At 41.0% G+C, this 229182-nt stretch carries 258 protein-coding genes, 1 tRNA gene, 1 other RNA gene, 3 pseudogenes, 1 riboswitch and 3 other annotated features (2 of these 267 running past the window's edge); of the genes and pseudogenes, 209 read left to right on the top strand and 54 right to left on the bottom strand.

The window, feature by feature from the left end; genetic code table 11:
- A protein-coding gene (gene thiC, locus NST15_RS12570; RefSeq protein ID WP_057079805.1) for a phosphomethylpyrimidine synthase ThiC crosses the window boundary here: on the top strand, positions 1–1596 show its 3' portion. 165 nt of this gene lie to the left of the window's left edge; 1596 of the gene's 1761 nt are visible here — the last part of the coding sequence; its start codon lies beyond the left edge, outside the window; it ends in the stop codon at positions 1594–1596.
- Positions 1597–1628: 32 nt separating this feature from the next.
- On the opposite strand, the gene NST15_RS12565 is transcribed toward thiC, so the two are convergent.
- Positions 1629–1778, bottom strand: a complete 150-nt coding sequence (locus tag NST15_RS12565) for a hypothetical protein (RefSeq protein ID WP_008342763.1) — start codon at positions 1776–1778, stop codon at positions 1629–1631.
- 192 nt (positions 1779–1970) lie between these two features.
- Here NST15_RS12565 and NST15_RS12560 point away from each other — a divergent pair, with 192 nt between their 5' ends.
- Positions 1971–2153: a hypothetical protein gene (locus NST15_RS12560; protein WP_008342761.1), complete on the top strand. Its 183-nt coding sequence runs from the start codon at positions 1971–1973 to the stop codon at positions 2151–2153.
- 232 nt (positions 2154–2385) lie between these two features.
- Here NST15_RS12560 and NST15_RS12555 read toward each other — a convergent pair whose 3' ends face one another.
- Positions 2386–3030, bottom strand: coding sequence for a serine/threonine protein kinase (locus tag NST15_RS12555; protein WP_017367714.1), 645 nt, complete (start codon positions 3028–3030; stop codon positions 2386–2388).
- Between the two features lie 226 nt (positions 3031–3256).
- Here NST15_RS12555 and NST15_RS12550 point away from each other — a divergent pair, with 226 nt between their 5' ends.
- The 7 genes from NST15_RS12550 to yajC all read left to right on the top strand — a co-directional run bounded on the left by NST15_RS12550 (position 3257) and on the right by yajC (position 8285).
- Positions 3257–3769 carry an intercompartmental signaling factor BofC gene (locus tag NST15_RS12550; protein ID WP_008342756.1) on the top strand — a complete coding sequence of 171 codons (513 nt, stop codon included), beginning with the start codon at positions 3257–3259 and terminating at the stop codon, positions 3767–3769.
- A gap of 147 nt (positions 3770–3916) precedes the next feature.
- Positions 3917–4522 (top strand): Holliday junction branch migration protein RuvA, encoded by a 606-nt coding sequence (ruvA, locus tag NST15_RS12545; RefSeq protein WP_017358123.1) that lies wholly within the window; start codon positions 3917–3919, stop codon positions 4520–4522.
- 11 nt (positions 4523–4533) lie between these two features.
- A complete protein-coding gene (gene ruvB / locus NST15_RS12540) occupies positions 4534–5538 on the top strand; it encodes a Holliday junction branch migration DNA helicase RuvB (protein ID WP_007501501.1) in 1005 nt (334 codons plus the stop codon).
- Positions 5531–5731 carry a DUF2905 domain-containing protein gene (locus tag NST15_RS12535; protein WP_008342752.1) on the top strand — a complete coding sequence of 67 codons (201 nt, stop codon included), beginning with the start codon at positions 5531–5533 and terminating at the stop codon, positions 5729–5731. The genes ruvB and NST15_RS12535 overlap by 8 nt, the downstream gene beginning before the upstream one ends.
- A 34-nt stretch (positions 5732–5765) precedes the next feature.
- Positions 5766–6794: a tRNA preQ1(34) S-adenosylmethionine ribosyltransferase-isomerase QueA gene (gene queA, locus NST15_RS12530; RefSeq protein ID WP_007501498.1), complete on the top strand. Its 1029-nt coding sequence runs from the start codon at positions 5766–5768 to the stop codon at positions 6792–6794.
- Positions 6795–6825: 31 nt separating this feature from the next.
- Entirely contained in the window at positions 6826–7971 is a 1146-nt protein-coding gene (tgt, locus tag NST15_RS12525) for a tRNA guanosine(34) transglycosylase Tgt (RefSeq protein ID WP_007501495.1), read from the top strand.
- Positions 7972–8018: 47 nt separating this feature from the next.
- Positions 8019–8285, top strand: a complete 267-nt coding sequence (gene yajC, locus NST15_RS12520; protein ID WP_003216659.1) for a preprotein translocase subunit YajC — start codon at positions 8019–8021, stop codon at positions 8283–8285.
- A 49-nt stretch (positions 8286–8334) separates the two neighbouring features.
- Here yajC and NST15_RS12515 read toward each other — a convergent pair whose 3' ends face one another.
- Positions 8335–8712: a TIGR04086 family membrane protein gene (locus NST15_RS12515; protein ID WP_007501492.1), complete on the bottom strand. Its 378-nt coding sequence runs from the start codon at positions 8710–8712 to the stop codon at positions 8335–8337.
- Positions 8713–8877: 165 nt separating this feature from the next.
- On the opposite strand from NST15_RS12515, the gene NST15_RS12510 reads away from it, so the two are divergent.
- Positions 8878–9540: a DUF421 domain-containing protein gene (locus NST15_RS12510; RefSeq protein WP_017358120.1), complete on the top strand. Its 663-nt coding sequence runs from the start codon at positions 8878–8880 to the stop codon at positions 9538–9540.
- A gap of 1 nt (position 9541) precedes the next feature.
- Here the strand turns inward: NST15_RS12510 and spoVB are convergent, their stop codons facing one another.
- Complete coding sequence (gene spoVB / locus NST15_RS12505; RefSeq protein WP_008342741.1) at positions 9542–11092, bottom strand: stage V sporulation protein B; 1551 nt, start codon at positions 11090–11092, stop codon at positions 9542–9544.
- 116 nt (positions 11093–11208) lie between these two features.
- Here spoVB and NST15_RS12500 point away from each other — a divergent pair, with 116 nt between their 5' ends.
- From NST15_RS12500 to dtd, 8 genes are all read left to right on the top strand, one after another.
- The gene (locus NST15_RS12500; RefSeq protein ID WP_003216788.1) at positions 11209–11505 is read left to right on the top strand and encodes a post-transcriptional regulator; all 297 of its coding nucleotides are present in this window, start codon (positions 11209–11211) and stop codon (positions 11503–11505) included.
- A 41-nt stretch (positions 11506–11546) separates the two neighbouring features.
- Positions 11547–13775, top strand: a complete 2229-nt coding sequence (secDF, locus tag NST15_RS12495; protein ID WP_045034111.1) for a protein translocase subunit SecDF — start codon at positions 11547–11549, stop codon at positions 13773–13775.
- A 200-nt stretch (positions 13776–13975) separates the two neighbouring features.
- Positions 13976–14464: a cation:proton antiporter regulatory subunit gene (locus NST15_RS12490; RefSeq protein ID WP_342498566.1), complete on the top strand. Its 489-nt coding sequence runs from the start codon at positions 13976–13978 to the stop codon at positions 14462–14464.
- Positions 14465–14563: 99 nt separating this feature from the next.
- On the top strand, positions 14564–14920 hold the full coding sequence (locus NST15_RS12485; protein ID WP_342498565.1) for a lipopolysaccharide assembly LapA domain-containing protein: 357 nt from the start codon (positions 14564–14566) through the stop codon (positions 14918–14920).
- Between the two features lie 81 nt (positions 14921–15001).
- A complete protein-coding gene (gene recJ / locus NST15_RS12480; RefSeq protein WP_342498564.1) occupies positions 15002–17335 on the top strand; it encodes a single-stranded-DNA-specific exonuclease RecJ in 2334 nt (777 codons plus the stop codon).
- A 23-nt stretch (positions 17336–17358) separates the two neighbouring features.
- Complete coding sequence (locus tag NST15_RS12475; RefSeq protein WP_008342729.1) at positions 17359–17871, top strand: adenine phosphoribosyltransferase; 513 nt, start codon at positions 17359–17361, stop codon at positions 17869–17871.
- A gap of 142 nt (positions 17872–18013) precedes the next feature.
- The gene (locus NST15_RS12470; RefSeq protein ID WP_008342726.1) at positions 18014–20224 is read left to right on the top strand and encodes a bifunctional (p)ppGpp synthetase/guanosine-3',5'-bis(diphosphate) 3'-pyrophosphohydrolase; all 2211 of its coding nucleotides are present in this window, start codon (positions 18014–18016) and stop codon (positions 20222–20224) included.
- 18 nt (positions 20225–20242) lie between these two features.
- On the top strand, positions 20243–20686 hold the full coding sequence (gene dtd, locus NST15_RS12465; RefSeq protein WP_017358114.1) for a D-aminoacyl-tRNA deacylase: 444 nt from the start codon (positions 20243–20245) through the stop codon (positions 20684–20686).
- 96 nt (positions 20687–20782) lie between these two features.
- On the opposite strand, the gene NST15_RS12460 is transcribed toward dtd, so the two are convergent.
- The gene (locus NST15_RS12460) at positions 20783–22363 is read right to left on the bottom strand and encodes an SH3 domain-containing protein (RefSeq protein WP_342498563.1); all 1581 of its coding nucleotides are present in this window, start codon (positions 22361–22363) and stop codon (positions 20783–20785) included.
- 137 nt (positions 22364–22500) lie between these two features.
- On the opposite strand from NST15_RS12460, the gene NST15_RS12455 reads away from it, so the two are divergent.
- From NST15_RS12455 to NST15_RS12435, 5 genes are all read left to right on the top strand, one after another.
- Complete coding sequence (locus tag NST15_RS12455; RefSeq protein ID WP_003216250.1) at positions 22501–22671, top strand: YrzK family protein; 171 nt, start codon at positions 22501–22503, stop codon at positions 22669–22671.
- 58 nt (positions 22672–22729) lie between these two features.
- Positions 22730–22969, top strand: a binding site (T-box leader).
- Between the two features lie 73 nt (positions 22970–23042).
- Positions 23043–24317, top strand: coding sequence for a histidine--tRNA ligase (gene hisS, locus NST15_RS12450; protein ID WP_017358112.1), 1275 nt, complete (start codon positions 23043–23045; stop codon positions 24315–24317).
- 18 nt (positions 24318–24335) lie between these two features.
- Positions 24336–26114 carry an aspartate--tRNA ligase gene (aspS, locus tag NST15_RS12445; RefSeq protein WP_035391010.1) on the top strand — a complete coding sequence of 593 codons (1779 nt, stop codon included), beginning with the start codon at positions 24336–24338 and terminating at the stop codon, positions 26112–26114.
- A gap of 77 nt (positions 26115–26191) precedes the next feature.
- A non-coding RNA gene (gene ssrS, locus NST15_RS12440) (6S RNA) lies at positions 26192–26372 on the top strand.
- Between the two features lie 92 nt (positions 26373–26464).
- On the top strand, positions 26465–27229 hold the full coding sequence (locus tag NST15_RS12435; RefSeq protein WP_008342718.1) for a tRNA threonylcarbamoyladenosine dehydratase: 765 nt from the start codon (positions 26465–26467) through the stop codon (positions 27227–27229).
- A 235-nt stretch (positions 27230–27464) separates the two neighbouring features.
- Here the strand turns inward: NST15_RS12435 and NST15_RS12430 are convergent, their stop codons facing one another.
- Entirely contained in the window at positions 27465–28730 is a 1266-nt protein-coding gene (locus NST15_RS12430; RefSeq protein ID WP_008342715.1) for a replication-associated recombination protein A, read from the bottom strand.
- 207 nt (positions 28731–28937) lie between these two features.
- Here NST15_RS12430 and NST15_RS12425 point away from each other — a divergent pair, with 207 nt between their 5' ends.
- The 8 genes from NST15_RS12425 to NST15_RS12390 all read left to right on the top strand — a co-directional run bounded on the left by NST15_RS12425 (position 28938) and on the right by NST15_RS12390 (position 35950).
- A complete protein-coding gene (locus tag NST15_RS12425; RefSeq protein ID WP_008342713.1) occupies positions 28938–29357 on the top strand; it encodes an Rrf2 family transcriptional regulator in 420 nt (139 codons plus the stop codon).
- An 18-nt stretch (positions 29358–29375) separates the two neighbouring features.
- On the top strand, positions 29376–30518 hold the full coding sequence (locus NST15_RS12420; protein ID WP_017367703.1) for a cysteine desulfurase family protein: 1143 nt from the start codon (positions 29376–29378) through the stop codon (positions 30516–30518).
- 94 nt (positions 30519–30612) lie between these two features.
- Positions 30613–31731 carry a tRNA 2-thiouridine(34) synthase MnmA gene (gene mnmA / locus NST15_RS12415; RefSeq protein ID WP_008342709.1) on the top strand — a complete coding sequence of 373 codons (1119 nt, stop codon included), beginning with the start codon at positions 30613–30615 and terminating at the stop codon, positions 31729–31731.
- Between the two features lie 61 nt (positions 31732–31792).
- The gene (locus NST15_RS12410) at positions 31793–32446 is read left to right on the top strand and encodes a tetratricopeptide repeat protein (RefSeq protein ID WP_017358108.1); all 654 of its coding nucleotides are present in this window, start codon (positions 31793–31795) and stop codon (positions 32444–32446) included.
- Between the two features lie 19 nt (positions 32447–32465).
- On the top strand, positions 32466–34850 hold the full coding sequence (locus tag NST15_RS12405; RefSeq protein ID WP_035390959.1) for an ATP-dependent RecD-like DNA helicase: 2385 nt from the start codon (positions 32466–32468) through the stop codon (positions 34848–34850).
- 284 nt (positions 34851–35134) lie between these two features.
- Positions 35135–35593, top strand: coding sequence for a PRC-barrel domain-containing protein (locus NST15_RS12400; protein ID WP_048001805.1), 459 nt, complete (start codon positions 35135–35137; stop codon positions 35591–35593).
- Positions 35594–35606: 13 nt separating this feature from the next.
- Positions 35607–35798: a hypothetical protein gene (locus NST15_RS12395; RefSeq protein WP_003216308.1), complete on the top strand. Its 192-nt coding sequence runs from the start codon at positions 35607–35609 to the stop codon at positions 35796–35798.
- Between the two features lie 20 nt (positions 35799–35818).
- Positions 35819–35950, top strand: a complete 132-nt coding sequence (locus NST15_RS12390; protein ID WP_342498562.1) for a YrzQ family protein — start codon at positions 35819–35821, stop codon at positions 35948–35950.
- A gap of 38 nt (positions 35951–35988) precedes the next feature.
- Here the strand turns inward: NST15_RS12390 and NST15_RS12385 are convergent, their stop codons facing one another.
- The 4 genes from NST15_RS12385 to NST15_RS12370 form a co-directional block, all read right to left on the bottom strand.
- On the bottom strand, positions 35989–36639 hold the full coding sequence (locus tag NST15_RS12385) for an amino acid ABC transporter permease (RefSeq protein WP_017367699.1): 651 nt from the start codon (positions 36637–36639) through the stop codon (positions 35989–35991).
- Between the two features lie 15 nt (positions 36640–36654).
- Complete coding sequence (locus tag NST15_RS12380) at positions 36655–37308, bottom strand: amino acid ABC transporter permease (RefSeq protein WP_007501460.1); 654 nt, start codon at positions 37306–37308, stop codon at positions 36655–36657.
- An 80-nt stretch (positions 37309–37388) separates the two neighbouring features.
- A complete protein-coding gene (locus NST15_RS12375) occupies positions 37389–38198 on the bottom strand; it encodes a transporter substrate-binding domain-containing protein (RefSeq protein ID WP_008342689.1) in 810 nt (269 codons plus the stop codon).
- Between the two features lie 14 nt (positions 38199–38212).
- Entirely contained in the window at positions 38213–38941 is a 729-nt protein-coding gene (locus NST15_RS12370; protein ID WP_008342687.1) for an amino acid ABC transporter ATP-binding protein, read from the bottom strand.
- A 223-nt stretch (positions 38942–39164) separates the two neighbouring features.
- On the opposite strand from NST15_RS12370, the gene NST15_RS12365 reads away from it, so the two are divergent.
- From NST15_RS12365 to NST15_RS12290, 16 genes are all read left to right on the top strand, one after another.
- Positions 39165–40229, top strand: coding sequence for an AI-2E family transporter (locus NST15_RS12365; RefSeq protein WP_017358104.1), 1065 nt, complete (start codon positions 39165–39167; stop codon positions 40227–40229).
- 43 nt (positions 40230–40272) lie between these two features.
- Positions 40273–40480: a binding site (T-box leader), on the top strand.
- 80 nt (positions 40481–40560) lie between these two features.
- Positions 40561–43197, top strand: coding sequence for an alanine--tRNA ligase (gene alaS, locus NST15_RS12360; protein WP_342498561.1), 2637 nt, complete (start codon positions 40561–40563; stop codon positions 43195–43197).
- Positions 43198–43286: 89 nt separating this feature from the next.
- Positions 43287–43553, top strand: a complete 267-nt coding sequence (locus NST15_RS12355; RefSeq protein WP_024718370.1) for an IreB family regulatory phosphoprotein — start codon at positions 43287–43289, stop codon at positions 43551–43553.
- 3 nt (positions 43554–43556) lie between these two features.
- Positions 43557–43973 (top strand): Holliday junction resolvase RuvX, encoded by a 417-nt coding sequence (gene ruvX, locus NST15_RS12350; protein ID WP_003216519.1) that lies wholly within the window; start codon positions 43557–43559, stop codon positions 43971–43973.
- 15 nt (positions 43974–43988) lie between these two features.
- Positions 43989–44273 carry a DUF1292 domain-containing protein gene (locus tag NST15_RS12345; RefSeq protein ID WP_017358102.1) on the top strand — a complete coding sequence of 95 codons (285 nt, stop codon included), beginning with the start codon at positions 43989–43991 and terminating at the stop codon, positions 44271–44273.
- Positions 44274–44429: 156 nt separating this feature from the next.
- Entirely contained in the window at positions 44430–44996 is a 567-nt protein-coding gene (locus tag NST15_RS12340) for a biotin transporter BioY (protein ID WP_024718368.1), read from the top strand.
- Entirely contained in the window at positions 44996–46438 is a 1443-nt protein-coding gene (locus NST15_RS12335; protein ID WP_268449456.1) for an acyl-CoA synthetase, read from the top strand. The genes NST15_RS12340 and NST15_RS12335 overlap by 1 nt, the downstream gene beginning before the upstream one ends.
- Before the next feature lie 2 nt (positions 46439–46440).
- Positions 46441–47529, top strand: coding sequence for an acetyl-CoA C-acyltransferase (locus NST15_RS12330; protein WP_268449470.1), 1089 nt, complete (start codon positions 46441–46443; stop codon positions 47527–47529).
- Positions 47530–47602: 73 nt separating this feature from the next.
- Positions 47603–48685 carry an endolytic transglycosylase MltG gene (gene mltG / locus NST15_RS12325; protein WP_268449455.1) on the top strand — a complete coding sequence of 361 codons (1083 nt, stop codon included), beginning with the start codon at positions 47603–47605 and terminating at the stop codon, positions 48683–48685.
- 212 nt (positions 48686–48897) lie between these two features.
- Positions 48898–49563: an O-methyltransferase gene (locus NST15_RS12320; RefSeq protein ID WP_024718364.1), complete on the top strand. Its 666-nt coding sequence runs from the start codon at positions 48898–48900 to the stop codon at positions 49561–49563.
- Positions 49560–50489: a peptidase U32 family protein gene (locus NST15_RS12315; protein WP_008342670.1), complete on the top strand. Its 930-nt coding sequence runs from the start codon at positions 49560–49562 to the stop codon at positions 50487–50489. The genes NST15_RS12320 and NST15_RS12315 overlap by 4 nt, the downstream gene beginning before the upstream one ends.
- Positions 50490–50509: 20 nt before the next feature.
- Positions 50510–51778, top strand: a complete 1269-nt coding sequence (locus NST15_RS12310) for a U32 family peptidase (RefSeq protein ID WP_017358097.1) — start codon at positions 50510–50512, stop codon at positions 51776–51778.
- A 7-nt stretch (positions 51779–51785) separates the two neighbouring features.
- Complete coding sequence (udk, locus tag NST15_RS12305; RefSeq protein ID WP_007501435.1) at positions 51786–52418, top strand: uridine kinase; 633 nt, start codon at positions 51786–51788, stop codon at positions 52416–52418.
- A gap of 648 nt (positions 52419–53066) precedes the next feature.
- Positions 53067–53540, top strand: coding sequence for a transcription elongation factor GreA (gene greA, locus NST15_RS12300; RefSeq protein WP_007501433.1), 474 nt, complete (start codon positions 53067–53069; stop codon positions 53538–53540).
- Positions 53541–53590: 50 nt separating this feature from the next.
- Complete coding sequence (locus NST15_RS12295; protein ID WP_272753961.1) at positions 53591–55333, top strand: penicillin-binding protein 2; 1743 nt, start codon at positions 53591–53593, stop codon at positions 55331–55333.
- A 67-nt stretch (positions 55334–55400) separates the two neighbouring features.
- Positions 55401–56066, top strand: coding sequence for a YrrS family protein (locus tag NST15_RS12290; protein ID WP_017367687.1), 666 nt, complete (start codon positions 55401–55403; stop codon positions 56064–56066).
- Positions 56067–56207: 141 nt separating this feature from the next.
- On the opposite strand, the gene NST15_RS12285 is transcribed toward NST15_RS12290, so the two are convergent.
- Positions 56208–56414, bottom strand: a complete 207-nt coding sequence (locus NST15_RS12285) for a YrzA family protein (protein WP_024718362.1) — start codon at positions 56412–56414, stop codon at positions 56208–56210.
- A 187-nt stretch (positions 56415–56601) separates the two neighbouring features.
- On the opposite strand from NST15_RS12285, the gene NST15_RS12280 reads away from it, so the two are divergent.
- The 7 genes from NST15_RS12280 (at position 56602) to NST15_RS12250 (ending at position 61278) form a co-directional block, all read left to right on the top strand.
- Positions 56602–57243 (top strand): class I SAM-dependent methyltransferase, encoded by a 642-nt coding sequence (locus NST15_RS12280; protein ID WP_081114969.1) that lies wholly within the window; start codon positions 56602–56604, stop codon positions 57241–57243.
- A gap of 15 nt (positions 57244–57258) precedes the next feature.
- A complete protein-coding gene (gene mtnN / locus NST15_RS12275; protein ID WP_212338226.1) occupies positions 57259–57954 on the top strand; it encodes a 5'-methylthioadenosine/S-adenosylhomocysteine nucleosidase in 696 nt (231 codons plus the stop codon).
- Between the two features lie 46 nt (positions 57955–58000).
- Positions 58001–58924: a cysteine synthase family protein gene (locus tag NST15_RS12270; RefSeq protein ID WP_212338224.1), complete on the top strand. Its 924-nt coding sequence runs from the start codon at positions 58001–58003 to the stop codon at positions 58922–58924.
- A 1-nt stretch (position 58925) separates the two neighbouring features.
- Complete coding sequence (locus NST15_RS12265; RefSeq protein WP_008342652.1) at positions 58926–60074, top strand: bifunctional cystathionine gamma-lyase/homocysteine desulfhydrase; 1149 nt, start codon at positions 58926–58928, stop codon at positions 60072–60074.
- A gap of 72 nt (positions 60075–60146) precedes the next feature.
- A complete protein-coding gene (locus NST15_RS12260; protein ID WP_061420905.1) occupies positions 60147–60377 on the top strand; it encodes a YrhC family protein in 231 nt (76 codons plus the stop codon).
- 445 nt (positions 60378–60822) lie between these two features.
- Entirely contained in the window at positions 60823–60957 is a 135-nt protein-coding gene (locus NST15_RS12255) for a YrzI family small protein (RefSeq protein WP_008342648.1), read from the top strand.
- Positions 60958–61122: 165 nt separating this feature from the next.
- Positions 61123–61278, top strand: coding sequence for a hypothetical protein (locus tag NST15_RS12250; RefSeq protein WP_223255651.1), 156 nt, complete (start codon positions 61123–61125; stop codon positions 61276–61278).
- A 43-nt stretch (positions 61279–61321) separates the two neighbouring features.
- On the opposite strand, the pseudogene NST15_RS12245 reads toward NST15_RS12250, so the two are convergent.
- A pseudogene (locus tag NST15_RS12245) lies at positions 61322–61396 on the bottom strand (YjcZ family sporulation protein); the annotation flags it as partial.
- 318 nt (positions 61397–61714) lie between these two features.
- Here NST15_RS12245 and NST15_RS12240 point away from each other — a divergent pair.
- Together NST15_RS12240 and fdhA are read left to right on the top strand one after the other, a co-directional pair.
- Positions 61715–62317 carry a methyltransferase domain-containing protein gene (locus NST15_RS12240; protein ID WP_017367683.1) on the top strand — a complete coding sequence of 201 codons (603 nt, stop codon included), beginning with the start codon at positions 61715–61717 and terminating at the stop codon, positions 62315–62317.
- 427 nt (positions 62318–62744) lie between these two features.
- Positions 62745–63959 (top strand): formaldehyde dehydrogenase, glutathione-independent, encoded by a 1215-nt coding sequence (gene fdhA, locus NST15_RS12235; RefSeq protein ID WP_212338221.1) that lies wholly within the window; start codon positions 62745–62747, stop codon positions 63957–63959.
- 96 nt (positions 63960–64055) lie between these two features.
- Here fdhA and NST15_RS12230 read toward each other — a convergent pair whose 3' ends face one another.
- Entirely contained in the window at positions 64056–64949 is an 894-nt protein-coding gene (locus tag NST15_RS12230; RefSeq protein ID WP_057079274.1) for a LysR family transcriptional regulator, read from the bottom strand.
- A gap of 130 nt (positions 64950–65079) precedes the next feature.
- Here NST15_RS12230 and NST15_RS12225 point away from each other — a divergent pair, with 130 nt between their 5' ends.
- The 5 genes from NST15_RS12225 (at position 65080) to NST15_RS12205 (ending at position 71368) form a co-directional block, all read left to right on the top strand.
- Positions 65080–66522, top strand: a complete 1443-nt coding sequence (locus tag NST15_RS12225) for an alanine/glycine:cation symporter family protein (protein WP_212338218.1) — start codon at positions 65080–65082, stop codon at positions 66520–66522.
- A complete protein-coding gene (locus NST15_RS12220) occupies positions 66519–67676 on the top strand; it encodes an iron-containing alcohol dehydrogenase (RefSeq protein ID WP_171465611.1) in 1158 nt (385 codons plus the stop codon). The genes NST15_RS12225 and NST15_RS12220 overlap by 4 nt, the downstream gene beginning before the upstream one ends.
- Positions 67677–67912: 236 nt before the next feature.
- Positions 67913–68662: a glucose 1-dehydrogenase gene (locus NST15_RS12215; RefSeq protein ID WP_342498560.1), complete on the top strand. Its 750-nt coding sequence runs from the start codon at positions 67913–67915 to the stop codon at positions 68660–68662.
- A 78-nt stretch (positions 68663–68740) separates the two neighbouring features.
- Positions 68741–68981: a binding site (T-box leader), on the top strand.
- 55 nt (positions 68982–69036) lie between these two features.
- Positions 69037–70257, top strand: coding sequence for an MFS transporter (locus NST15_RS12210; protein ID WP_017358083.1), 1221 nt, complete (start codon positions 69037–69039; stop codon positions 70255–70257).
- 70 nt (positions 70258–70327) lie between these two features.
- On the top strand, positions 70328–71368 hold the full coding sequence (locus tag NST15_RS12205; protein ID WP_017358082.1) for a 2,3-butanediol dehydrogenase: 1041 nt from the start codon (positions 70328–70330) through the stop codon (positions 71366–71368).
- A 41-nt stretch (positions 71369–71409) separates the two neighbouring features.
- Here NST15_RS12205 and NST15_RS12200 read toward each other — a convergent pair whose 3' ends face one another.
- The 4 genes from NST15_RS12200 to NST15_RS12185 are packed head-to-tail and all read right to left on the bottom strand — an operon-like array spanning position 71410 to position 74476.
- Positions 71410–72123 carry an amino acid ABC transporter permease gene (locus NST15_RS12200; RefSeq protein ID WP_212338212.1) on the bottom strand — a complete coding sequence of 238 codons (714 nt, stop codon included), beginning with the start codon at positions 72121–72123 and terminating at the stop codon, positions 71410–71412.
- 12 nt (positions 72124–72135) lie between these two features.
- Positions 72136–72834: an amino acid ABC transporter permease gene (locus tag NST15_RS12195; RefSeq protein ID WP_008342617.1), complete on the bottom strand. Its 699-nt coding sequence runs from the start codon at positions 72832–72834 to the stop codon at positions 72136–72138.
- Positions 72831–73691: an amino acid ABC transporter substrate-binding protein gene (locus NST15_RS12190; RefSeq protein WP_212338210.1), complete on the bottom strand. Its 861-nt coding sequence runs from the start codon at positions 73689–73691 to the stop codon at positions 72831–72833. The genes NST15_RS12195 and NST15_RS12190 overlap by 4 nt, the downstream gene beginning before the upstream one ends.
- Positions 73688–74476 (bottom strand): amino acid ABC transporter ATP-binding protein, encoded by a 789-nt coding sequence (locus tag NST15_RS12185; protein WP_007501396.1) that lies wholly within the window; start codon positions 74474–74476, stop codon positions 73688–73690. Before NST15_RS12185 ends, NST15_RS12190 begins: the two co-directional genes overlap by 4 nt.
- A 120-nt stretch (positions 74477–74596) precedes the next feature.
- Here NST15_RS12185 and NST15_RS12180 point away from each other — a divergent pair, with 120 nt between their 5' ends.
- The 21 genes and pseudogenes from NST15_RS12180 to NST15_RS12080 all read left to right on the top strand — a co-directional run bounded on the left by NST15_RS12180 (position 74597) and on the right by NST15_RS12080 (position 88737).
- Complete coding sequence (locus tag NST15_RS12180) at positions 74597–75766, top strand: acyl-CoA dehydrogenase family protein (protein WP_212338208.1); 1170 nt, start codon at positions 74597–74599, stop codon at positions 75764–75766.
- A 115-nt stretch (positions 75767–75881) separates the two neighbouring features.
- The gene (gene blaBPU / locus NST15_RS12175; RefSeq protein WP_342498559.1) at positions 75882–76670 is read left to right on the top strand and encodes a BPU family class D beta-lactamase; all 789 of its coding nucleotides are present in this window, start codon (positions 75882–75884) and stop codon (positions 76668–76670) included.
- 149 nt (positions 76671–76819) lie between these two features.
- Positions 76820–77278 carry a hypothetical protein gene (locus tag NST15_RS12170; RefSeq protein WP_017367670.1) on the top strand — a complete coding sequence of 153 codons (459 nt, stop codon included), beginning with the start codon at positions 76820–76822 and terminating at the stop codon, positions 77276–77278.
- 137 nt (positions 77279–77415) lie between these two features.
- The gene (locus NST15_RS12165; protein WP_282833830.1) at positions 77416–78114 is read left to right on the top strand and encodes a hypothetical protein; all 699 of its coding nucleotides are present in this window, start codon (positions 77416–77418) and stop codon (positions 78112–78114) included.
- Positions 78115–78873, top strand: a complete 759-nt coding sequence (locus tag NST15_RS12160; protein WP_342498558.1) for a hypothetical protein — start codon at positions 78115–78117, stop codon at positions 78871–78873.
- Positions 78874–78920: 47 nt separating this feature from the next.
- A complete protein-coding gene (locus tag NST15_RS12155) occupies positions 78921–79163 on the top strand; it encodes a DNA-binding protein (RefSeq protein ID WP_342498557.1) in 243 nt (80 codons plus the stop codon).
- A gap of 65 nt (positions 79164–79228) precedes the next feature.
- Positions 79229–79612 carry a DUF2750 domain-containing protein gene (locus NST15_RS12150; RefSeq protein WP_080987804.1) on the top strand — a complete coding sequence of 128 codons (384 nt, stop codon included), beginning with the start codon at positions 79229–79231 and terminating at the stop codon, positions 79610–79612.
- A gap of 24 nt (positions 79613–79636) precedes the next feature.
- Entirely contained in the window at positions 79637–80266 is a 630-nt protein-coding gene (locus NST15_RS12145) for a hypothetical protein (RefSeq protein WP_342498556.1), read from the top strand.
- A gap of 56 nt (positions 80267–80322) precedes the next feature.
- Positions 80323–80939: pseudogene (locus NST15_RS12140) on the top strand (hypothetical protein).
- A 23-nt stretch (positions 80940–80962) separates the two neighbouring features.
- On the top strand, positions 80963–81646 hold the full coding sequence (locus NST15_RS12135) for a hypothetical protein (protein ID WP_017358070.1): 684 nt from the start codon (positions 80963–80965) through the stop codon (positions 81644–81646).
- 39 nt (positions 81647–81685) lie between these two features.
- The gene (locus NST15_RS12130; protein WP_017358069.1) at positions 81686–82162 is read left to right on the top strand and encodes a hypothetical protein; all 477 of its coding nucleotides are present in this window, start codon (positions 81686–81688) and stop codon (positions 82160–82162) included.
- A gap of 47 nt (positions 82163–82209) precedes the next feature.
- The gene (locus tag NST15_RS12125) at positions 82210–82608 is read left to right on the top strand and encodes a hypothetical protein (protein WP_017358068.1); all 399 of its coding nucleotides are present in this window, start codon (positions 82210–82212) and stop codon (positions 82606–82608) included.
- Positions 82609–82666: 58 nt separating this feature from the next.
- Positions 82667–83014 (top strand): YxiJ family protein, encoded by a 348-nt coding sequence (locus tag NST15_RS12120; RefSeq protein WP_026050114.1) that lies wholly within the window; start codon positions 82667–82669, stop codon positions 83012–83014.
- Between the two features lie 18 nt (positions 83015–83032).
- A complete protein-coding gene (locus tag NST15_RS12115; RefSeq protein ID WP_008342582.1) occupies positions 83033–83410 on the top strand; it encodes a hypothetical protein in 378 nt (125 codons plus the stop codon).
- A gap of 53 nt (positions 83411–83463) precedes the next feature.
- On the top strand, positions 83464–84333 hold the full coding sequence (locus tag NST15_RS12110; RefSeq protein ID WP_182489306.1) for an alpha/beta hydrolase: 870 nt from the start codon (positions 83464–83466) through the stop codon (positions 84331–84333).
- An 89-nt stretch (positions 84334–84422) separates the two neighbouring features.
- Complete coding sequence (locus NST15_RS12105) at positions 84423–84761, top strand: winged helix-turn-helix transcriptional regulator (protein WP_034646559.1); 339 nt, start codon at positions 84423–84425, stop codon at positions 84759–84761.
- Positions 84762–85099: 338 nt separating this feature from the next.
- On the top strand, positions 85100–85732 hold the full coding sequence (gene hxlA, locus NST15_RS12100; protein ID WP_008342579.1) for a 3-hexulose-6-phosphate synthase: 633 nt from the start codon (positions 85100–85102) through the stop codon (positions 85730–85732).
- Positions 85729–86286, top strand: coding sequence for a 6-phospho-3-hexuloisomerase (hxlB, locus tag NST15_RS12095; RefSeq protein ID WP_342498555.1), 558 nt, complete (start codon positions 85729–85731; stop codon positions 86284–86286). Before hxlA ends, hxlB begins: the two co-directional genes overlap by 4 nt.
- A 148-nt stretch (positions 86287–86434) precedes the next feature.
- Positions 86435–87160, top strand: a complete 726-nt coding sequence (locus NST15_RS12090) for a DsbA family oxidoreductase (protein WP_144610320.1) — start codon at positions 86435–86437, stop codon at positions 87158–87160.
- A gap of 94 nt (positions 87161–87254) precedes the next feature.
- Complete coding sequence (locus NST15_RS12085; protein ID WP_234935723.1) at positions 87255–87710, top strand: MarR family transcriptional regulator; 456 nt, start codon at positions 87255–87257, stop codon at positions 87708–87710.
- Positions 87711–87720: 10 nt separating this feature from the next.
- A complete protein-coding gene (locus tag NST15_RS12080) occupies positions 87721–88737 on the top strand; it encodes a serine hydrolase (RefSeq protein ID WP_342499057.1) in 1017 nt (338 codons plus the stop codon).
- 5 nt (positions 88738–88742) lie between these two features.
- Here the strand turns inward: NST15_RS12080 and NST15_RS12075 are convergent, their stop codons facing one another.
- Positions 88743–89855: a GntR family transcriptional regulator gene (locus NST15_RS12075; RefSeq protein ID WP_342498554.1), complete on the bottom strand. Its 1113-nt coding sequence runs from the start codon at positions 89853–89855 to the stop codon at positions 88743–88745.
- 272 nt (positions 89856–90127) lie between these two features.
- Here NST15_RS12075 and NST15_RS12070 point away from each other — a divergent pair, with 272 nt between their 5' ends.
- The 4 genes from NST15_RS12070 (at position 90128) to NST15_RS12055 (ending at position 95315) form a co-directional block, all read left to right on the top strand.
- A complete protein-coding gene (locus NST15_RS12070; RefSeq protein ID WP_342498553.1) occupies positions 90128–91753 on the top strand; it encodes an FGGY-family carbohydrate kinase in 1626 nt (541 codons plus the stop codon).
- The gene (locus NST15_RS12065) at positions 91747–92451 is read left to right on the top strand and encodes an L-ribulose-5-phosphate 4-epimerase (RefSeq protein ID WP_007501382.1); all 705 of its coding nucleotides are present in this window, start codon (positions 91747–91749) and stop codon (positions 92449–92451) included. The genes NST15_RS12070 and NST15_RS12065 overlap by 7 nt, the downstream gene beginning before the upstream one ends.
- 17 nt (positions 92452–92468) lie before the next feature.
- A complete protein-coding gene (gene araA, locus NST15_RS12060) occupies positions 92469–93890 on the top strand; it encodes an L-arabinose isomerase (RefSeq protein WP_342498552.1) in 1422 nt (473 codons plus the stop codon).
- A gap of 84 nt (positions 93891–93974) precedes the next feature.
- Positions 93975–95315 (top strand): sugar porter family MFS transporter, encoded by a 1341-nt coding sequence (locus NST15_RS12055; protein ID WP_007501378.1) that lies wholly within the window; start codon positions 93975–93977, stop codon positions 95313–95315.
- Positions 95316–95556: 241 nt separating this feature from the next.
- On the opposite strand, the gene NST15_RS12050 is transcribed toward NST15_RS12055, so the two are convergent.
- Both NST15_RS12050 and NST15_RS12045 read right to left on the bottom strand, forming a co-directional pair.
- On the bottom strand, positions 95557–95778 hold the full coding sequence (locus tag NST15_RS12050; RefSeq protein WP_224558471.1) for a hypothetical protein: 222 nt from the start codon (positions 95776–95778) through the stop codon (positions 95557–95559).
- A gap of 27 nt (positions 95779–95805) precedes the next feature.
- On the bottom strand, positions 95806–96123 hold the full coding sequence (locus tag NST15_RS12045; protein WP_342498551.1) for a hypothetical protein: 318 nt from the start codon (positions 96121–96123) through the stop codon (positions 95806–95808).
- A gap of 184 nt (positions 96124–96307) precedes the next feature.
- Between NST15_RS12045 and NST15_RS12040 the strand changes: the two genes are divergently transcribed.
- The gene (locus NST15_RS12040; protein ID WP_008342559.1) at positions 96308–96601 is read left to right on the top strand and encodes a CotD family spore coat protein; all 294 of its coding nucleotides are present in this window, start codon (positions 96308–96310) and stop codon (positions 96599–96601) included.
- 52 nt (positions 96602–96653) lie between these two features.
- Here NST15_RS12040 and NST15_RS12035 read toward each other — a convergent pair whose 3' ends face one another.
- The 5 genes from NST15_RS12035 to NST15_RS12015 form a co-directional block, all read right to left on the bottom strand.
- On the bottom strand, positions 96654–97322 hold the full coding sequence (locus NST15_RS12035) for an ABC transporter ATP-binding protein (RefSeq protein WP_024718783.1): 669 nt from the start codon (positions 97320–97322) through the stop codon (positions 96654–96656).
- Positions 97315–97860, bottom strand: a complete 546-nt coding sequence (locus tag NST15_RS12030; protein ID WP_041506856.1) for a hypothetical protein — start codon at positions 97858–97860, stop codon at positions 97315–97317. The genes NST15_RS12035 and NST15_RS12030 overlap by 8 nt, the downstream gene beginning before the upstream one ends.
- 21 nt (positions 97861–97881) lie before the next feature.
- Positions 97882–98382, bottom strand: a complete 501-nt coding sequence (locus tag NST15_RS12025; RefSeq protein ID WP_342498550.1) for a stage II sporulation protein M — start codon at positions 98380–98382, stop codon at positions 97882–97884.
- Position 98383: 1 nt separating this feature from the next.
- Positions 98384–99922 carry a hypothetical protein gene (locus NST15_RS12020; protein WP_231131600.1) on the bottom strand — a complete coding sequence of 513 codons (1539 nt, stop codon included), beginning with the start codon at positions 99920–99922 and terminating at the stop codon, positions 98384–98386.
- 299 nt (positions 99923–100221) lie between these two features.
- On the bottom strand, positions 100222–100548 hold the full coding sequence (locus NST15_RS12015; RefSeq protein ID WP_017358050.1) for an uberolysin/carnocyclin family circular bacteriocin: 327 nt from the start codon (positions 100546–100548) through the stop codon (positions 100222–100224).
- Positions 100549–100884: 336 nt separating this feature from the next.
- Between NST15_RS12015 and NST15_RS12010 the strand changes: the two genes are divergently transcribed.
- The 11 genes from NST15_RS12010 to NST15_RS11960 all read left to right on the top strand — a co-directional run bounded on the left by NST15_RS12010 (position 100885) and on the right by NST15_RS11960 (position 109748).
- Positions 100885–101439, top strand: a complete 555-nt coding sequence (locus NST15_RS12010) for a GNAT family N-acetyltransferase (RefSeq protein ID WP_035702705.1) — start codon at positions 100885–100887, stop codon at positions 101437–101439.
- Positions 101393–101947 carry a hypothetical protein gene (locus NST15_RS12005; protein ID WP_035702707.1) on the top strand — a complete coding sequence of 185 codons (555 nt, stop codon included), beginning with the start codon at positions 101393–101395 and terminating at the stop codon, positions 101945–101947. Before NST15_RS12010 ends, NST15_RS12005 begins: the two co-directional genes overlap by 47 nt.
- Before the next feature lie 153 nt (positions 101948–102100).
- Positions 102101–103513, top strand: coding sequence for a polysaccharide deacetylase family protein (locus tag NST15_RS12000; protein ID WP_342498549.1), 1413 nt, complete (start codon positions 102101–102103; stop codon positions 103511–103513).
- 459 nt (positions 103514–103972) lie between these two features.
- A complete protein-coding gene (locus tag NST15_RS11995; protein WP_165378936.1) occupies positions 103973–104401 on the top strand; it encodes an NUDIX hydrolase in 429 nt (142 codons plus the stop codon).
- A gap of 20 nt (positions 104402–104421) precedes the next feature.
- The gene (locus NST15_RS11990) at positions 104422–104832 is read left to right on the top strand and encodes an Imm1 family immunity protein (RefSeq protein WP_144684019.1); all 411 of its coding nucleotides are present in this window, start codon (positions 104422–104424) and stop codon (positions 104830–104832) included.
- Positions 104833–104862: 30 nt separating this feature from the next.
- Positions 104863–105135, top strand: a complete 273-nt coding sequence (locus NST15_RS11985; protein WP_035390879.1) for a DUF3986 family protein — start codon at positions 104863–104865, stop codon at positions 105133–105135.
- 258 nt (positions 105136–105393) lie between these two features.
- Positions 105394–106230: a transketolase gene (locus NST15_RS11980; RefSeq protein ID WP_017358041.1), complete on the top strand. Its 837-nt coding sequence runs from the start codon at positions 105394–105396 to the stop codon at positions 106228–106230.
- Complete coding sequence (locus NST15_RS11975; RefSeq protein WP_017358040.1) at positions 106227–107186, top strand: transketolase C-terminal domain-containing protein; 960 nt, start codon at positions 106227–106229, stop codon at positions 107184–107186. Before NST15_RS11980 ends, NST15_RS11975 begins: the two co-directional genes overlap by 4 nt.
- A gap of 16 nt (positions 107187–107202) precedes the next feature.
- Entirely contained in the window at positions 107203–107961 is a 759-nt protein-coding gene (fabG, locus tag NST15_RS11970) for a 3-oxoacyl-ACP reductase FabG (RefSeq protein ID WP_035390877.1), read from the top strand.
- A gap of 177 nt (positions 107962–108138) precedes the next feature.
- Positions 108139–109479 carry an MFS transporter gene (locus NST15_RS11965; protein ID WP_024718794.1) on the top strand — a complete coding sequence of 447 codons (1341 nt, stop codon included), beginning with the start codon at positions 108139–108141 and terminating at the stop codon, positions 109477–109479.
- Between the two features lie 128 nt (positions 109480–109607).
- Positions 109608–109748 carry a GapA-binding peptide SR1P gene (locus tag NST15_RS11960; RefSeq protein WP_017358037.1) on the top strand — a complete coding sequence of 47 codons (141 nt, stop codon included), beginning with the start codon at positions 109608–109610 and terminating at the stop codon, positions 109746–109748.
- Between the two features lie 110 nt (positions 109749–109858).
- Here NST15_RS11960 and NST15_RS11955 read toward each other — a convergent pair whose 3' ends face one another.
- From NST15_RS11955 to sigK, 4 genes and pseudogenes are all read right to left on the bottom strand, one after another.
- Complete coding sequence (locus NST15_RS11955; RefSeq protein ID WP_008342522.1) at positions 109859–110560, bottom strand: FadR/GntR family transcriptional regulator; 702 nt, start codon at positions 110558–110560, stop codon at positions 109859–109861.
- A 131-nt stretch (positions 110561–110691) separates the two neighbouring features.
- Positions 110692–110943 (bottom strand): annotated as a pseudogene (locus tag NST15_RS11950) (hypothetical protein); the annotation flags it as partial.
- Between the two features lie 27 nt (positions 110944–110970).
- Positions 110971–111630, bottom strand: coding sequence for a hypothetical protein (locus NST15_RS11945; RefSeq protein ID WP_017358036.1), 660 nt, complete (start codon positions 111628–111630; stop codon positions 110971–110973).
- A gap of 490 nt (positions 111631–112120) precedes the next feature.
- The gene (gene sigK, locus NST15_RS11940; protein WP_058014952.1) at positions 112121–112849 is read right to left on the bottom strand and encodes an RNA polymerase sporulation sigma factor SigK; all 729 of its coding nucleotides are present in this window, start codon (positions 112847–112849) and stop codon (positions 112121–112123) included.
- A 231-nt stretch (positions 112850–113080) separates the two neighbouring features.
- On the opposite strand from sigK, the gene NST15_RS11935 reads away from it, so the two are divergent.
- The 4 genes from NST15_RS11935 to NST15_RS11920 all read left to right on the top strand — a co-directional run bounded on the left by NST15_RS11935 (position 113081) and on the right by NST15_RS11920 (position 116137).
- A complete protein-coding gene (locus NST15_RS11935; RefSeq protein WP_060781208.1) occupies positions 113081–114202 on the top strand; it encodes a tetratricopeptide repeat protein in 1122 nt (373 codons plus the stop codon).
- A 166-nt stretch (positions 114203–114368) separates the two neighbouring features.
- Positions 114369–115109 (top strand): polysaccharide deacetylase family protein, encoded by a 741-nt coding sequence (locus tag NST15_RS11930; RefSeq protein WP_327878407.1) that lies wholly within the window; start codon positions 114369–114371, stop codon positions 115107–115109.
- A gap of 71 nt (positions 115110–115180) precedes the next feature.
- Positions 115181–115909: a GDSL-type esterase/lipase family protein gene (locus tag NST15_RS11925; protein WP_188092722.1), complete on the top strand. Its 729-nt coding sequence runs from the start codon at positions 115181–115183 to the stop codon at positions 115907–115909.
- Positions 115910–115987: 78 nt separating this feature from the next.
- The gene (locus tag NST15_RS11920; protein ID WP_003217499.1) at positions 115988–116137 is read left to right on the top strand and encodes a hypothetical protein; all 150 of its coding nucleotides are present in this window, start codon (positions 115988–115990) and stop codon (positions 116135–116137) included.
- A gap of 135 nt (positions 116138–116272) precedes the next feature.
- Here the strand turns inward: NST15_RS11920 and NST15_RS11915 are convergent, their stop codons facing one another.
- A complete protein-coding gene (locus NST15_RS11915) occupies positions 116273–116413 on the bottom strand; it encodes a sporulation histidine kinase inhibitor Sda (RefSeq protein WP_003217327.1) in 141 nt (46 codons plus the stop codon).
- A gap of 362 nt (positions 116414–116775) precedes the next feature.
- On the opposite strand from NST15_RS11915, the gene NST15_RS11910 reads away from it, so the two are divergent.
- From NST15_RS11910 to NST15_RS11875, 8 genes are read left to right on the top strand one after another with little or no spacing between them, the layout of a single operon-like run.
- On the top strand, positions 116776–117297 hold the full coding sequence (locus tag NST15_RS11910) for a YqeG family HAD IIIA-type phosphatase (protein ID WP_008356191.1): 522 nt from the start codon (positions 116776–116778) through the stop codon (positions 117295–117297).
- A gap of 2 nt (positions 117298–117299) precedes the next feature.
- Positions 117300–118400 (top strand): ribosome biogenesis GTPase YqeH, encoded by a 1101-nt coding sequence (yqeH, locus tag NST15_RS11905; protein WP_007501357.1) that lies wholly within the window; start codon positions 117300–117302, stop codon positions 118398–118400.
- A gap of 21 nt (positions 118401–118421) precedes the next feature.
- A complete protein-coding gene (gene aroE / locus NST15_RS11900; RefSeq protein ID WP_035702719.1) occupies positions 118422–119264 on the top strand; it encodes a shikimate dehydrogenase in 843 nt (280 codons plus the stop codon).
- Positions 119258–119548, top strand: coding sequence for a ribosome assembly RNA-binding protein YhbY (yhbY, locus tag NST15_RS11895; RefSeq protein WP_008342507.1), 291 nt, complete (start codon positions 119258–119260; stop codon positions 119546–119548). Before aroE ends, yhbY begins: the two co-directional genes overlap by 7 nt.
- 13 nt (positions 119549–119561) lie before the next feature.
- Positions 119562–120131, top strand: coding sequence for a nicotinate-nucleotide adenylyltransferase (locus NST15_RS11890; RefSeq protein ID WP_045034392.1), 570 nt, complete (start codon positions 119562–119564; stop codon positions 120129–120131).
- Positions 120121–120684, top strand: coding sequence for a bis(5'-nucleosyl)-tetraphosphatase (symmetrical) YqeK (yqeK, locus tag NST15_RS11885; RefSeq protein WP_035702721.1), 564 nt, complete (start codon positions 120121–120123; stop codon positions 120682–120684). Before NST15_RS11890 ends, yqeK begins: the two co-directional genes overlap by 11 nt.
- 12 nt (positions 120685–120696) lie before the next feature.
- Positions 120697–121053 (top strand): ribosome silencing factor, encoded by a 357-nt coding sequence (gene rsfS / locus NST15_RS11880; RefSeq protein ID WP_008342502.1) that lies wholly within the window; start codon positions 120697–120699, stop codon positions 121051–121053.
- Positions 121050–121793, top strand: a complete 744-nt coding sequence (locus NST15_RS11875) for a class I SAM-dependent methyltransferase (RefSeq protein WP_035702726.1) — start codon at positions 121050–121052, stop codon at positions 121791–121793. Before rsfS ends, NST15_RS11875 begins: the two co-directional genes overlap by 4 nt.
- Positions 121794–121841: 48 nt before the next feature.
- Here the strand turns inward: NST15_RS11875 and comER are convergent, their stop codons facing one another.
- Positions 121842–122690 (bottom strand): late competence protein ComER, encoded by an 849-nt coding sequence (gene comER, locus NST15_RS11870; protein WP_039964044.1) that lies wholly within the window; start codon positions 122688–122690, stop codon positions 121842–121844.
- A gap of 90 nt (positions 122691–122780) precedes the next feature.
- On the opposite strand from comER, the gene NST15_RS11865 reads away from it, so the two are divergent.
- The 3 genes from NST15_RS11865 to NST15_RS11855 all read left to right on the top strand — a co-directional run bounded on the left by NST15_RS11865 (position 122781) and on the right by NST15_RS11855 (position 126365).
- Positions 122781–123410: a helix-hairpin-helix domain-containing protein gene (locus tag NST15_RS11865; RefSeq protein WP_342498548.1), complete on the top strand. Its 630-nt coding sequence runs from the start codon at positions 122781–122783 to the stop codon at positions 123408–123410.
- Positions 123411–123475: 65 nt separating this feature from the next.
- Positions 123476–124045 (top strand): ComE operon protein 2, encoded by a 570-nt coding sequence (locus tag NST15_RS11860; protein WP_008342495.1) that lies wholly within the window; start codon positions 123476–123478, stop codon positions 124043–124045.
- Positions 124038–126365: a DNA internalization-related competence protein ComEC/Rec2 gene (locus tag NST15_RS11855; RefSeq protein WP_342499056.1), complete on the top strand. Its 2328-nt coding sequence runs from the start codon at positions 124038–124040 to the stop codon at positions 126363–126365. Before NST15_RS11860 ends, NST15_RS11855 begins: the two co-directional genes overlap by 8 nt.
- Before the next feature lie 39 nt (positions 126366–126404).
- Here the strand turns inward: NST15_RS11855 and NST15_RS11850 are convergent, their stop codons facing one another.
- Positions 126405–126539, bottom strand: coding sequence for a YqzM family protein (locus tag NST15_RS11850; protein ID WP_008342491.1), 135 nt, complete (start codon positions 126537–126539; stop codon positions 126405–126407).
- Positions 126540–126777: 238 nt separating this feature from the next.
- On the opposite strand from NST15_RS11850, the gene holA reads away from it, so the two are divergent.
- On the top strand, positions 126778–127797 hold the full coding sequence (holA, locus tag NST15_RS11845; RefSeq protein ID WP_017358025.1) for a DNA polymerase III subunit delta: 1020 nt from the start codon (positions 126778–126780) through the stop codon (positions 127795–127797).
- 134 nt (positions 127798–127931) lie between these two features.
- Here the strand turns inward: holA and rpsT are convergent, their stop codons facing one another.
- Complete coding sequence (gene rpsT / locus NST15_RS11840; RefSeq protein ID WP_008342485.1) at positions 127932–128198, bottom strand: 30S ribosomal protein S20; 267 nt, start codon at positions 128196–128198, stop codon at positions 127932–127934.
- A 198-nt stretch (positions 128199–128396) separates the two neighbouring features.
- Between rpsT and gpr the strand changes: the two genes are divergently transcribed.
- From gpr to mtaB, 12 genes are all read left to right on the top strand, one after another.
- Positions 128397–129512 carry a GPR endopeptidase gene (gpr, locus tag NST15_RS11835; protein WP_008342483.1) on the top strand — a complete coding sequence of 372 codons (1116 nt, stop codon included), beginning with the start codon at positions 128397–128399 and terminating at the stop codon, positions 129510–129512.
- A gap of 66 nt (positions 129513–129578) precedes the next feature.
- Positions 129579–130787, top strand: coding sequence for a stage II sporulation protein P (locus tag NST15_RS11830; RefSeq protein WP_342498547.1), 1209 nt, complete (start codon positions 129579–129581; stop codon positions 130785–130787).
- Positions 130788–130800: 13 nt separating this feature from the next.
- Entirely contained in the window at positions 130801–131133 is a 333-nt protein-coding gene (locus NST15_RS11825) for a YqxA family protein (RefSeq protein WP_008342478.1), read from the top strand.
- Positions 131134–131298: 165 nt separating this feature from the next.
- Positions 131299–133137, top strand: coding sequence for a translation elongation factor 4 (gene lepA / locus NST15_RS11820; RefSeq protein WP_008342476.1), 1839 nt, complete (start codon positions 131299–131301; stop codon positions 133135–133137).
- Between the two features lie 114 nt (positions 133138–133251).
- Positions 133252–134391, top strand: coding sequence for a radical SAM family heme chaperone HemW (gene hemW / locus NST15_RS11815; RefSeq protein WP_342498546.1), 1140 nt, complete (start codon positions 133252–133254; stop codon positions 134389–134391).
- Between the two features lie 81 nt (positions 134392–134472).
- A complete protein-coding gene (gene hrcA / locus NST15_RS11810; protein ID WP_008342473.1) occupies positions 134473–135504 on the top strand; it encodes a heat-inducible transcriptional repressor HrcA in 1032 nt (343 codons plus the stop codon).
- Between the two features lie 63 nt (positions 135505–135567).
- Positions 135568–136125 carry a nucleotide exchange factor GrpE gene (gene grpE, locus NST15_RS11805; RefSeq protein WP_008342471.1) on the top strand — a complete coding sequence of 186 codons (558 nt, stop codon included), beginning with the start codon at positions 135568–135570 and terminating at the stop codon, positions 136123–136125.
- Positions 136126–136149: 24 nt separating this feature from the next.
- Positions 136150–137988: a molecular chaperone DnaK gene (gene dnaK, locus NST15_RS11800; protein WP_008342469.1), complete on the top strand. Its 1839-nt coding sequence runs from the start codon at positions 136150–136152 to the stop codon at positions 137986–137988.
- A gap of 165 nt (positions 137989–138153) precedes the next feature.
- Positions 138154–139287 (top strand): molecular chaperone DnaJ, encoded by a 1134-nt coding sequence (gene dnaJ, locus NST15_RS11795; protein WP_008342467.1) that lies wholly within the window; start codon positions 138154–138156, stop codon positions 139285–139287.
- A 22-nt stretch (positions 139288–139309) separates the two neighbouring features.
- Positions 139310–140245, top strand: a complete 936-nt coding sequence (gene prmA / locus NST15_RS11790) for a 50S ribosomal protein L11 methyltransferase (protein ID WP_019743216.1) — start codon at positions 139310–139312, stop codon at positions 140243–140245.
- A gap of 23 nt (positions 140246–140268) precedes the next feature.
- A complete protein-coding gene (locus NST15_RS11785; RefSeq protein ID WP_035390848.1) occupies positions 140269–141039 on the top strand; it encodes a 16S rRNA (uracil(1498)-N(3))-methyltransferase in 771 nt (256 codons plus the stop codon).
- Positions 141039–142397: a tRNA (N(6)-L-threonylcarbamoyladenosine(37)-C(2))-methylthiotransferase MtaB gene (gene mtaB / locus NST15_RS11780; protein WP_017367626.1), complete on the top strand. Its 1359-nt coding sequence runs from the start codon at positions 141039–141041 to the stop codon at positions 142395–142397. The genes NST15_RS11785 and mtaB overlap by 1 nt, the downstream gene beginning before the upstream one ends.
- 40 nt (positions 142398–142437) lie before the next feature.
- Here the strand turns inward: mtaB and NST15_RS11775 are convergent, their stop codons facing one another.
- Entirely contained in the window at positions 142438–143367 is a 930-nt protein-coding gene (locus tag NST15_RS11775; protein ID WP_342498545.1) for a Na/Pi symporter, read from the bottom strand.
- A 182-nt stretch (positions 143368–143549) separates the two neighbouring features.
- On the opposite strand from NST15_RS11775, the gene rpsU reads away from it, so the two are divergent.
- The 25 genes from rpsU to NST15_RS11650 all read left to right on the top strand — a co-directional run bounded on the left by rpsU (position 143550) and on the right by NST15_RS11650 (position 166881).
- Complete coding sequence (gene rpsU / locus NST15_RS11770; RefSeq protein ID WP_003152957.1) at positions 143550–143723, top strand: 30S ribosomal protein S21; 174 nt, start codon at positions 143550–143552, stop codon at positions 143721–143723.
- A gap of 14 nt (positions 143724–143737) precedes the next feature.
- The gene (locus NST15_RS11765; protein ID WP_007501319.1) at positions 143738–144187 is read left to right on the top strand and encodes a GatB/YqeY domain-containing protein; all 450 of its coding nucleotides are present in this window, start codon (positions 143738–143740) and stop codon (positions 144185–144187) included.
- 141 nt (positions 144188–144328) lie between these two features.
- On the top strand, positions 144329–145642 hold the full coding sequence (locus tag NST15_RS11760) for a nodulation protein NfeD (protein WP_342498544.1): 1314 nt from the start codon (positions 144329–144331) through the stop codon (positions 145640–145642).
- Positions 145643–145669: 27 nt separating this feature from the next.
- Positions 145670–146662 (top strand): flotillin-like protein FloA, encoded by a 993-nt coding sequence (gene floA / locus NST15_RS11755; RefSeq protein ID WP_007501317.1) that lies wholly within the window; start codon positions 145670–145672, stop codon positions 146660–146662.
- Between the two features lie 31 nt (positions 146663–146693).
- Entirely contained in the window at positions 146694–147173 is a 480-nt protein-coding gene (locus NST15_RS11750) for a hypothetical protein (protein ID WP_017358016.1), read from the top strand.
- A 206-nt stretch (positions 147174–147379) separates the two neighbouring features.
- Positions 147380–147661 (top strand): sporulation protein YqfC, encoded by a 282-nt coding sequence (gene yqfC, locus NST15_RS11745; RefSeq protein ID WP_012010618.1) that lies wholly within the window; start codon positions 147380–147382, stop codon positions 147659–147661.
- Between the two features lie 18 nt (positions 147662–147679).
- Positions 147680–148870, top strand: a complete 1191-nt coding sequence (yqfD, locus tag NST15_RS11740) for a sporulation protein YqfD (protein WP_041090989.1) — start codon at positions 147680–147682, stop codon at positions 148868–148870.
- Positions 148871–148873: 3 nt separating this feature from the next.
- Positions 148874–149833: a PhoH family protein gene (locus tag NST15_RS11735; RefSeq protein WP_008342419.1), complete on the top strand. Its 960-nt coding sequence runs from the start codon at positions 148874–148876 to the stop codon at positions 149831–149833.
- 138 nt (positions 149834–149971) lie between these two features.
- Complete coding sequence (locus NST15_RS11730; RefSeq protein ID WP_173408463.1) at positions 149972–152062, top strand: HD family phosphohydrolase; 2091 nt, start codon at positions 149972–149974, stop codon at positions 152060–152062.
- Positions 152063–152542 (top strand): rRNA maturation RNase YbeY, encoded by a 480-nt coding sequence (gene ybeY, locus NST15_RS11725; RefSeq protein WP_007501310.1) that lies wholly within the window; start codon positions 152063–152065, stop codon positions 152540–152542.
- Positions 152520–152906, top strand: coding sequence for a diacylglycerol kinase family protein (locus NST15_RS11720; RefSeq protein WP_008342413.1), 387 nt, complete (start codon positions 152520–152522; stop codon positions 152904–152906). Before ybeY ends, NST15_RS11720 begins: the two co-directional genes overlap by 23 nt.
- Positions 152907–153018: 112 nt before the next feature.
- The gene (locus tag NST15_RS11715; RefSeq protein ID WP_008342410.1) at positions 153019–153417 is read left to right on the top strand and encodes a cytidine deaminase; all 399 of its coding nucleotides are present in this window, start codon (positions 153019–153021) and stop codon (positions 153415–153417) included.
- The gene (era, locus tag NST15_RS11710; RefSeq protein WP_007501305.1) at positions 153410–154315 is read left to right on the top strand and encodes a GTPase Era; all 906 of its coding nucleotides are present in this window, start codon (positions 153410–153412) and stop codon (positions 154313–154315) included. The genes NST15_RS11715 and era overlap by 8 nt, the downstream gene beginning before the upstream one ends.
- A gap of 147 nt (positions 154316–154462) precedes the next feature.
- On the top strand, positions 154463–154606 hold the full coding sequence (locus tag NST15_RS11705) for a YqzL family protein (RefSeq protein ID WP_008342408.1): 144 nt from the start codon (positions 154463–154465) through the stop codon (positions 154604–154606).
- 35 nt (positions 154607–154641) lie between these two features.
- Positions 154642–155412, top strand: a complete 771-nt coding sequence (recO, locus tag NST15_RS11700) for a DNA repair protein RecO (RefSeq protein ID WP_255233981.1) — start codon at positions 154642–154644, stop codon at positions 155410–155412.
- 329 nt (positions 155413–155741) lie between these two features.
- Positions 155742–156629 (top strand): glycine--tRNA ligase subunit alpha, encoded by an 888-nt coding sequence (glyQ, locus tag NST15_RS11695; protein WP_003217487.1) that lies wholly within the window; start codon positions 155742–155744, stop codon positions 156627–156629.
- The gene (glyS, locus tag NST15_RS11690) at positions 156622–158667 is read left to right on the top strand and encodes a glycine--tRNA ligase subunit beta (RefSeq protein WP_017367621.1); all 2046 of its coding nucleotides are present in this window, start codon (positions 156622–156624) and stop codon (positions 158665–158667) included. Before glyQ ends, glyS begins: the two co-directional genes overlap by 8 nt.
- Before the next feature lie 166 nt (positions 158668–158833).
- Entirely contained in the window at positions 158834–159472 is a 639-nt protein-coding gene (locus NST15_RS11685) for a helix-turn-helix transcriptional regulator (RefSeq protein ID WP_024423017.1), read from the top strand.
- A gap of 25 nt (positions 159473–159497) precedes the next feature.
- A complete protein-coding gene (locus NST15_RS11680; RefSeq protein WP_008342399.1) occupies positions 159498–160319 on the top strand; it encodes a pyruvate, water dikinase regulatory protein in 822 nt (273 codons plus the stop codon).
- 261 nt (positions 160320–160580) lie between these two features.
- Positions 160581–161081 carry a YaiI/YqxD family protein gene (locus NST15_RS11675; RefSeq protein ID WP_035702740.1) on the top strand — a complete coding sequence of 167 codons (501 nt, stop codon included), beginning with the start codon at positions 160581–160583 and terminating at the stop codon, positions 161079–161081.
- Between the two features lie 33 nt (positions 161082–161114).
- Entirely contained in the window at positions 161115–162944 is a 1830-nt protein-coding gene (dnaG, locus tag NST15_RS11670; protein ID WP_050827417.1) for a DNA primase, read from the top strand.
- Between the two features lie 203 nt (positions 162945–163147).
- Positions 163148–164269 (top strand): RNA polymerase sigma factor RpoD, encoded by a 1122-nt coding sequence (rpoD, locus tag NST15_RS11665; protein ID WP_008342392.1) that lies wholly within the window; start codon positions 163148–163150, stop codon positions 164267–164269.
- Between the two features lie 301 nt (positions 164270–164570).
- Positions 164571–164930 carry a cytochrome c550 gene (gene cccA / locus NST15_RS11660; protein ID WP_008342390.1) on the top strand — a complete coding sequence of 120 codons (360 nt, stop codon included), beginning with the start codon at positions 164571–164573 and terminating at the stop codon, positions 164928–164930.
- Between the two features lie 120 nt (positions 164931–165050).
- Positions 165051–165767: a tRNA (adenine(22)-N(1))-methyltransferase TrmK gene (locus NST15_RS11655; protein WP_048001529.1), complete on the top strand. Its 717-nt coding sequence runs from the start codon at positions 165051–165053 to the stop codon at positions 165765–165767.
- Entirely contained in the window at positions 165760–166881 is a 1122-nt protein-coding gene (locus NST15_RS11650; protein ID WP_135226693.1) for a Nif3-like dinuclear metal center hexameric protein, read from the top strand. The genes NST15_RS11655 and NST15_RS11650 overlap by 8 nt, the downstream gene beginning before the upstream one ends.
- Positions 166882–166918: 37 nt before the next feature.
- Here NST15_RS11650 and NST15_RS11645 read toward each other — a convergent pair whose 3' ends face one another.
- Positions 166919–167863, bottom strand: coding sequence for a 4-hydroxy-3-methylbut-2-enyl diphosphate reductase (locus tag NST15_RS11645; protein WP_007501283.1), 945 nt, complete (start codon positions 167861–167863; stop codon positions 166919–166921).
- Between the two features lie 156 nt (positions 167864–168019).
- The gene (vrrA, locus tag NST15_RS11640) at positions 168020–168739 is read right to left on the bottom strand and encodes a VrrA/YqfQ family protein (protein WP_144625386.1); all 720 of its coding nucleotides are present in this window, start codon (positions 168737–168739) and stop codon (positions 168020–168022) included.
- Positions 168740–168894: 155 nt separating this feature from the next.
- On the opposite strand from vrrA, the gene NST15_RS11635 reads away from it, so the two are divergent.
- The gene (locus NST15_RS11635) at positions 168895–170214 is read left to right on the top strand and encodes a DEAD/DEAH box helicase (protein ID WP_024718822.1); all 1320 of its coding nucleotides are present in this window, start codon (positions 168895–168897) and stop codon (positions 170212–170214) included.
- A 9-nt stretch (positions 170215–170223) separates the two neighbouring features.
- Positions 170224–171117, top strand: a complete 894-nt coding sequence (locus tag NST15_RS11630) for a deoxyribonuclease IV (RefSeq protein WP_017358005.1) — start codon at positions 170224–170226, stop codon at positions 171115–171117.
- A gap of 49 nt (positions 171118–171166) precedes the next feature.
- Here the strand turns inward: NST15_RS11630 and NST15_RS11625 are convergent, their stop codons facing one another.
- On the bottom strand, positions 171167–171421 hold the full coding sequence (locus NST15_RS11625) for a DUF2624 domain-containing protein (protein WP_008342377.1): 255 nt from the start codon (positions 171419–171421) through the stop codon (positions 171167–171169).
- 140 nt (positions 171422–171561) lie between these two features.
- Between NST15_RS11625 and NST15_RS11620 the strand changes: the two genes are divergently transcribed.
- The 5 genes from NST15_RS11620 (at position 171562) to NST15_RS11600 (ending at position 175681) form a co-directional block, all read left to right on the top strand.
- Entirely contained in the window at positions 171562–172443 is an 882-nt protein-coding gene (locus NST15_RS11620) for a YitT family protein (protein WP_007501276.1), read from the top strand.
- A 136-nt stretch (positions 172444–172579) separates the two neighbouring features.
- Entirely contained in the window at positions 172580–173356 is a 777-nt protein-coding gene (locus NST15_RS11615; protein ID WP_017367616.1) for an ABC transporter ATP-binding protein, read from the top strand.
- A complete protein-coding gene (locus tag NST15_RS11610; RefSeq protein ID WP_007501274.1) occupies positions 173356–174216 on the top strand; it encodes a metal ABC transporter permease in 861 nt (286 codons plus the stop codon). The genes NST15_RS11615 and NST15_RS11610 overlap by 1 nt, the downstream gene beginning before the upstream one ends.
- Positions 174194–174622 (top strand): Fur family transcriptional regulator, encoded by a 429-nt coding sequence (locus tag NST15_RS11605; protein WP_003217433.1) that lies wholly within the window; start codon positions 174194–174196, stop codon positions 174620–174622. Before NST15_RS11610 ends, NST15_RS11605 begins: the two co-directional genes overlap by 23 nt.
- A 141-nt stretch (positions 174623–174763) precedes the next feature.
- Positions 174764–175681, top strand: coding sequence for an ROK family protein (locus tag NST15_RS11600; protein WP_254000659.1), 918 nt, complete (start codon positions 174764–174766; stop codon positions 175679–175681).
- A 227-nt stretch (positions 175682–175908) separates the two neighbouring features.
- On the opposite strand, the gene NST15_RS11595 is transcribed toward NST15_RS11600, so the two are convergent.
- Positions 175909–176487: a hypothetical protein gene (locus tag NST15_RS11595; protein WP_342498543.1), complete on the bottom strand. Its 579-nt coding sequence runs from the start codon at positions 176485–176487 to the stop codon at positions 175909–175911.
- A 139-nt stretch (positions 176488–176626) separates the two neighbouring features.
- Here NST15_RS11595 and NST15_RS11590 point away from each other — a divergent pair, with 139 nt between their 5' ends.
- Positions 176627–176989 (top strand): DUF308 domain-containing protein, encoded by a 363-nt coding sequence (locus NST15_RS11590; RefSeq protein WP_008342359.1) that lies wholly within the window; start codon positions 176627–176629, stop codon positions 176987–176989.
- Between the two features lie 48 nt (positions 176990–177037).
- Here the strand turns inward: NST15_RS11590 and ispG are convergent, their stop codons facing one another.
- Both ispG and NST15_RS11580 read right to left on the bottom strand, forming a co-directional pair.
- Positions 177038–178153 carry a flavodoxin-dependent (E)-4-hydroxy-3-methylbut-2-enyl-diphosphate synthase gene (ispG, locus tag NST15_RS11585; RefSeq protein WP_008342357.1) on the bottom strand — a complete coding sequence of 372 codons (1116 nt, stop codon included), beginning with the start codon at positions 178151–178153 and terminating at the stop codon, positions 177038–177040.
- 106 nt (positions 178154–178259) lie between these two features.
- Positions 178260–178562, bottom strand: coding sequence for a hypothetical protein (locus NST15_RS11580; RefSeq protein WP_046343997.1), 303 nt, complete (start codon positions 178560–178562; stop codon positions 178260–178262).
- Between the two features lie 186 nt (positions 178563–178748).
- On the opposite strand from NST15_RS11580, the gene NST15_RS11575 reads away from it, so the two are divergent.
- The gene (locus NST15_RS11575) at positions 178749–179294 is read left to right on the top strand and encodes a GNAT family protein (protein WP_007501267.1); all 546 of its coding nucleotides are present in this window, start codon (positions 178749–178751) and stop codon (positions 179292–179294) included.
- 241 nt (positions 179295–179535) lie between these two features.
- On the opposite strand, the gene NST15_RS11570 is transcribed toward NST15_RS11575, so the two are convergent.
- Complete coding sequence (locus tag NST15_RS11570) at positions 179536–180288, bottom strand: DUF1189 domain-containing protein (RefSeq protein WP_007501266.1); 753 nt, start codon at positions 180286–180288, stop codon at positions 179536–179538.
- Positions 180289–180431: 143 nt separating this feature from the next.
- On the opposite strand from NST15_RS11570, the gene NST15_RS11565 reads away from it, so the two are divergent.
- The 9 genes from NST15_RS11565 (at position 180432) to pstB (NST15_RS11525) (ending at position 190033) form a co-directional block, all read left to right on the top strand.
- Positions 180432–180917 carry a DUF456 domain-containing protein gene (locus tag NST15_RS11565; protein ID WP_048001748.1) on the top strand — a complete coding sequence of 162 codons (486 nt, stop codon included), beginning with the start codon at positions 180432–180434 and terminating at the stop codon, positions 180915–180917.
- Between the two features lie 183 nt (positions 180918–181100).
- Positions 181101–181709, top strand: coding sequence for a superoxide dismutase SodA (sodA, locus tag NST15_RS11560; protein ID WP_007501264.1), 609 nt, complete (start codon positions 181101–181103; stop codon positions 181707–181709).
- Between the two features lie 123 nt (positions 181710–181832).
- Positions 181833–183119 carry an MFS transporter gene (locus NST15_RS11555; RefSeq protein ID WP_008342348.1) on the top strand — a complete coding sequence of 429 codons (1287 nt, stop codon included), beginning with the start codon at positions 181833–181835 and terminating at the stop codon, positions 183117–183119.
- A gap of 122 nt (positions 183120–183241) precedes the next feature.
- Entirely contained in the window at positions 183242–185377 is a 2136-nt protein-coding gene (locus NST15_RS11550; protein ID WP_129548381.1) for a penicillin-binding protein 2, read from the top strand.
- 214 nt (positions 185378–185591) lie between these two features.
- Complete coding sequence (locus NST15_RS11545; protein WP_007501261.1) at positions 185592–186509, top strand: phosphate ABC transporter substrate-binding protein; 918 nt, start codon at positions 185592–185594, stop codon at positions 186507–186509.
- 79 nt (positions 186510–186588) lie between these two features.
- Positions 186589–187515, top strand: coding sequence for a phosphate ABC transporter permease subunit PstC (gene pstC, locus NST15_RS11540; protein ID WP_017357999.1), 927 nt, complete (start codon positions 186589–186591; stop codon positions 187513–187515).
- Complete coding sequence (gene pstA, locus NST15_RS11535; RefSeq protein WP_007501259.1) at positions 187515–188399, top strand: phosphate ABC transporter permease PstA; 885 nt, start codon at positions 187515–187517, stop codon at positions 188397–188399. The genes pstC and pstA overlap by 1 nt, the downstream gene beginning before the upstream one ends.
- Positions 188400–188431: 32 nt before the next feature.
- The gene (gene pstB, locus NST15_RS11530) at positions 188432–189235 is read left to right on the top strand and encodes a phosphate ABC transporter ATP-binding protein PstB (protein WP_008342339.1); all 804 of its coding nucleotides are present in this window, start codon (positions 188432–188434) and stop codon (positions 189233–189235) included.
- A gap of 15 nt (positions 189236–189250) precedes the next feature.
- A complete protein-coding gene (gene pstB, locus NST15_RS11525; RefSeq protein WP_025207631.1) occupies positions 189251–190033 on the top strand; it encodes a phosphate ABC transporter ATP-binding protein PstB in 783 nt (260 codons plus the stop codon).
- Between the two features lie 44 nt (positions 190034–190077).
- Here pstB (NST15_RS11525) and NST15_RS11520 read toward each other — a convergent pair whose 3' ends face one another.
- On the bottom strand, positions 190078–190578 hold the full coding sequence (locus tag NST15_RS11520; protein WP_007501254.1) for an endolytic transglycosylase MltG: 501 nt from the start codon (positions 190576–190578) through the stop codon (positions 190078–190080).
- Positions 190575–190922, bottom strand: coding sequence for a hypothetical protein (locus NST15_RS11515; RefSeq protein WP_003217285.1), 348 nt, complete (start codon positions 190920–190922; stop codon positions 190575–190577). Before NST15_RS11515 ends, NST15_RS11520 begins: the two co-directional genes overlap by 4 nt.
- A gap of 451 nt (positions 190923–191373) precedes the next feature.
- Here NST15_RS11515 and rpmG point away from each other — a divergent pair, with 451 nt between their 5' ends.
- The 11 genes from rpmG to NST15_RS11460 all read left to right on the top strand — a co-directional run bounded on the left by rpmG (position 191374) and on the right by NST15_RS11460 (position 201072).
- On the top strand, positions 191374–191523 hold the full coding sequence (gene rpmG / locus NST15_RS11510; protein ID WP_008360061.1) for a 50S ribosomal protein L33: 150 nt from the start codon (positions 191374–191376) through the stop codon (positions 191521–191523).
- Between the two features lie 48 nt (positions 191524–191571).
- Complete coding sequence (locus NST15_RS11505; RefSeq protein WP_136944809.1) at positions 191572–192132, top strand: 5-formyltetrahydrofolate cyclo-ligase; 561 nt, start codon at positions 191572–191574, stop codon at positions 192130–192132.
- Between the two features lie 160 nt (positions 192133–192292).
- Positions 192293–192616, top strand: coding sequence for a hypothetical protein (locus tag NST15_RS11500; protein WP_234909092.1), 324 nt, complete (start codon positions 192293–192295; stop codon positions 192614–192616).
- Between the two features lie 100 nt (positions 192617–192716).
- On the top strand, positions 192717–192890 hold the full coding sequence (locus NST15_RS11495) for a hypothetical protein (RefSeq protein WP_017367602.1): 174 nt from the start codon (positions 192717–192719) through the stop codon (positions 192888–192890).
- Between the two features lie 86 nt (positions 192891–192976).
- Entirely contained in the window at positions 192977–194515 is a 1539-nt protein-coding gene (locus tag NST15_RS11490) for a rhomboid family intramembrane serine protease (protein ID WP_017367601.1), read from the top strand.
- Positions 194516–194585: 70 nt separating this feature from the next.
- Positions 194586–194789, top strand: a complete 204-nt coding sequence (locus NST15_RS11485) for a YqgQ family protein (RefSeq protein WP_008342322.1) — start codon at positions 194586–194588, stop codon at positions 194787–194789.
- Between the two features lie 13 nt (positions 194790–194802).
- Positions 194803–195756, top strand: a complete 954-nt coding sequence (locus NST15_RS11480; RefSeq protein WP_007501244.1) for an ROK family glucokinase — start codon at positions 194803–194805, stop codon at positions 195754–195756.
- A 212-nt stretch (positions 195757–195968) separates the two neighbouring features.
- Positions 195969–197888 carry an LTA synthase family protein gene (locus NST15_RS11475; protein WP_017367600.1) on the top strand — a complete coding sequence of 640 codons (1920 nt, stop codon included), beginning with the start codon at positions 195969–195971 and terminating at the stop codon, positions 197886–197888.
- 86 nt (positions 197889–197974) lie between these two features.
- Entirely contained in the window at positions 197975–199096 is a 1122-nt protein-coding gene (locus tag NST15_RS11470) for a M14 family metallocarboxypeptidase (RefSeq protein ID WP_017367599.1), read from the top strand.
- Between the two features lie 330 nt (positions 199097–199426).
- On the top strand, positions 199427–200680 hold the full coding sequence (locus NST15_RS11465; protein ID WP_342498542.1) for an MFS transporter: 1254 nt from the start codon (positions 199427–199429) through the stop codon (positions 200678–200680).
- 77 nt (positions 200681–200757) lie between these two features.
- Positions 200758–201072: an MTH1187 family thiamine-binding protein gene (locus tag NST15_RS11460; RefSeq protein ID WP_017367597.1), complete on the top strand. Its 315-nt coding sequence runs from the start codon at positions 200758–200760 to the stop codon at positions 201070–201072.
- Positions 201073–201096: 24 nt separating this feature from the next.
- On the opposite strand, the gene NST15_RS11455 is transcribed toward NST15_RS11460, so the two are convergent.
- The gene (locus NST15_RS11455) at positions 201097–201270 is read right to left on the bottom strand and encodes a DUF2759 domain-containing protein (protein WP_003217333.1); all 174 of its coding nucleotides are present in this window, start codon (positions 201268–201270) and stop codon (positions 201097–201099) included.
- 160 nt (positions 201271–201430) lie between these two features.
- Here NST15_RS11455 and NST15_RS11450 point away from each other — a divergent pair, with 160 nt between their 5' ends.
- On the top strand, positions 201431–202069 hold the full coding sequence (locus tag NST15_RS11450) for an MBL fold metallo-hydrolase (RefSeq protein WP_017357989.1): 639 nt from the start codon (positions 201431–201433) through the stop codon (positions 202067–202069).
- Positions 202070–202117: 48 nt separating this feature from the next.
- On the opposite strand, the gene NST15_RS11445 is transcribed toward NST15_RS11450, so the two are convergent.
- Positions 202118–202360, bottom strand: a complete 243-nt coding sequence (locus tag NST15_RS11445; RefSeq protein WP_003217440.1) for a DUF2626 domain-containing protein — start codon at positions 202358–202360, stop codon at positions 202118–202120.
- 212 nt (positions 202361–202572) lie between these two features.
- On the opposite strand from NST15_RS11445, the gene NST15_RS11440 reads away from it, so the two are divergent.
- The gene (locus NST15_RS11440; RefSeq protein ID WP_007501232.1) at positions 202573–202953 is read left to right on the top strand and encodes a Spx/MgsR family RNA polymerase-binding regulatory protein; all 381 of its coding nucleotides are present in this window, start codon (positions 202573–202575) and stop codon (positions 202951–202953) included.
- A gap of 55 nt (positions 202954–203008) precedes the next feature.
- Here NST15_RS11440 and NST15_RS11435 read toward each other — a convergent pair.
- Positions 203009–203079, bottom strand: a tRNA-Gln gene (locus NST15_RS11435).
- Between the two features lie 99 nt (positions 203080–203178).
- Between NST15_RS11435 and NST15_RS11430 the strand changes: the two genes are divergently transcribed.
- The 9 genes from NST15_RS11430 (at position 203179) to NST15_RS11390 (ending at position 208714) form a co-directional block, all read left to right on the top strand.
- Complete coding sequence (locus tag NST15_RS11430) at positions 203179–204051, top strand: STAS domain-containing protein (protein ID WP_046527023.1); 873 nt, start codon at positions 203179–203181, stop codon at positions 204049–204051.
- A 456-nt stretch (positions 204052–204507) separates the two neighbouring features.
- Entirely contained in the window at positions 204508–205578 is a 1071-nt protein-coding gene (comGA, locus tag NST15_RS11425; protein ID WP_224558453.1) for a competence type IV pilus ATPase ComGA, read from the top strand.
- Positions 205559–206599 carry a competence type IV pilus assembly protein ComGB gene (gene comGB / locus NST15_RS11420; RefSeq protein ID WP_342498541.1) on the top strand — a complete coding sequence of 347 codons (1041 nt, stop codon included), beginning with the start codon at positions 205559–205561 and terminating at the stop codon, positions 206597–206599. Before comGA ends, comGB begins: the two co-directional genes overlap by 20 nt.
- A 16-nt stretch (positions 206600–206615) precedes the next feature.
- Positions 206616–206909: a competence type IV pilus major pilin ComGC gene (gene comGC / locus NST15_RS11415; protein ID WP_057079311.1), complete on the top strand. Its 294-nt coding sequence runs from the start codon at positions 206616–206618 to the stop codon at positions 206907–206909.
- Entirely contained in the window at positions 206902–207348 is a 447-nt protein-coding gene (comGD, locus tag NST15_RS11410; RefSeq protein WP_057079312.1) for a competence type IV pilus minor pilin ComGD, read from the top strand. Before comGC ends, comGD begins: the two co-directional genes overlap by 8 nt.
- Positions 207332–207646: a competence type IV pilus minor pilin ComGE gene (gene comGE, locus NST15_RS11405; RefSeq protein ID WP_058214150.1), complete on the top strand. Its 315-nt coding sequence runs from the start codon at positions 207332–207334 to the stop codon at positions 207644–207646. The genes comGD and comGE overlap by 17 nt, the downstream gene beginning before the upstream one ends.
- Positions 207588–208085, top strand: a complete 498-nt coding sequence (gene comGF / locus NST15_RS11400) for a competence type IV pilus minor pilin ComGF (protein ID WP_342498540.1) — start codon at positions 207588–207590, stop codon at positions 208083–208085. Before comGE ends, comGF begins: the two co-directional genes overlap by 59 nt.
- The gene (gene comGG, locus NST15_RS11395) at positions 208082–208465 is read left to right on the top strand and encodes a competence type IV pilus minor pilin ComGG (protein WP_058214152.1); all 384 of its coding nucleotides are present in this window, start codon (positions 208082–208084) and stop codon (positions 208463–208465) included. Before comGF ends, comGG begins: the two co-directional genes overlap by 4 nt.
- 60 nt (positions 208466–208525) lie before the next feature.
- Positions 208526–208714, top strand: coding sequence for a YqzE family protein (locus NST15_RS11390; RefSeq protein WP_017367591.1), 189 nt, complete (start codon positions 208526–208528; stop codon positions 208712–208714).
- A 33-nt stretch (positions 208715–208747) separates the two neighbouring features.
- Here NST15_RS11390 and NST15_RS11385 read toward each other — a convergent pair whose 3' ends face one another.
- Positions 208748–209074: a DUF3889 domain-containing protein gene (locus NST15_RS11385; protein ID WP_048001387.1), complete on the bottom strand. Its 327-nt coding sequence runs from the start codon at positions 209072–209074 to the stop codon at positions 208748–208750.
- Positions 209075–209326: 252 nt separating this feature from the next.
- Here NST15_RS11385 and tapA point away from each other — a divergent pair, with 252 nt between their 5' ends.
- Genes tapA through NST15_RS11370 form a run of 3 tightly spaced genes read left to right on the top strand, consistent with a single transcriptional unit; the run spans position 209327 to position 211335 of the window.
- Positions 209327–209854 (top strand): amyloid fiber anchoring/assembly protein TapA, encoded by a 528-nt coding sequence (gene tapA, locus NST15_RS11380; RefSeq protein WP_050827403.1) that lies wholly within the window; start codon positions 209327–209329, stop codon positions 209852–209854.
- A gap of 49 nt (positions 209855–209903) precedes the next feature.
- Entirely contained in the window at positions 209904–210476 is a 573-nt protein-coding gene (locus tag NST15_RS11375; protein WP_017357979.1) for a signal peptidase I, read from the top strand.
- 58 nt (positions 210477–210534) lie between these two features.
- Positions 210535–211335 carry a TasA family protein gene (locus NST15_RS11370; protein ID WP_035390805.1) on the top strand — a complete coding sequence of 267 codons (801 nt, stop codon included), beginning with the start codon at positions 210535–210537 and terminating at the stop codon, positions 211333–211335.
- A gap of 67 nt (positions 211336–211402) precedes the next feature.
- On the opposite strand, the gene NST15_RS11365 is transcribed toward NST15_RS11370, so the two are convergent.
- The 4 genes from NST15_RS11365 to NST15_RS11350 form a co-directional block, all read right to left on the bottom strand.
- A complete protein-coding gene (locus NST15_RS11365) occupies positions 211403–211738 on the bottom strand; it encodes a helix-turn-helix domain-containing protein (RefSeq protein WP_017357978.1) in 336 nt (111 codons plus the stop codon).
- 33 nt (positions 211739–211771) lie between these two features.
- The gene (locus tag NST15_RS11360) at positions 211772–211936 is read right to left on the bottom strand and encodes an anti-repressor SinI family protein (protein ID WP_008342197.1); all 165 of its coding nucleotides are present in this window, start codon (positions 211934–211936) and stop codon (positions 211772–211774) included.
- A gap of 184 nt (positions 211937–212120) precedes the next feature.
- The gene (locus NST15_RS11355; protein WP_035702783.1) at positions 212121–212918 is read right to left on the bottom strand and encodes a YqhG family protein; all 798 of its coding nucleotides are present in this window, start codon (positions 212916–212918) and stop codon (positions 212121–212123) included.
- A gap of 14 nt (positions 212919–212932) precedes the next feature.
- On the bottom strand, positions 212933–214603 hold the full coding sequence (locus tag NST15_RS11350; protein ID WP_165378916.1) for an SNF2-related protein: 1671 nt from the start codon (positions 214601–214603) through the stop codon (positions 212933–212935).
- Positions 214604–214853: 250 nt separating this feature from the next.
- A riboswitch (glycine riboswitch) is annotated at positions 214854–214961 on the top strand.
- Between the two features lie 203 nt (positions 214962–215164).
- On the opposite strand from NST15_RS11350, the gene gcvT reads away from it, so the two are divergent.
- Genes gcvT through gcvPB form a run of 3 tightly spaced genes read left to right on the top strand, consistent with a single transcriptional unit; the run spans position 215165 to position 219078 of the window.
- Positions 215165–216262, top strand: coding sequence for a glycine cleavage system aminomethyltransferase GcvT (gene gcvT, locus NST15_RS11345; RefSeq protein WP_019743009.1), 1098 nt, complete (start codon positions 215165–215167; stop codon positions 216260–216262).
- A gap of 16 nt (positions 216263–216278) precedes the next feature.
- Positions 216279–217625 (top strand): aminomethyl-transferring glycine dehydrogenase subunit GcvPA, encoded by a 1347-nt coding sequence (gcvPA, locus tag NST15_RS11340; protein ID WP_017357974.1) that lies wholly within the window; start codon positions 216279–216281, stop codon positions 217623–217625.
- The gene (gcvPB, locus tag NST15_RS11335) at positions 217618–219078 is read left to right on the top strand and encodes an aminomethyl-transferring glycine dehydrogenase subunit GcvPB (RefSeq protein ID WP_017357973.1); all 1461 of its coding nucleotides are present in this window, start codon (positions 217618–217620) and stop codon (positions 219076–219078) included. The genes gcvPA and gcvPB overlap by 8 nt, the downstream gene beginning before the upstream one ends.
- A gap of 39 nt (positions 219079–219117) precedes the next feature.
- Here gcvPB and NST15_RS11330 read toward each other — a convergent pair whose 3' ends face one another.
- Positions 219118–219498 carry a rhodanese-like domain-containing protein gene (locus NST15_RS11330; protein WP_024718853.1) on the bottom strand — a complete coding sequence of 127 codons (381 nt, stop codon included), beginning with the start codon at positions 219496–219498 and terminating at the stop codon, positions 219118–219120.
- Positions 219499–219717: 219 nt separating this feature from the next.
- Between NST15_RS11330 and NST15_RS11325 the strand changes: the two genes are divergently transcribed.
- From NST15_RS11325 to NST15_RS11315, 3 genes are all read left to right on the top strand, one after another.
- The gene (locus NST15_RS11325) at positions 219718–220554 is read left to right on the top strand and encodes a biotin/lipoate A/B protein ligase family protein (RefSeq protein WP_017357972.1); all 837 of its coding nucleotides are present in this window, start codon (positions 219718–219720) and stop codon (positions 220552–220554) included.
- Positions 220555–220639: 85 nt separating this feature from the next.
- Positions 220640–221074, top strand: a complete 435-nt coding sequence (gene mntR / locus NST15_RS11320; protein ID WP_003215946.1) for a transcriptional regulator MntR — start codon at positions 220640–220642, stop codon at positions 221072–221074.
- A gap of 254 nt (positions 221075–221328) precedes the next feature.
- The gene (locus NST15_RS11315; RefSeq protein WP_017357971.1) at positions 221329–222204 is read left to right on the top strand and encodes a patatin-like phospholipase family protein; all 876 of its coding nucleotides are present in this window, start codon (positions 221329–221331) and stop codon (positions 222202–222204) included.
- Here the strand turns inward: NST15_RS11315 and NST15_RS11310 are convergent.
- Positions 222201–222596, bottom strand: coding sequence for an SA1362 family protein (locus tag NST15_RS11310; protein WP_008342206.1), 396 nt, complete (start codon positions 222594–222596; stop codon positions 222201–222203). The two genes, NST15_RS11315 and NST15_RS11310, sit on opposite strands and share 4 nt — an antisense overlap.
- 38 nt (positions 222597–222634) lie before the next feature.
- Entirely contained in the window at positions 222635–223591 is a 957-nt protein-coding gene (locus tag NST15_RS11305) for a DUF1385 domain-containing protein (protein WP_007501199.1), read from the bottom strand.
- Between the two features lie 221 nt (positions 223592–223812).
- Here NST15_RS11305 and NST15_RS11300 point away from each other — a divergent pair, with 221 nt between their 5' ends.
- The 9 genes from NST15_RS11300 to spoIIIAD form a co-directional block, all read left to right on the top strand.
- On the top strand, positions 223813–224340 hold the full coding sequence (locus NST15_RS11300; RefSeq protein WP_017367582.1) for a YqhR family membrane protein: 528 nt from the start codon (positions 223813–223815) through the stop codon (positions 224338–224340).
- A gap of 109 nt (positions 224341–224449) precedes the next feature.
- The gene (aroQ, locus tag NST15_RS11295) at positions 224450–224893 is read left to right on the top strand and encodes a type II 3-dehydroquinate dehydratase (RefSeq protein ID WP_007501195.1); all 444 of its coding nucleotides are present in this window, start codon (positions 224450–224452) and stop codon (positions 224891–224893) included.
- Positions 224890–225951 carry a Xaa-Pro peptidase family protein gene (locus NST15_RS11290; RefSeq protein ID WP_007501193.1) on the top strand — a complete coding sequence of 354 codons (1062 nt, stop codon included), beginning with the start codon at positions 224890–224892 and terminating at the stop codon, positions 225949–225951. The genes aroQ and NST15_RS11290 overlap by 4 nt, the downstream gene beginning before the upstream one ends.
- A 25-nt stretch (positions 225952–225976) precedes the next feature.
- Positions 225977–226534: an elongation factor P gene (gene efp / locus NST15_RS11285; RefSeq protein ID WP_007501192.1), complete on the top strand. Its 558-nt coding sequence runs from the start codon at positions 225977–225979 to the stop codon at positions 226532–226534.
- 370 nt (positions 226535–226904) lie between these two features.
- Positions 226905–227186: a YqhV family protein gene (locus NST15_RS11280; protein WP_017367580.1), complete on the top strand. Its 282-nt coding sequence runs from the start codon at positions 226905–226907 to the stop codon at positions 227184–227186.
- A 66-nt stretch (positions 227187–227252) separates the two neighbouring features.
- On the top strand, positions 227253–228176 hold the full coding sequence (gene spoIIIAA, locus NST15_RS11275) for a stage III sporulation protein AA (RefSeq protein ID WP_081298158.1): 924 nt from the start codon (positions 227253–227255) through the stop codon (positions 228174–228176).
- The gene (gene spoIIIAB / locus NST15_RS11270) at positions 228170–228685 is read left to right on the top strand and encodes a stage III sporulation protein SpoIIIAB (RefSeq protein WP_007501189.1); all 516 of its coding nucleotides are present in this window, start codon (positions 228170–228172) and stop codon (positions 228683–228685) included. The genes spoIIIAA and spoIIIAB overlap by 7 nt, the downstream gene beginning before the upstream one ends.
- Before the next feature lie 19 nt (positions 228686–228704).
- Complete coding sequence (gene spoIIIAC / locus NST15_RS11265) at positions 228705–228911, top strand: stage III sporulation protein AC (RefSeq protein ID WP_003153142.1); 207 nt, start codon at positions 228705–228707, stop codon at positions 228909–228911.
- On the top strand, positions 228908–229182 hold the 5' portion of the coding sequence (spoIIIAD, locus tag NST15_RS11260; RefSeq protein WP_087978339.1) for a stage III sporulation protein AD. It continues 139 nt past the right edge of the window; 275 of the gene's 414 nt are visible here — the first part of the coding sequence; the start codon lies at positions 228908–228910; its stop codon lies off the right edge, out of view. Before spoIIIAC ends, spoIIIAD begins: the two co-directional genes overlap by 4 nt.

Raw genomic sequence — 229182 nt, 5'->3', positions numbered from 1 at the left:
ATTCGTGTGTATGATACAAGTGGACCGTATACAGATGAGGAGGCTCATATTGATGTCACAAAGGGATTAAAGCGCCTGAGATCAGAATGGATTAAAGAAAGAGAAGATACTGAAAGCTATGAAGGGCGTCAAGTAAAGCCAGAAGATAATGGATATCGCTTGAACGGGAAAGAATCCTTTCAAGCTGCCCATACAGAATTTCATCATGTGCCGCTCCGCGGGAAACAAGGTGCTTGTGTGACGCAAATGCATTATGCAAAAAAGGGCATCATTACGCCTGAAATGGAGTTTATCGCTTTGAGAGAACAGCTAAGTCCTGAGTTTGTTAGAGAGGAAGTGGCTAGTGGGAGAGCGGTCATTCCAGCGAATATCAACCATCCTGAAAGTGAGCCGATGATCATCGGAAAGAATTTTCACGTGAAAATTAATGCGAATATTGGCAATTCAGCTGTGACATCGTCCATTGAAGAAGAGGTGGAGAAGATGACATGGGCAATTAGATGGGGGGCAGATACGATGATGGACCTGTCTACAGGAAAGGACATTCATACAACGAGAGAATGGATTATCCGCAATTGCCCAGTCCCAGTAGGAACTGTCCCAATTTATCAGGCACTTGAAAAAGTGAATGGAATCGCAGAAAATTTGACGTGGGAAGTATACCGAGACACATTAATTGAACAGGCAGAGCAAGGGGTTGACTACTTCACCATTCATGCGGGCGTCCTGTTAAGGTATATTCCGCTCACAGTCGACCGGGTCACTGGAATTGTTTCAAGAGGCGGAGCCATTATGGCAAGATGGTGTCTCGCTCATCATCAAGAGAACTTTCTGTATACCCATTTTGAAGAAATTTGTGAAATCATGAAAACATATGACATTGCCTTTTCGCTTGGGGACGGGCTCAGACCTGGATCCATTGCGGACGCAAATGACGAAGCGCAGTTTGCAGAGCTGGAAACGTTAGGGGAATTGACAGAGATCGCTTGGAAACATGATGTACAGGTCATGATTGAAGGACCTGGTCATGTTCCAATGGATAAAATCAAAGAGAATGTCGATAAGCAGATGGAGATATGCAAAGAGGCACCTTTTTATACGTTAGGCCCTCTAACAACAGATATTGCACCGGGATATGATCATATTACATCCGCGATCGGTGCGGCGATGATCGGCTGGTACGGAACAGCCATGCTGTGCTATGTGACACCAAAAGAGCATTTAGGTCTGCCGAACAAAGAAGATGTAAGAGAAGGCGTCATCGCTTATAAAATTGCCGCACATGCAGCTGATGTAGCAAAAGGACATCCTGCTGCTCAAAAGCGTGATGATGCCTTATCGAAAGCGAGATTTGAATTCAGATGGCGGGATCAATTTCATCTGTCTCTTGACCCAGAACGTGCGCTGGCATTCCATGATGAAACATTGCCTGCTGAAGGTGCTAAAACTGCTCACTTCTGTTCCATGTGTGGACCAAAGTTTTGCAGTATGAAAATATCTCATGACATCCGCAACCAATCAGAAGAAGTGAAAAGAGAGATGGAGAAGAAGGCAAAAGAGTTTATCAGTCAAGGAAGTCAAATCTACCAATCCTAAAAAAAACCTCGCACTCCTCTAGTGCGGGGTTTTTATAAAACGGCTGAAATGGCTTTTCTCACGAGGTGCAAAAATGCTCTAACTGCAATCGCCATCGTTTCAATACTTGGGATGAGGGCATCTGTTAAATGAAACAGGACTGTTTGTCTCTCTGGAGATGTTCGTTTTTTCTTTTGTTTCATAAAGGCAGCCTCCTTTTCATTCAATATACTTCTTTTGAAGAGTATATAGATAGATATGTTGTGCGAATTTAAACAAAATTTAAACTTCTTGTGTTTAGAAGGAAAGAAGCAGGGGAAACGGATTGAATAGAGAATGAATGAAAAGAGCTGACCGATCAGGTTAGTGAACAAGACAGAGTGGAAGGTGATCTTATGATGAAAGTATTTAAGGTAACATTTCATATGAACAATGGGGAAGTGCTCGATTTCGAGCTGAAACGTCCAGCTACCTATGATGTGTATAAAAAAATTGAGGAAGCCAATCATTGGTTTAAGCTGAATAATGAAATCATTAACCTATTAAATGTGAATAGTATCCATGTAGAAACAGAATAAAACGAAAAGCCGCTCGAAAAGAGCGGCTTTCAGCGTGTAGACAAACCCTCGCATTCGGTGTCAGTCCTGCGTGCCGGTGCTCACGAATGTCAAATTCGCTCCGCGCCGGTACTCGTCCTTCCTAGAATTCAAAGGTTTTCTATCACGCTGAAAAGAAGACAAAGGGCTAAAATAAAGTTCATTTTAGCCCTTTGTCAACAATCTGAAAGCCGCTCTTTTCGAGCGGCTTTCATTATGCAGTAAAATCATTTCGATTGTTCAGCTGACCTCGAGACAGCCAGTTTTTCTTATACAAATAGGCAATCACTTCAAGCCATAGACGCGGCGCTTTTTTCGGGAAAAAAGGTTTTTGATAATAGGCGTATGCAGCTTTTAAATCATCCCATTGATGACATGTTTTCGTTTGCGTGAAGCGGGCGACGTCAATGACCCTGACGCGGCCATCCTTTGTTAAAATTAAATTTCGCAGATGAATATCAGAAGGATTTAAACCTTTCGCGCGTGCTTCTTCTAGCGCATCATCTACTTGTTCAATCATTTGTTTTTTGATCGGAATTCCTTTTGTCAGGCATTCATAGAAAGTATAACCTTTAATATATTCCATTAAAATATATTGATCCCCAGACTCGTAAATCTCAGGATAATAGGAGGAGCCGGAAAGTTTTTCATAAATTGCAGCCTCTTTGCGGGCGATGTTTCGATAAGAAGGAAAAAAGACTTTTAACGCCATTTTCTTGCCGTCTTTTTTGTATGAAAATACATAGGCACTTCTTCCTTTGCCGCACAGCTCAAGCTCAGCCGGTTTAAAGACGAGCTTATTAAAACGCTTTTCTTCTTGATACTGAATCGATTCGGCTAATCTTTTGACATCTGACATTGACTTCACCTTCTTTGGTTTCAGTTTATGCGGCTGAAAAACGAATGATGAAAAAACCATGTGATTCGGTAGAGCAATGGATTGTATAAAACATAACATTTACGCACGAAGGATACAACGAAAGACGCTCAATATGTGTCAAGACATCGATTTGGTTAATGTGGAGCAAAATGGGTCAAACTACATATGTCATGCATCGATCTTATGTTCTAAAGAGGTGTAAATAGTGAAAGTGAAAATAAAGTATTTCGTTACAGGACTTATCATGACAAGTGTACTCTTTTTCGCTGTTGATATGGAAGCAGCAGAACACTTGCAAAAAGAGTCAAAAACCATCAACGTTCAGCTTGAAAAGGTCTATCTAGACGGCGATGTAAGTATTGAAAGACAGCGGGCATCATTAGAAGACAAAGACACATTTTGGGCCCAGTATAAGGGCTGGACATTGGTAGAACAGCGAGAGGATTTTGCCCTTTTTAGAAAGCAAATTGACGATATATCGCCTTTGAGTAAAGCAAATGGATATATCGGATTATCAGAAGACGGCGTGATTTCTACGTTTCATGGAAGGCCTGACGGGTGGGCGGAGCCTATTCATCTCTTTTTTCAAATTGATACGTCCCGCTTGGAAAGTCATGTAGAGCAGCAGCTTGCACAAGGCATTCCGTTTCGAACAAAAGATGAATTTGAGCATGTGCTTGAAGTCATGAAACCTTACCGAAATGAACAATCGTTTTAATCGTATGACAGCTTGCTGGTGTGAAGACCGCAAGCTCTTTTTCATGGGTTGACGATGAAAAAAGGCTGAGCGAACGTATGTTAACTTTTATTACGGTTTTCTCTTCGATTTATGTTACAATGGAGAACAGTCAAAGAGGTGAAAACGGTGATTGAGTTTGTAAAAGGGACCATTGATTATGTGTGCCCGCAATATGTTGTCATTGAAAACGGCGGAGTGGGATATCAAGTCTATACCCCAAATCCGTTTATCTATCGAGTAACAAAACAAGAAACGATTTATACGTATCATTACATAAAGGAAGACGCTTTTTCGTTATATGGATTCCAAACACGAGAAGAAAAAGCGTTGTTCACAAAACTGTTAAATGTCACAGGCATTGGACCGAAGGGTGCGCTTGCGATTCTTGCTTCCGGTGACCCTGGCGCTGTCATTTCAGCGATCGAACGAGAGGATGAAGCTTTCCTCATTAAATTCCCGGGTGTTGGCAAAAAAACAGCACGTCAGATCATTCTAGATCTGAAAGGGAAGCTCGCAGATGTGGTGCCTGAAATGATAGGAAACTTATTTAACCACGAGGATCATATCCAGATTGAAACGCAGCAAAGCGCTTTAGATGAAGCGGTTGAAGCCTTAAGTGTCCTTGGGTATGGTGATCGTGAAATCAAAAAGGTTCTTCCTTTATTAAAAGAAGAGAAGAATCTTACAACCGATCAATATGTGAAAAAAGCTTTACAAAAAATGTTGAAATAGGGTGATGTCTCATGGATGAACGGCTCGTCTCAACTGAAGCAGACAACCATGAATCAGCCATTGAGCAAAGTCTGCGTCCACAGACGCTTAGTCAATATATTGGCCAGCAGAAAGTAAAGGATAATCTCAGCGTATTTATTGAAGCTGCCCGAATGAGGCAGGAAACGCTGGATCACGTTCTTTTATATGGACCGCCGGGACTTGGAAAAACAACGCTTGCGTCGATCATTGCCAATGAAATGAATGTTCAGCTGCGTACAACGTCTGGACCAGCGATTGAACGCCCTGGCGACTTGGCGGCGATCTTAACATCTCTTGAACCTGGCGATGTTCTGTTTATTGATGAAATTCATCGCTTGCAGCGTTCAATAGAGGAAGTGCTATATCCAGCGATGGAGGACTTTTGTCTAGATATCGTGATTGGAAAAGGAGATACAGCACGCTCTGTGCGGCTTGATTTACCGCCATTTACGCTTGTAGGTGCTACAACCCGTGTTGGGCTTTTAACAGCGCCGCTTCGTGATAGGTTTGGGGTTCATGCAAGATTGGAATACTATGAGCAAAGAGATTTGGCTCACATTGTAGCAAGAACAGCCGAGCTGTTTGAGATTGGGATCGACATTCGTTCAGCTGAAGAGATTGCAAGAAGATCTAGAGGCACACCGAGGGTCGCCAATCGTCTGCTCAGAAGAGTAAGAGATTTTGCGCAGGTGCTTGGAAATCATGCGATCACACAAGACATTGCAGAAGATGCTCTTGAGCGTCTGCAAGTTGACAGACTCGGACTTGATCATATCGATCATAAGCTGCTTTTAAGTATGATTGAAAAATTTAGAGGCGGTCCTGTTGGACTTGATACGATCTCAGCGACAATTGGAGAAGAATCACATACGATTGAAGATGTGTACGAACCGTATTTACTGCAAATTGGTTTTCTGCAAAGAACACCAAGAGGGCGGGTCGTCACAAGAGAAGCGTATGAACATTTTCATATGGAGGTTCCGATTCGTGACTGAATTCCCTAAAATGTTGATGATTTTAGGTGGTGTCCTTTTTGCCGCAGGTTTAGTGTTTCAATTGGTTGGGAAACTTCCAGGCGATATTTTCGTGAAAAAAGGGAACGTAACGTTCTTTTTTCCTGTGATTACATGCATTGTCATTAGCATCGTCCTAACCATTTTACTCAATGTCTTCGGACGGATGAAATAACGTTAACTAGTTAACTACAGAATAGGTGAAGGAAATGAAGTTAGAACTATTTGATTTTGATTTACCAGAAAGATTGATTGCACAAGTGCCGCTTGAAAAACGAGATGCATCAAGACTGATGGTCTTAAATAAACAAACAGGTGACATCACACATGATACATTCTCGCAAATCACAGATTACTTTCAAAAGGGTGATTGTCTCGTTTTAAACAATACACGTGTATTGCCTGCACGTCTGTTTGGAACGAAAGAGGATACGGGTGCTAAAGTGGAGCTGCTTCTTTTGAAACAAGAAGAAGGAGACAAATGGGAAACGCTCGTGAAACCAGCAAAACGTGTGAAAAACGGAACAGTCATTACATTTGGTGATGGACGATTAAAAGCGGTATGTACAGAAGAACTGGAACATGGCGGAAGAAAAGTTGAGTTTCAGTATACAGGCATTTTTTATGAAGTACTTGAATCCTTAGGTGAAATGCCGCTGCCTCCGTACATTAAAGAGCAGCTTGACGATCGTGAGCGTTATCAAACCGTCTATTCCAAAGAGGTTGGTTCCGCTGCTGCGCCTACTGCCGGTCTTCACTTTACAAATGAACTGCTAGATGCTCTTAAAGCAAAAGGAGTGCATATTGCATTTATTACGCTCCATGTTGGGCTTGGCACATTTCGACCGGTCAGTGCTGAACGCATTGAAGAACATGAAATGCACGCAGAGTTTTACGAAATGAATGAAGAAACGGCAGAAGAGCTTAATCGAGTGCGCAAAGAAGGCGGGCGAATTATTTCAGTCGGAACAACTTCGACAAGAACGCTTGAAACCATTGCAAGTGCTTATGATGGTGAATTCAAAGCGTCAAGCGGATGGACGTCGATTTTTATTTATCCAGGCTATACATTTAAGGCAATTGATGGCATGATCACGAATTTCCACCTGCCAAAATCGTCTTTAATTATGCTTGTCAGTGCATTAGCTGGACGAGAACACGTCCTAAAAGCGTACAATGAGGCTGTAAAAGAGGAATATCGATTCTTCAGTTTTGGCGATGCCATGCTGATTCAATAACATTATACAACAAAGACAGGAGGGCTCATTTTTGTCGCAATTACCGATACGTTATGAGTTCATTAAATCATGCAAACAAACAGGTGCACGTCTTGGACGCGTTCATACACCGCACGGCTCCTTTGAAACACCTGTATTTATGCCAGTTGGTACACTGGCTACAGTCAAAACAATGGCGCCTGAAGAGTTAAAAGCAATGGAAGCAGGCATCATTTTAAGCAATACGTATCATTTATGGCTGCGCCCGGGGCATGACATTGTCAAAGAAGCAGGCGGCCTGCACAAATTTATGAACTGGGATCGAGCGATTCTAACAGATTCAGGCGGTTTCCAAGTGTTTTCTTTGAGTGAATTTAGAAAAATTGAAGAAGAAGGCGTTCACTTCCGTAATCACTTAAATGGAGATAAGTTGTTCCTTTCTCCTGAAAAAGCGATGGAAATTCAAAATGCGCTCGGCTCAGATATTATGATGGCATTTGACGAATGCCCTCCGTATCCAGCAGAGTACGATTATATGAAACGTTCTGTAGAGCGGACAAGCAGATGGGCAGAGCGCTGCTTAACAGCGCACCAGCGTCCAGAGGATCAAGGGCTGTTTGGCATTGTGCAGGGCGGAGAATACGAAGAGCTTCGTAAACAAAGTGCAAAAGATCTTGTTTCACTTGATTTCCCAGGCTACGCCATTGGAGGTTTATCTGTTGGTGAACCAAAAGATGTGATGAACCGTGTGCTGGAGTTTACAACGCCATATTTACCGGCAGACAAGCCAAGGTACTTAATGGGTGTAGGCTCGCCAGATTCATTAATTGACGGTGCGATCCGCGGTGTCGATATGTTTGACTGTGTACTGCCAACGCGAATTGCAAGAAACGGTACGCTGATGACAAGTGAAGGACGCCTTGTTGTGAAAAATGCTAAATATGAGCGAGATTTCAGACCAATCGATGAAAACTGTGACTGCTACACATGCAAAAACTACACACGCGCTTATATTAGACATTTAATCCGTACAAATGAGACGTTCGGAATTCGATTAACAACTTATCATAATCTTCATTTTCTGTTAAAATTAATGGAGCAAGTGAGAGAAGCTATCCGTGAGGATCGTTTAGGTGATTTTAGAGAAGAGTTTTTTGAGCGTTATGGCTTTAACAAACCGAATGCGAAAAACTTTTAACGCATAAACGAAAGGCTTTACAATGCTTTAGAAAGGGGTGAGATAGAATGGATGGTGGTATGGGTTCAATCATTATGATTGTTGTCATGTTTGCTGTGCTTTACTTCTTGTTAATCCGTCCACAGCAAAAGCAACAAAAAGCTGTGCGTCAGATGCAGCAATCTTTATCAAAAGGCGATAAAATCGTCACAATCGGTGGTTTACACGGTGAAATCGACTACATTGATGAATCAAAAGTGGTCATCAAAACAAGCGAAAACAACCGTTTAACTTTCGACCGACGTGCTATTAGAGAATTAGCTGACAAAGGTTAATCCTCCAATACATAGCGATAAAAAAAGAGCGATATCATTCGCTCTTTTTTTATTTGCCCCGAAGATTAACGCCAATCATTCCCCCTAGCATACAAATTCCCAAAAAGGCTGCATGATAGATGAATTGTTCTGGTGAAAAGGTTTCTCCAAACCCTAAATATTGAAATAAAAAAACAGTGAGTGAAAAGATAAAAGAGGTCATGGCGCCAATGAGCCAGCCCCGTTCCTTTGCTTTCCCTCCAGAAATCATTCCTCCTAGAAAAAGTGCCGCAAAGGACAAGATCATGATCATCCATTTAAACGATGATTCCTGCATACTTGTGAAGGTAAGCATCAGTGATACAAGTAAGCTTGTGACAATCATCACGACAAAAATAGCAATTAAGCCAGATAAAATGCCTTTTCCTATTTGTTTCGTTTCCTGCATGTGATTCGTCTCCTCTCCAATTGACCGAAGCTTGTCTTTTACTAAAATGTATTCACGGAGAAGAAAAAATAGACATGTTTCTCGTGATAAAAACCGAGGCTTTCTTTTCTACATAAATAAAGTGTTTTGACACAAGCTATGGTGGAGAAGGAGGGTTTACATCATATGCAGGACATCTTAATTATCTCCATGAGAACAATCATTTTATATTTTCTCATTTGGTTTATCTTTCGTTTAATGGGCAAAAGGGAGATTGGGGAACTGAGTATTTTAGATCTTGTTATTTTTATGATGATCGCTGAAATTGCGGTGCTCGCCATAGAAGAAGTAGAGGATCACATGTTACATACAGTATGGCCGATCCTGCTGTTAACCTTCATTCAAATCACCCTTGCCTATTTGTCACTAAAATTCCAAGGTGTCCGTCGTTTTCTCGACGGTAAGCCGGCCCTGCTCATCATCAACGGAAAAATAGACGAGGGTGCGATGAGAAAACAGCGATACAATTTTGATGATTTGCTGATTCAATTAAGAGAAAATAACATCGATAGTATCCAGGACGTCTCATATGCCATCTTAGAGCCTTCAGGAAAGCTCGCCGTTGTTGAAAAAGAAAACAAGCGCAAACATGCAGCGCTTGAGCTCCCGCTTATTGCAGACGGTGTGGTTCAGCATGATCATCTCAAGCAGATCAACCATGATGAACAGTGGCTGATAAAGGAGCTTGCCAAAAGAGGCTATCATGATATCGAGCAAATCTCTTACTGTAGCTTTAATCAGAAGGATTTTTATATTGATTTGAAAGATGAAGTGATCAAGAAAGAATGAGCTAAAGCAGCTTCCCAATAAACGGGATGCGGCGTAGCTCTTCTCGTTTCACTAGCCCAAGGCAGATTAATAGAATGACATACAGCACGCACGTCAAAACGATCATCATGACAAGCTCTAAAGGTGCGGAAAAGAGTCCGCTCGCTTGATGTTTCATCCATAAGCTGACCGCCCCAGTGCCGATGATCACAAGGACGCAAAGTCCATATTCTTTTAATGGTAAATGAATAGGCAGCACTTTACCGACAGTTGCCGCATGGAGCAACGTGACAAGAACGATGCCGATGAGTATCGCAAGCGCTGCGCCCATAATGCCAAAGCTAGGCTGTGAAGCAAGAACAAAGATCATGCCTGTTTTCACAACAGCTCCTATCAAACTGTTGGTCATCGCTGCCCCCGCTAAATTTAATGCTTGAAGGACAGCCTGCAGCGGCCCTTGAAAGTAATAGAGCAAAAAGAAGGGCGCCATGAATTTTACATAGACAGCGGCATGAGATGAACCATACATGAAGAGGGTTAAATTTTCTGCATACACGAAAAGGATAATACATGAAATGCCCCCGCTTAATAAACAAAGGCGCATCGCCTGCTTGAGCCGGTATTCGACCGTTTTGCGTTTGTTCTGTTCCATCCCTTCACTAATCGCTGGAACTAGTGCGGTGGAGAGAGAATACGTGATAAAACTAGGGAGTGTCAAAAGGGTGAGCGCAAGTCCCGTCAATTCTCCGTACTGCCTTGTTGCTTCCACAGCTGCATAACCGGCAATCGCGAGGCTTTGCGCGACGACAATCGGTTCTAAAAACCAAGAGATATTGCCGATGAAACGGCTGCCTGTTGTTGGCAGGGCAATACTCATGAGCTGCTTAAACGTGTCCTTTCCATCATGAATTGCCTTGAAAAAACGTTTTCGGATACGGATGGTCTTTTTATAACGAAAGGCAATCAGTAAGTAAGCAAGTGAAATCATTTCGCCGATGACAGATGAAATCATGGCGCCTGCTGCTGCGTATTCAATTCCATAAGGCAGGAACGCTGTTGTACATACTGCCACGAGTGAAATTCTTGCGACCTGTTCTAGTACTTGCGACATCGCAAGCGGGCTCATTTGCTGTCTTCCTTGGAAATAGCCCCTTAACACACTAGAGATCGCAATAACGGGTACGACGGGTGTAATGGCAAGCAGAGGATAGACCGTTCTAGGATCTGTCAGCATATTTTCCGCCATAATAGGGGCAAACCATAAAAAGAGCGGAGTGAAAATGAGGCTGAGTGTTCCTGTTATCGCAAGGGACATCACTAGAATGCGTTTTGTTTTCTGTTTGTCACCACGGGCTTCTGCTTCTGCAACTAGCTTACTAATCGCAACAGGAAGTCCGAATTGTGTCAGCGTCACGGCGAGAAAAAAGGTAGGCGCTGCCATCATATAAAGCCCTACGCCTTCTTCACCAATGAACCTTGCAATCACAATTCGATTGACAAAACCCAATATTCTTGTAATAAAACCTGCTAAAATTAAAATAATTGTCCCTTTTAAAAACGTTTGCTTCGTCAAATCACAGATCACCTACCTTCTCAAACGACATAGAATCATATACAATAAGATATGCGTGTATATCGTCCAAGCATGACAAGTCTCTCGATAAAAAACTGAAAAGGGGGAGCCTCACAATGACACAACATCCGGCTGCTATATACAAAGACCATTTAAAGCCTTTTCTGTTCAGTAAGCTTGAAGAATTCATCGTTTTGGGCTATAAAGATGTAGATTTAGAGGAATTATGGTCATACTTAGAGAATAAGAAGTGGAAGAAAAAACAAGAGTATCCGATTCATGAAATGGTTGCAGATATTTTATCTGTGAAAATTGGCGAATTTATGAACTATGCAACCGTTCAGTCGTTTAAAACGTCTGCTTTTTTGGACAGTGAAGATGGCAAGAATATGCTGGACGAACTGTTGAAATAAGCCATCTAAATGGATTCAGGTGTTTAAGGAGGAAATACATAATGAAAAAAGGGCGCATACTTGCGTTTTTCTTAGTGGTTCTGTTAATCGGAACTGGTGTGGGCTTATTAACGAAGCCCGTTGCGAAAGATATGACGCTAGGGCTGGACTTACAGGGTGGATTTGAGGTTCTGTATGATGTACACCCAGTGAAAAAAGAAGACAAGATCACAAATGGTGTTCTCGTCAGTACAGTAGAGGCTTTAAACCGAAGAGCCAACGTGCTTGGCGTCAGTGAGCCGAACATTTCGATTGAAGGAAACAACCGTATTCGCGTACAGCTTGCGGGTGTAAAAGATCAAAACAGAGCACGGGAGATTCTATCGACTGAAGCACAGCTTTCTTTCAGAGATACGAATGACAAAGAGCTCCTAAACGGATCTGATCTTGTTGAAAATGGTGCAAAACAAACATTCAATCAAACGAATGAGCCGATCGTGACGGTCAAACTAAAGGATGCGAAAAAGTTTGGTGACGTGACAAAAAAAGTAGCGGCGATGGCACCAAACAATCAGCTTGTCATTTGGCTTGATTATCATAAGGGAGATTCCTTCAAAAAAGAAGTCTCTAAATCAAATCATAAGTATGTATCTGCGCCGAATGTAAACCAAGAAATTAACAGCAGTGACGTACAAATCGAAGGAAACTTTACGGTTCAAGAGGCAAAAGACCTTGCGAGCATTTTAAATGCCGGCGCATTGCCAGTAAAATTAACCGAAAAATATTCAACATCTGTGAGTGCACAGTTTGGTGAGCAAGCACTAAACGAAACAGTCTTTGCAGGAATTGTAGGAATCGCATTTATCTTCTTATTCATGCTGTTTTATTACCGATTACCAGGTCTTGTTGCTGTCATTACACTGTCAGCTTATATCTATATCACATTGCAAGTCTTTGACTGGATGGGGGCGGTCATGACACTGCCTGGAATCGCTGCATTGATTCTTGGGGTAGGGATGGCTGTCGATGCCAACATTATTACGTATGAGCGGATTAAAGAAGAGCTCAAGCTCGGTAAATCTGTCCGTTCTGCTTTCAGATCGGGTAACCGCAGATCGTTTGCCACGATCTTTGATGCAAACTTAACAAGTATTATTGCCGGCGGGGTTCTATTCTTCTTTGGAACAAGCTCTGTCAAAGGGTTTGCAACCATGCTTATCCTATCGATTTTGACAAGCTTTATCACGGCTGTCTTCCTATCAAGATTCCTTCTTGGATTACTTGTAGAAAGTCGTTATTTCGACCGCAGAAAAGGCTGGTTTGGTGTTCGTCAGAAAGACATCATTGATATTCATGAAACAACTGAAAATACTGAACCGAAAACACCATTTGATAAATGGGATTTCGTCAGCAAACGTAAAGGCTTTATGATTTTCTCGGTAGCCATTACCATTGCTGGAATCATTGTGCTGTCGATCTTCAAGCTCAATGCAGGTATTGACTTTGCAAGTGGTACTAGAGTTGATATTCAAAGTGACCATAAACTGTCAACAGAACAGGTGGAGCAAGATTTTAAAAAGCTAGACCTTGAGACAGACAGTGTTGTGTTATCGGGGCAAAAAGAAAATCAAGCAGCAGCTCGATTTGTCGGTGTTCCGAATAAAGAAAAAATTGCTGAAGTGAAAGATTATTTCAAAGATAAATATGGAACGGAGCCTAACGTAAGTACAGTGTCTCCGACGGTCGGAAAAGAGCTGGCACGTAACGCATTATACGCTATCATCATAGCTTCAATCGGGATTATCTTATATGTATCTATCCGATTTGAGTATAAAATGGCGATTGCAGCGATTGTCTCTCTTCTATACGACGCATTCTTTATCGTTGCCTTCTTTAGCATTACGCGCTTAGAGGTGGATGTCACCTTCATTGCAGCGATACTCACGGTCATTGGGTACTCAATCAATGACACGATTGTCACCTTCGACAGGGTGCGTGAGCAAATGAAGAAACGCAAACCGAAAACGATCGAAGATTTATCGTACATTGTGAATTTAAGTTTACAGCAAACCTTTACGCGTTCTGTGAACACCGTGCTTACCGTACTTGTAGTGGTGATTGCACTTCTCATTTTCGGTTCAGCATCTATTACAAACTTCTCCATCGCCTTACTTGTCGGCCTATTAACAGGGGTGTATTCATCCCTTTACATTGCGGCGCAAATTTGGCTGATATGGAAAGGTCGTGAGCTGAAAAAGCCGGCTAAAATCGACACAGAACAAGATATTTAAACACGAAAGACTGCCAGCTTGGCAGTCTTTTTTTCATGCATCATACTTGTCATCGTCACAACAATAAGATGATATGTAAAAACATTTCGGGTTTCATTGATCTTGAAATGGTCTTTTGCTATAATGACATACGTTTAGATCAGTATAGAAAGCAAGTGTCCGTTTGGGGCATTTGGCTTTTATTCATTGGAGGGGCTGTTATGAAGGTTCGGGAAACTGAACTGCCAGGTATCGGTCACAAAGCCGAAATGATCACAAGAAATAATGAGAAGCTTGCCATTATCACACATGATGACGGCAGAAGAGAGATGTATCATTTTCAAGAAGATGATCACGAAGAATGTATTTCTGGTATCTTGCTTAGCGATGAAGAAGCAAGACAAATCTCGGCTATTTTAGGCGGCATGGTCTATAAACCAAAAGCGCTTGAGACAGTGGAGGTGGCCATTGATGAACTCATCATTGAATGGTTTAAGATTGAAAAGAATGCACCGGCTGTTAACCAGACGATCGGAGACCTGAGTGTTCGCCAAAACTATCAAGTAACAATCATCGCCATTGTAAGAAAATCACATGAGAAAATTTTAAATCCAGGACCAGATACGGTGATTGAAGAAGGAGACACCCTTGTCATCTCTGGAGAAAGAAAAGAATTAAAGAGCCTCATTAAAGAAAAACTCAGCAGCTAAGCGCCCATGCTGATAGAAAACCTTCCACCATGTTCTTTCGGTGTTTAAAAAGGACAAGAAAGAGGGAAGAATAAAAGAAAAAGCTTGGGGGATTTGTAGATGAATAAACAACAATGGACCATCATACTCGCATTTATTTTCGTATTAATTGTCTCAGTATTTGCTGTTATTAACGTGCGGCCTGTACAGGTAGACTACTTATTTGGAACGGCTGAATGGCCGCTGATCCTTGTCATTATCGGTTCTGTTCTGATGGGCGGACTCATTGTGGCTTTTGCGGGGATTTTCCAAATTGTGAAACTAAAACGTGAATTAAAAGCATTAAAAGCTGAACATGCAGCCGCTAAAGCAAGCCCTGCTTCTTCTCATAAAAAGGCGGACAAAGACGTTCAAAAGAAAACGAATGTCACACCTTTAAAAGAACAGCCAGCGTCTTTTGACCGGAAGGAAAAATAATCTTCCAGTACAATTTCATAAAATAAAAATTGAAACCCCTCAGTCCACTCTAGTATAATGGTGTGGTTGAGGGGTGAATTTATGTTATTATCCAAAATGCGTTGGGAATATGAACATCCTAGCGAAGAAAAAGTGAAATCACTCTCTGAAAATCTGAATATTTCAGCGCTGACTGCATCACTTCTTGTACAAAGAGGGCTCGAAGAAGTAGAAGAAGCGAGGTCTTTTTTATTTGATCAAAAAGCCGAATTTCATGATCCATTCTTATTAAAAGGAATGAAAGAAGCAGTAGAGCGCATCAACAAAGCGATCGAAGAGCAGGAATCGATTGTGATCTTCGGAGATTATGATGCAGATGGTGTGACAAGTACATCTGTACTTTTACATACACTTAAAGAACGATCTGCGAAGGTAGACTTTTATATTCCAGATCGATTTAAAGAAGGATATGGGCCAAACGAACAGGCTTTCCGATATATCAAAGAGCAAGGAGCATCGCTTGTCATCACTGTGGATACAGGGATCGCTGCTGTAAATGAAGCACGTATTGCAAAAGAAATAGGATTAGACCTGATCATCACAGATCACCATGAACCAAGCGAGGAACTGCCTGAGGCACTTGCGATTGTACATCCTAAGCAGCCTGGGTGTGAGTATCCGTTTAAAGAGCTGGCGGGTGTCGGTGTTGCGTTTAAAGTGGCACATGCACTCCTCGGTAAACTCCCAGTAGAATTATTAGATCTTGCTGCAATCGGTACAATTGCGGATCTTGTCCCGCTGCATGATGAAAATAGATGGCTTGCCAAAAAAGGTCTGATGCAGCTTCGTCAATCTAGACGGCCTGGGTTAAAAGCGTTATTAAAAGAAGCAGGCGCCACTCTTGAAGAAGCAAATGAGGAAACGGTCGGCTTTCAAATTGCGCCAAGGCTGAATGCTGTTGGACGAATTGAGCAGGCAGATCCGGCTGTTCATCTTCTCATGACTGAGGATATGGATGAAGCAGAAGAACTCGCTCGTTTTGTACAAGAATTGAACAAAGAACGGCAGAAAATTGTGAGTACGATCACGGAAGAAGCCATTCAAATGGTCGAAGAGACAGGTGCTGACCAGTCTGCTATCGTCGTAGCAAAAGCTGGCTGGAATCCAGGCGTTGTCGGCATTGTTGCCTCAAAATTGACGGATACATTTTCTCGTCCGGCGATTGTGCTGGGAATAGATGAAGAAACGCAGATGGCGAAAGGGTCAGCACGAAGTATTCCTGGCTTTGATTTGTTTTTCCATTTGAGCAAGTGCCGTGACATCCTGCCGCATTTCGGTGGACACCCGATGGCAGCAGGAATGACACTTCAAGCGGATGATGTTCCTTTACTTAGGGAAAGATTGAATCAATATGCAAATGAAACGTTGACAGAAGAAGATTTCATTCCAATTCAACGGGTCGATGCAGTATGTAAAGTGGACGAAATGACGGTGCAAGCCATTGAAGAAGTGGGACTGCTGTCCCCGTTTGGCATGCAGAATCCTAAGCCGTTCATTATGATTGAAGACGCCCAGCTTGAAGACATCCGAACGATCGGGGCCAATCAAAATCACATTAAAATGTCACTAAAAGACGAAGACAAGCTGCTCGACTGTGTCGGTTTTCACCAAGGCAAGCTAAAAGAAGAACTTGTCCCAGGGAGTCAAATCTCTGTCGTTGGCGAGGTCTCGATTAATGAATGGAATAACCGAAAGAAACCCCAGCTCATGCTAAAAGACGCTAGAGTCGATGAATGGCAGCTGTTTGATCTACGCGGGAAAAAAGATTGGGAAAAGAAAGTATCAACACTTGATCCAGCAAAAACGATGGTCTTCTGTTTTGACGAAGAAACAAAAAGGCAATCGGAGCTGGTGGATATTCCGATTCATCTTATTGATGCAGAAAATGTATCCACGTTTGATGTGCAGGAAAAGTATGTGATCTTTGCCGATGTTCCTGCCGATGAACACTTGCTCAAGCTGCTTTTAGAAAATCAACAACCAGCAAGAATTTATACGGTGTTTCAGCGGAAAGAAGATCACTTTATGTCTTCATTCCCGAGCCGTGATCAATTCAAATGGTTTTATGGGTTCTTGTTCAAACGGGGAAGTTTTCCTATTAAAGAACAAGGCATGGAGCTTGCCAAACATAGAGGTTGGACAAAAGATACAATCATTTTTATGACAAAGGTGTTTTTTGAACTCGGTTTTGTTAAAATAGAGAATGGTGTGCTGTCAATAGTGCGTGATGCCCCTAAAAAAGATTTAACCGCATCATCGTCTTATACAGCAAAACAACGATTGATGGAACTCGATCAAACACTAACATATTCCTCAGCCAAAGAGCTGAAGGAATGGCTGAATAGCATGATGAGCGAAGGCTCACCTGTGCTTTGACGTACGAGGAGGAAAAGGAAAAGATGGATTTAAAACAATATGTGACAGTTGTACCTGACTACCCAAAGGAAGGTGTACAATTTAAAGATATTACAACGTTAATGGATAAAGGCGAAGTGTACCGTTATGCAACGGATCAAATCGTTGAATACGCGAAGGAAAGAGACATTGATCTCATTGTTGGTCCTGAAGCGCGTGGATTCATTATTGGCTGCCCTGTAGCATACGCACTTGGTGTAGGTTTTGCCCCAGTTCGTAAAGAAGGAAAGCTTCCTCGTGAAGTCATCAAAGTCGATTACGGTTTGGAATACGGTAAAGATGTATTAACGATTCATAAAGATGCAATTCGTCCTGGTCAGCGTGTACTGATCACAGATGATTTGCTTGCGACAGGTGGAACGATTGAAGCATCCATCAAGCTGGTTGAGGAATTAGGCGGCGTTGTGGCAGGGATTGCATTTTTAATTGAGCTGACGTATCTTGATGGCAGAAAGAAGCTTGACGGTTACGACATCTTGACGTTAATGCAATACTAATGGAGTTTTACGCAAAAAGCACTCAGTAAGAAGGGTGCTTTTTTCCTATCAAAAATCTTTTAGCGGACTTCTTCTCTTTACATCTATCGAATTTTTCTTGATAATAAACTACAATACAGTTTTCATTTAAAAAGGTGATTCCATGGCGAACGAACAAGTTTTAACGGCGCAGCAGGTCATTGATAAGGCAAGAGAATACCTGTCCGCTGAACATATTCAATTTATAGAGCGTGCATACGAATATGCTGAAAATGCTCACAAGGAGCAATACCGGAAATCCGGTGAGCCCTATATTATCCATCCGATTCAAGTGGCGGGAATTCTTGTTGATCTTGAAATGGACCCTTCGACCATTGCTGGCGGCTTCTTGCATGATGTTGTCGAAGACACGGATGTGACATTAGAAGATTTAAAAGAGCATTTTAACGAAGAAGTAGCCATGCTTGTTGATGGTGTGACAAAGCTCGGAAAGATTAAATATAAATCACAAGAAGAACAACAGGCTGAAAACCATCGTAAAATGTTTGTTGCAATGGCGCAGGATATACGCGTCATCTTAATTAAGCTGGCAGACCGTCTTCACAATATGAGAACACTCAAACACCTTCCGCAGGAAAAGCAGCGAAGAATTTCAAATGAAACCCTTGAGATCTTTGCACCGCTTGCGCACAGATTAGGGATTTCAAAGATTAAGTGGGAGCTTGAAGATACAGCCCTCCGCTATTTAAATCCGCAGCAATATTACCGAATTGTGAATCTCATGAAGCGTAAACGAGCGGAACGTGAGGAATACTTGGACGAGGTTGTCAATGAAGTAAAAGACCGCGTGTCTGAAGTGAACATTAAGGCTGAATTCTCCGGCAGACCGAAACATATTTATAGTATTTATCGAAAAATGGTCATGCAAAATAAGCAATTTAATGAAATATATGATTTGCTGGCTGTACGTATTTTGGTTGACAGCATTAAAGACTGCTATGCGGTACTTGGTATTATTCATACATGCTGGAAGCCGATGCCAGGCAGATTTAAGGATTATATTGCGATGCCAAAGCCAAACATGTATCAGTCTCTTCATACAACGGTGATTGGTCCAAAAGGGGACCCGCTTGAAGTTCAGATTCGTACAGTGGAAATGCACGAAATTGCGGAATACGGAATTGCGGCACACTGGGCGTATAAAGAAGGCAAAGAGTCAGCAGAATCGACGGAAGAAGCCGTTTTCCAGAAGAAGCTGTCTTGGTTTAGAGAAATCCTTGAATTCCAAAATGAATCCACAGATGCGGAAGAATTTATGGAATCGTTAAAAATCGATCTCTTCTCTGATATGGTGTTTGTATTTACACCAAAAGGTGACGTCATCGAGCTGCCGTCTGGTTCAGTTCCAATTGATTTCTCATACCGGATTCATTCGGAAATTGGGAATAAAACAATCGGAGCCAAGGTCAACGGTAAAATGGTCACACTTGATCATAAGCTAAAAACAGGTGACATTATTGAAATTCTGACATCTAAGCATAGCTATGGACCAAGCCAGGATTGGGTCAAACTTGCCCAAACCTCCCAAGCGAAGCACAAGATCAGACAGTTTTTCAAGAAACAGCGCCGTGAAGAAAATGTCGAAAAAGGCCGAGAACTTGTGGAGAAAGAAATCAAAAACCTTGAGTTCGATGTCAAAGACATTTTGACCGCTGAAAATCTGCAAAAAGTGGCCGATAAATTTAATTTCTCAAATGAAGAGGACATGTATGCAGCTGTCGGTTATAACGGAATTACGGCACTCCAAGTGGCGAATCGTTTAACGGAAAAAGAAAGAAAACAAAGAGATCAGGAAGAACAAGAGAAAACCGTTCAAGAAGTGTCTGTAGAGTCAAAACCATATCACGGGAAAAAACGGGAAGCTGGCGTGCGAGTGAAAGGCATTGATAACTTGCTTGTCCGTTTATCTAAGTGTTGTAATCCTGTTCCTGGTGATAGCATTGTTGGCTTTATTACAAAAGGCCGTGGCGTATCTGTTCACCGTGATGACTGTCCGAACGTGAAGACAGGAGAAGCGCAGGAACGGTTAATCCCGGTTGAGTGGGAGCATGAACAGCCTGCTCGAAACCGTAAAGAATACAATGTGGAAATTGAAATATTAGGATATGACAGACGCGGCTTACTTAATGAGGTGCTTCAAGCAGTCAACGAAACCAAAACGAACATCTCGTCGGTTTCTGGTAAGTCTGATCGTAACAAAGTGGCGACGATCCATATGGCGATCTTTATCCAAAATATTAACCATTTGCACAAAGTGGTCGAACGCATCAAACAAATCAAAGACATTTACTCAGTTCGCCGATTTATGAATTAGAAAGGAAGTATATCGTCTATGAGGCTTGTTGTTCAGCGTGTGACGAGTGCATCTGTGAAAGTAGAAGAAGAGATCACAGGTGCCATCAATGAAGGCTATATGGTGCTCGTTGGGGTTACACATGAAGACACAGAAGAAGATGTGCATTACTTAGCTGAAAAGCTCGCACACTTGCGTATTTTTGAAGATGAAAACGGGAAAATGAATCATTCTTTGTTAGATGTAAAAGGAAGCGTGCTGTCTGTATCTCAATTTACCCTTTATGGTGATACGAGAAAAGGCAGACGGCCGAACTTTATGAAAGCTGCCAAACCGGATATGGCGAATTCACTTTACGAATGCTTCAATGAAACGCTTAGAGAAAAAGGCATCCATGTTGAAACTGGACGTTTCGGGGCGATGATGGACGTCTCATTGACCAATTCAGGGCCTGTCACCATGTTGATGGACAGCAAAGAATAGAAAGACATTAGACTGTGGATAAACTCTTGCTGAGAGTTTGTTTAGAGTCTTTTTCTTTTGCGATCAAACAAAAAAGAGGCGCGCGGCCTCTTTTTTCTATCGGAAATATTGTTTTAATCCTTCTGTCATTCCTTCTGTCACTCGTTCTTGGTAAGAGGCGCTATAAATGATCGCTTCTTCTTGAGGATTGCTTAAATAGCCGAGTTCATATAAAAGGGAAGGGCGCTTGTTTTCTCTTAAAACAAAATAATCTCCAAATTTGACTCCTTTATCAGGGATCTGTGATCGTTTTGCGACTTCCGTATGAACGCTTGTCGCCAGACGTTGATCTTTGGATGCCTGATAATAATATGCGGTGCTCCCTCTGATACTTTGGTCCATAAAACTATCATAATGAAGACTAATAAATGCATCTGCATTTCGGTAATGTGAAGTGGCAACCCTCGATTGAAGGCTGATGAATGTATCATCACTTCTTGTTAAATAGACATTTGCTCCAGAAGCTCTTAACTTACCCGCCAGCAAATGAGCGGTTTTGATCGTGATATTCTTTTCAAATGCACCGTCTGCGCCGATCGTGCCGCTGTCTTTTCCGCCATGCCCAGGATCAAGAACAATTGTTTTGCCTTTTAAAGATCCAGTGCCAGACGATGAATCCTGCTGAGGTCTTGGTGCTTCGCTGCTATTTTTCTTTGTTTGAACGACCCAGCTCGCCACGTAGCCTGTTCCGCCGTTTGATAATGTCACCTCGTACCAGTCACCTTGCGTACGAACAATTTGATAAGCAGCTCCTTTTGTTGCTCTTTCTGCAATTCCAGCAGAGGTAGAAGCGCTTTTTCTAATATTCGTTCCATCATAAACGATGTACGCTTTCTGATGAGATGACGAAGAGGATGAATTCTTTTCAGGTGCTGCACTTGTTCCTTGGTTTGAGACAATATAATAACTTGCAACCCAGCCTTTAACGCCTTTTGCTTCGATTTCATACCAGCCATTTTGCTCCCGTAAAATGGTGACTTGAGTGTTGCGGGAAAGTGAAGCGGCCACTGTTGCGTTTGGTGCCGCCGATTTTCGAACATTCAAGCTTGATACGCCAACTGTGCCGGACTGTTTAGAACGAGCGGGCTCAGCTGAACTGGATGAAGAAGCGTTTTGTCCGCCAGAAATATAATCAGAGTGGACCCAGCCTTCCGCTTGTTTGTACGATATTTTTGTCCATTCGCCGCTTGTGTCCAGCTTTTTAGCGGAAGCGCCCTGCGGGAAAGTGCCAATGACTTGATAGGAAGTCCCTGGGCCTGTCCGAATGCGAAGGTCAGAGGCTGTTGACGTAATCGAACTGCTTCCTTGCGTACTTTGACCTTGCGTCTTTTGCTTAGCAGGCTTTTGTGCATCAGATGACTTGGTAATCAGCCATGAGACGACCCAGCCTTTTTGTCCGTTCGATAGCCCGATCTGTACCCATTCTCCTTGTTCAGTGAGAATCGGGTAGCTTTCTCCTCGTTTCACAACTGCTGCGATCCCGTAGCTTAAACCAGGTCCGGTTCGCACATTGATTTCATCTGTTGCAACGACAGCTTGATCTGTTTGAGCCGTCGCATGTGTCATTGGCCAAGTGCTGGCAATGAGGACAAAACAGGTGAGCAGCAACATCATGTGATGGTGTGTTTTCAGATTCAAAACGGTGTTTTCCCCTCCCTTGTAAAACCGATGAATGTTAATTCGTTATGTAATGGATGAATTCCTTGCAGTTTCCCTAATAAAAATGAATCAATCTGTTTATACTAGATAAAAATGTGATAAAAGGATGTACAAACATGAGATTAAGCAGAAAATTAGGACGAGTGCAATATAATGGACATCGTGATATCGATCGCTGGCAGCACGACGAAATGGATCAACCAGGCTTCCTTGAAGAAACGGCATCTGAATACGGATGCACGTCAAAAGAAGAGCTGGAAAAGAAAAAGAGACACGGCAAGGGTTGACAGAGTGGCAGCACCGACCTTATTATAATATAAATCAACACACTTGAAAATTTAAAATGTGGAACTGATGATAGAGAATAGTAGGGTAAATTGCGTGAGCAGAGAGGAATCGCCTTAGGCTGAAAGCGAATCCGCATGGCATTTATCACGAAAGAACACTCTGTAGGTTTCCTGCTGAACACTCAAAAAATGAGTCATTAGGCGGAGAACGTGAATCTGCGTTAAGGATTTGAGCGGGAACATGGCTAGATCATGTTCCAACTAGGGTGGCACCACGGGTATAACTCTCGTCCCTACTATACACATAGTAGAGGCGGGGGTTTTTTATATGTCCACATAAAAAATGAATGATGGTCGTAGGAGGACGAAAAATGAGTTTTAATATTCCAAGAGGCACACAGGATATTTTACCGGGAGAATCAGAACGCTGGCAGTATGTTGAACAAATTGCGAGAGATACATGTGCAGCCTTTCAATACAAAGAGATCCGCACACCGATTTTTGAGCATACGGAACTGTTTGCACGAGGAGTAGGCGAGTCAACAGATATCGTTCAAAAAGAGATGTACACATTTGAAGACAAAAAAGGACGTAGCATCACACTTCGCCCAGAAGGAACAGCTTCAACTGTCCGTTCTTATGTTGAAAATAAACTGTTTGCACAGCCTGCACAGCCTACAAAGCTGTACTACATTGGACCAATGTTCCGCTATGAGCGTCCGCAAACGGGAAGATATCGTCAATTTTATCAATTCGGAATTGAAGCGATCGGTTCAAAAGATCCTGCCATTGATGCAGAGGTCATTTCATTAGCGATGAGTGTGTATGAGAAAGCGGGTCTTTCCAACTTAAAACTCGTCATTAACAGCCTTGGTGACAAAGAAAGCCGTGCAGATTACCGTCAAGCACTTGTCGAGCACTTTGAACCAAGAATTGATGAATTCTGTCATGACTGCCAAATTCGTTTGCATCAAAATCCATTGCGTATTCTTGATTGTAAAAAGGACCGCGACCACGAACTGATGGCAACGGCACCATCCATTCAAGATTACTTAAATGAAGAATCACGGACTTATTTTGAAAAAGTAAAACAATACTTAACCGATCTAGGCATTGAATATGTCGTCGATCCGAACTTAGTGCGCGGTCTTGATTATTACAATCACACTGCCTTTGAGATTATGAGTAATGCAGAAGGCTTTGGTGCGATCACAACATTAGCCGGCGGCGGCCGTTATGATGGACTTGTTGAAGGAATTGGCGGTCCTGAATCACCAGGTATCGGCTTTGCGATGAGTATTGAACGTTTCCTATCAGCGATTGATGCAGAGAAGATTGAGCTTCCTGTTCAAGACGGCATTGATTTATATATTGCGGCATTAGGAGATCAAGCAAAAGATTATGCTGTTGGCTTATTGAATCGCTTAAGAAAAGAAGGCATTTCAAGTGAAATGGACTATACAGGGAAAAAGCTAAAAGCACAATTTAAAGCCGCAGACCGCTCGAAAGCCAAGTTTATTGCAGTTCTTGGTGAAGATGAGCTGGCGCAGCAAATTGTAAATGTAAAAGATACGACAACGGGTGAACAAATTGAAGTGAAGCTTGATGAGCTGATTCAAATGATGAAAGCCCACCAGAAAGCGTAAAGAAGGAGTGGAATGTTTGTGTTTGGTAGAACTTTTTATTGTGGAGAAGTAACAGAAGACCAAATCGGTCAAACCGTTGTATTAAAAGGATGGGTACAAAAACGTCGTGACCTTGGTGGATTAATCTTTATTGACCTGCGTGATCGTACAGGCATTGTGCAAGTTGTCTTTCATCCAGACCAATCAAAAGAGGCTCTTGAGACAGCAGAATCGATTCGGAATGAATATGTCCTTGATATTAAAGGGACAGTGGTCGCAAGAGAAGAAGCCACGATCAACCCAAATTTAAAAACAGGCAAAATTGAAATTCAAGTCGACACGGTCACTGTTTTAAATGAAGCCAAGACGCCTCCATTTGTGATTTCTGATCAAGCAGATGAGGTATCAGAAGATGTGCGCTTAAAATACCGCTACCTAGATCTTCGCCGTCCTGCGATGTTTGAAACGATGAAAATGCGACATGAAGTCACAAAAGCATTCCGCCATTTCTTAGATGATCACGGCTTTCTAGACATTGAAACGCCAATTTTAACAAAAAGTACGCCAGAAGGTGCACGTGACTATCTTGTGCCAAGCCGTGTACACGAAGGAGAATTCTATGCGCTGCCGCAGTCTCCGCAATTATTTAAGCAATTGCTCATGGTGTCTGGGATGGACCGCTACTATCAAATCGCTCGCTGCTTTAGAGATGAAGACTTACGTGCTGACCGTCAGCCGGAATTTACACAAGTCGATATTGAAATGTCCTTTATGAGCCAAGAAGACATCATGACGCTTGCTGAAGAGATGATGGCAAAGGTGATGAAAGATGTCAAAGGTGTTGACCTGACATTGCCATTACCTCGTATGACGTACGATGAAGCGATGAATTCCTATGGTTCTGACAAGCCAGATACCCGATTTGACATGAAGCTTGTCAACATTTCAGACACGGTAAAAGACTCAGATTTCAAAGTCTTCAGCGGTGCTGTAAACAATGGTGGAGCTGTCAAAGCCATTAATGTCAAAGGGGCTGCAGCAAACTATTCAAGAAAAGACATCGATGCACTTGGTGCATTTGCAGCGAACTATGGTGCAAAAGGTCTTGCTTGGCTAAAAGCTGAAGGGACAGAGTTAAAAGGACCAATCGCTAAATTCTTTGATGAGTCAAAACAAGCAGAATTAAAAGAACAGCTTCAAGTTGAAGAAGGCGACCTTTTACTCTTTGTTGCAGATAAGACGTCTGTTGTCCATGATGCGCTTGGCGCACTTCGTTTAAAACTTGGCAAAGAGCTTAAACTCATCGATGAGTCTGTCTTCAATTTCTTATGGGTTGTCGATTGGCCGCTGCTTGAAAAAGATGAAGAAGAAGGCCGCTTCTATGCTGCCCACCATCCTTTCACAATGCCAGTTCGGGATGATCTTGAATTAATTGAAACAAGTCCAGAAGATATGAAAGCTCAAGCGTATGATCTTGTGCTGAACGGCTATGAGCTTGGCGGAGGTTCTATTCGTATTTTTGAAAAGGACATTCAAGAGAAAATGTTTGGTTTACTTGGCTTTTCTAAAGAAGAAGCGTACGATCAGTTCGGCTTCCTTCTTGATGCATTTGAGCATGGTGTGCCTCCGCACGGCGGAATTGCGCTTGGACTTGACCGCTTAGTGATGCTGCTTGCCGGCCGATCTAACCTAAGAGATACCATTGCGTTCCCGAAAACGGCAAGTGCAAGCTGTGTTCTCACAGATGCTCCTGGCACTGTAAGCACAGCGCAGCTAGATGAACTGAGTTTGGCGATTAAAACAAAAGTAAAACAGTAAAATAGGCGCATGTTTATAGGCATGTAAACGCTTGAAAAAGGGACATGCCTATGATATGCTTTCATCAACCAATAAATAAAGTCCTGATACGTACGGTGGTTACCTAGTTTTGACCGAACATTTTTTTCTACGGGAGCTTGCCTTTCCTTTCTGCATAAATGCCTCTTCTGAGGACTTATAAAGGGAGGAAGAAAGCACCCACCTGCATGGTGCGGGGTTCAAAACGAAGGAAAGGCTGGCGGCGTGATCGGGACTTTTTTGTGTTTTTTTCTATTTGAGAAGGATGACGGAGAACGCTGAATATGATATGATTCTTTCGATTCATTTTAAATAAAGGTGGAGTGAGGCACTTGTTACATCAGTTTTCAAGAAACGAGCTTGCCATTGGCAAGGAAGGCTTAAATATATTAAAAAACAGTACAGTTGCAGTGCTTGGAGTAGGCGGCGTAGGTTCTTTTGCAGTAGAAGCCCTTGCTCGTTCAGGTGTTGGCCGTATTGTTCTTGTTGATAAAGATGATATTGATATTACAAATGTAAATAGGCAGCTGCCAGCTTTGCTATCAACGGTTGGTCAGCCTAAAGTTGACTTAATGCAGGCAAGAATTGCTGATATTAACCCAGAATGTGAAGTTGTTGCGCTCAAAATGTTCTATACAGAAGAAACATATGAACAATTCTTTGAGTATCCACTTGATTATGTCATTGATGCATCAGATACAATTCATTATAAAATTCATTTAATGAAAGAGTGCCTGAAACGCGATGTGAACATTATTTCGAGTATGGGTGCTGCAAATAAAACAGATCCGACACGTTTTAAAATTGATGACATCTCGAAAACACATACAGACCCAATTGCGAAAGTCGTTAGAACACGCCTGCGGAAGGAAGGCATTCGTAAGGGAATTGAAGTTATTTTCTCTGATGAAAGTCCGATTGTCATTCGTGAAGATGTGAGAAAAGAAGTGGGAAATGATGAAGCGAAAATTCGTAAGGCACAAATGCCGCCATCATCCAATGCTTTTGTTCCATCTGTGGCTGGACTGATCATGGGTGGTCATGTCATTATGAAACTGTTAAAAGATATTCCGATTACACGTGTGAAAGATAAATAAACAGCCCGCCTGCTTAGAGCAGGGGGCTTCAGCGTGTAGACAAACCCTCGCATTCGGTGTCAGTCCTGCGCTTCGGTGCTCACGAATGTCAAATTCGCTCCGCGCCAGTGCTCGTCCTTCCTAGACTGCAAAGGTTTTCTATCACGCTGAAAAGAAGACAAAGGGCTAAAATAAAGTTCATTTTAGCCCTTTGTCAACAATCTACAGCCCGCCTGCTTAGAGCAGGGGGCTTTTTTTATTTTTGCCGTCTTAAATTTTCGTACACTTGCTTTAGTGCACCTTCAAATTTTCCAGTTTGCTTTGGTTCATAATATTGCTTGTTTTTCAGCGGGTCAGGTAAATATTGCTGCTTCACCCAGCCATTTTCATAATCGTGCGGATATAAGTAATCGGCGCCTCTTCCAAGTGCAGCTGCCCCTTTATAGTGGGCATCTTTTAAATGAACGGGAACTTCACCAATTTTCCCCGTGCGGATATCATGCAGTGCCGCATCAATCGCTTGGTAAGCGGAGTTTGACTTTGGAGAAAGACACAGTTCAATCACGGCATTAGCGAGTGGAATTCGTGCTTCTGGGAAACCAACTCTCTCAGCTGTTTGAACAGCGCTTAACACACGTGGCCCTGCCTGCGGACTGGCTAAGCCAATATCTTCATAAGCCATCACAAGTAATCGTCTCGAAATGCTTTCAAGGTCTCCCGCTTCAATGAGTCTTGCAAGGTAATGAAGCGCAGCATCTGCGTCAGACCCTCTAATGGATTTTTGAAAAGCCGAGAGGACATCATAATGGGCATCACCGTTTTTATCATGCGAGAAGCTCTTTTTTTGTAAACATTCTTCTGCTGCAGCTAGAGTGATCGTGATCTGTCCAGATTCATCCGCTTTTGTCGATAAGACGGCTAGTTCAAGCGCATTTAAAGCAGAACGCACATCTCCTCCGCATCCATTTGCAAAATGATTCATTGCCTCCTCATCAACTTTGACCGAATAACCGCCAAGCCCGCGATGTTCATCCTGTAAAGCTCGAGATAATGCAGCTTTGATTTGCTCTGTTTCCAGCGGCTTCAGCTCAAATATTTGTGTCCGGCTACGGATGGCTGGGTTGATCGCATGATACGGATTAGCTGTTGTCGCGCCAATTAAAATAATCATGCCATTTTCTAAATACGGAAGAAGGAAATCCTGCTTCCCTTTATCGAGTCTGTGGACTTCGTCTAAAATCAAGATGACTTGACCACTCATTTTCGCTTCAGCGGCGACAGCTTCCATATCTTTTTTGTTATGAATCACCGCATTCAATGTACGGAAGGCAATGCTTGTACTGCCAGCGATTGCAGTTGCAATGGATGTTTTGCCGATTCCCGGCGGCCCGTATAAAATCATCGAGGACAAATGTTTCGCCTCGACCATTCGTCTAATAATTTGACCTTCTCCAACGAGATGCTCCTGCCCAATAATGTCTCCAATATGACTTGGGCGCATCCGATACGCTAAAGGTTTCATGATTATCTCTCCTAAAGCAATGTCTTGTTTGTATAGAGTACCGAAATTTCTTCAAATAGAAAAGGGATGCGTCCTCGTTTTGAGCTCAGAACCCGCAAATGAAAGTTGGCTAAAAGTATGATATAATTGCTTTTGGTCTATATAAGCGTATATGAAATCAGAAAAAAAATTGATGACATAGAAATAGAAAACGCAGAGGTGTTTAACTTGAAAATTTCTACTAAAGGCAGATATGGTCTGACGATCATGATCGAATTAGCCAAAAAACATGGCGAAGGCCCTACATCATTAAAATCAATCGCTCAAAACAATGATTTGTCTGAGCATTATTTAGAGCAGCTTGTATCACCACTTCGCAATGCTCGTCTTGTGAAAAGTATCCGCGGAGCGTATGGTGGCTATGTGCTTGCCCATGAGCCAAACGAGATTACAGCCGGTGATATTATTCGAGTATTAGAAGGACCTATTAGTCCTGTTGAAGTGATCGAAAACGAAGAGCCAGCAAAGCGTGCACTTTGGATTCGTATTCGTGATGCAGTAAAAGACGTACTAGACAATACAACTCTTGAAGACTTGGCAAGCTATAAAGATGACGAGGATCAAGAGGCGTATATGTTCTATATTTAGATCAGAGGTGTACCGGAGATGGAACGTATCTATTTAGATCATGCAGCCACAACGCCGATGGATCAGCGAATTGTGGACAAGATGATGCCTTACTTTACAGAGATATTTGGCAATCCCTCTAGTATTCATTCATATGGACGCGAGGCAAGAAAGTGGCTCGATGAAGCAAGGGAAGTCATTGCAGGAGAATTACACTGTAAGCAGCAGGAGATCATCCTCACAAGCGGGGGAACAGAGGCAGACAACTTGGCCATTACAGGTGTGGCAATGGCAAGGCAGCATGAAGGAAAACATATCATCACAACAAAAACTGAGCATCATGCAGTGCTGCATACATGCGAACGCTTAGAGAAGCTCGGTTTTGATGTGACGTATTTAGATGTGGATCACACTGGATTGATTTATCTTGACCAATTAAAACAAGCATTAAGAGACGATACAATTCTGGTGACCATCATGTACGGCAACAATGAAACAGGTGTGATCCAGCCAATCAAAGAAATTGGTCAACTTTTGCATGATCACGCTGCTCATTTTCATACAGACGCTGTACAGGCATTTGGAACAGTGTCAATTGATGTACAAGATCTTCATATTGATCTCTTGTCTGCTTCTGGCCATAAACTAAATGGTCCGATGGGAACAGGCTTTTTATACGTCAACGAACGTGTGAAGCTCTCTCCGCAGCTATTCGGAGGAGAACAAGAAAGAAAACGCCGTGCTGGTACTGAAAATGTGGCGGGCATCATTGGACTTGCAGAAGCAGTTCAATTAACAAAGCAAAATAGAAGAGAAAAAGCAGTGCATTATGGTAAGCTCAAAGAAGCGATGCTGCAAGTATTCGAAGAGGAATCACTCAATTTCTCTATCAATGGACATCCGAAAGAGACATTGCCGCACATTTTAAATGTTCACTTCCCGGGCGTTTCCATTGAATCGTTACTTGTGAACTTAGATATGGAAGGGATTGCTGTTTCAAGCGGGTCAGCATGTACGGCTGGATCTGTCCTTCCTTCGCACGTATTAAGCGCCATGTATGGTGAAGAAGCAAAAGAGCTGACATCCTCAGTCAGAATAAGCTTCGGTCTTGGAAATGAAGAGGAACATGTGAAGCAGGCGGCGCGTAAGATAGCGGCTGTCGTGAAACGCCTAGCCAAATAAATGCTCCCTTTTGTTCGTGTGTGAAAAATGAAACAGCTAGGCACCTGAAGAACGAAACGCGCACGTTGTTTCATTGAAATTGGAGTTGATGAAGATGACAAAAAGACCTGAAGACACAAGAGTTGTGGTCGGTATGTCCGGAGGCGTCGATTCATCAGTTGCTGCGCTCATGTTAAAGGAGCAAGGCTATGATGTAATCGGCATATTTATGAAAAACTGGGATGACACAGATGAAAATGGTGTATGTACAGCAACGGAGGACTATGAGGATGTCATTCGTGTTTGTAACCAGATTGGAATCCCATATTATGCAGTGAATTTCGAGAAACAGTATTGGGACAAAGTGTTTCAATATTTTCTTGATGAATATAAAGCAGGCAGAACGCCGAACCCAGATGTCATGTGTAACAAAGAAATTAAGTTCAAAGCATTTCTTGAGCATGCATTGTCGCTTGGAGCGGATTATTTGGCAACGGGCCACTATGCCCGTGTCGACAGAACCGGCGATGAAGTCAAAATGCTAAGAGGTCTTGATACAAACAAAGACCAAACTTATTTCTTGAATCAGCTGACTCAAGAACAGCTTGATAAAGTGTTGTTCCCAATCGGCGATTTAGAGAAAAAAAGAGTGCGTGAATTAGCGAAAGAAGCAGAGCTCGCAACAGCAACGAAAAAAGATTCTACGGGCATCTGCTTTATTGGGGAAAGAAACTTTAAAACATTCCTCAGCCAATATTTGCCTGCACAGCCCGGTGTGATGCAGACAATGGACGGAGAAGTAAAAGGTGAACATGATGGACTCATGTATTACACGATCGGTCAACGCCAAGGACTTGGCATTGGCGGAAGCGGTGATCCGTGGTTCGTTGTTGGGAAGGACTTAGAGAAAAATATCTTATTTGTTGAACAAGGCTTCCACAACCCGCTTTTATACTCTGAAAGTATTTCAGCTGTGAACATCAGCTGGACTCGTCCTCATATTGTCGGCGAAAACGGTGAACTCACATGCACAGCAAAATTCCGATACCGTCAAGAAGACCATCATGTAAAAGTCAAAATGACAGGTGAGCAGGAAGCAATGGTGATCTTTGATGAACCCGTTCGTGCTGTCACTCCAGGACAAGCTGTTGTTTTTTATGATGGCGAAGAATGTCTTGGCGGCGGGACCATTGACGATGTCTTTAAAGATGGCCAAAAGCTGTCGTATGTGTAACATGTGTTAAAAACCTCAACGTCGCTGTTGAGGTTTTTTAATGAAAGGATGAAGAGAGCGAATGAATCATAACGAAATCGGTATTGAAGCTTTAAATCAAGGGAACATCGAACAGGCAGCTGAAGCTTTTACGAAAGCCATTGAAGAAAGCCCAAAGGACCCGGTTCCATATATTAACTTTGCGAATTTACTTTCAAGTGTTCATGAATTTGAACGTTCATTGAACTTCTTTCAAAAAGCCATTGAACTTGATCATACAGCAGCTGCAGCTTATTATGGGGCAGGAAATGTCTACACGATGAAAGAAGACTTTATGAAAGCGAAAGACTATTTTGAGCAAGCGCTACAAGCTGGAATGGAAAACAGTGATTTGTTTTATATGTTAGGGCAGACACTGATGAAATTAGAGCAGCCGAAGCTTGCGATGCCTTATCTTCAGCGTGCAGTTGAGCTAAACGAAGAAGATAACGAAGCAAGATTTCAATTTGGCATGTGCTTAGCGAATGAACATCTGCTGGAGGAAGCGGTCGCAGTCTTTACTGAAGTGATTACGCGAGATCCGCAGCATGCTGACGCCTTTTATAATGCAGGCGTTGCGTATGCGTATTTAGAGAAAAAGGACGAAGCGCTTGAAATGCTAGGAAAAGCCATTGACGTGCAGCCTGATCATATGCTTGCATTGCATGCGCAAAAGCTAATTCAAGAGGCAGAATAACCGGAAGGAGGGAAGACCTGTGCAGGAACATCCAGATCAAATGAAGCTTGAAGACGAACCGTTTTTAAAAGGGACGGTTCAAGCCGTTATTTTCCATAATGAAAGTAATTTATACTCGGTGTTAAAAGTAAAAGTGATTGAAACATCAGAGAATTTAGAGGAAAAAACAGCATCTGTCACAGGCTACTTCCCAGCGCTTCATGAGGAGGAAACCTACACCTTCTATGGCAAGGTCACAAGTCATCCGAAGTTTGGCGAGCAGTTTCAAGCCACTCATTTTCAAAAGGAAGTCCCTACAACAAAACAAGGCATTATTCATTATCTCTCTAGTGACTTGTTTGAAGGGATTGGGAAAAAGACGGCGGAAGAAATCGTCGGCAAGTTAGGCAATCAGACGCTTCATCAAATTATGCGTGATCCGTCTGTGTTGTATGACGTCCCTCGCCTGTCAAAAAAGAAGGCAGATAAGCTGGCTGCCGCACTTCAGGAGCATCAAGGGCTTGAGCAAATCATGATCAGCCTGAATCAATATGGCTTTGGTCCTCAGCTTAGTATGAAGATTTACCAAGCGTACGAGAGTGAAACGTTGCAGAAAATTGAAGAAAATCCTTATCAGCTCGTCAAAGACGTCGAGGGGATTGGATTTATTAAAGCAGATGAACTCGGCGCTAGAACAGGGATATCTGGAAATGATCCAGAACGCATTCGTGCAGCCCTTTTGTATACCGTTGAGACAGCAAGCCTGCAAGACGGTCATACGTACATACAAACGAAAGATCTGATCATCGAAACCCGTAAATTGCTGAATCAAACAGGCAATGACTACAAAGTGACTGAAATGGACGTTGCCAATCAGATCATTGCACTTGGTGAAGGGAAAGACATGATCATTGAAGATGATCGCTGTTATCATCCGTCGCTCTTTTATGCGGAGCAAAGTGTGGCAAAACGTATTCAAAAAATTGTCTCTCAAACAGAATATGCAGATCAATTTCCTGAATCAGAATTTCTGCTTGCACTCGGTGAACTGGAGGAACGGCTTGGTGTCCAGTATGCACCAACCCAAAAAGAAGCCATTCAAAAGGCACTCATGTCTCCAATGCTGCTTTTAACAGGCGGACCGGGTACAGGGAAAACGACGGTCATTAAAGGGATTGTCGAGCTTTACAGCGATCTTCACGGCGTATCTCTTGACCCGGGTGATTATAAAAAAGATGAAGCATTTCCGTTCGTGCTTGCCGCACCAACTGGACGTGCTGCGAAACGAATGACAGAATCCACTGGACTTCCTGCTGTGACCATTCACCGGCTGCTAGGCTGGAATGGATCAGAAGGCTTCTCACATGATGAAGACCAGCCGATTGAAGGAAAGCTTGTCATCATTGATGAATCGAGTATGCTGGATATTTGGCTGGCGAACCATTTGTTTAAGGCGATCCCAGATCATATTCAAGTCATTATGGTTGGAGACGAACATCAACTTCCATCTGTCGGGCCTGGTCAAGTGTTAAGAGACCTGCTTGCGTCACAAGCTATACCGGCAGTTACACTAACTGATATTTACCGGCAGGCAGATGGTTCAACAATTGTTGAGCTTGCGCATGATATGAAAAATGGTGTTTTGCCAAAGGATATTACTGCACGCTCGAAGGATCGATCCTTTATTCAATGCTCTAGTGACCAAATGAAAGAAGTCATCGAGAAAGTGGTCAGCAATGCTGCTCAAAAGGGGTATTCAGCAAAGGACATTCAAGTACTTGCCCCGATGTATAAAGGAAAAGCAGGCATTAATGAACTGAATAAAATGCTTCAGCAAATTTTGAATCCTAAAAAGCCAAAAGGAAGAGAAATTCCTTTTGGTGATGTCGTCTACCGGACAGGTGATAAGGTACTTCAGCTTGTCAATCAGCCCGAGAATAACATTTTTAATGGAGATATTGGCGAAATTGTTTCGATCTTTTATGCGAAAGAAAACACAGAAAAAGAAGATATGGCGGTCATCTCCTTTGATGGAAATGAAATCACGTTTACGAAAAAAGATTTTCATCAATTTACACACGCTTATTGTTGCTCGATTCATAAATCCCAGGGCAGTGAATTCCCAATCGTGGTGCTGCCAGTCGTGAGAAGTTATTATCGAATGCTTCGAAGAAATTTGCTTTACACGGCCATTACACGAAGTAAAAAGTTTTTAATTTTGTGCGGCGAGGAATCAGCATTAGAGTGGGGCGTGAAAAATAATGAAGACTCCCTCAGACAAACGTCTTTAACTATGCGTCTTACTGAAACGGAAGAAGTCATGGATGCTGAGCTAGCAGCCCTCCAAAAAGAACTTCCTTTCAGCGTACACGATGCCAATATTGGCATGGAGGGAATCACTCCGTTTGATTTTATGCAAGAGTAAATGGCTTCCATGGAAGCCATCATATTGTTAAACAAAGGGCTAAAATGAACTTGATTTTAGCCCTTTGTTTTTTTCAGCGTGAAAGAAAACCTTTGCAGTCTAGGAAGGACGAGTACTGGCGCGGAACGAATTTGACATTCGTGAGCACCAGCACGCAGGACTGACAAAGAATGCGAGGGTTTGTCTACACGCTGATGGCTTCCTTCATGGAAGCCATTTCTTCGTATGAGTCATAGAGGAAACGCACACGATAAGACTGTTCCGAAAAGGTGGTTGATCACATTTTGAGAACATGTCGAGAGCTTGAAGGACTGACGATCTATACAGACGAGCTGTCTCATTCACTTGGATCGATCAAAGATATTTGCTTTTTAGCCGGCGGCAGCTGCGGAGGATATGTATTAGATGGGAAAAAGAAAGACTGTGCTTTCATTCCATTTTCAGCTGGCGACAAACTGACAGACAAAGGTCTATATGTGAGCTGCCAGAAGGGAGTCGAAATAGATGCCTCCGCCCCATCCTTCTTCTTTTCGAAATTAAAAAAGAAAATGATCCATACGCCAGATGGTGAAACATTAGGTGTTTTGGAAGATGTATACTTTTGCATGAATTCGGGCACAATCGTAGCATATGAACTCTCGGACGGCTTCTTTACAGAGCTATCAGGGATTCGAAAGCAGCTGCATGCTGCCGGAACCTTGATGGACGTTCAAAAGGAAGCACTTGTTCTAAACCGAACGTAAAGAGGTGCTGAATATGCTCATTTGCCCAAATTGCAAATGTAAAGACATCGGAAAAATTGGGGTCAATCAATATTATTGTTGGGGCTGTTTTATTGAATTGACGCTGTCAAAAGGCAAAATATCTACTCACCAAGTGGAGGAAGACGGTACACTAAGCAGTTTAGACGACCTGTTTAGTGATGATGAACGTTCAATTCAACTATAAGTGTTAAGGGGGAATTTCGAATGGGCAAAATGACTTCTTCACTATTAACGCTTAGTGCAGGTGCACTCGCATATCACTTTGCAAGTCGATATGATATGCCATCTAAGCGGGATATGAAAAAGATGAGAAAACGAGTTATGCGAATGTTTTAAACAAAAAGGGACATCCACCATGAGCGGATGTCCTTTTTTTATGCCTGCCTGTATTCTAATCTCCGTGCAAGTAAGGACAAGCTGAAGTTAACAACAAAATACATCATGGCAGCCAAGAGGAAAATAGGAAGTAAATAAGATTGGCTTTGACCATTTAAAATCTGTGCGTGATGCAATAATTCTGGAAGGGCAATCACAACGGCAAGTGATGTATCTTTTAAAAGAGAAATAAATTGGCTGACAATCGGCGGTACCATTCGGCGTAACGCCTGTGGCATGATAATCATTTTTAACGTTTGAATATACGTTAAGCCAGAGGACCTGGCAGCTTCGATTTGTCCTTTATCAATTGATTTTAACCCACTGCGAATGATTTCTGACAGCATGGCGGATTCAAACACGGTTAAAGCCGCAATGGCAGAGGCGGTGATGCTCAGCTTAATACCGATTTCAGGCAGGGCGAAATACGTAAAAAAGATGATCAGCAAAAGCGGCAGGTTCCGGACGGTTTCAACAATGACCGCAAGCACCTTTGATAAAATAGGGATTTGTGCGAACCTCAATGTGCCAACGACTAATCCGATTATAAAGCTTAAAATGATGGAGATAAAAGCCACTTTTAAGGTGACAGCAAATCCTTCAAGTAAAAAGGCGAGATGATCGGGCTGGTAGGCACCTATAAAATCCATTGTGTTTCCTCCTTTCTAGTGGCTTCGGGCTAATCTTTTTTCTAAATAACCAACGCCTAGACTAAGCGGAATGGTCAATAGAAGATAGAACATGGCAACAAAGATGTATACATCAAATGTCACAAACGTTCTCGAAGCGATAAGGTCTCCTTGGTACATCAGATCAAACCCTGCAATGACACCTAAAATAGACGAGTTTTTCACAAGATTTATAAATTGATTCCCAAGTGGGGGAATGACAATTTTGATGGCCTGCGGCAGAATAATATATCGCATCGTTCCGCCATATGACAGGCCAGAAGCTCTAGCTGCTTCCATTTGTCCAAGCGGTACAGCTTGTATACCTGCACGAATGGCTTCAGCGATAAAAGCAGACGTATAAATGGAGAGGGCAATGGTTCCTGCTGTAAAGCCATCTGCCACAATGCCAAGTACCGGTAAACCAAAGAAGAACACAAAGGTGATCAATAATAACGGAATATTCCGAATAAATTCCACATAAGCCGTCCCTAACCAGTTGAGCGGCCTTAGTGGCGCAATTCTCATAATGGCAATGAGTGTACCGATGAAAAAGCTTCCAATCAACGCAATGACACTTGCACCAATCGTATATTTAAACCCTTCTAAATAAAGATGGAAGTTCTCAGTTAAAATGGAAAACCGCAGCAATCAGTTCACTTCCTTCCTAATCAACAGAGGAGCCGGCAAGCGGCTCTCCTGAGGGTATTGAGGTTGATCGAGTCAATTGATTATTCTTTGATCCATTTTTTATGAATCTTGTCATACTCTCCATTATCTTTTAATGCCTTTAACGCTTTATTAATGGCTTCTGTCAATTCTTCATCGCCTTTTTTCACAGCAATGCCATATGGTTCATCGGTAAATGTTCCGCCAACAACTTCATAATTTGAATCTTCGTCTGCCATGCCAAATAAAATCGCATTATCAGTTGTCAGAACTTGCCCTTGATTTGATTTTAAGGCTGTAAAGGCTTCTTGATAATTTTCAAACTCCAAAACGGATGCTTCTGGTGCTTTTTCGCGAATGTTTTGAGAAGAAGTCGACCCTTTCACTGCAAGCACCTTCGTACCTTTTTTAAGATCATCAATCGATTGAATGTCGCTGCCTTTTTTCACAAGCAGTGATTGTCCTGCTTCAAAGTATACGTCTGAGAAATTGACCTCTTTTTTACGCTCTTCTGTGATCGTCATTGTGGCAACAATGGCATGAATATCTCCTTTTTGCAGTAAAGGAATCCTTGTTTTAGATGTCACTTCTTTAAATTCTGCTTTTCCTTCATCACCGAGCATTTCTTTAGTGATCGCTTTTGCGATATCAATATCAAACCCTTCAATATCCCCGCTACTAGGATTTTTTAGACCGAATAAACGAGTATCGTTTTTCACACCGAAAACGATTTTTTTGTCTTTCTTAATGGCTTCCAATGAGCTGCCTTGTTTTGCATCGGTTGAGCCTTTCTCGGCAGAGCCGCAGGCAGCGAGAGCGATCATACAGCAAGTCATCAACAGTAATAGGCCAAAGCGTTTCATTTTTTTCATCAAATTCATTCCCCCTAGTGATTTAAAATACGGCTTAAAAAGAGCTGAGCGCGTTTCTCGCGCGGTTTTTCATAAAAGGCAGCTGGTGTAGATTCTTCAAGAATTCTTCCTTCATCAATAAACACAATACGGTCTGCGACTTCACGGGCAAACCCCATCTCGTGCGTGACAACGACCATTGTCATTCCTTCCCTTGCCAGCTGTTTCATCACATCTAGCACCTCACCGATCATCTCTGGATCAAGAGCTGATGTTGGTTCATCGAAAAGCATGACCTCAGGTTTCATTGCAAGTCCCCTTGCGATTGCCACACGCTGCTGCTGTCCTCCTGAGAGTCTAGAAGGGTAGGTGTCTGCTTTTTCAGGAATGCCAACTTTATTTAAATAAAATTCAGCTGTTTCCTTTGCTTCTTCTTTGCTCACTTTTTTAACCCTCATCGGCGCAAGCATAATGTTTTCAAGCACCGTCTTATGCGGATAAAGATGGAAGTGCTGAAACACCATCCCGATATTTTGCCTGATGAGATTGATGTTTGTTTTCGGATGCTGAACAGACACTTGATTGACAAGGACTTTTCCTTCATCAATGCTTTCAAGACGATTGATACATCTGAGCATCGTGCTTTTTCCAGACCCTGAAGGACCGATGATCACAACAACCTCACCTTTTTGAATATGTAGGTTAATGTCCTTAAGTACATGGAACTGGCCGTAATGCTTGTTGACTTCTTCGAATGTGATCATGAAGAACCTCCTCTTCTAATGATTGAGCTAAAGCGGATTCTAGCATAAATGAGGCGAAAATAAGAAAATAATGGAATATTTTCTGACGAGATTTTTACAGCAAACAGTGACTTTGGATGGAGCCATGTTTCATGTGTATTCATTTTTAACAAAGTTAGGACAAATTTTATTTACATGGATAATTGCAGAAGTTGGTTAAACAATAAGAAGAGAGGTGAAAAAGGTGAAGAAACGTCCGATCGAGTTTCTAATATATGCTGCAGGTGTACTGCTTGTCCTTGCGTCTTTACTCATTTTGGTTCAGCTCGACGAGTTATGGATGCCTATTTTTTTATTGCTCAAAGCGGTTTTGATCCCGCTTCTTATCGCTATTTTTATTTCTTATCTTCTTTATCCGATTGTTGAAAGACTACATAAACGAGGTTTGCCGAGGACGGTCAGTCTCTTATTGATATATGTGCTGTTTTTTGGCGGCATTGGTTTGGCTGTGTATAAAGGGGCACCGGTTTTAATCGCTCAGTTAAATGAATTGTCGGAGCAAATTCCCATGCTTGCCGAAACGTATAATGGTGCTTTATCACATGTTCATCGTCATACAAGCCACTGGCCTGATGGACTACATGAACGGCTGGATCGTTTTATTGTCCAATCTGAGACGTATGCCGCAAATGGGGCAGAGCGGATGATTCTTAGCTGTAAAGTACTGCTTGATTACGCCTTAGTTGCTGCACTTATTCCTTTTCTTGTCTTTTATATGGTGAAAGATATGAACACGATGAAGCGGGCAGCATGGTATTTAACCCCGCCAAGCTTCCGAAAAAGGGGACATGCCTTTGTGAAAGCAGTGGATGACTCACTTGGGGATTATATTAGAGGACAATTGCTTGTCTGTTCTTTAATTGGGGGAGCTGCTGCCATTGTTCTTTGGCTGTTTCATATTCCATATCCGCTTGTACTAGGTATGTTAATCGGTGCAACGAATGTCATTCCGTATTTTGGCCCGATTATTGGAGCGATTCCAGCTGTTTTTATCGCTTTTACCATCTCAGTGAAGTCAGTGATCATTGTGCTAATTACAGTAGCCGTGCTTCAATTTTTAGAAAGCAATGTACTCAGTCCGATCATTGTCGGGAGAAGCCTGCATATGCATCCTGTCGTAATCATGCTGGTGTTACTCGCTGGAGGTGAGCTGTTTGGCTTGATTGGAATGATTTTAGCCGTGCCGTCCGCAGCCATTATGAGGGTCATCATTGTGCAATATATTCACATGAGACGAAGCGTTCATTGACAAGACGAGCCGAGTTGTCTATAATAATTTCGATTCATACATATTGAATTCAATGACGGACCCGAGTACGTTAAAAAGCTGTTGCAGAGAGAGGCTTTGTTTGCTGAGAAAAGCCTTATCAGACCTTTAACGGAAGCTAGTCCCGAGTGCAGATAAACACTGCCGCTCTCTTCCGGCGTTATCGGATGTGAAGGTGATAGACGCATATGTCTATAATCAGGGTGGTACCGCGAGAGCATCTCGTCCCTGTGTAAGTAGTTTTTTGCTTGCATAGGGCGGGATGTTTTTTCGTTTGTGTGAAGATTGAGGAATAAAAAAAGGAGGATTTATGATGAAAACTTTAACTTCAGCTCAAGTACGTCAAATGTTTTTAGATTTTTTTAAAGAAAAAGGACATGCTGTCGAACCGAGTGCGTCCCTCGTACCGCATGACGATCCAACACTTTTATGGATTAACAGCGGGGTGGCAACATTAAAGAAATACTTCGATGGCCGCGTCGTGCCTGAGAATCCGCGTATTTGCAACGCACAAAAATCAATTCGTACAAATGACATTGAAAATGTAGGGAAAACAGCACGCCATCATACGTTTTTTGAAATGCTGGGCAACTTCTCTATTGGAGACTATTTCAAAGAAGAGGCAATCGAATGGGCTTGGGAATTCCTCACAAGTGACGAGTGGATTGGCTTTGATCCGAATCTGTTATCTGTAACGGTGCATCCAGAGGATGAAGAAGCGTATGTTCTTTGGAGAGATAAAATTGGTGTCCCTGAGGAACGAATTATTCGTCTAGAGGGCAACTTCTGGGATATTGGCGAGGGGCCAAGTGGTCCGAATACCGAAATTTTCTATGATCGCGGCGAAGCATATGGCAACGACATGAACGACCCTGAATTATATCCAGGCGGAGAAAATGAACGTTATCTAGAAGTATGGAATCTTGTTTTTTCTGAATTTAACCATAATCCAGATGGTACATACACACCGCTTCCGAAGAAAAACATTGATACAGGAATGGGTCTTGAGCGTATGGTCTCTGTGATTCAAAACGTACCGACGAACTTTGATACAGACCTGTTCATGCCGATTATTCGTGCAGTAGAAACGATTTCTGGAGAAAGCTATGGGGAGTCAAAAGAAAAAGACACAGCATTTAAAGTCATTGCTGACCATATTCGTACTGTTGCCTTTGCCGTCAGTGACGGAGCACTTCCTTCTAATGAAGGCCGAGGTTATGTGTTAAGACGTTTGCTGCGCCGTGCTGTGCGTTATGCAAAAACGATCCATATCCACCGTCCATTTATGTATGACCTAGTTCCAGTTGTTGCGGAGATCATGAAGGATTTCTATCCAGATGTTCAAGCAAAAGAAGAATTTATTGCAAAAGTGATCAAAAATGAAGAAGAGCGTTTCCATGAGACACTGAATGAAGGGTTAGCCATTTTATCAGAAGTGATCAAAAAAGAACGAGACAATGGCAGCTCACAAATTTCCGGTCAAGATGTGTTTAAGCTTTATGACACATATGGATTCCCGGTCGAACTTACAGAAGAATATGCAGAAGATGAGAACATGACAGTCGATCGTGAAGGCTTCCAGCTAGAAATGGAGAAGCAGCGTGAACGTGCAAGAAATGCCAGACAAGATGTAGGTAGTATGCAGGTTCAAGGCGGGGCTTTAGGCGATATTAAAGCAGAAAGTACGTTTGTGGGCTATGAAAATTTAACTGCAGATGCTCGTATTATCGAATTGCTTCAAAACGGTGAAATTGTCACAGAAGCTCACGAAGGGGAAACGGTGCAAATTTTATTAGATGAAACACCTTTCTATGCGGAAAGCGGCGGACAAGTGGCGGATAAAGGAACGTTAAAAAGTGCCGAAGCGATTATTGATATCAAAGATGTGAAAAAGGCGCCAAACGGCCAGCATGTCCACGAAGGAGTCGTCGTAAGTGGTACAGTTCAAAAAGACATTGAAGTCACTGCAGAAGTCGAATCAGCGCTTCGAAAAGGCATTGTGAAAAATCACACAGCGACACATCTTTTGCACCAAGCGCTAAAAGATGTATTGGGCAGCCACGTTAACCAAGCGGGTTCACTTGTGAATGAAAACAGACTTCGCTTTGACTTTTCTCACTTTGGACAAGTAACAAAAGAAGAATTGTCACAAATTGAAAAAATCGTCAACGAAAAGATTTGGGAAGGCATTTCGGTTGCCATTGACCTGAAACCAATTGCTGAAGCAAAAGAAATGGGCGCAATGGCGCTGTTTGGCGAGAAGTATGGCGATATTGTCCGTGTGGTGCAAGTGGGTGATTACAGCATCGAGTTATGCGGAGGCTGTCACGTTCAAAACACTGCGGAGATCGGATTGTTTAAAATTGCATCTGAATCGGGTATTGGTGCTGGAACACGCCGTATTGAGGCTGTAACAGGTAAAGGTGCTTATGAAGAATTAAATGATCAGCTTGCGATTTTAGAAAAGGCAGCTAATGAACTGAAATCAAATACAAAAGATGTACCAAAACGCATCGCTTCCTTGCAGGCTGATTTAAAAGAAGTTCAAAGAGAAAACGAATCACTTCTTGCGAAATTAAGTCAAGCAGAAGCTGGCTCTATTTTAGAAAAAGTCATCGAAGTTGGCGGAGTGAACGTGTTAACTGAAAAAGTAAACGCCAAAGACATGAACCATTTAAGAACGATGGTTGATGACTTAAAAGCGAAATTAGGTTCAGCAGTCATTGTACTTGGCGCTGTTCAAAATGGAAAAGTCAACATTTCAGCTGGTGTGACAAAAGACGTCATTGAAAAAGGTCTTCATGCAGGAAAACTTGTGAAGCAGGCAGCTGAAATTTGCGGCGGAGGCGGAGGCGGACGCCCAGATATGGCACAAGCAGGCGGGAAACAGCCAGAAAAGCTTGAAGAAGCACTGGCAACTGTCGAAGAATCTGTCAAATCCGTTTTATAATCAGTCAATGTAGTGTAGAATAATGGTATTAGATGAGCGGTTAGAAAAAAGCTTGCTAGTAGAATGTTGGAAGAGAGGTGCAAGAAGCAGTGAGTTCATTTGATAAGACAATGAAGTTTAACTTCTCTGATGATTCAGCTGAAACCAATGTGAATGAAGTGCTCATAACAGTTTATGACGCACTCCAAGAAAAAGGATACAACCCGATCAATCAAATTGTCGGATACTTGCTGTCAGGCGACCCTGCTTATATTCCAAGACATCAGGATGCACGCAACCTAATTCGTAAACTAGAACGAGACGAATTAATTGAGGAATTGGTTAAATCGTACTTAGAGACACATAAAGAGGCGTAAAACATGAGAATTTTAGGCTTAGATTTAGGCACGAAAACCCTTGGTGTGGCAATCAGTGATGAAATGGGATGGACAGCTCAAGGGATTGAAACCATTAAAATTGATGAAGCAGGCGGAGACTTTGGTCTCAGCCGCCTGTCTGAGATCGTCTCGCAATATGGAACGGATAAAATTGTCCTTGGTTTTCCAAAAAATATGAACGGTACGGTCGGTCCAAGAGGCGAGGCCAGCCAATCATTTGCGAAAGTGTTAGAAAACACGTACAATGTTCCTGTTGTGCTTTGGGACGAGCGTCTGTCAACGATGGCAGCAGAAAAAATGCTCATCTCTGCAGATGTGAGCAGACAAAAGCGTAAAAAAGTCATTGATAAAATGGCGGCTGTTATGATCCTTCAAGGGTATTTAGACAGCTTAAATTAAAATGAGGTGAATCAAATGGAACACGGAGAAAAGCAAATTACAATCGTTGATGATAATGGAAATGAGCAACTTTGCGAAGTACTATTTACTTTTGAAAGCGACCATTTTAACAAATCATATGTTCTTTACTACCCAATTTCTGAACAAGATAACGAAGAAATTGAAATTCATGCATCAAGCTTCACACCAAATGAAGACGGTGAAGATGGCGAATTAGAGCCAATTGAAACGGATGAAGAGTGGGACATGATTGAAGAAACGTTAAATACGTTCTTAGATCAAGAAGACGAAGAAGAATAGAACGAATAAAAGGCCTGTGAACATGATCTCTGTGATCTTTCTTCACAGGTCTTTTTTTACATTCTATATGTAAACTATTATTGAAATTTAGTTGACATATATCACTCGACCTTTTACGCTATTTTTATCAAAAACATCGAGTGAGGGGTATGAAAATTGAAAATTCACGATATGATGCAAATGGCATTCATGACAGCAGTTATTGGGATGTTAGGATTGATTCCGCCTATTTTTCTTGCGTTTACACCTGTACCAATCACCTTACAAACCGCAGGTCTTTTGCTTGCTGGAGGGCTGTTAAAACCAAAGCAAGCGCTGATTAGTTTACTTCTATTTCTTCTAATAGTGGCAGCAGGCGCACCTCTTTTATCTGGAGGGAGAGGCGGAATAGGGGTCTTTTTTGGGCCAAGCGGTGGTTTTTTACTTGCTTATCCAGTGGCTGCCTTTATGATCAGCCTGTGGCTGAACCGGCTAAAGAAAGTGACGGCCTTACGACTATTTTTGATCTATGCGGTATGCAGTATCGGGATATTATATATAGGCGGAATTCCCTTTCAAGCCATGATGATGCATATAAAGATCACGCAAGCAGCTCTGTTCAGCGTCATTTATTTACCGGGTGATCTGATCAAAGCAGGGATATGTGCCGTCTTCACGGTGAAAATCATTCAAGCGATGTCATATCGAAAAAGGGACTTACATAGAGGGAGGCGAGCAGTTTGATGAGAATAACGGAAAGCTATGCAGCTCATGCAAAAGTGGAGCCAGATCAGATGGCGATCAGAGATGAAAAAGAGAAGATCACTTATGAAGAATGGCATGAGCGTGTGAAGTCATCTGCACAATGGTTAAAAGAAACGCCTCATCAGCAAAAAAGAGTCGCTTTTTTAGTATCAAATGGTGTTCCGTTTCTCCAACTATTTGCTGGCGCAGCTTCTGCAGGATGGACAGCGGTGCCTCTTGATCCGCGGTGGAGTGACAAGGAATGCGCGGAAAGGCTCTTATTAAGCGATGCGGACCTTGTCATTGTGGAAGATCGATATATCAAAAGGGTTGAAAAGTACAAGCTGGATATGCCAGTGCTCTCTTTATCTGAATGGAAAGAAAGAATCAGCCTCAGCATAAGAGTTCAATCGAACAAAAGTGATACGGAGGAAGATCCTGCTTTTTATATGGGATTTACTTCAGGATCAACGGGATCGCCCAAAGCCTTTATAAGACGCCAGCAGTCATGGATCGAGAGCTTTCAAATGACAACATCCGTCTTTGGGATCACACATAAAGATCATGTACTGATTTTGGGCACACTTTTATCCTCTCATTTTTTATACGGTGCGATCAGCACACTTTATTTCGGTGGCACTGTGACATTGTTAGAAAAATTTGTGCCAGAGAAAGCAAAGAAAACCTTAGAGAAAGGAGACATCACGGCTATTTATACGGTTCCGACCATGACAGAATCGTTACTGCAAATGGATGCTTTCGGAAAGAATCCGCTTCTTGTCCTGTCTTCTGGTGCAGATTGGGGAAACTCTTCAAAAAAACAGCTCGTCAACCGCAATCCCCACATCACATTTTTTGATTTTTATGGAACATCAGAATTGAGTTTTGTCTCCTATTTATCTTCAGATGACTTTTTGCAGAAGCCTACTTCTGTCGGAAAGCCATTTCCTTCTATTCAGGTTGAAGTCAGGAGGGCAGATCAAACCGTTTGCAAGCCAAATGAAATAGGGAGAATTTATGTGAAAAGCCCAATGTCTTTTTCAGGCTATTTACAAGATGAAAAGCCGACCGAAGAGTGGCTGACGGTTTATGACATGGGGTGGCTCGACGAAGATGGTTACTTGTATATGAGCGGCCGCGAGAATGGCATGATTGTCTATGGGGGACTGAATATTTTTCCAGAGGAAATTGAGCGTGTGCTGAATGAACAGCCAGAGGTGAATCGGTCAATCGTGATTGGACTTCCTGATCCATATTGGGGCGAAATCCCTGTTGCCATTATTGAGAATGTACAGCAAACAAAAACCATTCGGCAAGCTGTAAAAGAAACATTAGCGGCATACAAAGTACCAAAAAAATGGCTCGTCACGGACAAAATGATCGAAACATCAGGAGGGAAAATCGCTCGTGCCAGTATGAAAAAGTGGGCGGAGGAACAATGATCATGCAAGCCGTGATCGTACAAGCGAAGCGGACGCCCTTCGGTGAGAAAAATGGAATGTTGAAGGATTACCGGCCAGAGCATCTAGCTGCGCCCTTGATCCAGCATTTTTCAAGCGTGATCAAGCCAGATGACATCATTTTAGGCAATGTCGTCGGGGGTGGTGGCAACATTGCCCGTCTGTCCTCGTTAGAAGCAGGGCTTTCATTACATATTCCGGGTATGACCATTGATAGGCAGTGTGCTTCCGGTCTTGAAGCCATTAGAACAGCGTGCATCATGATTCAGTCGGGGGAGGGATCAATATATATCGCTGGTGGAACGGAAAGCATTTCTCGGTCACCAATGAAAGAAAGGGCCCGCTTTTCTCCAGAGTGGATAGGGGACCCTCATATGGGGGAAGCGGCAGAGCTGACGGCGTCGAGATTTTCAGTTGCGAGACAAGCGCAAGATGACTATGCACTTTTAAGTTGGGAACGAAGTATAACCGCATTCAAGCAAGGAACGTATTCAGAAGAAATTGTTCCGATTAGCGGGATGAGCACAGATGAAGCGGCAGCTAAAATAAGACCGATTGCAAGCTTGATAAAGCGGGCAAAACCTGTCTTTTTACCAGGAAAAGGTACTGTGACTGTGACCAATAGCTGTAAAGAAGGAGATGGTGCAGCTGCCGTCGTTGTGATGGAAAGAGCGGAAGCGGAGGCAAAAGGCTTCAGCCCTATGCTGCGGTATATCGGGAGTGCCGTGACCGCTATGGACCCGCATTATCCTGCTGCTTCACCAATTGATGCAATCAAGAAACTTTTACATAAAGAACAGGTGAAGATAGAAGATGTTGCACTTTTTGAAATCAATGAAGCGTTTGCGCTCAAAGTAGTGCTCATTGCCCGGACACTAGGTATTTCTTATGACCGTATCAATAAAAGAGGCGGTGCGCTTTGTCTTGGGCATCCATATAGTGCCTCGGGAGCTGCTATGATGGTGAGACTGTTTTACGAAGCCCGCGCCTTACCGAATGGAAGCTATGTCATGGCTGCAATTGGAAGTGGGGGCGGTGTCGGTTTAGCCACACTATGGCAAGTTCTGTCATGACATGCATGAGCAAGTAATTGCCGAACTCCGTCGAATCATGTACTATAAAAGCTAGATGTGAGGAGGGCCATGCATGTTTTCAGAACAAAAGAAACGACCATTTTTTAAACGAAAAATGGGGATCGTCCTGTTATCTGTACTTGCTGTGATCATCATTGCAGCATTATCAGGTTTTTTATATGTAAAATCAGCACTCGGGCCGGTCGATCAAAAAAGCAAACAAACCATTAATATTCATATTCCAAATGGGACATCTGTCAGTGGAATTGCGAGCATTTTAAAAGAAAATGAGCTGATTTCAAATGACACGATTTTCACTTACTATGCAAAGTACAAAAAAGCGTCAGGCTTTAAAGCGGGCTATTTTCATCTCAAACAAACAATGGATGCGGATCAGCTAATTCAAAAGCTGACATCTGGCGGGACAGACTACGCATTTCAGCTTGTGATACCTGAAGGGAAACAGTTGTCTGATATTGCAGTTATTATCGCAAACCAGACGAATTTTTCAGCGAAAGAAGTTGAAGCGAAGCTGGATGATCCAGCCTTTATTAAAAAATTGATGAAAAAATTCCCGAAAACGGTGACATCACAAGTGAACGGGAAACAGGTCAAGCATCCGTTAGAGGGGTATTTATTCCCGGCGACGTATCCGTTTTATCGTGAGGATGAATCACTTGAAACCATCATTGACACGATGATTAAACAAACAGATCAATATGTAAAAACGTATGAAAAGGACATGAAAAAGAGAAAGATGTCCATCCATGATGTCCTAACGATGGCATCCCTAATAGAAATGGAAGCAACCGAAAAAACAGACCGGTCAAAAATCTCAAGTGTGTTTTATAACCGGTTGAAAAAGGACATGCCGCTTCAAACAGATCCAACCGTTCTTTATGCGCTTGGCGAGCATAAGTCCCGTGTTTATTACAAAGATTTAAAAGTGAAATCACCTTATAATACGTATACAAACAAAGGGCTGCCGCCTGGACCTATTGCCAATGCTGGAGAATCTTCTTGGAAAGCAGCACTCCATCCAGAGAAAACAGATTTTGTTTACTTCCTAGCAAAGAAAAATGGGGAAGTCGTCTTTACGAAAACGTTAAATGAGCACAACAAAGCAAAAGCGAAATACATCACTGGCAGCAACTAGCGCTCATGTGAAAGGAAAAAGACTGTAGACAATGGTGAAATTGCCTGCAGTTTTTTTCGTTGTTATATCCATTTTATAGGTTCGCAATTACCACATCTTTGTGGTAAAATATATCGGGTTGTTTTTACTTAGATGAACGAAAGATTGACGAGAAAGAGAGCTGCAGCAGGCAGGACTCTTCTTTTTCAGGTCATGAAGGAGCTAGACATATAATGACAATCGAAGATGATCAAATAAATGATTATATTGAAGATTTAATTGAGCCGAGTCCTAATGCCATCGCTCAATTAGAGGAGTATGCGAAAGAGCATCATGTGCCAATCATGGAAAAGGTGAGCATTGAACTGTTATTGCAGCTGCTTTCTTTGAAAAAACCGAAGAAGATTCTTGAGGTTGGGACAGCGATTGGCTATTCAGCGATTCGAATGGCAGAAGCTCTGCCAGATGCTGAAATCTATACGATTGAGCGAAATGCGAAACGTTATGAGGAAGCGACACGAAATATTGAAGAATTGCATTTCAAAGATAGAATTCACGTGTTTTTTGGCGATGCGATCGAATCAGCTAAAACGGTTCAGACGATGGCTCCCTATGATGTGATCTTCATTGATGCGGCAAAAGGTCAGTATCAACGCTTTTTTGAGCTGTTTGAACCGATGCTGTCCGATGACGGAATGATTATTACAGACAACGTATTATTTAAAGGCTTAGTTGCGACAAATTATGAAGAAGAAATTGAAGATAAACGAAAAAAACAATTAATAGGCAAAATTGATCGATACAATCAATGGCTGATGTCAAATCCTGACTACCAAACGTGTATCATTCCGGTTGGAGATGGGATCGCTATTAGTACAAAAAGAGGTGACCAATCATGAAAAAACCAGAATTGCTTGTGACGCCAAGCAAGGTGTCGGATGTACTGCCGCTCATTGAAGCGGGTGCTGACGCATTTTTAATAGGTGAACAAACATATGGAATCCGTCTTGCAGGTGAGTTTTCAAGAGAAGATGTGAAACAAACGGTTCAACTCGCACATGCACATCACAAAAAAGTATATGTCGCCATGAATGCGATTTTTCATAATGACCGTGTGGCACTGCTTGGAGATTATTTAACCTTTCTCGATGGGTTAAACGTGGATGGTGTCGTTTTTGGAGATCCGGCAGTGATCATGGCCGCAAAAGAAACAGGTGTCAACTTGAATCTGCACTGGAGTACAGAAACAACTGGGACAAACTATTACACTTGTAACTACTGGGGCAGAAAAGGCGCAACACGTGCTGTTCTTGCCAAAGAACTCAATATGGATAGCGTGATTGATATCAAAGAAAACGCCGAAGTGGAGATTGAAATTCAAGTCCACGGCATGACCTGTATGTTCCAATCCAAACGGACACTTGTTGGCAACTATTTTGAATATCAAGGCAAACAAATGGACGTGGAAGGCAGAAATATGGAAGAAGGTCTATTCCTTCACGACCAGGAGCGTCAAAACAAATATCCTATTTTTGAGGATGAAAATGGCACACACATTATGAGTCCAAATGATGTATGTATGATTGATGAATTAGAAGAATTTGTCGACGCAGGCATTGACTCATTTAAAATTGACGGAATTTTAAAGTCACTTTCTTATATGACAGAGGTGACATCCCTCTATCGAAAAGCCATTGATTTACTAGTGACTGATAAGGAAGCCTATGAAGATCAGAAAGATGAATGGGTGGAGCGTATTGAAGAGATCCAGCCTGTCAACCGTTCAATCGATACAGGGTTCTTCTTTAAAGAAACGGTTTATTAAGATAAAAGGAGGCAGAGGAAATGGCACTTTTAAAAGATGGAATTTCTGAAGTGATCGATGGAAAACGTGTCATTACAAAAAAACCAGAACTGCTAGCGCCAGCAGGTAACTTAGAAAAACTAAAAATTGCTGTGCATTATGGAGCGGACGCTGTTTTTATTGGTGGGAAAGAATTTGGACTTCGTTCAAATGCAGATAACTTTTCAATCGAAGAAATGGCAGAAGGTGTCGCATTTGCGAACAAATACGGTGCTCGCATTTATGTGACAACGAATATTTTCGCCCACAACGAAAACATGGACGGGCTGGAAGAATATCTTCAAGGGATTGAGGGAGCCGGTGTAGCGGGAATTATTGTCGCTGATCCACTCATCATTGAAACATGCAAACGAGTAGCTCCAAAGCTTGAAGTTCACTTGAGCACACAGCAGTCTCTTTCGAATTGGAAAGCGGTGCAGTTTTGGAAGGAAGAGGGGCTTGAGCGTGTGGTCCTTGCACGTGAAACAAGCGCCCTAGAGATTAAAGAAATGAAAGAAAAAGTGGATATTGAAATTGAAACGTTCATTCACGGGGCGATGTGTATTGCTTATTCTGGCCGCTGCGTGCTCAGTAACCATATGACAGCGAGAGATTCAAACCGCGGAGGCTGCTGCCAATCTTGCCGCTGGGATTATGATCTTTATAAACTAGAAGGCTCTGAGGAAGCGCCTTTATTCGGTGAAGAAGACGCACCATTTGCGATGAGTCCAAAAGATTTAAAACTCATCGAATCCATACCGCAAATGATTGAAATGGGAATTGATAGCTTAAAGATCGAAGGACGAATGAAGTCCATTCATTATGTAGCAACAGTTGTCAGTGTCTATCGTAAAGTCATTGATGCTTACTGTGCGGATCCAGACAATTTCGTCATTCAACAAGAATGGCTCGATGAATTAGACAAATGTGCCAACCGTGACACGGCTCCTGCCTTTTTTGAAGGTGTACCAGGAACGGATGAACAAATGTTTGGCATTCACGGAAAGAAAACGACCTTTGATTTCGTCGGTCTTGTACTTCATTATGATGAACAAGAACAAATTGTCACATTACAGCAGCGTAATTTCTTTAAAGCTGGCGACGAAGTTGAATTTTTCGGTCCAGAAATCGAAAATTTCACATGTAAGATTGAGACGATTTGGGACGAAAAAGGGAACGAACTCGATGCCGCTCGTCATCCACTGCAAATTGTGAAATTTAAGCTTGATCAAAAAGTATACCCTAGCAACATGATGAGAAAGGGGAAATAACCGGCACATGGGGAAAAAACCAGTGGTGATTGGAATCGCTGGCGGCTCAGGTTCAGGTAAAACGAGCGTCACCAATTCCATTTACGAAAAATTTAAAGGACATTCAATCCTCATGCTTCAGCAAGATTTATATTATAAAAATCAAAGTCATATGCCATTTGAAGAGCGCCTGCTGACCAATTATGATCATCCGCTTGCATTTGACAATGACCTGATGATTGAGCATGTAGAAGCGCTGCTAAAGTACGAGTCCATTGAAAAACCGATTTATGATTTTAAACTAAACACACGTTCAGAAGAGACGGTACATGTTGAACCCAAAGATGTCATCATCGTTGAAGGAATCTTTGCCCTTGAAAATGAACGTCTAAGAAACTTAATGGATATTAAACTGTATGTGGATACAGATGCAGATCTTCGGATCATTCGCCGTATTTTACGTGATACGAAAGAAAGAGGTAGATCGATTGATTCCGTGATTGAACAATATGTATCTGTCGTCAGACCGATGCACAATCAATTCATTGAACCGTCAAAACGATACGCCGATATCATCATCCCAGAAGGCGGACAAAATCATGTGGCCATTGACCTCATGGTGACAAAAATTCAAACGATTCTTCAAAACCGCGGAGAGTAATTGGTGGAGAAGAACAAAGACCTTTACGACGTAAAGGTCTTTTCAACATCATGCTCTTGTAGTCAATACTTTAGTAATGGCTAGTCCGAAATCATCGGTGAGCATTGTAAGAAGCAGTCCTCTGAATAAAAGATTTGATATGATAGGAAAACAATGCTGCGAAATGAAGACAGGAAAATCACGATGGGATGCTGAAAGTTTCAGTTATTCCTGCTTTGTAAAAGTATATTAAAAAAACGACAAACAAATCATCACAAATTTTCAAACAATTCTTGATCAAAATGCAATTTTGTAATAATATAGCATAGACATATCGTACACTGACCATATTATGTATTGGAAGATGGAGAATGGATAAGCTATTCTTCTACATATGATCGAAATGGCCGAACGAGGTACAGGAGCTTCCTGTGCCTTTCCACAGTTTGTGCGATGAAGATAATACATCATCATGAGACCGCTGCTGTTCCTGCCTAATAAAAAGGCATAATAGTTGCATCTAAAAGGGACGCCATGTAAGATGGACTTTTACGAATATGGGACAGAAGGAATGAGGGCCGGAATATGTCCTCATTCTTGTATATTTCAGTCGTCACTCACATGCAGAAAGCTTGTATGATGAGGATTAATAGAAGGAGTGAATGATTCATGGCACAAGAGAAAGTATTTCCAATGACAGAAGAAGGAAAGCGCAAATTAGAAGAAGAGCTTGAATATTTGAAAACGGTTAAACGTAAAGAGGTTGTAGAGCGTATTAAAATCGCTAGAAGTTTTGGAGACCTCTCTGAAAACTCGGAATATGATTCTGCTAAAGAAGAGCAAGCGTTTGTAGAAGGTCGTATTACAACGCTTGATAATATGATTCGTAATGCCAAAATTATTGAAGATGAAGGTAACTCAAATATTGTTTCACTCGGTAAAACGGTGACATTCGTTGAATTACCGGACGGTGAAGAAGAGTCTTATACGATTGTAGGAAGTGCAGAAGCTGATCCGTTTGAAGGCAAAATTTCAAACGATTCACCAATTGCAAAAAGCCTTTTAGGCAAACAAGTAGACGACAAAGTCACGGTTCAAACACCTGGCGGAGAAATGTTCGTCCAAATTGTAAAAATTTCATAATTACGTTTATACGATGAACACCTCGTCCACAATAGGGACGAGGTGTTTTTATGCTGAAAACAAGAAGAATCCAATGGACAGGTGCCATTATTTTTATCTTATTGCTCGGTCTTCTGTTTAGACTAGCGGAAATTCAGTTGTTTTTCACAGAATCTTTTTCAAAACTTGATATTAATTTGATCCAAGAAAGTGTCAGGCAGCGGACAGAAGAAGTAGTCATTTCAGACGGACGCGGCGAATTTTTAGATCGAAACGGCGAGGCACTTCTCACAAAGGAAGAGCCAGCGGTCATCATATTTCCATTCCTGCAATATGACCTCCCTCACTTAAAGCAAACCGCTTCTATACTTGAGATGGAAGAAGATGAATTGAAGAGCCAGCTGACAGAAACGAAGAAACCACTCATTTTAAAAGATGATATGACGAAAAAAAAGCTGAAAGACATCAATGATATGAAATATTCAGGTGTTTACGGCGTATATATGAAAGAGAAGGACAAAAAAAGACTTGCTCTCCACACATTAGGCTTCACAAGTGAGAATCCTGAACTCTTGAGAAAGCGTTATCCGGACAAAAAAGAACTTTCAATCCGCACTGAGATCGGTACATTCGGTTTGGAAAGTACATTTGACGAATTTCTATTACCAGAGCAAGACACAAAATTGTTATATCATGTGGACGGAAGGGGAAACCCTTTGTTTGGGATGGACGTCAAATATACAGCAGAAGCTCATTCGTTTTATCCGCTGCAAGTGCAGACAACCATGGACGAAGACATGCAGAGGGAAATGGAGAATGTTCTCAAAGCGCAAGGGGTTGAAAAAGGCGGAGCAGTTCTGCTCGACATTCAAAATAGCAGTGTGCTGGCGATGGCGAGTGTTCCAAATGTGACCAGCAAAAACCGGCATGAGGCAAGAAATTACATGCTGACCGCAATGGCTCCCGGTTCTGTATTTAAAACGGTCGTGCTTGCCGCAGCGATTGAAAAAAACTTGAACCAGCCACAAACGATGTATGATTGTCGAAAGAATTTATATGGAGAGCCAGAAGGAAAGCAGGAAGTACTGAATCTGTCTGAAAGCTTTGCGCAAAGCTGTAATTATACATTTGCGACACTCGCTGAGCAGCTCATCCAAACAGATGATCAAATCCTTGAAAAGACAGCTTCAAAGCTTGGGCTTGTGGATCGAGCCGGCTGGGAAGGGGATGTATACCATAAGCAACAATTCAAACAGTTTGATCGTGAAGAAACAGGCAGTGTGTGGGGAGATAAAAGAGACAAGCATGTCAAAAAAGCCATTGCGCAAACGGCAATTGGTCAAAAAAATGTCAAAACAACCCCCTTACAAATTGCCAATATGATGGCAACGATTGCAAGGGGCGGAGAACGAAAAGAAGTGAGGATTGCAGATAAAGTGATGTATCAAAACGGAACAACGATGCTATCCTTTCAAAACAAACGACCTGATGGTGACAGTATTGACCGCTATACAGCTCAAACCTTGCAAAAGTACTTAAGGCAGGTGGTGACGTCTGACAAAGGAACAGGAAGAAGATTTCAAGACCTGCCGTTCCATATAGCAGGGAAATCAGGCACTGCCCAAACCGGCACCAAAGATAAACAGGGGAATCCACTTTATCACAAGTGGTTTGCCGGATACTTTCCGGCAGAAAAACCAAAATACGCTCTCGTCGTTGTTCACCTTGATGAGGCAAGTGGCCGGGCTAAGACAAATGAAGCGTTTTATGATATTGTAAAAAAGGTCAATGAAATTGAAAAGAAACAGACATAGAACATCCCTTCATGTCATGTTAGAATAGTAACGACTTAGGGAACAGAGGCAAAGGAGTGCAGAGATTTTGAGTAGAAATTCTCGATTTGAACATCGTGATAAGCGCAGAAAGGCGAATATGGTGCTTAACATATTAATTGGTATCGTTGTGGTGCTTATTTTGGTTGTCGCATCGAGTTTGTTAATTTTTAATAAACCGAAAGATACAAATGTAGCAGACGAACCATCCAAAACAGCACCTGCATCGAGTGAAAATAAACAAAACTCAGAAGAAGATGTGAAAGATCAAAAGAAAGACACATCCGATGATGCGGATGCAAAAAAAGACGATTCATCTGACAAAAAAGACGATACAAAGAAAACAGATGATGAAGAAGAGCCAAACAAAGATGCGTTAAAAGATGCCACAGAAACAGATGGCGGTAAAACAAGTGACGTAGACAAAACATATGAAAACGATAACTGGGAGCCTGTAGGAACAGAGCAATCGGGATCACATACAGCAACCTATGATGCTAACTCAAAAGACTGGAAAGAAATGATCAAAGCCATGTCCTATGCGACAGGAATCTCAGAAGATCAAATGACTGTTATTTGGTTAGGAAATAACGGAGGACCTCAAGATGCAAAAGGAACCATCCGTGATAAATCAACAGGTGAACGCTACCGTGTAGAAATTACGTGGGTGGACGAAAAAGGCTGGAAACCTGTGAAGGTTGAAAAATTAAAATAAAATAAAAAAGATGCATGCAAAAAGGCTAATATGAACTTCATTTTAGCCTTTTTCTTCTTTTCAGCGTGATAGAAAACCTTTGCAGTCTAGGAAGGACTAGCACCGGCGCACAGACCTGACTGCCTACACGCTAATCTTTTTTTATGAGACATTCGCTTTAAAATGAACAACTGCTGTATACAAAATCTTATCATCAATGACAGTCGTTTGATGACTCACAGAATGAACAGTCAGCAAGATCGCCTGATTATGTTCAATTTGTTTTTGGATCTTTTGTTCAAGTTCTTTTAAAGACGTTGCTTCAAAAAATTCAATTTTGTCCTTTAAAAAATCCAGTTGAAAATCCATTTCATTCATCCCTCCATGCTCTAGATTCATCATAATCTCTCCCATTCAAAAGGGCAAATATTTTTCTACCCCGCCCAGTATTTTTTAGTAGGAAAGAATCAGAAGATGTGGTAGGATAGGAACTGTTCGACGGAATAAAACATACTATACGGATAGGAATAAATAGATAAAGTGGAGGGAAAGAAAAATGGGACGTGAGTTTCTTTCTTTATTTGATCATTGGGCTGAATCTTATGATGACACTGTAAGTGGTCATGACGAGCAGTATAAAGAAGTATTTCGCCGGTATCCGGCCATTCTAAAAGAGATTACTCGCCGTGCAGGTCAACATGTCATTGAGTTTGGAAGCGGCACAGGAAACCTAACGGCGGCACTGCTTCAAGCAGATAAGAAAGTGTTTGGCGTTGAACCTTCAGAAGCCATGAAGAAAGCGGCTCTTCAAAAAGGAATACCAAATGTATTTCATGACGGAGATTTTTTATCGTTTCCAGCTCCACCTTTTGAGCCTGATACGATCGTCAGTTCATATGCTTTCCATCATTTAACGGACGAAGAAAAAAAACAAGCCATCCACACCTATGGCAACATCCTTCCCTCAGGTGGTAAAATAGTCTTTGCTGATACAATGTTTCAAAATCAAGCAGCGCATCAAGCTGAAACGAACAAAGCGAAAGCCGCTGGATTCGATCAGCTTGCAGAGGATTTAGAAACGGAATACTATCCATCCATAGGTGTGTTAAAGCAAATCTTTGAAGAAGAAGGTTTTAGCACATCTTTTCATCAAATGAATGATTTTGTGTGGATCGTAGAAGCGAAGAAAAGGGAATGAAAGGATGTTTTTAATTTGAAAATCGCAGTGATAGGTGCAATGGAAGAAGAAGTGACGATTTTAAGAGATCAACTAAAGAATGCCACACAAGAAAACATCGCTGGCTGTGAATTTACAACAGGTGTTTATGAAGATAAAGAAGTGATTTTATTAAAATCAGGGATTGGAAAAGTGAATGCAGCGGTCAGCACAACACTTCTGCTTGACCGCTTTCAGCCAGATTATGTGATCAATACAGGATCAGCTGGCGGTTTCCATCACTCATTAAATGTAGGTGATATTGTCATCTCTACTGATGTTAGACATCATGATGTGGACGTGACGATCTTTGAATACGAATATGGACAAGTGCCAGGATTACCAGCTGCTTTCATCGCAGATGAAAAGCTTGTGAAGCTGGCAGAGGAATCTGCTTCAGAAATCGATCATATTCAAGTGGCAAAAGGAACGATTGCAACAGGAGATTCATTTATGGATGATCCTGATCGTGTCGCGTTTGTGAGAGAGAAATTTCCAGAGCTGTATGCAGTGGAAATGGAGGCAGCTGCAGTTGCGCAAGTTTGCCATCTATTTGAAACGCCATTTGTGGTCGTTCGAGCGTTGTCAGATATTGCTGGGAAAGAATCCAATATCTCTTTTGATCAATTTCTAGAGCAAGCAGCGATTCACTCAACAGACCTTGTCCTGCGTATGATAAAGCAAACACAATAAAAGAAGGGGTTTCCCCCTTCTTTTCCATACAAAGGAAGGGATTTATATGGCTGTCATACATGATATTACGGAATTAATTGGCCACACACCGCTTTTAAAACTGTCAGGGATGGGTGTGCCGGCAGGTGTTGATGTTTATGCAAAACTTGAAATGATGAACCCAGGCGGAAGTATTAAGGATCGTTTAGGTGATATGCTGATTAAAGAAGCGCTAGCATCGGGCAAACTGCGCCCAGGCGGAACCATTATTGAAGCAACTGCAGGAAACACAGGTATCGGGCTTGCGCTAAGTGCAAGAAAACATCAATTGCATCCGATCTTCTGTGTACCAGAACACTTTAGTCAAGAGAAACAACAGCTCATGAAGGCGCTTGGTGCAGAGATTATTCATACACCAAGAAAAGATGGAATGAAGGGTGCGATCGATCGAGCCCTTGAACTAGAGGCAAACCTTGACAATGCTTATTGCGTCTTACAATTTAAAAACCAAGTAAATCCATTGACTTACTATAAAACGCTCGGGCCAGAAATATGGTCTGACCTCCAGGGGAACATAGACGTGTTTGTAGCAGGAGCGGGTTCTGGCGGAACATTTCAAGGATGTGCTGCCTATTTAAAAGAGCAAAAAGAAGCGCTAAAAACAGTGATTGTGGAACCAGAAGGATCTATTTTAAATGGCGGAAAGCCGGGACCGCATAGAACGGAAGGAATTGGCCTTGAATTTATTCCAGATTATATGGAATCGACTTTATTTGACGAGATTTATACCGTCAGTGACGATGATGCATTCCGAATGGTGAAAGAAGCAGCTGAAAAGGAAGGTGTTCTGCTCGGAAGCTCGTCTGGAGCCGCTCTATTTGCCGCTTTAGAGGAAGCGAAAAAGGCATCACCTGGGACAGTGATCGTCACCATTTTTCCAGATAGCAGTGAGCGTTATCTAAGTAAAGGTATTTATGAGGGAGGAAAATAAAATGAAGCCAAAAACAATGATGATTCATAGTGGGATCACTGGTGATGAAAAAACAGGAGCCGTGTCTGTTCCTATTTACCAAGTCAGCACCTATAAGCAGCCTAAAGCAGGCGAGCACACTGGATATGAATATTCCAGAACTGCGAATCCAACAAGAACAGCACTGGAAACAGTCATTCGTGATCTTGAAGGCGGGGCAAACGGCTATGCATTCGGTTCAGGGATGGCTGCAATTACAGCCGTGATGATGCTGTTTAACAGCGGAGATCATATCGTACTGACTGACGACGTGTACGGCGGAACCTATCGTGTGATGACAAAGGTGCTCAACCGGATTGGCATTAAAGCCACATTTGTAGACACAAGTGATCCTGAAGCGGTGAAAAAAGCAATTTTACCAGAAACAAAAGCCGTCTATATTGAATCACCAACCAATCCATTGCTGAAAATGACCGATCTACAAGCCATAAGCCGGATCACAAAAGAAGCTGGCATCTTGATGATTGTCGATAATACGTTTTTTACCCCATATTTTCAAAAGCCGATTTCATATGGGGCTGACATTGTCTTGCACAGTGCCACAAAATATTTAGGTGGCCATAGTGATGTGGTGGGCGGACTTGTCGTGACAGCTACTGAAGAGCTTGGTGAAGAACTGCACTTTGTTCAAAACTCTACAGGCGGTATTCTTGGACCGCAAGATGCGTGGCTTCTAATGCGAGGGATGAAAACGCTCGGACTAAGAATGGAAGCACATCAACAAAACGCGCAGAAAATCGCTGAGTTTTTAGAACAACATCCTGCGATTACACGTGTCTATTACCCAGGTTTAAGCGCTCACCCAGGTCATGAGCTTGCAAAAACTCAAGCAACAGGCTTTGGCGGAATGATTTCTTTTGATATTGGAAAAGAAGAAAATGTCGACGTGTTTTTAAGCCAATTGAAATTGTTTACAATCGCAGAAAGCCTAGGGGCGGTTGAAAGTTTAATCTCTGTTCCTGCTCGCATGACCCATGCATCCATTCCAAAAGAGCGCAGAGAAGAGCTTGGCATCACAGATGGTTTAATCCGTATTTCTGTCGGTATTGAAGATATTGATGACTTATTACATGATATTGAACAAGGGCTCGACGCAGTAACGAATGGATAGATTTACATGCCCCTCGCTTTCTCTCACTATGGTAAGCTATCAATAGACATTGATAACGGGAAGGTGAATCAAGTGAAGAAAAAGTGGGATGGTTTAGTGACAGATTACAAGCAATACGCTTTTATTTTGCTTGCTGTTAGCACCTTTTTATATATTGGTACGATTTTACCAAATCAGCACATAGAAGCATCACCAAAAATGCTGATGATGGCAGTTGATTGTGTTTTCCTATTAGCCGCTTTTCTTTGCGTGAAACGTGCGATCTTTTTTCAAAAGAAATTGCAAGAACTAGATGAAGATTAAGTCGAAAAGTCTCCTCATGTGATGAGGAGACTTTTTTTAATTGCACTGGATAATCGGACAAGAATGTCTGTAGAAATTTAGTCAAACACACAAAAATCATCTAATTTACTAAAAACAGGTTTACAAAATGGTGCTTGCTGGATATACTTACAAAGTAATTAAAAACGTAAAGGAGGCTGAAGAATATGTTATTCGTATCTACTTGTGATCAATTCAACAACCAATTTCATCATGTCATCAGCCTGTGGAAGAGCTCGTGTCCTTCCTTTACCTTTTACGGTTCACGCTACAAAACTGTTTAAGTAAACGAGGATTTCACGTATCATCCATCGCAGGTTAGAAGACACTGTCTTTTGATCTGCATTTTTGTGTGCCCGCAGGTCAACTGATAAAGAAGATCTGCGGGCTATTTCGCGTGCTGCGAACTGAAGGGAGGTGAGCGTATATGACAATCCATTTATTTTTTATTACTTTGACGATCCAACGTAAATACAAAGACATTGAAACGGTTCTTTATGAACAACAAGTCGAAACATTTTATGAAGAAATGAAGCAGAAACAACTAAAGTATATGAACTAAAAAGGACAATAAAAAGATGAAAAGGAGGAGATTGACATGTTTATGATGCTTGCAATGCTTGATTGTTATACAAGGGAGAAGGACCAGGTTTAGACACGCTCCACATTGATCACCTGCACATATGATAACCGTAAAAGGAGATTGTGAGGTGATCAATGAATGTCGATGTCACCATATATGAGGTTTCCGTCAGTGGGGCATGGGTATGCGTCTATTCCGCATTCTTTAAAGCACGGGTACGGCAATCCATACAGAATGCAAAGAGAGCAAGAAGAAATGCTCAGACGCTATATGTACAATTATCCAACCTATTGGTATTAAAGAAAAGGAGCAGGAAACGTCATCGTTTCCTGCTCCTTTTACATTAGCAAATCCAGCTTGCACCGATGATGATTAACAAAATGAACAGTACAACAAGCAATGCGAATCCGCCTGCAAAACCGCCACCGTAGCCACCGCAGTAGCCTCCAGAATAACCGCCAAAGCCCATAATCTAGCACCACCTTTATCTAATCAAGATACATTCATAAAATATGCAGCTCATGCGGAAAACGAAATCAATCTGAACACAATTAATGAAAATGCCTATTTGTTTAAATATTTTTCATTACGTGCGAAACATTTTCAGAAAAGGTGCCGTCTAATAAAAGACAAAGGAATTAGGACTAGGTCTTAACTTTTGTTAGGCGAGAGCCGATATGAAAAGTAAGAAAATTCGTAAATAGTTTTATTTACTGGTGCAAAGCAGGTGTTGACATTGATTCAAAGCTGGATTGGAAAACAAATGAGGGAACCAAAGGGCTTGTTCTCAAAATGGGTAGCCCGCTATATGGAAAAAAATCATCATAATATCAATCAATGGACGATTCAACTCTTAAATATACAAGAAAACGACCGGATTTTAGAAATTGGTACTGGAAGAGGTATGACATTATCTAAAGTAGCGGAAAAACTTGATCGAGGGAAAGTATATGGAATCGATGCTTCGCGTCATATGGTAAAATACGCGAAAAGAAAACATAAGAGGCTTGTCGAGCAGGAAAAAGCCGTTATTACACTTGGAAAAGCTGAGCAATTACCTTTTGAAGACAGATCATTCAATAAATTGTTCACAGTGCAGACCATCTATTACTTGCCAGATATCGAACAAGTTATGAAAGAGGTATATCGTGTTCTTCAAGTGGATGGAGAAGTATTCTTATCTTTTCAAAAGCAGGAACTAATGAAGGAACAAAAACGCTCACAGTCTCTTTCAACGTACAGTGAAGAAGACATCAGCTGTCTTTTTTCAGCGTATCACTTTAGAGACGTCTCTGTTTACCATTATGATACATACATCTGTATCAAAGCCTTAAAATGATGATGAAAATATTTCCCAGGTAATGAACAAGCAATTAAAAAAGGCTCTTCGTCAGAAGGGCCTTTTTTGCATGTGGGAATTGATCATTCATCAATAAAAAAGACACTTCACAAGAAGAGTCTTTTGCATTCATTTCATATGTAGGGGCCAGCCAGGTGTGTAAGGAATGATAGTATATATAAGGAATTTGTTTGTCGATTAAGGATACCTGTCTGGCTTATTCCTTATATCGACAATGTTCTTCAAATGTTTAGCTTTTTTTTCAATATTTTCTTTTTTATTTGACTGGAAAATACATTTTTCTCTCTTGGATAGACATTTTTCATTTACTATTTGAGTCAATGTGTGGTTGAAAGAAGGAAAAAGCCCGAGAAAGAGAGAACTTTGGAGAGACTTCATTTTTAAACAAAAAGGGAGGAATGAAAACATGTCGGGAAACAAAGGTGTCGTTTATAAAGGAGCAGGAAATGTAGCAGTTGAAGATATTGGATACCCTGATTTGGTTTTAAGGGATGGCCCTGGTGTACCTAAAGCCAATGTTGGACGTAAGTGTGAGCATGGCGTCATTTTAAAAGTGGTGACAACAAACATTTGCGGGAGCGACCAGCACATGGTAAGAGGGCGCACAACTGCGCCTGAAGGACTTGTCCTTGGTCATGAGATTACTGGTGAAGTCGTGGAAGTTGGACGAGATGTAGAGTTTATCCAAAAGGGTGATCTCGTATCAGTTCCATTTAATATTGCCTGTGGTCGCTGCGTCATGTGTAAGGAACAAAAAACCCATGTGTGTTTAAATGTAAACCCCGATCGACCTGGCTCAGCTTATGGATATGTAGATATGGGCGGATGGGTTGGCGGCCAATCGGAGTACGTCATGGTGCCATATGCTGATTTCCAGCTACTCAAATTTCCGGACAAAGATCAGGCGATGGAAAAAATACTTGATTTGACGATGCTTTCTGATATATTCCCGACAGGTTTTCATGGTGCTTATACGGCTGGCGTAAAGCCGGGCTCTACCGTCTATATTGCTGGTGCAGGGCCAGTAGGTCTAGCAGCAGCGCATTCCGCTCAGCTCCTTGGCGCTTCTGCTGTCATCGTCGGCGATCTCAATGAACAAAGGCTCGAGCAGGCGAGAAGCTTTGGCTGCGAAACGATTAACTTACGAAAACATGATCGAATCGGTGAACAAATGACAAATATCCTTGGAGAGCCAGAAGTCGACTGTGCGGTCGATTGTGTCGGATTTGAAGCTTCAGGTCATGGAGATCAAGGAGAAGCACCAGCCACCGTTTTAAATACAATTATGGATATTACCAAAGTTGGCGGTAAACTTGGAATTCCAGGACTTTACGTCACAGAAGATCCAGGTGCTGTGGATGAAGATGCAAAAGTTGGATCTCTGAAAGTGCGAATTGGACTTGGCTGGGCCAAAGCCCATACCTTTGTGACAGGCCAAACCCCTGTCATGCAATATCACCGCAGCTTGATGAAATCTATTTTAAGCGGAAGGGCACAAATCGCCAAAGCCGTTAATGCCACCGTGATTTCCCTTGATCAAGCCCCTAAAGGATATAGCGATTTTGATTCGGGTGTGGCGAAGAAATTTGTGATTGACCCGCATAGCATGATTTCTAAATAATGATCCATCGAAAAAACTTACAGGATTTTTCCTGTAAGTTTTTTGTTTGTTACATATAAAAAGATGAAGCTGTTCTGCTACATTCCATGTCAATTGTTAGCCGTGCCTGAGTATATAATCCTCTGTTAAATCAACAAACGCCTTCAAAGCAGGAGACATCCATTTATTTTTATGCCAGAATAGTTGGATTTTCGTTGTGAGACAGGGTCCCATCCAATTGATTTTAATCATATGGCCTTCTGTTATTTCTCTTTTTATAGAAATTTCGGGAAGTACAGCAATTCCTAAACCAGCCATTACACATTTTTTTATGGCTTCTACATCTGCTAGTTCTAGTTTACTTCTCGGTTTTGCTCCTGCCTGTGTCAAAGAGTGTTCGAAGGCATAACGATAATCGCAGTCTTCGGTTAACAACAATCTTTGCTCGTCTAAATCGATAGGATATACTTTTTGTTTTTTGCTCAATGGATTTGTTGGACAGCATACAATCGCCATCGGTTCATCTTTTAATTCTTTTACAATTAAATGTGAGGATACGACAGGATTCATCGATAATAGGGCGACATCAATTTGTCCTTCCAGTAATAGATTTAAAACATCCTTTTCAGCTATTCCGGGACGAAAAATCAGTTCTACTTTAGGATACGTTGTTTGAAAGTCCGTTAAAATATGAGGAAGTCGATAGGTACATTGTGTTTCAGATGCACATATTCTCAAAATGCCGCTTGGCTCACTCATCCCACCAACAGCCTCTAATGCTTCTCCTGTTAAACCTAAAATCTTATCCGTATAATCTTGAAACTTCATGCCAGCTTCAGTTAAAATGACCCTTTTTCCAAGCCTTTCAAATAGAGGGGTTCCTAGCTCTTCTTCTAATGCAGCGATATTTGCCGTGATACTAGATTGAGCATAGCCAAGTATTTGTGCTGTTTTTGTAAAGTTTAATACTTTTGATGCTGTTTGGAACATCATCAGTTGCTTTATTTCCAACGTCAATCCCTCCTAAATCGGATGAGCCGATTGATGCAATCAGAAAACTTCTATAGATAGATCATAACATTTTTACTATGATAAAAGTAGGCGCTTTCATTATTTAGAATGTTCAGATTTTATAGGGGGGATGGCTTTGTTTGAAACGATTGTCAATTCAATAAATGACTTTTTATGGACATATATTTTAGTCGTTATGTTAATAGGGATTGGAATCTACTTTACGGTGAGAATGAAGTTTATGCAAATTGTCTTACTAAAAGAGATCTTCCGTTCTATTTTTGAAAAAGCTCCAAAAATAAAAGGGAGTCAAGACATTTCTTCAATGCAAGCTTTCTTTATCGGAGCAGCGACGAGGATTGGAACTGGAAATATGGCAGGTGTTGCTATTGCCATCACAGTTGGTGGTCCTGGAGCTATTTTCTGGATGTGGTTTGCAGCGGTTTTAGGGGGAGCTTCTGCATTTGTCGAAAGCACACTCGCTCAAATATATAAAGTGAGAACAAGTGATGGTTTTAAAGGGGGGCCAGGCTATTATATACAAAAGCAATTTGGACTGAAATGGCCAAGTAGGATCTTTGCCTTTTCTGTTATTCTTAGTTTTGGCTTAATTTTTAATGCAGTACAAACGAACACCATCACAAATGCCTTTCGATATTCATTTGGTATCAGTCCAAGTGGCATGGGAGTATTCGTAACCATTCTTACGGCTTTCATCATTTTTGGTGGTGTAAAGAGAATTGCCCGCTTTACCCAAATCATTGTGCCAATCATGTCCTCGTTTTATATTATCTTAGCACTTTATGTGATTGTGACAAATATCGCAGATGTACCCGCAGCATTAGCAAGTATTATGAAAAGTGCGTTTGGATTAGAGCAAATGGTTGGAGGCGGAATCGGCGCTGCAATAATGAACGGTGTCAAACGCGGTTTATTTTCCAATGAAGCAGGAATGGGAAGTGCGCCAAATGCAGCTGCTGCTGCTCATGTTTCACACCCAGTAAAACAAGGGTTTGTTCAATTATTAGGCGTATTTTTTGATACATTAGTTGTTTGTAGTTGTACAGCATTTATTATTATGCTATCAACAGTAGAAACAGCAGGTGATTTGTCAGGTATTGAAATTACTCAAGCTGCAATGGCGCAGCATTTCGGTTCTTGGGCGAGTATTTTCTTAGCATTTGCGATCTTTACTTTTGCATTTAGCTCCATTGTAGGTGGCTACTATTACGGTGAAGCCAATATCGGTTTTATTCATAACAGTGTAACCGCGCTATTCGTGTATCGAATCACTGTTTTAATGATGATTATGTTTGGTGCTCTCGCCAACTTACAAATCGTTTGGACGTTAGCGGACTTGTCGATGGCGATTATGGCTATTGTTAACTTGGTTGCCATTGCGATTTTAGGCAAATTTGCTTTTGCGGCTCTAAATGATTACATGGGACAAAGAAAGGTAGGAAAGAACCCTGTTTTTTACGCTTCTACCATTCCTGGTTTAAAAGGAATAGAATGGTGGGGAGCAGAAAAACAAGCGATTAAATCAACAAATGAAGGGATAGAAAATCAATGATAAATTTTGAATATGATTGTCATACGAAAATGATCATGGGGGCGGGGAAATCTAAAGAAATTGCCTCTATTGTAGAGGACATTGTATTGCCTAGTGCTACAATTATGATTGTGACTGACCCTGGTGTAAAAAGCGCAGGATTGGTGACGCCTATTGAAGCATATTTGCAAGAAGCTGGTTATTCCGTTGTCGTCTTTGATCAAGTATCTCCAAACCCAAGAGATCATGAATGTCTAACGGGTGCAGAGCTCTTTAGAAAAGTACAAGCATCAGCGGTTATTGCGATTGGTGGAGGCAGCCCAATGGATACGGCAAAAGCCATTGCTTTATTAGGTCCAAATGGCGGTAATCCTGAAGAGTATATAGCAGGGAAGAAGGCGTACACAAATGTATCACCCTTAATTTGTATTCCAACCACGGCTGGAACTGGCTCTGAGGTGACCCGTTCATCTGTGATTACGTTAGCTGCTTCACATAAAAAAATCACCTTAAAACATGCCTTGCTTCGACCAACTATTGCGATTTTGGATCCTGCTCTTACTTCTACTGTGCCAAAAAGTATAACAGCGGCAACAGGTGTTGATGCACTGGTCCATGCGATTGAAGGCTATACATGTAAAGAAACAAACCCTATTTCTAAGGCGATGGGGGCAAGCGCAATGAAAACCATTGTGACCTATTTACCGAAGGCGTATGAAGACGGATCTGATTTAGAAGCAAGATACAAAATGCAGGAAGGCAGTTTACTCGCTGGCTTATGCTTCGGTTCCGCTGATGTAGCAGCCGTGCATTGTTTAGCCGAAGCGCTCGGCAGTCTTTATGATACGCCTCATGGTATCGCAAATGCTGTATTTTTACCTTATGTCATACAATTTAATGCAGCTGAAAACAAATCATTGCACATAGAGCTTGCAAACATCATGGGCTTTGCAGATAAAACGGATGCAGATGATGTGGCGATTCAAAAATTAATGGATGGTATATATACATTCACAAAGAATTTAGGTATTCCATCACTAAAAGAATTATCTTATGTAAAAGTAGAAGATTTTGAAAAAATGGCTGAACTAGCAGAACAAAACAACTCTACAAAAAGCAATGTTCGTGCCGTTACGAAAGCGGACTACTTAGATATACTAAAGGCTGCTTTTTAATATAATCATACAGAAAAAGAGCCGAATAGAATGACTGAATGATAAACACAAACTTTCCTAGACTTTACACAAGAAGCAAACGACTATGTCGTCAATATGGAGAATTACAAATATACCACCCTCCTAATGTATGATTTAGGTGGTGGTTTTTCTATGTCCCATTTGACTAGGTATCATGTATACATGAGTGGTATGATAGACGACAACATCTCATGAGAGAAAGGATAGGATAAACGATGAATTTTCACAATAAAACAGTCGTTATCACTGGCGCAGCCAATGGAATTGGTGAATCGATCGCGTATCGCTATGCGAAAGAAGGGGCGCGTGTCGTGCTTGCGGATATTGACGAAGAGAAGGGCAAGCGCTTGGAAGATCAGCTGAAAAAGGAGTCCTTTGAGGCTTTTTTTAAAAAAACGGATGTGAAACAAGAGAAAGATATTCAAGACATCATGTCGGCTGCCGTGGCACGTTATCAAACGATCGATATTCTCATCAATAATGCAGGGGTTATGTGTACAAAATCGCCTTATGAGCTAACGGTTGATGAGTTTGATCATGTGCTGCATACAAACCTACGAGGTGCTTTTTTATGTGCAAGGGAAGCGGCACGTTATATAAAAGAGAATCAATCAGGCGGTTCTATCGTTAATATCTCATCCACTCGCGCGACCATGTCAGAACCAGATACAGAAGCGTATGCTGCATCAAAAGGCGGGATATCAGCACTTACTCATGCGCTGGCTGTTTCCTTTAGTCAGGATCATATAACAGTAAACAGCATTTCCCCTGGGTGGATTGAAACGAAGGATGAGAAAAATTTGCGAGAAATTGACCATCAGCAGCATCTTTCCAATCGAGTAGGAACGCCAAAGGATATTGTCAAAGCTTGTTTTTATTTAACAGATGAAGACAATCAATTTGTGACAGGAACAGATTTGGTTGTTGATGGCGGCATGACTAGGAAAATGATTTATGCGGATTAACATGAAAAAAACATTGACGCCTTGACGGAGGCGCAGTACAATATGTAACAATTCAACTGAAGATCGTGATGAAAAAAAGATAAAGCGCAAATAGAGAAGAGTATGTAATGGCTGCCTCACACAGAGAACTCCGTGAAGCTGAGAAGGAGCTGGGAAGCGTTACAGAACCAAGCCTCTTAGCTCTGCACCGGATTCATTGTGATGGTGGTGCAGCGGCATTCTCCCGTTATAGAGAAGGGTTAGCGATAACCTGCTGAGGTTCATCTGGTAACAGGTGAATGAACTGAGGTGGCAACGCGGAGTCAATCCCGTCCTCAAGACAGAAATGTCTTGGGGGCGGGATTTTTTTTGATGACAAAAAGGAGGGCACTACGATGAAAAAACATTGGCGGGATATGAGCATGTTACTTGGAGCGATTGGTATTGCGAACATAGGAGAATGGATTTATATGATTGCTCTCCACCTGCTGATTTTTCAGGAAACGGGCTCCGTTCTTGCTGTAACAGCCGTCTATATGTTAAGACCTGTCTCGGCTCTTTTAACAAATAGCTGGTCTGGTAGTTTAGTAGATAGACTGAATCAGCGGAATGTCATGATCAGTTTAGATCTATGCCGGGCCGTTCTGATTGCTTGTTTACCCTTTGCCTTATTTTCAGGCCACTTATTGATCGTATATGTGATGCTATTTCTCATTCATATGGCACAAGCCATGTTTCATCCAGCTTCGATGGTGTATATGACAGCACTAATCCCGGCGGATAAACGAAAACGGTTTAATGCCATTCGATCCTTGCTGCAGTCTGGTGGATTTTTACTCGGACCCGCCGTAGCAGGGCTGCTTTTTCTCATTGGTACACCAGTCCTTTCAATTTATGTAAATGCAATCTGCCTTTTGATATCTGCTGTTTTGACGATGTGTTTACCGATTTTGTCAAAAGCAGACGGGGCACAAAAGGGCTTTTCTCTCTCGGTATTAAAGGAAGATGCAAAACTTGTCTTTCATTTCAGTCTCACATCCCGTCAAGTGATGGCCGTGTATTTATTATTTAGTGCTGCCATCACGGTGCTGCCGACTGCAATTGACTCACTTGAAGCAGCTTTTGCAAAGGAAGTGCTGATGTTGTCCAATACCGAATATGGGTTTCTTGTCAGTGTAGCTGGAGCAGGGATTATCTTAGGGGCATGTCTCAATACGGTCATTGTCGAAAGGCTGCCTATTTCAGTGATGCTTGGTGCGGGGAGTTTGTTTGTGGCTTTTGGATACTTGATCTATGCTTTTTCGAACACATTGACTGTCGCAGCAGCTGGCTTTTTTGTTCTCGCTTTCTTTTTAGCATTTGCAAACACCGGTTTTATGACTTTTTATCAAACGAATATCCCGGTAGAGGTCATGGGGAGAGTGGCAAGTTTTTATGCGTTATGTGAAGCAGTTCTGACGATGATCATGACAGGAATATGCGGCGTATTGGCGCATATGTTATCGATACGTACTTCTGTCATAATTGGCTGCCTATGTATGCTTCTTATTTGTCTGTTGCTATGTTTTGTCATTTTTCGTCCATTGACTGTCAAAAAAATAGTGCATCTTACTTAGAAAATTAAAAAAATTATGTTATCATTATTTAAGTAAGTTAATTAAATTGATGAGAAAAGGAGTCTTACAAATGAAAGCACTACGCTGGCACGATCAAAAGGACATTCGACTAGAGGAAATTGACGAACCAACAGTTGCTCCAGGAAAAGTGAAACTGAAAGTAAAATGGTGCGGCATTTGTGGTAGTGATTTACATGAATATTTAGGCGGACCGATCTTCATTCCTGTGAATGAACCTCATCCACTTACAAAAGAAAAAGCACCCATTACACTGGGACACGAGTTCTCTGGTGAAGTTGTAGAAGTTGGAGAAGGCGTGAGTAATTACAAAGTAGGCGATCGAGTGGTTGTTGAACCTATTTTTGCAACTCACGGGCACCAAGGTGCTTACAACTTAGATGAAAACATGGGCTTCTTAGGACTTGCTGGTGGCGGTGGAGGATTCTCTGAATATGTATCTGTCGATGAAGAATTACTTCATTTGTTACCAGACGAAATTTCATATGAGCAAGGTGCACTTGTTGAACCTTCTGCAGTTGCTTTATATGCCGTTCGTTCTAGTAAAGTACAAGCTGGGGATACAGCAGCTGTATTTGGCTGTGGACCAATTGGTTTACTTGTCATTGAAGCATTAAAAGCAGCTGGTGCTACTGACATTTATGCAGTGGAATTATCAAAAGAGCGCCAAGAAAAAGCAAAAGAACTTGGAGCGATCATTGTAGATCCTTCTCAGTATGAAGATGTTGTTCAAGAAATCGCACGCCGCACAAATGGTGGAGTCGATGTTTCTTTTGAAGTGACAGGTGTACCTGTTGTATTGAAGCAAGCAATCCAATCAACTAGAATTTCAGGTGAAACAGTCATTGTAAGCATTTGGGAAAAAGGCGCAGAAATTATGCCGAATGACATTGTCATTAAAGAACGTACAGTCAAAGGAATCATCGGCTACAGAGATGTTTTCCCATCTGTATTAAACTTAATGAGAAAAGGCTATTTCTCTGCAGACACACTCGTCACGAAGAAAATCAAGTTGGACGATGTGATCGAAGATGGCTTCCATGCATTAATCAATGAAAAAGATCAAGTGAAAATTTTAGTCAGTGCTGAATAAGTAGGACGAAAAAGAGAATGGCATCTGCCATTCTCTTTTTTTTAACGTCCAAGAGATTTTCCGTACACGCTGACTCGTTTCTCTAACAAAGCAAAAGCGAGTTCAAAGAAAATACTAAGCATCCAATAGATCAAAGCAGAGACCAGATACGTTTCTAAAAACTTGTAGCCATCATTTGCAATGATGCGAGAGATTCCCATGATTTCCAGTACACCAATTGTAAACGAAAGGGATGTGGCTTTTAACAGCTGAATGAGCTGATTCCCTAGGTTTGGCAGGGCAACCACAAACGCTTGCGGTAAAATAATGCGAATCATCGCCTGTCTGGTGGTCATGCCAACGATTTTCGCCGCTTCAAGCTGCCCTCTGTCTACTGCAAGGAGTGCGCTGCGGACCACTTCTGTTAAATGTGCGGCTGAATGCAGGCTGAAGGTGATAAGGGCAACGGTAAGCGGGGAGACCATATCCGCGTGAAAGGTCAACCCAAAAGTGCTATTCATTTTGGTCAGAACAAATGGAATGCCATAAAAGAAAGCAAACAACTGAACAATGAGAGGTGTTCCTCTAAAAAATGAGACATAGAGTGTGACCAGCTGGCGGAGCACAGGGATACGAAAGAGGCGAATGAAAGCAAAAACAGATCCAATCAAAAGGCTCACAGCCATAGAAACAAGTGCAATCAATAAGGTAAAGGGAACGCCTTTTAGAATATGTGGTATTTGGTCAATCGCAAATGATATATCAATGGTTTGCATCAAATCGCCTCCTTAGCGTGACAGGCTGGTGCGGCCTTTCACAAATTTTCTTTCCAGTAGCATCGTGATCAGTTCAATACTGATGCAAATCAGCCAATACACAATTGCAATGATGACGTACACTTCAAACATCCCTATCCCGTAGTTATTGCCTAGGATGATTTTGACCTGTCCCATCATATCAATGAGTCCGATTGTAAATGCAATGGCGGTATCTTTCACGAGATCAATGGTGTAATTTCCGAGGTTCGGAAGTGCAATGAGAAAGGCTTGCGGAATAATGATCCTCATTAATGCCTGCGTATCTGTCATCCCAACAATGTAAGCTGCTTCAAGCTGATCTTTCCCAACAGAGGAATATGCACTGCGAAAGACTTCAGATAAATAAGCGCCCGTATGTAACGAGAATGTGATCATCACAAATAACACACGATCCCAATGATTGATTTGAATTCCGGCCATGAGTAAAAGCTGAGGCAGGCCAAAATAAATCAGAAATAACTGAACAATGAGCGGTGTACTTCGTGTAAATGACAAATAAATGACCGCCAATTGTTTCAGCACTGGAATTTGTTTGATTCGAATGCAAGCAAACAGCAATCCGATGATGATGGCAAAAAACAATGACACCACAATCATAAGAAATGTGAGTGGCAGACGATCAACCACTTGTAAAAAGATTCTCAGCCAATCTCCAGCTGTAAACGTCATGGCGCTTCCTTCCTTTCTTCATATTGATAGCCTTGCTCTGATATATAGTCAATATCTTGAAAGAAATCAACGCCAAACCATTTCTTCGCAAGGTCAGGTAATGTTCCGTCTTTTATCATCTCTTGTGTCACTCGGTCCAATTCTGCTGCTAGTTTCTTTTGACTAGGCTGTAAGACAAGATAAATAGGTTCCTTTGAGACAATGCCGCCCACTTTGACTTTCAGGTGAAGATGTTTTTGAATCGTATCAAAGGTTGAAATATTCATAAAAGCCGCATCGGATCGTCCACTTTCGACTCGTTTTAAATTGAGTTCGTTTGAAGGACTTTCAATGGTTGTGAGCGGAATTTTTCGATCATGTTCTTCATTATATTGATTTAATATGGAACGAAGGCCACCGCTAGGACTGACGGGAGCGAGCTTTTTTGATGTCATATCGTCTAGAGATTGAATATCTTGCTCTGATTTATTCACAATTAAACCTGTCATCGAATAGCCATATGGCACCTTAGGATAAAGAAAGCGTTTTTCACGTTCAGGATTACTGAAAAACCAATTAGCCGCCATTTCAAATTTCCCAGCGCCGATCCCAATTAAATTGGATTCTTCCTCGCCAAAGATATAATCAAAATGAATATGTGGCAAACGCTTCTCGACTTCATTTAAATAATCGATGTTATAGCCAATCGGCTCGTTGCGGTCATTTGTGGCTAAAAAAGGCGGATTGACTTCTGCGCTTAGTGCGACTTTGACAATTTGTTTGCCATCATCTGTTGTTGTTTTCACACTGCTGCAGCCAATAAGAGAGAGGAGAAACAGAAGGATACCAGCGGCAGTGAATAAAGTCTTGCGCTTCATCTGTCTTCCTCCAATCCTTGCCACATCCCGCGATGAATTCTTGATAAAAATTGTTTCGTCCGTTCATGCTGAGGCTTCATCAGGACGTCTTCTGGTGAGCCTTTCTCAACGATTTCCCCATCTGCCATAAAGATCACTGTATCCGCTACATCCTTTGCAAACGAAATTTCATGCGTCACAATGACCATCGTCATTCCTTGGCTCGCAATATCTTTCATCATTTCAAGGATTTCTCCGACCATCTCTGGGTCCAGTGCGGACGTCGGCTCATCAAATAAAAGCACCGCAGGATTCATGGCAAGCGCACGGGCAATTCCGATTCGCTGCTGTTGACCGCCGGATAATTCGCTTGGAAATGCTTCTTTTTTATGAAGCAGTCCAATTCGTGTTAACAATTGCTCTCCGATTTTTTCTGCCTCTTTTTTAGACATGTTTTGAGACACAATCAATCCTTCTGTGATGTTTTCAAGTGCTCGTTTATTTTGAAACAAGTGATAATGCTGAAACACCATAGACGATTGCTGTCTGAGTTTTAGAAGATCTTTTTTTCGATATTGTTCAAATTGAATCGTGGCTTCTCCAACTGTCAGCGTTCCTTTGTCTGGGATATCAAGGCTGTTTAAACTGCGGAGAAGGGTTGTTTTTCCTGATCCGCTCGGTCCAATAATGGCGACCACTTCACCTTCTTGTACGGTGAAATCAATTCCTTTTAACACATGAGTTGACCCATAGGATTTATGTAGATTAGTAGCAGAAATCATAAAAGCATCACGTTCCTTTGACATATGTACTTAATATTGATAAAATTTAACACATTAAATCCTATAAGTAAAGTGTGTTTTAATAATACCTATTGGATAAATCGGATATGATAGATTGCGAGAAACAGAGGAGTTGGATACGTTTTGTCTAAAGCATTATTTGTCGATACAGATTTTCAAAAAAATTGGCTAAATCAACTAGAATCCCTTCGTGAAACGATCGAACAATCTGCAAAAGAACATGATGAGGGTGCCTATTTTCCTAAACAGAATATCGAATCATTAGTAGAACTGGGCTATACAACGTTGTCTCTGCCTGTTGAGTACGGGGGCGGGGGTCAATCTGTAAAGGATATGGTCCTTTTTCAAGAAACGCTAGGAAGTATGGATGGAGCAACTGCCTTATCGATCGGCTGGCACCAAGGAGTTGTTGGTGAAATTTATGAAAAGAAACTATGGAATGAGAAGCAGCTGCAATTTTTTGCTGAAGAAATCAAAAATGGGGCTCTTGTGAACCGGGCCGTCAGTGAGGCGCAGACAGGGAGTCCAACAAGAGGAGGCAAACCTGGAACAACTGCAACGAAATCAGGAGATCATTGGGTGATCAATGGCCGGAAAACATTCACAACGATGTCACCAGCACTCACATACTTTCTCGTCGGTGTATGGATCGAAGAAAAAGAAGCGATGGGCTTCTTCTTAATTCACCGTGATACAAAAGGTGTTTCTATAGAAGAAACGTGGGATGTTGTTGGCATGAGAGGAACAGAGAGCCATGATTTAATTCTAGATCAAGTGGAAGTCCCAGATGACATGTTGGTTGAAGTGCAAAAAGGACCTCGGGGCGGTACACTGAATCCTTGGATCGCACATATCCCTTCCTGTTATTTAGGGATTGCGCAAGCGGCAAGAGACTATGCTGTTCAGTATGCCATCACCCATTCACCGAACAGTATTAGCGGAACGATTAGCGAACTGCCAAATGTCCAAACACTGATTGGCGAAATTGATTTACTACTAAAGCAAGCACGCCATGTCATCTATTCAACGACAACATTGTATGAGCAGCCAGAGAAAAGAGAGCTGTTAATCAATGAATTCGGTGCTGTGAAGCATACAGTCGTCAATTATAGTCTGCAAGTGGTCGATAAAGCCATGCGTTTAGTCGGTGCAAAAAGCTTAAGCCTTAGCTGCCCGCTTCAACGTTACTATCGAGACATTCGTGCTGGCCTTCATAACCCACCAATGGACGATATGACAATTTCAAAAATTGCAAAGCAAGCGATTGAAGAGAAAAAATGGAACGTACAATAAACAGAAAGCCGGATAAAACCGGCTTTTTTTATTGAAAAAGAGGACGAGCGGCTCTTATTTCTGATCAGTCACCATGCTACAATCGATTGCAATCATGAGCAAAGAGGGTGATTGTTTGCAAAAAAAGAAGATGAAATGGCTGATTGCTGGCGTGATGCTTGCAGCACTTTGTATGAGTAAGCCTGCATCAAGCAAAGGAACATCTCCAAAATGGTCCGTCGATGAATTCATGAAAGATCGGGAAGGCACATTTGTGATTCAAGAAGTAAAAGAAAAATCACCATGGGTGTATAACAAAAAAAGAGCGAACAAGCGCTTTGCACCACAATCAACGTTTAAAATAGCAAATGCCTTAATCGGACTTCAAACTGGCGCAGTTAAAGATGAATACGACATCAAATATTGGGACGGAGTAAAAAGAGAGATTGATAACTGGAATAAGGACCATACACTAGGCTCTGGTATGAGAGATTCAGTCGTCTGGTATTATCAAGCCATGGCGCGTGACATCGGGGAAGAACGGATGAGCCATTGGATAAAAGCCATTCATTATGGGAATCAAGACATATCTGGCGGAATCGATCAATTTTGGCTAAGCAGTACATTACGCATTTCTCCAGTAGAACAAGTTCATTTCCTTAAACAGCTATATGAAGAAAGTCTCCCATTTGACCTATCGGTTATGAGAACCGTCAAGCGAATGATGATACAAGAAGAAGAAAAACACGCCACGTTATACGGAAAAACAGGCTCCGGATCAGGAATCGGCTGGTACGCAGGCTTCATCAAACATGAAAACAAAACCTACATCTTCGCCACAAATATAGAAGGCACCGGACTAGAAGCAAAAGAAATCACCTATCGTATTTTGAAAAAATATCATTTGGTAGAAGCATCCGTTTAGGATGCTTTTTTATGTGTGAAAAAGGGGATATATAGATAAGTTGATGATATATGGATTAGTTTGAAAGTATGGTATATTTATAGAAATATATTGAAGTGAAATAGTAATCATTATCTTAACAACTATAGGCAATGCAAGAGGTGAAAAATTTGAAAAAAATTAAATTGAATACTTTGACCAAAGAATTTATCGCAGATATCGAAAAAGAAATAACAAAAATCGCTTTGAATATAGTGAATGAAAAACAAATAGATTTTAGAGATTTAGGGTTAACAATCAATGCTGCATTTGGACGATTCGGATATGGGAAGAAATTTAGCGGGAGAGAAGTTCATGTTTCAGATTGTTTTAAAGCAGGTTATCATTCATCCATATATTTTTCAGTAGATTATCTAAATGGCGAAGAGTTTCATGATGGTGATGAGGGAGATGAAGGTTATTGTATAGACCACCTGGATATCTGGGATTGTGTATCAAATAATCTGATCAGCAAAAAAGGATATTTAATTGCATTTGAAAATGAAGTGGATTTGCGAGGAATTATTATACAACTAGTTAATGAATTGTACAAAGAAGCAACAGAAATTCTTCAAATTCTAAGGAGCTAATATTTTAAACTAGCTATATTTAGAAGGGAAGAAAGGGCATTTTAATGGGAATGAGATAGAGCATTTACACCTAAGAAAGCAAGTTTTGAAAAAAGAGTGAGCAAACATTCACAATCTTATTAGGAGGCTTACAAGAAGTGCATTTGAAAAATATACAATTAATGTCAGATGAAGATCGTGGGAACTTAGCCAGCCAATCCCTTTGTATGACTGAAATGTTTTTATACGAATTAGAAAAGAAATTTCAAACGAAAGATTGTGAGGCTATTGTTTTGATATGTGGGCCTTTTAAAGACTACAAATTAATTAGTACTTCAAAAGATGAACCAGACATCTTATTTATAAAAAATACGTACGAGCTGGAAGTACCCTTCCGTTACAGTGAATTTGAAAATGCAACAAATAAGAAAAAGATCTTAGCAGATACTTTGGAAAAAGCGATACTCTATCTTTGTGAACTGAAAAATTGGGACAGTCAGCTAGTCAAAGCGACATTTAAGAAAATGAAAGAGAAGGAATATAAAGCGGAGATTAAAGGGAGAACAAAACTAAGTCCCGATAAAAAAAGAAAAGCTTACCCACTTATCGAATTAGATTTAAAACAGTTTACTCTTTATCTTGTAGTTGAAGACAATAAAAGAAATATCTTAGATAAAAAATTAATTGCTAAAACTGATACTTACTTAGAAGAAATTTCCTATCATATGAGAGAGCTTAAGTGGTTAACGGATCATGAAGTGGCACTTTTCAAACGTGCAAATAAAACAGTTTATACAAGTATACGTTTATCGTGTGAGAATAACCTAAAGAACACAATATATAAAGGGGTATTCTAAATGGGCTTTTGGGAAGAAGAACATAAGAAAAAGAACATCATAATTGGTGATGATGGATTAGATATTTTTGAAGAAGCGATTGAACAATTCTATGAAATGACTGAGGAACATTTGAAGAAGAAGCCAACGATTGATGAGATGCTTTTGACAATTATGATGGCTTTAAACAATGGAGGTAGTCACTATTTTGATGATTTAAACGACAAAGAAGTAACGGATATTAAAATAACAACTAAAAAAGTAAAAACTTTAAGTAAAGTGGAACCAGGAGCTATATTTGAACTCTCATTAAAAGAAGTTGGGAAATTGAGCTATGCTTTGATCATTTCGGGTGAGGGGAAAAATCAATATGATGATATTTTAATCCAATACTATGATTTGTTTGTTGATGAAAGAATAGAAAAAAATGAGTTAAAACAATTGATGAAAAAAGAGAATGAACTATTTGTTGCAAATACAGGTCTGACAGGCTTTTTAAATGGTTCATGGAAAGTCATCACAAAAATAAATCAAGATTTTATAAAAGAAGAGGATCTTCAAAATCTGAAATTCGTGGAATACCGAGATGGAAATTATTACGTAAGCAAGGGGAAAGAAGGTCACAATGCACCTGTTATGGACTTAGAGGTTGCTGACCCAAAAACGGCTAAAATGATATTTAACCCGATTGGTATGCTTGGCGAATACACTATTATAAGCATTCTTTCATTATATTTTAAAGGTATGTCAATGGAGGATATTATTAAATATGAAATATAGGCAGTTTACAGCGTAAAATGAGTTTTGAGAAAGGAATGGTGTAATAAATGGCTGAACCAAAAATGCTAGACTGTTTAAATAAAATACGAAATGTCTTAAAGGGGACGATCACAAGAGAACAAGTGTCTGATTGGGCTGAAATTTACGTTTCTGCAGACGATCCAGAAATAGACGATGATCAAATTTGGGATATGCTGATTCTTTTAAGTGGAATTGATTTGAAAGATTCACCTAATTCTTACTTACATCCTGTAGAGGATTTGAATGACTGGTTAGAAGAATACAAATAGTTCCTATATATGAGCTTGCTAAATTCTTATGATTAAGCCCATTTATAAATAAAAGGAGTGACGCAATGTCCATGCATCCGAAAGAATTAGAAACCACCGTCCAATTACCTGCGAAAAAGCGTTATGACTATTTCATCAAAAAGATTGTTGATTTTGAAGAGGTTTGGTCATTAAGAAACGAGAAGGGGTGGGTGATGTCAGAGGATGAACATCGTGTACCGCAGCTTCATTTTTGGCCGACAGAGGAACATGCCGCTTATTGTGCGATCGACCAATGGGAAAAAACAGTGCCAGAAATGATTGATTTAGACGATTTTATAGAAGAGTGGCTGCCGGGAATGTTAGCAGATGGAATCAATCCGTCCATTTTCTATAATCGAAATAATTCGGTGTCAATTGAAATTCAAACATTAAAAGAAGATATAGAGGAAGAATTAAAAAACTACTAGTTCGAAAAGAGTGGAGGTAGTTGTTTGAAACGGCTTGAAGACTTATTTATTCGTTCAGAAAAAGAGTTCAAATTCTATCAGAATTTAGTAGACCATGTGTTTGACACAAATAAAGAGCTGCCACAACAAGTTTTTCGTAAGACATTTGATTGTTTTTTGTTTCAAGAGTTTGATTGGGCATTGAGTGATGATATTTTACCAACCATAAAAGAGTTATCAACTGTTACACAAGATAGAGAATTTTTGACTGCAGTCCTTCAACCAGATCCAACCGCATATTATTTGAAGGAATTTGGTTATTATCATTGGCTGAAAGCGAGTGTGAACATTTCAGGTGAGGATTATGTAAATGCACTATGGATGCACCCAAAAGGTTCCATAGCGGATAATATAATCACGCATTCGAATATAGTTGTCTGGTTAGCTCATTCTTTGCAGTGGGCGATTTGGGCAGATAGAGATATGGAAATTTGTATCATAGGAATGGTATCAACAAAAGATTCTGTGAAAAATAGGTTATTAAAAGAAGGGTGGAAACCAATGGATCACCCTGTTTTAGCAAATTGGTTTGAAGGATTATTGAAGGATCAAAAAACATTCAATGATTATTACACTCAAATGCTCTCTCATTATGCGTCATGTTACAAGCGGTGAAATGGATTATTAATGACTGATGATAGACTTACCCGAAGATATGAAAGGAGCATAAAGTGAAACATTTGTTTATATCCGATCCAAAAGAATTTGAACATGTTCTATCGTTTGTTCATTCGCTCATTCGCTCATTCACAGTACGAAGACATTCCCTGATCAAGTGTTGAAAACGAAAACCCCTCATTATTTATTCGAAGAATTCCATTGGTTGTTATCAGATGATGGTTGGGAAATGTTAAAAGGTTTAGCTTTGAATCATCATGATGACTATATACTCATGGCTGTATTAGATGAGCAGAAGAGCATGGATGATTATTATCATGATTTTGGTTATTATCTTTGGGTGAAAGTACCGTTAAACCTCACACCAAGTGATTACCTCGATCTCTTAACGGATTATCCGATAGAGAGTGTAAATGATAGCATAATGGATATTGCTTCACGTGTGATATGGGTTTCCCCTTCTGCGAAATGGATCATTTATGGCGACAGAGGTTATGAGATAGGAGTACTAGCGATTCTTCAATTAGAACAAATGAATAAACAATTGTTAAAAACGTGGAGAATTTTAGATGAGATTGTATTAGGCTGGATTTCAGTTGTATTTCCGAATCAAAAACTTCCTGATGATTTTAGAAAAGAACTGATTCGAAATTATACAAACGTAGAATGAAATAACTTCATAAGGAGGAAGACATGAATCAAATAGACAATGTGTTATCTATACTAGATGAGTCTTTTCTAAATAAAGAGTTTCCATTATTAGATAATGGGAACTTTGATTTTGCCAAAGGGAAGCTTTCTCTATTTACTAGAGAGGAAAATTGGCTGATCACGATTCAATTATTCGGTTTATCGAAGGTAGGACCGTCTATTGATTTTTTTGCGATTGGTCATGATTTGAAGAATGGATCAATCAATTTTCTACTGGATGAGCTTTTTGATTTCGTGGATCATCATCATGAAATAATAGATGATGATGAGATAGAACATGGGTTCACAAAGCATCCTTTACGAATTAGATTAAATGGAGACTATTTTCATGTTCAAATACCAGAGTCATGCCAAGCTGATGTAACAGAGGAAAATGAATGGATTACTTTGTTAAGAGAAATGGCCAAACATCAAGATTTGCTGGATAGTTTATGGATGACAGATCAAGAACAATTTGACATCGTTCAGCATGTATATGATAAACCGCTCTACACAACTGAATCATGGTTTCATCCAGAAACGCATAGCCAACTCCCTAGTCAATCTCCTTTTTTTCAATCGGTTGCGAAGAGTTTGATCTATCAAGATCCAACATGCATTGTAAATATAAACACGAACACTGACTGGAGATTATGGTCAGATTTTGATACTGTGGAATATTTTTAGTTTCGTCTGATGTTTTAAATCGGTGAGGTGGAGCAAGTAATGAGAATCGTATTAGCAAAAGAGGAAAATCTATTCGAAGTAAATGAATTAATAAAGAAAATCAATTTAAACGTAGAAGAGTATCATTGGGTCATAAGTGATGTGACACTCCCAATGCTTCATGATCGGAATAATCAATCTCATTCAGAAGTCATGCCGGATTATACGGATTTTTTATTTCTGAAGGGTGAACATTTCAAAAAATTCTTACATGACTATTCTTATTCTTTTATTTTCGCTGTTTTGACCGCATTGCCTCGTCATATAGATCATTTGAATATTATTTCAATACCTCAAATTGAAGATAATGAACGATATTGGAACGTAAATTATACACCCGTTATCCCTCAAGCCGTGTTTGAAATCGGATTTTTTGATTCGACAGATGTTATTTTTACAGGAGATCAGAAAATCTTAAGCGAATTTCGAAAAAAAGCGGACTTTATTTCATTTGAAGAATATTTACAAACTCCGTGACACGATAAGAATAGAGTTCATCCTGAAAAAATAGGAGAGTGAATGAGATGTTTAATAGTGTACAAAAATGGATCGATTATCTAGATGGGGGTTGTAATGTACTCGGAGTCACATTTGATTTGTTTCATAAAGAATTAATACTGAGCGTAAAAGTATCAGAATTAAATAAAGTTACTCAACATGAAATACGATTTATGAATATGGCGAGTCTTTATTATAATGGGGGTGAAGGTAATGATAGATTTGAAGAATTGATACAAGAAGAGATGAATTGGCAAATTTTTGAATGTAGTTACCATCCTAATGGGATAGGGGACCTTAAAAATGTACTTCTTGAAGAATTTGATTCAAATGCAAATTTTCTATTTAACATCAATGGGATGTTACTCGCAATAGAATCGAAAAACGTATGTTTCGATTCACAAGAATTTATTTGCAGTGTATAGGAAGATCTCATTAGCGTCTAAATAAGAATTAAAAACAATGAGAGATTGGGGAAAATCCATGAAAATCAGCCGAGATAAACAAGGTTTATTCGATGATTTAAAACAACGTTATCAATACTTATTAGATTCATCTTATCCAGATGAAATCGTCTCTTTTGAAGCAGAAACTGGTATATTTTCAGATGACTTTTATTTATTTTTTTCACTTGTTGCAGGTAGCCTAAGTTATGTGATCGATCATAAACGAATACCGAAAAAACAGTTAAACGTGCTGCGTCAGTCATTTGAAGAGCAATATCCCCAAATCAAATCGTATCAACAGATCCTTGAATCATATCCTTTACTGCACTCCTATGTTCAATACCATGAAGAAACAAGAAAACAAATCATTGCACTTCTACAATAACCTCTTGGAGGACAAACGATGACATGGTTTTTAGATGAAAAAGTCCAGAAACAAATCCCTGATTTCAATATCAACCATCTAAAGCAAATCAATGAATTTCACTACTTTAAAGAGTATAATGAACATTACGACTTGATCAACTGTATTCATCTACACATCCCATACGAATCTGCAACCCATAAAGCAGACATTCATCTGAAATTTACCAACGTCTCTTCTGTTCAAATCAAAGATTTGGAGTTAACAAACGATTCCTCTCTTTTTTTGAACATTCAACTTTTGGATAGAGGCTGGGAATATTTGAATTACTTTGTCGAAGATTATGAAGAACAGTATTTTTCTTTTTATTGTGAAACGATTCAAGTCATACAAGTCGTTTCAAATGAATCGGGCTAGTCGCTCTACATATGTGCGAATCATACTTCCCCATCCCAACACAGAAAGGTGCAATGACATTGAATCGAATCATGAAATGGCTCTTATTTGCGGCGGTCATCGCTGGATTATTGGTATGCGCATTCTTTGTGTTCCGTTTCAACCAGCCTAAGCCGACGACGAACATCCATTATGCAGACACACAAAACAAACAGCAAACACTGGATATATATATGCCAAAGGGAAAAGATGAAGACAAAAAGAAGAAGCATCCAGTCATGATCTATCTCCATGGCGGCGGCTGGTCGGGCGGCGATAAGAATAGAGTCGCTTCAAAAGCTGATTATTTTACGGGGCAAGGGTATGTGTTTGTTTCAATGAATTACAGGCTTCACCCTGATGCCAACTACGAGCAGATGGCAGATGATACGGCAAGCGCTATTAAATGGGTCAAGGATCATGCAGATGAATATCAAATCGATTCGTCAAAAATCAATGTCATGGGTCACTCAGCGGGTGGTCATTTGACGGCGCTGGTTGCCACAGATTCGACCTACTTAAAACATGTGGGGCTGTCGCCAAAAACGATCAATTCCATTGTTGTTCTAGACGGACCGTTAAACCTCAATCAATTTATACAAGCTATCCCATCGTACAAAAAAGTCTTTGGCAAACAAGAGGAGAATTGGACAAATGCATCACCTGTCACTTATATGAATCAAAAGAATGTACCTCCTGTCTATTTGGTTACTGGCTGGGAAAATCCTGAGGTGTACCGATTTGCAGAAAAACTGAATCATGATAAAGGTTCTAAGTTTGTCTTTCGGGTCCATTCGCTGAGCCACAGTGATTTAAATAAATGGTTTGGATCTGACAGAGCGCCAAAAGAAGCGCAAGAGATGACAAAGGCTGTGATGGCTTTCGTCAAAAAACAAAATCAATAATAAAGACTGTATGCTAGGGCAATCCATTTTGCCGCAGTATATGATAAAGTGGTTTGAGATTAAAGGAGTGTATGTCGTTGTCATCAAGAATGGAAAATAAAGTGTTCAATTGCGAAAAAGAGCTGACGCTGAATATTATTGGCGGGAAGTGGAAAATGCTGATCTTATGGCACCTTGGCAGAGAAGGGACAAAACGGTTTGGTGAGTTAAAGTCGTTAATGCCTGGGATTACGCAAAGAATGCTTGTCAATCAGCTAAGAGAATTAGAGGAAGATCACATTGTGCACCGGGAGGTTTATCCCGTCGTTCCGCCAAAGGTTGAGTACTCTCTCACAGAACTTGGAGAAAGCTTAATGCCAATTTTAGAGGCGATGTATGATTGGGGAAAACAATATCTCGACAGCAATTTTTTAAAGGATGATAAATAGAAAGACGATAGATGTAGACAAAGAGCTAAAATCATTTTATTTTAGCTCTTTGTTTTCTTTTCAGCGTGACTTGAAAACCTTTGCAGTTTAGGAAGGACGAGTACTGGAGCGGCATCACAACACAGACTTGACACCGAATGCGAGGATTTGTCAGTACGTTTAGATACTGGTCGAAAAGACAGTGTCTTTTTTGTAACCATATGCGAAAAAATATAGTATGTAAAAAAAAAGTGCGTACTTGGATTGCTTCCATCCTGTTGTTATACTCATTTCATCGTTTAAGAAGCCCTATTCACGGAGCTCTTGAAGATGAGATGAAAAAACGGGAGTGAACGTTCATGAAATTACAATTAGCATTAGATTTAGTGAATATACCAGAAGCGATTGAGCTGATCAAAGAAGTAGAAGGATCGATCGATGTAGTCGAAATTGGAACACCTGTTGTGATCAACGAAGGCTTGCGTGCCGTCAAAGAAGTCAAACAGGCATTTCCAAACTTACGTGTACTCGCCGATCTGAAAATTATGGATGCTGCCGGTTATGAAGTGCAGCAGGCATCCGAAGCTGGAGCAGATATCGTCACCATTCTTGCGGCGGCAGAAGATATGTCCATTCAAGGAGCGGTAAAAGAAGCAAAAGCAAGAGGGAAACAAATTTTAGTCGATATGATTGGGATCAAAGATATCGCCGGCCGTGCGAAAGAGCTGGATGAGCTTGGGGTAGATTATATTTGTGTGCACACAGGCTATGACCTGCAAGCGGTTGGTCAAAACTCATTTGCTGACCTCATGACCATTAAACAAGTGGTCAAACAGGCAAAAACAGCGATTGCAGGCGGTATTAAGCTTGATACGTTACCTGAAGTCGTCAAATTAGATCCAGATTTGATTATTGTCGGCGGCGGCATAGCGAGCCAAGACAATAAAGCAGAAGTGGCTGCGCAAATGAAGCAGTTGATTGCACAATCATGAAAACAAGTGACTATGTGAGAGCGATTCTAAGCGAGCTTTCTGAGCACTCGCCCGCGATTCAAGACGAACAAGCAGAGCAGCTTGTCAAAAGCATTTTAGCGGCTCGAAAGGTCTTCGTCGCAGGGGCTGGCAGGTCTGGTTTGATGGGAAAATCGTTTGCGATGAGACTCACGCATATTGGTCTCGAAGCTTATGTGATCGGTGAAACGAATACGCCTGCTTTTACATCTGAGGATTTATTGATTGTAGGGAGCGGTTCTGGCCGAACAGAGACGCTGCTTGTGCTCGCGAAAAAGGCAAGGGCGATTGGCGGAAGCGTGGCGTCGTTCACACTTTCAACTGAGTCACCTATAGCTGATCTATCGGATGAAGTCATCTTACTGTCAGGTGCGCCAAAGGATCAACATGAAGGAAACCATCATACGATTCAGCCGATGGGCTCATTATTTGAGCAAACTTTGCTTCTTATGTACGATGCGATCATCTTGAGATTGATGGAAATGAAAGAGCTCGACACCCATAAAATGTACGGTCACCATGCGAATTTAGAATAGCCGTGATGAAAACCTTTCCTTTTTTGAAGGAAAGGTTTTTTTAATACATGGTACTTAAAAAGAAGGATCACTTGACATAAAGGATAAGATGTAACTATAATAGTTACATCTCGAAAGAAAAAACGTAAGCAACGGAAGGAAGATGAAGATGAAAGTGCAAATTTGGTCAGATATCGCCTGTCCTTTTTGTTATATAGGAAAAAAACAGTTGGAAACAGCGCTTGAGCAATTCCCTCATAAAGAACAGGTAGAAGTAGAGTTTAAAAGCTTTGAGCTTGATCCGAATGCACCTGTTGCAGTGGATTATGATGTGCATGATATGCTTGTCAAAAAATATGGCATGAGCCGTAGCCGGGCCATCGCGATGAATGAACAGGTGAAACAGGCGGGCAAGGAGAAAGGAATCGATTTTCAATTCGATCCACTCGTTTTGACAAACACCTTTGATGCCCACCAGCTCGCACAATATGCTGGAAAAATGGGAAAAGGCGATCTCGTCATGAGTGAGCTGTTTCAAGCGTATTTTACAGATGGAAAGCATGTTGGTGATCGTCAAACCCTTTTAGATATTGCAGAAAAAGCAGGCCTTGATCAGAACGAAGTACAAAAGGTTCTAGACGGGCAAGAATTTGCAGACGCTGTGCGAGAAGACGAAAAAGAAGCAAGACAGCTCGGGATTTCTGCTGTGCCTTTTTTCTTGATCAATGATCAATATTCGGTTGCTGGTGCACAGCCAGCAGATACGTTCCTTCGTGCACTTGAAACGGCTTGGACAGAAGAGGCAGCGCAAACGGAGAAAGCGGCTGATGCTTCATTTGAAGAAGCATGTGCAGATGGCGTATGTGCAGTACCTTCACCTAAAGAAGAAGTATAATCGGCATTTTCCCTATCTTTGATAAAAGATAGGGATTTTTGTTGATTAATAATTAATATACCTTTATACTTAAGTTATCTTAATTATGAAGGTGATGACATTGACATCCAAAACAACGATGATCCAAGAATTAAACCAAATCGAAGCGCGTATCCATCAAAAGCTCCGATTAGAGTTTGAAGAGTTATTTGTAGATGAGCTAACTGATAAGCAGCACATTGTCCTTGATTTCGTAGAGCGAAAAGGGGGAAGCTCACCTATTCAAATTGCTCAGCAACTAGGCATCACCCAAAGTGCTGTGAGCCAGTTATTAAACACGCTTGAAAAAAAAGAATGGATTCGCCGCAGCATCAACCCGCAAAACCGCCGGGAATTGCACGTTGAACTTTCTGAAAAGGCAAAGACGTACTTGGAGAATATGAGAAAGATAGAACTTGCGATCATTGAAAAATACTATTCAAAATTAAGCCTCGAAGAGATCAACACATTGACATCCATTTATACAAAGCTTGATCAATTGATTGTAGATCAAAATGAAGGGGAAGGATGATGATCCATTGATGATGCTCAAACAAGAAGTACAGCGAATTGCCTCTTCTTATACGGAGAAAAAGAAACAGGCACTGCTCGTGATCGGACTGATTCATCAAGGAGAAAGACACGTTTTTCATTTCGGAGATCACCCCATACAGCAGTGCGTCCAGCCTGAGGAGGTCATTTTTGAAATCGGCTCTATTTCAAAAGTCTTTACGACAAGTATATTGGCAAGCATGATTCAAAAAGGGCAGATGAAGCTAGACGATTCCATTTCACTGTATTGTCCCGAAATAAGAAAGAATCACCCCATCCAATTGGAACAGCTGGCAACCCATACGTCTGGGCTTCCTTCACATCGTTTTCTCAGAGATTTACAACTAAGGTTCCTTCCAAAAGTGAGAAGAGATATGTACTGCCAATACTCCCTTGATGAATTAATGAAACTGTTACACTCGAAAAAATGGAATGAGCGAAAGGAATACCTATCTCGTTACTCCAATGTAGGGATGGGGCTCCTCGGGTTGATCATGGGATGGTCTCTTCACAAAACATATGAAGAGTTGCTGACTGAATATATCGTGGATGAGCTGAAACTATCGAACACCTTTATTACGATCAAGGAGGACGTCAAAGAGAAGATGATCCTAGGTCATCAAGAGAATGGAAAAGAGGTTCCTCCGCTTCAGATGCATGACTATCAAGGGGCTGGTGCGATTCGGTCGACGATCACTGATTTGCTCTCATTTCTCTCTGCACATATGAGTGTAGACGTCACTTCTCCATGGAAAATGACCCACGAGCCAAAGGTGAAGATAGGGAAAAACATGTCAATGGGACTCGGGTGGGTCATAGATGATACGGGATTGATTTGCCATAATGGTGCAACTTCTGGTTTCTCCAGCTTCATGGGTTTCCGCCCGCATTCAAAAACAGGAGTGGTCGTCTTGTCTAACTATCGCAATCGTATCACGCAAGATTCTCCCGACCGAATTGCCTATGATGTGATGAATATGCTTGAACAAGAGCCTAAAGCCAAATGAGCCTCCTATGAAGAGGGCTCATTTTTTCTTACGTTCAGCGCTTTAATCGTTTCACCAGGAACGAGTTCAGGCTCATAAAATGTTCGATCAGGAAGATTCTTTTTCCCTTGTACTTTTTTAATCATCCAGTCTGCCGCATCTCGTCCCATTTGCTCTTGAGGGTGTGTCAGCGTTGTCAGTTTCACATGGGCATTTTTTTGGGCAATATACGAGTTATCCTGTCCAATAATGGAAAGATCATCTGGAATAGATAAACCTATTTCACTACATACATTTGCTACTTCTAATCCTACCTCATCGTTATAGCAAACAAGGGCTGTCAGCTCATGCTGGTGCGCTTGTAAAAAGGTTTTGATATGATCCCCTAAATACTGCTTCGATTCTGTATCGAAAAAAAGAACATGCTCTGGTAGGAAATTGAGCTTCGCTTCACCGAGTGCCTGAATATAGCCTTTCATTCGATATTTTCCTTGTAAATCATCTGTTTTTGAAATCAGTCCAATGTGCTGATGCCCAGAGGTGATCAGCTCCTTTGTCGCTAAATAGCTGGACTTTACATCATCCAAACAAAGGAGGGGGACCTCTAACTGCTCATAGTAGGCATTGATCATAATAAGCGGGACATCCTGTTCTTTAAAGGATAGGTAGTACGAAATGTTTGGATTATATAAGTTGCTTTTTGTCGGTTCGACAATTAATCCGTCCACACCAAAGGACAGCATCATTTCAAGCGCTTTTTTCTCCTGGTCCACATCGTTATTTGTACTCGCCAGTAACAAAGAATAGTTCTCTTCATTTAATCGGCTTTCGATGCCCCGAATGATCGACGGGAAAATGTAATCGGATATGTATGTGGTGATGACGCCAATCGTTTTCATATGAGCATGTCCAGCAGGTTTTGTTTGATATTGATTGGTGACAAATGTGCCTGAGCCTTTTTCACTTCTTAAAAAACCTTCACTCGATAATTCCAAGATGGCTTTTCGCACTGTATGCCGGCTTACTTGATACATCTCTTGTAAGCTTGATTCGGTTGGAATACGCTCCCCGATCCGGTAATCCCCTGTCAGTATTTTGCTTTTTATATCATCTATAATGATCTGGTACTTCTTTTTCATCGTTTCACTTCTTTCACAGTTGATCCTCTACTCGGGTTGAGAAGAACTTGTATGGACATATTCTAACATGGTTGCTTCATCAAAAACAGGCGCTTACAGTGTCTATCGTCTGTTCCTTAGAGAATATGAAAGTTTTTGTCTAATTGTGTATGCACAACTATATTTATTATTGACATATGTACGTACAAATATTATATTGTTTTTGTGCACAGGTAAAGATGAATCAAACGAAAAAGATATTTGAAACCGCTATCATCTTGGAGGTGAACAAAATGAATCGTGAAAAGACGGCCAAAGCCATTAGAGAAGGACGGACATCTTTGGGCATTGAATTTGGTTCCACACGAATTAAAGCGATTTTAATAGATGAAGAGTTTCAGCCAATTGCGCAAGGTGCATTTGAATGGGAAAGTTCTCTTCAAGAAGGAATATGGACGTACAATTTAATTGAAATCATTACAGGTCTTCAAGTGGCGTACCGTCAGATGAAAGAACAGGCTGCACAATTGTATGGGGTGACGATTCAAACCATTGGCTCCATCGGGATATCTGCGATGATGCATGGCTATGTCGCCTGTCATCATACAGGAGAAGTCCTCGTCCCGTTTCGAACGTGGCGGAATGGAACAACGACCGAGGCGAGTCAAAAGCTAACAGATGTATTCCAATTTCATATTCCAGAAAGATGGAGCATCGCTCACTTATATCAAGCGATATTAGGAGAGGAAAAACATCTGTCCCGGTTAGAGTATGTGACCACTTTGTCCGGCTACATTCACTGGCTGCTAACAGGGAAGCAGGCCATCGGAATTGGCGATGCGTCGGGAATGTTCCCCATTGATGAAAAAACGAAGGATTACAACGAAGTGATGCTTCATCAATTTGAAGCATTGATTGCAGAAAAAGGCTATCCGTGGAAGCTTCGTCATCTTTTGCCGCGCGCCTATTTAGCAGGCGAAGAAGCTGGTGTGTTAACAGCAGCTGGAGCAGCGATTTTAGACCAAGGCAAACAGTTGCAGCCAGGTATCCCTTTTTGCCCACCAGAGGGTGATGCAGGAACAGGAATGGTCGCAACAAACAGTGTGGAAAAGAGAACTGGGAATATTTCAGTTGGGACATCTGTATTTGCCATGATTGTGTTAGAGCATCATCTAAAAGGTGTGTACCCAGAAGTGGATCTTGTCACGACACCAGATGGCCTGCCAGTCGCGATGGTTCATGCCAACAATTGTACAAGTGACCTCAACGCTTGGATGAATCTATTCAGAGAAGCGTTTGAAGCAATGGGTCAGCCAGTTGAAACAGAAAGATTGTACGAAACTCTATTAAATCAAGCTTTAGAAGCAGATCATGATGGGGGCGGGCTTTTAAGCTATGGCTATTATTCTGGTGAAAATATTACGAGACTAAAAGAAGGAAGACCTCTTTTTGTTAGATCTCCTCAAAGCCGGTTTACCCTTGCTAATTTCATTCGGACGCATCTCTTCTCTGCATTTGGCGCAATGAAAATTGGGATGGATCGTTTAAAAGCACATGAACAAGTCAAGATTGATCGCTTACTAGGACATGGCGGTTTATTTAAAACACCGATAGTTGGGCAAAAAATGGTCGCTGCTGCACTCGGGACACCTGTATCCGTCGTATCAACTGCGGGAGAAGGCGGTGCGTTTGGGATGGCGGTCCTTGCTTCATATATGCTCAATCACCAGCAGCAAACACTGAGCCATTTTCTCAAGCATCAAGTGTTTGCCCATACATTAGAAGAGCTTATTGATCCTGATCCACTGGATGTCAAAGGTTTTGAGGCATTTATAAAGCGCTATCAAGAAGGACTCTCGATAGAAAAAGCGGCAGTAGAACATTTGACGCCACAGAAAGGAGCGGCACCTGTATGTTAGAGCGGTTAAAAGAAGAAGTGTTTCAAGCGAATCTAGATCTGCCAAAATACGGACTTGTGAAATTTACATGGGGCAATGTCAGTGCGTGTGATCGTGACAGTGGACTGTTTGTCATTAAGCCGAGCGGCATAGCGTATGACAAATTATCAGCAAAAGACATGGTCGTGGTCGATTTTGACGGTCAAGTGGTCGAGGGAGAATTCAATCCTTCTTCCGATACTGCCACACATGCTGTTCTTTACAAACACTTTGAGGAAATTGGCGGCATTTCACATAGCCATTCAATGTGGGCAACTGTATGGGCGCAAGCTGGACTTGATTTACCAGCAATGGGCACAACACACGCCGACACATTTTACGGACCTGTTCCGTGCGCTCGATTTCTTACAGAAGAAGAGGTGAATCGCGGGTATGAGGTGGAAACAGGACACCTGATCATTGAAACGTTTGAGAAAAGACAGATAGATGTCATGGCGGTTCCTGGTATTTTGCTGCAAGGTCATGGTCCCTTTACGTGGGGAAAAGATGCGAAAAGTGCGGTAACGAACAGTGTCATTTTAGATGAAGTAGCGAAAATGAACCTGTTTGCAAAGCAATTGAACGAATATGCGGAGCCTCTTCCGCAGGTGATTTTAGATAAACATTATTTAAGAAAACATGGAACACATGCGTATTACGGACAAAAACCTTCAAGATAAAGAAAAGAGGGATATCTATGTTAACAAGTCAGAAGAAAGAATGTTGGTTTGTCGTCGGTTCACAGCACTTATATGGGGACGAGGCACTGAAGCAAGTGAAGGCAGATGCGCAAAAGATAACAGATGCCTTAAATGAGAGCGGTTTGCTTCCTTATCCAATTATCCTGCAGGAACTGGCGGTTAGTGCGGATCAAATCACAGAGCTGATGAAAGAGGTCAACTATCGTGATGAGGTCATCGGTGTGATGACTTGGATGCATACGTTTTCTCCAGCAAAAATGTGGATACGTGGTACGTCTCTTTTGCAAAAGCCTCTTTTGCATCTCGTCACGCAATACTATGAAAACATTCCGTGGGACACGATTGATATGGACTATATGAATCTCCATCAATCGGCACATGGAGACAGAGAGTACGGCTATATCAATGCACGTTTAAATAAGCAAAACCAAATCGTTGCAGGTCATTGGTCGAAGCAGGAGGTGAAGCAGCAAATCGCTGATTGGATGGACGTTGCGGCTGCCTATCATGAGAGCTTCCAGATCAAAGTGGCCCGGTTTGGTGACAATATGCGCCACGTTGCGGTGACAGAAGGAGATAAAATTGAAGCGCAGATCCAGCTGGGATGGACCGTTGATTACTTTGGAATTGGCGATCTTGTGAACTATGTAAATACTGTGGAAGAAGCAGAAGTTGATGCTCTGTTTGCTGAGTACTTAACGTTATATGACGTGGATTATGGGAGCTATTCGGCAGAAGAATGGGAACAAAGTGTAAAAGTGCAAGCACGATATGAAATTGCCATCAAACGTTTCTTAGATGAAGGTGGCTACAATGCCTTTACGACAAACTTTGAAGATTTACATGGCATGAAGCAGCTTCCGGGTTTAGCTGTTCAGCGCCTCATGGCAAAGGGGTATGGCTTTGCCGGTGAAGGCGATTGGAAAACCGCCGCACTGGATCGTTTATTAAAGGTGATGAGTCATCATCAATCGACTGGTTTTATGGAAGATTACACATATGAAATGACCTCTGGTCAGGAAGCAGTGCTCCAATCTCATATGCTAGAAGTAGATCCAGTGCTTGCACATACAAAACCTGTCATTGTCGTGTCTCCGCTAGGCATTGGAGACCGGGAAGACCCAGCACGTCTTGTGTTTGATGGAAAAGCAGGCGAGGGCGTTGTTGTCTCCATTGCTGATTTTGGAACACATTTCAAATGGCTGATTCAAGAAGTGGAAGCCTTTGAGCCGCAGGAAGCAGCACCTCATTTACCGGTAGCACGAGTCCTCTGGAAAATCAAACCGAACTTTCAAGATGGCGTCAAAGCATGGATTAAGCACGGCGGAGGTCATCATACAGTCGTATCTCTCAATTTAACGGTTGATCAAATTGTTCTTTTTGCAAAGCTTGTGAATGCAGAATATGTGGTTTTATAAAGAAGGGTGAAATGCATTCTACTGTAATCGGTAGAATGTCGGGGTGAAATGAAAGCGGTTTATTAAGTGAGGGGGGTCATCCACTTGGAGAAAAAAGTATCAAGTAAATTTATCTTCTTTTTCGGGTCCTTTGCAGGTATCTTATTTGGATATGATATTGGTATTATCGCAGGGGCGGAAGGGCACATTCAGGAAGAATTTCAGCTCAGCCCGTTATGGCTTGGCATCGTCGTTTCTTCATTAATGGGCGGGGCGATCATTGGTTCCATTTTAAGCGGTCTGATGGGGGATAAGTTTGGCCGCAGAAAGCTCATTTTGGTGTCATCAATTATCTTTTTTGTCGGTGCGCTTGGCTCAGCCATTGCACCAGAAGAAATCTCATTAACCATTGCCCGGATTTTCTTAGGAACAGCTGTAGGGACAGCCTCATCGCTCGTGCCTGCTTACATGTCTGAAATCGCTCCAGCTAAAATCCGCGGGAAATTGTCCGGCCTGAATCAGCTGATGATTGTGAGTGGATTATTGCTTAGCTACATCGTCGCATTTGTGTTTGAACCAATTCCAGACAGCTGGCGCTGGATGCTGGGAAGTGCTGCTTTATTTGCGATCGTGCTTTATATTGGCATGCTGAAACTTCCTGAATCTCCAAGATATTTAATTAAACACGGAATGGCTCATAAGGCACGTGAAGTATTAGGATCACTTCGTTCATCACGTGAAGAGATTGAAGCAGAAATGCAAGAAATTTTAGAAGTAGCAAAAGAAGAACGCTCAGGCATTCGTGAATTATTTCAAAAGAAATTCCGTATGGCTCTCTTTATTGGGGTCGGAATGGCGACACTCCAGCAAATACAGGGGGCGAACTCCATTGTGTATTATGCAACGAGTATCGCAAGAAATGTAGGTCTTGCTCCGCAAGTTGCCGCAGGTTTTACCGTCATTGTTGGTGTCATATTTGTTGTGACGACCGTGATCTTTTTACAATTCGTCGACCGGTTCGACCGCCGAACGATTCTCACAGTTGGGGGAACGGGGATGGCCCTGTCTTTCTTTGCACCAGCGGCATTAGGTGCGCTCGGAGTAAGTGAAGGCATATTAAACTGGGTCACATTGATTTCACTTTGCTGCTTTATTTTGTGCTATGCCTTCTCATGGGCACCAATCACATGGATTATTATTGGTGAAATTTTCCCACTTTCTGTAAGAGGCATTGGAGCGGGCATTTCATCTGCCTTTAACTGGACGGGATCATTAGCAGTTGGCCTTGTGTTCCCAATCTTGGCTGACCAATTCAGCTTTGGCGTCATTTTCTCTTCATTTGGGGTCATCTGCTTAATTGGCCTGTTGTTCACTCGCTTTGTATTAGTCGAAACAAAAGGAAGAAGCTTAGAACAAATCGAAACCGATATGGCTGCACGTGTCTAAAGAAAACCATCTATCCTGTGTGGATAGATGGTTTCAGCGTGTAGACAAACCCTCGCATTCTTTGTCAGTCCTGCGTGCCAGTGCTCACGAATGTCAAATTCGCTCCGCGCCGGTACTCGTCCTTCCTAGAATTCAAAGGTTTTCTATCACGCTGAAAAGAAGACAAAGGGCTAAAATCAAGTTCATTTTAGCCCTTTTTCAACAATCTGAACCATCTATCCTGTGTGGATAGATGGCTTTTTTAATCAAGTATTTGTTTCAGTTCATCTGGCAGTAAATCCATTAATTGATCAGATGAGGATACGTCCAGCACTTCAAGAAGTGCATAATATTTTGCATAAATTTCACTCAGCTGATCAGGATGATTTGCTTCATATCGATTCAAATGCAATTGCGTCAGTTCAAGTGCAATGTCCAGTTTGTTTCGTTCGATGGTTTGTGTTGTGTTGATCAAATCGTTCACCTCTTATTTTAAAGTTATAGAAAAATGTTACGGTGCAGTTCCGCAGCTGACCTTATATTCATGGTCTTCTATCTTTTTTGAATAACAGACGGAAGGTGTCATTCTTGTCTCGCTTTTCCAAGCCTGCCAATACACATCATACAGCTGACCATATTGAGGGTCTACATCGTCCTTTTTTTGCAAAATAGCAAAATAGCTTTGGTAAGGGTAGCCTTCTTGATAAATGGCATGCCGTATCGCTCCTCTTTCAGTCGCATTTGTAAAAACCATAGGCGACAGCAGTGGAAGAGTGATGATCACGACGAGCAGGATGAAAAATGAAAAAAGTTTATGTCTTGTCTTCATCAATGAATGTCCTTTCCTTCACAAGAGATCATTTGTATAATATGTTAAAATTGTCCTAATGTAAAGAAAGAGACTACTAGATCACAAGCGGATTTTTTTAAAAATAGACAAGCATCTAATCACTAATCGTGCCTCTGACATATGATAGAGTGTAAGTGAAAGACAACTTGAAGGGGTGTTGAGAATGAGCCGGAATCGATTAGACAATTTTTTCTTTGGGCCTCGCAGAGGGAACCATGGAGAAGTTGAAACGGTTGTATCCCCTACACGTCAAATTGTCAACACGACAACAAATGAACAAACGATTAGAAAGATTCATCCAACTCATATCACAAACGTCAATAAAAACATCAAAAGAATTGAAAACTACTACCCTGTGACGCAATCTACTCGAAATGAGTATATTGTGGAAGAATATGACTGTGGCAGTGATATCAAGAATCCTTGCTGCCGCCCGGTCAAACGCTGCAAGTGGTAGTTTAATGGTGAAAAGAAGTGAGGCATCCTGTGATGGGATGCCTTTTGTATGTTTAACGCTCTATTTCATTTAGTTGTCCGTGATCAAGCTCGAAAAAACGATTTCCTAATTCTGAATAAAGGTAGCGCTGATGGCTTGTAAATAAAACACATTGATCAGAGAATTCTTCTTTTAATAAAGAAATAGACTGCATTTGAGATGCCTCATCAAGAGATGTAAAAGGTTCATCAAGAATGATTAGTTCTGGTGATCTGGCCGCCATACAATTAAAGAAAAGCTTATATCTCATACCTAGTGAATATTGTTTGACAGGCATCTTAAGTGCATGAGTTAAATCAAATGCATCACAAAGCGAGAGAAAGGTCTTTTTGTATACCTCTTTTTCTGACTGATTCATTTTCCATAGCGACTGTATAAGAGTCATATGCTCGATACCAGTCAGCGCATCATAAACCAAAGGCTTATCTGGGATGTACGCGACCAACCCTTTATAAAGAGCTGACCCAGGATGATGCTGTTCATTGAGTAAAACCGTTTCGGATACTGAAGGAAGCAGACCTGCGATGATCTTTAAAAGTGTCGATTTACCGCTGCCGTTTTTTCCGATAATACAAGCACGATCACCTTCTTTCAGATGAAAGGATACTTGATCAAGGAGGGGAGAGCTTTCTTCAGTTGTTTCATAACGAAAAGATAGCTGAGACACTTGCAAACTAGCCATTGATAAATCCTCCAATAACAAAAACAGTGGTCACCAGCATATACAAGATGACGGTCGCAAGGGCGGCTTTTTTTGATCCTTTAGCATAATAAATGATCCCATCATAAAGGATGCGTAAAAGGTACAAGTTGATCAAAAACGAAACCGCTTGGATGAAGATAAAATAATGATCTAAATCGAGTACCATCACACAATAGATTGCTGCACTATTCACTAATAGAAGAAACGCATTATAAAGCAAGATGACAAAATACATTTTGCGCAAAATAAACGTTTTATGAAAAAAGTACATATAAATTGAAGTCACGACAGTACCGAGAAAATTCAATATGAAATAAAGTGGGATTGTCAGTAAAAAGATAAACACAATGCTGGCTAATTGTTTTCCAGCAGATAAAGGCTCCTCTACTAACAAATCAATGATAAAAAATGTTAAAAAAACAGTCGAAACAAATAAAGATAGTAAGACAAGACCTACAATGGTTTTGATCGATTGATGTTGATTGAAAAATTGTTTAGGGCGTAGAAGTAGCTCCATAGAACCACATTCTCCTTTCTTCTAAGATAGATGTACATGGCTGACATATTCCTCTAAAACAGAGGCAATCAACAAGAGCACTACAGCGGCAAAGATTAACTGAATCACAGTCCGAGTCAGCTTTCTTACATCAATGGACTTACCTTTCATAAACCGGTAAAGATAAATAAATGGAAAAGCACTGACGATTGAAAAGAGGATCAAACCAAGCACCTCAACAAAAGCATGTGGCATGAGGCCAGTGAATAACTGCTTCACTTCATGCTGAGCTATCAAAAACTGAATGAGTTTTCCAATGATATAGCCATTATAAAAAAGAATGCCAGCAGACATAATGCCGCCAGTAAAAGCCCCGATACCTAGCATGGCAAGTCCAACCTGTAAATTGTTTGAAAAAATAGAGAGAAAAAACATGTCTTCATCCTTTTTTAAATAAGGAATCTGATCATAAGGAAGGAGACTTCCAATGAGCAAAGCTACAATAAATACACCGGCGTAAAGATAGCCGAGGCGTAGAATCAATCTATTCTCCGATAGAAAATATCTTATTTTTTTCAACATACTCAATTCCTTTATAAATGGTCTTGCGGCATAATATCCAGCAAATCACTGAAACGATCACAAAATATATAGCAAACAGCACGTTTACGAGCCCTGAGGATTGCTGCAATATAGGGAGAAAAGAGGTCAAAATCAAATAGTACATGAAAGGCAGCACAAGAAAGTTTCTGGCAAATGCCTGACCTTTATCGATGATCTCTAGTTCCTCATTTGTTGTCCCTATTTCATGCTCATGAATAAAATTGAATTTCGTTGTGAATGGAAACAAGTACAGTTGGATTAAAGGAAAAATGAAAAAGCCAATCCCTAATGCCACCAGTTGAATGAGCATCTGAACATGAAACAGTTGATACACAGTCATGATAGATAGATTAATGAATAGTAAAAAGAGCGCTGGTATGGAAAATAAACAATAAAATAACTGGATTTTTGATAAGAAAAATTGCAAAAGTGATATTTGAGAAAGCTCGTAAAGCCAAATGTTCTTTTTTTCAGCACTTAAAGCAAAAATAGAAGGTGTCAGCATTCTCATCTCATAAGATTGATTCGCTAGTATCATAATATTGAGTGTGAATAGCAGCTGAATTTGCAAGGCTTGATGATCGATGATCGAGATCAATCCGGTAAAAACACCAATATAAAAGAAGGCTTCATATGACATGAACATATAATTAAAAAATTCTTTAGATAAGAGCCACCTTTTTTCTTTCAGCAGCTTGATGTCTTTTTGGATCAACACATTTTGTCTAAACAGCGAACCCTGAATTTTATGCAGTACTTGAAAGTACCAATAAAATAAATCCCGAAAATGCTTTGAGCTTTGGTCTTGATCTTTTTCCGTTGGAATCCATCGAACAGGACTTCTCATGACAAGCGCACTACCTAGTATCACAACAATCAATGTAATAGGTGAATTAAAAAGGGCTTGAAATTGTAGAAAAACAGAGCCATCTGAAAATAAAGCATGATGCATTTGCTGAAGATCATGTTGATATAAAGAGATCAGCTTGTTTGAAAGAGTGATCCAAAACGAATCCTCTGCAAGCGATGAGATCGATTGAAATAGTTGCTGGAAGGTGTGATAAAAAGGGAACATGATGTTTAATATGAGAACCCTTCCGAAAAAGAAAAAAAGCAAAGCGATGCTTGCAAAAAAGAGGACACGAATAGCCCCGATTTTTTTCACGACGATGTTATAGATATAAGCACCGAATATCTTATTGCTGATGATAAATAGGAAGATACTTGTCAGCATCACATTGACATGTTTTAACCAGAATGCCAGATCGTGTGTTTGAACAATATCATATTGGAACAAAAAATAGATCAAATAAGTGCTCAAACTCGTAAACACAAGCCAAATCAATTCAGAAAACAGAAGCGTTTGAAAAAGTTGTCTAGAGGAAACAGGTGCTAGCTGTATCAATTCTTTAAAAGGAAGAAGATGAGTTCTTCTATAAGATTCAATTCCTTTGACGATAGAAAATAAAAATAAAAACATCACAAAAGCACTTTCCCATTCTATTTGATAGACGGGGGAGTAAAGAAATGAAGAAATCACGAATACAATCATGCATCCGAATATGATATCAAGAATACAAGAAAAAAATATGTACTGTTTTGAAGAAAACGACTTGAGAAATGGAATTTTTCGTATAACGAACTGAGCGATATTAGAATACTGTTGCTCCAGTCTAATGGATAGAAGTAGTGATAATAATGGATATAACATCTTCTCACCTGCACAAAAATTTAAATAGAAGGAGAACAGAGTCTCCTTCTATTGAGTCGTTAAATAAATTACCAAGCGATAACGGCTTTACGGCCTTTTTTCTTAATTTCGTTTTTAAGGTATTGACGAATTGTCTCTTTACCAGCCGCAGCAATAAGAGAAAGACCGCCTGAACCTACAGCAGTTAAAATGGAGACAATTGTAGTGACAGCTCCACCCGCTTCAACCACATTAAGAACTACAGCGGCAACACTGCCTGGAATACCAAATTCTTTTGCTAGATCAGCAACTGGCAGTACTTGTAGCGAGAAGGAAAAAAGAGCTAGCATAAGGAATCCTACTGCTAAAGCACCAAAAAGAACATGTAGTTTGATTTCATTTCTTGTTTCTGTCATATCAAATTCCTCCCTTTTTTGTCTTTTTATTACTATTCTATCTTATGATATGTTTTTGTTCATATCAATCCTTTTTTTTCTTTTTTTTCATGAATTAGTTATAGGTTAATATAAAATAAGTGAAAAGATAAGTGAGAAAAGAATCGTTTTGGATAGGAAATATCGAGTGAACATGATCAAAATGACCTTGTTTTCACAAAAACGAAAGAGAGCCTAAAAGTCTATAAGAAATGTGCTATATGTAAATGAACCAATATTCTTTGATCAAAAGCGCCTTTCAAGATAAAATTGGAAGTATCAATTCATTCTGATGGAGGCGATTTTCTGAATATTCGATTGTTAACACCAGAAGATGCTCAAGAATATGCGAACTTGAGATTAGAAGCACTCCGATTAAATCCAGAGAGTTTTGCTATGAGTTACGAGGAAGAGAAGCTAGATACGAAGAATAAATATAAGGCTCGTTTTGCCTCTACACAATCTATGTGGACATTCGGTGCCTTTCATCAAGGTCAGCTGGTCGGCTCGGTTACACTCATACAAGAAACCTTGCAGAAATTAAAGCACCGTGCCAATGTGGTAGCGATGTATGTAACGGCTAATGGACGCGGAAAAGGAATGGGGAAGGCACTTCTGACAAAAGTACTTTCTTTTGCACGCGAAAAAAAAGACATCGAACAAATATATTTAACAGTGGTCACAACAAACGACCCAGCCAAACATCTTTACAAGTCTGTTGGATTTAAGTCGTATGCGGTAGAGGAAAAAGCACTAAAAATAAATGGTGCTTATGTAGATGAGGAAAAAATGGTGCTATGTTTATCATCATTTGGAGGGGATATAAATGAGCCAGCCAGTTATGCGCATCACATTGGCAGCCGGACCAAATAGTGAGCTAGAATCCTTTGCGCTTCGTGCAGCACTTGAAAACTTTGGCGCAAAAGTCGATATGCATTGGATAGGCAGACCGAATGACCTGATTGATGTATTATCCGGGAGGAATAGAGGCGAGACGGATTTCATTCTTTTATCCTTTCACGGAGAAGAAGGAGCGTTTCTCATGCCGGAGTTAGGAGAAGATGTATACGAAGAGGGTGAGCCGAGAGGTGCTGCTTTTGGTGCGGATGACATAAAGCGGTATGCTTCGTTAAATGGAGTCCACATTATATGTACAGGCTGTACACTAGGCGAAAAAAAGTTGGCAGAAGCTTTTTTAGAAACAGGGGCGATATCCTATACAGCGCCCGATGACTACATTGATGGAAATGCGTCATTTATTTTTGTTCTCACCATGCTGTATGAGCTGGTGAACAACTCAAAAACAGTCAGAGCAGCTTTTGACCAGGCACGCTCTATTGATGAAGAAACAAAGTTATTCCAACTGTATATGCAAAAATAAGGGCTGAGCAATCAAGCCCTTTTTATATGCCTCTCGTAAAATATGTCGAAAATGTGACAAATGTGTTTTTTGCAAACTAAAAGGGGCTGCGAAAAGTCTATCCTACAAACACACGTCATCCAGACAGGACGGCATCACGAGAGGAGAATCATTGTGTCAACGAAAGGGAAGATCAGTCTCGTCCTATGTGTACTTGCGGTCGTTATCGGTATCGCTGCGTTTTATCATAACCAGCAGGCAAGCGGGACAGAGAGGAAAAAAGTAGAACAAGATGCGAGCTACAAACAAGTTGAAATAGTCACACTTGTGAATGACGGGAAATTCATGAGATATGCTGTCAACTATCCGCTGTTTCATCAAGAAAAACTAGATCAGGAGATCAAAAGATTTGCAGAGACAGCGTTAGAAAGGTTTAAAACATCATTTAGTCAAGCGAGTGATGTCAATGAAGAAACACGATACGAATTAAATATCGATTATGAGATCATTCATTATGCCAAGCAAACCGTCGCAATCAAATTCAATACATATGAGGTGAAGGGCGGAAAGCAAGGCGTCAATCAAACGAAGGTGATGAACTTTGATTTCAAGAAACAGACATTTTTATCAATCAACGATATCTTTCTATCAAAGAAGGACAATATTCAAAAATTATCCAATATGACTTTTGAGGAATTAAAAAAAGATCGAACGCTAGCTGAAAATCAGCCGCTGCTCAAACAGGGAACGTCTCCTGTGGCGAAGAATTATCAGTATTTTGCCATCAAGGATCGCTATATCGAATTCTACTTTCCAAGAGGACAAATCGCTCCAAATCATCAAGGCCCTCAAGTGTTAGCGATTAAGAAAACACTACTGACAGGAATATTAAAACCTGAATATATTAAGAAAGAATTGAACAAAAACGAGAAAAAAGAACCGATTCCAACAAGAAAGATTGTGAAATTGCCAAAACCATCCACATTTCATCCAAATCAAAAAGCCATTGCACTCACATTTGATGATGGGCCCAATCCATCAACGACCTCAAAAATTTTAACAGCATTAAAAGAGAACAAAGGACATGCTACATTTTTTGTATTAGGCAGCAGGGTTCAGTATTATCCCGATATGTTAAGTGAAATCAGAAAGGGTGGAAATGAAATTGGAAACCACTCCTATAACCACCCTTTGCTCACAAGACTTCCTTTAAAACAAGCGGTCAAACAAGTAGAAGACACGCAACAAATCATTGAAAAAGCGAGCGGGTTCACACCGACTCATTTTAGACCGCCATATGGCGGGACAAACAGGCAAATCAACGAAGCTCTTCACATGAAAGTGACCCTTTGGGATGTGGATCCTGAAGACTGGAAATATCGAAACAGCCAATACGTCGCGGACTTCATTCTAGCCCATGCATCTAGCGGTGAAACGGTCTTAATGCACGACATCTATGACACCTCAGCAAACGCAGCCGTCACGATTATCAAAGAACTCACCAAACAAGGATATCAATTATTGACGGTGTCTGAGCTTGAGCAGTGGAAGGAAGCGCGTGAGAAGAGAAGTGAGTCGAATAGGTAATACCCCTTTTGGTGTGAATCTTAGCGGATTCGCATCTTTTTTTAGGCAGGTCATGAAAATAAAGGGAAAATCTGTTATGGTGAATATGAAGGGGGACTTCAAGTGGTATTGATAAGATTTATAAGTCTCGTTATGCTGACAGTGGTTGGTTTGGCTTTTGTCATAAACAATGTACCTAGTTTGATGCTGCCCATCTATATACTTTCAATGATCGGGCTTATGTTCTGTCTCGGTCACATTGCGCTCCATTATCTACAGCGGATCAGATATTTGTTATACGATGAGAAACAATTGAAAGAGAATCAAATAAACAAACCTCCCGCTAAATGAAGGAGGTTTTTTACTTGTCGTTTTTCAATGATTTTCTCGTTTGACTCCTTGAATTGTCTCAAAAGAGAGACGATGTTCCTCGTAAATCTGATTTGGACATATTTTCGACAATGGGTGAGGAGGATTCAGTTGAAGAGAGTAGACATGGTGTCAGCTTTGATTTATGACATGGATGAACATATTCTCATGGTGAAAAATGTGAAAGGTTATTGGGAGTTTCCCGGTGGTGCAGTGGAAAAAGGAGAACATCTGCAGCAAGCTGTGATCCGTGAGGTGAGAGAAGAAACAGGATATGTGATCAAAGTAAATGAACTTCATTCTGTTAGAGAAATACTTTTTCAAGATAACATGCATCACGCACTTATTTTTACGTTTTTTGGGGAAATCATCGGGGTAGAGATGAATATTCTAGATCCTGATCATGATATTGAAGAAGTAAAATGGGTAAGCATCCAGGATGCTGAAAAATTAAATCCACAGTTATTCAGCATGCTAAAATTAAATAAACAGACGCGTGCATTTTACACATTTGAAGGAAAGAGAACAAGGGATCAATAAATGAATAAGGAGAGAATGGAATGTTTTTGTATTATGGACCAACCGGTGCTCCAGTGGAAAATCCGGGAGAAGAATGGATGAAAGAAATCTTCTTCCATAAGGGTGAAGACTATTGGAAACAAGGGAATGGAGAATCTTCTATTGAAGTGGATGAAGATTGGGAAACGGAAAGTCTTGTTTTCTTTTATCATGAACCTTATGGCTTTTTTCTTATGAGATATCCAGATTTTTTGGTTCCTTTTAAAAAAGAAGAGAAGATAGAAACGATCAAGCATGTCGTTGCAGGCGCACCATTGTATGTACCTTCATGCAGCTACGTCGATCGACATCAAGCTTATGAAATCGTTCAACATTTTCTAAAAACAAAATCGGTACCTGATAGTGTTGAATGGGTGGAGTTGAGGACGATTGATTTTCAGCAAGGTCTATAAAGTTTTACGGGGAACGAGAAGGAGAATAAAATGTGTCGTTTAGATGATACCATGCATGTACATGTTGGCTATTACGAACAGGGTCTTGATGTTGAAGGGGTGTTTTTTAAGAGTTTAGAAACAGGAAAGTGGCAATTATTCTTTGACCATACATGGTATGAGATAACGCTTTTAAAACATTATGAAAAATATGAAGATTTAGGGCTGTTGATTGGGGAGTATTCTATTGAAGATGACAAAATTGAAGAGGAAGGGAATCAGCTGTTTGAGCGTTTTTTAAAAGAAAACGGGGTAGTGAGATAAATACAGAATGTGAAACATCACTCAATGAAAATGACGAGTGATGTTTTTTTATGTTGGATACTGATTTTCTAAAATTTTGCTCTATGTAATCTAAAGAGCATCTAATACAAATCTGCATTGATTGTTTAAAAATTCAAAAAATAGATAGACAAATGCTTTCAAGAATTGTATAGTGTTCTCATAAATTACTTGTCATACAAGTGAACAAGTAACTAAGAATATAAGATTGGATTTCAAATAATAAAATGAGGTGATCCAGTGAAAGATGTAAGTTTGGCGAATTTAAAAGCAAAAGCGATTGAACTTAGACAAACGGCGATTACGATGATTTATGAAGCGCAATCGGGGCATCCTGGCGGCTCTTTATCAGCTGCTGATATCATCACGGCCCTTTATTTCAAAGAGATGAATATCGATCCCCAAAATCCTAACTGGGAAGATCGTGATCGTTTTGTTTTATCGAAAGGCCATGTTGCACCTATTCAATATGCTGCCTTAGCGCTAAAAGGTTATGTCCCTTTTGAAAACGTATACAAATTGAGACAGTACGGTTCACCGTTTCAAGGTCATCCTGATATGAAGAAATGCCCTGGAATTGATATTTCAACAGGTTCATTAGGCCAAGGACTTTCTTGTGGGGTTGGTATGGCGCTTGCGGGTAAACGGGATGAAAAAGATTATCGGGTATTTGCGATGGTAGGCGATGGCGAATGTCAAGAAGGACAAATTTGGGAAGCGGTTCAAACCGCAGTCAAATATCGTCTTGATAATTTAATTGTTTTTGTTGACAATAATCGTCTGCAAATTGATGGTTTCTGCGAGGAAATCATGCCGCTGCAAGACATAGAAATGAAGTTTGAAGTATTCGGGTTTGAAACAAAGCGAATTGACGGACATTCGATGGAAGAGATAGTCGAAACATTGAATCAAGTGAAAAACATGAAAAATGGAAAGCCGAAATGTATTGTAGCAGACACAATTAAAGGCAAAGGCGTTTCCTACATGGAAAATATCTGCTCATGGCACGGTGTTGCGCCAAATGAGAAAGAGTATGAACAGGCATTAGAAGAATTAGCAGGAGGTTTGAGATCATGAGCCAAACTGAAAAAGCGGTCATTAAGAAAAAAGCGACACGTGAAGCCTTCGGTGATGAAATTGTTAAGTTAGGAAAAGAGAATCAACATATTTACGTGATTGATATTGATATCGGAAAATCATGCAAAACAGGAGAATTCATAAAACAGCTTCCCAATCAGCATGTGAACGTTGGAATTGCCGAACAAAATGGTGCCGGGCTGGCAGCTGGTCTTGCGACAACTGGAAAAATTCCATTTGTAAGCACTTACGCAGTTTTTGGCTCGCTGCGCATGGCAGAGCAAATCCGTCAAGAAATATGCTATCCGAATTTGAATGTAAAGATTGCCTGCTCGCACGGAGGATTGACACCGGGAAATGACGGTGGAAGTCATCAAGCGATAGAAGATATGGGCGTTTTAAGAACATTTCCCAATATGACGGTCATCATGGGCTCTGATTACTATTCGACGAGAAAATTGATCAAAGAGGCAGCGAATACGTATGGCCCCATGTATTTGCGCTTTACCCGAGATGCTGTGCCGATGATTTATGATGAACATGAGGAGTTTGTGATTGGAAAAGCCAAAAAATTAAGGTCTGGCAAAGATATTGCGATCATTGCAAATGGTGATACAGTATACCTTGCTTTGGAAGCGGTTAAAAAACTAGAAGAACAAGGGATTGAAGCATCACTTTTAGATATGCATACGATCAAACCTCTAGATCGAGAGGCGGTTGTGGAGTGTCTCGATATTGGACGTATGATCACTGTAGAGGATCATAACATTTTGAACGGATTAGGCAGTGCTGTATGTGAAGTAGCAGCAGAAGAAGGTCGAGGAAAAGTCAAACGGATCGGAGTGCAAGACCGTTTTGGAGAATCTGCACCTTACGAAAAACTTTTAGAAATAAATGGAATAACAATCGAAAACATCATAAATACAGCAAAAGACATGCTGAACAATCACATTTGAAAGTAGGTTATTTACAATGTTTACATTAAACAATCAAGTAGCTATTGTAACAGGGAGCGGTTCTGAAAAAGGAATTGGCCGAACAATCGCTCTAACACTTGCTAAACAGGGTGCTGCTGTCGTGGTAGCAGATATCAATGAAGAAGGGATTCGCTTCACAGTAGAAGCCATTCAAAAAGCCGGAGGAAAAGCGTTAGGCGTAGTAGTAAATGTAACAAATAAGGAATCAATTGATCAAATGGTGGCTGTAACGCTTGAGGCGTTTGGCCGCATTGACATATTGGTGAATAATGCAGGTATTTCTCAAAAAGTAACCGTTCAGAACATGACACTTGAAGATATGACAAGAGTATTTAATGTAAATATGTTTGGTTTGTTCTTGTGTACACAAGCCGTGCTAGAACCAATGATCAAGCAGCAATATGGGCGTATTATCAACATGTCTTCTGTATCGGCTAAAAGGGGAGGAGGCGTATTTGGAGGAGCACATTATTCAGCTTCCAAAGCAGCAGTATTAGGTTTTTCTAAAAACCTTGCCCGTGAAGTAGGGAAAGATGGTATCACAGTGAATTGTGTGGCACCAGGCCTTGTGAATACGGATATTTGGAAGTCACTTCCTATCGATGAAGCCGAAAAAGTAATTGATAATATACCACTTGGCCGACCAGGTGAAACGAAAGAAATCGCAGCCGCCATTACATTTTTGGCTACTAAAGAAGCATCCTACATTACAGGAGAAGAAATCGATATCAATGGTGGTTCACATATGGACTAGTAGAAAGAAATGGAGCAGGCACATGAACATGCCTGACTCTATTTTAAATAAAAAGGAAGTAGAGTCACAGTCAAAATGATTGATGAAATGATATTTTGTAAGCGCTTAATAAAAATGTGTCATGCCATTTAGATATCTTCACGCAGTTGGACAAAGCAACTTGAAGGGGGAATCATGTTGAATCAACAAGCATTAGAAAAGTCGACGACTCGTAAAGTTACACTTCGCCTTATCCCATTTTTATCCTTATGTTTTGTTATCGCTATTTTAGATCGTGTGAATATTGGATTTGCTGCTCTTCAAATGAATGAAGATTTGGGATTTTCAAATGCTGTATTTGGACTTGGGGCTGGAATATTCTTTTTAGGGTATTTTTTATTAGAAGTTCCGGGAAGTGCCATTATGGCAAAGATCGGTGCGAGTAAATGGATCAGCCGAATTATGGTGACATGGGCAATTATTGCGATTTTAATGGCTTTTGTTCAAGAACCATGGCAGTTTTATACAGCACGTTTCTTATTGGGTGCGGCAGAAGCTAGCTTTTATCCATGTATGGTGTTTTATTTGAGCGGTTTTTATCAAACCAAACATCATGCCAAAGCCATTGCTGGATTTATGCTGGCGATTCCGGGAGCGAATGCCCTAGGTGCACCACTTTCTACATTTCTATTAGGTGTTGATTGGCTGGATATGTCTGGATGGCAGTGGCTGTTTATTTTAGAAGCGATTCCAGCACTCATTCTTGGAGTAATTGCATTCTTTTATTTGGATGACAAACTTGAAGATGTAAAATGGCTGAATCAAGATGAAAAAGAGTGGCTAATTCATGTCACAACAAAAGAAAAGCTTGAAAAAGAACAGGTCAAGCGATATACATTCACTCAAGCTTTAAAAGATCGAGATGTACTCATTTTATCGGCAGGCTATTTCTGCTGGATGGTTGGGTTTTACGGCATCAATATGTTTTTGCCGACAATCTCTAAAGGATTATCTGACACCATTTCCTTAAGTACGCAGGGAATGGGCTGGCTGTTAGGTTTCATGTATACCGTCGCTATCATTGTAATGGTGCTGGTCGGGAATCATTCTGACAAGAAAAACGAGAGGCGATGGCATGTATCTGCCTGCTTAACTGTCAGTGCGATGGCCATGATCATTAGCAGTTATATAGCAAATTCCAGTGTGATCTTATCCTTTGTGTTTTTAACCATTGCCTTGTGCGGAGCCTTTGGTGCTTATTCTCCATTTTGGGCCATTCCCCCTTCTTTTCTAACAGGAGCAGCCGCCGGTGGAGCGATCGCACTAATCAACAGTATTGGCAATCTTGGCGGTTTCTTTGGGCCATATATAGTCGGGTACATTAAGGATGTCACAGGTTCTTTTCACATCAGTATGATTTTTTTAGGTATTAGTATGATACTGGCTTCTTTTATTATTGTGTTTTTAGTTAAACAGTCAGGAAAAGCACTAGTTGTAAAAGCAAGTACAGAAAAATCCAGTATAGAAAAGTCTATTTAAACGAGGGTCATAAAAAAACTATGATGGAAGTAGTAAGGGGAAATATTGTGGTGATTTAGCTGTCAGGAGAAGTTCTGAAAGAAAACGAGACAATACATGAGGATAAAACGATTGGAGCTGAAATTTTCATGGAAAAAGAGACAAATGTACCACAAAATACGATCGTTTGCCGGGAGTGTGGAGAAATCATTGACATCGCTTATGGCTCTGAAGGGGTTAAAGTCTTATACGGAATATGCGAAGGGTGCCGAGCATCGGAAAATAAATGAACTTAAAAAGACAAAGACGCATAACAGCAAGGCTTCTACTTGTTGTATGCGTCTTATTTTTCGATTAAATAAAAAGAAGCTTCTCATATCGTATTTGGAAGTGGAAGATCCTAGCTTTTCCAATATCGATCATATAGGTTTTGCATGTGGGCAGTCATACGTTTCACAGCTTCTGCTGCGTTCCGTTCTTCGAGTGCTTCTATAATCAGTTTATGCTCCTGAAAGTTGACCTCACGATAGTCAGAACGGGTAACGGTTCGATCACGTATAAACCTCCACATTTCCTGCTGCTTCATAGCGTTCGTAATGGAAGACATAAAGGTAATGAATAAATCATTATGTGATGCTTTTGCAATTCCCATATGTAGCTGCTCGTCAGTTGCCGGGACGTATACACCTGAATGTGTTTCTTCTTCCATTTTTTTGATGGTTTGTTTCAGTTCTAAAATATCTTCGTCAGTCGCTCTCAAAGCCGCAAAATGAATAATTAAAGGCTCGATATGCATTCTAGCTTCCACGATATCCTCAGGTGATGCCGATTTCATAGAGATGGACCCTTCATTGTGTATGGTCGTACTCTTAACGAAAACACCTTCTCCTTGACGTGAATAAATAATACCATTCATTTCTAGTGCACTGAGGGCTTGTCTAACAGGTGCGCGGCTGACACCAAATTGTTCGCATAATTCCCTTTCTGAAGGAAGTTTATCTCCTATTTGAAAAGAGCCTAACTGTATTTCAGAAAGGATCTGATTATAAATTTGTATGTATAATTTTTTATTGGAAACAGGATTGAATGTAATAGAAATCACCCCTCTTTATTTGTCATACAAGTATATTAATTATATACTTTTCAGATTTGAAGGGCAAAAAAATATACCGAAACCATTTTTAAAATTAAAAGATAATTCATAAATGGTAAGAGCCTAAACAAATAAAAACAGACCTTATAAGGCCTGTTCTGTTGCAAAATGTTTTCTATTAAAATTCCCTGCTCAATTCGCCTTCTCTTTCTTTAACTTCAAACCGGACCGGTCATGTAGAGCTGAATGGTATCAGTCACATCTTCATTTTCAGATGGTAAGAAGGCAATTAATGAAATTTCGTTTCCTTCTTTATCCTGACCGATGGGGTCATGCAGAGAGACGTCTTTTTTTGTTTTTTTAAGTGCGCGTAAATGCATCAGGATTTCATTATTAAAGTCAAAAGGGGGGTGCAGAATTTAAAAATCGAATTTAACTTTTGCCCCATCATGCAATAATTCAGGTTCGTCATTTAGATAGACATCACTTAAGTGAAGTGTGATTGAATTCAAATCCGAAACATCATCTACCAGTAAAGGAACTACAACCATACCTTCATTTTCGACTTTACCATACAAAGAACCAACACCTGTATCCGTAGTCAAATTAGTCTTATAGACTTCAATTTGTTTCTTTGTATTAGTGGTAATAATATCAACACCAGAAAACAAAACATCTTTATCGGAAGTGTTTTCAGTCGTATAAGTGATTTGTATTCTATGGTATTTATCTTTTTCAAAATTATTATAAGAAAGAAGCTCTTTATCTTGTTCACCTAAATTACTGTATTCAAATACTTTAACATCGTGTATTTTCATCTTAATAGGACTTAAATCTATTTCTTTTTGTTTGTTATTTATCTTTTTCAAAGTTAGTGTTGAACCATTTTTATCTTTATCCCATTGGCCAATTTCGGTTAGAAGTCCTGATGTTGGTTTATCCTCTTTTTGTGCTGATTCTTTTGAAGCCTCTTTGCTCGTTTCTTCTTTTTTTGCTGGATCAGTTGAACTGTTAGTGTTACCGCAAGCAGTTAGAACTGCCATAAAGCATAAGAATAAAATTAGTTTAGCTTTTTTCATTAGTCTGCACCCTTCTATATACACATTTTAGTAATACAGGAAACATTATAATATAAAAAATATTAAATTGATGATTTTCGACAAAATAAGACAAAATAATTCATGACTTATAGCATGGGTTTAAAGTCACGAAACGTTCGGTGGTGAATTCGTATGTAACATTAAAAAGTGCTGATATTTCATTTGTGAAATTATTATAAGTCTGAATAGCTATTATTTTTCTAAACATAAAAGTTGAAATACAAAACTTATATGCAATCCGTTTGTCCTTCATTTTCCACAATTCTCTAAACAGTGGGGTGTAATCAGTTGATTTCCTTCATGTCTAAGTGCATGACCCAAAATTCATCACCAAAATCTTGCCATTGTTCTTGAGGGCTAAGGCGGCAGCTATTATCAAAAGAAATGCAGCGAGACAGTAGCTTAGTGCCGAAATAAAAAACAGACCTAATAAGGTCTGTTTTTGTTAGAAGTTAGGGGAAGTTCATTTTCACTTCCCCTTCTCCCGTTTCCGTTTCTCCTTCTCTGCCCGGTAAAACTCATGAAACATCTTCATCAGCGCCCGCTTCTCAATACGGGATACATAGCTCCGCGATATCCCGAGCTCCTTGGCTATTTCCCGCTGCGTTTTCTCTTTCTTTAAGTCCAAACCGAACCGGCCGACGATGACTTCTTTTTCCCGGCCGTCGAGAATGTCGATATATTCTTTTACTTTTTCAAGCTCCATGTTGAGCTGAATGGTATCAATCACGTCCTCATTTTCTGATTTTAAGACGTCAATTAATGAAATTTCATTTCCTTCTTTATCCTGACCGATGGGGTCATGCAGAGAGACGTCTTTTTTTGTTTTTTTGAGTGCGCGTAAATGCATGAGGATTTCGTTCTCAATACACCGCGCAGCATATGTTGCCAGCTTTGTTCCTTTTCCAGAGGAATAGCTTTCGATGGCTTTAATGAGTCCGATCGTCCCGATGGAGATGAGGTCTTCAGCGTCTTCCCCGGTATTTTCAAATTTCTTGACAATATGGGCGACGAGCCGAAGGTTATGTTCAATCAGCATGTTTCTTGCGTGTTCATCGCCCTCTGCCATAAGGGCTAAGTATTTTTTTTCATCATCTCCCGAAAGGGGTTGTGGAAAGGCATTGTTTTTAACATAGGACACTAAAAACACCAATTCTTTGACCATCAATCCCATCGCTGTAAATACTCCTGCCACGATTTTCACCTCCACCATGTTTAGGCCGCTGCCTATATCCTCAAATGTATGTGAAGGAAGGATTGTCTGTGTCTGTACGATGAAAAAATCATCTTATTTGAAAGAAACGTGCTTCTGTGGGTATGTTTTTGCTGCACATCTCATATGTTTGCGGTTTCTTTGCGGTGCTTGGCGGTCTAGAAGCGTGCTAAAATATGTAATATTAGACCGAAAAGGAAGGGGTTTTTTCGGAACATGGGGAAGGTTCTTTCTTCACATGTCGGTATGAAAATTAATGAATGGTATCGAATGATACGGCAGTTCAGTGTTCCAGATGCGGAAATCTTGAAAGCAGAAGTAGAAGCGGAAATTGAACGTATGGAAGAGGACCAGCATTTACTGATTTATTATCAGCTCATGTGTTTTCGACACCAAATTATGCTCGACTATATACACCCTTCAAAATATCAACCTTTCTCAGTATCTAACCTTGTCGATAAAATCGAAAATTCCAATCATGAGTTATCTGATATGCTGCATTATTACCATGCATTTTTTCGTGGCATGCATGAGTTTAGTCAAAAAGAATATTTGGAGGCCGTCAAATATTATCGCATGGCAGAAAAACAGCTGTCTATGGTATTTGATGATATTGAGCAGGCCGAGTTTCATTTTAAAGTAGCAGAAGCCTACTATATAATGAAACAAACGCATGTCTCCATGCACCATATTTTAAAAGCGCTTGAAATATACGATCAGCATGATGCATATTCCATTCGCATTATTCAGTGTCTCTTTGTCATCTCAGGAAATTATCAAGATTTAAAACGTAAAGATCGAGCACTGCCTCACTTGAAAAAGGCGAAACAACTCGCATCCGAAATTGATCACCCGCGCATTTATAGCTCAGCACTCTATAATTTAGGGAAATGTTACGGGGAGTTAGGTTATCGAGAAGAAGCAGAACGATATTTAACCGAATCGGCTGACCTCGCCAAAAAAGAGCTGCTTCCCACGCTGCCTCATACACTTTATACACTGGCCAAGCTGCTTTTTAGACAAAATGAGCAGACTGAAGCAAGGCGCATATTGGAGGATGGGAAATTGGCCGCAAAGAAGCATGAAGACCAGCTGTTCTGTCATATGTTTGAGTATCTGGATGCTTTATATGTTCAGGAAATCAATGAAGAACAACTGCAAAAAACCATTGATTATTTGGAAAAACTTAGCCTATACTCTTATATAGAGGATATCTCACTAGAAATTGCGACAGCCTTAGAAGCCTCTCAACAATACCAGAAGTCCAACCAGTATTATCAAAAGTTGTTATGGGCTCAAAATCAAATCCAAGAAGGAGAGTGTCTGTATGAATTCTAAGCAACGTTCGACAGTTGAAGAGAGAAACCAAACGTGAGACAAAAAGCGGGCCTGATGGGCCGGCTTTTTTTATGTGAAAAAGAAGCGGAAACGACCACGAAACTTGAATGAATTCATCAGAAAGCGGGCAATTTAATGTGTAATGATGTTCTGTGGAGGCGGTCTGATGAAAGGGTTGCATATCTTGTTATGTATATTGGTAATATGCGCTTTTGTTCCTGATAACATAGAGGCGCGTACATTAAAAAGAATCGACCTAGAAAAAACGGGACGAGCCTTTTGGGACATGAGGGAGGAACGGAAAAAGATTGCGTTAACCTTTGATGATGGGCCTCATCCGGTATACACAAATCAAATACTAGATGTACTGAGAGAGCATGAAGTGAATGCCAGTTTTTTTGTCATCGGGAGCCGTATTCATGCATATCCCCTGCTCGCAGAGCGGATTGTGAGCGAAGGAAATGAGCTTGGCAATCACACGATGAACCATACGTATTTTGACCTTTTGTCATCGAAAGAAATCAAGCAAGAATTAAAAGAATCAGCAGCTCATATCGCTTCTCTCCAGCCTGGCGGACCCTTATTATTTCGTCCCCCGGGCGGGCGCTTGACGATGAAGTCATTCCGCATTCTTTCAAAGCAAGGATACGATGTCGTGATGTGGTCCTTTACGCAAGATCCGAAGGACTGGTCAAGGCCAGGTGCACACAAAATTGCCAGCCGTATTATTGAGAATATTCAGGGCGGTGATATCATCCTTTTACATGATGGCGGAGGAAATCGTAAGCAGACAGTAGAAGCGCTGAAACAAGTCGTACCTGAACTAAAGAAGAGGGGCTATGAGTTTGTGAAAGTGAGCGAACTGCTGCACCATGACAGAGATTATCTGCCGGTTCAATTACAATAAGAAACAGTCATTCATTGAAACCAAAAGTCTTGTCGTTTACTATATGAAGAGGGCTTTTGGAGGTGAATGTTGTGAAGAAATTTGTTTTCCTTTTCATCCTGTTATGTGTTGCTGCTGGGTGCTCAAAACCAGCGCAGGAAAGTGTCATTGCATTTGGTGACAGTAACACAAGAGGATCGAACTGGGATTTTCGAGATTATCCAACATCTGAAAAATGGGTGAATCTCATGAAAAATGTCGAGCGCGGCCAAATCAAGGTACAGAATGCCGGAATTGGCGGGCAGACAACGGAAGATGCGAAGCTTCGCTTTGAGCAGGATATTTTAAAACAAAAACCAACTTACGTCCTCATCATGTTCGGTACAAATGATGCGGCGATTCTAGACGGGAAACATCCCCGTGTGACCAAAAAACGATTTAAAGAAAACTTATCCTACTTCATTTCTGAAAGTAGGAAAGAGGGAATTACCCCGATCCTCATGACGTGCGTGCCTGTGGTGGAAGGAGGCAAAAAGGGCTTGTATTATTACTCTAGATATAAGTCATCTTATTTTGCTGAGAGAGGCGGGGCGAGAGCTTGGCAAAACTCATACAATGACATCACAAGACAAGTAGCTGAAAAACAGCAAGTGCCGCTTGTCGACAATTGGAAAGCGTTCATCCGAGAAGCGGGTGAAGATAGTGACAACGCCTTGATTCAGTCTGGCCTCATTGACCCTTCTGGCAATCATATGACACCTAAAGGGGCAAGAATCATTTATAACGAAATCAAAGAGCGTGATGTCATTAAACATTTTTAAAAGCAGGCCATCTGCCTAAACAAGACGATCCATCCAGCATAGTCTAACAGTATATCTTCTTAGAAGGAGGTAACTGATATGTGGGGATGTCCTTATCCTTACCCTGCGTGTTCACCTTATCCAGCTCAAGGAGCAGGAATCGGTTACGCTTTTCTTGTTGTGTTCCTTGTCGTCATTTTGGTCGTAGGTGGAGGGTTATGGTTTTGGAATGAACAGCCTTGCAAATAAGACACCTCTTCTTTGATCAGAAGGGGTGTTTTTTACGGAAAATAGTAGTAAGCCTATAGCGCAAGTGATATAATATCAGTCACCTGAGTTTAAAAAGGAGAGTGCTCGGGAGGCATGGTTCCTGGATATATGGAATTAAGAGGAAACAGAGAGCATATGCCCGAGCGAACGTCTTTTCATTTCTGTCTCAATTAATTCAATGAAGTCGCGATTTAAGTTCATTTCATTTGCTTTATAATACGATTCTATAAGTAAATCATCTGACAGCTTTTTCATACTAGAAACCCATATGATGGGAAAAACACCTCCCCTGAAAAAGTTGGCATAAAACTTGAGGAAAAGACATATCATCATAGGTTGATCGAATGTCTTTGAAGTACCTTTAATCTACCATGAATGGGAAACAAGAACAATCGTTCTGTTATCCACATGGTTAAGTGGATAACTTGTGGGTAGAGTGTTTATAATTGAATGAAAGCGTGATGAAATATAGGTGGATAATGTGTGTAAAATTATCCACACCTGTTGAAGGTCCTCATCATATGTCGAAAACTTTTTCATTGTATTCGATAGACAGACAAATTGTGATTTGATTCGACACAATCGCTGAAAAACCAATGGAAGAAAGGGTGCAAATTGTGCTAAAGAAGTATTTCTTACCGGATGAATTTGTGAAAAGTATTTTCCACATTTCGCCGCAAAAACTAAAAGAACGAAATGTAAAAGGAATTATTACGGATTTAGATAACACACTAGTAGAATGGGATCGTCCAAGTGCGACCCCGCGTTTAATTGAATGGTTTCAAGAGATGAAAGATCACGGGATACAGGTGACGATTGTATCGAACAATAATGAAAAAAGGGTCAAGCTTTTTTCTGAGCCGGTTCATATCCCGTTTATTTATAAAGCGAGAAAACCGATGGGAAGAGCCTTTAATAAGGCCGTTGCTGATATGCAATTGAAGAAAGAAGATGTGGTTGTCATTGGCGATCAGCTTATGACAGATGTGCTTGGCGGAAACAGGCATGGCTTCCATACCATTTTGGTTGTACCTGTTGCGGCATCGGACGGATTTTTCACGAAGTTTAACAGGCAGATTGAACGCAGAATTTTAGGAGCCTTAAAGCGTAAGGGCCACATTCAGTGGGAGGAAGAGTAATAATGGAAAAGGTTGTTTGTATTGGCTGCGGTGTAGCCATTCAGACGGAAGATAAAGATCAATTAGGATATGCGCCGGCAGCATCTCTATTGAAAGAAGATGTGATCTGTCAGCGCTGTTTTAGGTTAAAGAACTACAATGAAATTCAGGATGTGTCTTTAACAGAAGACGACTTTTTAAATATTTTACACAGCATTGGCGAGACTGATTCTCTGATCGTCAAGGTCGTTGATATTTTTGACTTTAACGGAAGCTGGATTAATGGACTGAGCCGTATTGTTGGTGGTAATCCCATTTTACTTGTCGGCAACAAGGTAGATATTTTACCAAAATCCGTGAAAAAAGACCGTCTTGTTCAATGGATGAAGCGAGAAGCAAAAGAAAATGGGCTCAATCCGATCGATGTGTTTTTAATCAGTGCGAGCAGAGGACAAGGTGTGCCTGAGGTCATGGAGGCAATTGATCATTACCGTGAGGGCAGAAATGTCTATGTTGTCGGCTGTACAAATGTTGGGAAATCAACATTTATTAACCGTATTATCAAAGAGGTGTCTGGAGAAGAGAATGTGATCACCACATCCCAATACCCAGGGACAACACTTGATGCGATTGAAATCCCGCTTGATGACGGGTCTGCTTTATTCGATACACCGGGGATCATCAACCGCCATCAAATGGCGCACTATGTCGGCAAAAATGACTTAAAGATTTTAACGCCGAAAAAAGAATTGAAACCGAGAACGTTCCAGTTAAATGAAGCTCAAACGCTTTACTTTGGCGGACTGGCACGATTTGATTATGTAAAAGGCGGCAGAACATCCTTTGTCTGCTACATGCCAAATGAACTCAACATTCACAGAACGAAGATGGAGAATGCAGATGACTTATATGAAAAGCATGCAGGTGAGCTGCTTTCACCGCCATCAAAAGAGGGCATGGAAGATTTCCCGCCGCTCGTTCCGCACACTTTCACCATAGATCAGCCAAAAATGGACATTGTCTTTTCAGGATTAGGCTGGGTGACTGCGAATGATGCTGGAAAACAAATCAAAGTGTATGCGCCAAAAGGCGTGCACGTGTTTATGAGACGTTCGTTAATTTAAATGTTCAGAGGGGGAGAGACCTTGAAACCTTTATACGGAGTAATCGGTAACCCTGTTGGCCATTCAATGTCTCCGGATATTCATAATGCAGCATTAAAGGATGCTGGAATTGATGGACATTATCATGGCTTTCAAGTAGAAAATGATGACCTGAAAGATGCCATTAACGGTATGAAAGCCTTAGGAATCAGCGGCTTTAACGTCACTGTTCCGCACAAGGTAGACATCATGCAGTACCTTGACAAAATTGATGTGACAGCTGAACGTCTGCGTGCCGTCAATACGGTTCGCCTCGAAAATGGTCAACTCGTTGGGTACAATACAGATGGAGAGGGTTTTCTTCATTCGTTGCTTGAAGCCTTGGATCGGCCGTTATCAGAGCTGTCATTTCTCATGATTGGTGCTGGCGGAGCGGCAAGAGCGATTTATATGACAATTGCTGAGTATGCACCGAAAAGCTTTGACATTACGAATCGTACCATTGAAAAAGCTGAGGCTTTAATTGAAAGTGCCGGTGGGAAAATCACATCTCGTGCCATTGCATTAAATACAGCAGAAGAGCGGCTTGGGGAATATGATGTCATCATCCATACGACCTCGATTGGTATGTATCCGAATGTTGAAGAAACCCCAATTTCTTTAGCGAACGCAAAAAAAACAGCGGTCGTTTGTGATATTGTGTATAATCCAATAGAAACAAAGCTGCTAAGCGAAGCAGCTGGGTTAGGTTTGAAAACGGTCGATGGCGTCGGCATGTTTGTTGGTCAGGCAGTAAGAGCCTTTGAACTGTGGACGGGCATTACACCTGACGCCCGAAAAATGAAGTCAATTGTCATAGAGAAATTAGGAGGAACACCATGTTAAAAGGTAAGCAAAAACGTTTTTTACGTGCGCAAGCACATCATTTATCACCTATTTTTCAAGTTGGAAAAGGCGGGGTAAATGACAATATGGTCAAGCAAATTTCCGAGGCGCTTGAAGCAAGAGAACTTTTGAAAGTCAGCGTATTGCAAAACTGCGACGAGGACAAAACAGAGGTTGCAAAAGCACTTGTAAAAGGTGCAAAAGCTGAACTCGTTCAAACGATCGGAAATGTGATTGTCCTTTATAAGGAATCAAAGGAAAATAAACAAATTAAGCTGCCGTAAAGGTGGATATGATATGAAAAAAATAGGGTTGTTCGGCGGTACGTTTGATCCCCCGCATAATGGGCATTTGCTGATGGCAAGTGAGGTGCGTTTCCAAGTAGGGCTTGATGAAATTTGGTTTATCCCAAATCACAAGCCCCCTCATAAAACGGGCCGAAAACGAGCAGAGAGTCATCACCGCGTAAAAATGGTGGAAAAAGCGATTCAGTCAAATCCTCATTTTCGAGTTGAGCTTATTGAAATGGAGCGGGAGGGCCCATCTTATACAGTAGATACGGTTGAGCTGTTGAAGAAGCGCCATCCTGAAGATGAGTTCTTTTTTATGATTGGAGCGGACATGGTCGAGTATTTGCCGAAATGGCACAGAATCGATGATTTGCTTCAGATGATCACCTTTATTGGGATGAAAAGACCAGGTTATGAAGGAAGTACGGCGTATCCTCTTTTGTTTGCAGATGTTCCGGCTTTTGATGTATCATCGACATTGATTAGGCAGCGAATGAAGCAGGGGAAACCTGTTGATTATTTGATTCCGAAAGCTGTTGAGTGTTATATAAAGGAGCATCATTTATATGAATCGTGAAGAAGCGTTAAACTGTGTCAAACAGCAGTTAACAGAGCATAGATATACACATACAATTGGGGTCATGGAGACGGCCATTTCATTAGCTGAACGTTTTGGTGCAGATGTGAAAAAAGCAGAGGTTGCGGCTATTTTCCACGATTATGCCAAATTTAGACCGAAAGAAGAAATGAAGGGCATCATCCAGCAAGAACAGATGAACCCTCTATTGCTTAAATATTCACCTGAGCTTTGGCATGCCCCAGTTGGTGCCTATTTGGTCAAAAAAGAAGTTGGAATTGACGACCGAGATATTTTAACAGCCATTGAATTCCATACATCCGGCAGACCGAACATGACATTGCTTGAAAAAGTTATTTATGTCGCCGACTATATAGAGCCAGGACGCCATTTTCCTGGTGTAGAGGAAGTAAGAGAGTTAGCAGAGCAGGATTTGGATCTTGCCTTGATTCAATCTTTAAAAAACACCGTCAGCTTTTTAATGAAAAAGAATCAGCCAGTTTTCCCAGATACACTTGCTACTTATAACTCACTTGTGCAAAAGAACAACTAAGGAGGAATTTTGATGGATGCATCATCAATTTTAAACATCGCAGCTGGAGCGTGCGATGATAAACGGGCAGAGGATATTATTGCCCTGAATATGCAAGGGATCTCACTTGTTGCAGATTATTTTCTCATTTGTCACGGGAATTCTGACAAACAAGTACAGGCCATTGCAAGAGAAGTGAAACACCTTGCAGAAGAAGGCGGCATCGAAGTTAAAAAGATGGAGGGCTTTGACGAAGCAAGATGGGTCTTGATTGATCTAGGAGATGTCATTGCTCATGTGTTCCACAAAGAGGAAAGAGGATACTATAACTTAGAGAAGCTTTGGGGAGATGCGCCGAGAGAAACGCTTTCGCTTGGCATTAACTCATGATTTATCAAGGGTTTGCAGGTGTGTATGATGAGCTCATGACACATGCCCCTTATGATGAATGGGTTCAGTGGATACAGCGGTATATCAAGCCAAATAGTGCGATTATCGATGTAGGTTGTGGAACTGGAGAGATCTCTCTTCGGTTAGCTGCAAAAGGCCACATGGTCACAGGAATTGACCTAAGTGAAGAGATGCTGGCATTTGCGCAGCAAAAAGCACAGGCTCATAAGCAGTCTATTCAATTTTTACATCAAGATATGAGAGAGCTCGAGGGGTTTGAACAAACTTTTCAAGCAGCGGTTATTTGCTGTGATTCTTTGAATTATCTAAAAAACGAAAATGACGTCAAAAAAACCTTTAAAAACATGTTTCAGCTTTTAGAGGCAGGTGGGGTTTTATTGTTTGATGTTCATACCCCTTATAAAATGGAAGAGGTATTTCCTGGCTCTACTTATGCCGATCAAGATGAAGAGATCAGCTATATTTGGCAGAGTGATCAAGGAGATCATCCATATTCGGTCATTCATGATTTAAGCTTTTTTGTAAAAGACGGAGACGTGTATGAGCGTTATGATGAAACGCACGAACAGCGTACATTTCCTTTTGAGACATATGCAGCGTTCCTTGAGTCCGCTGGCTTTGAACAGATTGAAGTGACCGCTGATTTTACAAATGAAGCACCTCAAGAATGTGCAGAAAGATATTTTATTTCAGCGAAGAAACCAAAAACCATCGTTTAATGGAACGATGGTTTTTTAAAACCCTTTTTTCGCTTGTTGCGAACATGTTTAATTTCTGAGATCATCAGTAAACACACTCGGCGGGTATTGATGCGCAACCGCTTCTACATCCTCATCGAACTTGTCATGAGTGTTCTGGAAAAGCTGATGGAACATATCTTGAACACCTGCTTCAAGTGCTTTAATACCCTCGCCGGTGACGCCGCCTTTTACACACACCTTCTCTTGCAGTGTAGGCAGGGTATACACCCTTTTTTCAATCAAACGGCCAAGTCCTACAAGCATATCTTCTGATAAGGTGGTGGCTTCTTCTTTTGAAATATCCGTTTCTTCAACAGCGGCTTCAATCATTTTCTGAACAAGAAAGCTAATAAAGGCAGGACCGCAGCTGACAATATCTGAGGCTGCCCGTGTGATTGAATGATGAATTTCGATTGGTGTTGAAATGCGGCAAGCGAGTTGTCTGAGCGCTGCTTTTGTCGTGACATTGCATGATGAACCAAATGTTAAAAGAGAGGCGCCTGATAACGCGCGGTTGGTGATGCTTGGGATCAGTCTGGCTGTTTGACAAGGAACAATGTCTTGAAGCTGTTCAGGATGAACCGGACTTGTAATGATGACAATGGTTTGCTGTTCTTTTAAAAGTGGGCTCAGTTCTTTTAAAAGCGGATAAATATCAAGTGGTTTGACACAAACAAAGATGAAATCTTTATCTGTTACAGCTCCTGAAAGCTGTTTCGTCACTTCGACCTCTGGGTGATTCTTTTTTATATTGAACGCTTTTTCGATGGTCCGATTTGTAATGGTGATGGATGAGGGATTGACTGCTTTTGATTCAATAAATGCCTCAGTAAGTATGGTACCCATGTTTCCTGTACCGATTAACCCTATATTCAAACGTTCTCCCTCCTTAGACGCATAGGATCTGTTATCTTCTAAACAGTATGTGAAGCAGCGTGAAAATATGATTGAAAGAAGCGTGAACAAGTGAAGCAGCTCATTTCGTTGAAAAAATACAGTCTTTATCTGATAGCGGGAATCATTATCCTCGTCATCATCTGTTTCTTCTTTTTAGCAGGAAAAGAGAAAGGCAGCGCCGAGCCAGGTGTATTGAAAGAACAACATGAAACGCAAGTCACATTAGAAGAAAAACAAGAGAGTGCAGAAAAAGAGCCAACATCCATCGTAGTAGAGGTCAAAGGAGCTGTACGGAAGCCGGGCGTTTATGCATTTATGGCTGAGGACAGAGTTGAAGAAGCCATTAAAAGAGCAGGTGGTTTTACGAGCAAGGCAGATACAGTTGACATCAATCAAGCAGCAAAATTAGAGGATAGTATGATGATTTATGTACGAAAGAAGGGGGAGGCTGACAAGCAGGGACAAACAGCAGCGGCTGATACGCCGCCGGGAAATGAAAAGAGTCAAGGGGTGAATGTCAATCAAGCTGATGCAGCGGAATTGCAGACCATTAACGGAATAGGTCCAGCCAAAGCGGAAGCCATCATTGCGTATAGAGAAGAACATGGAGAATTTCAGCAAATTGAAGATTTACGGAATATTTCGGGTTTTGGAGAGAAGACCATTGAACGGCTGAAAAATCAACTGACGGTCAAGTAGAATTGACGGTATAGAAGAAAGGCATGTACACTTAATACCAACCATCATTCTGGAGGGATCAGCTCGTGGAGAGAATTTCATGGAATCAATATTTTATGGCTCAAAGCCATTTGCTTGCCTTGCGAAGCACCTGTGAGCGGCTAGCTGTTGGGGCAACGATCGTAAGAGACAAGCGCATCATCGCAGGTGGATATAATGGATCCATTGCCGGTGACGTGCATTGTGCAGATGTAGGATGCTATGTGATAGATCATCACTGCGTTCGTACAATCCATGCGGAGATGAACGCTATTTTACAATGTGCCAAATTTGGTGCACCAACGGCTGATGCTGAAATATATGTGACGCATTTTCCTTGTTTGCAGTGCTGTAAAGCGATTATTCAAGCAGGTATTCGAACAGTGTATTATGCGAAGGATTATAAAAATCATCCATATGCTGTTGATTTATTCGAACAAGCCGGAGTTCAAACAGAACAGGTTGAACTAGATGAGATGATTATTGACTTAAAAAACCAAGAAAAATTAGCCTTTGTTGCGGATTTAATAGGCAAACTAAGTGAATCAGGACGTAGCGAAACAGAAATTCGTCAAATGCATGAAAAGGCGAATCAATTATTTACTTCCTATGTTTAAGTATTTGCCGTTCGGGGCGATTTCAGCAGCTGCTGGAATTGCTCTGGCCGCATATCATCTTCATTTGTATTTTCTCCTTTTTCTTCTTGTATTTCTTCTTTTCAGTCTGCTGAAAAAAACACCCCAGCTCTTTTTAATGGTCAGTTTGTGTGGAACGATCTATATGCTCATTTTTATGGTGCATCAGTTTTTTGAAACGGATCATCCCATACAAGAAAAAGTATTTTCTCATTCGGTTGTGATTGAAACGATTCCGAAAATAGATGGCAATCGCTTTTCAGCGACTGTTTCATCAGAGAATCGTCGACTAGCGGCATTTTATACGATTCAAACGGAGCGTGAAAAAGAAGCGTTAAAAGATGTTGAGCCAGGTATGAGCTGTCATATGACAGGTGAGGTTCGGTTACCTAAACATGCTACCATACCGAACGGGTTTCAATATGATCAATTTCTAAAAACAAAAGGTATTGATGCTATTTTCTTAACGCAGTCTATGAAAAGCTGCACGAAACATGACATTCCTTCACATGACCTTTCATCTATTAGGCAGAAGGGGCTGAAATTTCTAGAAGATCATGTCCCGAAGAGTTCTGTTGGGATTGTGCAGGCACTTGTTTTTGGCGATCGTGATTTAATAGACCCTGATACATTAAGAGATTATCAAATGCTTGGCATCATTCATTTATTAGCCATTTCAGGACTTCATGTTCAAACATTGCTCGCTTGTCTATTTTGGTGTCTACTCCGCGCTGGCGTGACAAGAGAGACAGCGCGTATTCTTTTATTATCCTTTTTGCCGGTTTATGCTTGTTTAACAGGTGCTGCACCGTCTGTGTTAAGAGCCTGTCTCATGGCTGGAATTTATTTAGTCATCACAAGCCTGCCAAAAGAAATGAAACAGCCTTCTGCGGTCGTGTTAAGTGCAGCGTTCTTGCTTTTATTAGCCATTCAACCACTTTATATATTTGATGTCGGTTTTCAACTGTCATTTGTGGTGACCTTATTTATTTTGCTATCCACTAGTATTTTATCAAAAGCAAAAAGTTCGGTGATGCAGTTATTCCTCATTTCCTTGATTGCACAGCTTGCTTCGCTTCCTGTTCTTTTATATTATTTTCAGCAATTTTCCTTGCTGAGTGTTCCTTTAAATATGATGTTTGTTCCTTTTTATACAATGGTTGTCCTGCCCCTGTCCTTATTCTTTTTTCTTTTATCTATCATTTATCTTCCGCTTGGACAAACACTGTTTCAGCTGCTTGATTGGGTGATCCAGTTTAGTCATCAATTGTCAGCACATATGGCTGCTTACGATAGTCTTACTCTCATTTTTATGAAATCGACATGGTGGCATGTTCTCCTAGAGGTTTCCTCCATTGTTTTTCTATTCATTGTGATGGAATGTAAAACTTCTATCAAATCTTATCTTGTGCCTATTTTGATTCTCGTTTGTGTGCTGGCTGTACACTATTTCACGCCGAATTTTCTTCAAAAAGGAGAGGTCACAATGTTAGATGTAGGACAAGGGGATAGTTTGTTTATTCAGCTACCTTATCGAACTGGGCATATATTAGTCGATACAGGAGGCAGACTTTCTTTTGAAGAAGAGCCATGGAAAAAAAGACGTAAAGTATCTACAATTGGGGATCAAACGCTTATTCCATTTCTGCATTCTAAAGGCATAGCAAAACTTGATGTCCTCATCCTTACCCATGCAGATCAAGATCATATGGGAGAAGCGATGCGGTTAATAAAGCGAAATAAAGTCAAACGCCTTGCAATCCCAAAAGGCTTTGCTCGAAATCCAGAGGATGCGCAGCTTTTAAAGGAAGCGGCTGATCAAAGGATTCCTGTAGATGAGTTAGAAAGAGGGGATCAGTTGAGAATTGGAGGACAAAAATTTGACGTTCTGCATCCTGCACGTGACCAGGTGACGAGTAAAAATAATGATTCACTGGTCCTCACCTTTATGCTTGGCGGCAAGCGTTTTATGCTGACTGGGGATCTTGAACAAGAAGGGGAACGAGACATCATTCAAGCTTACCCCAAGCTACGAGCGGATGTCTTGAAGGTTGGACATCACGGGAGTAAAGGATCAACAAGTGAAGAATGGCTTCAGCATTTGAACCCGTCATATGCACTGATTTCAGCAGGTGAACGAAATCGGTATCACCATCCTCATCAAGAAGTTTTGAAAAAATTAAATGAGCATCAAACAAAGGTGTATCGTACAGATATCGATGGAAGTGTGACCTATGAATTTCTTGAAGAGGATGGAACATTTTACGCTCATCCTCCATATGATATCTTACAAAATCAATAAAAAAACTGCCAAAACGGCAGTCATCTTGCATTCATGTAGTTAAGATCCAACGAGGTGTATCACTGTTGCCAAAATAAACATTGAGGCGAAAAATCCGAATGTGACGATAAAACCAACAGCTGAGTCGGTCACATCATTCCGCTTGCTTTGAACATTCTTTTCAAATTCATTCATTTTCATCCCTCCTGGCTATTTTTAGTATACTTGAACTCATTTGGAATTGCTAGAAGGTAAAGTAACCGTTTTCCATTTTCATGATCATTTTGTGAATATCGTCTGACTGTAAGCTGACCCGGGAGCTTACGTGAGACGTTTACTATAAATGAGGAGGCGGCACTTTCAGCTTCCTCTTTACTAATGTCTCTACACGCTTTAGGATAGAGGAGGAAGTGAAAGAGAGGGATTTAAGCGAATGGTCTTTGAAGTATGGAACAATTTAAAAAAAGGGGATATCCATCCCGTTTATTGCTTATATGGAAAAGAAACGTATTTACTTCAAGAGACAGCTGCAAAATTGAGACAAGCTGTCGTCGACGAAGAAACAAAGGATTTTAATTACTCTGTCTTCGATATGGAAGAGGTGCCGCTTGAGCAGGCTGTGACGGACGCAGAAACATTTCCGTTTATGGGAGAGCGGCGTCTCGTTGTGATCAAGAACCCTTATTTCCTCACTGCAGAAAAGAAAAAAGAAAAGATCGAGCATCAGCTTTCTGTGTTAGAAGCTTATTTAGAAAAGCCAGCACCCTACACGATTCTCGTGTTATTAGCACCATATGAAAAACTGGACGAACGTAAGAAAATCACCAAATTGTTAAAAAAGAAAGCGGCTGTGGTTGAGGCGAAAGAGTTAAATCCGAAAGAAACAACAGATTTCACCATTACATTAGTGAAAACAGAAGGAAAAACAATCTCGGCTGAAGCGGCAGAACAGCTTGTCATGTTATGTGGCGGGAGCCTGTCCTCACTTTTTCAAGAGGTTCGAAAGCTAAGTACATATATTGGGCAGCGAGAGGAAATTGAGCTGGCGGATGTCAATCAGCTCGTTGCACGAAGTTTGGAGCAGAATATTTTCGAACTGATTAACCAAATCGTGAACAGGCGCCGGTCTGAAGCGATGCAAATGTTTTATGATCTCCTAAAGCAAAATGAGGAACCCATTAAAATATTGGCACTCATTTCAAATCAATTTCGGTTGATATTGCAGACAAAGTACTTTGCTCAACAGGGATATGGGCAAAAACAAATTGCGTCAAACCTGAAAGTCCACCCATTTCGGGTCAAACTCGCGATGGATCAGGCAAGACTGTTTTCAGAAGAAGAGCTAAAGTACATCGTCAAAGAGCTCTCCACGATTGATTATGAAATGAAAACGGGTAAAAAGGACAAGCAGCTATTATTAGAATTGTTCCTGCTTCGGTTATTAGGGGCTTGAACATAAAAAAACGACCTTCTCAAAAGAGGGTCGTTTTTGTTTAGATGTATAATTGCCAGTCTGTCCTTATGGCTGAGCCGTTCAGGACGGACGTACAGTTAAACAGGTGCCTCATCACTGAGGCGTTGCAAACATTATGCAGAAAGTCCGTTTACTTGTTTCGCAAGTCTTGATTTGTAACGCGCAGCTGCGTTTTTGTGTACAAGACCAGTTTTAACGGCTTTGTCAATGCGTTTTGCAGCAGAAGAAAGAGCAGCTTTTGCTTGCTCAGCATCGTTGTTAGCTACAGAAACTTCAACTTGTTTAATCGCAGTACGCATCGCAGACTTGATTGTTGCGTTGTGTGCACGGCGTTCGTTATTCGTTTTTGTACGTTTGATCGCTGATTTAATATTTGGCATGTGTTTCACCTCCTAAGATACAACCTAAACACAATTGTCTTAAGGTTAAATCTTCACAATAGAACAAATTGTATTCTATCAAACACACCTTTAGAATGCAATATAAATGTAAAGTATTTTTCATTGATGAAGCGCTCGAATGTTTCTTGAAAGAGATGGAAAGACTACTGTTAATTACTTGATGGAAGGAGCCTTTTCATGAAGAAACAGAAACTCGATTTAAGCGCTTATCAAATCCGGACCGATTTGGCCGTTGAAACAAAAGAGATACTAGAACAAGAGAACGATCCGAATGTGGTCAAAAAGGACGGTATTCAAGGAATTGTTGAGAAGGAGAAGGAAGAGCACGGCATCCGCATCCGCACTGTGGAGATTACGACAGAAGGAGAAGAGTTGACCGGAAAAAAGGCAGGGACATACTTGACGCTTGAGGCGCAAGGAATTCGGGAGAAAGACTCTGAGATGCAAGAAAAAGTGGTTGAAGTTTTTGCTCATCATTTTGCTCAGTTTTTAAAAGATCACGGCATTCAGGCAGATGCGAGCTGTCTTGTCGTAGGACTCGGAAACTGGAATGTCACGCCGGATGCTTTAGGGCCGCTCACAGTTGAAAATTTGCTGGTGACACGCCACTTATTTGAATTACAGCCTGAGAATGTGCAGGAAGGCTATCGCCCGGTGTCTTCACTATCGCCTGGAGTCATGGGACTGACTGGTATAGAAACAAGTGACATTATACAAGGTGTCATTGAACGATCTAAACCAGATTTTGTGATCGCCATCGATGCACTGGCTGCACGTGCAGTAGAACGGGTGAATACAACGATTCAAATTTCTGATACAGGTATACATCCAGGATCGGGTGTCGGAAATAAACGAAAAGAATTAAGCAAAGAGACCTTGGGGATTCCAGTCATTGCCATTGGTGTACCGACAGTGGTCGATGCAGTGACGATCGCAAGTGACACGATTGATTACGTGTTAAAGCATTTTGGTAGAGAACTGAAAGATGATAGACCTTCCCGATCTTTAGTACCAGCGGGTCTGACATTTGGGAAGAAAAAAGTGCTGAATGAAGAAGATTTGCCAGATGATGAAACGCGTCAATCCTTTTTAGGAATCGTCGGAACGCTTCCTGAAGAAGAAAAAAGACAGTTGATCCATGAAGTGCTTGCGCCGCTTGGACAAAATCTAATGGTCACACCGAAGGAAGTGGATACATTCATTGATGACATGGCGAACGTACTCGCCAATGGGTTAAATACAGCACTTCATCAAAAAATCTCTCAAGACAACATGGGTTCCTATAATCATTAATCAGTTCTACTTTCTCTAGCTCGCTCATAGTTTAATTACTAGAAAGCGTGCTGGAGGGAGTAAATCATGAAAAAAAGACCTCGCCGTCCTCGACAGTTGGTCGTTGCGATTAATGGAACAAAAGTAGTGAAGAGTATTTTTTTGTTTATTGTCTCTCTGGTGGTTGTGTTTGTCATGTCAGGGGCTTTGACGTCTTTAAAACCTGAGCTTAGGCCTCAAGCATCATTATATGGTGTGGCAGATGAGCTGTCAGGGGCATTCTTTGCAACTCTAATGGGGATGGAAAATCAATATTTTTCCTCAGCAGTCCCTGAAGATCAAAAAAGATTTCATTTCTCCGGGCTGTCACTCAAACTTGCCACAAGTATCAATTTAGAAGACCCCCGCAGTTTTCTAGGAAGAGAGCTGCCAGGCTTTGAACATTTTGATACAAAAATCATCCTAGCAGGTGAAGGTACAGACTATACGAATATGCCAATGGAATCGCCGCCTCCAAGTGAAGTCATCAAAGATGAAAAAGAAGCAAATCTAGCTGAGCTGGACAAGCTTGATGAAGATGAACCGAAAACGCCTGCAAAAGAGCCGGACCAGTCGACAGGAAAACGAAAAGCTGTGTACATTTATCACACACATAATACGGAATCATATTTACCATTTTTAAAAGGAGAAACAAACCCAAACAATGCGCGCCACTCAAAAGTGAACGTCACCCTTGTCGGGGAGATGTTTGGTAAAGCGCTCGATCAGCAAGGAATCGGCAACACAGTGGATAAAACAGAAATTGAAAAAAGACTGCTGAAAAAAGGGTTGAAGTATCCTCAATCATATAATGAATCCAGATTGGTTGTAAAAGAAGCTCTCGCTAAAAATGATGATCTAGATTACTTAATCGATATTCACCGGGATTCAAGAAGAAAGAAAGATACGACAGTAGAAATCAAAGGCAAGAAATATGCGAGAATCGCGTTTGTTGTAGGGAAGAAGAATCAAAGCTATGAGAAAAATTTAAAGCTGGCGACAGAGTTCCACCATTTGATGGAGAAAAAATATAAAGGACTTAGTGTCGGTGTGTTTGCCAAAGGAGAAATTGGTGATAATGGAATCTATAATCAAGATTTATCTGACAAAGCCCTCCTATTAGAATTTGGCGGTGTGGATAATAATATGGAAGAATTGAAAAACGCATCCAATGCAGCAGCTGATGTGTTCAGTGAAATTTTCTGGGACGCAGAAAAGGTAGACGGCAAAGCAAAGGATGAGAAAAAACGGTCTTAAGGTGGTGGAGGACATGGGCTCATTTATCGGAAAAACCATTATTTTATCGCTCGTATTGCTATTCGGTGTCTTTTTAGGAATGCAGCAAGCCAATAATGGCATGCTGCAAATGAAAGGGTATCATGATCCGCAATTAAAAGGGGCCTTCACTGTCCAAACGAATGATGATCAAGAAAAAGAAGCTTCTATCCTCGGAACAGCTGTCACACAAAAAGACTTAGCAGAAAAGCAAAAGCAGCTAGAAGAAATGGAGAGCTTTAATGCCTTCTCTAAGGCCGGAAAAGCATTATCAGATGGTATGACGCATGCAGCCCGTACGCTTTATGATTGGATGAATGGTAAATAAACTGTTGTAAGCATCATGTTGGATGTTATTTCATAAGATATCACACCTTTTCGCAAAAGCCGCTAACCGATGAGCGGCTTTTCTTGATTTCGATTGAATCTTTACAGCCCTATTGATATAATCTAACCTAGCGCAACCCGCGTTTTATAGTAGGAGTGATAGATTGTGACAGATAAAGAAAAACGATTAGAACGGCAATCAAGAATTCGAAATTTCTCCATTATCGCCCATATTGACCATGGGAAATCCACATTGGCTGACCGTATTTTGGAAAAAACAGCGGCGATTACGCAACGAGAAATGAAAGAACAATTACTTGATTCCATGGACTTAGAGCGTGAACGCGGCATTACGATCAAATTAAACTCTGTCCAGCTGAAATATCAGGCGAAGGATGGAGAAGAATATATTATGCACCTGATTGATACACCAGGGCATGTCGACTTCACCTATGAGGTATCTCGAAGCCTAGCTGCCTGTGAAGGTGCAATTCTTGTGGTGGATGCAGCACAAGGCATTGAAGCACAGACACTAGCGAACGTTTATTTAGCTCTTGATAACAACTTAGAAATCCTGCCGATCATTAACAAAATTGATCTGCCGAGTGCAGAACCTGAACGTGTAAGACAAGAAATTGAAGATGTCATCGGGTTGGATGCATCTGAAGCTGTTCTTACCTCTGCTAAGGCGGGCATCGGGATCGAGGATATTTTAGAACAAATCGTCGAAAAGGTGCCGGCACCAGCTGGAGATCCAGAAGCACCACTTCAAGCCCTCATTTTTGATTCTCTCTACGATGCGTATCGTGGCGTCATTGCTTACATACGAATTGTCGAAGGAACCGTAAAACCGGGTCAAAAAATTAAGATGATGGCGACAGGCAAAGAATTTGAAGTGCTTGAAGTTGGCGTATTTACACCGAAAGCAATGCCAACAGACGAACTCACTGTTGGAGATGTTGGCTATTTAACAGCTGCCATTAAAAACGTTGGTGATACACGAGTAGGGGATACGATCACAAGTGCGGTAAACCCTGCGAAAGAAGCTCTGCCTGGATATAGAAAGCTGAACCCAATGGTGTACTGCGGCCTTTATCCAATTGACACAGCGAAATATAACGACTTGCGTGAAGCGTTAGAAAAGCTTGAATTAAATGATTCTTCACTTCAATATGAGGCAGAGACATCCCAAGCACTTGGCTTCGGCTTCCGCTGCGGCTTCCTTGGCATGCTTCATATGGAAATCATCCAAGAACGGATTGAACGTGAATTTAAAATCGACCTCATTACGACAGCGCCAAGTGTTATTTACGATGTGTATATGACAGACGGAGAAAAAATCGTTGTAGATAATCCATCCAATTTGCCTGATCCGCAAAAGATTGAGCGAATTGAAGAGCCATACGTGAAGGCAACAATGATGGTGCCAAATGATTATGTTGGTTCTGTGATGGAGCTTTGCCAAGGAAAGCGCGGCAATTTCATTGATATGCAATATCTTGATGCAAACCGCGTGAGCATTGTGTACGAAATTCCTCTGGCAGAGATCGTATACGAATTCTTTGATCAATTAAAGTCCAATACAAAAGGGTATGCATCCTTTGATTACGAGCTAATCGGCTATCGCCCATCCACTCTAGTGAAAATGGATATCATGCTCAATGGCGAAAAAATCGATGCACTTTCCTTTATTGTTCACCGCGATTATGCATATGAACGCGGAAAGATCATTGTAGAAAAGCTGAAAGAACTGATTCCGCGCCAGCACTTTGAAGTACCAGTTCAGGCAGCGATCGGTCAAAAAATTGTTGCTCGGTCTACCATTAAAGCAATGCGCAAAAACGTACTAGCGAAGTGTTATGGTGGAGATATTTCCCGGAAAAGAAAGCTTCTTGAGAAGCAAAAAGAAGGGAAAAAGCGCATGAAGCAAGTGGGTTCTGTAGAAGTCCCACAAGAAGCATTTATGGCCGTGCTGAAAATGGACGACAGCACACCGAAAAAATAACATCCTCAAGGCAACCTGCTTTACAATGCTCGCCTTGACGTTTATAGTCGAAAACAAACGAAGAGGCCGCAGCGATAAACTGCGGCTCTTTACCTGTAAAGAAGGTGTCAATAATTGAAAGCAGCATACATTCACATTCCATTTTGTGAGCACATTTGTCACTATTGTGATTTCAATAAATTTTTCATTAAAACCCAACCTGTCGATGAATACTTAACCGCACTTGAAAAAGAAATGCAGCACACGATCGATCAAAAAGGAGAGCAAGAACTAAAGACGATCTTTATTGGTGGGGGAACCCCGACATCACTGACAACCAGCCAGTTAGATCAGCTTATGGACAGCATTCACCGCGTATTAAAACCAACCAAAAACTTAATCGAGTTTGCAGTAGAAGCAAACCCCGACGAACTATCGCTTGAGAAATTGAATGTCTTAAAATCAGCAGGCGTTAATCGGCTCAGCTTTGGTGTTCAAACATTTGAAGATGACCTGCTCAAAAAAATCGGACGGGTTCATCAAAAGAAAGATGTTCTCACATCTTTCGAGCGAGCAAGAGCAGTTGGGTTTGACAACATTAGTCTTGATCTGATGTTTGGTTTGCCTCATCAAGAGAAGCATCATGTCATGCATTCACTAGAGACCGCTTTTTCATTAGGTGCAGAGCATTATTCGGTTTATTCGCTGATTGTCGAGCCGAAGACGGTCTTTTACAATTTGATGCAAAAAGGGAAACTGCATTTACCACCGCAAGAACGTGAGGCTGAAATGTATGAGCTCGTCATGGATGAAATGGAGCGGCACGGACTCAAACAATATGAGATTAGCAATTACGCCAAACCAGGTTTTGAAAGCCAGCATAACCTTACCTATTGGAGCAACGAAGATTACTTTGGTTTTGGCGCTGGAGCGCACGGGTATGTAGATGGCGTCCGTAATGTGAACGCTGGGCCAGTGAAGCATTACTTAGATCTCATTGAACAAACAGGGTTTCCATATAAGGAAACGCATCAGGTGACAAAAGCAGAACAGATCGAAGAAGAAATGTTCTTAGGTTTGCGGAAAATTGAAGGCGTGAAAAGTGCTCACTTTCAAGCGAAATTTGGAGCATCACCAGAAGCACTCTTTCCCGCCGTTCTTGAAGAATTAGCAGAAAAAGGTCTCATCGAACAGGATGAGATTGGTATTCGTTTAACAAGAAAAGGAAAATTGTTAGGGAATGAAGTATTTCAAGCGTTTCTCGGTGAGTTATAATTGACATTTTAATTTGAGTTTGGTAATTTTGTTTATACAATTAGCACTCGTTGAAAGAGAGTGCTAACAGGGGTGATGATGATGTTAACAAATCGTCAGCTTTTGATTCTACAAGTCATTATTAATGACTTTATTCGTTCGGCGCAGCCAGTTGGATCAAGGACTCTTTCCAAAAAAGAAGACATTACATTCAGCTCTGCGACGATTAGAAACGAAATGGCTGATTTGGAGGAACTCGGTTTTATTGAAAAGACCCATTCTTCATCAGGAAGAATTCCTTCCGAAAAAGGATATCGTTATTATGTAGATCATTTGCTCTCTCCGCGAAAACTGTCATCTAAAGAGCTTGTGCTCATCCAGTCAGTATTTCAGGAGAAAATTTTTGAGCTGGAAAAAACAGTTCAAAAATCGGCGGAAATTTTATCAGATCTCACAAACTACACATCGATTGTCCTTGGTCCAAAGCTAAGTGAAAATCGATTGAAGCAAATTCAGCTTGTCCCCGTCCAGCCTAATAAAGCAGTAGCGATTATGATTACAGACAGCGGGCATGTTGAAAACAAAACCATTACCTTCTCTGAGCATCTTGATGTCTCCGATATTGAGAAGCTGATGAATATTTTAAACAGCCGCTTAGCCGGAGTCCCGATGGATCAGCTGAAGGACAGGATGTATAAAGAAGTAGTGATGCTCCTTCGCACGCATTTAAAAGACTATGATCATATTTTAGATGCGCTTGGTAACACATTCACTTCAACACAAAATGAATCAAAACTTTTCTTTGGCGGGAAGATTAATATGTTGAACCAGCCAGAGTTTCATGACATTGACCGCATTCGTTCACTCATGATGCTGATTGAACAAAAGAATGATGTCATGCAGCTGTTTCATCCAAATCAGCAAGGAATCACCATTAAAATCGGTTCAGAAAACAATTTGGAAGCAATGGAGAACTGCAGTTTAATCACAGCAACTTATGCGATTGATCAAAAATCACTCGGCTCCATCGCTGTCATTGGTCCAACCCGTATGGATTACGGCAGAGTTGTTAGTCTTTTGCATCATGTATCAAAAGACTTGTCAAACGCACTTTCCAATTTGTATGATGAGTAGGGTGATAAAAGGTGGGGGCACTGCCCCTTCGTATAATTGAATCTTTTGAGGGAGGTGAACACAATGTCAGAAGAAAAACAGACACCTGAGCAAGCAGCAGAGGTTGAAGCACAAGAAGAAGCAGTTCAAGCAGAAACTGAGGAAGTAAAGCACGATGAACAGTCTGCCTTCCAAGAGAAGATTGATGAATTGCAGCAGCTTCTAGATGAAAAAGAAAACAAAATTCTGCGTGTTCAAGCAGATTTTGAAAACTATAAACGCCGTGCTCGAACTGAAGTGGAGACCGTGCAAAAATATCGTTCTCAACATGTTGTCAGCGACCTTCTCCCAGCTCTCGACAACTTTGAAAGAGCGCTTGGAATCGATCCAGACAATGAGCAGACGAAAAGTTTGTTAGAAGGTATGCAAATGGTTTACCGCCAGCTGGTAGAAGCGTTGAAAAATGAAGGCGTTGAACCAATTGAAGCTGTCGGCAAAGAGTTCGATCCAAACCTTCATCAAGCCGTCATGCAAGTTGAAGATGAAAACTACGATTCAAACATCGTTGTAGAAGAATTGCAAAAGGGCTATAAACTCAAAGACCGAGTTATTCGTCCATCAATGGTAAAAGTAAATCAATAACTACATAATGGGAGGTCATCGAATATGAGTAAAATCATTGGTATTGACTTAGGAACAACAAACTCATGTGTTGCAGTACTCGAAGGCGGCGAGCCAAAAGTTATTGCAAACGCTGAAGGAGCACGTACAACACCATCTGTTGTCGCTTTTAAAAATGGAGAGCGCCAAGTAGGTGAAGTAGCGAAACGTCAATCAATTACAAACCCGAACACCATCATGTCTGTTAAAAGACATATGGGTACAGATTATAAAGTAGAAGTTGAAGGCAAGAACTACACGCCGCAGGAAATCTCTGCAATCATCCTTCAACACCTTAAATCTTACGCTGAAGCTTATCTTGGCGAAGAAGTAACAAAAGCGGTTATTACAGTTCCTGCTTACTTCAACGATGCAGAGCGCCAAGCAACAAAAGATGCTGGTAAAATTGCTGGTCTTGAAGTAGAACGTATCATCAACGAACCAACAGCAGCTGCACTTGCTTATGGTTTAGATAAAACAGATGAAGATCAAACGATTCTTGTATATGACCTTGGTGGCGGTACATTTGACGTATCAGTCCTTGAGCTTGGAGACGGCGTCTTTGAAGTACGCTCAACTGCTGGGGACAACCGTCTAGGTGGAGACGATTTTGACCAAGTCATCATCGATCATCTAGTGGCTGAGTTCAAAAAAGAAAACGGCATTGATCTTTCTAAAGATAAAATGGCGCTTCAGCGTTTAAAAGATGCTGCTGAAAAAGCGAAAAAAGATCTTTCTGGTGTATCTTCTACACAAATCTCACTGCCATTTATCACAGCTGGAGATGCAGGTCCTCTTCACCTAGAATTAACGCTAACGCGTGCTAAATTCGAAGAGCTTTCTGCAGACCTTGTAGAGCGTACAATGACACCTGTACGTCAATCACTGAAAGATGCTGGTCTATCTGCTAGCGAGATTGATAAAGTCATCCTTGTTGGTGGATCAACTCGTATTCCTGCAGTACAAGAAGCAATCAAAAAAGAAACAGGTAAAGAGCCTCATAAAGGCGTAAACCCTGATGAAGTGGTTGCACTTGGTGCGGCAATTCAAGGTGGAGTTATCACAGGAGATGTCAAAGACGTTGTTCTTCTTGACGTCACACCACTTTCTTTAGGAATTGAAACAATGGGCGGCGTATTCACAAAGCTGATTGAACGTAATACAACAATTCCAACAAGCAAATCTCAAGTATTCTCAACGGCTGCTGACAACCAAACTGCTGTAGACATTCACGTCTTACAAGGTGAGCGTCCAATGGCAGCAGACAACAAAACATTAGGTCGTTTCCAATTGACTGATATCCCGCCAGCACCACGCGGCGTACCACAAATCGAAGTATCTTTTGATATCGATAAAAACGGTATTGTCAACGTACGTGCGAAAGATATGGGTACAGGCAAAGAGCAAAACATCACAATCAAATCTTCTTCAGGTCTTTCTGATGATGAGATCGAAAAAATGGTCAAAGAAGCAGAAGAAAATGCTGAAGCAGATGCAAAGAAAAAAGAAGAAATCGAAGTGCGCAATGAAGCAGATCAATTAGTGTTTACAACAGAAAAAACATTAAAAGATCTTGAAGGCAAAATCGATGAAGAGCAAGTGAAAAAAGCGAATGATGCAAAAGATGCGCTAAAAGCTGCGATCGAAAAAGGCGAGCTTGAAGACATCAAAGCGAAAAAAGATGAGCTACAAACAATCGTTCAAGAATTAACGACAAAGCTCTATGAAGAAGCTGCAAAACAAGCACAAGCTCAGCAAGAAGGCGCTGAAGGTGCTCAAAAAGCAGATGACAATGTAGTGGATGCAGAATACGAAGAAGTAAACGACGATCAAGAGAAAAAATAATCACCTTTACTTTTGAAAAAGACTGCTGAAACGTACTCGTCAGAAAGTCAAAGTCAGGATCTCTTGGCTTTGACTTTTTTCTTTTCAACGATGAAAAGGAATTGAAAAAGATCAATTTAAAATGATACAATCGTATTTATGTGAGAAAATCGGGAGTGTGAAGAGATGAGTAAGCGTGATTACTATGAAGTGCTTGGCGTGAGTAAGAGCGCCTCAAAGGACGAAATCAAAAAGGCATACCGCAAGCTTTCAAAAAAGTATCACCCTGATATTAATAAAGAAGCTGGCTCAGATGATAAATTCAAAGAAGTAAAAGAAGCCTATGAAACCCTTTCTGACGATCAAAAACGTTCACATTATGACCAGTTCGGTCACACCGATCCAAACCAAGGATTTGGTGGCGGCGGATTTGGCGGTGGAGGAGACTTTGGCGGCTTCGGCGGCTTTGATGACATCTTCTCTAGTATTTTTGGCGGCGGAGCCAGAAGAAGAGATCCAAATGCACCGCGTCAAGGAGCGGACCTTCAATATACAATGACCCTTTCATTTGAAGAAGCGGCATTTGGGAAAGAAGCAACGATCGAGATTCCCCGCGAGGAATCATGTGAAACGTGTCATGGATCAGGTGCAAAACCTGGAACACAGGCGAAGACATGCTCACATTGCGGTGGATCAGGTCAACTAAATGTCGAGCAATCCACACCATTTGGTAAAGTAGTCAACCGCAGAGTATGTAACTACTGTAGCGGAACTGGTAAACAAATTGAACATAAGTGTTCAACATGTGGTGGATCTGGTAAAGTGCGTAAGCGCAAGAAAATCAATGTGACGATCCCAGCAGGTGTGGACGATGGTCAGCAGCTTAGAGTATCTGGTCAAGGTGAACCAGGTGTAAATGGAGGACCTCCAGGCGATCTATTTGTTGTTTTCCATGTGAGGGCGCATGAATTCTTCGAACGAGATGGAGATGACATCTACTGCGAAATGCCGCTTACCTTTGCGCAGGCTGCACTAGGTGATGAAATTGAAGTGCCGACATTACATGGGAAAGTCAAATTAAAAGTTCCCGCGGGCACACAAACGGGTACGAAGTTTAGACTCAAAGGAAAAGGTGTAAAAAATGTACGCGGTTATGGTCAAGGCGATCAGCATATCGTTGTACGCGTCGTAACACCGACGAATTTAACTGAAAATCAAAAAGATATCATTAGAAAATTTGCTGAAGTGAGCGGAAATAAACCGGACGAACAAGAAATGAGCTTTTTCGATAAGGTGAAACGCGCATTTAAAGGCGAGTAAGACGGATAAGGAGTTGGTAGTATTGAAGTGGTCAGAAATTAGCGTCCATACAACAAATGAAGCGGTGGAACCGATCACCAATATTTTGCATGAAGCAGGTGCAAGTGGTGTCGTGATTGAGGACCCGCTTGATTTAGTCAAGGAACGTGAAAATGTATACGGTGAGATCTACCAGCTCGATCCGAATGATTATCCTGAGGAAGGGGTTATCGTCAAAGCCTACCTTCCGATGAATAGCTTTTTGATGGAAACGGTAGATGAGATCAAAGAAGCCATCAACAATCTTCTTCTATACGATATTGACCTTGGACGAAATACACTGTCAATTTGTGAAGTAAACGAAGAAGAATGGGCGACTGCATGGAAGAAATACTATCATCCTGTGAAAATCTCTGAGAAATTTACCATCGTCCCAACATGGGAAGAGTACACACCCGTTCATTCTGATGAATTGATCATCGAAATGGACCCTGGAATGGCATTTGGAACCGGTACACATCCAACAACGGTTCTTTGCATTCAGGCGCTTGAGCGCTATGTGAAGGAAAACGACACGGTGATTGACGTTGGAACAGGATCTGGCATTTTAAGTGTTGCCGCTGCAATGCTCGGTGCAAAAGACATTCATGCATTTGATCTCGACACCGTTGCAGTGGAAAGTGCAAAGCAGAACATCGAATTAAATGGTGTGAGCGACCAAGTAACGGTAAAACAAAACAATTTACTTGATGGGATTTCAGGTGAACGCGATGTGATTGTGGCCAACATCCTTGCAGAGGTCATCTTGCGCTTTACAGATCAAGCGTATGATCTATTGAAGAAAGACGGTTACTTTATTACATCAGGCATTATCGGACAAAAGAAATTACAAGTCAAAACGGCTTTAGAAGAAGCCGGTTTTGAGATTGTTGAAGTGCTGTCAATGGAAGATTGGGTCAGCATTATAGCGAAAAAATAAAGCGAGTAGGTGTCAGGACACGTATGCAACGATATTTTATCGACCTCACAAAAGAAGAAGTGACGGAAAAGGGAAACATCGTCATAAAGGGTGAAGATGTTCATCACCTTGCAAACGTCATGCGGATGAAAGCAGGAGAAGACATCCTTTGCTTAACGACAGACGGCTTTGAAGCGCTCAGTAAAATTGATACAATAACAAAGGAAGAAGTGATTTGTCACTTGGAAGGCTGGACGAATCAGAATCGAGAACTTCCGATCAAGGTGACGATTGCAAGCGGTCTGCCAAAAGGGGATAAGCTTGAATGGATTATCCAAAAAGGCACCGAGCTTGGCGCAAGTGCTTTTATTCCGTTTCAAGCGACTCGTTCGATTACAAAACTTGACCAAAAAAAGTCATTAAAAAAACGAGATCGCTGGGAAAAAATTGCGAAAGAAGCTGCCGAGCAGTCTTACCGGAATATCATTCCGCGCGTTCATCCAGTATCAACATTTAAAGAGCTGATTCAACTGGCCGGTGAATTCGATAAATGTGTCGTTGCATACGAAGAATCATCGAAAGAAGGCGAGCAAAGCCGGTTTCAAACGGTGCTCCAACAGATGAAGGGCGGACAAACCTTATTAGTGGTTTTTGGTCCAGAAGGCGGTTTAGCAGAAAAGGAGATTGAAGAACTTGAAGCGCATGGTGCAGTCATTTGCGGGCTTGGACCACGCATTTTAAGAACAGAAACAGCTCCTCTTTACGCGCTTTCTGCTATATCTTATCAAACAGAGTTATTAAGAGGTGAATCATGATGGGAACAGTAGCGTTCCATACACTTGGCTGTAAGGTCAATCACTACGAAACAGAAGCCATCTGGCAACTGTTTAAAGAAGCTGGCTATGAAAGAAAAGATTATGAATCAAAAGCAGACGTATATGTCATTAATACATGTACCGTCACCAATACAGGCGATAAAAAAAGCCGCCAAGTCATTAGAAGAGCCATTCGTCATAATCCGGATGGTGTCATTTGTGTAACAGGCTGTTACGCACAAACGTCTCCGGCAGAAATCATGGCGATTCCTGGTGTTGATATTGTGGTTGGCACACAAGACAGACATAAACTGCTTGGTTATATTGAAGAATACAGAAGAGAAAGACAGCCGATCAATGGAGTTGGCAATATCATGAAAGCACGGGTCTTTGAAGAACTAGATGTTCCTGCGTTTACTGACAGAACACGTGCTTCATTAAAAATCCAAGAAGGCTGTAACAATTTCTGTACATTCTGCATTATCCCTTGGGCTCGCGGATTACTGCGTTCTCGCGATCCAGAAGAAGTCATCAATCAAGCGCAGCAGCTTGTCGATGCTGGCTACAAAGAAATTGTATTAACAGGTATTCATACAGGTGGATACGGTGAAGATTTAAAGGATTATAACTTTGCTAAGCTTCTGAAAGAATTAGATGAACGTGTGGCGGGATTAAAACGAATCCGCATTTCATCCATTGAAGCAAGTCAAATTACAGACGAAGTGATTGAAGTGCTCGATCAGTCAGATAAAATTGTGAGACACTTGCACATTCCGCTTCAATCTGGCTCTAATACTGTACTGAAAAGAATGCGCCGTAAATACACAATGGAATTCTTTGCAGAGCGTTTAACGAAGCTCAAAAAAGCATTGCCAGGTCTTGCTGTCACTTCAGATGTGATCGTTGGATTCCCTGGAGAAACAGAAGAAGAATTTATGGAAACATACAATTTTGTCAAAGACCATCAATTCTCTGAGCTCCATGTGTTCCCTTACAGCAAACGGACAGGTACGCCTGCTGCAAGAATGGAAGATCAAGTAGATGAGAATGTGAAAAACGAACGCGTTCACCGTCTAATCGCTCTTTCTGATCAGCTTGCGAAAGAATATGCATCGGCATATGAAGGCGATGTCTTAGAGATTATTCCAGAAGAATCCTTCAAAGAACAAGACGGAACGCACAATCTGTATGTAGGATATACTGATAACTACATGAAGGTCGTATTTGAAGGAACAGAAGACATGATCGGCCGTTTGGTAAAAGTGAAGATTACGAAAGCAGGTTATCCATATAACGAAGGACAATTCGTCCGTATAAGTGATGACGTGCAGACGGATCAAGTGAGAATGACTTCATAATAGATGAAAAACCGGCAGCCATTAGGCAAGCCGGTTTCTTTTATGTTGACCGATTCGGAAGAAGGAATAAAATCAAGGCGTGAAAAGGGCGGATGAACGGGAAAAAGAGGAGAGAACTTGCAACATTAAACAGCAGACTAAAGTGCGCAATCTGCTGGGCAGGAGAGCTTGCGAGAAGCGCAACAAACTCTGTGATAAAGGCGAGAAAAGGAAGACATAAAAGAACACCTAGAACATTAAACACGACGTGTGCATACGCGGTTTGGCGTGCTGCATAACCGCCAGAGATAGCAGCCATCATGGCAGTAATACATGTTCCGATATTGGACCCTAAAACAAAGCTGATGCCTTCTTTTAGAGCGACAGTCCCTTCATTCATAAATCCCATCAAAATACCGATACATACAGAGCTTGAATGAACAATCGCCGTGACCACTGTACCAGAGAGAAGAGCTGTCCAATCGGAGTGCTGCATCATTTCAAGGAAACGCAGAGTCTCTGGCTGACTGGTCATCATACCTGCAATTTTTGAAAAACCTTGAATGCAAAAAAAGATCATGCCAAGCCCAAATAAACTTTTTCCTGCATATCGAAAAGATTTCCTGCCCAAAATGATACATAAAAGACCAGCTGCAATCAGAACCCACATAAACACGTCCATCTTAATGGCAATAAATTCTGTCGTAAATGTTGAGCCGATATTCGTTCCAAGAATCATGGGTATGGATTTTTTAAACGTGAGAATACCTGTACTCACAAAGCCGATAACGATGACCATAAACGCCGAACTGCTTTGAAGAACCCCTGTAAACACAATACTGACCAAGAATGCTTTGACTGGATGATCTGTAAAGAGAAGAAGAGATTTCTCAATACGAGACGACGTGAGCGCCATTAATCCTTTCCTAAGCAAACCCATTGCCCATAAAAAAATGAAAATAAGTGCACAAAAATAAATGATCGCCATCATAGAAAAGTCCTCCTCTTACCAATGAATATATGGACTTGTCTACCTGCTCATGACGAAAATATATTTCCAAATCACTTAGTTGACCTCAACCTAGGCTTATATTATAATGTCTAGGTACATGTTTTGCATGTATATCTTTTTTTAATGCAGTCGATTGGTGTATTCGGAGGGAGGGAAAGAGAATGTCAAAAACGGTCGTTAGAAAAAACGAATCGCTTGAAGATGCTCTTCGTCGCTTTAAACGCAGTGTATCCAAAACTGGAACATTGCAAGAAGCAAGAAAGCGTGAATTTTATGAAAAGCCTAGCGTAAAGCGTAAGAAAAAGTCTGAAGCTGCTAGAAAACGTAAATTCTAAAGAGGGTGGATTTTATGAGTCTTCTTGAGCAATTAAATTCTGATATGAAGCTTTTTATGAAAAACCGAGAGAAAGACAAGCTTATTGTCATTCGTATGGTAAAGGCTTCACTGCAAAATGAAGCAATAAAGCTTAAGAAAGACAGTTTGACCGGAGATGAGGAACTAACCGTCCTTTCCCGCGAGATTAAGCAACGTAAAGACTCCCTCCATGAATTTTCGAAAGCTAATCGCTTAGATTTAGTAGATAAAGTTCAAAAAGAGATTGACATTTTAGACGTTTATTTACCTGAACAGCTTTCTGAAGAAGAACTGCAGGCGGTTGTGAAAGAAACAATCGCCGAAACCGGTGCTTCATCGAAAGCTGATATGGGTAAAGTGATGAGCGCTATTATGCCAAAAGTAAAAGGTAAAGCTGATGGTGCTGTGATTAACAGACTTGTCAGCGAGCAACTGTCTCAATAAAAAAGTATCCTTCTCATGTTAGAAGGGTACTTTTTTTATGCCTCCATAAACCTGTCATATAAAAATGAAACCTATGATACATTTGTAACGTATGTAAAGGAACGGTAAAATGAAAGAAAGAGAGGGGGGATCACCAAATAGATGAAAAAAATGAAAATTTCTATTGCTCTCTTCAGTTGTTTTATAATATGCTTGTTATTAGGGGTTCAATTGACCGCGAAATCAGCAGATCAGAAAGTTCATGTTATCCCAATTGAAGATACAGTAGAAAAAGGACTTTCTAAATTCATTGAACGATCATTTGAGCAGGCAAAGTCGGAACGGGCGAAGCACATCATTCTCGACATCAATACACCAGGTGGTGCAGTCGATGCGGCGCTTGAAATAGCCGATACCATTCGTGCATCCGACATCCCAGTGACAGCGTTTGTGAATCATAGAGCGCTTTCAGCCGGGGCATTCATTGCCCTAAATGCCGATCAAATTTATATGACCCCAAACGGAAAGATGGGGGCTGCTGCGATCATTGACGGTGAAGGCAACGCTGCCGATCAAAAATCTGAATCTCTATGGCTTGCTGAAATGAGTGACGCTGCTGAAAAGCAGGGGCGTGATCCAAAATATGCTCTTGCGATGGCAGATGTAGATATAGACGCAAAAGAAGCTGGTGCACCAAAAGGAGAATTGCTGACCTTTAACACAGATCGGGCGCTTCAGTTCGGTTATGCAGAAGGAGAAGCGAAAAATATGGATGACTTGCTTCAGAAGCTGAACTTAGCAGATGCTTCTGTTCAATACGATGAAGTGAGCTTTGCTGAAAAGGTTGCGCGTTTTCTCACGCATCCGATCGTCATTCCTATCCTTTTATCCATCGCGAGCTTAGGGTTAATTGTTGAATTATATTCTCCCGGCTTTGGGGTCCCAGGTACCATGGGAGTCACAGCGCTTCTTCTATTCTTTTATGGTCATCTCGTGGCAGGTTTTGCAGGATATGAGACATTGTTCCTGTTTTTGGCAGGGGTTGTGTTGATCATTCTGGAATTATTTTTGCCAGGGGGAATCGTGGGTGTCATTGGACTAATCTGTGTCGTTGTCAGCTTATTTTTAGCAGCTGGAAGCTTTACAGAAATGGCGATTTCCATCTTGATTGCCACTGCTGTTTCAATCATAGCAGTTATTTTATTGACAAAGGTGTTGGGGAAACGTATGAAATTTTTTAAAAAGTTCATTTTAACCGATTCAACCAATAAAGAAAGTGGTTATGTCTCAAATGAAACAAGAGATGATCTTATAGGACAAATCGCAGTGACAGCAACAGCACTTCGTCCATCTGGTACGATTGTATTCGGAGACGAGCGCATTGATGTTGTGTCAGAAGGTGCTTTTATCGATAAGGATGAACAAGTAAAAATTGTGAAAGCGGAAGGCTCACGCATTGTCGTGAGGAAAGTATAGATATACTGATTTTATAGGAGGAATAAAATGGATCCATCTACTTTACTATTATTTGTGATTATCGCAGCAGGTTTGATCGTTCTATCGATCTTCTTCACCTTTGTACCGGTGATGCTGTGGATTTCTGCCTTAGCGGCTGGCGTAAGAGTGAGCATTTTTACACTTGTAGGAATGAGACTTCGCCGAGTGATTCCAAACCGAGTGGTCAACCCGCTCATCAAAGCGCATAAAGCAGGTCTTGATGCGACGATTAACCAATTAGAAAGCCACTATCTTGCAGGTGGTAACGTAGACCGAGTTGTCAACGCACTGATCGCAGCTCAGCGTGCGAATATCGAATTGAACTTTGCTCGCTGTGCGGCAATCGACCTAGCAGGCCGTGACGTACTTGAAGCTGTCCAAATGAGTGTAAACCCTAAAGTCATTGAAACACCATTTATCTCAGGTGTTGCGATGGACGGGATTGAAGTAAAAGCAAAAGCACGTATTACAGTTCGTGCAAACATTGACAGACTTGTCGGTGGTGCAGGGGAAGAAACGATCATTGCTCGTGTAGGTGAAGGGATTGTTTCAACAATCGGTTCATCAGATAATCATAAAAAGGTTCTTGAAAATCCTGATATGATTTCTCAAACGGTTCTTGGTAAAGGATTAGATTCAGGTACAGCATTTGAAATTCTCTCGATTGATATCGCAGATGTTGATATCGGTAAGAATATCGGGGCGATCCTGCAGACAGACCAAGCAGAAGCCGACAAAAACATTGCACAGGCGAAAGCAGAAGAACGCCGCGCGATGGCTGTTGCACAAGAACAAGAAATGCGTGCGAGAGTTGAAGAAATGCGCGCGAAAGTAGTAGAAGCAGAGGCTGAAGTACCACTTGCAATGGCCGAAGCACTACGTGAAGGTAATATTGGAGTTATGGACTACATGAACATTAAGAATATCGATGCTGATACGGATATGAGAGATTCATTTGGCAAAATGACAAAAGGTCCATCTGATAATGAAAACAAATAAGCATCCTCTCACGCTTTAAGGAGGGAGCCCATTGGACATTCTATTTGAAAATCCGTTACTAATAGCGATTATCATCGGTATTATCTCTGCGGTCTTTGGGAAAATCGGCAAACAAGAGGAGAAGGAACAAAATAACCGGCAGCAAAAGCCGGCTCCTCAAAAGAAGGCAGAACAAACACGACCAGCCCCGGTCAAAACAGACCAGTTGGACGATTTTGGCGATGTACATGATCATGGCGGGATGAAGAAACAAGGTTCACAGTCCTTACAGGATCGTTATACCGCTACACTTGCCGAAATGGAAGAAAGAAAAAGCGAGCTGAATAAAGAGTTTCAATCGCTTGAAAGACAGCTTACTAGGCCAAAGGCAGCATCTGCTGAAATGAAGCCGAAAATCATTGAGAAGCTCAACCAAGATACGGTCGTTCAAGGGATGATCCTTGGTGAAGTATTTGGAGAGCCTCGTGCGAAAAAGCCGCATCGAACGATGAAACGACCATATAAAAGATAAAGAAGAAAGTCCCCTTATTCTTAAGGGGGCTTTTTTGTTGCGTAATGGAGATTTTTCTTAGTCAAAATGATGAAACGGCTGTTTTACGGGATTCATTAGCATGATATGAACCGCTAAGGAATAGGATGATATAGAGGCTTTCTCATCAGTCTCACCATCTTTCAGTTTGATCTCATACACATGAGGTGGGAAGGGGTTCTTATTGAATGGGAAAAAGAAAAAATCGACTTAAAGCATGGCTGACAAGAACACTTGAAATCCCTCCGGACGTGATGATGGATCTTCCCCGTATTACGATGGTTGGCAGACTCCATATTTACATAGAGAACCATAAAGGGCTTTTACTTTTCAGTGATCAAGAGGTAAGGCTGATGCTCAAGCAAGGACAGTGCATTATTTCAGGAAAAGACTTTGTGATTAAAACGATTTTGCCAGAAGAGATCTTATTAGAGGGGAAAATCGATGAGGTCCGTTATATTGATTCTTAACTGACGGAGGGGAGAAACGTGAAGAACAAATGGTTTGCCTATTTTATTGGCAGAGTGGAAGTGGAGATAAGAGGAAGCGGTATTGAGCGGCTGATCAATGAGTGCACGAGACAGGGGATCACAATTTTTCAAGTGAGCCGCCGTCAAGACAGCGTGCGCTTATTTATTCGCCTCTCAGATGTACATGCCTTTAGAAAAGTGCGCAGACATCATGAGGTGAAATGTTCGTTTCATCAAAAGAAAGGGTTCCCGTTTCTTCTTCTATGGTCGAGAAGAAATATTGGATTCACCCTCGGGATGGCTTTTTTCCTAGTGACGATATTGGCTCTTTCAAATATGGTGTGGAAAATTGAGATTAAAGGTGCGAATCCAGAAACAGAACACCAAATGAGAAAGCATCTGGACGAAATAGGGGTACAAAAAGGGCGTTTTCAGTTTCTCATGGGGACCCCTGAAAAAATACAAAAATCATTGACGACCAATATTCAGAGCATTACATGGGTCGGAGTTGAACTGAACGGAACGACGTTTCAAATGAAAGTGGTCGAAAAAAATGAACCTGAAAAGGAGAAATATACGAGTCCTCAGCACATCGTTGCCAAGAAAAAGGCGGTCATCACGAGAATGTATGTAGAAAAGGGGGAACCGCTTGCCCAGGTCGATGAACATGTGAAAAAAGGGCAGATGCTCGTCTCAGGTTTAATTGGGAGTGAAGATCAGAAAAAAACGGTCGGAGCCAAAGCAAAAATATATGGTGAAACATGGTACCGATCTGAAGTTTCTGTCCCTCTCCGAACATCTTTTGATGTCTTTACGGGTAAAATGAAGACAAAGCACAAGCTCTCCTTGTTTGGAGGCTCCATCCCATTTTGGGGATTTTCCTTTAAAAAAGATGATTTTCAGCAGCCGAAAACAGAAACAGAAGTTCACCCGCTTCATTTCTTGAATATGCAGCTGCCGTTCTCCTATGAAAAGGAAATCACACGAGAAAGTGAAAAAATAAATCGAGAATACACAAATAAAGAAGCGGTTCAAGCAGGGATTAAAATGGGTAAAAAAGAATTAGAAGAAAAGCTAGGTCAAACAGGTGAGGTGAAAAGTGAAAAAGTTTTGCACGAGACAACAGGGAATGGTAAAGTTAAGTTAATCATCCTTTACCAAGTAATAGAAGATATTGTTCAACCAACACCTATTGTTCAGGGAGACTAGAGAATGACAGAACATTTACTTGAGATTCAACAAAAATTGGATAGCCCAAACGAAGCCATTGCTTTATTTGGCAATCAAGATGCTTATCTGAAACTGATGGAAAACGAGCTGAATGTCTCCATTATTACACGTGGAGAGAAAGTGTATGTTTCTGGTCAGGAAGCATCAAGAGATACTGTGAGCCGTTTGATTACATCTCTCTTACATCTCATTCGTAAAGGAATTGAGATTTCTGAACGGGATGTCGTCTATGCCATTAAAATGGCGCAAAAAGACAAGCTCAATTATTTTGAAAATATGTATGAAGATGAAATTACGAAAAATGCCAAAGGAAAGTCGATCAGAGTCAAAACGATCGGCCAGCGTGAATATGCTGCGGCAATGAAAAAAGATGATCTGGTCTTTGGGATTGGACCTGCTGGTACAGGTAAAACGTATTTGGCAGTGGTCAACGCAGTACATGCCCTCAAAAATGGACATGTCAAACGGATTATCCTGACAAGGCCAGCTGTTGAAGCAGGAGAAAGTCTTGGCTTTTTGCCAGGAGATTTAAAGGAAAAAGTCGATCCTTATTTAAGACCGCTATATGATGCTCTGCACGATGTGCTTGGCAGTGATCATACGGAACGTTTAATTGAGCGCGGAGTGATTGAAATTGCCCCTCTTGCCTATATGAGAGGGCGGACGCTTGATGATGCATTTGTGATTTTAGATGAAGCGCAGAATACAACGCCAGCTCAAATGAAAATGTTTTTGACGAGACTAGGCTTTGGTTCTAAAATGGTCATTACAGGAGATATTACACAAATTGATCTGCCTAAAGGTATGCAGTCAGGTCTTGCGGCTGCAAAGGACATGCTTGCAGAGATCAAGGGTATCTCATTCATTGAATTAGACCAGACAGATGTGGTCAGACACCCGCTTGTGGCGAAGATCATTGGAGCATACGAAAAGCAAAAATGAACTGAGTGACCCGATCGCCTTAATCGGGTCATTTTGTTTCGATCGTGGTTTAAAGTAAAAAAGGAGGTACTTTCCTTGAGAAAGAATCAGAAAGGCAGTAAGCGCAAAAGGCTGCTGTCTAAAAAAGAACCTCAGAAAATGGAGCGCTCACGCTATTTAAACGTACTGCTATACGCTGGTTTAGCGGCCATCCTGTTTGTGGTGCTCTTCTTCCATGTAAAGCCTGAATCGCTCGACCTAGATTTGTTTTCAGTGAGCGAACAGACCATCTATTCTCCGTCTACCGTTGATGACCAAGAAGCAACAGAAGAAAAGAAACAAGAAGCAACGGATCAAGTAGAAGACCAATATACACTCAAAAAAGCGTATTCTGATAATCGTGTTGACCTCATTTCATCCCTCTTTGAAGCCATTAAAGAAGAGAAGAAAGCAGCAGCTGATGACAAAGAGAACCCGCCAACAGATCAAGAGATGGTGAAGCGTGTAAAAGAGAAACTCACAACCGATATGCAGGAAGCTGTTTCGGATCAATCGATTAAAGCACTGCTCCAAGCAAGTGACGAAAACCTTTCTTTTACAAAGGACTCCATCATCACAGTGGTCAATTCGCTCATGGGGAAAGAAATCACAGCTTCTAAGCTGCAAGATGAAAAGAAACAAGTGAAAGCAGAGCTTGAAAACAATTCGATTCCGTCAAAATATTTAAATGCAGCGAAAGAAATTGGTGAATTTGCGATTATTCCAAACTATGTATTTGACCCGGTGGCAACAGAGAAGAAAAGACAAGAAGCAGCTGATAATATTCAGCCAGTTCAAATCAAGCAAGGGCAAATTTTAGTGGAAGAAGGCGAGCTCATTGACCGTGAAGTGTATCGTAAATTAGAACTGACCGGTCTTTTAAACAGTTCCAATTTGTTTAAGCCTGTAAGCGGTCTTATCATCTTAATCGGTCTTTTCTTAGCGGCGATTGTCCACTCACTTGAATCGAGGAAAAAGTCGCTCGTCCATAAGAATAAATCGTTACTGCTGTACTCGCTCATTTTCACCATTATTTTAATCATCATGGAAGTATTCAGTCTCTTCCAGGAAACGAAGTATACGACCATAGGCTATGTCGTGCCTGTGGCACTTGGCACGATGCTGATTAAGCTGCTGATCAATGAGCGGCTGGCAATCTTCTCCGGCCTTGTATTTGCCCTTTGCGGCAGTATGATGTTTAATCAAGGAGTAACAGGCGTCTTTAACTATGTCATCTGTGCTTATTATCTAATAAGCGGGATGGCGGGAATTTTATTTTTGAGAAAACATAATGCGAGATCGAAAATTTTGCAGGCGGGGCTTTGGGTAGCTTTGGTGAATGTACTTGTTGTGCTGTCCATTACGCTGATTCAAAATTCTTCTCCATCAGGGCTTGAAATAGGTGTAAACCTCATCATGGCGATTGTGTCAGGGTTTGCATCGGCTATTTTGGTTATTGGGTTAATGCCAGTCTTTGAGAGCATGTTTGGCATTCTTTCGACCATGAAGCTTATTGAATTATCGAACCCGAATCATCCGCTGCTGAAAAAGATCTTAACAGAGACACCAGGTACTTATCATCATAGTGTCATGGTGGCGAATTTAGCGGATGCTGCATGTGAAGCAGTCGGTGCAAATGGATTGTTGGCAAGGGTCGGGGCTTATTATCATGACATTGGAAAAACGAAAAGACCACAATACTTTATCGAAAACCAAATGAACATTGATAATCCACACGACAAGCTTTCTCCTCAGCTGAGCAAGAATATTATTATTGCCCATACGACAGATGGTGCTGAAATGCTGAGAGAAAAGAAGTTTCCAGAGGAACTTGTGGACATTGCAGAACAGCATCACGGAAAGTCCCTGCTGAAGTTCTTTTACTATAAGGCAAAAGAACGGGATGATCAGGTGACAGAAGAAGAATTTCGTTATCCTGGTCCAAAACCGCAATCGAAAGAAGCGGCCATTATTTCTGTAGCTGACAGCGTGGAAGCGGCGGTTCGTTCGATGCATAATCCAAACCCTGAGCGGATTGAAAAGCTTGTCAAAGGCATTATTTCAGATAAGATGCAGGATGGGCAATTTAGTGAATGTGATCTGACATTTAAAGAATTAAATATTATTAGCCAAACAATTTGTACAACATTAAAGGGGATTTTCCATTCTCGGATTGAATATCCAGATGCCCCGAAGCAGAAGGTGAAGTAAATGACATTGTTAATCGATTTAATAGATGAAACAGGACAAGTATCGAAAGAGCAGCTTGAAGAAGTGGAAAAGCTTCTTCAATTTGCTGCGGATGCCCTTGAGGTAAAAGATCAAGCGGAAGTATCAGTATCGATCGTTTCAAATGAAGAAATTCATCAAATTAATAAAGAATACCGAGGAAAAGATGCACCAACAGATGTAATTTCGTTTGCCCTTGAGGAAGAAGGCGAAGGGGAAATTGAAATCATTGGAGCTGATGACATTCCGCCGGTACTAGGTGACATTATCATTAGTGTTGATCGAACGAAAGAGCAAGCAGAGGAATATGGACATTCCTTTATGAGAGAGCTAGGATTTTTAACGATTCATGGTTTTCTTCATTTGCTTGGTTATGATCATATGACAGAAGAAGATGAAAAAGAAATGTTCGCCAAACAGACAAAAATTTTGGATGATTATGGCCTTTCGAGATCATCGTAAGAAGCGAACGCCGCTTGTCCGTTTTTTTCGGAGTTTTTATTATGCATTTAGAGGAATATGGCGAACTTTCTTGAATGAACGGAATTTTCGATTCCACACAGTCGCAGCCATCATCGTGGTGATTTGCGGCTTTTGGTTTCACATTCATCCGGTTGAATGGATGATCATTCTGCTTTTATGCGGCGGGATGTTTGCGTTAGAACTTGTGAATACAGCGATTGAACATACAGTAGATCTTTTCACAGAAGAGAAGCATCCTCTTGCTGAGAGAGCGAAGGACGCCGCAGCAGGCGCTGTTTGCGTTTACGCCGCCATTTCGGTTATGATTGGGTTGATCATCTTCTTACCGAAGATCATGCAATAGAACAATATTACTATTTATTAACATTTTTAGAAATGGGCGTGAAAATGTCACGTGAATTATGTAAAATATAAATGTGACAGTGGTACCATTTCTTCTGAAAGTGGGAACTAGAATGAACAAACAAGAGTTGATTTCAGAAGCAGTCAAAGCAAGAGATTTTGCATATGTACCCTATTCTAAATTCAAAGTCGGTGCAGCATTATTATCGCATGACGGAAAAGTGTATGGCGGCTGCAATATTGAAAATGCAGCATATGGTATGTGTAATTGTGCGGAAAGAACAGCACTTTTTAAAGCTTACTCAGAGGGCATCACATCTTTTCAAATGCTTGCAGTAGTGGCTGATACAGATCGGCCTGTTTCACCATGCGGTGCATGCAGACAGGTCATTTCAGAGCTATGTGCACCTGATATGCCAGTGATTCTAACGAACTTAAAAGGACATATATACGAAACGACAGTAAACGAACTATTGCCAGGCGCATTTTCACCGGAGGATTTAAATGACTAACGAAAGCTTCAAATCAGGATTTGTATCAATTATTGGAAGACCAAATGTAGGGAAATCGACCTTTCTTAATCGTGTGATTGGACAAAAGATTGCGATTATGAGTGATAAGCCCCAAACGACTCGAAACAAAGTGCAAGGTGTTCTGACAACGAACACGTCACAAACGATTTTTATCGATACACCAGGAATTCATAAACCTAAGCACAAACTTGGCGATTTTATGATGAGGGTGGCTCAAAATACACTCAAGGAAGTCGACCTGATCTTGTTTATGATCAACGCACAGGAAGGCTATGGCAAAGGTGATGAATTCATCATTGAACGACTAAAGCAAACATCGACACCGGTGTTCCTTGTCGTCAATAAAATTGACCAAATTCATCCGGATGAACTGTTCCTTTTAATTGATGAATACCGCACACGTTACCCATTTAAGGAAATTGTGCCAATTTCAGCACTTGAAGGCAACAACATTGATACGCTTCTTCAGCAAATTGAAGGTTATCTTCCAGAAGGCCCTCAATTTTATCCGGCAGATCAAGTAACAGATCACCCAGAGCGATTTATTATTTCTGAATTAATTCGTGAAAAAGTGCTGCATTTAACGAGAGAAGAGATCCCTCACAGTATTGCGGTTGCAATTGAATCGATCAAGCCAGATGAAAACGGCAAGATTCATGTTGCAGCGACCATCGTCGTAGAACGTGATTCACAAAAAGGGATTGTGATTGGTAAGCGCGGCAGCTTATTAAAAGAAGTGGGACAAAAAGCGCGCAGAGACATTGAAGCACTTTTAGGCTCAAAGGTGTATTTAGAGCTTTGGGTAAAAGTGCAGAAGGACTGGCGTAATAAATCCACACATCTTCGTGATTTCGGATTTAGAGAAGACGAATATTAAAAACCGATACAGTTGTTAGTAGATCTGACAATGGTGCGGTTCGATTAGTAAAAATTGTTTATCATGAAATGGAGGTAGCCTGGTCAAGATAAAATTAATATGTTGGATGTAGCGTTGCTGCTTCTAATAAAGAAAGGTGGGGTTTTTATGTTGAATTTTACATGGAACGTATTTTCACAAACAGGAAGCGTTGACACGTATCTGCTTTTCAAAGAGTTAGAAAAGGAGAACCTGGAAAGACCCGATGTACTTGAAGAAGAAATAGCACGACTTGATTTTCCAATCTTATAATTCTTGACCCCCTCCAATGCTCGGAGTGTAGACAAATGCTCATTAAAAGTGAAGGAATCGTCCTTAGAACAACAGATTATGGCGAAACAAACAAAATTGTCACGCTGCTCACTAGAGAACATGGGAAAATTGGTGTGATGGCAAGAGGCGCTAAGAAATCGAACAGCCGCCTGTCAGCCATAAGCCAGCCGTTTTTATACGGAACCTTCCTGATCCAATCATCAACAGGACTTGGAACGCTCCAGCAAGGTGAAATGATGGAAAGCATGCGGACCATTCGGGAAGATTTATTTCTGACCGCATATGCCGCATATATGACAGAATTACTTGATAAAGGAACAGAAGAAAAGAAGCCAAACCCTTACTTGTTTGAACTTCTTCTTCAATCTTTACGCCATCTCAATGAAGGCACAGATGCTGATATTATTTTATTTATCGTAGAGGTTAAAATGCTGTCAGTGATGGGGTTGAAGCCTGAACTGGACAAATGTGTACACTGCGGTCAAAAAGAAGGGCAGTTCCATTTCTCAATTAGAGATAACGGATTCATCTGTAGGCAATGCTTTTCTAAAGATCCATATAAACTGCCCTTATCCCCAGCAGCAGCAAGACTGCTCCGTTTGTTTCATTATTTTGATTTATCAAGGCTTGGTCAGGTTGACGTGAAACCACAAACGAAACAAGAAATTCGTCAAGTGCTCGATCATTATTATGAAGAGTATTCAGGTCTTTATTTAAAATCAAAAAAATTCATGAATCAAATGGAATCCATGAAAAAGCTAATGGACGGTGAAAACAAAAGTTGACATCTTCCATGACTTTTTGTAAGATCATCTAAGATCAAATATGTTGCATTGACAGAAAGAAGTACTTACGTATCAGCCATAAAAGCGACCTTAGGACGGTGTGAGCTAAGGATGGACACGTAACGAAAGGCATTCTTGAGCAACGTAAAACAAAGCGGCTGGGTGCTACGACACCAGCAAATAGGGTGGAACCGCGGGAAAAACTCTCGTCCCTATGTTTGCAAGGAACCTTGCGAGCATAGAGACGGGAGTTTTTGTGTTTTGCAAAGAGGTTCTAGGCCCCACCGCCATACATAGCGGATGGTGTAAAAAAGATGGAGGTGCGATCATTGAATATTCAAGACATGATTTTGACACTGCAAAAGCATTGGTCAAATGAAGGCTGCGTATTAATGCAGGCATATGACACAGAAAAAGGTGCTGGAACGATGAGTCCATACACGTTCCTCAGAAGCATTGGGCCAGAGCCATGGAAGGTAGCCTATGTAGAACCTTCAAGACGCCCGGCTGATGGCAGATATGGAGAAAACCCAAACAGATTGTATCAGCATCATCAATTTCAAGTGATCATTAAGCCATCACCTGACAATATTCAAGAACTGTATCTAGAATCATTGAAGGCGCTTGGCATTGACCCGCTGAAACATGATATCCGTTTTGTTGAAGACAACTGGGAAAACCCATCTCTTGGCTGTGCAGGACTTGGCTGGGAAGTTTGGCTTGATGGAATGGAAATTACGCAATTTACGTATTTCCAGCAAGTTGGCGGTCTAGAATGTAAGCCAGTTTCTGTTGAAATCACATACGGAATTGAGCGCCTTGCTTCTTACATTCAGGACAAAGAAAATGTGTTTGACCTTGAATGGACAGATGGCTTTACTGTAAGAGATTTATTCTTAATGGCTGAATACGAGCATTCTGTGTATACGTTTGAAACATCTAATACGGATATGCTGTTCGATTTATTTACAACATATGAAAAAGAAGCACATAGCCAAATGGACAAAGGGCTTGTTCACCCGGCATATGATTATGTACTCAAATGTTCTCACACCTTTAACCTGCTTGATGCCAAAGGCGCGATTTCTGTGACTGAGCGAACAGGCTATATCGGAAGAGTACGTCAGTTAGCGAGAAAAGTAGCCAAAACATATTACGAAGAACGAGAAAAACTAGGATTCCCTATGCTAAAAGAGGAGGCGGCTTCTCATGAATAAACAAGATGTATTACTTGAAATCGGCTTAGAAGAGATGCCGGCTCGTTTCATGCCAGAAAGCACAAAGCAGCTAGGTGACAAAGTAAAAGCTTGGTTCGTAGCGCAAAATATTTCATTCGAAGACGTTGCTTTATTTAATTCACCAAGACGTCTAGCTGTACTCGTCAAAGGTGTTGCAGAAAAACAAGAGGACATCAAAGAAGAAGCAAAAGGACCGGCTAAAAAGATTGCTCAAGATGCTGAAGGCAATTGGACAAAAGCTGCCGAAGGTTTTGCCCGCGGACAAGGCGCTTCAACAGATGATCTTTATTTCAAAGACATTAAAGGTGTGGATTATGTCCATGTCCAAAAGTTTCAAGAAGGAAAGCAAGTCAAAGACCTTCTTCCAGCATTGGGTGACATTGCCGCTTCATTGAGTTTTCCAAAGAACATGAGATGGGGAAGCGAGGATTTACGCTATATCCGTCCAATTAAATGGATTGTTTGTTTATTTGGTCAAGAGATCATTCCTGTCGAAATTGCAGGAGTGAAAAGCGGACGGGAGACTAGAGGACATCGTTTCCTAGGGACGACAGCCAGCATTGACACACCAGCTTCTTATGAGCAAACATTAAGAGATCAATTTGTCATTGTAGATTCAGATAAAAGAAAACAATTAATTACTGAGCAATTACATGCGCTTTCTTCCGAAAAAGGCTGGGTCATTCCAGTTGATCCTGAGCTTCTAGAAGAAGTGAACGATCTCGTTGAATATCCAACCGTTCTATTTGGTTCTTTTGAAGAAGAATTTCTTGCGCTGCCAGAAGAAGTGCTTGTCACGACAATGAAAGAGCATCAGCGTTATTTCCCAGTGAAAAATGAACAAGGGGAATTACTGCCGCACTTTATTACGGTCAGAAATGGAAACAGTGAGGCACTTGAAAATGTGGCAAGAGGGAACGAAAAGGTTCTTCGTGCACGTTTATCAGATGCGGCATTTTTCTATAAAGAAGACGAAAAACTCGTCATTGAAGACAACATTCAAAAGCTTGATAAAGTCGTATTCCATGAGAAACTTGGCACGATTGGCGACAAGCTGAAAAGAGTAACAGACATTGCCGTCCGCCTTGCTAGTCATGTGGGAGCAGATGAAGAAACGTCTAAACGCGCTGCAAGAGCAGCCAGTATTTCTAAATTTGACCTTGTGACTCAGATGGTCTATGAATTCCCAGAACTGCAAGGAATCATGGGTGAAAAATATGCTAGAGCACTTGGCGAGCATGAAGAAGTGGCAAAGAGTATCAACGAGCACTACATGCCGCGCTTTGCCGGTGACGATGCGCCGTCAACACTTATTGGGGCGATTGTTGCAGTGGCGGATAAGCTAGATTCTATTTGTTCATTCTTCTCAATTGATGTCATTCCAACAGGCTCTCAAGATCCTTATGGATTAAGAAGACAAGCGAGCGGTATCGTTCAAATCCTGCTAGACCGCCAATGGAATCTTTCATTTAAAGAGCTTTTAGCACTAGCTCAAGTAGAGACAAAACATGAAGCGGCTCTCATTGAATTTTTAACACACCGTTTGAAATATGTTCTCCAAGCAGAACATATCCGTCATGACGTGGTGGAAGCAGTCCTTGATGTTGAAAATATTGAACCATATGCAGTTGTGAAAAAAGCAGCTGTTCTTGAGGAGAGCGTGAAACAGGAAAGTTTCAAAGAAACGGCTGAGGCACTAGGCCGCGTCATTTCAATCAGTAAAAAAGGGGAAGACGCACAGATTCAGCCTGAACTGTTTGAAAATGAACACGAACAAAAGCTATTTGAAGCGTATCAGCAAGCGGAAAAAGCCGTCAACGAGCATATGGCAAGTGGACAGTACCATTCAGCACTTGAAGCGTTAGATACGTTAAAGGCACCAATTGTTCATTATTTCGACCATACCATGGTTCATGCCGATGATGAAAAACTGAAACAAAATCGTTTGGCACAAATGGTCAAACTTGCAAAAGTCATTCAATCATTTGCGAATATGAACAATTTAATTGTAAAATAAATACCTAAGAACGGTTGCCTTTTTCGAAGGGCAATCGTTTTTTACTCATTTAATTCACGGTTTTTGAGTGGATTTTTGTTTCATTCGGACGAAGATGCGCTATAATATGATGAGTTATGAAATTGATATACATAAAGTAAGGATTCGCTCTCTCTATTTAAAGGTGGTGAGTACAATCGAGTTAAATAAACGGCAAGAGCAGATTTTACAGATTGTCAAAGAGAATGGTCCGATCACTGGAGAGCATATCGCCGATCGGCTGAACTTAACAAGGGCTACCCTCAGACCGGATTTAGCCATTTTAACGATGTCTGGCTTTTTAGAAGCAAGACCAAGGGTCGGCTACTTTTTTACAGGCAAAACAGGCACGCAGCTTCTGGCAGATAAGCTGAAAAAACTTCAAGTGAAAGATTTTCAGTCCATTCCGGTCGTGATACACGAGAATGTTTCGGTTTATGATGCGATTTGTACGATGTTTTTAGAGGATGTGGGCACATTATTCGTTGTGGACGATCACTCTATTTTAACAGGCGTGTTATCAAGAAAAGACCTCCTTCGAGCAAGTATTGGGAAACAAGAGCTTCCATCTATACCTGTCCATATTATTATGACAAGAATGCCGAACATTACCGTTTGCCGCAAAGAAGATTTTATTATGGATGTGGCCAAGCACTTGATTGAAAAGCAAATAGATGCACTTCCTGTTATAAAAGATACGGATAAAGGCTTTGAAGTGGTCGGCAGAATTACGAAAACAAACATGACGAAAATACTTGTTAGCTTATCAGAGAACGAAATTATCTAATTACAGAAGACTGCGAGGGGATGTTATGAGTAATCGCGTAATTTTTGTTGTATCAGATTCAGTAGGAGAAACGGCAGAGCTCGTGGTCAAAGCGGCACTTAGCCAATTTGATGGCGGCTCATCCGACCATTCAAATATTAGAAGAATCCCATATGTAGAGGATGTTGGTACGATTAAAGAAGTCATTTCACTGGCGAAAGCAGATAATGGGATCGTCTGCTTTACTCTTGTTGTGCCAGAAATGCGCCAATTCTTAATAGAAGAAGCAGAAGCCAATGGCGTCGTGTACTATGACATTATCGGTCCACTTATTGATAAAATGGAGACGGCATATGGAAATGAAGCGAAACATGAGCCAGGTCGTGTACGTCAATTAGATGAGGACTATTTTAAAAAGGTAGAAGCCATTGAGTTCGCTGTGAAATATGATGATGGCCGGGACCCAAGAGGTATTCTAAAGGCTGATATTGTGCTGATTGGTGTATCACGTACGTCTAAGACACCACTTTCTCAATACTTAGCACATAAACGCTTGAAGGTAGCAAACGTTCCGATTGTTCCTGAAGTTGATCCGCCAGAGGAGTTATTCTCAGTTGATCCAAAAAAATGCATCGGCCTGAAAATTAGTCCAGACAAACTAAATCATATCCGTAAAGAACGTTTAAAATCACTCGGTTTAAATGACCGTGCCATTTATGCGAATATCGAGCGGATTAAAGAGGAACTAGAATATTTTGAAAAAGTGGTTGACCGAATTAACTGTCAAGTTGTTGATGTATCGAATAAAGCAGTTGAGGAGACAGCAAATGTCATTCATCAAATGCTGACCAAAAGAGGTTCCGAATAAACTCAGGATGCTCCTCCTGGGTTTTTCCTATGGTGGGAAACGGGTAAACAAAAACAATAGCATATTTGCTGCATTTGTATTATAATAAAAAATTGTGATAAAATGATTGATTTTAGGTTTAAGTTAAGTCAAGAACGAATAAACTAATATTGGCAGAAGTCAAGTGATTCTGAACATAACTTTTCGACAAAATGAGTTTTACTGTTGATCGCTTTATGGGGGAAAAGTATGGTCTTTTTGCTTCTCTAAAGCAGGAATAAGGTGGAGGGATGGAGAATTAGTCACCTGAATGAACGTAAAAAAGAAAGGACGATTTATGTCGATGCAGATGCTTGTCCTGTAAAAGACGAAATCCTTTCTGTCGCATCTCAATTTCAAGTACCTGTGACTTTCATTGCTTCATATGAGCATTTTCAAACCAAACGATCACCACTTGAAGATTGGCGGTTTGTTGATACACATAAGGAAGCAGCAGATTTAGTCATTGCGAACTTAGCTGTCAAGCACGATGTTGTCGTCACCCAGGATATTGGTCTGGCCTCCTTACTGCTTCCAAGACAAGTCATTGTTCTGTCTGAAAGAGGACGAATGTACACAAACGAAACAATTGATTTTGATTTGGAACGCAGGCATGTTTCCAGTAAACAGCGAAGAAAAGGTGTATACGGAAAAGGTCCCAAAAAGCTTTTAGAAGAGGATAAAAAGCGATTTATTGCCCAACTACAAAAAATCCTGTCGAATCATGAAGGATTTTTGAATTAAAAGGCGAATAATGTACGACGGAGTGTTATTAGGATGAGCAAACGTATACCAGATGAACTTTTGGAGCAAATCCAAAAAAACGCAGACATTGTCGAAGTGATTGGAGAATACGTACAGCTTAGAAAACAAGGTCGGAATTACTTCGGTCTTTGTCCATTCCATGGTGAAAATACTCCTTCATTCTCTGTTTCAGCAGATAAGCAAATCTTCCATTGTTTTGGCTGTGGTGCAGGAGGTAATGTATTTTCGTTCCTCAGACAAATGGAAGGCTACTCATTTATTGAAGCCGTTTCACATGTTGCTGATAAGTACCATATTGATTTGCCGGATCATGTAGCGAATGCGCAGATCAGTTCCTCACAGCAAGAGGATACAGCAGATCATAAAATGATTGAGGCGCATGAGCTTCTTAAGAAATTTTACCACCATTTGCTGGTAAATACAAAGGAAGGTCAAAACGCACTCGATTATTTAAGGTCCAGGGGCTTTACGGATGAAACAATTGCCAAGTTTGAGATCGGGTATGCTCTCGACTCGTGGGATTTCGTGACCAAGTTTTTAGAAAAACGAGGGTTTGATCCTGCGATGATGGAGAAGGCTGGTCTTTTGATTCAACGAGAAAACGGCACAGGTTTTTTTGACCGCTTTAGAGATCGTGTCATGTTTCCGATTCATGATCATCACGGGACGGTCGTCGCTTTTTCTGGAAGATCACTTGGTGATCAGCAGCCAAAGTATATGAATAGTCCTGAAACGCCACTTTTTCATAAAAGTAAGCTGCTTTATCACTTTCATGACGCTCGTATGCATATTAGAAAACGCGAACGTGCAGTCCTTTTCGAAGGATTTGCTGACGTCATCTCGGCTGTCACAAGTGGTGTTGGCGAAAGTGTTGCAACAATGGGTACGTCTTTAACAGAAGAGCACGTAAAGCTTCTTAGGCGGAACGTAGAAGAGATCATTTTATGTTATGACTCTGACACGGCCGGGTATGAAGCGACCATGAAAGCATCAGATTTGCTTGGAAAAAGAGGATGTAAAGTTCGCGTTGCCATGATACCAGATGGACTTGATCCAGATGATTACATTCGTAAATATGGCGGCGAGAAATTTAGGAATGACATCATAGATGCAAGTGTGACATTAATGACATTTAAGATGAATTTTTTCCGAAGAGGAAAGAATTTGTCTGACGAAGGAGACCGCCTGACTTACATGAAGCAGGTTCTCCGAGACATCAGCCGATTAAACGGTTCCTTGGAACAAGAGATTTACATGAAGCAGCTGGCCGGGGAGTTCTCCATTTCACTTGACTCATTAAAGGAGCAATTGGAGCTTTTTGAAAAGCAGCAGCGACAAGAGGCCAAGAGCTCGCAAGAAGAAAATGGGCTTGAAAAGCGGCGTGCACATCTGTCAACACAGGTAAGACGAAAACGTCTAAGGCCGGCATATGAAAACGCAGAGCGAATGCTCCTTGCACATATGTTGAAAAATGATGACGTGATCCGAAAAGTGCTTGATAGGATAGGGTTTGAATTTAATATAGATTCGCACAGAGCGCTGGCAACATACATTTATGCATTGTATGAAGAAGGCAAGGAGCCGACCCCGCAGCATCTGATGAACCGTATAGAAGATGATGTGATCAATCAGCTCCTGACGGATATATTCATGATTCAAGTTGGAGACGAACTAAGTGAAGCTGAATTAAGTGATTATGTAAAAAAAGTGTTGAATCATCGGAATTTGTCAATGATAAAGGAAAAAGAACTAGAACGTGCAGAGGCGGAGAGGCAAAAAGATTTCTTCAAAGCGGCAACACTTGCAAAAGAAATTATTCAGTTGAACCGTTCGCTGAAGTAATACGTCTACTATTTATGACAAGACTTACGGCTGGCAATGAATCCTTTAATGGGAGGAGCATAAGACCGCAAGCATCTTGCCTTCATCATTATTTATTTTATTCCTATTTGCTCATTCTGTTTGATAGAGAGAGAAAGGCAGAGCAGAAGCAAATCGCAAGTTACTTTAGAATTCGTTGCAAGCTTTGGAAGGAGGGATCCATAATGGCTGATAAACAAGCCCACGAAACTGAAACTGAATTAACCTTTGAACAGGTGAGAGATAAGCTCACTGAAACGGGTAAAAAACGGGGCGTTTTAACATACGAAGAAATTGCAGAGCGTATGTCTAGCTTTGAAATTGAATCAGACCAGATGGATGAATACTATGAATACTTAGGCGAACAGGGTGTAGAACTCATCAGTGAAAATGAAGAGACTGAAGACCCAAATGTTCAGCAGCTGGCTAAGGCAGAAGAGGAATTTGACCTGAATGATTTAAGCGTACCACCAGGTGTCAAAATTAATGATCCTGTTCGTATGTACTTAAAAGAGATCGGGCGCGTCAATTTGCTATCTGCTAAAGAAGAGATTACGTATGCTCAAAAGATTGAAGAAGGCGATGAGGAATCAAAAAGAAGATTAGCGGAAGCGAACCTTCGTCTCGTTGTCAGCATTGCGAAACGTTATGTTGGTCGTGGTATGCTGTTCCTTGACTTGATTCAAGAAGGAAACATGGGGCTCATGAAGGCGGTTGAGAAGTTTGATTACCGCAAAGGATACAAATTCTCAACATATGCGACATGGTGGATTAGACAGGCGATCACACGTGCGATTGCCGATCAGGCGAGAACAATCCGGATCCCGGTTCATATGGTGGAAACCATTAATAAATTAATCCGTGTTCAAAGACAGCTTCTACAAGATCTTGGTAGAGAACCAACGCCAGAAGAAATTGCGGAAGACATGGATTTAACACCAGAGAAAGTAAGAGAAATTCTTAAAATTGCGCAAGAGCCAGTATCTTTAGAAACACCTATTGGTGAGGAAGATGACTCGCATCTTGGTGATTTTATCGAAGACCAAGAGGCGACTTCTCCATCAGACCATGCTGCCTATGAGCTCTTAAAAGAGCAGCTTGAAGATGTATTAGATACGCTAACGGACCGTGAAGAAAATGTGCTGAGACTGCGTTTCGGACTAGATGACGGAAGAACACGCACATTAGAAGAGGTAGGAAAGGTGTTTGGCGTAACAAGAGAGCGTATTCGCCAAATTGAAGCGAAAGCTCTTCGTAAATTAAGACACCCAAGCAGAAGTAAACGATTAAAAGACTTCTTAGAATAGAAACCGGACGGATCTTGAGAGAGATCCGTTCTTTCTTCATCAAAATGAAAACGCTTTTTTGATCTGATTATATTTTACTGAATAACAAATGAATTTGCAACGTTCTTAGAGAAAAGATGTATAAAAAATACATCTAAATGTGCTGAAGGCTTCTTTTCTCATTTTGAATCATTTTTGTCTAATCTGTGAACTTGACCAAAGTTTTGTATCATAATTCGTTTACTTTTTGTAAAATTAAAGTAGAATTAGAATTGTTTGCATAGTCTCAAAGGGGTTTTTCACAAAGGGGAGGATGAAAGAAATGAAACGGAATCCACTTATACCATTCTTATTGATTGCCATTTTAGGTATTGGACTCACTTTTTTCTTATCAATGAAGGGGCTGAAAGATGAAGACAAAATTGCCTCTGGGGGCAAAGAGCAAAAGCAAGAAGAGACCGCAAATGCGACGCCGGAAGAATTGTATAAGCAGAACTGTATTAGCTGTCATGGGGAAAACTACGAAGGTGGCGCTGGTCCTGCATTAAAAGGTGTTGGCGACAAGCTTGAAGTAGCAGACATCAAGAAAAAAATTCAAGAAGGCGGAAATGGGATGCCGGGCGGGCTAATTCCTAATGAAAAGCTCGATGAAATGTCAGAATGGGTATCCAAAATTAAATAATAAAGCGCAAAAAGCTCTTTTTCATCAGAAGAGCTTTTTTCATTTGAAAACGACTTTTAAAAAGTCCATAATTTATATAAGATAGACAAGTATGAACATTAAAGAAAAGTAGTGATATGGATGAATGAAATGAATTTGTCAAAACGATTAAAAAGAGTCGCAGACTTTTTACCAAAAGAGGCGGTCTTTGCTGATATTGGCTCAGATCATGCCTATTTGCCATGTTATGCGATATTACATCATAAAGCATTGAAAGCCATTGCTGGTGAAATTACTGATGGACCGCTTCAATCTGCGAAGCAGCAAGTACATAGGCTTGAATTAGATGAGCAGATTTCAGTCAGAAAAGGAAATGGCCTTGAAGTGATTGAAAAAGGCGAGGTGAATGCTGTCACGATTGCAGGAATGGGCGGAGCACTCATTGCAAGCATTCTAAATGAAGGTAAACACAAGCTCACAGGGCAGGAGCGGCTTATTCTTCAGCCTAATATTCATGCTCACCATATTCGTTTATGGCTCTATCAAGAGGGGTATGAACTGATGGATGAAGTGATTTTAGAAGAGGATGGCAAGATATACGAAATCATCATTGCCGAAACTGGCGACAAAGATAAAGCTTATGAAGGCATGTCGATTGAAACAGGCATGCTCGTTGGTCCGTTTCTTGCCAAAGAACATAATGATGTCTTCCGGCGCAAATGGATGAATGAGCTCCAGCACATGGAGCATATAGAAGGCCAGATTCAAAAAGCAGCGCCGACGGAAGAGAACAAAGAACGTCTAAAAGAGCTGAATGCGAAAATAAAAATGCTAAAGGAGGTTTTGACTGTTGGCTAAAACAGTGAACGGGCATGAAATCATCCAATTATTTGAGCAATTTTCACCAAAGGCATATGCGGTGGAAGGTGATAAAATCGGGCTCCAGATTGGAACGCTGAATAAAAAAGTGACCAATGTCATGATCACCTTAGATGTATTAGAAAATGTGGTAGATGAGGCAATTGAGCGGAAGGTGGATCTCATTATTGCCCACCATCCGCCAATTTTCCGTCCATTAAAACATGTGGCGACAGATCAGCCGGCAGGACGGATCATTGAGAAATGCATCAAACATGATATTGCGGTGTATGTAGCACATACAAACCTGGATGTGGCTGATGGGGGAGTCAATGACTTGCTTGCAGAGGCTTTAGAGCTCGGGGAAACAAAAGTGCTAGTTCCAACATATGAAGATCCAATTAAGCAGCTAGCCTTGTATGTCCCAGTGGAATTTGAAGAGGCCATCAGGACGGCTTTAGGAAATGCGGGAGCTGGCCATATTGGCAACTACAGTCATTGCGCTTTTTCAAATGAAGGGACAGGCAGTTTTCTGCCATCAGAAGAAGCTGTGCCATTTATTGGTGAGACGGGTAAATTGGAATTTGTGAAAGAAGTACGAATCGAAACCATTTTCCCAGCAAGTATTGAAAAACAAGTGATTCGTGAAATGATCAAAGCACATCCTTATGAAGAAGTGGCTTACAGTGTTCATACGACAGATCTTCCTCCTGTTCAAAAAGGCCTTGGCCGTATTGGAGAATTAAAAGAACCTATGACACTTAAAGACTTCACTCAATTTGTGAAAACGAAGTTAGATGTGAATGGAGCGCGTTTTGTAGGAGATCAGGAAGCGATCGTGAAAAAAGTAGCTGTGCTTGGAGGAGACGGAAATAAATATATCCATCAAGCGAAAAGAATGGGTGCAGATGTGTACGTGACTGGCGACCTTTATTTCCATGTCGCTCACGATGCCATGATGCTCGGACTGAATGTAGTGGACCCAGGTCATTACGCAGAAAAGATCATGAAAGAGGGCGTAAAGACAAAGCTAGAATCGCTATGTACAGATAAAAAATATGATGTGCAATTCTTTGTATCAGAATCAAACACAAACCCGTTTCAATTTGTGTAAACAAAAACGTCAGAGCATAGCAGCTCTGACGTTTTTTTTATTTCTTTGTTTTCACGCGAGGTAATATCTTAGAAAGAGGAACCGTCCGTTCAATTTTCCATGTTGATTCATCATCAGGTTCGTAGTTTTCTAAGAAACGAATGACTTCTTTTGTAATAGGTGTTGGTGTGGAAGCACCTGCAGTAACGGCAACTGTTTTAACCCCTTGGAGCCATTCAAGCTTTAGCTCACTGAGATCACCAATTCGGTAAGCCTGCGTTCCTGCAATCTCCATTGACACTTGCGCCAGACGATTTGAGTTATTGCTTTTTGGATCGCCGACCACAATGGTCAGATCGGCTTGGCCTGCTTGCTGTGACACAGCTTCCTGACGTACCTGTGTCGCAAGGCAGATTTCTTGATGGTACTCGACGTGAGGATATTTTTCTTTAATGAGCTCCATCAGATCATGAACATCCCACTGAGACATTGTCGTCTGATTGGTGATGAGCAGTTTATCTGACGTTAAATCGAGCGCTTTAATATCAGCTTCTGTTTCGACAAGGTGCACTTTGTCAGGTGCAACACCGACGGCTCCTTCTGGCTCAGGGTGCCCCTTTTTCCCGATATAAATAATGTCATATCCATCAGCTGTTTTTTCTGAAATGAGTTCATGTGTTTTCGTGACATCTGGACAGGTCGCATCAATGGCGACAAGGCCTTTTTCTTCTGCAATTTGACGGACTTCAGGAGATACGCCGTGAGCAGTGAAAATGACTGTGCCACTTTCAACCTGCTTTAAAATATCCAGACGGTTTGGTCCGTCCAGTGTGTAAATTCCATCTTCTTCGAAGGCGTCTGTGACATGTTTGTTGTGCACAATCATACCTAATATATAAATTGGGCGTGGCAAGTTTTTATCAAGTGCGGCATTTTTAGCAATGACCATTGCATCTACAACGCCATAGCAATAGCCACGCGGCGAAATTTTAATTACATTCATTTATTCGTCCTCCTGTAGGGAAGTGCTGCTAGAGAAGAACAATATAAAAAGCCGTGAAAAACGGCTTTTGATCATTCTCTTCCTTCATTATAGCCAAAGTAAGCGCATATATCAAAGATTGTTATACATGGGAAACACTTCGCCTTTAAAAGATCACTAGACATATAGTTTCGGAATGGAACTGCCCGATCTTTTTTTCGGTTTTGCTTCAGGAGCAGCTGATGTGTGTACAGTCCCTTTTTTGACAAGGATGTCCTCTGGTTCTTCTTCTTTTTCTTCTTTTATTTCATCATCAACTGGTGCTGCTTGTTCGTGCGGAACGTCTGTTTCTGCAGTGATTTCTTTTGGTTCTTCGTCTGCATCATTCGTATTTGTTTCATCATCATCCGCACTGCCAAGCTGGCTATAGAGTTTAATCATGGCAGGCAAATTTCTGACTAAAGGACCGTATTGCTGAATCATAGGCGTGAATTGCTGCGCCATTCCGAGTACTTTTTGAACATTTCCTAACATGCTTGAAAGGTTCGCAGGGTTTGCGAAGCTCTGGATTCCTTGTAATCCCGCACCACCTCCAGCTCCAGAGATTCCTGCACCTCCAGCTCCAGGAAGAAATTTTGCCAGCATGCCCTTAATTCCGGCGCCGCCTAGTGCACGGCTTTCGCCTCCAGGAATGCCACCCATCCCGCGTAGACCGCCGCCTTGTACAGACGGAGAGCGAGGCATCATTTGTTGAAATTGGTTGCCTTGCCCTTGAAAAGGCTGTTCGATCGGAGCCTGCTGTCTCCGTTGAAAAATCCCGGGCTGTCCGCCATTTCCAAGGTGCCGGCGTGAGGGACGATGCGGCTGAAAATCGCCCATAGGCCTTTGCCCTAACATACTTGTACCTCCCTTACTGCATTCTCTTTCTCTTCATAGGTTATGCAGGGAAGTATCATTTGGTTTCCTGTGAGAAAAGCGGACATGGTTTTTTTGCTGAAAATCAGCTATAATGAGGAGATGAGCAAAAAGGCATTGCCTTAAGGAGTGAAAACATGAAAGAAACGAAATTTACGACATATGAATTAAAGTCTTTTATTATAGATGCTATTCATGAACTGGGCTTTTATGAGCCGACTGATATTCAAAAGAGAATCATCCCTGCTGTTTTAAAAGGTGAAAGCGTGATTGGACAGTCTCAAACAGGGACAGGGAAAACCCATGCGTATTTATTGCCGCTTATTCATTCAATTGATCCAAGCAAAGAGCAAGTACAAGTGGTCATTACTGCACCAACACGAGAATTAGCGAATCAAATTTTTAAAGAAGCACAAACGATCTTAAAAAATACGCCTCCAGAAGAAGAAATCAAGGCAAAGCTTTACATTGGCGGAACGGACAAGCAGAAATCCATTCAAAAGCTAAAGAATCAGCCGCACTTAGTGGTCGGCACTCCTGGACGTATTGCTGATCTTATTCATGAGCAAGCGCTGAATGTGTACAAAGCAACATCTCTTGTCATTGATGAAGCAGACCTTATGCTAGATATGGGCTTTTTAGAAGATGTGGATCGTATTGGCTCACAAATGCCAGAACAGCTGCAAATGCTCGTCTTCTCAGCTACTATTCCAGAAAAATTAAAACCTTTCCTCAAAAAATATATGGATAATCCGAAATATGCACATGTTGAACCGAAACGCATTACGGCTGAAAACATTCAGCATATTTTAGTTCCATCTAAACAACGAGATAAATTAAAATTACTTCATGAAATGGTGACGAATGTACAGCCTTATTTAGGGATCATCTTTGCCAATACGAAATCAACTGTTGATGAAATTGCCTCATTCCTACAGGAAAAAGGAATGAAAATTGGGGTACTTCATGGTGGTTTAACGCCTCGTGAACGTAAAAAAGTGATGAAACAAATTGAAGATTTGGAGTTCACCTATATTGTGGCATCTGATCTTGCTGCCCGCGGGATTGATATTAAGGGCGTCAGCCACGTGATTAACTATGAGCTCCCATCCGATCTTGATTTTTATGTTCACCGTGTGGGAAGAACGGCTCGCGCTGGTTCATCTGGCATTGCAATGACCATTTATGATCTCGCTGATGAGGATGCACTCGTTCAAATTGAAAAAATGGGTGTTGTGTTTGAAAACAAAACGATTGTTCATGGCGAATGGCGAGATGCAGATGATCGTTTGAAGCGTCAAAGACGTAAAAAAGCACCAAATGAAATTGAAGAAAAAGCAAAACGCCTTGTCAGAAAACCGAAAGCCGTCAAACCTGGATATAAAAAGAAAATGACACGTGAGATGGATAAGATCAAAAGACAAGAACGTAGAAAGTCAAAGCGTAACGGAAAGTAGGGGGACACATTGTTGAAGATTGGATCACATGTATCCATGAGCGGAAAACATATGCTTCTTGCAGCGAGTGAGGAAGCTGCCTCTTATGGTTCAAATACTTTTATGATTTATACAGGTGCACCGCAAAATACGCGCCGTAAAAAAATTGAAGATCTCAATATTGAAGCTGGACAAGCGCATATGAAAGAGCATGGTATGACAGATATCGTCGTTCATGCACCGTATATTATCAATATTGGGAACACAGTGAATCCAGCGACATTTGAGCTTGGAGTGGACTTCCTTCGCTCTGAGATAGAGCGTACAGAAGCGCTAGGTGCAAGACAAATTGTTCTCCATCCAGGTGCGCATGTCGGAGCAGGTGCAGATGCTGGAATTCAAAAAATCATTGAAGGCCTCAATGAAGTCATCGTGAAGGGGCAGGAGGTTCAAATTGCGCTGGAAACAATGGCGGGAAAAGGATCAGAGTGCGGAAGAAGCTTTGAAGAGCTTGCCCAAATTATTGACGGTGTGACACATAACGAAGCACTTTCTGTCTGCTTTGATACGTGTCACACGCACGATGCTGGTTATCCCATTGTGAGTGATTTTGATGGAGTATTAGAAGAGTTTGATCGAATTGTTGGGATCGATCGAATCAAAGTTCTTCATATTAATGACAGTAAAAATGTACAAGGCGCAAGAAAAGACCGACATGAAAATATCGGTTTTGGAGAAATTGGTTTTGATGCCCTGAGCTATATCGTTCATCATCCACAGCTTCAAGATGTGCCGAAGATTCTAGAAACGCCTTATGTAGGTGAAGATAAAAAGAACAAGAAACCACCTTATAAATTCGAAATTGCGATGCTGAAAGAAAAGCAATTTGATGAAGGTTTACTAGATAAGATTACGGGTCAATAAAAAGTGCATGCAATGTGATGAGGTGCCGCTAAATGCGGCCCTTTTTTGCCTAATTTGTGAATTGATTAAACAGATCATTGACGGTCTGTGCTGTCTGTTTAGACGTAATGGCTTCCACTTGCTTAAGCAGCCGGTTGCGCTCTGCATCGTTAAAAATATTGACGTTTTTCCCATTCATGAGTTTGGCGACCTCAGCAGCCTGATTGGATGTTAAGCTGACCCCATACTGTTTCGCATACCTTAACAAGTCATTTGCTGTGATCTGATTCAGACGCTGCAACACAATTTTTTGGATTAAAATCAATTCCATTCCTCCCCTCTGTATCAATGTATGGGCGAAAACGGAAAATGTGCAAAAAATTTTATTTTACTCTGTGAAATGATAAAATAGTAAAGTGAATAAAATGTTCATTGAAAACTAAACATGTGTAGAAGGGAGAACGTATGGCAAATAGTAAACAGCATAAAAAGGAATCAGTGCCTCATTTTATTTTGAGAATTTTTCTGATTCTAGTAGGAGCTGCATGTGCAGCAGTCAGCATTGAATTATTTTTAGTGCCAAACAATATTATTGATGGAGGCATCATCGGTATTTCGCTTATTTTGGATTATCTTTTTACGGATAACCCATTCATTAATTTTGCGACGATTGTTGTCATTTTAAATATTCCATTTATGATATCAGGATACAAACATATTGGGAAAACCTTCTTGATTTCCACTGTGATTGGGATTGTCAGCTTGGCCGTGATTGAATCTTCACTCCATCATGTAGAAGCATTTACGACGCAGCCGATTTTAGCTACTGTATTTGGAGGGCTGTTACTCGGGTTTGGCGTTGGGCTTGTGATACGGAATGGAGGCTCAATGGACGGAACGGAAATCTTAGGAATTCTTCTGACGAAAAAAATTCCTTTCTCCGTCGGTGAGTTTGTCATGATCGTCAATGTGTTCATTTTTATTTGGGCGGGCTTTGTCTTCGGACCGGAGCAAGCTATGTATTCTGTCATGACATATTATTTGGCAATGAAAACAATTGATGCTGTTATTCAAGGACTAGATGAAACAAAAGCTGTCATTATCGTTTCGGATTATTATGATGAAATTTCAGATGCGATTCTTCATCGTCTCGGCAGGGGAACGACCAAGCTTAGAGGAAAAGGCGGTTATACCGATGAAGAAAAAGATGTCATTTACGCCGTCGTGACAAGACTTGAAATTACGAAGCTGAAATCTATTGTGTTTGAAATTGATGGTCAAGCCTTTATTACGATTATGGATACGCATGAAACAAAAGGCGGTAAATTCAAAACAGCCATTCATTAGCTTTTATTTTACTTTTTTATCTTTCTTTTATATAATGAAATGTATGTATGGACAAAGAAAATGGCTTTTGCCATTTTCTTTTTGTTGTATAAATCGTAATCATTCTTTTTATATTGGATTAAAGGTGGAAAGATTTATGGCAAAGCCAATTATTGAAATGAAGGACATTTCGTATTCATATGGACAGCGAAATGTCATCGATCACATTCATTTAACGGTAGAGGAAGGAAACTTTCTAGCACTTGTTGGACCGAATGGATCTGGTAAAACAACCTTATTAAAATGCCTGCTTGGCTTGATTAAACCACAGCAGGGAGAATTGAAGCTCTTTGGCACACCTGCTCAAAAATTTAAAGACTGGGATCAAATTGGATTTGTTTCTCAAAAGGCGAATAGCTTTAATACAGGGTTTCCTGCTTCTGTATACGAGGTCGTGGCAAGTGGTTTAACGGCGAAGATTGGTTTATTCAAACGCATGACTAAGCAAGATAAGCTTCAAGTAGATGAGGCCATACGCTCAGTTGGCATACAAGACTTAAAACACCAAAACATTGGTGAGCTTTCAGGCGGTCAGCAGCAGCGTACATTTATTGCTCGTGCACTCGTCAGTCAGCCGAAGCTGCTTATTTTAGATGAGCCGACTGTGGGTGTAGACCAAAGAACAGTAGAGGGCTTTTATCAGCTGTTAGAAACATTGAACAAAGAAAAAGGGATGTCTTTAATTCTCGTTACACATGATGTAGGAACCGTTTCTGACAAAGTCACGCATGTGGCTTGTTTAAATCAGACACTTCATTTTCATGGAGATGCGGAAACGTTTGATTCGATGGATGATCAGGCGCTTTCTCAGTTTTACGGGCATGACATTCAAGTGATTCATCACGATCATCACCATCATGGGGGACATGAATAATGCTATTTCCATTTTTTCATTATGAATTTTTACAAAATGCGTTTATCGCAGGGATGCTGATCGGCTTTATTGCGCCCTTACTTGGTGTATTTATTGTCGTGAGAAGGCTCTCTCTCATCGCAGATGCGCTTAGTCACGTATCACTTGCTGGGATAGCGGCAAGTTTATTCCTTGATAAAAAGTTTGGACTTTTGACAGGGGTTAGCCCGCTTTACTTAGGAATGGCTTTTTCTGTGGCTGGCTCATTGTTTATTGAACGTCTGCGCTCTGTGTATAAACATTATCAGGAGCTGGCGATTCCCATTATTTTATCGGGTGGTATTGGGATCTCTGTTATTTTCATTTCACTTGCAAATGGTTTTAATACAGATTTGTTCAGCTATTTGTTCGGAAGTGTCAGTGCGGTTTCAAGGCTCGATCTTTGGATTATTGTTGGGATCTCACTTGTTGTTGTATTAGTGGTTGTGCTCTTGTATAAAGAATTGTTTTTGCTTTCTTTTGATGAAGAACATGCGAAGGCTTCTGGTATTTCAGCGAAGTGGATTCATTTTATTTTTATTTTAGTTGTTGCACTTGTCATCGCAGCATCGATGCGTATTGTCGGTACACTCCTAGTGTCGGCACTCATGACACTGCCTGTTGCGGCAAGTATTCGGATTGCCAAAGGGTTTAAACAGGCGATTTTCCTTTCCATCTTATTTGGGGAATTGTCTGTCATGGTCGGCTTGATTTTAAGTTATTATCTTGATTTAGCGCCGGGTGGAACCATTGTGATGCTGTCTATCTTGATTTTAATCGGGTGTATTAGTATTGGGAAATTCAGAAGGGGGAATCATCATGAACGTACAAGAAGCGCTTGATTTATTAAAGGAAAAAGGCTATAAATATACAAGCAAACGTGAAGATATGCTTCAATTGTTTTCTGATTCTGATAAATACTTGACCGCTAAAAATGTATTAACAGCATTAAGTGAAGATTACCCAGGGCTTAGTTTTGATACGATTTATCGAAACCTGTCTTTATATGAAGATCTTGGGATATTAGAGACAACGGAATTATCAGGGGAGAAACTGTTCCGTTTTAAATGTTCGTTTTCCCATCATCATCATCACTTTATTTGTTTGACGTGCGGTAAAACAAAGGAAATCGATGCTTGCCCTATGGACAAGCTTGATGCCGATCTAGAGGATTATCACATTAGCGGACATAAATTTGAAATTTACGGAACGTGTCCTTCTTGCGAACCGAAGGAAGTTCATTCATGAAAGAAGCCAGCCGATGGGCTGGCTTTTTGTTTTGTCATGTTGAAAACGTTTTACAAAGGATAGCTGTTTCATTAAAATGAGAACAACAGATCATCTATAGAAGCAGATTTGAGTCTTTAGAAATAGGGGGAGGGGTCAAAAGTGGCGTATTATATCGTATTCGATGTAGGCGGGACAAAAACAAAGCATGGGGTCATGGATCGAAATGGTGAGCTGATCACGAGCGGCGACTACGAAACAAACTGCCGGCAGCTTGAGCCGTTTTTAGAGGACATGGAGAACGTGGTGAAAGAGTATCAAAGGACTTGGGATATCAAAGGGATTGCGATGAGTCTTCCGGGGTTTGTTGACAGTCAAACGGGTTATACGGAATTTGCAGGAGCGATTATTGCTTTAAATGGCCAAAATGTCAAAACGCTTTTGGAAGAAAAAACATCACTTCGTGTAGAAGTAGAAAATGATGCGAACTGTGCAGCTCTGGCTGAAAAATTTAGTGGTCATGCGAAAGAGTGTGACAGCTTTATATGTATGACGCTTGGGACTGGTGTCGGCGGCGGTATTTTTGCTGGCGGAGAGCTTGTTCGCGGTGCCTCTTTTCGCGGCGGTGAATTTGGCATGATGCTGACAGAAACAGAAAACGGTCAGTTTACGACACTCAACAGCAGTGCTTCGACAGCTGGATTGATACGAAGCTACAAAGAGCAGCAGGGAATTCCACAAAGTCAGCAAATCGACGGTCAAGAAATCTTTGAAAAAGCCAAGCAAGATCCGGCCATTGAGAAGATGATCGATCAGTGGTACAAGCGAATCGCAATTGGCATTTACAATGTGGCAACAGTTCTCAATCCAGAGAAAATCCTCATTGGCGGGGGCGTGAGTGCAAGGCCCGATTTGATTCCAAACATTGAGAAACATTTACATACTTTGCATGCATGGAAAAACATACAGGTGACACTGGAAACGTGCTACTATTTCAATCAGGCAGGCATGATGGGTGCACTTTATCATTTTTTAATAAAAGAAGGACATCATCGTACAATCAAAAAGCCGATACATTAAACGTATCGGCTTCAGCGTGTAGACAAACCCTCGTATTCTTTGTCAGTCCTGCGTTCCGGTGCTCACGAATGTCAAATTCGCTCCGCTCCAGTACTCGTCCTTCCTAGGGCTGCAAAGGTTTTCTATCACGCTGAAACGAAGACAAAGGGCTAAAATAAAGTTCATTTTAGCCCTTTGTCAACAATCTGAAGCCGATACATTAAAAACGTATCGGCTTTTGATCTGTTTTAGTAAGCAGTTTGCAGACGCTTTTCATACTGTTTGATCCAATGGGATGCTTCTTGCCAGTTATTCACGCGAATGATCCGTTCATCAATTGGCATTTGATTATACGGTGAGTTAAACAGAATCACTGGAATGTCAGCTTCTTTTGCAATCATTGTGGCATTGCCATGGTGATCTTCAAAAAACACATCGATCTTATGTTTTTGAACAGCTTCCACCTTATGATGTCCGCCAACAAGCTCGATATCGTCGTAATGGACATGATTCTCCTCAAACCATTTGTAGGTGATGTCTGAGTGATGCTGCCTTCTGGCTGTGATATAAATCAATTGATGATGATGTTTCATTTGATTGAGGATTTCTTTTGCACCCTTGGCAGGCTTTGCCTGTTTATAAATAAGAGGCTCATACTCATTCATCCAGCCCCAAAATTCTTCATTTGAAATCTTTAAAAGCTTCGTCAAATCATATTCCGTCATATCATCTAGTGTGATGTCACATTGAAACGACTCATTTAAGTAGGGGACAAAGGTGTCCTGCGCCGTGACTGTGCCATCGATATCAATTCCTAAACGTAACATGCCCACACTCCTCATATTTATCCTCTTAAAGTGTAACATAATCAATTCACAATTCCAGCAAGTTTTAGCAAACATGAAACAGACATTTTTGCTCATACTAAAAAAGCTCCTTTCTATTAACCAAAAGGGGGAATTGATCATGGAAAGAGACGAAGATTTCAGAAGAAATGATCGTGAAATCGACACACACTTTAGTAATGATGATGGCTATTTAGAGGAAACAGCTGCTGAAATAGCAGAGCCATATCAAGCATCAAGAGATCGTGAAGACAGAAGAGAACGTGACCATGTAGGTGACGATTCAGGCAGTAAGGGGATAGGCTATACAGCACTCGCGATTGCGATTATCTCATTATTTGTCTTGCCGGTGCTATTAGGCGTAGCGGCAATCGTCGTTGGTTATATTGCAAGAAGAAAAGGAGCACATGCGCTTGGCGCGTGGTCAATCGGGATCGGAATCGTTTCCGTCATCCTCGGCATCTTTATCACCCCGTTCTTTTAACAGGACAGGAACAGAAAAACGCCTGACAGTGATGTCAGGCGTTCTTTGTTATGCGTTCGCTTGTTTTGCTTTTTCAGCTTCCATTTTTGCATAATGTTCTTCAGCGATTTTATCGATTTCTTTTTTCAGTTCTTCGACCATTGTTTCTTCTGGCACTTTCCGAACAATTTCACCTTTGCGGAATAAGAGGCCTTCACCTCTAGCACCAGCGATGCCGATATCAGCTTCACGCGCTTCACCCGGACCGTTTACAGCACATCCGAGAACAGCTACTTTAATTGGTGCTTTAATTTTAGAAATATATTCTTCGACTTCATTTGCAATGCTAATGAGGTCAATTTCAATTCGTCCACAAGTTGGACAAGAGATGAGTGTTGCTGCATTTGATGCAAGACCAAATGATTTTAATAATTCACGTGCCACTTTGACCTCTTCGACCGGGTCAGCACTTAATGAAATACGGAGTGTGTTACCAATCCCCATATTCAAGATTGCGCCAAGACCAGCTGCACTTTTGACCGTACCTGCAAATAACGTACCTGATTCTGTAATCCCAAGATGAAGAGGATAATCAAAGGCTTTTGCTGCTTTTTCGTATGCCTCAATCGCAAGGTTTACATCAGATGCTTTCATACTGACAATGATGTCATGAAAGTCTAGGTCTTCTAAAATTTTAATGTGATGCAGTGCACTTTCAACCATACCATCTGCTGTTGGATAGCCGTATTTATCAAGAATCTTTTTCTCGAGTGAACCGGCGTTTACCCCAATACGAATTGGAATACCTTTTTCTTTTGCCGCTTTCACAACAGCTTCGACTTTTTCTCTTCTTCCGATGTTTCCTGGGTTGATACGAATTTTGTCTGCACCTGCTTCAATGGCTTTCAGTGCAAGCTTGTAGTCAAAATGAATGTCGACAACAAGGGGAATGTTGATTTGTTTTTTAATGTCCGCAATCGCATTTGCTGCACGCTCATCTGGGCATGCGACACGCACGATTTGACAGCCAGCTTCTTCTAAACGTTTAATTTCAGCTACTGTCGCTTCGACATCATGTGTTTTGGTTGTCGCCATACTTTGAATGACGACTTCATTGTTTCCACCTATAGTTAAAGGTCCCACTTTGACGGGACGCGTTTTTGTACGATGTGTGACTTCACTCACTTGTCAATCGCTCCTTAGTGTACATGCAATTCGTTTGCAGTGTACGACGTGTTTTACATCTCATATTGTAACAGTCTCTTCGTATGAATGACAAGGAATTAACGTTTTATCTCTTATAGACCGGAAACTTGTATGTGCTGCCTGCCCTAATTTCGTTCGCTTTGACGCCTTGATTCAGTGCTTCAAAGTCTTCGATCACTTCATCTAATGGCTTACTTGTATGTACGATAGAGACGACGGTTTGACCTTGTTTAACAGTGACAGTTTTATATGCCTGTTTTTCAGCTGTTTGAAAGGCGCTGGCGGGAACAGCAGGGCCTTCCTGAACGGGGATCGTTCCATTTTTCAAATCAAAAAAGATAATAAAGAGGACAAACAAACTGACTAGTAAAAAAATCATTCGCCGCATTTTACTCACCGCTTTTAAGAGTTTACTTCAGTGTATGTTTGTCCCTGAGTTGATAGAACCAAAAAGAGTGAAAAAGCTAGGGAAGGGCGGTTCTAGTGAGTTCTATTATGACTTGTAATCGGAAAAATTTTTGATAAGCCGAAGCGCTTTCTTTATTATGATAAAATAAAAAAAGGGGGAGAGTATATGAAGAAAATTAGTCAGCATATATATGTAAGAACACTAACAGAAAGTGATGCAGAAGCTCTATTAACACTTGAACGAGAAAACCGCACTTATTTTCAGCAATTTACACCTTTGGTTCAGGATGATTTTTTTACTGTACCTCGTCAAAAGGAACGGATTAACCGTAGTATGCAAAGGCGTGCAAAAGATGAAGCCTATATGCACGGTATTTTCTTAAATGAAACAGATGCATTAATTGGAACGATTTCACTCCATTCTGTTGAAAGAGGACCGATTCAAGGGGCTTTGCTTGGATATGTGCTTGATGAAAGGCAAGGCGGGAAGGGGTATATGACAGAGGCGATTCGTTTGATTATTGATTATGCCTTTTATGAACTGTACCTTCACCGTATTGAAGCTGGCGTAAAACCATCTAACATTGGTTCCATTCGTGTGCTTGAGAAGACAGGGTTTGAAAATGAGGGACTTCATCGTAAAAAAGTAAAGATCAATGATAAGTGGGAGGATCACTATATGTTTGCGATCATCCATCCAGATGAGTCATAGGGTCAAGACAAATAAAAAAAGCTCCCTAAAATGAGGGAACTTACAGCGTGTAGGCAAACCATCGCATTCTTTGTCAGTCCTACGCGCTGGTACTCACGAATGACAAATTCGCTCCGTCAAAGTAGCTGTCCTTCCTAGAATGCAAAGGTTTTCTATCACGCTGAAAAGAAGACAAAGGGCTAAAATCAACAACATTTTAGCCCTTTGTCAACAATCTGAAAGCTCCTTAAAATGAGGGAGCTTATTTTTTTGCAGGTATTTCTTTAACGACAAGATATAAGAAAATAAAGTTAATCACCCAATTTAATAAAAATGAGTTCGCAACCGGCGTGTTTAATGCACTCATGATGGCGAAAAAGACGGTTGTTAATGTGAGTGAATAGGCAGAGAGCTTCCAAAGCATTTGAAAGGACAGCTCTTTTTGCTGCATTCGTTTAATAAATGTGCCAAGCATGGCTAGGAATGTTGCGCTGATGAACATGAGAGCAGCAGTAGATAGGTACAGCAGGACACAAATGACAGGGATAATGATCGCTTGATTCTGGTTTGTGACGCTGGCAAGTTCATCTTTTGTGAGTGTTCCGCCAAGCAGCTGGTATGGAATATCTGTCATTTGTCCGTCAATGGCAATCACTGCTTTTTCTTTCAATAACGCAATGGCTGTTTGTTTTGATTCAAGCTCACTTGATTTTATTTTTTCAGCGGGATCAAAGATAATCGTGATGCCGTTTTCTTCTTTTTCGATCGGCGTGCTTTGATCCGCTTGAAGCGTTCCTTTTTCAATGGAAAAGTCGGGTAAATCTTTTTTAATCACATGCTGAAATCCTGACATCGCATTTGAAATCTCTTGGCTCATATGATAGCCCTGGGGGACAGCTGCGATGATCGAAAGGATAAAGATGAATAAAATGGCCTTTCCAATCCCAGTAAAACGTGCTCTGGCAATATCTTTTGGTGAATAAATTCCTTTTAACAATAAACTAAATACGTTCAACCGATTCACTTCCTACATTCTTTTCTATTTCTCACATTGTATCAATGTCTATCCATCCAGTACAAGTACGGCCTTCATTGCTGGTTAAGATAGAAGGAATGAGGCATAATGTATACAGCATATAAAAAGGAGGCGGCTGCGGATTGGACGTGCTATATTGGGTTTTGATCGGCTGTGCATTTATCATTGCGTTTGTGGGACTTGTCTATCCAATCATTCCTAGTGTGGTTTTCATGGTTCTTGGGTTTATTTTATATGGGCTCTTTTTTAGCTTTGAGAAATTGACGCTCACCTTTTGGCTCATTCAAGCCATGTTTACAGCTGTGTTATTTGCCGCGGATTATGTCTCCAATCTGATTGGGGTGAAACGCTTTGGCGGCAGCCGGGCGGCCATTTGGGGAAGTACCATTGGGCTTTTAGCCGGTCCTTTTGTGATTCCGATTGCTGGAATTATCATTGGTCCATTTATCGGCAGTGTCATCGCAGAGCTGCTCGTTCATCAAAAAGATCTGAAGACAAGTGTGAAAGTGGGGCTTGGCTCATTAATTGGTTTTGTGTCAGGCGTATTTGTAAAAGGGTTGATTCAAGCACTGATGCTGGGAATCTTTTTGTTTTATGTGCTTCGCTAAATGGAAAATCGGTGTTTAACACTCTTTCTGAAGGGTTAAATACAAAATAAACACTGAAATGTTTCAGATCATGAGCAATAACGTTGAAACAAGCCGTTTCTTTTGATACTCTTTGATTAGGGTGAATTGCTTGCTTACTAAGGAAGCATTTCAGTACATACATTTCTAAGGAGGAATTTAACCATGGCTTTTAAACTTCCAGAATTACCATATGCTTACGATGCATTAGAACCACATATCGACAAGGAAACAATGACGATTCACCACACAAAACACCACAACACTTATGTAACAAACTTAAACAAAGCAATCGAAGGTGTATCAGCTCTTGAAGATCAATCAATTGAAGAGCTAGTGGCTAACTTGAACTCTGTGCCTGAAAACATTCGTACAGCTGTACGTAACAATGGCGGAGGACATGCGAACCACTCATTATTCTGGACGCTTCTTTCACCAAACGGTGGCGGCGCACCAACTGGTGAACTTGCAGATGCGATCGAAAAAGAATTAGGCGGATTTGAAAAATTCAAATCTGATTTCGCTGCAGCAGCTGCAGGACGCTTTGGTTCTGGTTGGGCATGGCTTGTTGTGAACAATGGCAAACTTGAAATTACAAGCACACCAAACCAAGATTCTCCTTTAACTGAAGGAAAAACACCAATTCTAGGACTAGACGTTTGGGAGCATGCTTACTACCTAAACTACCAAAACCGTCGTCCTGATTACATTTCAGCATTCTGGAATGTTGTGAACTGGGATGAAGTGGCTCGCCTTTACAGCGAAGCTAAATAAATGATTTGATTTGAAAAGACCTGCTTCTCTCTGAGAGCGGGTCTTTTTATATTTTCCCTCCTTTTTTTACATATCTGCCTTTTGATGAGACAGACTATTGTGTAGAAAAGGAGAATGAATGATATGAGCAGATTAAAAAAAATGTTCGGGGACATGGATGTCACAAGAGATTTATTGCTCCTCCTCACGATTGGCGGATTATACGCACTTGCGATTGCGCTTTCGAATACGTTTGTGAACGTGTATTTATGGAAACAGTCTGGGCGATTTACAGACCTTGCGATTTATAACTTGGCAATTGTTGTCCTTCAGCCCATTACCTTTTTATTTGCTGGACGGCTCGCTAAAAAAATAGATCGTGCATTTGTCCTTCGTTTCGGTGTCATCTTCTTAGCCGCTTTTTACTTAATTGTTCTCATGGCAGGAGAGCAAGCGGCAGCTCGGCTCGTGTTATTAGGCAGTGTGCTTGGAATCGGCTATGGTTTTTACTGGCTTGCCTTTAACGTGCTCACTTTTGAGATCACTGAACCTGAAACAAGGGATTTCTTTAATGGATTTTTAGGAGTGCTTACCTCTACAGCTGGTATGATCGGGCCGCTCATTGCAGGAATTGTGATTTCTCAATTAACGGATGATACAGGCTATACAGTGATTTTCACTTTATCGCTTTTTTTGTTTTCACTAGCGGTTGTGATGAGTTTTTTCCTCAAGAGGAGACAATCAAAAGGAAAATTTATCATTAAGCAAATTTGGAAAGAGCGCCATGCGGACGAGAATTGGCGTAAGATCACAACTGCTCACTTTTTTCAGGGGCTCCGTGAAGGCGTGTTTGTCTTTTTAATCAGTGTCTTTGTGTTTATTGCAACAAACAGTGAGCTTGCTTTAGGCACATTTGGTCTAGTCAATTCAGGTGTTGCCTTTTTTGCCTATTTTTTTGCTACTCGTTTGATTAAGAAAAAATGGCGCAAAAAAGCGATTATGTTTGGCGGGCTTATTTTATACGGCGCTTTATTTTTAATCGTCTTTCACTTGTCCTATGTATCACTGCTTATGTACGCTGTAGCCATTGCGATCGGCTACCCGCTTCTGCTAGTTCCGTATGTCTCTTTAACTTACGATGTCATCGGTCATGCCAGATATGCAAGAAAAGCCCGAATTGAATATATTGTCGTCAGAGAACTATTTTTAAATGCCGGGCGTATTTGTTCGATTGTCTTTTTTCTTTTATCTGTCACCTTACTGGGCGATCGGCTTGGGATTCCTGCTTCACTAGTCGTACTCGGAGCGGGGCACACCCTTATTTATTATTTTGTAAAGGACATTCATTTAAAAGAGAAAACAGCTGATATAGAAGAGGCTGACGGTCAAAAGCCTGTTTCTCAAACGAACCTTATGAAGGGAGAAAGGTAAAATTTCTTACCAATGGAACATCAAATTTCTAGATAAATGATAGAAAAACCGCTAAAATGATGATGGCACCTTTTATACACAAAAAGGGGTGCCATTTCTTTCTTGATAGAAAAGGTGATGTGATGAGAAACAAGAAAAACAAAAAAGACGCGAAGGAAGGGCGCAAAACACTTCCGATCCGGCTGAATTTATTATTTTTAGCTGCGTTCATTATTTTTACCGGTGTTGTGGTCAGACTCGGTTTTGTGCAGATTGTGAATGGAGAAGATTATAAAAAGCAGGCAGAAAAACAAGAAGACGTGAATGTCAGCTCATCTGCTCCGCGCGGAAAAATTTATGATCGAAACTATAACACGATTGTCAGCAATAAAGCGCTAAATGCCATTACATATACGAGAACCTCGACGACTTCACAAGAAGAGCGGCTCAAAGTGGCAACAAAATTAGCGGATATGATTCACGTAAGTACGAAGAAAATCACAGATCGTGATAAAAAAGATTTCTGGATCTTAACCCATCCGAATGAAGCGAAAAAGCTTGTTCAAAAGGAATCCGATTTAAAGGGTGACGATAAGGTCTCTGATGATAAACTATACGAGCTCCAGCTGAAACGCATCACAGACAAGGAATTAAATCAACTGACGAAAAAAGATTTGCAAGTGCTTGCGATTAAAAGACAAATGGATGCAGGCTATGCACTTACGCCTCAATTCATAAAAAATGAAGACGTTAAACCAAGTGAAATTGCTTACGTCTCTGAGCATTTGGACGAGTTGCCAGGTGTAGATGTCACAACAGACTGGTCACGCAGCTATCCTTATAAAGGACTGCTCCGCAGTATGCTCGGCAGTGTGTCTTCAAGTGATGAAGGTCTTCCGTCGTCACTGCTTGAACATTATCTATCACTCGGCTACAGCCGAAATGATCGTGTAGGAAAAAGTTATCTTGAATATCAATATGAAGATGTCCTGCAAGGTCAAAAAGAAAAAGAACAAAGTACAACGGATAAAGAAGGCAATGTCACAAGCTCTAAAGTGTTAACAGAAGGAAAGAGCGGGAAAGACCTTGTGCTGACGATTGATATTCAGCTGCAAAAAGCGGTGGAAAAAATTATCGAAAAGAACTTGAAAAGTGCGAAACAAAGAGGCGGCACAGAACTTCTTGATCGTGCGTTTGTTGTCATGATGGACCCGAGAAATGGGGAAGTGCTCTCGATTGCGGGTAAACAGATTTCCAATAAGAATGGGACATACAAATTTGATGACTATGCACTAGGAACGATGACATCATCATATGCGATGGGATCAGCAGTAAAAGGGGCAACTGTGCTGACAGGTTATAAAACAGGCGTCCTTCATATTGGAAGCACCCAATACGATGAACCGCTCTATATCGCTCAGTCACCGCCGAAAAAATCCTATCAAAATATGGGACTCATTAATGATTTAACCGCACTAGAACGTTCATCAAACGTGTATATGTTTAAAACAGCGATTGCAATTGGGAAAGGGGAATATCGTAAGAATCAGCCGCTCCCAATTGATACAAAGGCGTTTGATACGTTCCGTTACAATTTTAGTAAATTTGGTCTTGGAGTGGAGACAGGTATTGACCTGCCAAACGAAGCAACTGGCTATCGTGGAACGTCTACACAATCCGGTCTTTTACTTGACTATGCGATTGGACAATATGACACGTTTACACCGCTACAAATGGCGCAATACGTCTCAACGATTGCCAATGGCGGCTATCGTTTACGTCCTCAGCTCGTAAAAGAAGTGAGAGAGCCAGATCCGCAAAGAGGCATTGGGGCTGTAACGGAGTCCGTCAAGCCGGATGTACTGAATAAGCTCGATATGACAAGTGATGAGATCAAACGCGTACAGCAAGGATTCAAGCTTGTGATGCAGAACCCAAGAGGGACAGCATATTCGAACTTTGGCAACAAAAAATACAATCCAGCTGGCAAAACAGGGACCGCTCAATCATTCTATGACGGCCCGATTAAAAGCAAACGCGGCACACCGACGTATAACACAACACTTGTTGCGTATGCGCCTGCTGATAATCCAGAAGTAGCGATTTCAGTTGTCGTGCCTTGGGTGTATCAAGATTACAACCAGCGCTATCCGATTACAAATGATATTGGTGAACAAGTATTAGACAAGTACTTTGAACTGAAATCGAAACAGGAAAGCAATGATACACAAGCGAAGAACAAAAACAAAATTGAAAATGAAGCAGAAACAAATAACTAGACCTATTCTAGGTAAAAACGCTCACTTTTTGTGGGCGTTTTTTTATATTTTCTTCAAACTTTTCGATATAAATTGACAAAAATCATAAAAAACCCCGCAATTTCTCTACAAATCTTCGACATTTACAAAACCTTAACATTCCATTTAAACGAAATTAATAAAGAACCTTTAATGTATTACTCGTAGGACAAATTATTCAGGGGGTATTCTTGAAATGAAAAAGAACAAATTATGGCTGCTTACTTTCCTTACTATCGCATTGTTAGCATTCGTCACAGCATGCGGAAACAGCAGCTCAAGCGGAGATTCAAAAGACAGTAAAGGAAATGCTTCAAACAAAGATGAGGCATCAGGTTCCATTACCATCTCAGGATCATCTGCGATGCAGCCTTTAGTTCTTGCGGCAGCAGAAAAATTCATGGATAAACATCCAAAAGCCGATATTCAAGTACAAGCCGGCGGTTCAGGAACAGGACTTTCTCAAGTATCAGAAGGATCTGTACAAATTGGGAACTCAGATGTATTCGCAGAAGAGAAAGACGGAATCGACGCAAAAGCTTTAAAAGACCACAAAGTAGCAGTTGTTGGAATGGCGGCAGCTGTTAACCCTGAAGTTGGTGTCAAAGACATCACAAAGGACGAATTGAAAAAAATCTTCACTGGTAAAATCAAAAACTGGAAAGAGCTTGGCGGGAAAGACCAAAAAATCACACTTGTGAACAGACCTGACTCATCAGGAACTCGTGCAACATTTGTGAAATATGCACTTGACGGCGCGACTCCTGCAGAAGGAATCACAGAGGATTCTTCAAACACAGTGAAAAAGTTGATTGCAGAAACACCAGGTGCGATTGGGTACCTAGCATTCTCTTATTTAACAGATGACAAAATTACACCGCTTAGCATTGATGGTGTGAAACCAGAAGAAAGCAATGTAGAAAGCGGTAAATATACAATTTGGGCATATGAGCACTCTTATACAAAAGGTGAGCCAGACGGTTTAGCAAAACAATTTTTAGATTACTTGATGAGTGACGAAGTACAAAAAGAAATCGTTAAAGACCAAGGCTACATCTCAGTCTCTAATATGAAAGTAGAAAGAGACGCAACAGGCAAACAAACAGATAAGTAAAAGGTCTTGAATTGATGATGAAGGAAAAGTGGAGCTTTTCACTTTTCCTTTTATGACATTCATAGGAGTGTAGAAAAAGATGAAACAGATAGAACATACAGAAGCGAGCGATCGACTGATCAGCTCGAAAAAAAATAGGCAAATGGATGAAGTAAGAGGAAGTATTTTGGTGAAATTTTGCGCATTCTTAATGATTGCTGTATCAATTGCCATCACAATCTTCCTTGGTATTAAGGGTTTACAATCTTTCATCGTAAATGGTGTAAGCCCAATTGAGTTCTTAACCAGTATCAATTGGAACCCTACAGCAGAAAATCCGCAATACGGCGCATTTCCGTTTATCTTTGGTTCAATCGCTGTCACGCTTCTATCAGCACTCATAGCAGCACCGCTAGGCATCGCAGGAGCGATCTTTATGACAGAAATTGCACCTGCATGGGGACGGAAAATTCTCCAGCCAGTGATTGAACTGCTTGTAGGGATTCCATCCGTTGTTTACGGATTCATAGGTCTTACAGTATTGGTGCCGTTTATTGGACACTTCAAGTCAAGCGGTTCAGGGCACAGTGTTTTAGCAGGAACGATTGTCCTGTCTATTATGATTTTGCCGACTGTTACATCCATTGCAACTGACGCAATGGCTTCACTTCCAAAAAGTTTACGTGAGGGATCGTATGCACTAGGCGCAACAAGATGGCAAACGATCAGACGTGTTCTTGTACCGGCAGCGCTGCCGACATTAATGACAGCGGTCGTGCTTGGAATGGCAAGAGCATTTGGAGAAGCCCTTGCCGTTCAGATGGTCATTGGAAACACGCGTAATCTACCAGAAAGTATTATGGACACAGCTGGTACATTAACAACCATTATTACGTTAAACATGGGACATACAACGTATGGAAGTGTTGAAAACAATACACTTTGGTCAATGGGACTTGTCCTTCTAGTTGTATCATTTATGTTCATACTCATTATCAGATACTTGTCATCTAGGAGGAAGATTTAATGAATAGCAAAATGACCGATCGTTTTGCCACAATCGTTTTTGGATTATGTGCCGCCATTATTACGGCGATACTTGTTGGCTTGTTTTCTTATATCATCTTCAACGGTGCCAAAGAATTAAATTTTGACTTTTTGACTACACGCTCAAGTGCGATTGGTTCTGGCGGCGGTATTAGGGATCAGCTGTTTAACTCGTTTTACATTCTATTTATTACGATGCTGTTTACCGTGCCTCTTGGCGTGGGCGGTGGGGTGTACATGGCAGAATATGCACCTCAAAACAAAGTGACTGATTTTATTCGTACATGTATTGAAGTGTTATCGTCTCTGCCATCGATCGTCATCGGTATGTTTGGTTTGCTGATGTTTGTTAATTTAACAGGATGGGGCTATACGATCATCGGAGGAGCCCTTGCGCTGACTGTCTTTAATCTGCCAGTGATGGTCAGGGTGACAGAAGATGCACTTCGATCTGTACCGAAGGATCAAAAGGAAGCATCGCTTGCGCTCGGTGTGACAAAGTGGCATACAGTGAAGACGGTTCTGATCCCAGGTGCGATTCCATCCATTATTACAGGAGCGATTTTAGCATCGGGAAGAGTTTTCGGTGAGGCGGCTGCTCTTCTTTTCACAGCAGGTCTTTCAACACCGCGTCTTGATTTTACAAACTGGAGTCCTTTCTCCGATACGTCACCACTGAATATTTTTAGACCGGCAGAAACATTAGCCGTTCATATATGGAACGTCAATACACAGGGGATTATTCCAGATGCAGAGGCCATTGCAAATGGTGCATCAGCCGTACTTGTGCTCTCTGTATTAGTATTCAACTTAGCAGCTAGATGGCTTGGTTCATTTATTCATAAGAAGCTTACGTCAAAATAAATAGTGAGAGGTGTGAAGGGGATATGGTTCAAATGCTAGCAGAAAAAAAAGAGATTGCAGCAAAAAAGGCTCCACTTCAAGCGGAACAGATTCTACAGGTGCAGGATTTAAGTATTTATTATGGTGAAAAAAGAGCGGTCAATCAAATTTCATTTGAAATTGAAAAAAATGCAATCACTGCATTAATCGGCCCATCAGGGTGCGGAAAATCGACTTTTTTACGCAGCATTAACCGCATGAACGACCTAATTCCAGGTGCACGAAGTGAAGGGGCGATCATGTACGAAGGGTTAAATATTTTGGATGACCGTATTAATGTGGTGAATTTAAGAAGAGAAATCGGGATGGTCTTCCAAAAGCCAAATCCATTTCCTAAATCTATCTACAACAACATTACGCATGCGCTAAAATATGCGGGTGAAAAAAGAAAATCAGTGCTTGATGATGCGGTAGAAGAAAGCTTAACAAAGGCAGCGCTATGGGATGAGGTCAAAGATCGTTTGCACCGCTCTGCCTTATCATTATCAGGTGGCCAGCAGCAGCGTCTCTGTATTGCACGTACCCTTGCGATGAAACCTAGCGTGCTTTTATTAGATGAACCGGCTTCTGCCTTAGACCCGATCTCAAATGCAAAAATTGAAGAGCTATTATCGGAATTGAAACATGATTATTCGATTGTCATTGTCACACACAATATGCAACAAGCGTTACGTGTATCTGATCATACAGCCTTTTTCCTGAACGGTGATCTAGTGGAATACGATGCGACTGAACGTATCTTTACACGTCCTGCGCAGCAAAAAACAGAAGACTATATTAATGGTCGATTCGGATAAGGCGGGTGGATTTTGATGAATGCAGTAGCAACTAAAACAGCCAAAAAAGAAGTGTTTCGTGTGAATGATATGAACCTTTGGTACGGACAGCATCACGCACTGAAGCATATTGATTTAGACATTAAAGAGCATGAGGTCACAGCGATTATCGGCCCGTCCGGCTGCGGAAAGTCAACATTTATAAAGACCTTAAATCTCATGGTCAAAACAGTGCCAGGTGTTAAAATCACCGGGGATATGATGTATAACGGTGACAATATTTTAAAAGGCCGTGTCGATCTAGTGGAACTGCGTAAAAACGTCGGGATGGTCTTTCAAAAAGGAAACCCATTCCCTCAATCTATTTTTGATAATGTCGTCTATGGACCAAGAATTCACGGAGTGAAGAGCAAGCAGCAATTGAAAGAAATCGCTGAAAAAGCGCTTCGTGATGTTGCCCTTTGGGATGAAGTGAAAGATCGATTAAGTGCGCCTGCATTAGGTCTTTCCGGCGGTCAGCAGCAGCGTCTTTGTATCGCAAGAGCCATTGCCACAAGCCCAGATATTCTATTAATGGATGAACCAACATCTGCGCTTGATCCCGTTTCAACATTAAAGATTGAAGAATTAATCATGAAACTGAAAGAAAAATATACGATTGCCATTGTGACGCATAATATGCAGCAAGCGGCAAGGGTATCCGACCGAACAGCGTTCTTCTTGATGGGCGAGCTTGTTGAGGTCAATGATACGAATGTGATGTTTTCAGAGCCAAATGATCAAAGAACAAATGATTATATATCAGGACGATTTGGATAATCAAAAACCCCCTGGAGGTCAATGCCGCCAGGGGGTTTTTGATGTTATTTTGTTAAGGCTTTGACAATTTGTTTGAATGTCATACCTGTTTTTAAATTGAATTTGCCGGCACGAATTTCTTTATGGTAGCCTGCGTCTATCACGTAATCATTAAAATCTTTAGACGAGTTGATGATTCCGTCCTTTTCAAGCATGTCTGAAACATCACTTGTGCTCATACCGTTTTTAATCACGAATTTAACCGTTTTGCCTTTTGGCTTGTCCGTTGTTTGTTTATCGTTCTGAGAATCGCCGTCTTCACTTGCTTTCAGCGCTTTTTCTTTATAATCAAGAAGTTGTTGATATGTTTCACGGCTGACGGAGACTTCTTTTTTAGAGTCTAAGTAATTTTTCACGTCAGTGTCTGTCACTTTCGCTGCGAGGGTTTCTTTTGTTGTAGAATCAGCTGCCGCTTCATCTTTTCCAGTAAGGAAAAAGACGATCGCCAGAACACCAGTTGCAAGAATCATACCTGCTGCAAACGTTTGGATGCTTTTTTTCGTCATACAAGCACCCTCTCGTTGTCTTTAATGATCATGTTCACATCTTCTACAGATACATGCTCAGCGCGCGCAATGGCCTCAGGAGACATGCCATTTTGGTGCTTTGAAATGATTTGTCTTGCAATAGATGGATCAATTTCTGAATGCTTGCGGACAACGATGTTTGTTTCAAGCAATTCTTCTTCAAGAACCTTCATTTTCTTTTTCAGTTTATAGATTTCTTGCATTGCAGATAGTTGAAGTGTTTCAAGTTCCTGTTCGACTTCTTTAATCGGCTCTCTTTGAAAATATGAGAATGCGATCAGTACAATACTGACAACAAGCAATCCGATAATTGCAATTTCCATGTTTCATCACCTTTTATTCATATTTTAATGCTGAAAGCCAAAAAAGGCTCTCATGATTGTTTCAGACAGTTTTCGACCCTTCTTTTTTATACCATAAAAAAGCTAGTTTCAAAAGGAATTGCTGAAAAAATCACCTTTTTTTCATCATTTTTCTTTTTATAGGGAAACCAAGTATGAAAACCTTGCCCGCTGTTAAAATAAAAGAAGACGGATCAGATGAAAAAAAGCTGTGGAACAAAGAAGGGGTTCTCATGTATACAGTACGACAAAGAACGTGTTTTTATAGGGGAGAAGGCGATTTTTCATCACATGACCAGACAATATGGATCAGGATGCGGGTGGAATGCATTGAAAAATGAAATTGGTGAAAAAACATTCTAGCATTCCTTAGCTAGAAGTGGTATTATAGTTAGGTCTGAATGTGAATTGATTTTAGTTTGGAGGGAAAAACATGCGCGTAAATATTACTCTAGCTTGCACTGAATGCGGTGAGCGTAACTATATTACTAAAAAGAATAAGCGAAACAATCCAGATCGCGTTGAATTCAAAAAGTATTGCTCACGTGATAAAAAACAAACTTTACATCGTGAAACAAAGTAAGCAGCAGGGAATTTTCCTGCTGTTTTTTTATGATGGGAGATGATCTGTGTGAAAAAAGAGCTTCGTCTTCAAACATTGGCCATGCTTGATCAGATAAGCGCTGAAGAGTTCAATCGCCACGCTTCTCTACTTCATGAACACGTGCTGCAGCTGTCAGAATGGAAACAGGCGAAAACGATTGCTTTGACTATGTCTAGGGGAAAAGAAATACCGACAATGCCTCTGATTGAAAAAGCGTGGGAAGAAGGAAAAACAGTTTGTATTCCCACCTGTTTTCCGAAAACAAAAGAGATGGTGTTTTATGAATATACACCTGAAACAAAGATGACATCCAGCTACTTTGGACTATTGGAGCCAGACCCTCTTGAGTCTACAGTTGTACATAAAGAAGCCATTGATTTGATCATTGTTCCTGGGGTGTGCTTCGATCAGCGCGGCTACCGTATCGGTTACGGAGGCGGCTATTATGACCGGTATTTAGCTGATTATCATGGAACCACGCTTGCTCTTTGCCTCTCTGTTCAGCAAGTAGACCATCTTCCAGCTGAACCGCATGACATACCAGTATCTATCATGGTCAGTGAGAAAGGCACATTTTATCAAAAGTAAAAGTCCGCTGCTTATGCGTAAGAACGGGCTTTTTTGTGTTGAGACTGTTTGGTTTGATGCGTTGGTCGAAGTGAATACTTTTGACTTACAACTTGATCATGATTATTGGTTCGATTTTTTTCATACCCATCTTGATTTTTGGGGTGTTGGGAAAAATAGCTTGAAAATAAGAAGAGAGCATATTAAAGCTCATGTCGCCTTGTACAATAGAACACTCAAGCTGCTTGAAGGTTTTGAAAAGCCATATCAAACATGGATTTGTATTTACGAACAAGATCCTGCATTTGACGCAGTATATATCCATACACCAAATCCAAACGATCACAACTTCCCGCACAAGATCGAAGAGTTAGAGTGGAATGGTAAGCTGCCTCATACGTTCAAGGATTTGATTGATCTTCAACAATTTGATGTAGCTTATCTTCACACAGAGTATGGAGAAGAGTTTTATATTCAATCAAAAGAACAAGGGATTAGGCTGTGAAAACTGACTAATAAAAGAGGCCATTGTCAGCGATAAAAATGATGGTTCATGCATAAACAAATCCTATTTAAGCCACGATACGAACATAGGAGGGAATATGATGAATAAAATGATTTGGAGCATTGTGTTCACACTGTTTGCATTCGTTCTTGTGCAAAATCGTTATCGGCTCATGAATTTGATCTTAGGTCAAAACCAAGTGCGTCACTTTTTTATTAAATGGCTGATGAAAATCCCATATTTTCGGACGAAATTTATTCGCCAAGCATTCTAATCCCGCAAAAGCCGGGATTTTTTTGTTGAGAAATGCGTATAAGAGTAATTCTTGCTATAATAATGTAAAAAATGGAGCGCGAATGAATGAATGTCATAGATAGTCTATTTTGGCGAGTGATTGATGAACTCAGACAAAAAGGATACGAGATGATTCAAAGTCCGTACCCAGAAGATGAAATCTTTTTTGAAGCACCACGAAACTCAGGATATGATCTCATCCGTCTCTATAGAAGAGATGTGAATTTTAGACAGGAGATCGTTCGAGATATGGAAGAGCAGGCCTTTCGGATGAATCAGTTGAGAGAAGCCATGCGTAAACGTTCTCTCCATCTCCTGCAGCTACAATTTACAGCTGATCATCCAGTAGATGATTGGGAAGACATAAACGGTCAACCGCAAAAACAGCAAAAGGTGACGGTGACACCTGTTTTACTGAATGAAGAAACCCTTCAAAACGATGGACACGAGCTGCAAAAATGGCTGAATACATCACTTTCGATTGATGTAGAAGAGGCGAAAGCAGATACAGCCGAAGATGTGATGCAGCTTAAAATGAACGTGCTTCAGGCATTTCAAGATCAGGAAAAGCAGCGTGAACGAGAACGGGCTGTTTTTCAAAATGGCAGACCGATTTTTACCTACTTGTTAATCGCAGTTCAAGTGGTGATGTTTCTTTTACTTGAATTATCTGGTGGAAGTACCAATACAGCCACTTTAACAGCATTTGGTGCGAAAAATAATATGCTGATTTTAGAGGGTGAATGGTGGCGTTTTGTGACACCTATGTTTTTACACATTGGTTTGACGCATTTACTCTTTAATACATTTGCTCTTTGGTCCGTTGGAGCGGCTGTTGAGAGAATTTATGGTTCAGGAAGATTTTTGCTCATTTATTTAATTTCCGGCATCTTTGGCTCCATAGCAAGCTTTGTGTTTAATACAGCCATCGCAGCAGGAGCATCAGGTGCGATCTTTGGCTGTTTAGGCGCATTGTTATATTTAGCGATTTCTAACCGGAAGCTCTTCTTTCGTACGATGGGGACAAATATTATCGTGATTATCCTCATCAACTTAGGGATAGGTTTCACTGTATCAGGGATTGATAATGCAGGGCATCTTGGGGGGCTCGCTGGGGGATTTTTAGCCGCTTTAGCGGTCCGTCTTCCTAAACAGTTTCAGCCTGTCAAAATGCTTCTTGCTAGTCTTCTTCTCCTCCTTATTGGCGGCTTTGGATTGTATACAGGGTTTCATTCAGACGATCAAAAAGAAGCGGCGGCAACTAGCGAGGCAGCGAGTTTATTTGATGAAAAGCACTATAGCGAAGCAAGTCAGCGTCTAGAGGAATATGTAAAGCAAAAGGATGCCTCAGCTGAAGCACTTCATATATATGCGCTTTCCGAAGCGCAGCTTGGACATCTTGACAAGGCCATTGAGTATTTGCAAAAGTCGCTTGAAAAAGATCCAAATGAGCCGAATAAATTGTATCACTTATCGTTGTTGTATGTAGAAAAAGGCGAGACAGCGGAAGCAGACGAATTCATCAAAAAAGCATTAAAACAAGATCCGCAAAATGACCAATTTTTAAAGTTGAAACAATATATTGAAAACACTCAAACACGTTGAATGACTTGACTGAAAGCGTATTTATGAATACGCTTATCCTATCTGTTGATTTAGAGAAATGGTGAAAATAATGAAAACGTTATATGATGTACAGCAGCTGCTCATGAGATTTGGAAATTACGTGTATTTCGGAGATCGTGAAGTGGAATTAGAATTTATGGCAGATGAATTGAAGGAAATGTACACATCGGGCATCATCGATCGAACTGAATGGTCAAACGCAATGACCATCCTTCAAATGGAACTAGCCAAATTAAATCGAAAAACAATGTGAAGGTGGAGGACATATGACAGGGGATTGGTTTGTAGGAGTTGATCTTGGCGGTACGACAATTAAGCTTGCGTTTATTAATCTTTATGGTGAAATTCAGCATAAGTGGGAGATTCCTACGGATAAATCTGGGCAGACAATTACAGTCGACATTGCCAAGTCAATTGACCATAAACTAGTTGAGATCAGCATGCCGAAATCAGCCCTAATTGGGATCGGTATGGGGGCACCTGGACCAGTGGATAAAGTATCCGGAATTGTCTATAAAACAACGAATCTGGGCTGGACAAACTATCCCTTGAAAGACCATTTAGAGGCAGAGACAGGACTTCCATCTGTCATTGAAAATGATGCAAACATTGCTGCACTCGGTGAAATGTGGAAGGGTGCAGGTGATGGCGCCAAAAACATCCTGATGGTTACACTGGGCACAGGGGTTGGCGGCGGTATTATTGTCAATGGAGAAGTGGTTCAAGGCGAAACAGGTGCTGGTGGAGAAATTGGTCATATTTGTGCCGTTCCATTTCAAGGAGCACCATGTAACTGCGGGAGAACAGGCTGTATTGAAACCATTGCGTCTGCTACAGGTATCGTCCGAATCGCAAAGGATACATTACAAACAAAGAGCCATACATCATCACTTGGCTCACTTACTTCGCTGTCTGCAAAGGATGTATTTGAGGCAGCAGAAAACGGAGACGAACTTGGGATGCGTGTCGTAGATGAAGTAACAACCCATCTTGGTCTGGTCCTTGCGAATCTAGCCAGTGCCTTAAACCCAACAAAAATCGTCATTGGCGGCGGTGTATCTAAAGCGGGCGAGCTTCTTCGCAGTAAAGTAGAGCGTGTCGTCAAACATCATGCCTTCCCGCCATGTGCTGAGGATGTTGAAGTGGTGATTGCCTCACTAGGAAACGATGCAGGCGTGATCGGCGGTGCATGGATGGCAAAAAACAAGTGGCTGTCTTGAACAAAAATGTCATAATGATGTCATTTTTATTAAAATCAGCGATAGATAGGCATGAAATTGAATGTTTAGCATATTCATAAGTTTGTCATGGGGAAAAAGACATTGATTTTCCAGCATAGACAGGATAAGATATACTTTAGTTATTTTTGAAGAAGCACCAATAATTGGGGATGTCCCTAACCTGAGTGCGTTTTTAGCATAAGGAGGTTACAATGCGAAAGAAAAGATTAAAGGCGATGTCATTTTTACTGATTGCGACTTTGTTAATGTGGGTGAAAACCTATGTTATCTATAAATCTAGCTTTAATATCAAAATTGAAAATTTCATGCAGGAATTTATCCTGTTTATTAATCCGCTTAGCTTTCTCTTGTTTATCTTCGGTATCGGTTTATTCTTTAAAGAAAAAAATCGCAATCGATATATCATCGTGACGAGTTTTGTTCTGACATTTATTTTGTTAGCTAACATTGTATTTTATCGATTCTACAGTGATTTTCTAACCATCCCCGTCCTATTTCAAACAAACAATATGGGTGACCTCGGGTCAAGTATTACCTCTTTAATTGAACCAGTTGATTTTCTGATGTTTGTTGATATCATCATTTTAATTTGGCTCTATAAAAAACAGCCTTCCTTTAGAACAGATGTAATGATTTCACGTAAGGGACGTGCAGCTTATTATTTATTTGTGGCAGCCACTTTCTTCTTTAACCTTGGTCTGGCTGAAACAGAAAGACCAGAGCTGTTAACTCGTTCATTTGACCGTGAGATGCTAGTGAAAAACATCAGCTTATATAACTTCCATATTTATGATGGGGTTCTGCAATCGAAGCAATCCGCTCAGCGAGCACTTGCCGACAGCAATAGCTTAACGGAAATTGAAAACTATGTAAGCGCAAATCAAACAGACCGTAATGAAAAGACGTTTGGTCAAGCAAAAGGACGAAATGTCATTTTAGTATCGCTTGAGTCTACCCAGAGCTTTGTGATCAATGAAAAATTAAATGGGAAAGAGATCACGCCGTTCTTAAACAAATTGATCAAGAAAAGCTACAATTTCAGTAATTTCTATCATCAAACGGGTCAAGGAAAAACATCCGACTCCGAGTTTATTGTTGATAATTCACTCTATCCGCTTGGAAGAGGAGCTGTATTTTTCACAAATCCAAGCAACGAGTTCAAAGCCGCACCTGAGTTGTTAAAAGAGGAAGGCTATCATTCTTCTGTTATTCATGCGAATAACAAAAGTTTCTGGAACCGTGACCTGATCTATGACAGCTTTGGCTACGACAAATTTTTTGATATTAAATCATTCGATGTAAATGAAGAAAATTCAGTTGGCTGGGGACTAAAAGATGGTCCGTTTTTTGAGCAGTCAGTGGATTTAATGAAAACGATCCCGCAGCCGTTCTATACGAGATTGATTACATTAACGAACCATTTTCCATTCGACTTAGATGAAGAAGATAAGCTCATTGATGAATATGACTCAAAGAGCAAAACGTTGAACAAATACTTCCCTACAGTGCGTTATCAAGATGAGGCACTCAAGCTTTTCTTTAAAAAAATGAAGGAAGCAGGGTTATACGATAACTCCATTTTTGTGTTATATGGGGATCACTACGGGATTTCTGAAAACCATAACGAAGCAATGGGACAATTCTTAAACAAAGACATTACACCTTTTGAAGAAGTTCAGCTTCAAAAAGTACCATTTGTTGTACACATTCCTGGTATCACGGATAAACATCCAAAAGAGATTGATACAGTTGGCGGCCAAGTGGATATCCGTCCAACAGTCATGAACCTTCTAGGAATCGATACAAGTAAGCAAATTCAATTTGGTCATGACCTATTATCAAAAGATACAAATGACTTCACAGTGCTTCGAGATGGAAGTTTTATTACGAAGGACAGTGTTTTCACAGCTGGTGTGTGCTACAACAAAGAAACGGGTGAGCCGAGAGAAGATGAGTCTGGTTGTCAGTCTTATGAAGAAAAGGCAAAGCAGGAGCTTCAATTCTCTGATCAAATTATCTATGGAGATCTCCTTAGATTTTATGACCGAAACAACTCGGACCATTCACCATCTAAAAAAGAAGATGACACTGAGCTAAAAAAGGCGTCTTAATTTAAAAGAAAACCTCTGCTATTTACATGCAGAGGTTTTCTTTTTTTACTTACTGGTTCATATAGTGTGAGAGGGGAGGGATGTAAATGAAAAAGTCGTTTGGCACAATTGAATGGCATCTGGGTGAAGCAAGGAAGGAGGATGTGGCAAAGCAGCTTGGTATAGGGAAAGAAGCTTTCTATTTGTCCAATCAGTCAAATACGGAGCACCTCCTTTTACCGGGGTATAGACTTCCAGAAGGGACCCATTCATTTCAATCGGTAGGTGATGTGAAAAGCTTCATTGCGCCTTACCGGCTCCAGCAATCAGATGATTGGATCAGCGGAACATTTGAATATGATAGCACTCACTTAGAAGGAGAGCTTCAATATTTAAAAGCTGTTTTTCCTTTTCTTCAGATGAGTGTGATTGGTCAATCAGTGCTTGATACGCCCATTTATGAAATCCGTACGGAGCCTGTACAACATTTACATTCCATACATGTTAATGCCTCTTTTCATGCAAATGAATGGATCACGACCTCTGTTTTATTAAAATGGCTTAAATCACTTTGTTTAGCGGCCTCTGACCCAGTGCAAGCAAGACATCATGAAGCGGTTCGTATATTGCAGACTACTGCTTTGTCTATTGTCCCGATGGTAAATCCAGACGGTGTTGATTTGGTTCGCAATGGTCCAGAATCTTTAGGGCTGTGCGGTGAGGAGTTCGCGCCGCTAAATGGTGGATTTTCCGATTATCGAGAATGGAAGGCGAATATTCGAGGAATTGATCTAAACAATCAATTTCCTGCTTATTGGGAAATCGAATATTATCGTAATAAGCCGAAAGCTCCGTCTTATAGGGATTTCCCAGGGCATCAGCCGTTAACAGAACCAGAAGCGAAAGCAATGGCACATCTCGCCTTACGAAAACGCTTTGACCGGCTAATTGCCCTTCATACACAAGGAGAAGAGATATACTGGGGTTTTCTTGGCCACGAACCGGCCATTTCAAAAGAGACGGTCGAACGGTTAGAACGGGTGAGTGGTTACAAAGCGATTCAATATCTTGATAGCTATGCAGGTTATCGAGATTGGTTTATTTATCAATGTAAAAGTGAGGGCTATACGGTGGAACTTGGGCGAGGTAAGAACCCGCTTTCTATGAGTCAATTTGATTCGATCTATGAAAAAACAAAGCGGTTATTGTGGGAAGCATGTAAGTATTAAAAGCACCTAATTGGTGCTTTCAGCGTGTAGACAAACCCTCGCATTCTTTGTCAGTCCTGCGTGCCAGTGCTCACGAAGGTGAAATTCGCTCCGCACCAGTACTCGTCCTTCCTAGGGCTGCAAAGGTTTTTTATCACGCTGAAAAGAAGACAAAGGGCTAAAATCAAGTTCATTTTCGCCCTTTGTCAACAATCTTTTAATACGTTCAAACCAATCAATTTCTTATGGTCAATAAAAACCGTGCTGATGTGATTGACGAGAGCATCCCTGTAAGCTATTGTGAAAGAGTGGATGTAAAAAAAAGGATATGAATTAGGGAGATGTCGATGATTGAATGCTCAAAGCCTGTGGAAACGGAATTTTACTTATCTATTTGTTTCTAAAATGTGTAAAATTACTGCTGATAGTTTATCTTTTAACACCATTTTGTGGCTTTTAGTGCTAGGGGGAAAAGGAGCAATTGGAACAGCATTTTTTATTGCCGTTAGTTTTGTCCCTCAAGCCATTATTGGGCCGTTTATTACCCCAATGATGAAGCCGCATCAATTGAAATTTTGGATGTGCTTTGCTGATTTAACTCGGGCGGCGATTATACTTGTGATTGTGGTGAGTTATTTTTATGATTTTTCTCCTTTAGCACTCATCATTGGCGGTATGTTGCTGCATTCAGCGACTGGTGGTTCCTATGAACCAGCTTCGGTGTCTATTATTCCAAAGCTTGTGCATGAAGATGTGATACAAAAGGCGAATGCAACCATTCAATCAGCCAGTCATGTGGTCAGGCTTGTGACTGTGACGATTTGTGGTGTCATGATTGCATTTGTAGGGGTAGGATATACAATGCTTGTGATTATTCCTCTTTACCTCATGTCCGCTTTGCTGGTTTTGCTGATTACATATAAAACGGAAGCGATCATGGATAAAGGAAAAAAAGGATTATCATACGGAAAACGATTAATAAGGGGATTTTCACTTGTGAAAAGTCATCATATTTTGTTTCCATTAGCCATTTTTTGTGTCTGCTCCAATTTTGCTGCGGCACCGTGGGAGGCATTGTCGGTTATTTATTTAACAGAAGATTTACATAGTGGACCAGTAGTATATTCATTCATCAAAGTGACCACGGCATTAGGTGCATTTTTGATGGGATTCATTTTAACAAAGGTGAAAGTGAATCGATACGGTCTGTTGTTTATCGGGGCAGGGATCGTTGATGGAATTGCATTTTTCATTACAGGGATGAATGCCTTATTACCACTTGTGTTTATATCTGCATTTGCCTTAGGTGCAGCCATCAGTGCAGTCAATGTACCTGAACATACGATGATTCAATTGTCAGTAAAAGCGGAGGATCAGCCGCAAGTGTATGCGATTATTAACATGATCTCGTATTTAATGATACCGTTAGGCGCTCTCATTGGTGGCTATATGGCGACGTTATTCGGTTCAGGATATGTCATTGCAGCTGGTGGACTGATCGAAGCCATTTCAGGTATATGCCTGCTCCTTTTTACAAAAATTGGGAAGCTAGAGAGAGCAGATTTGACGATAGAACGGGACAAACGAAGCTTAAACGCCACATGATCATGGCATTTTTGAATCACGATGGGTTACAATGAGAACGAGAAAGAAATAGGATGTCATTGAAAGGAGCAAGAACCATGGCGATAGCAGATGTCACCATCATTCCAATAGGCACTGAGACACCAAGCGTGAGTGCATATGTAGCAGACGTACAAAGACTGTTAGAGGGCTTTCAACAAGAAGGGAAAATCAAATATCAGCTCACACCAATGAATACTTTAATTGAAGGGGAGCTATCCGTTTTATTTGAGGTCATTCAGCGTATTCATGAGGCTCCATTTGAAAAGGGTTTACACCGAGTAGCAACCAATATCCGCATAGATGACAGAAGAGATCAAACGACCACCCTTTCAAGCAAATTAGAAAGCGTGAATAAACATTTGAATCAATAGAAAAAGCCTGCTAATTGCAGGCTTTTAATGTGCAGTTGGATAACCGCTATAGATGATGGTCATGACGGTAAACCATCCAAAAACCAAAAATGTGGCGCCAGCGAAAGCAATGGCCAGTACGTTCACTTTTTTGAGTGAGCGATAGATGCCGAGAGCGGCTAAAATCGTGACTAGACCAAAAATAATGACGAGCATCATATGAAAGTCCCCCTTTGTCATCAATCCCCTTGATTTCCTTTCTTTTCATTTTAACCGTTTTCATAAAGCTTGTCGAGTACATTCAAGTTGACGATTGTTTGAATTTTTATTGAATAGCCTTCATAATAAAAAAGAATGAAAAAAGTAGTAGGTGATGAAAATGAATTGGAGAAGAATGCCGCTAGGCTATGTGCAAGCGAACGCATATATTTGGAAAAATGAACAGGGAGAATGTTTAATTTTTGATCCAGGCGGCGAAGCGCAAAAGCTAATTTCTTATGTGAAAGAAAAACAGCTGAAACCACTTGCAGTCTTACTGACACATGCCCATTTTGATCATATTGGTGCAGCAGATGAGGTGCGTCAAGAATGGGGAATTCCGCTTTATGTCCATGAAAAGGAAAAAGAATGGCTGACAAATGCTCAGCTAAACGGTTCAGCTCGACTAATTGGTAACGGAATTACGGTCAAAGAAGCGGAACAATTGATTACGTCAGAAGGACCTCTTCAAATTGGATCGTTTACATTAGAAATGTTCCACACACCAGGTCATTCACCTGGCAGTGTGTCTTACTATTCAGCGGAAGAGGGATTTGTGATTTCTGGTGATACTTTATTCCAAGGCGGTATCGGGAGAACTGATTTAACGGGCGGTAATCAAGACGTGCTACTTCAATCGATACATGACAAATTGTTGTCATTGCCAGAATCAACTCTTGTGTTAAGTGGACATGGCGAGGAAACAACTGTGCTTACAGAACAGGAGCAAAATCCGTTTATCAATGGGTTTTCTTTATAATCGCACGCACGAAAAAAGCATCTCTTTCAAAAGAGATGCTTTTTTCTATTAATGTCCGGTACCGGGAACCATGATGAAAATCGAATAATATGTAAATCCGGCAAAGAAAATCGTCAAGTACGCTCCGAAAATGTAAATATACATTCTTTCGGATAAATTCAAGTAGGATAAAAATACAAAAAGAACGGTTTGACCGAAGAACAGCAAGGATGCATCTTTCATATGTCCTAAATAGAACATGACAGCAAAAATACCCGTCCAAAACCCAAGAACGCGGAACATGCGATTCATTTCTTTCCCTCCCCTTAAAAAACCCCTTTGATTCATATTATAGCTGATGATCACTTGTTATGTAAACATTTACATTTTTGACAACGTGTGAACATTCATTCTTTCGTTAGAAAAAATTTTTTTGAAAAAGTGATGAAAAAGTGTTTATGCCTAAATTTATGAGGGTACTTAGTCCATAAGAGAAAAGGTTAACGACCTAAGGAGGAAGACTAATGAGTGACATTACTTTTTATTCATACCCAAGCTGCACGTCTTGCCGCAAAACAAAACATTGGTTAAAGGCGAATCAAATTGATTTTAAAGAGCGTCACCTTTTCAGAGAAACGCCAACTCTAGACGAATTGAAAAAAATCCTTTCCTTAACAACAGAAGGAATGGATGAAATTTTAGCTACTCGAAGCCAAGCTTTTAAAAGCTTAAATTTAAATATTAATGATCTAAAAGTAAATGAGGTACTTCAGCTTCTCATTGAAAAGCCAAAGCTGCTCCGGAGACCTATTATCATTGATGGAAATAAATTAGTGGTCGGCTATAATCCAGGAGAACTCATGAAAATTTCAAAAAAGAAAGCGATTCATCAATCGGTTTCCTAATCAAAAACGAAGATCAGCTGAATGATGTTTCAGCCGTCTTCGTTTTTGTGCTGAACTGGGCTAGCTGGGTTCGAACCAACGATCACGGAGTCAAAGTCCATTGCCTTACCACTTGGCTATAGCCCAATATGAAACGTGTAATGCTATTGTTCACCATCTGCGGTCATTTATACATAAAAAGTTGGTTGTCACTAGTTGTAAGTGAAAAAGGAGCGAACGACAGAAATGAAAAATAAAAAATCTGAGCAATTATATGAATTTATTCTTAAAGAAGCCCCTGTCATGACCGAAGAATGGCTGAAAACAAGAACAGAAGAAGGCTCATTATATTCCAAACATGCTTCAGAGGAGACAGAAAAGAAGCTGAAAGAACAAAACACAGCATTTATCCAAACCATTGCAGCAACGTTAGTCACGCTATCAGATAAAGTAGAAGACCATCTAAAAAAGTGGTCAGTTGATATTGCCCGCGATCGAGCTGTTCATGAAGTACCTTTATATGAAATCATCGGACAATTTAAGGTGTTCCGCCACATTTTTTGTTCCAGAATTGAGACCTTTACACAACAAACAGAGCTTGAAGTGACGCTCAAAGATGTGTGCGATTGGAATCAGCATTTTCACGCCACATTTGATGACATGATTGCACGTTTATCAGAAGAGTATGACCGCGTGACAATCAATCAGCTTAATGCACAAAGAGAAATGATTCAAGAGCTTAGTGCGCCTGTTATTCCAGTTTCAAAAGAGATCGGTATTTTGCCGCTAATTGGCGAAATTGATACGTACCGGGCAAAAATCATTTTGGAATCAGTACTAGAACAGGCATCTAGACTGCGTCTAACGCATTTATTTATTGATATATCTGGCGTTCCTGTTGTTGATACGATGGTTGCTTATCAGCTGTTTAAAGTGGTCGATAGTGCGAAGTTGCTAGGAATTGAGACGATTATATCAGGCATTCGCCCAGAAATCGCTCAAACTGTAGTGAAACTGGGCATTGATTTCTCAAAAGTAAATACTGAACACAGCCTTGCAAAAGCTTTAGAAAAAAGAGGATTTCGTATCTTTGAAGAGCAGCAGCAAGAAGCAACGTGAACCAAAAAATGTTACTAGTAAAAGTAACGGGTCCGTTGACGAGGAGATACAATATAATGAGCATATGAATGAGATGACCAATTCGCATACAGATTTGGTCTCTTTTTTATCCATAAATCAGACACGAAAGGATATTCTTTATCTTCAAATCAGTAACCTATTAAGGAGGATTAAATTTGGAGACACCTCCTTGTAACAGATCACCCATAATGAAAGAACCAAATGAAATGATCATAAAAAAGAGGTGCCAATAGCACTTCTTTTTTATTTTCTCCTCTGAACGAAACCCGTTGTTGTAAAAGTCAAGTTTTTTGATGTGCGCTTCTGTTATTTATAGATGAAATACACCTCAAATTGAACATTTTCACATCTTTTCAGTCATGAAAATCATAAAATACGCTTTTGTCAGGTACGTTTCGCCATCATACAATGGGGTCACTGAAAGGAGTGAACCACTTGTATGGTATTGAATATTTGGGACAAGAGCTGCTAGAAGATGCATGCCGCATGAGAGCATCTGATGTGCATATTGTTCCGAGAGAAAAGGAAGCTTCAGTCTCTTTTCGTGTAGACGCTGACCTCATTCAGCAGCGGATCATTGACAAAAAGAGCGGAGAGCGGCTCATTGCTCATTTCAAATTTTTATCTTCTATGGATATTGGTGAAAGAAGGAGACCACAAAATGGGTCATTGGCTGTGATGCTAAGACGCGGTCAAGTGTTTGTTCGGCTCTCTACACTACCGACTGTAAATGATGAAAGTCTAGTGATTCGGATTTTACCGCAGGATCATGTGCCGAAAACAAAGTATTTGTCACTGTTCCCGAAGGCTTCAGCGAGATTATTATCGTTTCTGAATCATTCGCATGGGCTCATTTTATTTACTGGACCAACAAATTCAGGGAAAACGACAACACTTTATTCATTGATTCAGTTTGCCAAAAAACATTTTAATCGAAATATCATTACCCTTGAAGATCCTGTGGAAACAAGAAATGAAGAAGTGCTGCAGGTTCAAGTAAATGAAAAAGCTGGTATCACGTATGCGGCAGGTTTACGCGCTATTTTAAGACATGATCCAGATATGATTGTGCTTGGAGAAATAAGAGATGCGGAAACAGCCAGAACAGCTATTAGAGCAGCTTTGACAGGTCATTTAGTCATGAGCACACTGCATGCAAAAAATGCAAAAGGAGCTCTTTATCGAATGCTGGAATTTGGTGTGACGATGAATGAACTCGAACAAACAATGGTTGCCATTGCTGCTCAGCGGTTAATCGAACTCGCATGTCCATTTTGCGGCGAAACGTGTGAGCTTTATTGCAAACTAAATCGGCCAGTCAGACGAACAAATGTATTTGAATTGCTTTACGGAAAGGAGCTTGGTGAGTGTATCAAAGAGGCAAAAGGAGAATACGCTCATTCGTCATACGAAACACTCCAAAGATTAATTCGGAAAGGAGTGGCACTCGGCTATTTATCAAAAAGCACATATCATCGATGGGTTTATGAAGAAGCGAGCCTCTAAAGCCTGGTCTAAAAAAGAACAAGCTGAATTCTTATCGAAACTGGCTCAATTGATTCAAGCCGGATATACATTGGTTGATGCACTAACGATGGTGAATATTCAGTTATCAAAAAAACAGCAGCAGCGATTAACGCCAGGCATTCAGTGGCTGCTTGAAGGGGAGCCTTTTTACGTTGTACTTGAGCGACTTCATTTTCAGCGGGAAGCCGTCGCTATTCTTTGTTTTTCAGAGAAACATGGCAGCCTAGCGCGAGCTCTTGAACAAAGCGCCCGTTTTCTAGAGAAAAAAATCATGCAGGTAGACACATTCAAGCGTATGTTACGATATCCAATTTTTCTTATGTTTACGGTTTTTGTTGTGCTCATCATTGTTCAGCAAATGATCGTCCCTCAATTTTCTTTATTATATTCATCTATGAATACAAACATGTCATGGCTCATTCAAGGGATGTTTGGCCTCTTCCAATTCCTACACGCTTTGCTGCTCATGATCGGTTGTATATGTATCTGTCTTTTTGGATATTATGAGCTCTTTTTTAAGAAAAAATCGACCCTTGAGAAATTGAAAGTCATCAGCAGGCTGCCAGTGTTATTTAAAGGGGTACAGCTGATGCATACGTATCTTTTTTCTCTTCAGCTAAGTGGACTTCTCCAAGCTGGGTTATCAATTTACGAAAGTTTGCAAGCTTTTAAACAGCAGACCTATTTACCCTTCCTTCAAGAAATGTCTGAACAAATGATAGGAGAGTTAAGAAAGGGTGAGAGTATGGAAGATCAAATAAGCCGGTCCCCTTTTTTCGAAAGGCATTTTGCAGCTGTCATCAATCATGGGGAAGCAAGCGGAATGCTAGCAAGAGAAATGTACACATATAGTCAATTTCTTTTAGAGAATGCAGAATTGAAAATTGAAAAATGGGTTTCATGGCTGCAGCCTGTCATCTATGGCTTAACAGCATTTCTTATACTCATTGTGTATTTATCTATTCTCTTACCAATGTATCAACTAATGGAACAAGTGTGAAAAGGAGGGCTAAGGCATGAATGATAAAGGATTTACCCTGTTAGAAATGTTAATTGTCATGCTTGTGATCTCCATTCTTTTATTGATTACCATTCCAAATATCACTCGGCATCATCAAAGCATTCAAGCAAAGGGCTGTGAAGGGCTGAAATCAATGGTGAGTACACAGGTAATGGCATATGAATTAGAGCATGATGGCAAGACGCCATCTTTAGCTGAATTAGAAAAAGAAGGCTATGTCAAAAAGGGATTAACTTGTCCGAATGGAAAGGCAATTTTCCTTCAAAACGGGGATGTGAAAAATGAATAAATCGCTTTTCCAGGAGAAAGGATTTACACTCATTGAGCAGCTCTTGATCGTCATGATTTTCTCTATCTTATTATCGATAATAGGTGGAAAAGTTCCCAAAATATTAGAAAGTGCTGAAGCAAAAAAGCAAGTGAACTTGCTAAAACAAGATCTTCAATTGGCATCTTATACTGCATTTATTAAAAAAACACGAGTAACTGTTGAGTTTCACCCGACCAATGTATCTTATCAAGTCATCGAGCAGAATAGTAAGCAGATCATTGTTTCTCATGCACACAAAAAAGGTACCATCAAGCACTCTACATTCCAACAAGGCCTTCACTTTAATAAAAACGGACATCCAAATAGCGGCGGTTCTCTCATTGTTCAATTTGGCAGTCAAATATATAAACTCACGATTTACTTAGGGAGCGGGCGGATTCATGTTCAAAAACAATAAAGGATTTAGTACGTTTGAGATGCTCTTTTCTTGCCATCTCTTTCTATTTGCTGCTCTTGTGCTCGTGCCATCCTTTGAAAAACTGACAATAGGGAAAGAAGAATTAAGAGGCAAACTGGAAGCTTATCAAATTTTACATGAGTATATGAATAAAGCTTTTATAGAAGGTCAAAAGAAAACAAGTACAAAGAAACGAGGCGAGATCACATATGAATTCATTTGGGGTCAGGAGAAGGGATGTGTTTCATACAAAGTACAAAAAAAGAAGACGATTTGCTTTCGACATTTGGAGCGATGAACAAGGCTTTACACTCGCTCAAGCAATATGGCAATTGCAGCTATTTTTGCTTCTTTCTTTTGGCTGCATGCTGCTTTTATCAATTGTTGAAAAAACTCATCCGTTTGCAGAAATCAACAAATTTTCGCAAATGGAGTGGAAACAAACAGTCCTGCAATTAGAGGAGGATCTAAATTGTGCTGTCGCTGTAAGAGCTGTGAAAAATGGAACAGCACTGGAGTATATTTCAAATCAAGGGCGAGTGGTGACGATTGAGCCATATCAAGAGATGCTTCGTAAACGAACGGATCAGGCAGGTCATCTCCCTTTATTACAAAAGGTGAAACAATTCCATGTAAGAACAAAACAGCAAACCACCACTCTCCAAGTCACAGATTTATTTGGTCAAGTACATGAAGCTGTTTTTTTCACTTACAAAGGAGTGATTCCTAAAACGTGAAAAGAGAAGACGGGTTTATTTATCCTCACGTACTTGCTGTCATTCTTTTATTTTTATTGATTCTAGGCTCAATGACCATTGGGTTTCAAAAAGAGTTGAAAAGTGCAGAGCTCACGATTTCTTTTTACCAAAAACAGCAGTTATTTCGAATGGGTCTAATTGAAGCCGCAAACAAATTAAATCGGATTTGTGATCAGCCATTGAGCCCAATTGTCACAGAAGAAGGTCGAGTGACGTTGAAGCGAATTGGGTGCGATGACAGAAAAAAGCTAGTCCGCCTCTTGGTTAACATCGAAACAAAGGGGGGTGTAACTGACGAGCGGGAACTAGAGATGAATGGGGAGACAGGAGAAATCAATCAATGGATCAGCACTTATTAGCGAGTGTATAAAACGATACTCTTCTTGGTAACACTTTAAGGAAGAAGAGGTGAGTGTTCGATGAAGACAAATGATTACGTAAAATATATGACGCAGGAAATCATTAAATACATGAATACACCACGTGATGAGCGGAAAGAACATAAACAGGAAAAAATGGAGACAAAACCACCATTTTCTCAGCGTTTATTTGGTGTTCTGCCTTTTGGCTTCTCAATGATGCTAAAAAAACGTCATCGAAAAAAGTAAAAAGCCGCCAGCAGGCGGTTTTTTAATGCCATTTTAGCTGTATTCTTCGACAACAATGACTTTATTGACCTTGTTCGAGTATGGGTTATAGGAAATGGTGACATATACCCCAAATTCTTTGGCCTGATCTTTCAACGTAATATGATATTGCTTCACGGATTCTTTCTCCCGGTGCCGATCCCACACTTTTTGTTTGAATAAAACATGTGCTAACGGATACCGTTTTTTTGCTTCTTTGACTGCCCTTGTTTCCCATTGATCTGCGGCAGCAGTGATTCCTTTTGCCTCCGTTAGATGGGCGCTTTGGATCGAAGGGCTTAACAGTAAACTGAGCATGATCATGATTCTTCCATATTTCAACTAACATCACCTCACCAATTATTATCCTGACCAAATCCTGCACTTTTATGTAAATTTTTAAGAAGTACAAATGTCACAGAAAAAAATATTGAATATGGCGAAAGAATGAGAAAATGGAAGAATTTTCTCGGTAATGTTCTTGTTTAAGAACAAAATGGACTAATTTGACGTTTTGGATTTTATAGGTAATTCCTTATACTGAGTGTAATCGTTCTTTTTAAAGAACAATTGTTCAAGGAGTTGAAAGAATCAATGAAACAGCCGCTCTTTGTACTATTTTGTGCTATTTGTTTGATTTTCACTTCTTTTTTTATTACGTCTACTAATGCTTCTTTTAACGATGTCGAGCATTCGAATTTTGTCATGAAAACATGTGAAAATTTCGAAGAGACAGATCAGCATTGCCAGCTGAAGAAATGGGATAGAAGCCATTTGAAACTGATCGATCAAACGATTATTGAGGGGACAGTCTGTGCGCCTCAAAAGTTGAGCATGTCACTAAAAAATATTGGACAACCCATCGCGCACTCTGAATGGAAGTGGGAACTGTATAAAGTAGAGAGTGCTCAGATGCCATTACAAGATGGCCATGTTATTGAAAAAGGTGCTATACAGTCCCTCTCATCAGAAGAAACGACGACTGTCACGGCAGTTAAAGCAAAAACAAATGGAATTTATTTGTTTAAAATCTATTATCCTAAAGGGTTTGGTGGTTCTGAAAAGCCATTCTTTACGTCTCAACATATGCAGCTTTCGAACTGTCAAGAAAAGGCGTCCTAAATAGGGTTTGCCTGCTGAATGAAACATGATATGTAAAGGGGAGAAAGGTATGAAAAAATGGATGAAAATGTCTGGGAGTATTCTTTACGCGCTGGTCTTCACGATGATGATTGTGTGTATTATTGTCGTGTTGTCATCAAGGACGACAGGTGGAGATCCTCAGATCTTTGGTTATGAGTTCAAGCAAGTATTATCTGGATCAATGGAACCGGAATTTTCGACTGGTTCATTGATTGTCGTGAAACATGTCACCTCACCTGAAACACTCAAAAAAGGGGATATTATTACGTTTCAAACGAAGCAAGACCAATCCTTTGTGACTCACCGCATTGTTGGGGTGAAAGGAAAAGGAGTAAATAAAGCCTTTGAGACAAAAGGAGACCACAATATGTATCAAGACGGCACGCTCGTCAAAGCGAATCAAGTGACTGCGCAGTATACGGGAGTGAACATTCCTTATGCAGGAAAGCTTCTTTCGTATGCAGGAACTTCTGCTGGGACCGCTCTTTTGCTCATTATTCCAGGGGTGATGCTGCTTGTTTATTCAACCATTCATTTTGTTGGTGCTGCCAAACATCGAAGACATACGGCTGAGTTACATATGTCAGAGGAACAAGCATAAATTTTCGTTTGTAACCTAAATCAGGTTTCAATAAAACAATTTATTAGGGGGTTCAATCATGGCAATGAAAAAATCAATTCGTTTAGGTGTTTTATCGGGAGCATTAGGTCTTGCTTTAATTGGAGGGGGAACGTGGGCTGCATTTAATGATGTTGAGACGGCAAACGCGGTCTACTCTACAGGAGAGCTGAATCTATCTGCAAAAGAGAATTCCGGCGCCATCAACCTTGCGAACATAAAACCCGGTGACCGTATAAAGAAGGAATTTAATTTTGAAAATAAAGGGTCTCTTGCAATTAATCAAGTCCTGATGAGTCTTGATTACAGCCAATTTCAAGATGGAACATCAGCGAAAAATGGCGGGAAGAATACAGCTGAAGAATTCCTCAGCCAATTTCAGGTGAGTGTTCTAACGGTTGGAGCCGAAGGTGGGAATGGATACCCGAAAAATATTATTTTAGACCATGCAAACCTGCTTGACCTGCATCTATTAACGTCAAAGCAGGATCAGACCGCATTTGAAAAGCTTCGTCATGCCGTCGATGAGAAGTTTTTACATGAAAGTGGTAAAATTAATGTTGCCACCGTTGATGGGTCAACAGCTCCAGAGTATGACGGCATTCCAAAGAATCCGTTTGATTACGATAAAATGGAAATGATCATTGAATTTGTCAATGACCAGACGAAGGATAAAGCGGGTCACTATATCCAAAATAAATACCAAGGCGATGCGATTCAAATTGATCTTTCCTTCGAAGCGACTCAGTGGAATGGTTTAACGATCAATCCAAAAAAGCATACGGATGAAAAAGGCTACGTGAAAGAAAACGAAAAAGCACACAGCGAAGATAAAAAATAAAGTCAGTCTTTAGACTGATAACAAGATCTGCATAGCAATTGGAGGAGTATGCGCTAAAACATGCGCATTACTCCTCTTCTTGCTTTTTTTTCCAGATTTGATAATCTAAAAATTCACGAAATTGCTTTTTCGAAACCCCTGATGTCATTGCATCTCGAACTAGTTTTTCCCATTCACTATCTAATTGACCATCGTATTCGGTTTCATCATTTTCGTTTAACAGTGTATGAACCGAGACGTCCAGAACAGCGGAGACTTTTTCAAGAAATTGAATGGAGGGGTTTGTTTGCAAGTTTCTTTCTATTGAACTTAAATAAGACTTCGCTACCCCAGCCTTTTCGGCCAGTTCTGATAGTGAGTAGCCTTTTTCATTGCGGTATTGTTTAATACGCTGGCCAATCAATGTCATCACCTTCCTTTCGATATTATAGCACATTCAGAAAGGTTTGATAGAATGACTTCTTGCCATAGGGGGAGACTCAGAGGACTTTTCGCGTGATTTGAGAAAATGACGGACTTCTTCAACTGTTAGTCCTGCTTTGCGCGCTTCGCGTAATAATTGAACCCATTCACTGTCTAATAACTTCGTTTTCTTTTCCATACAAATACCCTCCTAAAATACTGAATCGTGTATTTCAGGCACTTAACGCATGAAATGGAAAAACACAGGTGATAAGACCTCATAGATTGCTTGCGTCATGTTTCCGCCCAATACAAACAGACAAACGTTGCTTTTGATTGATCGAAAATTTGATATCACATGAAAGGGAGGGAGACTCGCTAAGTCAGCCTCCTCTTTTTTGCTGTAAGTAAAAAAGTCCGCCATTTTCAATCGTAAGACTGATTTTTGGTTCGTATAAAGTTTTAAGTGCTTGTCTTTCTATTTCATATTCTACAGATGTGTCTGAAGTCCCTTCGTAAAATTGGTTTAAAAGTTCCGAGTCTTCTTTCCACTTTTGAACAGCTCTTACCGCCCAATCATCCGGCTCTTCATTGGCATAACGTTCCATCAGGCTGTAAAGCCGTTTGACGCCGCTCTCTGGCTTAATCATCGTACTCATTGTGAAGCAATAATCAGGAATTTGAGACGATAGCTCACGCGCTTCCAGCTTCTCTTGAAATTGTTCGATGACTTCTCCGCGTATTAGATGAAGTCCAAGAGACAGCAGTTTATCTTTTTTACGGTCTGCCAGATAGGATATTTTGACATTGAGACCAAGCCACGGCTCCAGTGCGATCTGGCTGTTTGTGAGCGGTCTGACTTTTTCGTACAGCCGAATAAAACGGCCTTGCTGTTTCACAGCCTCGAATATTTGGAATAAACGAGGGGAGCCGAAGTGGACAAATTCTCCTTCGACCGAGTCATCAGCTTTTTTTTGATCGGTGATCAAAGTCAATTGCCGCGGCTCAGGTACGCCTCCCGTTTTTTCGAGCCAATGCCAATAAAAAGGACGGTTCATGATCAATTTATCCATTTCGATTGTCAGTTGTACGGTCAGGTGCCCTGCACTTTCTTCAAGTATGTCGCATTGATTTGCCTGAAAGAAACGGAGAAGAAATGTGTGAATCTCGCGCTGCTCCATTGGTCAACTCTCCTTTATGAACCTTGCTGTCTTTCTTCTAAAAGCGGTGTTTGTGCTTCTGTTAAATAGGAAGCAAATTGGGTTAATTTCTTTTTCATGTCTACGTCAGACTCGTGCTGGAAGAGAATTTGATGCAATTCTGTTTCAGCATCTTGGATATCAATTCGGGTTAAAATATCATCTAGATCGCCAATGACGTTTTCAAACAGCTGAATTTTTTCATATAAAAGTTTTAAAATATGTTCTTCGACTGTTCCGCTGGTTGCCATATTGTAAATGTGAACATCCCGCTCCTGACCGAGCCGGTGAATACGTCCAATTCTTTGTTCCAAGCGCATTGGGTTCCACGGAAGGTCGTAGTTGATGATTTGGTTGCAAAACTGAAGGTTGATCCCCTCGCCGCCTGCTTCTGTCGCGATGAGCACTTGCGCCCGCTCTCTAAATAAATCTTTCATCCAGTCTTTTTTACTCCGTTTAAACCCGCCTCGAAAAGGGACCGAACTGATGCCGTTTTGCTGGAGAAACCATTGTAAATAAATTTGTGTCGCACGGTATTCAGTGAAAATAATGACTTTTTCATTTAATTGCTGAATGAGTTTAACGACTTCAAGTGCTTTAGAATTTTGTTCTACCTGGTTGATTTTCTCCATGATTTGCATCATAGCAGAAGCGCCTAGAATGTGTTTTTCCTCTTCTTGCATTTTTTTGATGGTCATATAGACGGCCTCACGGCTCGAACAGCATTCTCGTTCTAAGGTCATAATTGAAAACATGTGCTTCGTATAGGAAGGGTTTTCTTTTAACTTACAAATTTCATCATATAATGCTTGTTCTGTTGGGGAGAAATCAATAGAAAGTGTCTTCACATGACGCTTTGACCACTCGATGCCAGTGTCTTGTCTCCGGTTCCGAATCATGACTTTATTGACTAACTGTTTTAGCCGGTCATGGTCTTCAAGTTGAAGATCTTTTTTGGCAAAGAGGTCTTTAAATTGTGTTTCATTACCTAAATGGCCTGGCTTCAACAGCGAGACGAGATTAAAAATTTCTCCTATCCGATTTTGGATAGGTGTGGCTGTGAGCAGTAGGCAGAACTTTTTATTCAAATTTCTCACAAACTCATAGTTTTTCGTTTTATTGTTTTTCAGTTTGTGTGCTTCATCAATAATGACCATATCGTAGGAGATGGATAAGATCGTGTCTCGATGCGGCTGTCTTTTGGCTGTATCAATTGAGGAAACCACAACATCGCACTGCTCCCACACATAGCTCTTCTTTTGCTCGACAGCATCTATGTAAAATTTCGTCCGCAGTTCTTGTACCCATTGGGACACAAGGGAGGCGGGTACGAGAATGAGAATCTTTTTGGCAAGTCCGCGAATCATGTATTCTTTGATAATCAGTCCTGCTTCAACGGTTTTTCCAAGACCCACTTCATCTGCTAAAATGGCTTTCCCATTCATCTCTTCTACGACTCTTCTAGCGACTTCGAGCTGGTGTTTTAAAGGAGTAAATGCAGGCAGGTGCGCAGGTGCTTGCAGTCCTTCAAATGAATCAATGGCTGTCACTTTTTGTACCTGTGCTGCTAAACGGTACATATCCCAATTCGCCCAGGGACCGTCTGCTGTAAGCCGCTTTTGAAATTCACTTGCCCATTTTTGATCAAATATCGTTTGAATATTCAATGTGACCGCCTGCCTTTCTGGTAGAGTGATGATAAAATCGTTCTGTTTTTAAACGCTTCATTTTTTGATAGCGATTTAAAAGATGTTATATATCAATAAAAGCGAACGATAATGAATGATTATTTTAAAAATGTTAATGATTTTTCTGTTGCTCTTCATCCATTTCTAATGGTAGGATGTTGGTAAGTGATCTAGAGAATAAGTCACCCATTTTGATAGTATGTCCAATAAAGGTGAAGAATATGAGCGGATGATGGTATGGGGAGAGACCTAGCGGTTATTTTGCACTGACAGGCGCCGAAGGAGCAAGCTGAATTGGTTCAGTGAATCTCTCAGGCAAAAGTACTCTTACCGGACGCAACTCTGGAGAGTGTTTGCGCAGCGATTTTTAGCAAACCACCAAAGGGGAAAACGCACAATGATGTTGTGCTGTAAACTTTCAGGTGCAAGGACAGAGACTTCTTTTTGATAAAAGGGAGCGCTCTGTCCTTTTTTGCTGTGATTTTTTTCTGAAAATTCAGCTTGTGATGTGCACTGTAAGAAAAAAGGGGGAAACGATTGATGTTGAAACGAACACCGCTTTTTCATGCGTATGAAACGTTTGGCGCAAAAACCATTGACTTCGGGGGCTGGGAATTACCTGTCCAATTTTCTTCCATTAAAGAAGAACATGAAGCTGTTCGAACAAAAGCAGGACTGTTTGACGTGTCTCACATGGGTGAGGTGGAAGTCACAGGTCAGGGAGCCCTTCCTTTTTTACAAAGGTTATTAACCAATGATCTGTCAAAGCTGACAGACGGTAAGGCACTATATACAGCCATGTGTTATGAAGATGGCGGAACGGTGGATGATCTGCTCGTCTACCAAAAAGAAAAGAACAACTATTTGCTTGTGATCAATGCTTCAAATATTGAAAAAGATGTGGATTGGCTGCTGAAACATCAAGGTGAGGAAGACGTTTCGATTAAAAATGTCTCTGATCAAACCGCCTTGTTAGCCCTTCAAGGACCTCTTGCTGCTGACATCATCAAAGATGTTGCGGATGAAGAGGTAACGTCATTGAAGCCATTTACGTTTTTATCAAAAGCAATCATTGCGCAAAAAGAGGTGCTTGTATCAAGAACCGGCTACACAGGAGAAGATGGCTTTGAAATCTACTGCCAGTCAGAAGATGCTGTTCACCTTTGGACCGCTTTATTAGAAGCCGGACAGCCGAAAGGACTGATTCCATGTGGACTCGGTGCACGTGACACCTTAAGATTTGAAGCAAGACTTCCGCTTTATGGCCAAGAGCTCACGAAGGATATTTCTCCTTTAGAAGGCGGCATTGGTTTTGCTGTTAAAACGGATAAAGAAGCAGATTTTATCGGAAAAGATGCACTTAAAAAACAAAAAGAAGAAGGACCGAAGCGAAAGCTTGTCGGGATTGAAATGATAGATAAGGGGATTCCGCGGACAGACTATCCAGTCTTCTCAGGAGATAAGCAGATTGGTGTAGTCACAACCGGTACACAATCTCCAACATTAAAGAAAAATATTGGGCTTGCCTTGATTGAAACATCAGAGGCGCAGCTTGGGACAGAAGTGGAAGTGCAAGTTCGTAAAAAACGTCTAAAAGCCAAAATCGTCGCCACACCATTTTATAAAAGAGCCAAATAACGAGGAGGAATAGAGGATGAAGCACAGGTATTTGCCGCAAACAGAGCAAGATCAAAAAGAAATGCTGGATGTCATCGGTGTTCAGTCAATTGATGAGCTTTTCTCAGATATCCCAGAGAAAGTCAGATTCAAAGGTGCGTACAACATCAAAGAAGCCGCATCTGAAACAGAGCTAGTGCGGGAATTGTCTCGTCTTGCTGCAAAAAATAAAGATACAGTGGCTTATGCCTCGTTTTTAGGTGCTGGTGTGTATGATCATTACCAGCCTGTGATTGTAGACCATGTGATTTCACGTTCTGAATTTTATACAGCGTACACACCTTATCAGCCTGAAATTTCTCAAGGTGAATTGCAAGCAATCTTTGAATTTCAAACAATGATTGCTGAGCTGACCGGTATGGATCTTGCCAACTCCTCGATGTATGATGGCGGAACGGCATTAGCTGAAGCGGCGATGCTGGCTGCAGGACATACAAAGAAGAAAAAGATTGTGGTCTCTGAAACGGTTCATCCTGAATCAAGAGCGGTGCTGAAAACATATGCGAAAGGACAGCATATTGAAGTCGTCGAGGTACCTGCGCGAAAAGGTCAGACCGATCTAGCTGCATTAGAAGAAGCTGTCTGCGAGGAAACAGCAGCGGTCCTTGTACAATACCCAAACTTCTTCGGTGTTGTCGAACCGTTAAAAGACATTGAACCGATTGCACATAAAGGGAAAAGTCTGTTCATCGTCTCAAGTAACCCGCTTGCACTTGGTTTACTGACACCTCCAGGAAAGCTTGGAGCAGATATTGTCGTTGGTGATGCGCAGCCATTTGGCATTCCAGCTGCATTTGGCGGACCTCATTGTGGATATTTCGCTGTGACGAAAAAATTAATGCGGAAAGTGCCGGGGCGTTTAGTCGGACAAACAGAAGACGAGAACGGTGTGCGAGGATTTGTGCTGACCCTTCAAGCGCGCGAGCAGCATATCCGAAGAGACAAAGCGACTTCAAATATTTGTTCAAACCAAGCATTAAATGCGTTAGCCGCTTCTGTTGCGATGACGGCGCTTGGAAAAACAGGTATCAAAGACATTGCCTATCAAAACGTACAAAAAGCCCATTATGCCAAGACGCAGGCAGAAAAACACGGGTTACAGGCTGAAATAGAGGGCGCTCATTTTAATGAATTTGTGTTGAAACTGAATGAACCTGTGAAAGAAGCCAATAAACGATTACTTGAAAAAGGAATCATCGGCGGATATGACTTGGGACGGGATTATCCAGAGCTTCAGCAGCATATGCTTGTCGCTGTGACAGAACTAAGAACAAAAGAAGAAATTGATACGTTCATCAAGGAATTGGGGGATCGTCATGAATAAACAAGATCAGCCGCTTATTTTTGAATTATCCAAAGAAGGAAGAATTGGTTACAGCCTGCCTGATTTAGACGTACCTGAGGAGAAGCTCCCAGATTTATTTGATGAAACGTATATCCGCCATGAAGATGCGGAGCTGCCAGAGGTTTCTGAACTGGATATTATGCGTCACTACACAGCATTATCTAGACGTAATCACGGGGTCGATTCTGGCTTTTATCCTCTAGGCTCTTGTACGATGAAATATAATCCAAAGATTAACGAAAAGGTGGCACGTCTTGCAGGCTTCTCGCATGTGCATCCACTTCAAGAGGCAGACACTGTGCAAGGTGCATTAGAGTTACTTTATGATTTAGGTGACCATTTAGAAGAAATTACAGGAATGGACGCTGTGACATTACAGCCTGCGGCAGGAGCACATGGCGAATGGACGGGGCTCATGATGATTCGTGCATACCATGAAGCAAGAGGAGATCATAAACGAACAAAAGTCATCGTGCCTGATTCTGCTCATGGGACAAATCCCGCATCTGCAACAGTAGCTGGATTTGAAACGATTACGGTGGCATCTAATGAACACGGGCTTGTCGATTTAGACGACCTGCGCCGTGTTGTCAATGAAGAAACGGCGGCTCTCATGCTCACAAATCCAAATACACTTGGCCTTTTTGAAGAAAATATTTTAGAAATGGCTGAAATCGTCCACGGAGCAGGCGGGAAGCTTTATTATGATGGAGCGAACTTAAATGCCGTATTAAGCAGAGCAAGACCGGGGGATATGGGATTTGATGTGGTTCACTTAAATCTTCATAAAACCTTTACAGGTCCACACGGAGGAGGAGGCCCTGGTTCAGGTCCAGTTGGCGTGAAAAAGGATTTGATTCCATATTTGCCAAAGCCAGTGCTTGTGAAGAAAGATGATCGTTATTTCTTTGATTACGATCGTCCAGAATCCATCGGCCGTGTGAAACCGTTCTATGGCAACTTTGGCATCAATGTCAGAGCGTATGCGTATATCCGCTCTATGGGACCAGACGGCTTAAAGGCTGTAACTGATCATGCGGTGTTGAATGCAAACTATATGATGCGCCGCTTATGTGCTCATTATGATTTGCCATTTGACCGCCACTGTAAGCATGAATTTGTCCTTTCAGGTAAACGTCAAAAGAAACTAGGTGTGCGGACACTTGATATTGCCAAACGATTACTTGATTTTGGCTATCATCCGCCAACAATTTACTTCCCGCTAAATGTAGAGGAATGTATCATGATTGAACCAACTGAAACAGAATCAAAAGAAACCCTTGATGCATTTATTGAAGCGATGATTCAAATCGCAAAAGAAGCGGAAGAGAACCCAGAAATCGTACAGGAAGCACCACATACAACCGTTGTGAAACGAATGGATGAAACAAAGGCAGCACGGAATCCAGTGCTAGTTTTTGAAAGAAAATAAAAAGACTCATGGGGGCAATAGCTCCCAGAGTCTTTTTTGTTAGTTCTTTGTTTTAATGCGGCCGCCCCATTTTTTAAAGCCGCCCTTTAAATTATAAATCTCACGACAGCCATTTTTACGTAACGTTTGAGCAGCCTTTCCGCTTCTCAAATTATTTTGGCAATAGAGATAAACAGGCTTGTCAGGGCGTATTTCATTTTTGCGCTGCTTTAATTGTGAAAGGGGAATGTTTCTTGCGCCTAAAATATGTCCACCTTCAAACTCATTTGGTTCTCTCACATCAATGAGTTGGGCTTTGCGGTAACCTTTGATAAATTCTGCTTCCGTCAGCGTTTTCATAATGCGCTGCTGATAAATGTAACTGCCGATGGAATAAAGAACGAAAAGTCCACAAAGTGAGAGGACGATATAGTTGAATATTGGCAATACGACTCGACTCCTTCTTGAGCATCAGCACAGTCACCTGTCTGATGGTACGTTTTAGACAAATACTATTATAGTAAAGCAAAAGAAACTTGTCATCATAAATGGTAAGAATTATTTTCAATTCCTTCCCTATTTGATAGACTGATGAAGAGAGAAAATCGGTGGTCACCACCATCATCTAACATTGACTACGTAAAAGAGAAGGGATTTTATATGCAAAAAGAGAAATGGTGTTTCATTGATACAGGAAACCAAGACCCTGCCTTTAACATGGCCATGGACGAAGCCTTGCTTTATTGGCATAGTGAGAAGCTGATCCCGCCTGTGATCCGTTTTTATGGTTGGAATCCAGCGACATTATCTGTTGGATATTTTCAACATGTTGAAAAAGAAATCAACATGGAAGCGGTTGAGCGCTATGGTCTTGGATTTGTCCGCAGGCCTACAGGAGGCCGCGGCGTTCTTCATGATCAGGAATTGACCTACAGTGTGATCGTATCAGAAGAGCATCCAGAGATGCCGGCGACGGTGACAGAGGCATACCGCGTCATTTCAGAAGGGATTTTAGAGGGCTTTAAAGAACTGGGACTCGATGCGTATTTTGCTATTCCTCGTACAGAAAAAGAAAAAGAAAGCTTAAAAAATCCAAGATCGTCTGTATGTTTTGATGCGCCTTCATGGTACGAGCTTGTTGTAGAAGGCAGAAAAGTAGCAGGCAGTGCGCAAACAAGACAAAAAGGTGTGATCCTCCAGCATGGCTCGATTTTAATTGATCTTGATGAGGATAAATTGTTTGATTTATTTCTTTATCCAAACGATCGGGTGAGAGAGCGGATGCAGCGCAGCTTTAAAAACAAAGCGGTGGCGATCAATGAAATTTCAGATCGAACATGTACGATAGACGATGCGCGTGTTGCATTTAAACGAGGATTTGAAAAAGGATTAAATATCGAGCTTGTGCCTTATGAGCTGACAGATGAAGAGTTGGCATTTGTTCATCACCTCGCCAAAACGAAATACGCCACAGATGATTGGAATTACAAGCGTTAAGACGAAGGACTCTTCTTGTTTTTTAATGGGCGATGGTGTAGAATTGTTATGATTATTAAGTAAAGGTGCATTTTGGAGGGGTTTTATGACTACACCTAGTATGGAAGATTATATTGAACAAATTTATATGCTGATAGAAGAAAAAGGATATGCAAGAGTATCTGATATTGCAGAAGCCCTCGCTGTCCATCCCTCCTCTGTAACAAAAATGGTTCAGAAGCTAGATAAAGATGAATACCTCATTTATGAGAAATATCGTGGTCTAATTTTAACCCCGAAAGGCAAAAAAATTGGAAAACGTCTCGTATACAGACATGAACTGCTAGAGCAATTTTTAAGAATCATTGGTGTAGATGAAGAGAAAATTTATGATGATGTAGAAGGTATTGAGCATCATCTCAGCTGGAACAGCATTGACCGTATTGGCGACCTCGTCCAATTCTTTGAAGAAAACGATGAGCGATCTGTTCAGCTGAAAGCGATTCAAAAGAAAAACGAACAAACAAATCAAGAATCTTAAGAAAAAGGACACCTGGCGAAGGTGTCCTTTCAGATTTTCAACTCAGCGTAAAAGAAAACCTTTGCAGTCAAGGAAGGACGAGCATCGGAGCGGAGCGAATTTGACATTCGTGAGCACCGGACTGACACCGAATGCGAGGGTTTGTCTACACGCTGAAAGGACACCTGGCGATGGGTGTCCTTTTTGAATATAGTTCTAATGAAAGGCAATTGCTCCTACACTATTAATAGTGTGACAGAAAAGGGGGCTCCTTGATGAAGATAGATGGTGTGTTCTCAGGTGGAGGCATTAAGGGTGCAGCACTTGCAGGCGCCTATGAAGCGCTTGAAGCAAGGGGATTTCAATTTGTCCGTCTCGCTGGAACAAGTGCGGGAGCGATCATTGCTTCACTCATCGCAGCGGGTTTTACGAGTCAGGAGATTCGGGAGCTGTTAGACGAAATGGATGAGCATCAATTGCTTGACCGAAGGTGTCAATTCATCCCGTTTAAAATGCTCAGGTGGGTGTCTATTTATTGGCGTCTTGGCCTTTACAAAGGTGACCGTCTAGAAAAATGGCTGACAGACGTGTTAAAACGAAAAGGCGTCACTGTATTTGGGGATCTGAAAAAAGATACGCTCAAAATCGTCGCTTCTGATTTAACAAATGGCAAAATCCTCGTCCTTCCAGATGACCTTCCTTCCTATGGGTTAAATCCAGAACGGTTTTCTGTTGCCAGGGCCATTCGGATGAGCTGCAGTCTGCCGTATTTTTTCGAACCTGTCAAACTGAGGTCTTCAAAAGGAATTTGTACCATAGTGGATGGCGGAGTGCTCAGCAACTTTCCCATTTGGCTATTTGCAGAAGAGAAAAAAAGACCGTTTGTCGGTGTCACATTAACCCCAAACGAAAAAGAACGCCCTCAACATTCCATCCGCAATGCGTTTGAACTGTTTGGCGCTCTATTTGAAACGATGCGTGGTGCTCATGACGAAAGACATATTGCCACAAAACACGAACGTCATATTATTTTTATTCCTGTAGAACACGTCATTGCCACTGATTTTCATCTCATGACAGAAAAGAAAAGGGCGCTCGTCGATCTAGGCAGACAGAAGGCCGAGCAATTTTTAAAGAGCTGGACATTTTAAAATAAGGCGCGATTTTTCTTTTTGTTTTTCTTGCCTTCAATCACTGTCAAATGTGTTTGGCTTTTCTTTTTGAGAAGGACGGGCTTCGACTTGTGGTCAGTCGGCACGCTTCGCAAATGAGTGACCCGGTTTTTCATCTGGCTTTTCGTTTTTGGTTTAGGCTGCTGGTAGCGACGTTTTGATTGTTTGACTGCTTTACGATAAAGATTTCCTTCTGTTCCAGTTCTTCGATTCATCAGCCATCTAAATAGGAAGAACATAACCGCTCCAATGATCACAACTGATAGCAGCATTGTAAAGAGTCTGCTTGGATTCGTTGTGAGTAAATACACAAATCCCAAAACACCTAAAGCGAAAATAATGGTAAAAGCAGGATGTACTCGGCGATTCATAACTGTCCACCTCCGAAAGAATTTACCGGATTTATAAACTAGATCACTTGATGAGCAGAATCTGATGCTTGTTTCGCAGATGCTTCCTCTAAACGAAGAAGTTCATTAAAACTTGCAATGGCTACCTCGACTTGATCATCAGAGGGTTCTTTTGTTGTGAGCAATTGCAGCCAAAGGCCAGGATAGCCAAGCACTTTAAGCACTGGCACGTCACGGAGTTTGTTTGTGAGCTGAAGCACTTCAAATGAAATGCCCAAAACAACCGGAATAAGCGCCAGACGATTCAGAACTCTCACCCATAAAGGATCTGTCGGTACGAGTAAATAGACGAACATGCCGACAATGACAGTGAATAAAATAAAGCTGCTGCCGCATCGATAATGCAGGCGAGATTGGCTTTGGACATTTTCCACTGTGATGTCAAGATTCTGTTCATAGCAGTTTATGACTTTATGTTCTGCCCCATGATATTGAAATACCCTTTTAATTAAAGGGGTCATGGAAATAAAGTAAATATAGCCTAATAACAGGATCAATTTAAAGAATGTTTCCACTGCAATTTGTGCGAAGTTTCCAGAAAACACCGGACGCACAAGTTCGGCTAAAAAGACAGGCACTAAAGTAAAGACAAATTTACTAAAAAGAAGAGAGAGAACTCCGATCACAGCAATGCCGAAGATCATTGATAATTTCGAGCTTTTTTGTTCTTTTTCAAGAGAATGATCTTCAGAAGGATCTAAGTCATAGCGCTCGCTGGAGAAGTTTAAGTGCTTACTGCCGTTTGCGCTTGCTTCAACAAGTGCAGCAACACCCCTGACAAAAGGGATTTTCTTAAGAAAGGCGGTTCGTTTATTGGAGGTCCGGGGAAGCTTTAAAAACTCAATGGACTGATCCTTACGCCGGATCGCTGTCACATAGTTCTTTTTACCTCCGAACATGACACCTTCCACAACTGCCTGCCCTCCATATGCTGGAGGTTTTGTTTGATTGGACATATTTCATCAACCTGCCTGTTTCCTGTAATTTACATGCATTTCCTTATACCTTTATTGTACAGGAAAAGAGGGGAAATCACTAGCTCACAGGTCGATTATCTACTAGAATTCTATCTACCTCTTTTTAGCCAGTATACCCTGTTATAAAAATTTTACACTCTCGCACGGAAATCCTTTTTTTTCATGACATTTTGGACATACTACTTGCTGGAGGTGTTCATATGAAACGTGATGAAAAGAAAAACCAAGAAGAAAAAAATCAATCAGTACAAACGTCTTCAATGGTGGCAAGGGCAGCAGCCACAGGTTTTGTCGGCGGAGTTTTTTGGGGCTTTATCGGATTTCTGACCCATATGTTTCATTTTTCAGAGGTGAGTCCAAATATGCTGTTGCAGCCATTTGTGCTTGGTGAATGGAAAAAAGGCGGACTTGGTACATTTATGAGTATTGTTCTTTTAGGAATTTTATCTATTGGGGCAGCCTTTATTTATTATGGACTGCTCAAACGGATCAAAGGTTTTTGGATGGGACTGATTTATGGAGGGATTTTGTGGCTGCTTGTTTTTTATGTATTTAATCCTATATTCCCCGATGTGAAGCAAGTGCAAGATTTGCAGCAAAGCACCATTGTGACGACATTTTGCCTATATATTTTATATGGCATGTTTGTCGGATACAGTATTTCATTTGAATACAATGAATTAACGAGTCAGAAGCTTGCAAGAGCACTCGGGAAAAAGACAGAATAAAGTGTAAATCCACCTTTCATATGATAAAATTATTTTTGGAAACGAAAGGTTTCTAAGGAAAAAGAAACAGACATCGATATAGAGTGAATTAGGGTGAAGGAGTGGTCATATGCCTCATTTTCTAGTGCTGAATGGGCCCAACTTAAATAGGCTCGGCAAGAGAGAGCCAGGAGTTTATGGAAGTAAAACATTAACAGATTTAGAAACAGATTTGTTTCAGTTTGCAGAAAGAGCAAATATTCAATTGACGTTCTTTCAATCGAATCACGAGGGAGATTTGGTCGATGCGCTCCATGAAGCAGAAGATCAGTACGATGGCGTCGTGTTTAACCCGGGTGCTTTTACCCACTATAGCTATGCACTGAGAGATGCCATTGCAAGTATTACGTTACCTGTCATCGAAGTACATATCACAAATGTTCATAAGAGAGAGGAATTCCGCCATCATTCGGTTCTTGCTCCAGTATGCCAAGGTCAAATCGTTGGACTTGGTTTAGAAGGATATAAATTGGCGATTCGTTATTTAGTCAGTGAAGGGGGAGCAGTATCATGAAACTTGAAAAACTAAGAAAACTTTTAGCCGAATTAGACATAGATGGTTTAGTGATTACGAGCAGCTTTAATTTACATTATATGACGAGTTTTACTGGATCAGCGGGTCTTGCCATCGTTTCAAAGGATCGAGCCGCCTTTATTACGGATTTTCGTTACACAGAGCAAGCCAAGGATCAAGTAAAGGGCTATGACATCATTGAACATAAAGGAAACATTGTGGAAACTGCTGTCCAAACGGCAAACGAATTTGGGGTAAAACGTCTTGGTTTTGAACAAAACCATATGACATTTGCCACCTACCAGCAGTACTCGGGGAAAGCAAGCGGTATCGAGCTTGTTCCAGTCTCGGAATCAGTTGAAAAGTTGCGCTTGATTAAGTCTAATGAAGAGATTAAGATATTAGAGGAAGCTGCGAAGATTGCAGATCATGCCTTTGATCATATTCTCACGTACATCAAGCCGGGCCTGACAGAAATTGCGGTCATGAACGAGCTTGAATTTTTCATGAGAAAAGAAGGGGCAGAAGGATCTTCATTCGATATGATTGTTGCCTCTGGCGTTCGTTCAAGCCTGCCACACGGGAGAGCGAGCGAAAAGGTGATTGAATCTGGTGACTTGGTGACACTGGATTTCGGTGCCTATTATAAAGGCTATTGTTCAGACATGACAAGAACCATTGCTGTAGGAACACCAAGCGACAAATTAAAGGAAATTTATCATATCGTATTAGAAGCAGAAAACGCTGGTGTGGATAAAATCAAGCCAGGCTTAACAGGAAAAGAAGCTGATCGCATCACACGAGACATCATTGAAAAGTATGGCTACGGTCAATACTTCGGGCATTCGACTGGACATGGGCTTGGTATGGAAGTACATGAAGCACCTGGCCTTTCCTCACGCTCAGATGTCGTGTTAGAAGAGGGAATGGTTGTGACAGTTGAACCAGGCATTTACTTGCCGGATGTCGGCGGCGTGAGAATTGAGGATGATATTGTCCTGACAGCTGACGGCAATAAACGATTGACCCACTCACCGAAAGAACTTATCATATTATGATGGTGAAATGTAGGAGGATGACAAAATGATTTCAGTAAACGATTTTCGTACAGGCCTGACAATTGAAGTGGACGGCGGTATTTGGCGTGTAGTGGATTTCCAACACGTAAAACCAGGAAAAGGCGCAGCGTTTGTCCGTTCGAAACTGCGTAACCTGCGTACAGGTGCGATTCAAGAAAAAACATTCCGTGCAGGTGAAAAAGTAGCGAAAGCTCAAATTGAAACAAAAACAATGCAATATTTATATGCAAATGGCGATCAGCATGTATTCATGGATACAAGTTCATACGAACAACTTGAACTAAGCGAAGCGCAAATCAAAGATGAGCTGAAATATTTGCTTGAAAATATGTCGGTTCAAATCGTCATGTACGGTGATGAAACACTTGGAGTGGAACTTCCAAACACTGTAGAACTAGAAGTAGTAGAAACAGAGCCTGGTATTAAAGGTGATACGACATCAGGTGGATCAAAACCTGCAAAAACAGAAACTGGTTTAATCGTGAACGTTCCTTTCTTTGTGAACCAAGGTGATAAACTAGTGATCAATACATCTGACGGTTCATACGTTTCAAGAGCGTAATGAACGGAGAGAGACTGTAAAGCTCGTGTTTACAGTCTCAGCGTGTAGGCAAACCCTCGCATTCGCCCGCAGTCCTGCGCGCTGGTGCTCACGAATGTGAAATTCGCTCCAGTGCTCGTTCTTCCTAGACTGCAAAGGTTTTCTATCACGTTGAAAAGAAGACAAAGGGCTAAAATCAAGTTCATTTTAGCCCTTTGTCAACTATCTGAGACTGTAAACCTCGTGTTTACAGTCTTTTTTTATTTGAAAAATAGGACGCCTCGTTATGACACCCCTTACTCTATTCTCTCATCCATCTCTCTTCCTTTTTAAAAACAAGACTACTTCTAGCTAGTGAAGCATATAGTGTAAAAAAAGCTGGAGGTTCTATATGAAACAATTTCTCCCGGGTATACACCCATCAGTCGCTGCCATGGCAGGGATGAGGTTTTTATCTGCCGCGATTGAACTGACGGCCGCCATCCTCATTTTAGTGACAAATGATGTGCGTAAAGCGGTTGTCATCAATAGTATATTAGCGATCATCGGGCCGCTCATTTTTATTATCACGATGACGATTGGAATCTACCAAATTGCAGGGCAGTTATCCTATGCGAAGCTTGTGTTTATTTTCATTGGTGTCGTATTTATTCTTGTTGGAATTTATAAGTGAAATGGCTTGGCATAATTAACGGCATACATCATACATTTTAGAGAAGAAAAAAAGGAGGGGAATTCGTTGCGGAGTTTGTTGGATATTCTCCCGCACTCAATTGGACAAGAACTCAGCATGTTAAAAGAAGCAGAGTGGGCGCAAATAGAAGAAATCCGCATTCGCACCGATCGCCCGATTGAGCTGATGCAAGGTGGAAAACCACGCTTTCTTTCCTATCATACAACAGGTGAAGATGCGGCTCAGCTATTAGGCAGGCTCAGTAATTACAGCATGTACACACTTGAGGAAGAGTTAAAACAGGGCTATATCACCATATCTGGCGGACATCGGGTTGGGCTTGCTGGAAAGGTCATCGTCGAAAATGGATTCGTCAAAGGCTTAAGAGATATTTCTTCATTTAATATTCGCATCGCAAAAGAGAAGATCGGAATTGCTTTGCCGTTTCTCCCTTATTTATATGAAAAACATTGGTGTAACACACTGATTATAGGTCCGCCGCAAACCGGGAAAACGACATTGCTGCGTGATCTAGCACGTCTTGTCAGTACAGGAACAACAGCCATTTCTCCTAGAAAAACAGGGATTGTAGATGAACGATCTGAAATCGCAGGTTGTATAAGAGGAGTGCCGCAGCATTCTTTTGGGCACCGGATTGATGTACTTGATGCGTGCCCAAAGGCTGAAGGGCTAATGATGATGATCAGATCCATGAGCCCAGAAGTCATCATTGTCGATGAAATCGGAAAAGGTGAAGATGTACAGGCACTGCTAGAAGCAATCCATGCTGGAGTCACCATTATCGTCTCAGCTCATGGATATTCTCTTGAAGACTTATCTAAACGGCCATCATTTGAACCGTTATGGCAGCTTCGTGTGTTTGATCGATATGTGGAATTAAATAGAGAAAAAGGGCCTGGCACGATCGGACGGATATTTGACCAAGATGGACAAGAGCTGAAGCGGAGGCGGGGAGTGGACGTATGTTAAAGCTTATTGGTGCTATTTTCATTGTTGCGGCTACGACATGGGGAGGATTCGAGTTTGCGAAGCGGTACAGTGATCGGCCAAAGCAAATCCGCCAGCTCCGATTTGCACTCCAATCTCTTGAAGCTGAAATTATGTATGGTCAAACTCCTTTAGCTAGAGCCGCTGACCAAATTGCGTCCCAAGTAGGACCGCCTGTGAATCGGCTATTTGAACAATTTGCAGAAAAACTCAACGTCGGAACTTTTTCTGCGAGGCATGCATGGAATGAAAGTCTAGAGGATGTATGGAAAAAAACCGTATTAAAAAAAGGCGAATATGAGGCGCTGAAGCACTTTGGAGAAACCCTTGGTCAGCATGATGTGACGGCTCAACAAAAATATATCAAGCTAGCTTTAGGCCATTTGGAATCAGAGGAGAAAGAAGCTGAAGTCGCCCAAGCAAAAAATGAAAAAATGGTGAGAAGTCTTGGTTTTCTAAGTGGGTTACTACTGATTCTGTTATTGATGTGAGAGGAAGGGAGTCGAGAGCATGGGCGTTGATGTAAACGTCATATTCCAAATTGCGGGAGTGGGTATCGTCGTGGCTTTTCTCCATACGATTTTAGATCAAATGGGGAAAAAAGAGTACGCACAGTGGGTGACACTGCTTGGATTTATCTACATTTTATTTATGGTTGCTACCATTGTGGATGATTTGTTTAAGAAGATTAAAGCCGTATTTCTATTTCAAGGATAGGGGAGGGCTTACAAATCGAAATCATTCAAATTGTTGGACTTGGTTTAATCGCTACTTTTCTAGCATTAATCGTCAAAGAACAAAAGCCAACCTTCGCCTTTATGCTTGTTGTGTTTACTGGGTGTGTCATTTTCCTTTATTTAATCGATCAAATCTATGCCATTATCTCCATGATTGAAAAAATTGCAGCAAGTGCAGGCGTCAATATGAAATACGTTGAAACCATTTTGAAAATCATTGGAATTGCCTATATTGCAGAATTTGGTGCCCA

Source organism: Bacillus sp. FSL R5-0820, from assembly GCF_038593385.1.
In the GTDB taxonomy this organism is placed as follows: domain Bacteria; phylum Bacillota; class Bacilli; order Bacillales; family Bacillaceae; genus Bacillus; species Bacillus altitudinis.
This window is presented reverse-complemented; position numbering and strand designations above follow the sequence as displayed.

What these genes read in the sequence shown, in the direction of transcription:
- NST15_RS12075 (WP_342498554.1), bottom strand. Translation starts at nt 89,855, where the DNA reads ATGAAAAAGAAGTACCAGATCATTATAGATGATATAAAAAGCAAAATA.
- NST15_RS12420 (WP_017367703.1), top strand. Translation starts at nt 29,376, where the DNA reads ATGGAACGTATCTATTTAGATCATGCAGCCACAACGCCGATGGATCAG.
- NST15_RS11475 (WP_017367600.1), top strand. Translation starts at nt 195,969, where the DNA reads ATGCGAAAGAAAAGATTAAAGGCGATGTCATTTTTACTGATTGCGACT.
- NST15_RS12320 (WP_024718364.1), top strand. Translation starts at nt 48,898, where the DNA reads ATGACAATCGAAGATGATCAAATAAATGATTATATTGAAGATTTAATT.
- NST15_RS12375 (WP_008342689.1), bottom strand. Translation starts at nt 38,198, where the DNA reads ATGAAAAAAATGAAACGCTTTGGCCTATTACTGTTGATGACTTGCTGT.
- grpE (WP_008342471.1), top strand. Translation starts at nt 135,568, where the DNA reads ATGTCAGAAGAAAAACAGACACCTGAGCAAGCAGCAGAGGTTGAAGCA.
- NST15_RS11945 (WP_017358036.1), bottom strand. Translation starts at nt 111,630, where the DNA reads ATGAAAAAAGCTAAACTAATTTTATTCTTATGCTTTATGGCAGTTCTA.
- NST15_RS11775 (WP_342498545.1), bottom strand. Translation starts at nt 143,367, where the DNA reads ATGATGGCGATCATTTATTTTTGTGCACTTATTTTCATTTTTTTATGG.
- NST15_RS12120 (WP_026050114.1), top strand. Translation starts at nt 82,667, where the DNA reads ATGAAAATCAGCCGAGATAAACAAGGTTTATTCGATGATTTAAAACAA.
- mltG (WP_268449455.1), top strand. Translation starts at nt 47,603, where the DNA reads ATGTTTTCAGAACAAAAGAAACGACCATTTTTTAAACGAAAAATGGGG.
- NST15_RS11390 (WP_017367591.1), top strand. Translation starts at nt 208,526, where the DNA reads ATGAAGACAAATGATTACGTAAAATATATGACGCAGGAAATCATTAAA.
- recO (WP_255233981.1), top strand. Translation starts at nt 154,642, where the DNA reads ATGCTCATTAAAAGTGAAGGAATCGTCCTTAGAACAACAGATTATGGC.
- NST15_RS11495 (WP_017367602.1), top strand. Translation starts at nt 192,717, where the DNA reads ATGAATAAAATGATTTGGAGCATTGTGTTCACACTGTTTGCATTCGTT.
- NST15_RS12090 (WP_144610320.1), top strand. Translation starts at nt 86,435, where the DNA reads ATGAAAGTGCAAATTTGGTCAGATATCGCCTGTCCTTTTTGTTATATA.
- NST15_RS12310 (WP_017358097.1), top strand. Translation starts at nt 50,510, where the DNA reads ATGGCACTTTTAAAAGATGGAATTTCTGAAGTGATCGATGGAAAACGT.
- NST15_RS12225 (WP_212338218.1), top strand. Translation starts at nt 65,080, where the DNA reads ATGGCTTTGTTTGAAACGATTGTCAATTCAATAAATGACTTTTTATGG.
- NST15_RS12220 (WP_171465611.1), top strand. Translation starts at nt 66,519, where the DNA reads ATGATAAATTTTGAATATGATTGTCATACGAAAATGATCATGGGGGCG.
- NST15_RS12315 (WP_008342670.1), top strand. Translation starts at nt 49,560, where the DNA reads ATGAAAAAACCAGAATTGCTTGTGACGCCAAGCAAGGTGTCGGATGTA.
- NST15_RS12110 (WP_182489306.1), top strand. Translation starts at nt 83,464, where the DNA reads ATGACATTGAATCGAATCATGAAATGGCTCTTATTTGCGGCGGTCATC.
- NST15_RS12030 (WP_041506856.1), bottom strand. Translation starts at nt 97,860, where the DNA reads ATGGAGCTACTTCTACGCCCTAAACAATTTTTCAATCAACATCAATCG.
- NST15_RS11460 (WP_017367597.1), top strand. Translation starts at nt 200,758, where the DNA reads ATGGCGATAGCAGATGTCACCATCATTCCAATAGGCACTGAGACACCA.
- greA (WP_007501433.1), top strand. Translation starts at nt 53,067, where the DNA reads ATGGCACAAGAGAAAGTATTTCCAATGACAGAAGAAGGAAAGCGCAAA.
- NST15_RS12155 (WP_342498557.1), top strand. Translation starts at nt 78,921, where the DNA reads ATGGCTGAACCAAAAATGCTAGACTGTTTAAATAAAATACGAAATGTC.
- NST15_RS12370 (WP_008342687.1), bottom strand. Translation starts at nt 38,941, where the DNA reads ATGATCACATTCGAAGAAGTCAACAAGCATTACGGCCAGTTCCATGTA.
- NST15_RS12005 (WP_035702707.1), top strand. Translation starts at nt 101,393, where the DNA reads ATGAGCCAGCCAGTTATGCGCATCACATTGGCAGCCGGACCAAATAGT.
- udk (WP_007501435.1), top strand. Translation starts at nt 51,786, where the DNA reads ATGGGGAAAAAACCAGTGGTGATTGGAATCGCTGGCGGCTCAGGTTCA.
- NST15_RS11485 (WP_008342322.1), top strand. Translation starts at nt 194,586, where the DNA reads ATGAAAACGTTATATGATGTACAGCAGCTGCTCATGAGATTTGGAAAT.
- rpoD (WP_008342392.1), top strand. Translation starts at nt 163,148, where the DNA reads ATGGCTGATAAACAAGCCCACGAAACTGAAACTGAATTAACCTTTGAA.
- NST15_RS12410 (WP_017358108.1), top strand. Translation starts at nt 31,793, where the DNA reads ATGAATCATAACGAAATCGGTATTGAAGCTTTAAATCAAGGGAACATC.
- araA (WP_342498552.1), top strand. Translation starts at nt 92,469, where the DNA reads ATGTTAACAAGTCAGAAGAAAGAATGTTGGTTTGTCGTCGGTTCACAG.
- gpr (WP_008342483.1), top strand. Translation starts at nt 128,397, where the DNA reads ATGAAGAAACAGAAACTCGATTTAAGCGCTTATCAAATCCGGACCGAT.
- gcvPA (WP_017357974.1), top strand. Translation starts at nt 216,279, where the DNA reads ATGAAGCACAGGTATTTGCCGCAAACAGAGCAAGATCAAAAAGAAATG.
- hisS (WP_017358112.1), top strand. Translation starts at nt 23,043, where the DNA reads ATGAGTTTTAATATTCCAAGAGGCACACAGGATATTTTACCGGGAGAA.
- NST15_RS11595 (WP_342498543.1), bottom strand. Translation starts at nt 176,487, where the DNA reads ATGTTACGTTTAGGAATTGATATCGATGGCACAGTCACGGCGCAGGAC.
- NST15_RS11360 (WP_008342197.1), bottom strand. Translation starts at nt 211,936, where the DNA reads ATGGAAAAGAAAACGAAGTTATTAGACAGTGAATGGGTTCAATTATTA.
- NST15_RS12430 (WP_008342715.1), bottom strand. Translation starts at nt 28,730, where the DNA reads ATGAAACCTTTAGCGTATCGGATGCGCCCAAGTCATATTGGAGACATT.
- NST15_RS11635 (WP_024718822.1), top strand. Translation starts at nt 168,895, where the DNA reads ATGAAAGAAACGAAATTTACGACATATGAATTAAAGTCTTTTATTATA.
- NST15_RS11580 (WP_046343997.1), bottom strand. Translation starts at nt 178,562, where the DNA reads ATGCGGCGAATGATTTTTTTACTAGTCAGTTTGTTTGTCCTCTTTATT.
- NST15_RS11855 (WP_342499056.1), top strand. Translation starts at nt 124,038, where the DNA reads ATGTTTAAGTATTTGCCGTTCGGGGCGATTTCAGCAGCTGCTGGAATT.
- NST15_RS12560 (WP_008342761.1), top strand. Translation starts at nt 1,971, where the DNA reads ATGATGAAAGTATTTAAGGTAACATTTCATATGAACAATGGGGAAGTG.
- NST15_RS12035 (WP_024718783.1), bottom strand. Translation starts at nt 97,322, where the DNA reads ATGGCTAGTTTGCAAGTGTCTCAGCTATCTTTTCGTTATGAAACAACT.
- dnaJ (WP_008342467.1), top strand. Translation starts at nt 138,154, where the DNA reads ATGAGTAAGCGTGATTACTATGAAGTGCTTGGCGTGAGTAAGAGCGCC.
- yqeK (WP_035702721.1), top strand. Translation starts at nt 120,121, where the DNA reads ATGAATCGTGAAGAAGCGTTAAACTGTGTCAAACAGCAGTTAACAGAG.
- NST15_RS12105 (WP_034646559.1), top strand. Translation starts at nt 84,423, where the DNA reads ATGGAAAATAAAGTGTTCAATTGCGAAAAAGAGCTGACGCTGAATATT.
- NST15_RS12045 (WP_342498551.1), bottom strand. Translation starts at nt 96,123, where the DNA reads ATGAAGACAAGACATAAACTTTTTTCATTTTTCATCCTGCTCGTCGTG.
- NST15_RS11550 (WP_129548381.1), top strand. Translation starts at nt 183,242, where the DNA reads ATGAGAAACAAGAAAAACAAAAAAGACGCGAAGGAAGGGCGCAAAACA.
- NST15_RS12330 (WP_268449470.1), top strand. Translation starts at nt 46,441, where the DNA reads ATGCAAGCCGTGATCGTACAAGCGAAGCGGACGCCCTTCGGTGAGAAA.
- NST15_RS12195 (WP_008342617.1), bottom strand. Translation starts at nt 72,834, where the DNA reads ATGACGTTTACAGCTGGAGATTGGCTGAGAATCTTTTTACAAGTGGTT.
- NST15_RS11470 (WP_017367599.1), top strand. Translation starts at nt 197,975, where the DNA reads ATGAAAAAGTCGTTTGGCACAATTGAATGGCATCTGGGTGAAGCAAGG.
- NST15_RS12070 (WP_342498553.1), top strand. Translation starts at nt 90,128, where the DNA reads ATGAATCGTGAAAAGACGGCCAAAGCCATTAGAGAAGGACGGACATCT.
- NST15_RS11875 (WP_035702726.1), top strand. Translation starts at nt 121,050, where the DNA reads ATGATTTATCAAGGGTTTGCAGGTGTGTATGATGAGCTCATGACACAT.
- NST15_RS11680 (WP_008342399.1), top strand. Translation starts at nt 159,498, where the DNA reads ATGAGTAATCGCGTAATTTTTGTTGTATCAGATTCAGTAGGAGAAACG.
- NST15_RS11520 (WP_007501254.1), bottom strand. Translation starts at nt 190,578, where the DNA reads ATGACGAAAAAAAGCATCCAAACGTTTGCAGCAGGTATGATTCTTGCA.
- NST15_RS12040 (WP_008342559.1), top strand. Translation starts at nt 96,308, where the DNA reads ATGAGCCGGAATCGATTAGACAATTTTTTCTTTGGGCCTCGCAGAGGG.
- NST15_RS11825 (WP_008342478.1), top strand. Translation starts at nt 130,801, where the DNA reads ATGGGCTCATTTATCGGAAAAACCATTATTTTATCGCTCGTATTGCTA.
- NST15_RS11590 (WP_008342359.1), top strand. Translation starts at nt 176,627, where the DNA reads ATGGAAAGAGACGAAGATTTCAGAAGAAATGATCGTGAAATCGACACA.
- NST15_RS11325 (WP_017357972.1), top strand. Translation starts at nt 219,718, where the DNA reads ATGCAAAAAGAGAAATGGTGTTTCATTGATACAGGAAACCAAGACCCT.
- NST15_RS12510 (WP_017358120.1), top strand. Translation starts at nt 8,878, where the DNA reads ATGCAGGACATCTTAATTATCTCCATGAGAACAATCATTTTATATTTT.
- floA (WP_007501317.1), top strand. Translation starts at nt 145,670, where the DNA reads ATGGATCCATCTACTTTACTATTATTTGTGATTATCGCAGCAGGTTTG.
- NST15_RS11730 (WP_173408463.1), top strand. Translation starts at nt 149,972, where the DNA reads ATGGAGCGCTCACGCTATTTAAACGTACTGCTATACGCTGGTTTAGCG.
- NST15_RS11655 (WP_048001529.1), top strand. Translation starts at nt 165,051, where the DNA reads ATGAATGAAATGAATTTGTCAAAACGATTAAAAAGAGTCGCAGACTTT.
- NST15_RS11370 (WP_035390805.1), top strand. Translation starts at nt 210,535, where the DNA reads ATGGCAATGAAAAAATCAATTCGTTTAGGTGTTTTATCGGGAGCATTA.
- NST15_RS11760 (WP_342498544.1), top strand. Translation starts at nt 144,329, where the DNA reads ATGAAAAAAATGAAAATTTCTATTGCTCTCTTCAGTTGTTTTATAATA.
- NST15_RS11990 (WP_144684019.1), top strand. Translation starts at nt 104,422, where the DNA reads ATGTTTTTGTATTATGGACCAACCGGTGCTCCAGTGGAAAATCCGGGA.
- vrrA (WP_144625386.1), bottom strand. Translation starts at nt 168,739, where the DNA reads ATGTTAGGGCAAAGGCCTATGGGCGATTTTCAGCCGCATCGTCCCTCA.
- NST15_RS12205 (WP_017358082.1), top strand. Translation starts at nt 70,328, where the DNA reads ATGAAAGCACTACGCTGGCACGATCAAAAGGACATTCGACTAGAGGAA.
- NST15_RS11930 (WP_327878407.1), top strand. Translation starts at nt 114,369, where the DNA reads ATGAAAGGGTTGCATATCTTGTTATGTATATTGGTAATATGCGCTTTT.
- NST15_RS11610 (WP_007501274.1), top strand. Translation starts at nt 173,356, where the DNA reads ATGCTATTTCCATTTTTTCATTATGAATTTTTACAAAATGCGTTTATC.
- pstB (WP_025207631.1), top strand. Translation starts at nt 189,251, where the DNA reads ATGAATGCAGTAGCAACTAAAACAGCCAAAAAAGAAGTGTTTCGTGTG.
- NST15_RS12565 (WP_008342763.1), bottom strand. Translation starts at nt 1,778, where the DNA reads ATGAAACAAAAGAAAAAACGAACATCTCCAGAGAGACAAACAGTCCTG.
- NST15_RS12080 (WP_342499057.1), top strand. Translation starts at nt 87,721, where the DNA reads ATGATGCTCAAACAAGAAGTACAGCGAATTGCCTCTTCTTATACGGAG.
- rpsU (WP_003152957.1), top strand. Translation starts at nt 143,550, where the DNA reads ATGTCAAAAACGGTCGTTAGAAAAAACGAATCGCTTGAAGATGCTCTT.
- gcvPB (WP_017357973.1), top strand. Translation starts at nt 217,618, where the DNA reads ATGAATAAACAAGATCAGCCGCTTATTTTTGAATTATCCAAAGAAGGA.
- NST15_RS11915 (WP_003217327.1), bottom strand. Translation starts at nt 116,413, where the DNA reads ATGAAAAAGCTGTCAGATGATTTACTTATAGAATCGTATTATAAAGCA.
- comGC (WP_057079311.1), top strand. Translation starts at nt 206,616, where the DNA reads ATGAATGATAAAGGATTTACCCTGTTAGAAATGTTAATTGTCATGCTT.
- ruvX (WP_003216519.1), top strand. Translation starts at nt 43,557, where the DNA reads ATGAGAATTTTAGGCTTAGATTTAGGCACGAAAACCCTTGGTGTGGCA.
- NST15_RS12455 (WP_003216250.1), top strand. Translation starts at nt 22,501, where the DNA reads ATGAGATTAAGCAGAAAATTAGGACGAGTGCAATATAATGGACATCGT.
- NST15_RS12385 (WP_017367699.1), bottom strand. Translation starts at nt 36,639, where the DNA reads ATGGATTTTATAGGTGCCTACCAGCCCGATCATCTCGCCTTTTTACTT.
- hxlB (WP_342498555.1), top strand. Translation starts at nt 85,729, where the DNA reads ATGAAAACAAGTGACTATGTGAGAGCGATTCTAAGCGAGCTTTCTGAG.
- NST15_RS11515 (WP_003217285.1), bottom strand. Translation starts at nt 190,922, where the DNA reads ATGGAAATTGCAATTATCGGATTGCTTGTTGTCAGTATTGTACTGATC.
- yhbY (WP_008342507.1), top strand. Translation starts at nt 119,258, where the DNA reads ATGTTAAAAGGTAAGCAAAAACGTTTTTTACGTGCGCAAGCACATCAT.
- NST15_RS12395 (WP_003216308.1), top strand. Translation starts at nt 35,607, where the DNA reads ATGCTCATTTGCCCAAATTGCAAATGTAAAGACATCGGAAAAATTGGG.
- NST15_RS12265 (WP_008342652.1), top strand. Translation starts at nt 58,926, where the DNA reads ATGAAGCCAAAAACAATGATGATTCATAGTGGGATCACTGGTGATGAA.
- NST15_RS11290 (WP_007501193.1), top strand. Translation starts at nt 224,890, where the DNA reads ATGAAACTTGAAAAACTAAGAAAACTTTTAGCCGAATTAGACATAGAT.
- NST15_RS11935 (WP_060781208.1), top strand. Translation starts at nt 113,081, where the DNA reads ATGGGGAAGGTTCTTTCTTCACATGTCGGTATGAAAATTAATGAATGG.
- NST15_RS12215 (WP_342498560.1), top strand. Translation starts at nt 67,913, where the DNA reads ATGAATTTTCACAATAAAACAGTCGTTATCACTGGCGCAGCCAATGGA.
- NST15_RS12020 (WP_231131600.1), bottom strand. Translation starts at nt 99,922, where the DNA reads ATGTTTTTATTTTTATTTTCTATCGTCAAAGGAATTGAATCTTATAGA.
- dnaG (WP_050827417.1), top strand. Translation starts at nt 161,115, where the DNA reads ATGAGCAAACGTATACCAGATGAACTTTTGGAGCAAATCCAAAAAAAC.
- NST15_RS11830 (WP_342498547.1), top strand. Translation starts at nt 129,579, where the DNA reads ATGAAAAAAAGACCTCGCCGTCCTCGACAGTTGGTCGTTGCGATTAAT.
- NST15_RS11615 (WP_017367616.1), top strand. Translation starts at nt 172,580, where the DNA reads ATGGCAAAGCCAATTATTGAAATGAAGGACATTTCGTATTCATATGGA.
- hrcA (WP_008342473.1), top strand. Translation starts at nt 134,473, where the DNA reads ATGTTAACAAATCGTCAGCTTTTGATTCTACAAGTCATTATTAATGAC.
- aroQ (WP_007501195.1), top strand. Translation starts at nt 224,450, where the DNA reads ATGCCTCATTTTCTAGTGCTGAATGGGCCCAACTTAAATAGGCTCGGC.
- NST15_RS11720 (WP_008342413.1), top strand. Translation starts at nt 152,520, where the DNA reads ATGGCCTTTCGAGATCATCGTAAGAAGCGAACGCCGCTTGTCCGTTTT.
- ybeY (WP_007501310.1), top strand. Translation starts at nt 152,063, where the DNA reads ATGACATTGTTAATCGATTTAATAGATGAAACAGGACAAGTATCGAAA.
- NST15_RS11280 (WP_017367580.1), top strand. Translation starts at nt 226,905, where the DNA reads ATGAAACAATTTCTCCCGGGTATACACCCATCAGTCGCTGCCATGGCA.
- NST15_RS12485 (WP_342498565.1), top strand. Translation starts at nt 14,564, where the DNA reads ATGAATAAACAACAATGGACCATCATACTCGCATTTATTTTCGTATTA.
- NST15_RS11310 (WP_008342206.1), bottom strand. Translation starts at nt 222,596, where the DNA reads ATGAATCGCCGAGTACATCCTGCTTTTACCATTATTTTCGCTTTAGGT.
- NST15_RS11305 (WP_007501199.1), bottom strand. Translation starts at nt 223,591, where the DNA reads ATGTCCAATCAAACAAAACCTCCAGCATATGGAGGGCAGGCAGTTGTG.
- spoIIIAC (WP_003153142.1), top strand. Translation starts at nt 228,705, where the DNA reads ATGGGCGTTGATGTAAACGTCATATTCCAAATTGCGGGAGTGGGTATC.
- NST15_RS11300 (WP_017367582.1), top strand. Translation starts at nt 223,813, where the DNA reads ATGAAACGTGATGAAAAGAAAAACCAAGAAGAAAAAAATCAATCAGTA.
- NST15_RS11975 (WP_017358040.1), top strand. Translation starts at nt 106,227, where the DNA reads ATGAGCCAAACTGAAAAAGCGGTCATTAAGAAAAAAGCGACACGTGAA.
- comGD (WP_057079312.1), top strand. Translation starts at nt 206,902, where the DNA reads ATGAATAAATCGCTTTTCCAGGAGAAAGGATTTACACTCATTGAGCAG.
- NST15_RS11555 (WP_008342348.1), top strand. Translation starts at nt 181,833, where the DNA reads ATGAGCAGATTAAAAAAAATGTTCGGGGACATGGATGTCACAAGAGAT.
- pstA (WP_007501259.1), top strand. Translation starts at nt 187,515, where the DNA reads ATGAATAGCAAAATGACCGATCGTTTTGCCACAATCGTTTTTGGATTA.
- yqeH (WP_007501357.1), top strand. Translation starts at nt 117,300, where the DNA reads ATGGAAAAGGTTGTTTGTATTGGCTGCGGTGTAGCCATTCAGACGGAA.
- NST15_RS11785 (WP_035390848.1), top strand. Translation starts at nt 140,269, where the DNA reads ATGCAACGATATTTTATCGACCTCACAAAAGAAGAAGTGACGGAAAAG.
- NST15_RS11430 (WP_046527023.1), top strand. Translation starts at nt 203,179, where the DNA reads ATGAAAAATAAAAAATCTGAGCAATTATATGAATTTATTCTTAAAGAA.
- NST15_RS12515 (WP_007501492.1), bottom strand. Translation starts at nt 8,712, where the DNA reads ATGCAGGAAACGAAACAAATAGGAAAAGGCATTTTATCTGGCTTAATT.
- rsfS (WP_008342502.1), top strand. Translation starts at nt 120,697, where the DNA reads ATGGATGCATCATCAATTTTAAACATCGCAGCTGGAGCGTGCGATGAT.
- ruvB (WP_007501501.1), top strand. Translation starts at nt 4,534, where the DNA reads ATGGATGAACGGCTCGTCTCAACTGAAGCAGACAACCATGAATCAGCC.
- NST15_RS11605 (WP_003217433.1), top strand. Translation starts at nt 174,194, where the DNA reads ATGAACGTACAAGAAGCGCTTGATTTATTAAAGGAAAAAGGCTATAAA.
- NST15_RS12115 (WP_008342582.1), top strand. Translation starts at nt 83,033, where the DNA reads ATGACATGGTTTTTAGATGAAAAAGTCCAGAAACAAATCCCTGATTTC.
- NST15_RS11735 (WP_008342419.1), top strand. Translation starts at nt 148,874, where the DNA reads ATGACAGAACATTTACTTGAGATTCAACAAAAATTGGATAGCCCAAAC.
- dtd (WP_017358114.1), top strand. Translation starts at nt 20,243, where the DNA reads ATGAGGCTTGTTGTTCAGCGTGTGACGAGTGCATCTGTGAAAGTAGAA.
- NST15_RS12470 (WP_008342726.1), top strand. Translation starts at nt 18,014, where the DNA reads ATGGCGAACGAACAAGTTTTAACGGCGCAGCAGGTCATTGATAAGGCA.
- NST15_RS11490 (WP_017367601.1), top strand. Translation starts at nt 192,977, where the DNA reads ATGAATGTCATAGATAGTCTATTTTGGCGAGTGATTGATGAACTCAGA.
- NST15_RS12065 (WP_007501382.1), top strand. Translation starts at nt 91,747, where the DNA reads ATGTTAGAGCGGTTAAAAGAAGAAGTGTTTCAAGCGAATCTAGATCTG.
- NST15_RS11985 (WP_035390879.1), top strand. Translation starts at nt 104,863, where the DNA reads ATGTGTCGTTTAGATGATACCATGCATGTACATGTTGGCTATTACGAA.
- NST15_RS12280 (WP_081114969.1), top strand. Translation starts at nt 56,602, where the DNA reads ATGGGACGTGAGTTTCTTTCTTTATTTGATCATTGGGCTGAATCTTAT.
- queA (WP_007501498.1), top strand. Translation starts at nt 5,766, where the DNA reads ATGAAGTTAGAACTATTTGATTTTGATTTACCAGAAAGATTGATTGCA.
- dnaK (WP_008342469.1), top strand. Translation starts at nt 136,150, where the DNA reads ATGAGTAAAATCATTGGTATTGACTTAGGAACAACAAACTCATGTGTT.
- NST15_RS11575 (WP_007501267.1), top strand. Translation starts at nt 178,749, where the DNA reads ATGAAGAAAATTAGTCAGCATATATATGTAAGAACACTAACAGAAAGT.
- comGB (WP_342498541.1), top strand. Translation starts at nt 205,559, where the DNA reads ATGAAGAAGCGAGCCTCTAAAGCCTGGTCTAAAAAAGAACAAGCTGAA.
- NST15_RS12295 (WP_272753961.1), top strand. Translation starts at nt 53,591, where the DNA reads ATGCTGAAAACAAGAAGAATCCAATGGACAGGTGCCATTATTTTTATC.
- NST15_RS11960 (WP_017358037.1), top strand. Translation starts at nt 109,608, where the DNA reads ATGGAAAAAGAGACAAATGTACCACAAAATACGATCGTTTGCCGGGAG.
- secDF (WP_045034111.1), top strand. Translation starts at nt 11,547, where the DNA reads ATGAAAAAAGGGCGCATACTTGCGTTTTTCTTAGTGGTTCTGTTAATC.
- NST15_RS11445 (WP_003217440.1), bottom strand. Translation starts at nt 202,360, where the DNA reads ATGAATCGCATGTTCCGCGTTCTTGGGTTTTGGACGGGTATTTTTGCT.
- fdhA (WP_212338221.1), top strand. Translation starts at nt 62,745, where the DNA reads ATGTCGGGAAACAAAGGTGTCGTTTATAAAGGAGCAGGAAATGTAGCA.
- NST15_RS12190 (WP_212338210.1), bottom strand. Translation starts at nt 73,691, where the DNA reads ATGAAGCGCAAGACTTTATTCACTGCCGCTGGTATCCTTCTGTTTCTC.
- NST15_RS12555 (WP_017367714.1), bottom strand. Translation starts at nt 3,030, where the DNA reads ATGTCAGATGTCAAAAGATTAGCCGAATCGATTCAGTATCAAGAAGAA.
- NST15_RS12135 (WP_017358070.1), top strand. Translation starts at nt 80,963, where the DNA reads ATGAATCAAATAGACAATGTGTTATCTATACTAGATGAGTCTTTTCTA.
- NST15_RS12085 (WP_234935723.1), top strand. Translation starts at nt 87,255, where the DNA reads ATGACATTGACATCCAAAACAACGATGATCCAAGAATTAAACCAAATC.
- efp (WP_007501192.1), top strand. Translation starts at nt 225,977, where the DNA reads ATGATTTCAGTAAACGATTTTCGTACAGGCCTGACAATTGAAGTGGAC.
- rpmG (WP_008360061.1), top strand. Translation starts at nt 191,374, where the DNA reads ATGCGCGTAAATATTACTCTAGCTTGCACTGAATGCGGTGAGCGTAAC.
- recJ (WP_342498564.1), top strand. Translation starts at nt 15,002, where the DNA reads ATGTTATTATCCAAAATGCGTTGGGAATATGAACATCCTAGCGAAGAA.
- NST15_RS12150 (WP_080987804.1), top strand. Translation starts at nt 79,229, where the DNA reads ATGTCCATGCATCCGAAAGAATTAGAAACCACCGTCCAATTACCTGCG.
- NST15_RS11355 (WP_035702783.1), bottom strand. Translation starts at nt 212,918, where the DNA reads ATGGAGCAGCGCGAGATTCACACATTTCTTCTCCGTTTCTTTCAGGCA.
- NST15_RS11850 (WP_008342491.1), bottom strand. Translation starts at nt 126,539, where the DNA reads ATGAATGAATTTGAAAAGAATGTTCAAAGCAAGCGGAATGATGTGACC.
- NST15_RS12130 (WP_017358069.1), top strand. Translation starts at nt 81,686, where the DNA reads ATGAGAATCGTATTAGCAAAAGAGGAAAATCTATTCGAAGTAAATGAA.
- NST15_RS11440 (WP_007501232.1), top strand. Translation starts at nt 202,573, where the DNA reads ATGAGTGACATTACTTTTTATTCATACCCAAGCTGCACGTCTTGCCGC.
- fabG (WP_035390877.1), top strand. Translation starts at nt 107,203, where the DNA reads ATGTTTACATTAAACAATCAAGTAGCTATTGTAACAGGGAGCGGTTCT.
- NST15_RS12255 (WP_008342648.1), top strand. Translation starts at nt 60,823, where the DNA reads ATGACAATCCATTTATTTTTTATTACTTTGACGATCCAACGTAAATAC.
- NST15_RS12345 (WP_017358102.1), top strand. Translation starts at nt 43,989, where the DNA reads ATGGAACACGGAGAAAAGCAAATTACAATCGTTGATGATAATGGAAAT.
- glyS (WP_017367621.1), top strand. Translation starts at nt 156,622, where the DNA reads ATGAATAAACAAGATGTATTACTTGAAATCGGCTTAGAAGAGATGCCG.
- mntR (WP_003215946.1), top strand. Translation starts at nt 220,640, where the DNA reads ATGACTACACCTAGTATGGAAGATTATATTGAACAAATTTATATGCTG.
- yqfC (WP_012010618.1), top strand. Translation starts at nt 147,380, where the DNA reads ATGGGAAAAAGAAAAAATCGACTTAAAGCATGGCTGACAAGAACACTT.
- NST15_RS11715 (WP_008342410.1), top strand. Translation starts at nt 153,019, where the DNA reads ATGAACAAACAAGAGTTGATTTCAGAAGCAGTCAAAGCAAGAGATTTT.
- NST15_RS12490 (WP_342498566.1), top strand. Translation starts at nt 13,976, where the DNA reads ATGAAGGTTCGGGAAACTGAACTGCCAGGTATCGGTCACAAAGCCGAA.
- spoIIIAB (WP_007501189.1), top strand. Translation starts at nt 228,170, where the DNA reads ATGTTAAAGCTTATTGGTGCTATTTTCATTGTTGCGGCTACGACATGG.
- NST15_RS11315 (WP_017357971.1), top strand. Translation starts at nt 221,329, where the DNA reads ATGAAGATAGATGGTGTGTTCTCAGGTGGAGGCATTAAGGGTGCAGCA.
- NST15_RS12125 (WP_017358068.1), top strand. Translation starts at nt 82,210, where the DNA reads ATGTTTAATAGTGTACAAAAATGGATCGATTATCTAGATGGGGGTTGT.
- holA (WP_017358025.1), top strand. Translation starts at nt 126,778, where the DNA reads ATGGTCTTTGAAGTATGGAACAATTTAAAAAAAGGGGATATCCATCCC.
- pstB (WP_008342339.1), top strand. Translation starts at nt 188,432, where the DNA reads ATGCTAGCAGAAAAAAAAGAGATTGCAGCAAAAAAGGCTCCACTTCAA.
- NST15_RS11765 (WP_007501319.1), top strand. Translation starts at nt 143,738, where the DNA reads ATGAGTCTTCTTGAGCAATTAAATTCTGATATGAAGCTTTTTATGAAA.
- NST15_RS12270 (WP_212338224.1), top strand. Translation starts at nt 58,001, where the DNA reads ATGGCTGTCATACATGATATTACGGAATTAATTGGCCACACACCGCTT.
- NST15_RS12285 (WP_024718362.1), bottom strand. Translation starts at nt 56,414, where the DNA reads ATGGATTTTCAACTGGATTTTTTAAAGGACAAAATTGAATTTTTTGAA.
- NST15_RS12390 (WP_342498562.1), top strand. Translation starts at nt 35,819, where the DNA reads ATGGGCAAAATGACTTCTTCACTATTAACGCTTAGTGCAGGTGCACTC.
- rpsT (WP_008342485.1), bottom strand. Translation starts at nt 128,198, where the DNA reads ATGCCAAATATTAAATCAGCGATCAAACGTACAAAAACGAATAACGAA.
- NST15_RS12015 (WP_017358050.1), bottom strand. Translation starts at nt 100,548, where the DNA reads ATGACAGAAACAAGAAATGAAATCAAACTACATGTTCTTTTTGGTGCT.
- NST15_RS11375 (WP_017357979.1), top strand. Translation starts at nt 209,904, where the DNA reads ATGAAAAAATGGATGAAAATGTCTGGGAGTATTCTTTACGCGCTGGTC.
- NST15_RS11645 (WP_007501283.1), bottom strand. Translation starts at nt 167,863, where the DNA reads ATGAATGTAATTAAAATTTCGCCGCGTGGCTATTGCTATGGCGTTGTA.
- NST15_RS12475 (WP_008342729.1), top strand. Translation starts at nt 17,359, where the DNA reads ATGGATTTAAAACAATATGTGACAGTTGTACCTGACTACCCAAAGGAA.
- comGE (WP_058214150.1), top strand. Translation starts at nt 207,332, where the DNA reads ATGTTCAAAAACAATAAAGGATTTAGTACGTTTGAGATGCTCTTTTCT.
- NST15_RS11705 (WP_008342408.1), top strand. Translation starts at nt 154,463, where the DNA reads ATGTTGAATTTTACATGGAACGTATTTTCACAAACAGGAAGCGTTGAC.
- sodA (WP_007501264.1), top strand. Translation starts at nt 181,101, where the DNA reads ATGGCTTTTAAACTTCCAGAATTACCATATGCTTACGATGCATTAGAA.
- alaS (WP_342498561.1), top strand. Translation starts at nt 40,561, where the DNA reads ATGAAAACTTTAACTTCAGCTCAAGTACGTCAAATGTTTTTAGATTTT.
- NST15_RS12185 (WP_007501396.1), bottom strand. Translation starts at nt 74,476, where the DNA reads ATGTCAAAGGAACGTGATGCTTTTATGATTTCTGCTACTAATCTACAT.
- cccA (WP_008342390.1), top strand. Translation starts at nt 164,571, where the DNA reads ATGAAACGGAATCCACTTATACCATTCTTATTGATTGCCATTTTAGGT.
- NST15_RS11890 (WP_045034392.1), top strand. Translation starts at nt 119,562, where the DNA reads ATGAAAAAAATAGGGTTGTTCGGCGGTACGTTTGATCCCCCGCATAAT.
- NST15_RS12335 (WP_268449456.1), top strand. Translation starts at nt 44,996, where the DNA reads ATGAGAATAACGGAAAGCTATGCAGCTCATGCAAAAGTGGAGCCAGAT.
- tapA (WP_050827403.1), top strand. Translation starts at nt 209,327, where the DNA reads ATGAAACAGCCGCTCTTTGTACTATTTTGTGCTATTTGTTTGATTTTC.
- NST15_RS12160 (WP_342498558.1), top strand. Translation starts at nt 78,115, where the DNA reads ATGGGCTTTTGGGAAGAAGAACATAAGAAAAAGAACATCATAATTGGT.
- NST15_RS12200 (WP_212338212.1), bottom strand. Translation starts at nt 72,123, where the DNA reads ATGCAAACCATTGATATATCATTTGCGATTGACCAAATACCACATATT.
- NST15_RS11450 (WP_017357989.1), top strand. Translation starts at nt 201,431, where the DNA reads ATGAATTGGAGAAGAATGCCGCTAGGCTATGTGCAAGCGAACGCATAT.
- NST15_RS11920 (WP_003217499.1), top strand. Translation starts at nt 115,988, where the DNA reads ATGTGGGGATGTCCTTATCCTTACCCTGCGTGTTCACCTTATCCAGCT.
- NST15_RS11620 (WP_007501276.1), top strand. Translation starts at nt 171,562, where the DNA reads ATGGCAAATAGTAAACAGCATAAAAAGGAATCAGTGCCTCATTTTATT.
- mtaB (WP_017367626.1), top strand. Translation starts at nt 141,039, where the DNA reads ATGGGAACAGTAGCGTTCCATACACTTGGCTGTAAGGTCAATCACTAC.
- gcvT (WP_019743009.1), top strand. Translation starts at nt 215,165, where the DNA reads ATGTTGAAACGAACACCGCTTTTTCATGCGTATGAAACGTTTGGCGCA.
- NST15_RS11480 (WP_007501244.1), top strand. Translation starts at nt 194,803, where the DNA reads ATGACAGGGGATTGGTTTGTAGGAGTTGATCTTGGCGGTACGACAATT.
- NST15_RS11455 (WP_003217333.1), bottom strand. Translation starts at nt 201,270, where the DNA reads ATGATGCTCGTCATTATTTTTGGTCTAGTCACGATTTTAGCCGCTCTC.
- NST15_RS12210 (WP_017358083.1), top strand. Translation starts at nt 69,037, where the DNA reads ATGAAAAAACATTGGCGGGATATGAGCATGTTACTTGGAGCGATTGGT.
- hxlA (WP_008342579.1), top strand. Translation starts at nt 85,100, where the DNA reads ATGAAATTACAATTAGCATTAGATTTAGTGAATATACCAGAAGCGATT.
- era (WP_007501305.1), top strand. Translation starts at nt 153,410, where the DNA reads ATGACTAACGAAAGCTTCAAATCAGGATTTGTATCAATTATTGGAAGA.
- yajC (WP_003216659.1), top strand. Translation starts at nt 8,019, where the DNA reads ATGGATGGTGGTATGGGTTCAATCATTATGATTGTTGTCATGTTTGCT.
- NST15_RS11545 (WP_007501261.1), top strand. Translation starts at nt 185,592, where the DNA reads ATGAAAAAGAACAAATTATGGCTGCTTACTTTCCTTACTATCGCATTG.
- NST15_RS12500 (WP_003216788.1), top strand. Translation starts at nt 11,209, where the DNA reads ATGACACAACATCCGGCTGCTATATACAAAGACCATTTAAAGCCTTTT.
- NST15_RS12250 (WP_223255651.1), top strand. Translation starts at nt 61,123, where the DNA reads ATGTCACCATATATGAGGTTTCCGTCAGTGGGGCATGGGTATGCGTCT.
- mnmA (WP_008342709.1), top strand. Translation starts at nt 30,613, where the DNA reads ATGACAAAAAGACCTGAAGACACAAGAGTTGTGGTCGGTATGTCCGGA.
- pstC (WP_017357999.1), top strand. Translation starts at nt 186,589, where the DNA reads ATGAAACAGATAGAACATACAGAAGCGAGCGATCGACTGATCAGCTCG.